Source organism: Aerococcus viridans (genome assembly GCF_001543285.1).
Taxonomy (GTDB): domain Bacteria; phylum Bacillota; class Bacilli; order Lactobacillales; family Aerococcaceae; genus Aerococcus; species Aerococcus viridans.
In genome coordinates, this window is the sequence record NZ_CP014164.1 from 57672 (window position 1) to 288357 (window position 230686).

Annotated in this window: 207 protein-coding genes, 4 tRNA genes, 10 pseudogenes, 2 riboswitches and 2 other annotated features (2 of these 225 only partly in view); of the genes and pseudogenes, 157 read left to right on the plus strand and 64 right to left on the minus strand. The window is 37.9% G+C overall.

Annotation, left to right across the window (positions count from 1 at the left end):
* From dnaN to rpsR, 8 genes are all read left to right on the plus strand, one after another.
* Positions 1 to 536, plus strand: the end of a protein-coding gene (gene dnaN, locus AWM76_RS00255; RefSeq protein WP_003142917.1) for a DNA polymerase III subunit beta. Its footprint begins 616 nt before the window's first position; the window shows 536 of its 1152 coding nt (coding positions 617–1152); its start codon lies beyond the left edge, outside the window; it ends in the stop codon at positions 534 to 536.
* Between the two features lie 385 nt (positions 537 to 921).
* Positions 922 to 1170 (plus strand): S4 domain-containing protein YaaA, encoded by a 249-nt coding sequence (yaaA, locus tag AWM76_RS00260; RefSeq protein WP_026465537.1) that lies wholly within the window; start codon positions 922 to 924, stop codon positions 1168 to 1170.
* Positions 1157 to 2272: a DNA replication/repair protein RecF gene (recF, locus tag AWM76_RS00265; RefSeq protein WP_003142914.1), complete on the plus strand. Its 1116-nt coding sequence runs from the start codon at positions 1157 to 1159 to the stop codon at positions 2270 to 2272. Before yaaA ends, recF begins: the two co-directional genes overlap by 14 nt.
* Before the next feature lie 181 nt (positions 2273 to 2453).
* Positions 2454 to 4376, plus strand: coding sequence for a DNA topoisomerase (ATP-hydrolyzing) subunit B (gene gyrB / locus AWM76_RS00270; protein ID WP_039935877.1), 1923 nt, complete (start codon positions 2454 to 2456; stop codon positions 4374 to 4376).
* 18 nt (positions 4377 to 4394) lie between these two features.
* Entirely contained in the window at positions 4395 to 6974 is a 2580-nt protein-coding gene (gene gyrA / locus AWM76_RS00275) for a DNA gyrase subunit A (protein WP_003142912.1), read from the plus strand.
* A 268-nt stretch (positions 6975 to 7242) separates the two neighbouring features.
* On the plus strand, positions 7243 to 7545 hold the full coding sequence (gene rpsF / locus AWM76_RS00280; protein WP_003142910.1) for a 30S ribosomal protein S6: 303 nt from the start codon (positions 7243 to 7245) through the stop codon (positions 7543 to 7545).
* Positions 7546 to 7581: 36 nt separating this feature from the next.
* Positions 7582 to 8133, plus strand: a complete 552-nt coding sequence (ssb, locus tag AWM76_RS00285; protein ID WP_003142907.1) for a single-stranded DNA-binding protein — start codon at positions 7582 to 7584, stop codon at positions 8131 to 8133.
* Between the two features lie 26 nt (positions 8134 to 8159).
* A complete protein-coding gene (rpsR, locus tag AWM76_RS00290) occupies positions 8160 to 8396 on the plus strand; it encodes a 30S ribosomal protein S18 (RefSeq protein WP_003142905.1) in 237 nt (78 codons plus the stop codon).
* A 61-nt stretch (positions 8397 to 8457) separates the two neighbouring features.
* Here the strand turns inward: rpsR and AWM76_RS00295 are convergent, their stop codons facing one another.
* From AWM76_RS00295 to AWM76_RS00310, 4 genes and pseudogenes are all read right to left on the minus strand, one after another.
* Positions 8458 to 8838, minus strand: a complete 381-nt coding sequence (locus AWM76_RS00295; RefSeq protein ID WP_003142903.1) for a VOC family protein — start codon at positions 8836 to 8838, stop codon at positions 8458 to 8460.
* Between the two features lie 157 nt (positions 8839 to 8995).
* Positions 8996 to 10063, minus strand: a complete 1068-nt coding sequence (locus AWM76_RS00300; protein ID WP_003142900.1) for an iron-containing alcohol dehydrogenase family protein — start codon at positions 10061 to 10063, stop codon at positions 8996 to 8998.
* A gap of 77 nt (positions 10064 to 10140) precedes the next feature.
* A complete protein-coding gene (locus AWM76_RS00305) occupies positions 10141 to 11175 on the minus strand; it encodes a branched-chain amino acid aminotransferase (RefSeq protein ID WP_003142898.1) in 1035 nt (344 codons plus the stop codon).
* A 402-nt stretch (positions 11176 to 11577) separates the two neighbouring features.
* A pseudogene (locus tag AWM76_RS00310) lies at positions 11578 to 12459 on the minus strand (ABC transporter substrate-binding protein); the annotation flags it as partial.
* 2797 nt (positions 12460 to 15256) lie between these two features.
* Here AWM76_RS00310 and AWM76_RS00315 point away from each other — a divergent pair.
* The 7 genes and pseudogenes from AWM76_RS00315 to AWM76_RS00345 all read left to right on the plus strand — a co-directional run bounded on the left by AWM76_RS00315 (position 15257) and on the right by AWM76_RS00345 (position 23519).
* Positions 15257 to 17284, plus strand: a complete 2028-nt coding sequence (locus AWM76_RS00315) for a DHH family phosphoesterase (RefSeq protein ID WP_039935839.1) — start codon at positions 15257 to 15259, stop codon at positions 17282 to 17284.
* Positions 17285 to 17286: 2 nt separating this feature from the next.
* The gene (rplI, locus tag AWM76_RS00320; protein ID WP_003142892.1) at positions 17287 to 17739 is read left to right on the plus strand and encodes a 50S ribosomal protein L9; all 453 of its coding nucleotides are present in this window, start codon (positions 17287 to 17289) and stop codon (positions 17737 to 17739) included.
* Between the two features lie 118 nt (positions 17740 to 17857).
* The gene (gene dnaB, locus AWM76_RS00325; protein WP_003142890.1) at positions 17858 to 19249 is read left to right on the plus strand and encodes a replicative DNA helicase; all 1392 of its coding nucleotides are present in this window, start codon (positions 17858 to 17860) and stop codon (positions 19247 to 19249) included.
* An 18-nt stretch (positions 19250 to 19267) separates the two neighbouring features.
* Positions 19268 to 20560: an adenylosuccinate synthase gene (locus AWM76_RS00330; RefSeq protein WP_003142888.1), complete on the plus strand. Its 1293-nt coding sequence runs from the start codon at positions 19268 to 19270 to the stop codon at positions 20558 to 20560.
* A 265-nt stretch (positions 20561 to 20825) separates the two neighbouring features.
* The gene (locus AWM76_RS00335; protein ID WP_003142887.1) at positions 20826 to 21008 is read left to right on the plus strand and encodes a heavy-metal-associated domain-containing protein; all 183 of its coding nucleotides are present in this window, start codon (positions 20826 to 20828) and stop codon (positions 21006 to 21008) included.
* Positions 21009 to 21029: 21 nt separating this feature from the next.
* Positions 21030 to 23296, plus strand: a pseudogene (locus AWM76_RS00340) (heavy metal translocating P-type ATPase).
* Positions 23297 to 23446: 150 nt separating this feature from the next.
* A tRNA-Lys gene (locus AWM76_RS00345) sits at positions 23447 to 23519 on the plus strand.
* Positions 23520 to 24498: 979 nt separating this feature from the next.
* On the opposite strand, the gene AWM76_RS11105 is transcribed toward AWM76_RS00345, so the two are convergent.
* From AWM76_RS11105 to AWM76_RS00390, 12 genes are all read right to left on the minus strand, one after another.
* Positions 24499 to 24633, minus strand: a complete 135-nt coding sequence (locus tag AWM76_RS11105; RefSeq protein ID WP_003142882.1) for a hypothetical protein — start codon at positions 24631 to 24633, stop codon at positions 24499 to 24501.
* 4 nt (positions 24634 to 24637) lie between these two features.
* Complete coding sequence (locus AWM76_RS00350) at positions 24638 to 25126, minus strand: hypothetical protein (RefSeq protein ID WP_003142881.1); 489 nt, start codon at positions 25124 to 25126, stop codon at positions 24638 to 24640.
* A complete protein-coding gene (locus AWM76_RS00355; protein WP_003142880.1) occupies positions 25099 to 25527 on the minus strand; it encodes an ArpU family phage packaging/lysis transcriptional regulator in 429 nt (142 codons plus the stop codon). Before AWM76_RS00355 ends, AWM76_RS00350 begins: the two co-directional genes overlap by 28 nt.
* A gap of 115 nt (positions 25528 to 25642) precedes the next feature.
* Entirely contained in the window at positions 25643 to 25936 is a 294-nt protein-coding gene (locus tag AWM76_RS00360) for a hypothetical protein (RefSeq protein ID WP_003142879.1), read from the minus strand.
* An 89-nt stretch (positions 25937 to 26025) separates the two neighbouring features.
* Entirely contained in the window at positions 26026 to 26448 is a 423-nt protein-coding gene (locus AWM76_RS00365) for a hypothetical protein (protein WP_003142878.1), read from the minus strand.
* A gap of 11 nt (positions 26449 to 26459) precedes the next feature.
* A complete protein-coding gene (locus tag AWM76_RS10785; protein WP_003142877.1) occupies positions 26460 to 26621 on the minus strand; it encodes a hypothetical protein in 162 nt (53 codons plus the stop codon).
* Positions 26622 to 26971: 350 nt separating this feature from the next.
* Positions 26972 to 28294 carry a virulence-associated E family protein gene (locus tag AWM76_RS00370; RefSeq protein ID WP_003142875.1) on the minus strand — a complete coding sequence of 441 codons (1323 nt, stop codon included), beginning with the start codon at positions 28292 to 28294 and terminating at the stop codon, positions 26972 to 26974.
* A 1-nt stretch (position 28295) separates the two neighbouring features.
* Positions 28296 to 29171 carry a primase C-terminal domain-containing protein gene (locus tag AWM76_RS00375; protein WP_003142873.1) on the minus strand — a complete coding sequence of 292 codons (876 nt, stop codon included), beginning with the start codon at positions 29169 to 29171 and terminating at the stop codon, positions 28296 to 28298.
* 11 nt (positions 29172 to 29182) lie between these two features.
* Positions 29183 to 29359: a hypothetical protein gene (locus tag AWM76_RS10790; protein ID WP_003142871.1), complete on the minus strand. Its 177-nt coding sequence runs from the start codon at positions 29357 to 29359 to the stop codon at positions 29183 to 29185.
* Position 29360: 1 nt separating this feature from the next.
* Complete coding sequence (locus AWM76_RS00380; RefSeq protein ID WP_003142869.1) at positions 29361 to 29618, minus strand: hypothetical protein; 258 nt, start codon at positions 29616 to 29618, stop codon at positions 29361 to 29363.
* A 226-nt stretch (positions 29619 to 29844) separates the two neighbouring features.
* The gene (locus AWM76_RS00385) at positions 29845 to 30123 is read right to left on the minus strand and encodes a helix-turn-helix domain-containing protein (RefSeq protein ID WP_003142867.1); all 279 of its coding nucleotides are present in this window, start codon (positions 30121 to 30123) and stop codon (positions 29845 to 29847) included.
* Between the two features lie 91 nt (positions 30124 to 30214).
* Positions 30215 to 30424 carry a helix-turn-helix domain-containing protein gene (locus AWM76_RS00390; protein ID WP_003142866.1) on the minus strand — a complete coding sequence of 70 codons (210 nt, stop codon included), beginning with the start codon at positions 30422 to 30424 and terminating at the stop codon, positions 30215 to 30217.
* A 140-nt stretch (positions 30425 to 30564) separates the two neighbouring features.
* Here AWM76_RS00390 and AWM76_RS00395 point away from each other — a divergent pair, with 140 nt between their 5' ends.
* From AWM76_RS00395 to thiW, 7 genes are all read left to right on the plus strand, one after another.
* The gene (locus AWM76_RS00395; RefSeq protein ID WP_003142864.1) at positions 30565 to 31356 is read left to right on the plus strand and encodes a helix-turn-helix domain-containing protein; all 792 of its coding nucleotides are present in this window, start codon (positions 30565 to 30567) and stop codon (positions 31354 to 31356) included.
* A 55-nt stretch (positions 31357 to 31411) separates the two neighbouring features.
* Positions 31412 to 32578 (plus strand): tyrosine-type recombinase/integrase, encoded by a 1167-nt coding sequence (locus AWM76_RS00400; protein ID WP_003142863.1) that lies wholly within the window; start codon positions 31412 to 31414, stop codon positions 32576 to 32578.
* A gap of 302 nt (positions 32579 to 32880) precedes the next feature.
* Positions 32881 to 32969, plus strand: a riboswitch (TPP riboswitch).
* A 126-nt stretch (positions 32970 to 33095) separates the two neighbouring features.
* Entirely contained in the window at positions 33096 to 33662 is a 567-nt protein-coding gene (locus AWM76_RS00405) for an ECF transporter S component (RefSeq protein WP_003142862.1), read from the plus strand.
* Positions 33659 to 35014 (plus strand): ABC transporter ATP-binding protein, encoded by a 1356-nt coding sequence (locus AWM76_RS00410; protein ID WP_003142861.1) that lies wholly within the window; start codon positions 33659 to 33661, stop codon positions 35012 to 35014. Before AWM76_RS00405 ends, AWM76_RS00410 begins: the two co-directional genes overlap by 4 nt.
* Before the next feature lie 6 nt (positions 35015 to 35020).
* A complete protein-coding gene (locus AWM76_RS00415; RefSeq protein ID WP_003142860.1) occupies positions 35021 to 35683 on the plus strand; it encodes an energy-coupling factor transporter transmembrane component T family protein in 663 nt (220 codons plus the stop codon).
* Complete coding sequence (gene tenA, locus AWM76_RS00420) at positions 35683 to 36378, plus strand: thiaminase II (RefSeq protein WP_003142859.1); 696 nt, start codon at positions 35683 to 35685, stop codon at positions 36376 to 36378. The genes AWM76_RS00415 and tenA overlap by 1 nt, the downstream gene beginning before the upstream one ends.
* Positions 36368 to 36871, plus strand: a complete 504-nt coding sequence (thiW, locus tag AWM76_RS00425; RefSeq protein WP_039935873.1) for an energy coupling factor transporter S component ThiW — start codon at positions 36368 to 36370, stop codon at positions 36869 to 36871. Before tenA ends, thiW begins: the two co-directional genes overlap by 11 nt.
* A gap of 118 nt (positions 36872 to 36989) precedes the next feature.
* Here thiW and AWM76_RS00430 read toward each other — a convergent pair whose 3' ends face one another.
* Together AWM76_RS00430 and AWM76_RS00435 are read right to left on the minus strand one after the other, a co-directional pair.
* Positions 36990 to 37505, minus strand: coding sequence for a type 1 glutamine amidotransferase domain-containing protein (locus tag AWM76_RS00430; protein WP_003142857.1), 516 nt, complete (start codon positions 37503 to 37505; stop codon positions 36990 to 36992).
* A gap of 281 nt (positions 37506 to 37786) precedes the next feature.
* Positions 37787 to 38431, minus strand: a complete 645-nt coding sequence (locus AWM76_RS00435) for a deoxynucleoside kinase (RefSeq protein ID WP_039935827.1) — start codon at positions 38429 to 38431, stop codon at positions 37787 to 37789.
* A 169-nt stretch (positions 38432 to 38600) separates the two neighbouring features.
* Between AWM76_RS00435 and AWM76_RS00440 the strand changes: the two genes are divergently transcribed.
* From AWM76_RS00440 to AWM76_RS00470, 7 genes are all read left to right on the plus strand, one after another.
* A complete protein-coding gene (locus tag AWM76_RS00440; RefSeq protein ID WP_039935824.1) occupies positions 38601 to 39377 on the plus strand; it encodes a threonine/serine exporter family protein in 777 nt (258 codons plus the stop codon).
* Positions 39377 to 39901: a threonine/serine exporter family protein gene (locus tag AWM76_RS00445; protein ID WP_003142853.1), complete on the plus strand. Its 525-nt coding sequence runs from the start codon at positions 39377 to 39379 to the stop codon at positions 39899 to 39901. Before AWM76_RS00440 ends, AWM76_RS00445 begins: the two co-directional genes overlap by 1 nt.
* A gap of 123 nt (positions 39902 to 40024) precedes the next feature.
* Positions 40025 to 41206: an alpha/beta fold hydrolase gene (locus AWM76_RS00450; protein ID WP_003142851.1), complete on the plus strand. Its 1182-nt coding sequence runs from the start codon at positions 40025 to 40027 to the stop codon at positions 41204 to 41206.
* Positions 41207 to 41296: 90 nt separating this feature from the next.
* A complete protein-coding gene (locus tag AWM76_RS00455; RefSeq protein WP_039935821.1) occupies positions 41297 to 42121 on the plus strand; it encodes an immunity protein Imm33 domain-containing protein in 825 nt (274 codons plus the stop codon).
* Positions 42122 to 42160: 39 nt separating this feature from the next.
* Complete coding sequence (locus AWM76_RS00460; RefSeq protein ID WP_003142848.1) at positions 42161 to 42535, plus strand: CidA/LrgA family protein; 375 nt, start codon at positions 42161 to 42163, stop codon at positions 42533 to 42535.
* Complete coding sequence (locus AWM76_RS00465; protein ID WP_039935817.1) at positions 42528 to 43220, plus strand: LrgB family protein; 693 nt, start codon at positions 42528 to 42530, stop codon at positions 43218 to 43220. Before AWM76_RS00460 ends, AWM76_RS00465 begins: the two co-directional genes overlap by 8 nt.
* A 243-nt stretch (positions 43221 to 43463) precedes the next feature.
* Entirely contained in the window at positions 43464 to 44504 is a 1041-nt protein-coding gene (locus AWM76_RS00470; protein ID WP_003142846.1) for a branched-chain amino acid aminotransferase, read from the plus strand.
* Between the two features lie 160 nt (positions 44505 to 44664).
* Here the strand turns inward: AWM76_RS00470 and AWM76_RS00475 are convergent, their stop codons facing one another.
* The 7 genes from AWM76_RS00475 to AWM76_RS00505 form a co-directional block, all read right to left on the minus strand.
* Positions 44665 to 45168 carry a nucleoside 2-deoxyribosyltransferase gene (locus AWM76_RS00475; RefSeq protein WP_003142845.1) on the minus strand — a complete coding sequence of 168 codons (504 nt, stop codon included), beginning with the start codon at positions 45166 to 45168 and terminating at the stop codon, positions 44665 to 44667.
* 69 nt (positions 45169 to 45237) lie between these two features.
* On the minus strand, positions 45238 to 45903 hold the full coding sequence (locus AWM76_RS00480) for an HD domain-containing protein (RefSeq protein WP_003142844.1): 666 nt from the start codon (positions 45901 to 45903) through the stop codon (positions 45238 to 45240).
* 28 nt (positions 45904 to 45931) lie between these two features.
* Complete coding sequence (locus tag AWM76_RS00485; RefSeq protein WP_003142843.1) at positions 45932 to 46606, minus strand: deoxynucleoside kinase; 675 nt, start codon at positions 46604 to 46606, stop codon at positions 45932 to 45934.
* Between the two features lie 121 nt (positions 46607 to 46727).
* Positions 46728 to 47417 (minus strand): anaerobic ribonucleoside-triphosphate reductase activating protein, encoded by a 690-nt coding sequence (gene nrdG / locus AWM76_RS00490; protein WP_106427309.1) that lies wholly within the window; start codon positions 47415 to 47417, stop codon positions 46728 to 46730.
* Positions 47418 to 47478: 61 nt separating this feature from the next.
* The gene (nrdD, locus tag AWM76_RS00495) at positions 47479 to 49749 is read right to left on the minus strand and encodes an anaerobic ribonucleoside-triphosphate reductase (RefSeq protein WP_003142840.1); all 2271 of its coding nucleotides are present in this window, start codon (positions 49747 to 49749) and stop codon (positions 47479 to 47481) included.
* A 278-nt stretch (positions 49750 to 50027) separates the two neighbouring features.
* The gene (locus AWM76_RS00500; RefSeq protein ID WP_003142838.1) at positions 50028 to 52037 is read right to left on the minus strand and encodes a DUF438 domain-containing protein; all 2010 of its coding nucleotides are present in this window, start codon (positions 52035 to 52037) and stop codon (positions 50028 to 50030) included.
* Positions 52018 to 52287 (minus strand): DUF1858 domain-containing protein, encoded by a 270-nt coding sequence (locus AWM76_RS00505; protein WP_003142836.1) that lies wholly within the window; start codon positions 52285 to 52287, stop codon positions 52018 to 52020. The genes AWM76_RS00500 and AWM76_RS00505 overlap by 20 nt, the downstream gene beginning before the upstream one ends.
* A gap of 221 nt (positions 52288 to 52508) precedes the next feature.
* Here AWM76_RS00505 and AWM76_RS00510 point away from each other — a divergent pair, with 221 nt between their 5' ends.
* Complete coding sequence (locus tag AWM76_RS00510) at positions 52509 to 52868, plus strand: metal-sulfur cluster assembly factor (RefSeq protein ID WP_003142835.1); 360 nt, start codon at positions 52509 to 52511, stop codon at positions 52866 to 52868.
* Positions 52869 to 53138: 270 nt separating this feature from the next.
* Positions 53139 to 53411 carry a hypothetical protein gene (locus AWM76_RS00515; RefSeq protein WP_060779288.1) on the plus strand — a complete coding sequence of 91 codons (273 nt, stop codon included), beginning with the start codon at positions 53139 to 53141 and terminating at the stop codon, positions 53409 to 53411.
* A 29-nt stretch (positions 53412 to 53440) separates the two neighbouring features.
* On the opposite strand, the gene AWM76_RS00520 is transcribed toward AWM76_RS00515, so the two are convergent.
* Positions 53441 to 54124 (minus strand): IS6-like element IS1216 family transposase, encoded by a 684-nt coding sequence (locus tag AWM76_RS00520; protein ID WP_060779289.1) that lies wholly within the window; start codon positions 54122 to 54124, stop codon positions 53441 to 53443.
* Positions 54125 to 54467: 343 nt separating this feature from the next.
* On the opposite strand from AWM76_RS00520, the gene AWM76_RS00525 reads away from it, so the two are divergent.
* Complete coding sequence (locus AWM76_RS00525; protein WP_003143671.1) at positions 54468 to 55463, plus strand: two pore domain potassium channel family protein; 996 nt, start codon at positions 54468 to 54470, stop codon at positions 55461 to 55463.
* 116 nt (positions 55464 to 55579) lie between these two features.
* On the opposite strand, the gene AWM76_RS00530 is transcribed toward AWM76_RS00525, so the two are convergent.
* Together AWM76_RS00530 and AWM76_RS00535 are read right to left on the minus strand one after the other, a co-directional pair.
* A complete protein-coding gene (locus tag AWM76_RS00530) occupies positions 55580 to 56263 on the minus strand; it encodes an IS6-like element IS1216 family transposase (RefSeq protein WP_060779290.1) in 684 nt (227 codons plus the stop codon).
* A 27-nt stretch (positions 56264 to 56290) separates the two neighbouring features.
* Entirely contained in the window at positions 56291 to 56704 is a 414-nt protein-coding gene (locus tag AWM76_RS00535) for a nucleotidyltransferase family protein (RefSeq protein ID WP_060779291.1), read from the minus strand.
* Positions 56705 to 56892: 188 nt separating this feature from the next.
* Between AWM76_RS00535 and AWM76_RS00540 the strand changes: the two genes are divergently transcribed.
* From AWM76_RS00540 to AWM76_RS00560, 5 genes are all read left to right on the plus strand, one after another.
* Positions 56893 to 57135 carry a hypothetical protein gene (locus tag AWM76_RS00540; RefSeq protein WP_003143333.1) on the plus strand — a complete coding sequence of 81 codons (243 nt, stop codon included), beginning with the start codon at positions 56893 to 56895 and terminating at the stop codon, positions 57133 to 57135.
* Between the two features lie 61 nt (positions 57136 to 57196).
* Positions 57197 to 57556 (plus strand): type II toxin-antitoxin system RelE/ParE family toxin, encoded by a 360-nt coding sequence (locus AWM76_RS00545; protein WP_003143332.1) that lies wholly within the window; start codon positions 57197 to 57199, stop codon positions 57554 to 57556.
* Positions 57549 to 57827: a helix-turn-helix domain-containing protein gene (locus tag AWM76_RS00550; RefSeq protein ID WP_003143330.1), complete on the plus strand. Its 279-nt coding sequence runs from the start codon at positions 57549 to 57551 to the stop codon at positions 57825 to 57827. Before AWM76_RS00545 ends, AWM76_RS00550 begins: the two co-directional genes overlap by 8 nt.
* Before the next feature lie 237 nt (positions 57828 to 58064).
* On the plus strand, positions 58065 to 58382 hold the full coding sequence (locus AWM76_RS00555; protein ID WP_050774130.1) for a type II toxin-antitoxin system RelB/DinJ family antitoxin: 318 nt from the start codon (positions 58065 to 58067) through the stop codon (positions 58380 to 58382).
* Complete coding sequence (locus AWM76_RS00560) at positions 58372 to 58647, plus strand: type II toxin-antitoxin system YafQ family toxin (RefSeq protein WP_003143327.1); 276 nt, start codon at positions 58372 to 58374, stop codon at positions 58645 to 58647. Before AWM76_RS00555 ends, AWM76_RS00560 begins: the two co-directional genes overlap by 11 nt.
* A gap of 166 nt (positions 58648 to 58813) precedes the next feature.
* On the opposite strand, the gene AWM76_RS00565 is transcribed toward AWM76_RS00560, so the two are convergent.
* Entirely contained in the window at positions 58814 to 59149 is a 336-nt protein-coding gene (locus AWM76_RS00565) for a hypothetical protein (RefSeq protein ID WP_060779292.1), read from the minus strand.
* Between the two features lie 570 nt (positions 59150 to 59719).
* Positions 59720 to 60034: a helix-turn-helix domain-containing protein gene (locus AWM76_RS00570; protein ID WP_003143325.1), complete on the minus strand. Its 315-nt coding sequence runs from the start codon at positions 60032 to 60034 to the stop codon at positions 59720 to 59722.
* Between the two features lie 2726 nt (positions 60035 to 62760).
* Here AWM76_RS00570 and AWM76_RS00580 point away from each other — a divergent pair.
* The 16 genes and pseudogenes from AWM76_RS00580 to AWM76_RS00655 all read left to right on the plus strand — a co-directional run bounded on the left by AWM76_RS00580 (position 62761) and on the right by AWM76_RS00655 (position 78975).
* Complete coding sequence (locus tag AWM76_RS00580) at positions 62761 to 63933, plus strand: IS256 family transposase (RefSeq protein ID WP_003143749.1); 1173 nt, start codon at positions 62761 to 62763, stop codon at positions 63931 to 63933.
* 426 nt (positions 63934 to 64359) lie between these two features.
* Positions 64360 to 64644: a hypothetical protein gene (locus AWM76_RS00585; protein WP_003143698.1), complete on the plus strand. Its 285-nt coding sequence runs from the start codon at positions 64360 to 64362 to the stop codon at positions 64642 to 64644.
* Between the two features lie 37 nt (positions 64645 to 64681).
* Positions 64682 to 65212: a hypothetical protein gene (locus tag AWM76_RS00590; RefSeq protein WP_039936024.1), complete on the plus strand. Its 531-nt coding sequence runs from the start codon at positions 64682 to 64684 to the stop codon at positions 65210 to 65212.
* A 20-nt stretch (positions 65213 to 65232) separates the two neighbouring features.
* Positions 65233 to 65625, plus strand: coding sequence for a hypothetical protein (locus AWM76_RS00595; RefSeq protein WP_003143700.1), 393 nt, complete (start codon positions 65233 to 65235; stop codon positions 65623 to 65625).
* A gap of 1100 nt (positions 65626 to 66725) precedes the next feature.
* A protein-coding gene (locus AWM76_RS10280; protein ID WP_235585498.1) for an IS3 family transposase occupies positions 66726 to 67939 on the plus strand; the annotation gives its coding sequence in 2 pieces (ribosomal slippage) (positions 66726 to 67011 and positions 67011 to 67939; 1215 coding nt in all).
* A gap of 636 nt (positions 67940 to 68575) precedes the next feature.
* Positions 68576 to 68974 (plus strand): DUF6448 family protein, encoded by a 399-nt coding sequence (locus AWM76_RS00610; protein WP_003142583.1) that lies wholly within the window; start codon positions 68576 to 68578, stop codon positions 68972 to 68974.
* A gap of 4 nt (positions 68975 to 68978) precedes the next feature.
* Positions 68979 to 69512: a signal peptidase I gene (lepB, locus tag AWM76_RS00615; RefSeq protein WP_235585507.1), complete on the plus strand. Its 534-nt coding sequence runs from the start codon at positions 68979 to 68981 to the stop codon at positions 69510 to 69512.
* Between the two features lie 331 nt (positions 69513 to 69843).
* Positions 69844 to 70140: pseudogene (locus AWM76_RS00620) on the plus strand (IS3 family transposase); the annotation flags it as partial.
* Between the two features lie 402 nt (positions 70141 to 70542).
* Positions 70543 to 71163, plus strand: a complete 621-nt coding sequence (locus tag AWM76_RS00625; RefSeq protein ID WP_003142568.1) for a recombinase family protein — start codon at positions 70543 to 70545, stop codon at positions 71161 to 71163.
* Positions 71164 to 71187: 24 nt separating this feature from the next.
* Complete coding sequence (locus tag AWM76_RS00630; protein WP_107127071.1) at positions 71188 to 73473, plus strand: MrcB family domain-containing protein; 2286 nt, start codon at positions 71188 to 71190, stop codon at positions 73471 to 73473.
* Positions 73457 to 74782, plus strand: a complete 1326-nt coding sequence (locus AWM76_RS00635; RefSeq protein ID WP_003142565.1) for a 5-methylcytosine restriction system specificity protein McrC — start codon at positions 73457 to 73459, stop codon at positions 74780 to 74782. The genes AWM76_RS00630 and AWM76_RS00635 overlap by 17 nt, the downstream gene beginning before the upstream one ends.
* A 37-nt stretch (positions 74783 to 74819) precedes the next feature.
* Positions 74820 to 74942: a JAB domain-containing protein gene (locus tag AWM76_RS11185; RefSeq protein WP_003142563.1), complete on the plus strand. Its 123-nt coding sequence runs from the start codon at positions 74820 to 74822 to the stop codon at positions 74940 to 74942.
* Positions 74943 to 75089: 147 nt separating this feature from the next.
* Positions 75090 to 76613: an IS1182 family transposase gene (locus tag AWM76_RS00640; RefSeq protein ID WP_060779293.1), complete on the plus strand. Its 1524-nt coding sequence runs from the start codon at positions 75090 to 75092 to the stop codon at positions 76611 to 76613.
* A 280-nt stretch (positions 76614 to 76893) separates the two neighbouring features.
* Positions 76894 to 77928, plus strand: coding sequence for a Jag N-terminal domain-containing protein (locus tag AWM76_RS00645; RefSeq protein WP_003142217.1), 1035 nt, complete (start codon positions 76894 to 76896; stop codon positions 77926 to 77928).
* 212 nt (positions 77929 to 78140) lie between these two features.
* Entirely contained in the window at positions 78141 to 78716 is a 576-nt protein-coding gene (locus AWM76_RS00650; protein ID WP_003142216.1) for a recombinase family protein, read from the plus strand.
* Complete coding sequence (locus AWM76_RS00655) at positions 78697 to 78975, plus strand: hypothetical protein (RefSeq protein ID WP_003142215.1); 279 nt, start codon at positions 78697 to 78699, stop codon at positions 78973 to 78975. Before AWM76_RS00650 ends, AWM76_RS00655 begins: the two co-directional genes overlap by 20 nt.
* Before the next feature lie 101 nt (positions 78976 to 79076).
* On the opposite strand, the gene AWM76_RS00660 is transcribed toward AWM76_RS00655, so the two are convergent.
* The 4 genes from AWM76_RS00660 to AWM76_RS00675 form a co-directional block, all read right to left on the minus strand.
* Complete coding sequence (locus AWM76_RS00660) at positions 79077 to 79493, minus strand: hypothetical protein (RefSeq protein WP_003142213.1); 417 nt, start codon at positions 79491 to 79493, stop codon at positions 79077 to 79079.
* Positions 79494 to 79510: 17 nt separating this feature from the next.
* Positions 79511 to 79756, minus strand: a complete 246-nt coding sequence (locus tag AWM76_RS00665; RefSeq protein ID WP_003142211.1) for a hypothetical protein — start codon at positions 79754 to 79756, stop codon at positions 79511 to 79513.
* An 11-nt stretch (positions 79757 to 79767) separates the two neighbouring features.
* A complete protein-coding gene (locus AWM76_RS00670) occupies positions 79768 to 80028 on the minus strand; it encodes a hypothetical protein (protein ID WP_003142210.1) in 261 nt (86 codons plus the stop codon).
* A 406-nt stretch (positions 80029 to 80434) separates the two neighbouring features.
* Positions 80435 to 80662 (minus strand): hypothetical protein, encoded by a 228-nt coding sequence (locus AWM76_RS00675; protein WP_060779294.1) that lies wholly within the window; start codon positions 80660 to 80662, stop codon positions 80435 to 80437.
* Between the two features lie 61 nt (positions 80663 to 80723).
* On the opposite strand from AWM76_RS00675, the gene AWM76_RS00680 reads away from it, so the two are divergent.
* Positions 80724 to 81407, plus strand: coding sequence for an IS6-like element IS1216 family transposase (locus tag AWM76_RS00680; RefSeq protein WP_060779295.1), 684 nt, complete (start codon positions 80724 to 80726; stop codon positions 81405 to 81407).
* A 206-nt stretch (positions 81408 to 81613) separates the two neighbouring features.
* On the opposite strand, the gene AWM76_RS00685 is transcribed toward AWM76_RS00680, so the two are convergent.
* Both AWM76_RS00685 and AWM76_RS10295 read right to left on the minus strand, forming a co-directional pair.
* The gene (locus tag AWM76_RS00685; RefSeq protein WP_230523435.1) at positions 81614 to 82996 is read right to left on the minus strand and encodes an alanine/glycine:cation symporter family protein; all 1383 of its coding nucleotides are present in this window, start codon (positions 82994 to 82996) and stop codon (positions 81614 to 81616) included.
* Positions 82997 to 83502: 506 nt separating this feature from the next.
* Complete coding sequence (locus AWM76_RS10295) at positions 83503 to 84390, minus strand: IS3 family transposase (RefSeq protein WP_082702790.1); 888 nt, start codon at positions 84388 to 84390, stop codon at positions 83503 to 83505.
* Between the two features lie 355 nt (positions 84391 to 84745).
* Here AWM76_RS10295 and merR point away from each other — a divergent pair, with 355 nt between their 5' ends.
* The 5 genes and pseudogenes from merR to merA all read left to right on the plus strand — a co-directional run bounded on the left by merR (position 84746) and on the right by merA (position 87685).
* A complete protein-coding gene (merR, locus tag AWM76_RS00695) occupies positions 84746 to 85147 on the plus strand; it encodes an Hg(II)-responsive transcriptional regulator (protein WP_003143773.1) in 402 nt (133 codons plus the stop codon).
* Positions 85148 to 85160: 13 nt separating this feature from the next.
* Entirely contained in the window at positions 85161 to 85382 is a 222-nt protein-coding gene (gene merF, locus AWM76_RS00700; RefSeq protein WP_039936041.1) for a mercury resistance system transport protein MerF, read from the plus strand.
* A 306-nt stretch (positions 85383 to 85688) separates the two neighbouring features.
* A complete protein-coding gene (locus AWM76_RS10855; RefSeq protein ID WP_002360746.1) occupies positions 85689 to 85844 on the plus strand; it encodes a lipoprotein in 156 nt (51 codons plus the stop codon).
* A gap of 15 nt (positions 85845 to 85859) precedes the next feature.
* Positions 85860 to 86012: pseudogene (locus AWM76_RS11135) on the plus strand (heavy-metal-associated domain-containing protein); the annotation flags it as partial.
* Between the two features lie 32 nt (positions 86013 to 86044).
* Entirely contained in the window at positions 86045 to 87685 is a 1641-nt protein-coding gene (merA, locus tag AWM76_RS00705; RefSeq protein ID WP_003143766.1) for a mercury(II) reductase, read from the plus strand.
* Between the two features lie 283 nt (positions 87686 to 87968).
* Here merA and AWM76_RS00710 read toward each other — a convergent pair whose 3' ends face one another.
* A complete protein-coding gene (locus tag AWM76_RS00710) occupies positions 87969 to 88532 on the minus strand; it encodes a recombinase family protein (protein ID WP_039936039.1) in 564 nt (187 codons plus the stop codon).
* Between the two features lie 389 nt (positions 88533 to 88921).
* Between AWM76_RS00710 and AWM76_RS00715 the strand changes: the two genes are divergently transcribed.
* Positions 88922 to 90262, plus strand: a complete 1341-nt coding sequence (locus AWM76_RS00715) for an ISL3 family transposase (protein WP_060779296.1) — start codon at positions 88922 to 88924, stop codon at positions 90260 to 90262.
* 343 nt (positions 90263 to 90605) lie between these two features.
* Here AWM76_RS00715 and AWM76_RS00720 read toward each other — a convergent pair whose 3' ends face one another.
* A complete protein-coding gene (locus AWM76_RS00720) occupies positions 90606 to 92531 on the minus strand; it encodes a heavy metal translocating P-type ATPase (protein WP_060779297.1) in 1926 nt (641 codons plus the stop codon).
* Between the two features lie 367 nt (positions 92532 to 92898).
* Between AWM76_RS00720 and AWM76_RS00725 the strand changes: the two genes are divergently transcribed.
* The 17 genes and pseudogenes from AWM76_RS00725 (at position 92899) to AWM76_RS10845 (ending at position 113285) form a co-directional block, all read left to right on the plus strand.
* The gene (locus AWM76_RS00725) at positions 92899 to 93213 is read left to right on the plus strand and encodes an ArsR/SmtB family transcription factor (protein ID WP_003143894.1); all 315 of its coding nucleotides are present in this window, start codon (positions 92899 to 92901) and stop codon (positions 93211 to 93213) included.
* 23 nt (positions 93214 to 93236) lie between these two features.
* Complete coding sequence (locus AWM76_RS00730; protein WP_060779298.1) at positions 93237 to 94160, plus strand: cation diffusion facilitator family transporter; 924 nt, start codon at positions 93237 to 93239, stop codon at positions 94158 to 94160.
* A gap of 330 nt (positions 94161 to 94490) precedes the next feature.
* On the plus strand, positions 94491 to 95663 hold the full coding sequence (locus tag AWM76_RS00735) for an IS256 family transposase (RefSeq protein ID WP_003143749.1): 1173 nt from the start codon (positions 94491 to 94493) through the stop codon (positions 95661 to 95663).
* A 303-nt stretch (positions 95664 to 95966) separates the two neighbouring features.
* Positions 95967 to 97037: pseudogene (locus AWM76_RS00740) on the plus strand (N-6 DNA methylase); the annotation flags it as partial.
* A gap of 112 nt (positions 97038 to 97149) precedes the next feature.
* A pseudogene (locus tag AWM76_RS00745) lies at positions 97150 to 97482 on the plus strand (IS30 family transposase); the annotation flags it as partial.
* 165 nt (positions 97483 to 97647) lie between these two features.
* Positions 97648 to 98802, plus strand: coding sequence for an SIR2 family protein (locus tag AWM76_RS00750; RefSeq protein WP_003140916.1), 1155 nt, complete (start codon positions 97648 to 97650; stop codon positions 98800 to 98802).
* Between the two features lie 16 nt (positions 98803 to 98818).
* Complete coding sequence (locus tag AWM76_RS00755; protein WP_003140915.1) at positions 98819 to 100603, plus strand: ATP-binding protein; 1785 nt, start codon at positions 98819 to 98821, stop codon at positions 100601 to 100603.
* A gap of 32 nt (positions 100604 to 100635) precedes the next feature.
* A complete protein-coding gene (locus AWM76_RS00760; protein ID WP_003140914.1) occupies positions 100636 to 102069 on the plus strand; it encodes an SEFIR domain-containing protein in 1434 nt (477 codons plus the stop codon).
* A 623-nt stretch (positions 102070 to 102692) separates the two neighbouring features.
* Positions 102693 to 103280 carry a TetR/AcrR family transcriptional regulator gene (locus AWM76_RS00765; protein ID WP_003140913.1) on the plus strand — a complete coding sequence of 196 codons (588 nt, stop codon included), beginning with the start codon at positions 102693 to 102695 and terminating at the stop codon, positions 103278 to 103280.
* 1 nt (position 103281) lies between these two features.
* A complete protein-coding gene (locus AWM76_RS00770; RefSeq protein WP_003140912.1) occupies positions 103282 to 103671 on the plus strand; it encodes a cytidine deaminase family protein in 390 nt (129 codons plus the stop codon).
* 179 nt (positions 103672 to 103850) lie between these two features.
* Positions 103851 to 105170: an IS1380 family transposase gene (locus AWM76_RS00775; RefSeq protein ID WP_005232990.1), complete on the plus strand. Its 1320-nt coding sequence runs from the start codon at positions 103851 to 103853 to the stop codon at positions 105168 to 105170.
* A 211-nt stretch (positions 105171 to 105381) separates the two neighbouring features.
* Entirely contained in the window at positions 105382 to 106035 is a 654-nt protein-coding gene (locus AWM76_RS00780) for an MBL fold metallo-hydrolase (protein ID WP_050774100.1), read from the plus strand.
* A gap of 656 nt (positions 106036 to 106691) precedes the next feature.
* The gene (locus AWM76_RS00785; protein ID WP_147291236.1) at positions 106692 to 106886 is read left to right on the plus strand and encodes a hypothetical protein; all 195 of its coding nucleotides are present in this window, start codon (positions 106692 to 106694) and stop codon (positions 106884 to 106886) included.
* A 359-nt stretch (positions 106887 to 107245) separates the two neighbouring features.
* Positions 107246 to 108637, plus strand: a complete 1392-nt coding sequence (locus AWM76_RS00795; RefSeq protein WP_003141396.1) for a tyrosine-type recombinase/integrase — start codon at positions 107246 to 107248, stop codon at positions 108635 to 108637.
* On the plus strand, positions 108634 to 111201 hold the full coding sequence (locus AWM76_RS00800) for a tyrosine-type recombinase/integrase (RefSeq protein WP_003141395.1): 2568 nt from the start codon (positions 108634 to 108636) through the stop codon (positions 111199 to 111201). The genes AWM76_RS00795 and AWM76_RS00800 overlap by 4 nt, the downstream gene beginning before the upstream one ends.
* Before the next feature lie 9 nt (positions 111202 to 111210).
* Entirely contained in the window at positions 111211 to 113088 is a 1878-nt protein-coding gene (locus AWM76_RS00805) for a site-specific integrase (protein ID WP_039934828.1), read from the plus strand.
* On the plus strand, positions 113067 to 113285 hold the full coding sequence (locus AWM76_RS10845; RefSeq protein ID WP_060779302.1) for a hypothetical protein: 219 nt from the start codon (positions 113067 to 113069) through the stop codon (positions 113283 to 113285). Before AWM76_RS00805 ends, AWM76_RS10845 begins: the two co-directional genes overlap by 22 nt.
* Here AWM76_RS10845 and AWM76_RS00815 read toward each other — a convergent pair.
* The gene (locus tag AWM76_RS00815; protein ID WP_003143749.1) at positions 113269 to 114441 is read right to left on the minus strand and encodes an IS256 family transposase; all 1173 of its coding nucleotides are present in this window, start codon (positions 114439 to 114441) and stop codon (positions 113269 to 113271) included. The two genes, AWM76_RS10845 and AWM76_RS00815, sit on opposite strands and share 17 nt — an antisense overlap.
* Positions 114442 to 114503: 62 nt before the next feature.
* On the opposite strand from AWM76_RS00815, the gene AWM76_RS10770 reads away from it, so the two are divergent.
* From AWM76_RS10770 to AWM76_RS00835, 4 genes and pseudogenes are all read left to right on the plus strand, one after another.
* Positions 114504 to 114842: a hypothetical protein gene (locus AWM76_RS10770; RefSeq protein ID WP_060779303.1), complete on the plus strand. Its 339-nt coding sequence runs from the start codon at positions 114504 to 114506 to the stop codon at positions 114840 to 114842.
* Between the two features lie 187 nt (positions 114843 to 115029).
* Positions 115030 to 115560 (plus strand): annotated as a pseudogene (locus tag AWM76_RS00825) (N-6 DNA methylase); the annotation flags it as partial.
* Positions 115560 to 116768 carry a restriction endonuclease subunit S gene (locus AWM76_RS00830; protein ID WP_004262250.1) on the plus strand — a complete coding sequence of 403 codons (1209 nt, stop codon included), beginning with the start codon at positions 115560 to 115562 and terminating at the stop codon, positions 116766 to 116768. The pseudogene AWM76_RS00825 and the gene AWM76_RS00830, both read left to right, overlap by 1 nt.
* Positions 116769 to 116893: 125 nt before the next feature.
* Positions 116894 to 119917: a type I restriction endonuclease subunit R gene (locus AWM76_RS00835; protein ID WP_039935337.1), complete on the plus strand. Its 3024-nt coding sequence runs from the start codon at positions 116894 to 116896 to the stop codon at positions 119915 to 119917.
* Positions 119918 to 120095: 178 nt separating this feature from the next.
* Here the strand turns inward: AWM76_RS00835 and dhaL are convergent, their stop codons facing one another.
* The 3 genes from dhaL to dhaM all read right to left on the minus strand — a co-directional run bounded on the left by dhaL (position 120096) and on the right by dhaM (position 122150).
* Positions 120096 to 120671: a dihydroxyacetone kinase subunit DhaL gene (dhaL, locus tag AWM76_RS00840; protein WP_003140767.1), complete on the minus strand. Its 576-nt coding sequence runs from the start codon at positions 120669 to 120671 to the stop codon at positions 120096 to 120098.
* Between the two features lie 24 nt (positions 120672 to 120695).
* Entirely contained in the window at positions 120696 to 121688 is a 993-nt protein-coding gene (gene dhaK, locus AWM76_RS00845) for a dihydroxyacetone kinase subunit DhaK (protein ID WP_003140768.1), read from the minus strand.
* A gap of 75 nt (positions 121689 to 121763) precedes the next feature.
* A complete protein-coding gene (gene dhaM, locus AWM76_RS00850; protein WP_003140769.1) occupies positions 121764 to 122150 on the minus strand; it encodes a dihydroxyacetone kinase phosphoryl donor subunit DhaM in 387 nt (128 codons plus the stop codon).
* 313 nt (positions 122151 to 122463) lie between these two features.
* Between dhaM and AWM76_RS00855 the strand changes: the two genes are divergently transcribed.
* Positions 122464 to 123648, plus strand: a complete 1185-nt coding sequence (locus AWM76_RS00855) for a MalY/PatB family protein (RefSeq protein WP_003140770.1) — start codon at positions 122464 to 122466, stop codon at positions 123646 to 123648.
* Between the two features lie 103 nt (positions 123649 to 123751).
* On the opposite strand, the gene AWM76_RS00860 is transcribed toward AWM76_RS00855, so the two are convergent.
* Positions 123752 to 124645, minus strand: coding sequence for a cation diffusion facilitator family transporter (locus tag AWM76_RS00860; RefSeq protein ID WP_003140771.1), 894 nt, complete (start codon positions 124643 to 124645; stop codon positions 123752 to 123754).
* A 247-nt stretch (positions 124646 to 124892) separates the two neighbouring features.
* Here AWM76_RS00860 and AWM76_RS00865 point away from each other — a divergent pair, with 247 nt between their 5' ends.
* The 7 genes from AWM76_RS00865 (at position 124893) to manA (ending at position 131332) form a co-directional block, all read left to right on the plus strand.
* Positions 124893 to 125267, plus strand: a complete 375-nt coding sequence (locus tag AWM76_RS00865) for a MerR family transcriptional regulator (RefSeq protein ID WP_003140773.1) — start codon at positions 124893 to 124895, stop codon at positions 125265 to 125267.
* Between the two features lie 102 nt (positions 125268 to 125369).
* Positions 125370 to 126590, plus strand: coding sequence for an LL-diaminopimelate aminotransferase (locus AWM76_RS00870; protein ID WP_003140774.1), 1221 nt, complete (start codon positions 125370 to 125372; stop codon positions 126588 to 126590).
* 619 nt (positions 126591 to 127209) lie between these two features.
* The gene (locus tag AWM76_RS00875) at positions 127210 to 128202 is read left to right on the plus strand and encodes a mannose/fructose/sorbose PTS transporter subunit IIA (protein ID WP_003140775.1); all 993 of its coding nucleotides are present in this window, start codon (positions 127210 to 127212) and stop codon (positions 128200 to 128202) included.
* A 19-nt stretch (positions 128203 to 128221) separates the two neighbouring features.
* Positions 128222 to 129031, plus strand: a complete 810-nt coding sequence (locus tag AWM76_RS00880) for a mannose/fructose/sorbose family PTS transporter subunit IIC (RefSeq protein ID WP_003140776.1) — start codon at positions 128222 to 128224, stop codon at positions 129029 to 129031.
* A 12-nt stretch (positions 129032 to 129043) separates the two neighbouring features.
* Positions 129044 to 129991 carry a PTS system mannose/fructose/sorbose family transporter subunit IID gene (locus tag AWM76_RS00885; protein ID WP_003140778.1) on the plus strand — a complete coding sequence of 316 codons (948 nt, stop codon included), beginning with the start codon at positions 129044 to 129046 and terminating at the stop codon, positions 129989 to 129991.
* Position 129992: 1 nt separating this feature from the next.
* Positions 129993 to 130376 carry a DUF956 family protein gene (locus AWM76_RS00890; RefSeq protein ID WP_003140779.1) on the plus strand — a complete coding sequence of 128 codons (384 nt, stop codon included), beginning with the start codon at positions 129993 to 129995 and terminating at the stop codon, positions 130374 to 130376.
* A gap of 5 nt (positions 130377 to 130381) precedes the next feature.
* Entirely contained in the window at positions 130382 to 131332 is a 951-nt protein-coding gene (manA, locus tag AWM76_RS00895; protein WP_003140781.1) for a mannose-6-phosphate isomerase, class I, read from the plus strand.
* Between the two features lie 162 nt (positions 131333 to 131494).
* Here the strand turns inward: manA and AWM76_RS00900 are convergent, their stop codons facing one another.
* Positions 131495 to 132286, minus strand: coding sequence for a formate/nitrite transporter family protein (locus AWM76_RS00900; protein ID WP_039934523.1), 792 nt, complete (start codon positions 132284 to 132286; stop codon positions 131495 to 131497).
* 281 nt (positions 132287 to 132567) lie between these two features.
* On the opposite strand from AWM76_RS00900, the gene AWM76_RS00905 reads away from it, so the two are divergent.
* Positions 132568 to 133059: a cupin domain-containing protein gene (locus tag AWM76_RS00905; RefSeq protein WP_039934525.1), complete on the plus strand. Its 492-nt coding sequence runs from the start codon at positions 132568 to 132570 to the stop codon at positions 133057 to 133059.
* A 590-nt stretch (positions 133060 to 133649) separates the two neighbouring features.
* Here AWM76_RS00905 and pgeF read toward each other — a convergent pair.
* Complete coding sequence (gene pgeF / locus AWM76_RS00910) at positions 133650 to 134414, minus strand: peptidoglycan editing factor PgeF (RefSeq protein WP_039934528.1); 765 nt, start codon at positions 134412 to 134414, stop codon at positions 133650 to 133652.
* 116 nt (positions 134415 to 134530) lie between these two features.
* On the opposite strand from pgeF, the gene AWM76_RS00915 reads away from it, so the two are divergent.
* A complete protein-coding gene (locus AWM76_RS00915; RefSeq protein ID WP_003140788.1) occupies positions 134531 to 137455 on the plus strand; it encodes an insulinase family protein in 2925 nt (974 codons plus the stop codon).
* Positions 137456 to 137782: 327 nt separating this feature from the next.
* On the opposite strand, the gene AWM76_RS00920 is transcribed toward AWM76_RS00915, so the two are convergent.
* The gene (locus tag AWM76_RS00920) at positions 137783 to 137971 is read right to left on the minus strand and encodes a hypothetical protein (protein ID WP_003140790.1); all 189 of its coding nucleotides are present in this window, start codon (positions 137969 to 137971) and stop codon (positions 137783 to 137785) included.
* Between the two features lie 14 nt (positions 137972 to 137985).
* Positions 137986 to 138657 carry a hypothetical protein gene (locus AWM76_RS00925; protein WP_003140791.1) on the minus strand — a complete coding sequence of 224 codons (672 nt, stop codon included), beginning with the start codon at positions 138655 to 138657 and terminating at the stop codon, positions 137986 to 137988.
* 426 nt (positions 138658 to 139083) lie between these two features.
* Here AWM76_RS00925 and AWM76_RS00930 point away from each other — a divergent pair, with 426 nt between their 5' ends.
* The 15 genes from AWM76_RS00930 (at position 139084) to AWM76_RS01000 (ending at position 156440) form a co-directional block, all read left to right on the plus strand.
* The gene (locus AWM76_RS00930) at positions 139084 to 140676 is read left to right on the plus strand and encodes an alpha-amylase (RefSeq protein WP_420869284.1); all 1593 of its coding nucleotides are present in this window, start codon (positions 139084 to 139086) and stop codon (positions 140674 to 140676) included.
* 102 nt (positions 140677 to 140778) lie between these two features.
* Positions 140779 to 141318, plus strand: coding sequence for a dCTP deaminase/dUTPase family protein (locus AWM76_RS00935; protein ID WP_039934533.1), 540 nt, complete (start codon positions 140779 to 140781; stop codon positions 141316 to 141318).
* A 47-nt stretch (positions 141319 to 141365) separates the two neighbouring features.
* On the plus strand, positions 141366 to 142748 hold the full coding sequence (gene radA, locus AWM76_RS00940) for a DNA repair protein RadA (RefSeq protein WP_003140797.1): 1383 nt from the start codon (positions 141366 to 141368) through the stop codon (positions 142746 to 142748).
* 215 nt (positions 142749 to 142963) lie between these two features.
* On the plus strand, positions 142964 to 144157 hold the full coding sequence (locus AWM76_RS00945; RefSeq protein WP_003140798.1) for a PIN/TRAM domain-containing protein: 1194 nt from the start codon (positions 142964 to 142966) through the stop codon (positions 144155 to 144157).
* 88 nt (positions 144158 to 144245) lie between these two features.
* On the plus strand, positions 144246 to 145721 hold the full coding sequence (gene gltX / locus AWM76_RS00950) for a glutamate--tRNA ligase (protein WP_039934536.1): 1476 nt from the start codon (positions 144246 to 144248) through the stop codon (positions 145719 to 145721).
* A 142-nt stretch (positions 145722 to 145863) separates the two neighbouring features.
* On the plus strand, positions 145864 to 147102 hold the full coding sequence (gene istA, locus AWM76_RS00955) for an IS21 family transposase (RefSeq protein WP_060779304.1): 1239 nt from the start codon (positions 145864 to 145866) through the stop codon (positions 147100 to 147102).
* Positions 147092 to 147829: an IS21-like element helper ATPase IstB gene (istB, locus tag AWM76_RS00960; RefSeq protein WP_003141336.1), complete on the plus strand. Its 738-nt coding sequence runs from the start codon at positions 147092 to 147094 to the stop codon at positions 147827 to 147829. The genes istA and istB overlap by 11 nt, the downstream gene beginning before the upstream one ends.
* 431 nt (positions 147830 to 148260) lie before the next feature.
* A complete protein-coding gene (locus AWM76_RS00965; RefSeq protein ID WP_039934776.1) occupies positions 148261 to 148500 on the plus strand; it encodes a glutaredoxin domain-containing protein in 240 nt (79 codons plus the stop codon).
* The gene (gene nrdI / locus AWM76_RS00970) at positions 148488 to 148892 is read left to right on the plus strand and encodes a class Ib ribonucleoside-diphosphate reductase assembly flavoprotein NrdI (protein ID WP_003141325.1); all 405 of its coding nucleotides are present in this window, start codon (positions 148488 to 148490) and stop codon (positions 148890 to 148892) included. Before AWM76_RS00965 ends, nrdI begins: the two co-directional genes overlap by 13 nt.
* Complete coding sequence (gene nrdE, locus AWM76_RS00975) at positions 148864 to 151062, plus strand: class 1b ribonucleoside-diphosphate reductase subunit alpha (RefSeq protein WP_003141323.1); 2199 nt, start codon at positions 148864 to 148866, stop codon at positions 151060 to 151062. Before nrdI ends, nrdE begins: the two co-directional genes overlap by 29 nt.
* Positions 151063 to 151087: 25 nt before the next feature.
* Positions 151088 to 152104, plus strand: coding sequence for a class 1b ribonucleoside-diphosphate reductase subunit beta (gene nrdF / locus AWM76_RS00980; protein ID WP_003141322.1), 1017 nt, complete (start codon positions 151088 to 151090; stop codon positions 152102 to 152104).
* Between the two features lie 188 nt (positions 152105 to 152292).
* Positions 152293 to 152889: a xanthine phosphoribosyltransferase gene (locus AWM76_RS00985; protein WP_016896482.1), complete on the plus strand. Its 597-nt coding sequence runs from the start codon at positions 152293 to 152295 to the stop codon at positions 152887 to 152889.
* A 3-nt stretch (positions 152890 to 152892) separates the two neighbouring features.
* Positions 152893 to 154185: a nucleobase:cation symporter-2 family protein gene (locus AWM76_RS00990; RefSeq protein ID WP_003141318.1), complete on the plus strand. Its 1293-nt coding sequence runs from the start codon at positions 152893 to 152895 to the stop codon at positions 154183 to 154185.
* Between the two features lie 132 nt (positions 154186 to 154317).
* On the plus strand, positions 154318 to 155319 hold the full coding sequence (locus AWM76_RS00995; protein WP_060779305.1) for an IS30 family transposase: 1002 nt from the start codon (positions 154318 to 154320) through the stop codon (positions 155317 to 155319).
* A gap of 164 nt (positions 155320 to 155483) precedes the next feature.
* Positions 155484 to 156440 (plus strand): 2-keto-3-deoxygluconate permease, encoded by a 957-nt coding sequence (locus AWM76_RS01000; RefSeq protein WP_003143704.1) that lies wholly within the window; start codon positions 155484 to 155486, stop codon positions 156438 to 156440.
* A gap of 252 nt (positions 156441 to 156692) precedes the next feature.
* On the opposite strand, the gene tnpA (AWM76_RS01005) is transcribed toward AWM76_RS01000, so the two are convergent.
* Positions 156693 to 157115: an IS200/IS605 family transposase gene (tnpA, locus tag AWM76_RS01005; RefSeq protein WP_060779306.1), complete on the minus strand. Its 423-nt coding sequence runs from the start codon at positions 157113 to 157115 to the stop codon at positions 156693 to 156695.
* 100 nt (positions 157116 to 157215) lie between these two features.
* On the opposite strand from tnpA (AWM76_RS01005), the gene AWM76_RS01010 reads away from it, so the two are divergent.
* The 5 genes from AWM76_RS01010 (at position 157216) to cysK (ending at position 162943) form a co-directional block, all read left to right on the plus strand.
* A complete protein-coding gene (locus AWM76_RS01010) occupies positions 157216 to 158358 on the plus strand; it encodes an RNA-guided endonuclease TnpB family protein (RefSeq protein ID WP_060779307.1) in 1143 nt (380 codons plus the stop codon).
* Positions 158359 to 158497: 139 nt separating this feature from the next.
* Positions 158498 to 160036, plus strand: a complete 1539-nt coding sequence (locus AWM76_RS01015; RefSeq protein ID WP_039934929.1) for an ABC transporter permease/substrate-binding protein — start codon at positions 158498 to 158500, stop codon at positions 160034 to 160036.
* On the plus strand, positions 160036 to 160974 hold the full coding sequence (locus AWM76_RS01020) for an ABC transporter ATP-binding protein (protein ID WP_003141522.1): 939 nt from the start codon (positions 160036 to 160038) through the stop codon (positions 160972 to 160974). The genes AWM76_RS01015 and AWM76_RS01020 overlap by 1 nt, the downstream gene beginning before the upstream one ends.
* 39 nt (positions 160975 to 161013) lie before the next feature.
* On the plus strand, positions 161014 to 161562 hold the full coding sequence (locus AWM76_RS01025; RefSeq protein WP_003141520.1) for a GNAT family N-acetyltransferase: 549 nt from the start codon (positions 161014 to 161016) through the stop codon (positions 161560 to 161562).
* 460 nt (positions 161563 to 162022) lie between these two features.
* Positions 162023 to 162943 carry a cysteine synthase A gene (cysK, locus tag AWM76_RS01030; RefSeq protein ID WP_039934926.1) on the plus strand — a complete coding sequence of 307 codons (921 nt, stop codon included), beginning with the start codon at positions 162023 to 162025 and terminating at the stop codon, positions 162941 to 162943.
* Positions 162944 to 163123: 180 nt separating this feature from the next.
* Here the strand turns inward: cysK and AWM76_RS01035 are convergent, their stop codons facing one another.
* The 4 genes from AWM76_RS01035 to AWM76_RS01050 form a co-directional block, all read right to left on the minus strand.
* A complete protein-coding gene (locus AWM76_RS01035; protein ID WP_003141957.1) occupies positions 163124 to 164116 on the minus strand; it encodes an aliphatic sulfonate ABC transporter substrate-binding protein in 993 nt (330 codons plus the stop codon).
* 19 nt (positions 164117 to 164135) lie between these two features.
* Positions 164136 to 164885, minus strand: coding sequence for an ABC transporter permease (locus tag AWM76_RS01040; RefSeq protein ID WP_003141956.1), 750 nt, complete (start codon positions 164883 to 164885; stop codon positions 164136 to 164138).
* Positions 164885 to 165655, minus strand: a complete 771-nt coding sequence (locus AWM76_RS01045; protein WP_003141954.1) for an ABC transporter ATP-binding protein — start codon at positions 165653 to 165655, stop codon at positions 164885 to 164887. The genes AWM76_RS01040 and AWM76_RS01045 overlap by 1 nt, the downstream gene beginning before the upstream one ends.
* Before the next feature lie 166 nt (positions 165656 to 165821).
* Positions 165822 to 166054: a binding site (T-box leader), on the minus strand.
* 442 nt (positions 166055 to 166496) lie between these two features.
* The gene (locus AWM76_RS01050; protein WP_060779308.1) at positions 166497 to 167822 is read right to left on the minus strand and encodes an ISL3 family transposase; all 1326 of its coding nucleotides are present in this window, start codon (positions 167820 to 167822) and stop codon (positions 166497 to 166499) included.
* Positions 167823 to 167992: 170 nt separating this feature from the next.
* Here AWM76_RS01050 and AWM76_RS01055 point away from each other — a divergent pair, with 170 nt between their 5' ends.
* From AWM76_RS01055 to AWM76_RS01090, 8 genes are all read left to right on the plus strand, one after another.
* Positions 167993 to 169165 (plus strand): IS256 family transposase, encoded by a 1173-nt coding sequence (locus tag AWM76_RS01055; protein WP_003143749.1) that lies wholly within the window; start codon positions 167993 to 167995, stop codon positions 169163 to 169165.
* A gap of 57 nt (positions 169166 to 169222) precedes the next feature.
* The gene (locus tag AWM76_RS01060; RefSeq protein WP_003141000.1) at positions 169223 to 170710 is read left to right on the plus strand and encodes a Mur ligase family protein; all 1488 of its coding nucleotides are present in this window, start codon (positions 169223 to 169225) and stop codon (positions 170708 to 170710) included.
* Between the two features lie 377 nt (positions 170711 to 171087).
* Positions 171088 to 171912: a MetQ/NlpA family ABC transporter substrate-binding protein gene (locus tag AWM76_RS01065; RefSeq protein WP_039934622.1), complete on the plus strand. Its 825-nt coding sequence runs from the start codon at positions 171088 to 171090 to the stop codon at positions 171910 to 171912.
* A 718-nt stretch (positions 171913 to 172630) separates the two neighbouring features.
* Entirely contained in the window at positions 172631 to 174052 is a 1422-nt protein-coding gene (gene cysS / locus AWM76_RS01070; protein ID WP_003140998.1) for a cysteine--tRNA ligase, read from the plus strand.
* A gap of 46 nt (positions 174053 to 174098) precedes the next feature.
* Positions 174099 to 174536: a Mini-ribonuclease 3 gene (locus AWM76_RS01075; RefSeq protein ID WP_003140996.1), complete on the plus strand. Its 438-nt coding sequence runs from the start codon at positions 174099 to 174101 to the stop codon at positions 174534 to 174536.
* The gene (gene rlmB, locus AWM76_RS01080; RefSeq protein WP_003140994.1) at positions 174529 to 175344 is read left to right on the plus strand and encodes a 23S rRNA (guanosine(2251)-2'-O)-methyltransferase RlmB; all 816 of its coding nucleotides are present in this window, start codon (positions 174529 to 174531) and stop codon (positions 175342 to 175344) included. The genes AWM76_RS01075 and rlmB overlap by 8 nt, the downstream gene beginning before the upstream one ends.
* A gap of 47 nt (positions 175345 to 175391) precedes the next feature.
* Positions 175392 to 175931 (plus strand): NYN domain-containing protein, encoded by a 540-nt coding sequence (locus AWM76_RS01085; RefSeq protein WP_003140992.1) that lies wholly within the window; start codon positions 175392 to 175394, stop codon positions 175929 to 175931.
* A gap of 65 nt (positions 175932 to 175996) precedes the next feature.
* Entirely contained in the window at positions 175997 to 176623 is a 627-nt protein-coding gene (locus AWM76_RS01090; protein WP_016897297.1) for a sigma-70 family RNA polymerase sigma factor, read from the plus strand.
* 119 nt (positions 176624 to 176742) lie between these two features.
* On the opposite strand, the gene tnpA (AWM76_RS01095) is transcribed toward AWM76_RS01090, so the two are convergent.
* Entirely contained in the window at positions 176743 to 177165 is a 423-nt protein-coding gene (gene tnpA / locus AWM76_RS01095; protein ID WP_060779309.1) for an IS200/IS605 family transposase, read from the minus strand.
* Positions 177166 to 177266: 101 nt separating this feature from the next.
* On the opposite strand from tnpA (AWM76_RS01095), the gene AWM76_RS01100 reads away from it, so the two are divergent.
* From AWM76_RS01100 to nusG, 5 genes are all read left to right on the plus strand, one after another.
* Positions 177267 to 178409 carry an RNA-guided endonuclease TnpB family protein gene (locus tag AWM76_RS01100; RefSeq protein WP_060779310.1) on the plus strand — a complete coding sequence of 381 codons (1143 nt, stop codon included), beginning with the start codon at positions 177267 to 177269 and terminating at the stop codon, positions 178407 to 178409.
* A gap of 234 nt (positions 178410 to 178643) precedes the next feature.
* Positions 178644 to 179975 (plus strand): GntP family permease, encoded by a 1332-nt coding sequence (locus AWM76_RS01105; RefSeq protein ID WP_003142585.1) that lies wholly within the window; start codon positions 178644 to 178646, stop codon positions 179973 to 179975.
* 157 nt (positions 179976 to 180132) lie between these two features.
* Positions 180133 to 180285, plus strand: coding sequence for a 50S ribosomal protein L33 (gene rpmG / locus AWM76_RS10305; protein WP_003142586.1), 153 nt, complete (start codon positions 180133 to 180135; stop codon positions 180283 to 180285).
* Positions 180286 to 180325: 40 nt separating this feature from the next.
* Positions 180326 to 180499, plus strand: a complete 174-nt coding sequence (secE, locus tag AWM76_RS01110) for a preprotein translocase subunit SecE (protein WP_003142588.1) — start codon at positions 180326 to 180328, stop codon at positions 180497 to 180499.
* A 144-nt stretch (positions 180500 to 180643) separates the two neighbouring features.
* Positions 180644 to 181198 (plus strand): transcription termination/antitermination protein NusG, encoded by a 555-nt coding sequence (nusG, locus tag AWM76_RS01115; protein ID WP_003142589.1) that lies wholly within the window; start codon positions 180644 to 180646, stop codon positions 181196 to 181198.
* Positions 181199 to 181551: 353 nt separating this feature from the next.
* Here nusG and phoU read toward each other — a convergent pair whose 3' ends face one another.
* Positions 181552 to 182220: a phosphate signaling complex protein PhoU gene (gene phoU / locus AWM76_RS01120; RefSeq protein ID WP_106427305.1), complete on the minus strand. Its 669-nt coding sequence runs from the start codon at positions 182218 to 182220 to the stop codon at positions 181552 to 181554.
* Between the two features lie 276 nt (positions 182221 to 182496).
* Here phoU and rplK point away from each other — a divergent pair, with 276 nt between their 5' ends.
* From rplK to AWM76_RS01185, 12 genes and pseudogenes are all read left to right on the plus strand, one after another.
* Complete coding sequence (gene rplK / locus AWM76_RS01125) at positions 182497 to 182922, plus strand: 50S ribosomal protein L11 (protein WP_029315747.1); 426 nt, start codon at positions 182497 to 182499, stop codon at positions 182920 to 182922.
* A 99-nt stretch (positions 182923 to 183021) separates the two neighbouring features.
* Entirely contained in the window at positions 183022 to 183711 is a 690-nt protein-coding gene (gene rplA / locus AWM76_RS01130) for a 50S ribosomal protein L1 (protein WP_003142595.1), read from the plus strand.
* Positions 183712 to 183765: 54 nt separating this feature from the next.
* Positions 183766 to 183903, plus strand: a sequence feature (ribosomal protein L10 leader region).
* Positions 183904 to 183935: 32 nt separating this feature from the next.
* Positions 183936 to 184439, plus strand: coding sequence for a 50S ribosomal protein L10 (rplJ, locus tag AWM76_RS01135; protein WP_003142597.1), 504 nt, complete (start codon positions 183936 to 183938; stop codon positions 184437 to 184439).
* Positions 184440 to 184495: 56 nt separating this feature from the next.
* Positions 184496 to 184864, plus strand: a complete 369-nt coding sequence (gene rplL / locus AWM76_RS01140; protein WP_003142599.1) for a 50S ribosomal protein L7/L12 — start codon at positions 184496 to 184498, stop codon at positions 184862 to 184864.
* Positions 184865 to 185171: 307 nt separating this feature from the next.
* Positions 185172 to 186107, plus strand: a complete 936-nt coding sequence (locus AWM76_RS01145; protein ID WP_003142601.1) for a metal ABC transporter substrate-binding protein — start codon at positions 185172 to 185174, stop codon at positions 186105 to 186107.
* A 56-nt stretch (positions 186108 to 186163) separates the two neighbouring features.
* A complete protein-coding gene (locus AWM76_RS01150; RefSeq protein ID WP_039935644.1) occupies positions 186164 to 186901 on the plus strand; it encodes a metal ABC transporter ATP-binding protein in 738 nt (245 codons plus the stop codon).
* Positions 186885 to 187799 carry a metal ABC transporter permease gene (locus AWM76_RS01155; protein WP_003142604.1) on the plus strand — a complete coding sequence of 305 codons (915 nt, stop codon included), beginning with the start codon at positions 186885 to 186887 and terminating at the stop codon, positions 187797 to 187799. Before AWM76_RS01150 ends, AWM76_RS01155 begins: the two co-directional genes overlap by 17 nt.
* On the plus strand, positions 187799 to 188656 hold the full coding sequence (locus AWM76_RS01160; protein WP_003142605.1) for a metal ABC transporter permease: 858 nt from the start codon (positions 187799 to 187801) through the stop codon (positions 188654 to 188656). The genes AWM76_RS01155 and AWM76_RS01160 overlap by 1 nt, the downstream gene beginning before the upstream one ends.
* A gap of 208 nt (positions 188657 to 188864) precedes the next feature.
* Positions 188865 to 189482 carry a class I SAM-dependent methyltransferase gene (locus AWM76_RS01165; protein WP_106427306.1) on the plus strand — a complete coding sequence of 206 codons (618 nt, stop codon included), beginning with the start codon at positions 188865 to 188867 and terminating at the stop codon, positions 189480 to 189482.
* Positions 189483 to 189771: 289 nt separating this feature from the next.
* A complete protein-coding gene (locus AWM76_RS01170; RefSeq protein ID WP_016897314.1) occupies positions 189772 to 191016 on the plus strand; it encodes a quaternary amine ABC transporter ATP-binding protein in 1245 nt (414 codons plus the stop codon).
* Positions 191009 to 192794: pseudogene (locus AWM76_RS11190) on the plus strand (ABC transporter permease/substrate binding protein). The gene AWM76_RS01170 and the pseudogene AWM76_RS11190 overlap by 8 nt, the downstream one beginning before the upstream one ends.
* Positions 192795 to 192969: 175 nt before the next feature.
* Positions 192970 to 193827: pseudogene (locus AWM76_RS01185) on the plus strand (glycine betaine ABC transporter substrate-binding protein).
* Between the two features lie 245 nt (positions 193828 to 194072).
* Here the strand turns inward: AWM76_RS01185 and AWM76_RS01190 are convergent.
* Entirely contained in the window at positions 194073 to 195437 is a 1365-nt protein-coding gene (locus AWM76_RS01190; protein ID WP_003142617.1) for an FAD-dependent oxidoreductase, read from the minus strand.
* A 480-nt stretch (positions 195438 to 195917) separates the two neighbouring features.
* On the opposite strand from AWM76_RS01190, the pseudogene rpoB reads away from it, so the two are divergent.
* Both rpoB and rpoC read left to right on the plus strand, forming a co-directional pair.
* Positions 195918 to 199382: pseudogene (rpoB, locus tag AWM76_RS01195) on the plus strand (DNA-directed RNA polymerase subunit beta); the annotation flags it as partial.
* A gap of 149 nt (positions 199383 to 199531) precedes the next feature.
* Positions 199532 to 203188: a DNA-directed RNA polymerase subunit beta' gene (gene rpoC / locus AWM76_RS01200; protein ID WP_003142619.1), complete on the plus strand. Its 3657-nt coding sequence runs from the start codon at positions 199532 to 199534 to the stop codon at positions 203186 to 203188.
* 63 nt (positions 203189 to 203251) lie between these two features.
* Here rpoC and AWM76_RS01205 read toward each other — a convergent pair whose 3' ends face one another.
* Together AWM76_RS01205 and AWM76_RS01210 are read right to left on the minus strand one after the other, a co-directional pair.
* Positions 203252 to 204091, minus strand: coding sequence for a hypothetical protein (locus AWM76_RS01205; RefSeq protein WP_003142621.1), 840 nt, complete (start codon positions 204089 to 204091; stop codon positions 203252 to 203254).
* 31 nt (positions 204092 to 204122) lie between these two features.
* Positions 204123 to 204839 (minus strand): prepilin peptidase, encoded by a 717-nt coding sequence (locus AWM76_RS01210; RefSeq protein WP_003142623.1) that lies wholly within the window; start codon positions 204837 to 204839, stop codon positions 204123 to 204125.
* 157 nt (positions 204840 to 204996) lie between these two features.
* On the opposite strand from AWM76_RS01210, the gene AWM76_RS01215 reads away from it, so the two are divergent.
* The 4 genes from AWM76_RS01215 to AWM76_RS01230 all read left to right on the plus strand — a co-directional run bounded on the left by AWM76_RS01215 (position 204997) and on the right by AWM76_RS01230 (position 207785).
* Positions 204997 to 205072 (plus strand) — tRNA-Val (locus tag AWM76_RS01215).
* 1 nt (position 205073) lies between these two features.
* Positions 205074 to 205146, plus strand: a tRNA-Lys gene (locus AWM76_RS01220).
* A 25-nt stretch (positions 205147 to 205171) separates the two neighbouring features.
* A tRNA-Thr gene (locus AWM76_RS01225) sits at positions 205172 to 205244 on the plus strand.
* A 195-nt stretch (positions 205245 to 205439) separates the two neighbouring features.
* Entirely contained in the window at positions 205440 to 207785 is a 2346-nt protein-coding gene (locus AWM76_RS01230) for an HAD-IC family P-type ATPase (protein WP_039935652.1), read from the plus strand.
* Between the two features lie 96 nt (positions 207786 to 207881).
* Here AWM76_RS01230 and metK read toward each other — a convergent pair whose 3' ends face one another.
* Complete coding sequence (metK, locus tag AWM76_RS01235; protein ID WP_003142625.1) at positions 207882 to 209057, minus strand: methionine adenosyltransferase; 1176 nt, start codon at positions 209055 to 209057, stop codon at positions 207882 to 207884.
* Positions 209055 to 209143: riboswitch (SMK box riboswitch) on the minus strand. It overlaps the preceding gene by 3 nt.
* Before the next feature lie 368 nt (positions 209144 to 209511).
* On the opposite strand from metK, the gene AWM76_RS01240 reads away from it, so the two are divergent.
* The 8 genes from AWM76_RS01240 (at position 209512) to AWM76_RS01275 (ending at position 217704) form a co-directional block, all read left to right on the plus strand.
* Positions 209512 to 210747 (plus strand): RNA-guided endonuclease TnpB family protein, encoded by a 1236-nt coding sequence (locus AWM76_RS01240; RefSeq protein ID WP_060779311.1) that lies wholly within the window; start codon positions 209512 to 209514, stop codon positions 210745 to 210747.
* 203 nt (positions 210748 to 210950) lie between these two features.
* Positions 210951 to 212798, plus strand: a complete 1848-nt coding sequence (gene dnaX, locus AWM76_RS01245) for a DNA polymerase III subunit gamma/tau (RefSeq protein WP_039934987.1) — start codon at positions 210951 to 210953, stop codon at positions 212796 to 212798.
* A 75-nt stretch (positions 212799 to 212873) separates the two neighbouring features.
* On the plus strand, positions 212874 to 213188 hold the full coding sequence (locus AWM76_RS01250) for a YbaB/EbfC family nucleoid-associated protein (protein WP_003141629.1): 315 nt from the start codon (positions 212874 to 212876) through the stop codon (positions 213186 to 213188).
* 213 nt (positions 213189 to 213401) lie between these two features.
* Entirely contained in the window at positions 213402 to 214001 is a 600-nt protein-coding gene (gene recR / locus AWM76_RS01255; RefSeq protein ID WP_003141630.1) for a recombination mediator RecR, read from the plus strand.
* Positions 214002 to 214031: 30 nt separating this feature from the next.
* Positions 214032 to 214691: a dTMP kinase gene (tmk, locus tag AWM76_RS01260; protein WP_003141632.1), complete on the plus strand. Its 660-nt coding sequence runs from the start codon at positions 214032 to 214034 to the stop codon at positions 214689 to 214691.
* A 57-nt stretch (positions 214692 to 214748) separates the two neighbouring features.
* The gene (gene holB, locus AWM76_RS01265; RefSeq protein ID WP_003141634.1) at positions 214749 to 215762 is read left to right on the plus strand and encodes a DNA polymerase III subunit delta'; all 1014 of its coding nucleotides are present in this window, start codon (positions 214749 to 214751) and stop codon (positions 215760 to 215762) included.
* Between the two features lie 160 nt (positions 215763 to 215922).
* Positions 215923 to 216777: a helix-turn-helix domain-containing protein gene (locus tag AWM76_RS01270; protein ID WP_003141636.1), complete on the plus strand. Its 855-nt coding sequence runs from the start codon at positions 215923 to 215925 to the stop codon at positions 216775 to 216777.
* A 351-nt stretch (positions 216778 to 217128) separates the two neighbouring features.
* Positions 217129 to 217704, plus strand: a complete 576-nt coding sequence (locus AWM76_RS01275; protein WP_003141638.1) for a DUF6568 family protein — start codon at positions 217129 to 217131, stop codon at positions 217702 to 217704.
* 529 nt (positions 217705 to 218233) lie between these two features.
* On the opposite strand, the gene AWM76_RS01280 is transcribed toward AWM76_RS01275, so the two are convergent.
* The 5 genes from AWM76_RS01280 to AWM76_RS01300 all read right to left on the minus strand — a co-directional run bounded on the left by AWM76_RS01280 (position 218234) and on the right by AWM76_RS01300 (position 223326).
* Positions 218234 to 219574 (minus strand): ISL3 family transposase, encoded by a 1341-nt coding sequence (locus tag AWM76_RS01280; protein WP_060779312.1) that lies wholly within the window; start codon positions 219572 to 219574, stop codon positions 218234 to 218236.
* Positions 219575 to 219792: 218 nt separating this feature from the next.
* Positions 219793 to 220230, minus strand: a complete 438-nt coding sequence (locus tag AWM76_RS11110; protein ID WP_003143477.1) for an FAD-binding protein — start codon at positions 220228 to 220230, stop codon at positions 219793 to 219795.
* Positions 220231 to 220281: 51 nt separating this feature from the next.
* On the minus strand, positions 220282 to 220797 hold the full coding sequence (locus AWM76_RS01290) for a biotin transporter BioY (protein WP_039935960.1): 516 nt from the start codon (positions 220795 to 220797) through the stop codon (positions 220282 to 220284).
* 116 nt (positions 220798 to 220913) lie between these two features.
* The gene (locus AWM76_RS01295; RefSeq protein WP_003143474.1) at positions 220914 to 221915 is read right to left on the minus strand and encodes a biotin--[acetyl-CoA-carboxylase] ligase; all 1002 of its coding nucleotides are present in this window, start codon (positions 221913 to 221915) and stop codon (positions 220914 to 220916) included.
* A 487-nt stretch (positions 221916 to 222402) separates the two neighbouring features.
* Positions 222403 to 223326 carry a GNAT family N-acetyltransferase gene (locus AWM76_RS01300; RefSeq protein ID WP_003143473.1) on the minus strand — a complete coding sequence of 308 codons (924 nt, stop codon included), beginning with the start codon at positions 223324 to 223326 and terminating at the stop codon, positions 222403 to 222405.
* Positions 223327 to 223800: 474 nt separating this feature from the next.
* On the opposite strand from AWM76_RS01300, the gene AWM76_RS01305 reads away from it, so the two are divergent.
* From AWM76_RS01305 to AWM76_RS10310, 7 genes are all read left to right on the plus strand, one after another.
* A complete protein-coding gene (locus AWM76_RS01305) occupies positions 223801 to 224196 on the plus strand; it encodes an initiation-control protein YabA (RefSeq protein WP_003143471.1) in 396 nt (131 codons plus the stop codon).
* Positions 224196 to 224954 carry a tRNA1(Val) (adenine(37)-N6)-methyltransferase gene (locus AWM76_RS01310; RefSeq protein WP_060779313.1) on the plus strand — a complete coding sequence of 253 codons (759 nt, stop codon included), beginning with the start codon at positions 224196 to 224198 and terminating at the stop codon, positions 224952 to 224954. Before AWM76_RS01305 ends, AWM76_RS01310 begins: the two co-directional genes overlap by 1 nt.
* Positions 224944 to 225450 (plus strand): GIY-YIG nuclease family protein, encoded by a 507-nt coding sequence (locus AWM76_RS01315; RefSeq protein WP_003143468.1) that lies wholly within the window; start codon positions 224944 to 224946, stop codon positions 225448 to 225450. Before AWM76_RS01310 ends, AWM76_RS01315 begins: the two co-directional genes overlap by 11 nt.
* 4 nt (positions 225451 to 225454) lie before the next feature.
* Positions 225455 to 226351, plus strand: a complete 897-nt coding sequence (rsmI, locus tag AWM76_RS01320) for a 16S rRNA (cytidine(1402)-2'-O)-methyltransferase (RefSeq protein ID WP_039935959.1) — start codon at positions 225455 to 225457, stop codon at positions 226349 to 226351.
* Between the two features lie 8 nt (positions 226352 to 226359).
* The gene (locus tag AWM76_RS01325) at positions 226360 to 227397 is read left to right on the plus strand and encodes a YdcF family protein (RefSeq protein WP_003143466.1); all 1038 of its coding nucleotides are present in this window, start codon (positions 226360 to 226362) and stop codon (positions 227395 to 227397) included.
* A gap of 134 nt (positions 227398 to 227531) precedes the next feature.
* Entirely contained in the window at positions 227532 to 227927 is a 396-nt protein-coding gene (gene mscL / locus AWM76_RS01330; RefSeq protein WP_039935958.1) for a large conductance mechanosensitive channel protein MscL, read from the plus strand.
* Positions 227928 to 228213: 286 nt separating this feature from the next.
* A protein-coding gene (locus AWM76_RS10310; RefSeq protein WP_420869278.1) for an IS3 family transposase occupies positions 228214 to 229658 on the plus strand; the annotation gives its coding sequence in 2 pieces (ribosomal slippage) (positions 228214 to 228756 and positions 228759 to 229658; 1443 coding nt in all).
* A gap of 210 nt (positions 229659 to 229868) precedes the next feature.
* On the opposite strand, the gene AWM76_RS01345 is transcribed toward AWM76_RS10310, so the two are convergent.
* Positions 229869 to 230686 carry the 3' portion of an MmgE/PrpD family protein gene (locus AWM76_RS01345; protein ID WP_003142302.1) on the minus strand. Its footprint extends 562 nt past the window's final position, so only the last 818 of its 1380 coding nucleotides appear in the window; its start codon lies beyond the right edge, outside the window; its stop codon occupies positions 229869 to 229871.

Consider the following 230686-nt stretch of genomic DNA (forward strand, 5'->3'; position numbering starts at 1 on the left):
CAGGTCGTTCATTACAAGAATTAATCCGTATTGTAGATAGTAATGAAGACATTGAGATGATGGTGACAGACAATCAAGTATTGTTTAAAGCTCGTAATATTTACCTATACTCTCGTTTACTAGAAGGTAACTACCCGAATACAGACCGTTTATTACCTAATGACCACTCAACAATTATTGAAGTGGCAGCGAGTGAATTAGTGAATGCTGTTGAACGTGCTTTGATTTTAAGTCACGAAGGTAAAAATAATGTGGTTCGTTTGAATATTTCAGACCAAGATATTATTTTATCTAGTCAATCTGCTGAAGTTGGGAATGTAGAAGAAGAAATCAATGTAGTGAAAGCTGAAGGGGAAGCTTTAGAAATTTCCTTCAACCCTGATTACTTACGTGAAGCGTTGAAATCATTTGGTCAACAAAATGTACAAATTGGCTTCCAGTCATCTTCACACCCCTTCACCCTATTACCAAGTGACCAAACTGATAACTTCAATTTCGTTCAATTGATTACCCCAATTCGTACACCAAGAGGTTAATTGAAGCTAATTGGAGAAATGACAAAAGCCGCTAAAAATTGATGTCGAAGGTCAAATCATTTTCATATGGTTAGCCAAATGGATAAGGATCAAAATCATTTACTGGTTTTGGTCCTTTTTTTCGGTCTACATATAAAAATGTGCCAATTTTTGACTTTTAAGCCCTTTAAGTAAGATTCTAGGTATTTCCCTATCTAAAATGCCAACTTTTAATACAGGGCCTTTATTTGCTAAATACGGTAAATTAGCGTATAATTAAGGGTGTATAAATAAAAGTAAAATCGTTGAATCTGCTAAGGACCACTAGCTGTGTCCGGTGATGGCAAGAAGAGACGATTTATTTTATGTGAAGAGCGAATTTGGAAGATGAATGTGGGGTGAAATGATGGCTGAAATCGTAAAAATTAAAACAGCATATATTACATTGAGTCAGTTATTAAAAATTTCTGGTGCGATAGGTACTGGCGGAGAAGCGAAATGGTATCTACAAGAAAATGATGTCGTTGTAGACGGTGAAATTGATAACCGACGTGGACGTAAATTGTATCCAGGTATGGTTATTGCAATACCGAATGAAGGTGAATTTATCATCGAAAGCCATGAAGCGCATGGTGATGGACATGCAGCTGAATGACATTAAGTTAAAAGACTTCAGAAATTATGAAGATCTAACAGTCACATTTTCTCCTGGGGTGAACGTCTTTATTGGCGAGAATGCCCAGGGGAAAACATCTTTATTAGAGGCTATTTATATGATGTCACTGGCAAGAAGTCACCGTACGGCCAATGAAAAAGATACCATCCATTGGAAACAAGACTTTGCGCGTATTGAAGGTAGTATATCAACGAGAACGAATCCAGATTTACCACTAGCGCTAACCATTACGAAATCTGGTAAACGCGCAAAAGTGAACCATTTAAACCAAAATCGGATGAGTGATTATATTGGCAAATTGAATGTGGTCCTTTTTGCCCCGGAAGATTTAGAACTGATTAAAGGTGCCCCGCAACTTAGACGAAAGTTTATTGATATGGAACTTGGGCAAATGAGCCCGAAGTACCTGTATGAGTCGGTTCAATATAATCGATTATTAAAACAACGAAATGCCTACCTCAAGCAATTATTATATAAAGAAACCCAAGATCAAATTTATTTAGATATTCTCACTGAACAGTTAGCGGCGTCTGCTACCCATGTTATTTACCAACGGCTACGTTTTGTAGACCAACTGGAATCATGGGCTAAACCCATCCATTCAAACATTTCACATGGGCTTGAAGAGTTGACTTTAGCTTATCGTGGTCCAAGTGAGTTGACTTTAGATATGACTGAAGATGCCATTTACCAGCAGTTGATGACGAAATTTAAAGAGAAGAAAGACCATGAATTTGCCAGAGGGGTTACTTTAGTTGGTCCACATCGGGATGATTTGACCTTTAAGGTGAATGGCCGTGATGTGCAGAAATTTGGTTCCCAAGGACAGCAACGGACGACTGTATTGAGTATGAAATTAGCAGAAATCGAATGCATGCATGAAGTTTTAGGGGAATACCCTATTTTACTATTGGATGACGTACTCAGTGAATTAGATGATGAGCGGCAAACCCACTTATTGAAGTCTATACAGTCGAAAGTCCAAACCTTTTTAACAACAACAAGTTTAGATGGTATTCAAAGAGAATTAATTGAAGAACCAAGGGTTTTCAATATTGATGCAGGCGCGATAGTGGAATAAGTAAGCGTGCGGGTTAGGCGTGGCCTAAAATCCCATGGCGCTATTGAGATTGAATAATTTACGTAATAGGAGTGGGAAAATGGCAAACAATGCTAATGAAAACAACAACAATGAAAATGAAATGTTGACCAATGAAGAAGCACTCGTCCAACCAGAGGACCTTGTTTCTGAAGAAGAAAAAATGGCCAAAAAACGCGAATTGGCTAAAGACTATGATGCTAGCCAAATTCAAGTATTGGAAGGTCTAGAAGCTGTACGTAAGCGTCCAGGGATGTATATCGGGTCAACTTCAGCTAGTGGTTTACACCATTTAGTATGGGAGATTGTCGATAACTCAATTGATGAGGCCCTAGCAGGATTTGCGGGTCACATCCAAGTCACCATTGAAAAAGATAATTCTATAACAGTTGTCGATGATGGTCGCGGGATTCCCGTTGATATCCAGTCAAATACCGGTCGTCCAGCGGTAGAAACAGTCTTTACTGTCCTACATGCCGGTGGTAAATTCGGCGGTGGCGGGTATAAAGTATCCGGCGGTCTTCACGGGGTTGGGGCCTCTGTTGTAAACGCCCTTTCTGAATGGTTGCATGTATATGTCCATAAAAATGGCCGCATCTACCACCAAGAATTCCGCCAAGGCGCTATTGTGTCGGATGTTGAACAAACTGGTGATACAGATACCCATGGTACGGTTGTGCATTTTAAACCGGATGCAGAGATTTTTACCGAGACAACCACCTTTGAATTTGAAGTTTTAAACCGACGTGTCCGTGAGTTAGCCTTCTTGAATAAGGGCTTAAGGATTTCTTTAATGGATGCTAGATCAGAAAACCATAAAACAGCTTCTTACCACTATGAAGGTGGGATTAAAGAATATATTGAGTACATGAATAAAGATAAAGATGTTTTATTTGAACAACCGATTTATCTTGAAGATGAGCAAGATGGGATTGAAGTAGAGGTAGCTTTACAATACACGGATGGCTTCCACTCAAATATCTTAAGCTTTGCGAATAATATCCATACTTTTGAAGGTGGTATGCATGAATCAGGAGCAAAGACCGCTCTTACACGTGTGATTAACAACTATGCTCGCTCGCAAAAGTTAATTAAAGAAAATGAAGATAATTTAACTGGGGAAGATGTGCGTGAAGGGATCACCTTAATTGTATCTATTCGCCACCCAGACCCACAGTTTGAAGGTCAAACCAAAATGAAATTGGGAAACTCTGAAGTTCGAACGATTACCGATAATTTATTTGCGACGCATTTTGAAACGTTCCTACTAGAGAATCCGCAAATTGCCCGCCGTATTGTCGATAAAGGTACTGTTGCGTCTAAGGCTCGTCTAGCTGCTAAGCGGGCACGTGAAATGACCCGTAAAAAATCAGGCCTAGAGATTTCTAACCTACCTGGTAAATTAGCCGACTGCTCAAGCCGTAATCCAGAAGAATCTGAATTATTCATCGTTGAGGGGAACTCGGCCGGCGGATCAGCGAAACAAGGCCGTTCACGTCACTTCCAAGCTATCTTGCCGATTCGAGGTAAAATCTTGAACGTTGAAAAAGCATCGATGGACAGAATTTTATCTAATGAAGAAATCCGTTCATTATTTACGGCAATGGGTACAGGTTGGCAAAATGATTTCGACATCACCAAGGCACGTTACCACAAATTGGTTATTATGACTGATGCCGATGTCGATGGTGCCCACATCCGTGCCTTACTATTAACCTTAATTTACCGTTATATGCGCCCTATCTTGGATGCTGGCTATGTCTATATCGCAGTGCCACCTTTATACCAAGTCCGTCAAGGTAAAAAGATTGTCTACCTAGATACTGACAAGCAATTAGAAGAATACCTACAAACTATACCAGCAACACCAAAACCAGCCATCCAACGTTATAAAGGTTTGGGTGAAATGGACGCTGAACAACTTTGGGAAACTACAATGGACCCAGCTAATAGAACATTATTACAAGTAAACGTAGACGATGCAGTAGAAGCAGACAAAATCATCAATATGTTGATGGGTGACCACGTTGAACCAAGACGTGACTTCATCGAAGAGAATGCTACCTACGCCAACATCGATTTATAGTAAGGAGGGAAAAGTTTCATGAGTGAAGAAATTAAAGAACAATTCCCACAACGTGAGATATCGCAAGAAATGCGGACGTCATTTCTTGACTACGCCATGTCAGTTATTGTGGCTCGTGCCCTACCGGATGTCCGTGATGGCTTAAAACCCGTTCACCGTCGTATCCTTTATGGAATGAATGAATTAGGGGTAACCTCAGATAAACCCTATAAAAAATCCGCCCGTATCGTTGGGGACGTAATGGGTAAATACCATCCGCATGGGGATTCAGCTATCTATGAATCAATGGTGCGTATGGCCCAAGACTTCTCTTACCGCTACATGCTAGTGGATGGTCACGGGAACTTCGGTTCAGTCGATGGTGACCAAGCCGCAGCTATGCGTTATACCGAAGCACGTATGAGTAAGATTGCCCACGAAATGGTTCGTGACATGAATAAAGATACCGTTGATTTTATCCCTAACTATGACGGTGAAGAGCGTGAGCCAGAAGTATTACCAGCTCGCTTTCCTAACCTATTAGTAAACGGGACAACCGGTATCGCAGTTGGGATGACCACCAATATCCCAACCCATAACCTAAGCGAAGTCATCGGCGCCATTAAAATTTTAATGCAGAACGCTGACGCAACAACCAACGAATTGATGGAGGCTTTACCAGGACCAGACTTCCCAACCGGTGGTATTGTCATCGGGAAATCAGGTATCCGTAAGGCTTATGAGACTGGAAAAGGGACAATCATTGTCCGTGCTAAATTAGACATTGAAACCTTGTCTTCAGGTAAAGAACGGATTATCGTTCATGAAATTCCTTACATGGTGAACAAGGCTAAATTAGTCGAACGTATCGCTGAACTAGCTCGCGACAAACGGGTAGAAGGGATCACCGCTGTACGTGACGAATCTGGTCGTGAAGGTATGCGTGTCGTTATTGAATGCCGTAAAGATGCCAGCGCATCTGTAATCGTTAATAACCTTTACAAATACACGCAATTACAAACAAACTTCGGTATTAACATGGTAGCCATTGTAAATGGTGTACCACGTACCCTAAGCTTGAAAGAAATTCTACAAAACTACCTACTTCACCAAGAAGAAGTTATCCGTCGTCGTTCGATTTTCGAGAAAAACAAGGCTGAAGCGCGTGCCCACATCCTAGAAGGGTTGCAAATTGCCTTAGACCATATCGACGAAATTGTGAATATCTTACGTACATCACGTTCAGGTGACGAAGCGAAAGCCCGTTTTATCGAGGACTACAAGCTATCAGATAAACAATCGCAAGCTATCTTAGACATGCGTCTAGTTCGTCTAACTGGTTTAGAACGTGAGAAAATTGATAAAGAACACGCCGAATTAATGGCGCAAATCGACTACTTAAACCAAGTATTAGGATCTGAAACAATGCGTTACCAAATCATTTACGATGAATTAATTGAAATCGAAAGTAAATTCGGTGATGACCGTCGTACAGAGTTAATGGTTGGTGAAATCCACAATATCGATGATGAAGACCTGATTGAAGAAAGTAACGTGATTGTTACCTTAACGCAAAACGGGTATATCAAACGTATTGATGATGTAGAATTTAGAGCTCAAAATCGTGGAGGTACGGGTGTTAAGGGGATGAGTATGAACGACGATGACTTCGTTGAAACCATGTTATCTACCTCAACCCACGACTCAGTCCTATTCTTCACCAACACTGGTCGCGTATTCCACTCTAAAGGTTATGAAATTCCAGAGTTTGGTCGTGCAGCAAAAGGGATTCCAGTTGTTAACCTGCTAAATCTACAACAAGACGAAACTGTTCAAGCAATGATCAACGTGACCCCAATTGAAGACGCAGAAGTAAAAGAACACTTATTATTCGTAACGAAAAACGGTACTGTAAAACGTACCAATGCAAGTGACTACTTCAATATCCGTAACAATGGGTTAATCGCCTTGAAACTAGCTGAAGGCGATGAATTAGTGAAAGTTGTCTTAACTAGTGGTGATGACAACATTATTATCGCGTCCCGAGATGGTTATGCCGTAAGTTTCCAAGAAACAAACGTCCGTAGCATGGGTCGTACCGCTACAGGTGTTCGCGGTATTCGTTTAAATGACGGCGATCAAGTGGTTGGTATGTCCGTACTTGGACCAGATGATAATGTATTAGTGGTTACTGAAAAAGGTTACGGTAAACAAACACCAGCCAGCGAATATGGTATTAAAAACCGTGGTGGTAAAGGGGTTAAAACCATTAATGTTACCGAGAAGAATGGTATCTTAGTTGGTTTAACAACCGTTTCAGGAGAAGAAGACATCATGTTAATGACGAATCAAGGTATAGCTATTCGTTTCCATGCGAAAAATATTTCGCAAACAGGCCGGGCAACACAAGGGGTGCGTTTAATCCGTCTAGCTGAAGATTCATATGTATCAGCAATTGCTAAAGTAGAAGCAATTGAAGAAGCATTAGCAGCAACACCACTAGAAAATAAAACTGCTATTGATGCCCAATTAGCAGATGAACCCTCTGATGAAATGATTTCTCGTATGCAAGAATTCGCAGACGATGCCCTATCTGACCAAGAAGAAACAGAAGACTAAAATTGGTAATACAATAAAAAAGTTGCGAAAATCCCATGAAATGGCTATTGATAGGCCACTTCATGGGATTTTTTTGATGTCTTTTAGATTAGATTATTCTGGTATATTAACCTAAATTATTTTCTTACAAATATACGCTTGATTTTTAAGATATCACTTGATTTATATAGATTATTTTGATAAAATACTTTATTGTGAGTATTAATATACTCTCCTTGCTCTCAAGGATGTTGAGAGCCAATAGACCAAAAGGAGGTGCAAAAGTCTGATGAGTGAAAACACTACTAAATACGAAGTTTTATACATTATTCGTCCTGATATGGAAGAAGCGTCTAAAAAAGCTTTGGTTGAACAATTCGATCAAATCTTAACTTCAAACGGTGTAACAATTAATGAATCTAAAGACTGGGCAAAACGTCGTCTTGCATATGAAATCAACGATTACAAAGAGGGTATCTACCACTTAGTTGATATGGAAGCTGACGATGCGGAAGGAATCAACGAATTCGACCGTCTTGCCAAAATCAATGACAATATCTTACGTCATATGATTACTAAAATCGAAGACTAATTAACAATACATATTTCGTGAGAGAGGAGTTATTTCATGATTAATAATGTTGTACTGGTCGGCCGTTTAACTCGTGACGTTGATGTGCGTTATACGCAAAGTGGCGTTGCCGTTGGATCTTTCAGCGTTGCCGTTGAAAGAAACTTTAAAAATGCCCAAGGTGAACGTGAGACAGATTTTATTAACTGTGTTATTTGGCGTAAAGCAGCAGAGAATTTTGCGCGTTTTACCCGTAAAGGTTCATTAGTAGGTGTTGAAGGCAGCATCCAAACTCGAAACTACGAGAATAACCAAGGACAACGTGTATACGTTACTGAGATTTTGGTTGATAACTTTAGTTTATTAGAATCAAAATCAGTTACTGAAAGCCGCCCTGCCTCTGATAATAATAATAACAGTGGTTTTGGTGGGTTTAATAACAATAACGCAAACAACAACAGCTATAACAATCAAAATGCTGATCCATTTGATGGAAACAGCTTTAATCAAAACTCCTCTTCATTTAACAATGGTAACGATAACCCATTCCCATCATCTAATGATGGTTCTGGTTCAATCAATGTTACCGATGATGACTTACCATTCTAATGGTATAAGTAAGGGAGGTAAAAAATATGGCAGCACAACGCCGCGGTGGTCGTAGACGTAAAAAAGTATGTTTCTTCTGCGCTAACCACATTGATCATGTAGATTACAAAGACACAGATTTATTAAAACGTTATATTTCTGAAAAAGGTAAAATCTTACCTCGTCGTGTAACTGGTACATGTGCAAAACACCAACGTACTTTAACAGCTGGTATTAAACGCGCTCGTATTATGGCTTTAATTCCATTTACTACAGCAGACTAATACTAATCAAAAAACCATTTCGCCTTCTGGTGAAATGGTTTTTTTCTACGTTTAAACTAACTTAATTTGTTGTAATTTCGACTAGATTGCCCTCTGGGTCTTGGACTACAGATTCATAGTAACCATCACCGGTTGTTCGTGGACCAGATAAAAGTGGGAACCCATCTGCGACTAATTGGGCTGTTTTTGCGTCTACAGCCTCTTTATCTCCTACTGCTAGTGCAATATGTCCATAACCTAAAGCATCGGCAATATGGGGGCTTAAATGCTTTTTATTCGTTAATTCTAGTCGACTGCCTTCATCAAAGCTTAAAAAGTATGATGAAAAATGCGTTTTAGGATTGTGGTAGCGGTCACCTGCCTTGGCTTCAAAGTATTTTTCATAAAATGCTTTGACAAGTTCTAAGTCAGTCACCCATAAAGCAACGTGTTCAATTTTCATATATAAACTCCTTTGGTGTGTAATTTAGAATACGCTTACACACTATAGGATAAAGCAAAACGAGCTGTGACGCTAGTCACAACTCGTTCTTAGGGAATTCCTATGTTAAGTATGTTGATTACTTGTTTAATCTCATGTTCTAAGGAGGAAAATCTGATTAGTCCAAAGCTTCAACATCTCTAATTGCTTGTTCAAATTTCTCACGGGTAATGGTATATGGAGAGAATGTTAAATCGTCCATAGTCATCGCTTTATCAACTAATTTGTCGATATCTTCTTGCGTTGTTACCCCTTGAGCTGCCAATTTAGTTGGCAATTTAATTGATTCCATGAATGCTTTCATACGGTCACGGTATTCAAATTGTTGGTCCATTGTTAGTAATAACAAGATACCATATGAAACTACCTCACCGTGTAAGTGTTCATGAGCTTGTGGCAGAACAGTATAGCCATAGTAGTAGGCATGTGCCATGTTTGAGTTGATGTCATTTTCCACTAATACAGACGCATAAGCTGATGCACCAATAATTTCAAGAACAACATCTTCTAAAGCCTGGTTTGTTTCTTTGTTACGTACAGCTTCTAGAGCTTCAGCGCCAACAGCCATCAATTTATCATTCGTACCTTTGACGATATTTACCCCTAAACGATTTTCAAAGCTTAGGTCTCTGCCACGTGAAGAAAAACTAGTCTCTACTTCTTTAGACATACAGTCACCAATACCAGCCCATAAGTATTCAACAGGCGCCTCAGCGATGATTTGTGTATCGATGAAGGTATGGTCAGCTGGTGCTTTACGGTAAGCTAAACCTGCCATCTCATGGTTATCATGATACATAACACATACTGACGAAGTTGGCGCTGAAACTGAAGCTAGAGTGGGGATAGTGAATAATGGTTTGTCTAAGTCACGAGCTACTACCTTAATTGTATCAATCGCGCGTCCCCCACCAACTGCAAAGATCATATCCGCATCTTGCACTTCTTTGATCGCTTTCATTTTCTCAACATTGGTATATGAAGCTTCCTTTCCGTAGACTTGTACGGTTGCCACTTTTAATGATGATTTTTCTAGGGCAGCAGTTAAACGTTCCTTACTGGCTGCCAAGGCTTTTTCACCACCTAGAATCGCGACTGTTGTACCAAATTGACTACAATATTCATCAATTGCATCAAAGGCATCAACACCAATTGTTAAATTTGGTAGGTTTACTGATAGAGACATATTTATCTTCCTTCTTTCTTCATAATCATCCTTTTAAACTAATTTATGCTTGGTTTAAAAGGCATTTGGTAAAATGATTAATCTTCATCAACGTCTACAATCCATCCTTCAGGTGCTTCTAATTCACCAAATTGGATACCCGTTAATTCTTTGTATAATTTTTGTGATACTGGACCAACCTCAGTTTCTGAGAAGAATACGTGACGGTTGTCTTTGTATGTTACAGAACCAGCTGGAGAAATAACAGCCGCGTTACCCATAGCCCCTGCTTCAGAATATTTGTCAAAGTCATCTACTTTAATATCGCCCTCTTCAACTTCTAAGCCCAAACGATGTTCTGCTAACCATAACAATGATTTTTTAGTGATTGAAGGTAATACTGTGTCTGATTTAGGTGTTACAAATTTGTTTGTATCTTTCTCGATAGCAAAGAAGTTTGCTGATGAGAATTCATCTACTTTAGTATGTGTTGCTGGGTCTAAGTATAATACGTCATCGTAACCAGATTCTTGGATACGTTTAGCTGTTGCTAATGTTGATGCGTAGTTAGCTGTTGCTTTGATGTTACCAGTACCATCAGCTGCTACACGGTCATGTTCGTGGTCGATGATGTAGTTATGTGGTGCTAACCCACCTTTGTATAAAGGACCAACTGGTGTTACGTAGATTGTAAATAAGTATTCTTCAGCTGCTGATACTTGTACGTGGTCACCGATACCTAATAACATAGGACGGATGAACATTGCAGCACCGTTGTGGCCATATGGTGGCACATAGTCACGGTTAGCTTTAATAACTTCCTTACAAGCACGGACAAATTCTTCAACTGGTACTTCTGGCATCGCCATACGACGAGCACCACGGTTTAAACGTTCACCAAATTCATCTGGACGGAATAAAACGATCTTGCCATCTTTTGTACCATAAGCTTTATTACCTTCGAATACCCCTTGGCCGTAGTTGACGATTGGAGCAGCTTCACGAATTGGTAATTGAGGATCTGTTTCTAATCCTGCTTTATACCATTCGCCATCTTTCCAGTATGCACGCCAGCGGTATGGTACTTCCGTATAAGAAAAATCTAATTCATCCCAGTTTAATTTGTCAGTCATAATGAGCAACTCCTTTAAGTTTAATTTCTAAGTAACAATATCAGCAATTTATTAGCAAAAGAAAAGGCCCCCCACGCGCTGGTGGGAGGCCTAAGTCCCATTCAGCGTTAACAAGCACGAATAGGACTTACGATTTGTTATTAGTGAAAACCACTAATTCGTAAAGTCCTGTTTATTAATAATAATGACCACTTGTGCTGTCTTTTTCATGAGACTACCTCTTTCGTTTTCTAATGTTAATTTAATATAACGCATAATACAAATGATTGCAACAGGAAAAATGAAAAAAATCTAATAAATTTGCAAATAAATTAAAATTATCTAATAAAAAGGCGTATATGGCAACGCCACATACGCCTAATCACTATCTAAAAATGGTTGTAATATCTAGTTCAAATCACTTTATTCAGATACGGGTGCATCAGCTGTTACTTCAACTGTGTGCCATCCAAAGTCATCCGCTGGGTTATGCGCGTAGTCAAAGTGTTTTACGCGGTTGTTAATAGGCATAACTTGTTGACGGAATAATGTTGGAATAACTGGTGCTTCTTCAGAGAAGTATTTTTGCCACTCAATAAAGGTATTACGTTGGAATTCTTCATCAAAGGCTTCTGAACTTGTAAAGTCAGCCATGAATTGGTCATTCTCTTCAGTTGCCCAACGTGTATAGTTAAAGGCAGCATTACGCGCGTATAAACCGTTTGGTGCTGGGTCAGTACCTGTACCCCAAGCAGCTTGATAGATATCGATATTTTCATCATCTGCTTCAATACGGTCATAGAAACTGTTGAATTCTAGTAAACGACCATCTGTTAATTGGACATCTAATCCAACTTCATTCCAAGCTTGGATATAGTATTGTGCAATCGGCTCTGCAGTTTCCCCACCTGCCATAGAGGCAAAGTTAATTTGTAATGGTTCACCATCTGGATCTTCACGAATACCATCGTTATCTGTATCTACGTAGCCAGCATCATCTAATAGTTGGTTAGCTTTATCAGGATCGTAGCTATAGCCAGGTACTTCTTCGGTTGTAGCACCAAAGCTACCAAATACAGGTGGAATAACGGTATTTGCATTGGAACGTAGACCATTATAGAATCGTTGTGCTACAGCATCGTCATCAATAGCATACCCCATTGCTTGACGAAGGGATTTATCAGCCATTTTGGCATCTTCATCATAAATAACCTCACCGGCTTCAGCATCCCAAGATCCCAGCTTAAATCCGATATAAGTATAAGATAATTCTTCGCGACCGAGTAATGTATAACCAGGTAATTCTGCTTATCGTTTTAATAATAGGAAGATAAATGGATTAAGCAGCTTGAAAATTATAATCAAAATAGGAAACATGTGTTTGTGGATAAAGCTGTGATTAATTCGAATAAACGTTCGAATTCTCTTGGTGCTGTTGGCAAGTATCTTGTGGATAAAATTCAACCACGGTGAGGAGATCAATATATAAAAATGACTTATCCACATGTGGAGATAGGTAGATTTTAACCGGTTATTTTTAAGAAAATGGCTGTTTCACATGAAAACTGTTGTTAAAATAGCTGCATATTAGGGTCAATAAATTGATGGTATATAAGTAATTGAAAACGAAATAAGAAGCAAAAAGAGCCTATATCATGTAAGGATATATAACATATACAATTACAAATTGTTGTAGTACAGTGAAGGGATTCTAAATAAAAAGATTGCAAATTTTAAAAAGGGGATGTGTATTGAATCCTGCTTTATATAAAAAAATTAGGTTTAGAGAGATAAAAAGTAGATATAAGCTAAGTAAATAAATGATAGTCATTATTGAATAAAAGTAAAAAAGAATAGTGGCGTATCTCTTTTCAAGTGCATATAGATGTGAAATTTCACAAGCAAATGAGTTCGAAAGAAGAAGAAAGCATTGATATAGTATAACCATCGATGTGACAAGCTAATAGAAGAAGTTAAGTAAAATTTAGAGAGACAAGGTGTTAATTTTACTTAAATTAAGTGAATACGGAGAGAAGTATAGACATAACCAAGAATAATAGAAGAAGATAAATGAAATTACCTGTCGTTTGATTTTCAATGAGATTTCACGTGTTGGTGCCGTATCAATAAGCGCACTCGGCCCTTCTTATCTGCTTATTTTATGCCCACCCTTATATAATTGGTAAATTTAGCAGCGGTAAGAATTGAGGGATCTATTTATTGAATTCTCCTTATATATTATGATTAGCCAAGTTCTTGTTTAATAGAAGGCTATTGTATGAGGGTTTGACTGTATTTTTGGCCATTATCCTATCAATAAAGCCAATTTTAGAGTGTTTTCAGAGTGTCAGTTAAATAAAATCGCGCTTCCATGCCTTTTTTATAAGGAAAAAGCAGTGGTTTACAACAATAACAATTTTCTACTTCAGTTTTTATGATTATAGCCTGATTTGTATTTTTTGATGCATTGCCCTCTTTGGGCTTTTATATAAAACTATAAGGATGTTTCACGTGAAACATCCCTTCTTTTTATTGATTATCCTTTTGTGTGTAGCAAATGCGTTACCTTAGCTTTATAAACCTTATACAAACAGATGAATTATAGTGTTTCTTTCAAAATTTATGATTAAAGAGGGAAAAGGAATAGATACCTTACCGAACTAGGCCAAGGACAACTTTAGATAGATTTGAATTAATTATTAGCTCTTCTCGCAGCAGCAATCGCTGTTTTTTTACTAAATTACAATGATTTATACTTATTCACTATAATTCTTTAACAAAAAAATATTTTCTATAAACTTTGAAAAATATAGCCTGTCTCAGTATGTTTCACGTGAAACAATCCACCATGATAGAATGTTTTAAAATTAATAGGAGGCCTATAGACAAATAAAGAAAATGATAAGTTAATAAAAATGGTCACCAATTAATGCCTTATATTAATTTTTCTGTGAAATAAATACTTATTTACTATGTGTGTATTGTATTTCACGAAAATATTTTATATTAGCTACTTCGATAAAATTAAAGTTAATTTATATACCGATGATGTTTCACGTGAAACATCATTCATCGTCGGTTATTTCAATATCCAGTCCTAATAAAAGAGAAATTTTAAGTAGTATTATACTCTAATATCATTATGGCCGTTAGTCACAATTATCGCTAATTTATTCAATCGGTGGAAAGATCTATGCCTAATGATTATTGAACCATTCCTTTACTATATAAACTATCAGCGAAATCCTAGCGTTATCATAAAAAATTAGAATGTTATATTATACTTATCCTTATGTTTACAATGATACTTAGTATAGCTCTAACCATGCAGTTTAGTGATGATATAAAAAGAAAATCGGATACAAAACATTCTAATTAAGAGCTAGGCATTTGATAATTACTTTCAATCATTAATTTGGTGTAGGGTGAATGAATAATTTCTAGTGAGTGTCGATATGCTGGTATAAAAGTCTATTTCCTTTATTTAACTTGATATGCGGATAAGATAAACCAAAAGTCAATGAATATTAGGATATATATCGCCATTGTAAGCATTTGTTAGTGAACTGTAGGAAGATTTCTGTATTGGAGATATGCCCATTATAAAACTTGCAATCATGTAAAATTAATTATAACTAACATGAATGTTTCACGTGAAACATTCACGCTGGATAGATACTTCGTGAAGAAGTTTTTGACTTTTATATTTTTGATAAGACATGAATGATACCGATTTAAAGAATCCTATATCTATTTTCTACTTACTTGAAACGTTTAAAAAATTTATATTTCCTACCTAGAAATAAGACCATAGCAATTACAGGAGTTTGTCTATTTTAAAATGCTTATACAATATGGTAATAGGGGTTTAAATTATTTTTTCAACTCATAAGATTTTTATAAAATATGTGGATATTAAAATTTTCATTTAGAAATCAATAATCCCATTATGATTAGATACCATTTAATTATTTCACGTGAAACAATCTAATAAGAACATACGTTTGTATAGAGCGTAAAACGTATAAAAATGATTGTTTTTTAAGATTGTGTTAAAATGGTATATGTTAAAGTGTCGAATTTTGACCTAAAGGAGATTATTATGAAGAGAGAGAATTGGCAGTCTAAAATTCCTTCTTTCTTATTGAAGTCGGCAATTATATGGCCACTTATTATTGCACTATTATTATTAATTATCGTTATCGGTATTAGTGCAACAGTTAGTTTACAAATGGGTTTTGTAATTGTTAGTTTGGTTGTTGTTGTAATAGGTTTACTTGGTTTTGCTTTGGTCCTGATGTTAACCGCCTTGAGTGAGTATATCTTAGGATTAGGTAACCAGATTAAATCTGTGCAAAGTGAAATTCTATTGAAGATGCCTATTGGTATTATTGTCTTCGATGAAAATGACCCAACCATTGAATGGGTAAACCCCTTTTTACAGAAGTACTTCTACCAGAAGGAAATAATTGGATTAAATATAAATGATTTAGATGAAGAAATTTTTGAATTGTACAAGGACTTTCAGGAAGATCCGTCATTGAAATCTAAACGATTCCAGTGGAAGAATGCGCATTTCGAGGTCACTTATTTAAGAGATGAGCATGCTATGTACTTTATTGATGCAACCAAGTATGGTGTAATTGCTGAGAATGCTGACCTAGGCCGTATTGTCATTGGTCATATTGTAATCGACAATTATGATGAAACGGTATCTTCAATGAATGATAGAAGGAAATCTACGATTGACAACTTGGTAACGAGTGACTTATCTAAGTGGGCTAAAAACTATGATTCTTACATTAAACGTTTGGATGATGACCATTTCTTACTGGTATCAACTTATGGTCAGTTGTCTCGAATGGAAGAGAACAAGTTTGTGGTCGTTGATAACCTTCGTGAGAAAACATCAAAGGCGAATACGCCATTAACCATTTCTATGGGGATCTCATACCAAGAGAAGGATGATGTTATTGATGTGGATGATATTTCTGACCAAGCACAGTCAAACTTAGACCTTGCGCAAAGTCGTGGGGGTGACCAAGTCGTTGTCCGTACTAAAAATCAAAAAGCGCGTTATTATGGTGGTAAGACGAACCCGATGGAGAAACGTACACGTGTACGATCACGTCAAATCGCCAATACTATTTCGACAATGATTCAAAATACGTCTTCCGTATTCGTTATGGGGCATGATTACCCAGACATGGATGCTGTTGGTGCCTGCTTGGGTATTCGTCGAATTGCGCAAATGAATAATCAAATTTGTTATGTGATTATTGATGAAAGTCGTATTAATGATGGTATTGAACGTTTATTGGTAGAACTTCGTAAGGATGAATCAATTGCGGAGTCAATCATCTCGCCTGAACAGGCAGAAGAGTTGATGGCACAAGATTCATTATTATTCTTGGTGGATGTGCATCGTCCGTCAATTACCATAGCACCAGACTTGATTACACCGAATAGACCTGTTATTATTATTGACCACCACCGTAAGGGTGAAGAAGTGCCGGATAATGTATTGTTAGAATATATTGAGCCTTATGCTTCTTCTGCGAGTGAGTTAATTACAGAGTTCTTCGAGTACCAAAATCAAGAAAGTGAACCAATCAAACGAATTGAAGCAACTGCTATGTTAGCGGGTATGATTGTGGATACACGAAATTTCTCTCTGCGTACAGGGTCAAGAACTTTTGATGCGGCTAGTTACTTAAAATCTGTAGGTGCTGATTCATTTATGATTCAAAACCTATTGAAAGAGGACTTAACGGACTATATTAAACGTAATCAATTAATTGAAAATGTTGAATTGATTTCTGGCAATCTGGGTATTGCTAGTGGTGAAGATCAGGATGTTTACGACTCAGTTACGGCTGCTCAAGCAGCGGATACTTTATTATCTATGCGTAACGTGGATGCGTCTTTTGTGGTTTACTTAAGAGAAGACGGTCGTGTAGGTATTTCTGCACGTAGTCTTGGGACGATTAATGTTCAACGTATAATGGAAGAGTTAGGTGGCGGTGGTCATTTATCAAATGCTGCTACACAAATTTCAGATGTGACTGTTTCTGAAGCAGTAGACATGTTAAAATCTGTTATTATGGATAAAGATGAGGAGGATGAATAATCATGAAGGTTATTTTTCTACAAGATGTTAAAAATCAAGGTAAAAAGGGTCAAGTAAAAGAAGTTCCTAATGGCTATGCACAAAACTTTTTATTGAAAAAAGGTTTAGCTAAAGAAGCCACAGCAAGTGCTGTTTCTGCGCAACGTGGTAAAGAAAAAGCCAACGAGAAGCAAGCGCAAGAAGAATTACAAGAAGCAAAAGATTTAAAAGCGAAAATCGAAGACGAAAAAACAGTTGTAACGATTAAAGCTAAGGGTGGAGAAGATGGCCGTTTATTCGGTTCAGTCCCATCTAAACAAATTGCTACTGCTATGTTGAAACAATACGGTATTAAAGTAGATAAACGTAAAATGGACTTGGACGAACCAATCCGTTCATTTGGTTACACAAATGTACCTGTAAAATTGCATCATGAGGTTGAAGCTACTATTCGCGTACATATCGTCGAAGAATAGGGCTAGTCTACCTATATGTTGGAGGCTAGGATGGATTCCTGGCCTCCTATTTTATTCAATTTTTATATCAATGTGCTTACGTTTTTTAGTATAATAGTTAGGTGATGGAGGTGCTGATTTGGCGGAGAATTTAGATCATACAACACCGCCTCAAAGTATAGAGGCTGAGCAAGCTGTGCTCGGTGCTATCTTACTTGATTCCGATGTGTTCATTTCAGTGCTGGAGTACGTTTCTGCCGATGATTTTTATAGTCGTGCAAACCAACTTATTTTTGAAGCGATGGAAGAACTGAACCGGGATGATGAGGCAATTGATGCATTAACGGTTCAACAAAAATTAAATAACATGCATATGCTTGAAAATGTTGGCGGCTACGAGTACATTTTCCAATTGGCAAATGATACGCCGACTGCAGCGAATGCGGAATACTATGCCCGCATAGTTGAAGAGAAGTCTTTATTGAGAAAGTTGATTCAAGCTTCTAATAAGATTGCCCGCGAGAGTTTTGAGCAAGAAGAATCAGTATCTGTCATTTTAGATGAGGCTGAGAAGTCTATTTTAAATGTTGCAGAAAACCGAAATCGAAATGGGTTTATCCATATTCGAGATGTCGTGTTCGAGTCTATGCAAAATTTAGATGATTTATCTAAAAATGGTCAGGACGTAACAGGGATTCCAACTGGTTATCCTGATCTAGATGCTATGACAGCTGGGCTGCAACCAGAAGAGTTGATTATTCTGGCAGCACGTCCGGCCGTTGGTAAGACAGCCTTTGCTTTAAATATCGCACAGAATGTAGCGACTAAGCAAGATGGTGTTGTCGCAGTCTTTTCTTTGGAGATGGGGGCTGGATCCCTGGTAAATCGTATGATTTGTGCGGAAGGTAGTATAAATGCTGGTCATTTAAGGACTGGGCAGTTAACTGAAGATGAATGGTCAGATTTGATCGTTGCTTCAGGGGCGCTATCGGAAGCGGATATTTATATTGATGATACACCGGGTATTAGGGTAACCGAAATTCGTTCTAAGAGTAGACGTCTACTTAAAGAGCGGGGGCGTCTGGACTTAATTGTGATAGACTACCTTCAATTAATTGAAGGATCTGGTAAACGAAATGAAAACAGACAACAAGAAGTGTCTGATATTTCGCGGCAATTAAAGAAAATCGCCAAAGAATTACACGTACCTGTAATCGCCTTATCTCAGTTATCACGTGGTGTGGAACAGCGGCAGGATAAACGTCCCGTTCTTTCTGACATTCGTGAGTCGGGATCAATCGAGCAGGATGCGGATATCGTTGCCTTTCTGTATCGTGATGATTATTACGAACGTGGTGAGGGCGAAGATGATGATGGTGGTGGCGAACCGAGATTGGAAGATAATATCGTAGAGGTTATTATCGAGAAAAACCGGTCCGGTGCGCGTGGGACAGTGAAACTTATTTTTACAAAAGAATTTAACAAATTTTCATCAGTGAGCTTTAGAACTGATGATGAAATGTTTGCATAACAGAGAGGAAAATCATTTATGTCAGGGATTGTCGTAGTAGGTACGCAGTGGGGAGACGAAGGTAAAGGTAAAATTACCGATTTTCTAGCCAAAGATGCATCTGTGATCGTACGTTACCAAGGTGGGGACAACGCAGGTCACACGATTCAATTTGACGGCACAAAGTACGCATTACACTTAATTCCATCAGGTATCTTTTCATCTGAGAAGTTATCTGTCATCGGAAACGGCGTTGTTGTAAATCCGAAAGCATTGATTAAAGAATTGAACTACCTAAAGGACCATGGCATTGATGTGAGCGGCTTACGTATTTCAGATCGTGCCCATGTGATTTTACCTTATCATATTGAGTTGGACCGTCTTCAAGAAGAAGCTAAGGGCGACGACAAGATTGGTACAACAATTAAAGGTATTGGCCCAGCATATACTGACAAAGCTAGCCGTAGCGGTATTCGAGTGTGTGACTTATTAGAAAAAGATACTTTCGCTGCTAAGCTAAAGGCGAATCTAGCATTTAATAACCAAATCATTACGAAAATATACGGTGGCCAAGCCTTGAACTTTGAAGAAGTTTATGAAGAATACTACGCTTATGGCCAAGAAATCAAAGGCTATGTAGCGGACACATCAGTGATTATTAATGACTTCTTAGACCGTGGTGAAAATGTATTATTTGAAGGTGCTCAAGGTAACCTATTGGATATCGACCAAGGTACATACCCTTACGTGACTTCATCTAATCCAGTTTCTGGTGGTGCGACAGTTGGTACTGGTGTTGGACCAACACGCTTTAATAAAGTTGTGGGTGTAGCGAAAGCTTATACTTCTCGTGTTGGTGAAGGTGCCTTCCCAACTGAATTATTTGATGCAGTTGGCGATCAAATCAGAGAAGTTGGGCGCGAATTTGGTACAACTACTGGCCGTCCACGCCGTGTGGGTTGGTTCGACTCTGTTGTGATGCGTCACTCTAAACGTATCTCTGGATTAACTGATTTATCATTGAATTCAATTGATGTATTGTCAGGACTAGAAACAGTAAAAATTTGCGTAGCCTATGAGACATCAGACGGGACACGTATTGAACATTATCCAGCTAGTCTGCAACAATTAGCTGAATGTACACCAGTTTATGAAGAGCTACCTGGCTGGTCTGAAGATATTACTGCTTGTAAGACTTTAGAAGAATTACCAGCAAATGCACGTCAATATGTTAAACGTGTATCTGAGTTAGTTGGTGTAAATATTGCAACATTCTCTGTGGGTCCAGATCGGACGCAAACAAACATTTTAGAAGATATTTGGAATAGCTAATTAGATACAAGATTTATAAGATGTTCATAAGCGGGGCTTTGATAGTCCTGCTTTTTTTGGTTCAAGAAATGAATATTGGGATTTCTTGTGTGTTAACGGATTAGAATACGCTATTAAAAAAGCCCTCTAAATTAACACGAGACGGTAGTTTAAACCAAATTAATCAGGGCATTACTGAATATAAAGCTATCTGTATTTATGGACTTGGTCATTCAGGTCTAATTGCAAAGGAAATAGAACTATGTTTTAACGGGATAGGTATTCCTTGTCGTGTGCCCACTGCAAGGCGCGTATTGAAAAGGAAGTAACTTGCTTAAAAGGTGTTGAAGTGGCGGATGTACCGGTTGAAAGTAAAGTTCTAACGGTCCGATTTGATGATCAAGTAGTAGATAGTGCGGCCATTGTGGCTGCTGTTGCGGAAGCGGGCTATACAGCCAACCCGCAATAATTTTCGTCTAAAGGAAGATGCATGATGAAAGATACTTATACAATTGAAGGCATGACTTGTGCATCCTGTGCGCAAGCGGTCGAGAAATCGGTCGCCAAGTTAACGGGCATGGATGCTGCGAATGTGAACTTGGCAACTGAAAAGTTAACGGTTACTTATGACAACCAACAAGTTTCAGAGGCTGATATCACTCAGGCAGTTGAGAATGCAGGTTATAAGGCGGTGAAGAATTTATCGGTGACTAGCTTTGAAATTGAAGGGATGACCTGCGCGTCTTGTGCCCAAGCGATTGAGAAATCGGTAAGTAAATTAGCTGCTGTTTCCTCGGTGAATGTGAATTTAGCTACTGAAAAAATGACAGTAACCTTTGATGAGGCGGCCTTAAATGTTTCTGATATTGTCCGTACAGTTGAAGATACGGGCTACCAAGCTAAATTAGAAACCAGTGAACAGGAGGGGCCTAGTCAAGCTGAGCGTCAAAGCGCCCATATCCAAGCTTTATGGCGTCGCTTTTTGCGGTCATTCAGTTGTTGCTGACCTTACCAGTTGTCTATTTGGGACGCGACTTCTACAAAGTGGGTTTTAAAGCCCTCTTTAAAGGACATCCCAATATGGACTCTTTGATTGCTATTGGGACAGGGGCAGCGCTTGTTCAAGGGATTGTGATGACAGGTCTATTGGTGTCTGGCCAGCTGCATGTAGGCCACGGTCATCCTGACTTATACTTTGAGTAAGCGGCGGTTATTTTGACATTAATTACTTTAGGTAAATATTTGGAGGTTGTGTCTAAAGGCAAGACGTCTGAAGCCATTAAAAAATTGATGGGCTTGGCACCGAAAACGGCCCGAGTAATGCGCGACGGTCAAGAGGTTGAAGTGGCGATTGACCAGGTGGTGACGGGCGATATTTTAGTCGTTCGCCCTGGCGAGAAAATTCCAGTTGATGGCGAGGTCGTTGAGGGCAGCTCAGCGGTTGACGAAGCCATGATTACTGGGGAAAGTATCCCAATTGAAAAAAGGGTGGGCGACCAGGTTGTTGGTGCGTCTATCAACAAAAATGGGACATTCCAATTTAAGGCGACTAAGGTTGGTAAAGATACAACGCTGGCACAAATTATCCAACTTGTTGAAGAAGCGCAAGGATCTAAAGCGCCGATTGCTAAATTAGCAGATAAAGTGTCGGGTATTTTTGTGCCGATTGTTATGGCCTTAGCGGCGATTTCTGGACTTGCCTGGTATTTCCTAGGACAAGAATCATGGGTATTTGCCTTGTCAATTACCATTTCCGTTCTAGTGATTGCTTGTCCATGTGCCTTAGAGGAAACCCATAAAGTTCAAACTATTGTTTTTGACAAAATAGCTACCATTACCGAAGGCAAACCTGTGGTGACCGACATTAAAGCTTTCGATGGTGCGGATGCAGATGTTATCTTGCAAGTTGCAGCGTCTGCAGAAGTGGGGTCAGAACACCCACTAGGTGAAGCGATTGTAGCTGAAGCCAAGGACCGCAAGTTGATATTAACGGCCAGCCAAGATTTCCAAGCGATTCCTGGACACGGCTTACAGGTTAGCTTGAATGACCGAATCGTTTTGTTAGGCAATAGTAAATTAATGGCCGATCACAATATAGATTTATCGGATGCAAGAGCTGTGGCTGACCATTTGGCTTCTGAGGGTAAAACGCCCATGTTTGTTGGGGTTGACGGCCAATTATTAGGGATTATCGCAGTAGCGGATACGGTCAAAGAAAACTATGTAGCAGCTATTCAAAAATTACACCGAATGGGCATTGAAGTGGCTATGATCACGGGGGATAATAAGGGGACTGCTGAGGCAATTGCCAAACAAGTGGGCATCGACCGGGTCTTTAGTGAAGTCTTGCCGGAAGACAAGGCCAAGGAAGTGAAGAAATTACAAGATGAAGGCTTACACGTGGCTATGGTTGGTGACGGGATCAATGATGCACCAGCGCTTGCCCAAGCCAATGTCGGAATTGCCATTGGTTCCGGGACTGATGTAGCCATTGAATCAGCAGATATTGTCTTGATGCGTAGCGACTTAATGGACGTACCAACATCAGTTGAGTTGAGTAAAGCAACTATTCTCAACATTAAACAAAATCTCTTTTGGGCCTTCGCCTATAATGTGGTTGGGATTCCAATCGCCATGGGTATCCTCTACCTGTTTGGTGGCCCATTATTAAGTCCTATGTTTGCTGGTGCAGCCATGAGCTTGAGTTCAGTTTCTGTGTTGTTAAATGCCCTTCGCTTAAAGCGCTTTAAAGTATAGTTATAAAAAGTATAATACTTAAAATATTAGCCATCCTTTTTTGAGGGATGGCTATTTAGGGTAAATATATATTTTTTAAGTACAATGCCTTGAAAGATTCCTTGATTGGGTGTAAAATTTTAGTATTGTATTTGGTAAATGAATGAATTTGGACTGGTAGCTCAGTTGGTAGAGCAACGGACTCTTAATCCGTGGGTCCAGGGTTCGAGCCCCTGTCAGTCCATAATATACTTTTAAAAGAAATGAAAAGTAATGTAAACCATTGATATAATAGGCTTTATAGAAAACTTGAGAAACATTGAAGCCATTTAAAATCTAAACACATCTAAATACATCTCTAAACACATTTTTAAATGCTCCCATGCACCAAGGGAAATGAATTTCAATATCAGCTATTAGCATACAGGCTAATGGCTTTTTTATTGCATCCGGATGCCTAACATCCTTTTTTAGGGACTCACATTATTATAATTACCTTGCTATATACCCAACAAAACCTGACATTACCTTTGGAAAACCTTAGGTATTCTTAGGGTATTAATTCACATTACCATTAGTTCATCTTCAACAATATCAGGGTTTTTACAGGTTATAGATCAACCACAATAGCCTAGTTGCATTTGATTAGCTGCTTAATATATAAAAAAGTAGTATTTTGTAGTAATGGCCACCGGATGCACGAACATGTTAATACTTGTTAAAACTTTAGTATTCTTAAGGTATCAGTCAACAGAGGTCAACATTGCCATTAATTCATTTTCAACATTCTTCAACACGCTGACCTTTGTTTCTTTTGTCATACCCCAATCATCACTATTCAACATTAGCATTATATCGCCCTCGTTTAAATCAAGACTAGAAACTTCATTATCTGCCTGTTGTTGGGTTGAGGTGCGTTTGTGCTGATCAATATAATAATTAATCTCCTGTATAGCTTGGTATAGCTTGGTATACCTCGAGCTATACAGGAGATTAATATATCGTGTTTTAACAGTGTTTTAACCGTTGGATAGCCCAAGGTAGGTAAAAGCTCTTTAAATAGCTTATATCGCAATCTAAGCGCCTGTAATTGCCTATCAATGGCTTACTGTTCCATAGTCAGTAGGATAACAAACCGTTCAATATTGATAGCCTGCGTATAATCGTTAATTGTGAAACCGTATTTTGAGGTTCCTGTAGTATATTGATTACCCCCTCTAGAGTTAACCCTTAATGCCTAACACGATTTCAAATAGTTCTGATGCTTCTGCTTGGGTGAGCTTACCCTCTTTCTCAAGGTCTAGTAAAGCCGTTAAACGCTCTTGCTGGGTATTATTGGTAGTTTCTAGGTTATCCATATACTTACCCCTTTCCGCTAACTTTATTAGCTACTTGGATGCTATAGCTTGGAGAGTAGTATGCTAAATTATGTTTATTATCCTCATTAAGATATTTAGCAAATTCATCACTTTTGCGATTAGCTTCAGCTCTTACCTCGTCTAGCTTGTCATTAAAATCAGCATCCAGCTTTAGAATAGCTTTCCAATGTTTATCAGCTTCTGCCTCAGCCTTTGGCAAATAGTCATTAATATAATTTACACTCTCTTGGTTTTGGATTCGCTGAGCGTTATTATAGATAGCGTGGCTATAGTCCTCAACCAGCTCCATACGCTTAGCCATCTCACTATTATAATAAGCCTTATACTGTTCTAACTCTAAGCGTGCTAAGCTAGTAGCTTTAATATCTTCTACACTAGTAACCTCATGGGCGTTAATCTGCTCATTTAGCTCATTGACTTGCTTGCTCCGTTGCCGTTGGCAACCTAATCCAATACAAGTAGCTGACCCCATTTATAGCACTCTGCAAAGTTTAGCAAAGCGCTGTTCAATTGGCGGTAGTATGTAGCTTCGCTAATATTATCCGCCTCATAAATTTCATAATCAAAGAATTGTGTGCCATTCATGAATTTTGATGAAATTCTATGCTTATCTTTGTCAGATAATACATGTATAGCCTGATCAATAGATTTCAACAATTCTGCAGCATCTAGCTTTCTTTGTACGCCTATCTCTATCTTGCTGCTATTTTGATTTTTATCTTTGTTTGTTGGCATTGACGTTATTTGAGCGGTCAAGGGTTGGTAAACCTCTTGCATAGCTACTCGCTTTATTCGGTGGTATTGTTCTAACAGTTTTCGAGCTTTTGCTATTGTTTGTTTCTCGTTAATGCTTATCTCAAATAATCCGCTCATAAAAATACTCCTATCCTGAATAATTTTTCTAGTATATTATTTTAGTTCCCTAATCCTTATTAAATCATCATAAAAGGTTAGCTATTGTTAGCATTATTAATAGGCTGTTATACTATCATTTTCTATCAAGCACAATGCCGTACTTTTCCATTAACTCATCAGCAACATTGTCAAAGTCCATTGATATAATAGCCTCAATTAGATCATCAAAAGTGGCTTTATTTTGAATAATGTTGCTTGCTAATATATAAAGCTCTGCTTGCTCTAATTCAAGCCTTGCTAGTGAGTGTTCAACAAAATCATGGGAGTGGTGATAATGCTTATAAATTTCCTCATGGTTTTTCAATTGGCTCACTCGTTCGGTTACATATTCATCCGTATTTTGGTAAATTTTAATATTTTTCTGCATGTATTTGCTCCTTTTTTAATGCGTCTAATTTGTCATTATTTGTCCGAACCTTAGCAAAGATTAGCATTTTCTCGGGGTTTACCCGTGGTTCATTTTCTTTGTTTCGTCTTTGTTCGGCGTTCAAAATCAAATTTGAATCTTGTTTGAATAGGTCTATTAGCTAGTGTCTTGCTGTATTTCTCTTTGTAAGCATGGGTTACAGTTAAATCACCATTTCTAACCTTATTCGCACGTAACATCATTGTGTTAGCTTGTTCTTCCAATGACCGGATGCCGTTAATTCTTTCTTCTTCCGTTTCAGGTATGTAATACCCGCTGTGCGTGCTATCTCGTGAGGAACAAATAACAATGCCGTATCTCATGATTAAATCGTTAATAATGTGATAAAACTCTCTATTAGTTATACCCCCTAAATTGACTAATTCATCTTTACTAATCATTGTTGCTGATCCAATTGGAATAGCACTTAAAATTAATTGATATTTTTCAGGTAGTTCATCAAACTTTTTCATGTAATGCCTCCTTAGTCCTCTAGTTCAATACCCAATACATAAGCTAACCGCTCAATATCTTGATAAAATAAGTCTTGTAAGTCCTCAACGGTGATTGGTTCACCAGTTTCTTTATCTGTAATTGCTGCTTGGGTCATTTTGTATAAGTCTTGTAAATAGTCGTTTACTGTCATTCTATTTCTCTCCTTTAGTTGTAGTTTGTAGTAATTTCATCCTACCTTTTCCAACAATTGGTATTTAACCTGTGGGTGGTGTGTGACTAGTTGTAATTGTTGTAATTCTTCCATAATTGCATTTTTATCACGTTAAACCCTTGATATATTAATGTTTATGTTAATCTTGTAATTTGTAATTGTAAGAATGATAAACTCTCTCTAATATATTTCCTATATAGCTATTTAAATATAAATAAAAAAGTTTATAAAATAGTAATTACATAATTACAAATTGGGTTTTTCCTTACTCTATCAAGGGATGAAACGTAATTTTATTTAAAATTACAGACAATTACATAATTACATTTTTATTCTCTTTTATACCCTTGTTCCGGTTTTCCATTAATCCTTACAGTCTGATAACTCCAATCAGGTTGATTGTCCATATACCCTTTAATTTTCGAATACTTGCTTTGTGCTTGGTGGTAGCTGGCATCAAGATTGAACACAACGGATAAGATTTCCTTAGTAGTCGTGCGCTCTATATGATGATCACTACCAAAATAGTCCCCGTTCTGATAATTGAGGTAACTCTTGCGTTTATCCTCTGTTTTTAGGTTATTCCAGTTCTCACTTACGGGCATATTTAGGTAGTTTTCTATTTCTTCTATATCCAACCCTTTGAATTGAGCTTTACCCCGATATGTTTCAGCAATCTTATTGATAGCCTCGTTGCGATCAACATGTATTTTAGCTTTTTCTTCAAAATATAGATGCTTAGCCTCTGCCCATATTTGTTGAATAGTGTCGTCCGTCATATCAAACGGGCTCTTTGTGGCGCTGTCATCCTCTAATGGGATAGGGAAGAAACGTCTATTGCCTGTGAAGTCAGTTAGGTACTCGGTGGCGTTGGTTGTGCCTATGAAGGTGTTGGTACGTGGTAGGGTGCTTACGTTCTTTTCATAAGGCAACCTTACCTTGTCCTCTGATGAACTTAGAAAGCCTTTGGTGTTCTCTATTTCTGATTTTCTAAGGCTTGCTAATTCGCTTAACTCTACTATCCATGCGCCTATTAGCAATTGGTTGTCGTCCTTGTGCTGCCCCATGCCTTTTAGGGTGTCTACAAAATACTTACCCGCTAACTTACCTGCAAGGGTGGACTTACCCGCCCCTTGTGAGCCCTCTAGTATGGGCACAATTTCAAACTTGATACCGGGATAGTAAATACGGGCTATACCACCACATAACCACCGCTTAGCCACCTCCCTGTTGTATTCATCATCAGTCGCTCCTAAGTAGTCTATAAACAGGCTTTCTACACGTTTTACGCCGTCCCATGGCTTAGCCTCTATAAATTCTTTTATCGGGTGGTAGGGTTTATCTTGGGCAATGGTCATCACCACATCCTCAATATCGTTCTGAACAAATTTCAAGTTATATTCATCATCAATTTTCACCCTAAGGGATTTTAAGTGCATTTCATCAATAGGTCGCTTGTTAATAGTCGGTATTCTCGCAAATTCATCAAACCCTAGCTGCTGTCCAATAGGTAACATGCTGATGATTACACGTAAGTTGTATAAAGACTTGGTAACGTTGCCGTTACTACTTTTACGGAACAAACCCGTGGTGTTGCTCTCTTTCTGAACATTTTCAATTTGTTGAATAATATCTTTTGGAAATTCTGCCATATTATGCCCCCTTTCTTTGTTTTCGTTCTTCTGCCTTTACAACACTATTAATCACGTTTACTAGCTCATTGTGTGGGAATGGTGGCGTACAGTGATTGTCTGCCCAATCGACACATAGATTATAAATAGCATGGGCATTTACATTCGCTTTAATCAATACGCCCACCGCTTGAGTGAAAAAAACGTTCCTCCCGGGCTCTTGAATACCCTCCATATAAACTTGATCTAATAATTTTGGTATGCGCCCCTTAGATTGCGGGTTAAACGATTGCATTGGCGGGGTAGGTTCTTGTTTTTTATCAGCAATAATCGGATATGGTTTCCCTGTATCGTTTATCACTACCTCGTAAGGTAATCGCCCATTGTCTACTGGTAGCCCCTGTAATTGGGAATAGGTACTTGCTGATTGGTCGCAATATTCACTCGGAAATAGGCTATATACTTGCTGTGTAGTCGCTTGAGTTTCCGCTTGGGTCATTGGTCTAGGTGGTGCAAGAACAACCCGTATACGCCCTGAATTTGGGGTATTTCGTATCGTTCCCCATGCCATATACTGATAATTAGCTAGCTTACTATGTATCATCTTTAGCATGTCCTTATAGGTCATAGGCTTGGCATCCGGTTGGGCTTCAAAATCAAGCGTAATAAGCGTTCGGTTAATAAGGTTATCGTTATTTCTGCCTTTTTCGATATCTTTCAGCTTGCCAGCTAGAAAATAAGGCATACTTTTCTTAGTTTTTTCTAGTGCTTTATCTACCCCATGCACTTTCACAGGGGTAGAGGTGTTAATTAAAGCCTTTAGAGTGTTGAAATCGTTCCCTTGTTGATTGAGGGGGCTCAATACATTTGTATTTAACCCGTTGCTAATGTAAATCATTCTTTTACCTCCTAATCAAACAGACCCCATTGCGCACAACGGAATAGGCTAAACGCACCAATCAGGCCGGATGCCAAAGCCGTTTTCATATCGACAAAAAATATAAGCATTACTGATATTGTGAAAATATAGCACCATTGCCATTGTTTGAAATTTATGAATTGCTGCTTAGTCATATACTTTCGCATCCTAAGCCTCCTCCATTAATACATTAATCAGTTCTTTCATTTTCTTATTTTCTTCAGAAACCGCACTCATCAAATAGATCATCTTTTCAAAGTTTTGAGTTGCATAATTCCCAACCACTAGCATGTTGTCGTTCGTTCTGTCATTTTTAACGTTAAAGATAGGTCTATCTAATTCGGAAATAACCATATTTAGTAAATCTGTATTAATATCTTGATTTTCGATACATTCTTCTAAACTTTCTAATTTGTAAATATCCATGTTTAAAATCTCCTTTATATTTGGTACAATAAAGGCATAAAGAGCTTTATTCGTGGTGGAATTTTAGCTATTGGCTTAGGGAGTTGCTGCTCTACTAAGCCTTTTTTTATGCCTTTAAATAGCTTTGTTAGTGTTTTTTTGTTCCTATTGCCTTACTCTAGCTATCTGCCAAGTTAAAAGTAAGGGTTTCTTTCGTTTCTTCTAGTGTGTGGGAGCACTCTATTTTTTAATTAATTCTATGTTGTGAAATAAACTCATTTAATTCTTTCTTTTTGATATATTGCTTGTTGCCTATCTGATACACCGGCAAACCTTTCTCCACAAAGTTTTTTGTAAATGTATTTGTTGATACACTAGCCAACTCGCAAGCCTCTTTGGTTGTCAGGTACTCTTTTGCGTACCCTATATCACGCTTAGCCTCGCTTATTGCTTGGGCATAAACGTCTTTAAGTTCGCTTTGTAACCCCGTATAAAACGCCGGTGGTAACTCTAGCTGCAATCCCATTATTTCACCTCCCTTCAATGCATCCGGATGTCAATTTTTGTCAAGTTTTGCCCCCCTTTCACTGCATCCGGATGACAAGTTTTGTCAGGTTCTATACCTCTACTACATAAGGTTTCAGCCCTAGTAGTTCGTCAATAGAACAATCTAGGTATTCTGCTAATGTGATTAGGGTTCTTCCTGATGGTATTGTTCTTTGATAGTAGAATTTTGTTAAGCTATCTTTAGATAAGCCTGTTTCTTTATGAACATCAGCCACTTTCTTATGTTTTGTGGCTAGTACAATTGAAAAGTTGTTTTTCATTTCTTTTAACCTCCTGTTCTTTTCTGTTCCTTACACGTATATTGTAAACTGTCTTTTTCTGTTCGTCAAGGAAATATCTGTCTTTTTCTGTATTTTAATTTTCTTTATGGTAAAATGTAGCTAACATAAGGAGGTTAATCATGGAACAAAATAAAAGATTAGGTGAACGAATCAAGAAAATACGAAAAAAACTGGGAATGTCGCAATTAGAATTTTCAAAAGCTATCGGTGCAACTAAATCTGCTGTTAGTAATTGGGAAAATGGATATAACGCACCCAACAATGAAAGGATTAAAGCTATTGCGAACCTTGGAAACACAACGGTTGATGCTTTGCTTTATGGCTCATTAAATGATCGTGTAGGCAATCTGCTTAATGCTGCAATTGATAGCGACAACCCAACATATAACAAGAAACTTGATGATTTAATTACTGATTACCTAGTTAAGCATGAGAATTTAATAGATATTGTTATTGGATATAATCCGGATGCTGATGATGAAAATATCGACATAGAACAAGCAATGAAAGAGAACTTTATAAATCAAAATTTACCGGTATTTATAAATAAATTCGATATTCAAGCTCAAGATGATGACGAGGATATTATCAATAAATTTATAGGCTATGTTAAGTCTATAATTCCTTTTGATGTGAACACCTTTGAGGGCGTTAAAAAATCCATATTCTATACTTTAGAGCAAATAAATCCAAAAATTGTCTACACTCAGGAGACTATTGAAGAGTTTATAGATAACGATAAGAAAGATAAGTATCGTAAATTAAAAGGGGAAACATTGAAAGATAGAATTGACCAATATTATATTTATCAGTTACATAGCAGAGTTAGGGATGTTCTCGGTGAGGTCATTGATGAATACGTGGATACAATATATAACAAAGTTGACGAGGACAAATTGAACGAGGAATAACCTTATATTTCCTTTCTTTTGGTGTGTGGGAGCATATTAGGAAGGACTGTTACCATTGGCTACTTATAAGCAATATGAAACGAATAAGGGCACGTTTTGGCGTGTTAGTGGTTATCTTGGTGTTGACCCATTGACTGGTAAGCAAACTAACTATAACAAGCGAGGTTTTAAAACAAAAAAAGAAGCTAAACATTATTACGATAATGCTAAGCTTCAATTTAATAATGGGGTATATGATACTAGTAAACCAATCAGACAAACTTTTGAGACTGTTTATAATGAATGGTTAGATATCTATGCTGATGATGTTGAAAGTAGTACCTTGAATAAGACTAAGCAATATTTTAGATTACATATATTGCCTCAGTTTGGGCATATTCTCATTGATAAAATTAATAGCAGCTTATTACAACAAACTCTAAAAGAATGGCGCTTGAAGTATAAAAGCTTTAAAAAGTTTTATAACTATACATGTAGGGTACTTGATTACGCTCATTTTAAAGGGTATATCACTGAAAACCCTAAGACAAAGGTTATTGTACCAAAAGCCAAAGTTCAATATAAGCAAACTAAGACAACAGAAGATTTTTATACAAAAGATGAGTTAAATCAATTCTTACAGTATGCTGAACAGTATTCAAAAGATCTAGACAACGGTATGTGGTACACCTTTTTCCGAATGTTGGCATTTGTTGGTATTCGGCGAGGTGAAGCGTTAGCCCTTACTTGGAACGATATCAATTTCAAAGAAAAAACAATCAACATAGATAAGGCTTTGAAAGTAGGGGACAACAATATCCCATATATTGGGGATACTAAAAATAGTAATAGTGATCGTATACTTACCTTAGATGATATTACAGTAAGTATATTGAAACGTTGGAAAGTTCAGCAAGCGAGGATATTGTTAGGGTTTGGCTATAACGTAACTGCTCCTAACCAATTGCTATTTTCTAAGTTAGATAATACGCACTTAGATGTTTCTAGTCCTCGTAATCGTTTAGAACGGATATGCAAGAAGAACAATTTCAAGATGATAAACATTCATGGCTTCCGCCATACGCATTGTTCACTACTGTTTGAAGCTGGTGTACCTATGAAAGATGTTATGGATAGGTTAGGGCATTCTGATATTCAAACGACTATGAATATCTATACCCACGTTACTAAAGAAAGTAAAAATAAATCTGCTCAAATGTTCGCAAAATATGTTAATTTTTAGAAAGTCTAAACACATATCTAAACACATTGGCAAAAATCAGCTTAAAAATGTTTATAAATGCTGTTATATCAATATTCTTATAGGATAATGGTTCGAGCCCCTGTCGGTCCATCTTATAAAAGGCGTCGTATCAGAGTTTATATACTTTGATGCGATGCTATTTTTTGTGATGAAAAAAGGTGATCGGAAAATAATTGATAAACATAAATATTGCTATGTAAAATTGCATAACTCAAATAATAGTCATTTTTAGGTTTCCTTTTTCATATCGATATGGTAATATCGGATACAAATGAATATAGTAGTGACATTTGGGGTGCCGAAAGCTGAGATTATACCCATTGAACCTGACACAGTTAATACTGGCGAAGGGAAATGTAAAAATGTTTATGATACGGAAACTATCGGACCAAGTGTGTCTGGATAGTTTATTAAAGTGTTTAAAACAAGGAGCGAATTCACTTTTGCTCACCCCTTATGCCTCTATTTTTAAAATATAGGAAAAGGGGTTTTTTTGATGGAAAAATTTAAATGGGCCTTGCCCGACGTCATCTTTTTAGCATTTTTAGCTTTCTTATTTGGCGCTGTATTTATGGGAGCAGGTGTCCTGTATGCCGTTTTAGTGTCCCTATTAACACCGTTTGGTTTAACACCATTTGCCAATGAAATCTTATTTGGTATGTGGACGATTGCAGCGCCAGTGGCGGGTATGTTGATCCCGAAAGTGGGTAGTGCCTTGTTAGGTGAGGTTTTTGCCGCCCTTGCCGAGATGCTATATGGGTCATATTTTGGGGCTGGCGTTTTACTTTCTGGCTTAATTCAAGGACTGGGTACTGAAGCGGGCTTCTTTGTTACCAAATACGAACGCTATGATACGACGACTTTAGTTTATGGTGCCATTGGGACAACGGTATTTAGTTTTGCCTTTGAATTCTTCAAATTTGGCTACGCGACTTATGGCCTTGGCTTTGTCGTGGCTTTATTCTTAGTTCGTCTGATTTCAGTGACATTTTTCGGTGTCTTTTTAACTAAACAAATCGTTAGCCTATTCAACAGGGTCCAAGCCAAAGGACTTGCCCAATGAGTGCCTTAGTACAAATTAGTGACTTGACCGTCCGGAAAAATGAGACCGTCATCCTAGACAGGATTTCTTGTGATTGGCAGCTAGGCGATTTTATCTTACTGACAGGTGATAGTGGTAGCGGGAAAAGCACCTTCATCCATACCATAGCTGGCTTCAATGGTGCAAGTTTTCAAGGGAATGTTGTAATGGATGGCCAGCGGATGTCAGACTATACTATTCCAGAAAAAGCTCAGAAAATCGGGTTGATGTTTCAAAATCCGGGTCAACAATTTACCATGCGAACCCTGGAACGAGAATGCTTCTTTGCCTTAGAAAATTGCGGTCTACCTTATGATCAGGCCAAAGTACGCTTAAATCAAGCGGTTGACGATTTGGGTATCAGACATTTATTACAGCAAGACTTGATGACCCTGTCAGGTGGAGAGAAGCAGCGAGCGGCCTTAGCCATCTTGATTGCAGTCAATCCACCAGTTTTCTTATTAGACGAACCCTTTGCATCAATTGACCCATCATCTAGACTCTTCTTGATTAACATGTTGGCGAAATTAAGACAACAAGGCAAGTTGATTGTGGTGGTAGACCATGAGTTGACTGACTATAAGGGACTCATCAATCGATTCTTTATCATGCGAGACGGGCAACTTTCTGAAGCAGATGCAGCCAATTTGCCGGAGAAAGCGCCTATCCCATTGTTGACTAGTGGTCAAGCTAGCAGCGAATCAGCTTTCACCTTGGAAAATATTGCCATCAAACAAGGCGATAAAACCTTGCTTCACCAAGAAAAATTCACTTTTCAAAAGGGCGTATCCACCCTAACTGGCGATAATGGGGCGGGGAAATCGACTTTGTTAAAGGCCATGGCCCAGTTACACCCTTACAAGGGCAAGATGCGGTTTCAGGACCGGAGACTTTCAAGGTTTTGGGGCAAGAAAAGCTTATACGAATCGCTTACCTTGGCTGTTCAAGATGCAGCCCAACAATTTGTGACGTTGGAAGTGGCGAGTGAGTTACGGTTTCCAAATGAAGATGCTGGTGAAATTCGTGACCGACAGATGCAGGCACTTGAAGACTTGAATATCAGCCACGTTTTAGACCGAAGTTTATATCATTTAAGCGAGGGGCAGAAGAAGATGGTGCAATTAATCGCCTTGTTGAGTCTAGACCACCAGTTTTTAATGCTGGATGAGCCTTTTGCGGGTTTGGACCTGAAAGCCAGTGATTACTTTGCGGATTGGATTAAAGACAAGAAAAGAGATACGGATTTCTTGATTGTGTCTCATCGCCTTGGTCCGCTGGAAAGTGTAAGTGATCATCATATTCACTTGTCCAATCAAGTGCTGAAGGAGGTTTGATAATTGATGGAAGAGAAGAAAACAGCAATTCCAGCTATTCTGGCCTTGGTATTCTTGTTCACGATTGAAATATCTTTTACCTATTCGGTTTGGCTGAATATTTATGTCTTATTGATGGTTGTGACCTACTTAGCTGTTAGAAAACGGTTTGGCGTACTGGTATTTTTGTTAGCCCTACCTTTTATTCCTGCCATCACCACTTTTTGGTCGGTCTATATCCAAGGAAGTGGCTTAGATGACGCTTGGGTATTATTCACTAGAACCTATGCCTTTGCGGCTTTAGGAATAGGATTTATGGTTGCCGTTGATTTACAAGACTGCTTACTAATTTTTGAACAGTATAAAGTGCCGGCTATTTTTATCTATGGATTGTTGGTTGTGATACATGCTGTGCCTGAAATTCAAAGGGAAATCAAGAGTATGCATGATGCCAGTTTATTAAGGGGGAAGAAATTATATCCATGGTCACCTCTCTATTATGTGAAAGTGATCTTTCTAGCCCTCAATTGGCGGGATCGGTACGCAGAAGCCATGTATTCTAGAGGTTTCTCTGAAGACCACCCTCGCCACCAGTACCGTCATTGGAAAATGTCTACACCAGCTATTGTTTTATGCATGAGTTTAATTGTCGTCGGCAATATGATTATGAGATTGGAGAATATGATTTAATGGAAAAGACTTTTACAGAAATCGCCCGTAGTCAAACGAGACCCTTTTGGGAGGGGAGTTTCAAACATCCTTTTATTTTGCAGTTACAAGATGGGACGTTACCTATTGAAAACTTCCGTTACTATTTGATCCAAGATGCTTATTATTTGCGTCACTTTTCAGCGCTGTATGAGAAAGTCGCGGAAATTACTGAAGAGCCTGCATTAAAGACGCAGATGCTTGAAAATGCCGGCCATTTAGCGGAAGGTGAATTAGCGATTCGTGCCAACTTTTTTGAAGAATTGGCGGTAACGGATGACGAATTAAAAGGAACCGGCGTTGCGCCAACTGCTTACCACTATGTGTCACATATGTACCGGCAGTTAGTGGAAAATAATGATGCGATTGCGGCGGCTAGTTTATTGCCATGTTCTTGGCTGTATTTTGAAATTGGTCAACGGTTAAGACAATTAAATGTGACGTCACCTGTCCCAATCTACCAAAGATGGATTGAGACATACGGCGGGGAAGAAGCAAGTGAGGCTATCGAAAAGGAATGTGCCCTATTGAACCGTCTGTACGCTGAGTCTAGTCAGGAAGACCAGGATAGTATGGTTTCCGCATTTGTCGTAAGTGCTAGAATGGAATTTAATTTCTGGGAAATGGCTTTTAATTTTGAAACTTGGCCGGAGGGTATCCAACATGTTGACAAATAATAAAGTACAAAAAATGACGATCTTAGCCATGATGATAGCCATGGATGTTGTCCTTTCACCACTATTTCGGGTGGAAGGGATTGCCCCAATGTCTAGTGTCATGAATGTGATTGCTGCTGTGTTGATGGGTCCCATATATGGGACAGTGATGGCACTCGCATGTGGGATTCTCCGGATGATCTTGTTTGGGATTCCGCCGCTAGCACTTACTGGTGCCGTATTTGGGGCCTTTCTGGCTGGTGTGGGTTATAAATGGATGAATACATATCTTGGTGCTATAATAGGCGAATTTATTGGAACAGGCTTGATTGGGTCCTTACTCTCTTACCCAATCATGGTCTGGTTTACAGGGTCTGCCCAAGGTATGTATTGGTTTGTCTATACACCGCGGTTTATCTTAGGGGCACTATCAGGGTCATTAATTGCCTACCTAGTCTTGGTCAGAATAGACAAAGTGCCTTATATTCAACGGGTCAAGAAAACATTTGGCTAATAAGTTGAAGGCACAAAAAAACTACCTTTTGCGAGGTAGTTTTTTTCTATAAACAGTGTTATCAAAAAAAGCGCTACACCTATTCAGGTGCAACGCTTGCTTTCGGCTAATTTATCATTTATTTCAATGCATCGACAATTGCTTGATTAAATGCAGGTAAGTCTTCAGGCGTACGGCTTGAAATTAATTTACCAGCTTCATCGATTACAACTTCTTTGTCATAGAAATTTGCACCAGCATTTTTTACATCAATTGCCACTTGTTTGACTGCGGTAATGTCTTTACCTTTTAAGGTTTCGGCATTGACCAATAATTGAGGACCATGACAGATGGTGAAGATCCATTTGTTATCATTATCGAAATGACGCACAAAGTCTAACATACGCTCATCTGCGCGCAATTCATCAGGAGAGTAACCACCTGGAATGAACAGTGCATCATATTCTTCAGCTTTCACTTCATCAATAGCTTTTTCAATGGTTACTTCTGTTCCATCTGTTTTACCTTGAACAGTTTCGCCAGCCTTAATACCAATAGTTACTACATCATGTCCTGCTGATTCTAAGGCTTTCTTTGGTTGAATATATTCAGAGTCTTCAAATAAGTTTGCTAATACAGTTGCAATTTTTGCCATAATTTATAGCCTCCTTAAAGCTTTGATAAATATATCATAAAGGATATATTTATAGCATGCAAAGGATATGCATTATATGATATTTAACTGATCAATATTAAAGAACACCTTTTATTATATTGATTAACAAGCTAATATTGGCAAGTTAACTATATATGCTAGGGTAAGTTCATATATTATTTCATTAGTTTTTACCGCGCCACAACTTCCGTTACTATTAGAATATATATGGAAGTGATTCAACAAAGTAAAAAAAGCTCAAGTGGTAGTAATTATAGTGATTAATTTTTCTGGAGTGTTGCCCACTTATCTTGAATTTTTTTCGCAACGATTTCTTGGTCCTTATTTGTTAAAATGTCAAATTGGCTAACATCAATGGACATTTTAGCTGAATGGTCATAGTTTGCGTACCATTCATCATATAGGGTGTGTAGTTGCTTATAGTAGGCTAGTAAATCTGGTCGACCTTCTACTTGTTCGTATGGACGCCCACGACGCTTGATTTTCTCAAGGACTAAATCGAAAGGTGCATGTAAGTAGACAAGTAATTCCGGTGATTGGTTGGTTGATTCAGAAATAATACGAACATCGTCCATCATATTGGCCAATAAATCTTGGTACAACTGCCATTCTACATCTGATATATTGCCGTTAATATTATTTACCTGAGTGAATAAAGCATCTTCATAAATTGACCGATCTAATATTGCACGGTCAAATTTCATCCCGCGTTTAATGCTTTTAACGCGTTGGTTTAGAAAGTAAATTTGCAGTGAAAAAGCATATTTCGTTGGTTCGCTGTAGTATGCATCCAAAATTGGATTTTCTGATACCTCTTCAAAAAGTGGTTCTGCTTGAAACATTTTTGCCATATGTTGGGTATAAGTAGTTTTACCAACACCAATCATGCCTGCCATGGTAATCATATTCAATTGCTCCTTCATCTAATTAGTCGGGGCAATTATAGCATAAATTTGACCTGACTTGGGTTAGAAGACAGATTGAAATAGGATACATTTACATGGAAAGTAGCATCTTTATTCTTTGATGCCCTATGGTACAATAGCCGTGGATTATGAGAAAGGGTGGGTGAAAATGGTAGATTTAAATAAGAAAATTTTAGAAACGGCCCTGTTAGCCGGGCAAATAATGACAGAGAGTAATGCAGAGTCATACCGTGTTGAAGATACGATGAACCGTATTTTAACAACATCAAATGCAGCATATGCAGTGGCAATCTCTCTTTCAACAGGTCTTTATATGACCCTTGATGACCCATCTTTTGAAGGTTCTGGGTTTACTGGTATTAAGAGAATTACGCGCCGTTCTAACAATTTAAATAAAATTACCCAAGTGAATCATATTTCACGTGAATTGACTTCAGGTAATATTTCAATTGACGAAGCTCATGAGCGGTTACAGGTTATTCGGTTCCAGAAGCCCCAATATTCAAAATTACAAGTATCAATCGGTGTAGTGGGTTTAGCTGCAGCTTTCTCTTTCCTTTTTGGGGGAGGTATTAACGAGTTGATCTTGTCTTCAATTAATGGTTTAATTTTGGCCTTATTATACCGTCTAGTGGATAAATACTATATTAGTGAAGGTTTTTCAAATATTATTCAAGCGCTTGTTGTAACAGTGGCTGCTTATTTAATGCAAGCCTATATATTATCGAATACAGATATCAATATTGTCATTATCTCTACATTGATGCCAATGGTTCCAGGAACGGCCATAACGAACTCCTTACGTGATATTTTTCATGAAGACTACATTGCAGGCGTTTCTAGAGCAACAGAAGCCTTCTTGAACGCCTTAATGATTGCCTTAGGCGCAGCACTGGGCCTTGCCTTGATTGGAGGTTTATATTAATGACGATAATGGATATTATTTTACAATTAATAGGTGCTTATGGGGTAGGTTTGTTTGCAATTTTAACGATTGAAGGGCCACGAAAAGTGCTATTTTGGACACCACTCATTAATATTGCTGGTTGGGGTAGTTACCTGATAAGTTTACACTTTGGTGGTTTTTCAGAAATAATGGCTACTTATTTTGGTTCCTTGGTTATTGCGTTAATTTCCCAGATGTATGCGCGTATTTTTCGAGAACCGGTAACAGTTTTCTTTATTCCAGCCTTTTTCCTCTTTGTACCAGGAGGTGGCATGTACCGGACGGCATTAGCCTTTATTCAAGGGAATATGGCCCAAGGCTATACTGAACTAGGAAGTACACTGTTTACTGCCTTGGCTATTGCGCTTGCAGTTTATACATCTGATACGTTTGTGCAAATTATTAATAAACAAAAATTCCCAAAATTTATCCGAAAAAACTACCGTGTGATACCTAAAGTAGCGAAGAAAACTGAAAAGAAAATTGAGAAAAATCTTAAGTAGATTAGCCTGACTGCTAATAATAACTAAAAAAACTGATAATTGATTACCATTTCATTTTAAGGGCGTATGTGATTTGTCACTGCGTCTTTTTCTATATAATGATAGAAAAGAGGGGGAGATTGTATGAAAAATTGGCTTGTGTTGTTGGTAACCAGTGTTGTACTTACTGGTTGTGGGTTAAATTACCAGGATGAAGGTACAGATTTGGATGCGCTGAATATGGATGAGGAGGTTGCTAGCTTGGATGAAGAGCCCTCCCTTTTCGCGGAAGATGTTGAGGCTAATGGAGAAGAGGCATTGAGTCAATTTAATGCAAAAATGGCTGATTTGCCTACAGTTGAGCTAAGAGATTCTGGCATTCAAGAGAGTCATTTTCTGCGTTTGAATGGCCTAGACCAGTATGTGTATGAGGTAGGTCAGGGTGAAGGCTTACCGGTGGCGATTTTCCTCCATGGGGGACCTGGCTTTTCTTATACAAACCAAGCAGACACTTTGGTTGGTTTATCTGATCAGGTGAATGTACTTTTTTGGGATCAGATTGGTGCGGGTAAAACTTATGAAGCGAATTCAAATGCAGAACCCAATATGGACGATTTACAGGCTTCTTTAACAGATTTAGTTGCATATACCAAGGCCCGTTATGGGGTTGATCAAGTGGGCATTATTGGTCATTCATGGGGGTCGGCGTTAGGGGTCTCTTATGCGCTTGACCATCCGGATGATGTGGCTTTTTATGTGGGTATTGGGCAAGTTGTCACACCAGTTGAGGATGAGGCAGTGGCTTTAAGTCAGACGCGAGAATTGGCGACAAGTTTAGGGCGTCAAGATTTACTTGATCAATTAAGTGAGATTTCAACTGATTATCCTAACACGGAAAATTTTTTGACTTTAGCTTATGAGGCGGCGATTTTACGGTCAGTTCAGCGTGAATTAGGGTTTGGAACAGCTGATTTTGTCCAATATTTACCTTTATTGTTAACCAATCAGGTGGATAAATTATCGGCAGGTGACCGGGAAATGCTTGACCGTATGTTACTCAACCAGCGCTTGTATCGAGAGTTATTAGCGACAGACATATATGCAAGGGACCTCGAATTCAGTATGCCTGTTTACCTGATTTCTGGGGAAAATGATATCCAAGTACCAAGAAGTCAGTCAGAAAAAATGATTGAAAGGGTTCAAGCACCGACAAAAGAAATGATCATTATACCGGATGCTGGGCATACCCCAATGATTGATCAGGAAACTGATTTTATACAAACGCTAACAACCATTATAAACCGTACATTTTCGGCAAATGGATGATTATTTTTTGCCAATTTGTATGCTAAAATGGATAAGGACAAATCTGTTCAACAACAACATTTGATCTACAACAATATGCGGAGGATAAATATGACCAAGCAATTGATTCCAAACGGCGGTAATTGTTTAGCTTCGGTAGCACTACTTGAAGGTAAGCAGCCATTATTATGGGCCTTCCGTGAAAAGAGCTTGATGCCAAGTGATAGTGGTTGGCGTTTTTTTGCTGTGACGGATACGCAAACTGAAATTATGGACGGAAAGAGCGTACTTCTTGTCGATATTAATAAAATTGCTGAGCTGGAACCAACTGTAGCGGGTATTTATTGGTATCCAGAAGGAGCTGATTTTCAGTTAGCCAGTAAAGATGGCAGCAAATATTTCGTGTACAACGATACTTTCGAAAGAGTAGTACCGGCAACCAACTACAAAGACTTACCACGTTCGTCAAAAGCCTTCGTACAACATTTTAAAGAAGCCAAGGAAACATTAACGACTAATGCCATGGCTGAAAGCTTACAATTAACTGCTGAAAAAGTGGATATGCTAAAACTATTAGATTTAATGCATACAAGCGATGCAGGTAATCTATCAGATATAGAAATCTTTCTTAATACGGGTTTATTATTAGGCTTCGTAGATATGCGAAATAAAGCCCTACATATGACCTTATCAGATGGGCAATTGGATGATATTGTGGGCACTATGATGGATTATTTTAATCTAAATCGAGAGAAAGCTGTTGCCTACGTTTACCATTACGCTAACTTAAAGCATGATGGAACAGCGGTTGCTGAACAACAATTGACGATGTATGGTGGCAAAATGTATGAGTGGTTAAAAGTGGATGACTTTCATGCAATCAAAAATGAATATGCTAACCTAGTGATGCATCATCGCAAAGCCAAAATGGTTTAGCGAATTTTACCTAATCTAAACAGAATGGAGCGTTAAAAAGTGAAGTATTTTAAGCAAGCCTTTATTATTATTGTGATTACTTTAATCTCTGAAGTATTATCACACATATTACCTTTACCCTTGTCAGCCTCAATTTACGGCATGGTTATATTATTTATCTGCTTAATGACTGGTGTGATTAAGCTGGAACAAGTTGAAAATGTAGGTGAATGGTTAATTGCCGTGATGCCTGCTATGTTTGTAGTGCCAGGTGCTGGTTTTATTACCTCTTGGGCAAGTTTACAGCCGCATTTATTATCTTGGTCTGTGATTATTTCGGTGACAACTATCCTTGTGATGGCCGTTGCTGGTCTTATAGCGCAATCGTTGCAAAAACGTCAGATTGCTAAGAATGGAGGAGAAAATAATGAATAGTTTATTTGATTTGTTCCCCTCATTTGGTTTATTTCTAACCTTAGGCGTATACATGATTGCCATGTGGATAAACAAGAAATTAAAAACACCTATTGCCAATCCGTTGTTAATTGCAGTTATTTTAATTATTGCGATCTTAGTTATTGGCAAGGTAAATGTGCCTGTTTACCAAGAAAGCGCGAGTTTTGTGTCGTATTTGTTAACACCAGCAACTATTTCTTTAGCTATTCCTGTATATAAACAACGGCACATTTTAAAAGAAAACTTCTGGACAATTATTATTACAGTTGTGGCAGCTATGATTACAGCCGTTGTGAGTGTCTTGATTGTCGCTGTTATCTTTAATATGGATGAAGAAATTTTACGTTCGGTGCTATCTAAATCAGTAACAACTGCCATCGCGATTGATATTACCGAAATAATTGGTGGTATTACACCAATTATTGTTGGTTCAGTTGTTTTGACAGGTATCTTTGGTGTTGTGGTGAACGAATGGATTTTCAAACTTCTAAAAATTGATTCATATTTTGCGCGTGGTTTAGCTATGGGGACTTCAAGTCACGCCATGGGTACAGCAGAATCAATGAAAATTAATGAACTTCAAGGCGCGATGTCTAGTATCGCCATGGTAATATCTGGTATTGTGATTGCTATTTTAGTACCAATCGTTGCAGGTTTCCTATAAAAATTGGTAAGCGCTAGTTACTAAATATATTTCAAAAAGTGTTGTCTATTTTGGACAACACTTTTTATTTATCAATAAAAAGCAAAAAAAAGAAAAAATGAGATTTATTCTCATTTTTATTAGAAATAAACTACCCTTTTTCTCATAAATAGTGTTAAACTAATAGTATATTAATGGATCGTGAGAGGCGTTTATTTGCTTAGATGAACAATATCCAAACCAACACGAATTTCATATAAACACATGATTGAAAGGATGAGTAGCATGACAGTAGATATCAAATGGGAAGAATTAGGTTTTGAATATATAAACTTACCATACCGTTGGCGTGCCTATTGGAAAGATGGCGAATGGTATAAGAGTGGTTTGGAAACTGAAAATACGATCCAGATTGAAGAAGGGGCACCAATTTTACATTACGGACAGGGTGCTTTTGAAGGATTAAAGGCATTTAAAACAAAAGAAGGCGATATCCAAATCTTTCGTCCTGACCAAAATGCGAAACGTTTAAATGCATCGGCAGCCCGTTTAGTGATGCCTGAAGTACCAGAAGAAGACTTCATTCATGCGGTTAAAGAAGTGGTTAAAGCAAATGCTGAATATGTGCCACCATATGGTACAGGTGCATCATTCTATCTACGACCAACTTTAATTGGCGTAGGGGATAATATTGGTGTGCATGCAGCAAAAGAATATATCTTCACAGTATTTGCCATGCCAGTGGGCCGTTATTTTAAAGGTGGTATGGTTCCAACAGCCTTTACAACATCTGAATTTGACCGTGCGGCACCTCATGGTACAGGAGCAGCAAAGGTTGGTGGAAACTATGCGGGTAGTTTACAGCCAGGAATTGAAGCCAAAGAACAAGGATACTCTGACGTTGTATATTTAGATCCGGCTACACATACAAAAATTGAAGAAGTAGGTTCCGCAAACTTCTTTGGTATTGAAAAAGATACCAATAAATTTGTGACACCTAAGTCACCTTCAATCTTACCGTCAATCACTAAGTACTCATTACTTTGGTTAGCTGAACACCGTTTAGGCTTAGAAGTTGAAGAGGGCGATGTGTATATTGATGACTTAGACCGCTTTAGCGAAGCAGGAGCATGTGGTACAGCGGCTGTTATTTCACCAGTATCATTTATTACCCATAACGACCATAAACATGTATTTTATTCAGAAACTGAAGTAGGCCCAATCACCAAAAAATTGTATGATGAATTAGTGGGTATCCAAAATGGTGACGTTGAAGCACCAGAAGGCTGGATTGTTAAAGTTTAAAATAAAGACAGAACCACCAAAAGTGATTAACCTGATAAAAAACGAATAGATTGTTTAATCTTTAATGAAAATATTAAAAGCATGAAAGGGTGGCAAAATGCCTTTCATGCCTTTTTTGGTATACAAAAAGCACCAGGCTAACCTGATGCTTTTCCATTTTTTAGATAACATCCATGTCTGGAAGTGGGTTTGTTGGGAAGTGGTTGAAGTCATAAGTTGCTAATTCATTGATATCAGTCATGAAGTAAGTACCTCCACGCGCAATCATTAAGTTTAATTCTTTATTTTCTAAACCATTTTCACTTAATAAGACAACGATAGCAGGTTTGTGCATTGCACGCATAAAACCTAACTCAAAGGCTGTACCGTCATCGACGTTTTCAACGTCATATAAGAAAACACCAGCGTCTGCAGTATTCATTGCAGATAGGTCGTTTTGATAGGTCGCTACTTGCCATTCAAATGAACCAAAAATACCTTCTGGATCACGGTCAAAAGATGTGTCTTTGTATTGGTGATCAAATGGGAAATGAACAACACCAACAGTTGGGTTCGCGTTTAAGGCTTTTGTCGCTTCCTCTACACGGCGAACTTGGTCAGGATTGAAAAAAGGTGTTGCTAGATATAATTTAGTGCTTGCTGAAGTATCTTTACGTTTATCCAATGATATAACCTCTTTCTTAAATTCAAAATGACTTGCTAATTACATTCTACAATAAATAATACGAATTGTTTAAATATTTCCTTGCCACTCAGCCATAAATTGGTCAAGAAATTGTCGCATAAAAAGTGTCCGCTCATGCGCAATCTCTTTGCCAGCTTCTGTATTCATAGAATGTTCTAGTTTAAGTAGCTTTTCATAGAAATGGTTAATTGCAGTTGAAGGGTGGTTGCGGTAATCATCTTTATTCTGCACATCAATCACAGGGATTTTTGGATTATAGATTTCGTTATTAGCGTGACCGCCGTAGGCAAAGGTGCGAGCAATACCAATTGCACCAAGGGCATCAATTCGGTCTGCATCCTGAACGTATTGGCCTTCAACAGACAAATCATATTGGGTGGTTAAGTTTTTTGAGTAGGACATATGTTGAATAGTATAAAGAATATTTTCTCGACTAGCTGGCGAAAGACATAACTCATCTAAAAGTTGTTCAACTTCCATTTGACTAAAAATAATATCCGAAACTAGCTTGTCATCAATTGTATCATGTAAATACGCAGCGGCTTCAATGATGATCAAAGCCTCAGTATTACTTTCACCATAATCTGCTATATACAGGGTTTTAGCAAGTTTAGCAACTCGATCTGCATGCCAGTAATCATGACCAGTGGGGTCAAACGCCATGCGTTCTCTTGCAAAATCTTGAATTTTTTTAAGCCGTATTACCATTTCCATTTGCCCATCTCCTTAACCAAACAGTATTTTATTCAAATGTGTCAGCAGTCACAATATCATTTTCAATCATAAAGTCTTTAATATCTTGAATTAAGACATTTTGATGGTGGGGGTACTTGACCAAGTCGTATTTTTCCATATCAATGAACATCACTTTGGATTGATTATAGTGATTTTCCACCCAATCATCATAACCAGACCATAAGCGGTGGTAATAGTTGGTGAGTTCCTCTCCTTGTTCAAAATCACGTCCACGGTTTTCGATGCGAGTCATCACTGTTTCAAAAGAACCATGCAGATACAACATTAAATCAGGATGCTTGCGCGGGATTTCAGCTAATTCTTCCATCATATTACGAGATAGATTTTCGTAAATTGAAAACTCTTCTTCACTAATACGGCCAATGTCTGTATTCACTCTAGCAAAGTACCAATCTTCAAAAATAGATCGATCTAAAACTGTTTTATCTTCTCTAGAAGCTTGCTTAATTGTTTTAAATCGTGAATTCAAAAAATCCAATTGTGTTAAAAATGGATACCGCTTCAACAATTGCTCTTCTGGACTAGCTTTATAAAAATAAGGCAACATAATGTTATCCTCTACCGATTCGTAGAAGGGTTTAAAGTCTAATTCATCTCTGATTAAGTTTGTAACGGTGGTTTTACCTAGGCCGATCATCCCACCAACGGTTATCATTGTCATTGTGTAACTCCTAACTTTTTTAAAAATCGTAAACCTTTAAATGAAATGGTTTAGCTAAAAAATCATTCTATACCTATCTCAGAATAAAAGGTCATTTGATATTTGTAAACCGATAAAATAATTACTTATATGGCAAGCCGTCAGCATTTGTCCAAAGTACAAGCTCATTCTTTTGAAGACTCGCTGGGACATCAATAATTCGCTGGTTGCGACTTCCTCTAAACTGTAAAGTTAGATCCATTTGATCTTGTAGGAAACGACCATCAACCAACACATCGATTAAGTCTAAGAGGGCAAGTTTATCTTCTGAATCGACTAGTAACTCTTCAAAGGTATAACCTGACCAGCACCAAATATCTTTACTGTGCCCATAGCGGTCACGTAAAGCCTGGCATAGCGGTAGTAAGATATTAGTGTTTAGCATAGGTTCCCCACCTAATAAGGTCAAACCTTGGCAGTAACTAGCCCCAATATCTTCCAAAATTTGATTTTGTAGTGCTTCAGTGTAATCAATTCCGTAGTTGAAATTCTGGACAACTCGGTTGTAGCAGCCTGGACAAGCAAAGAGACAACCACTGACGTAAATGGAACAACGAACACCTTCGCCATCCACAAAGTTATAAGCTTTGTAGTCAGCGATTTTTCCTCTAGACCAATCTTTTGCTAACCATTCTTTTGGTTCTGGGTTGTTGGGGGATTTGGGTGCGCGCTGGGCTCTTCTAGCTAACCTCTTCTGAATTAATTCGGCCCTTTTAATATCTTCTTCACTAAGAAAGTCTTCAGGTCGCGCCTCTTGCTTGTCTTCCACCATAGACCGTTCGGTATATTTTTTAGGAATTAAGGATTTTTCCGTCTGTTTGGCATTTTCATCCTTATGGTTGGTCGTCAATCTGATCACCCCATACTGGTTCATTGTAGACAATGGCATCTTCTCCGTCCGCTTCAAATGAGGTATTTACGCGACTTTGAGAGAGATGTTTTGTCCGAGATGAAATTTCTTTATGTCGTCCGTTTACCATTGGTCGTTGCTGTGGATTACCGAGGTAACCACAAGTCCGTTTAACGACATCGCAGGTTTTAGGGTTACTATTACCACATTGTGGGCATTTAAAGCCGCGGTCAGTTGGTTCAAAATCACCATCAAAACCACATTCATAGCAGTGGTCAATTGGGGTGTTAGTCCCTAGATAGCCTACCCGGTCATAGGCGAAATCCCACACAGCTTCAAGCGCTTTAGGATTTTGTCTCATATTTGGGTACTCACAGTAGTGAATGAAACCACCACTTGCATATTGCGGATAGTCTTTTTCAAATTCAAGTTTTTCAAACGGCGTAGGAGATTTGCGGACGTCATAGTGAAATGAGTTTGTATAGTATTCTTTATCCGTAATATCCGAGATTGGCCCAAATTTTTCAAGGTCCAATTCGCAAAAACGATCAGTCAGACTTTCAGCTGGTGTTGAATAGATACTAAAGTGGTAGCCGTAGGTATCTCCTAGATGATCAGCTTTTTGTTTCATCGTTTTCAAAACAGACAGGGTAAAGTCCTTTGCGTCAGGATTTGACTCCCAATTAGGGCCATAAAAAGCTGTACCGATCTCATATAAACCGATATATCCCATTGATATGGTAGACCGTTTCTGATTAAATAATAGGTCGACTGGCTCATCCTCATTTAATCTTTTACCAAAGGCACCGTGCATATATAAAATCGGTGCGTTTTCTGGCTTAGCTTCCTTTACCCGGTTGATACGGAATAAAAGCGCATCCGCCATAATATCTAGCCGTTCATCTAATATGCTAAAGAATCGTTCTTGGTTGCCTTTAGCTTCAAGTGCAATCCGTGGTAAGTTTAAACTGACCACGCCAAGATTCATCCGGCCACTATTCACTTCTTGTCCATGCTTATCTTGCCAAGCCTGTAAGAAAGACCGACAACCCATGGGTGCTTTGAAAGAGCCTGTTAATTCAACAATTTTGTCATACATTAAGACATCCGGGTACATTCTTTGCGTCGCACAAGTCAGTGCTAATTGCTTGATATCGTAATTAGGATCTTTAGGTTCAAGGTTTACCCCTCGTTTAAGGGTGAAGACCAACTTAGGAAAAATGGCAGTCCTTTTTTCCTTGCCTAATCCTTCGATACGAATATCAAAAATAGCTTTTTGAATTTCTCGCTCATACCAAGAAGTCCCTAAACCAAAGCCAAAGGTTGTAAAGGGTGTCTGACCTTGAGAAGTATATAAAGTATTGATTTCGTACTCTAGACTTTGGATTGCATCGTGGATATCTTTTTTCGTACGAGACTTTGCGAAGGCCTCTTGTTTTTTGGCACCATCGATCCATTCTCTAGCAATAGCGAGATTCTTTTTGTAATTCATTTCTGCATAAGGCGCTAAGACTTCGTCTATGCGGTCAACAGTCGTACCACCATATTGACTAGATGCAACATTAGCAATAATTTGAGCCGTTTGAGCTGCTGCTGTTTGAATGGATTTTGGTGATGCCACTTCGGCGTTACCAATCTTGAAGCCATTACTAAACATATTTTCTAGGTCAATCAATGAACAGTTTGTCATTGGTGCGTACGGATTATAGTCCAAGTCATGGATATGAATATCCCCTTTTAAGTGCGCATTAGCGACATGCTTTGGTAGCATTTTAAGGCCGATAGCTTTCGACACGATACCTGCTGTTAAGTCGCGTTGGGTATTAAAGACCTTACTATCCTTATTGGCATTTTCGTTCACCACATCCTGTGCTTTATTGATAAGCCCTTGCATACGAGTCTGGATGTTAGTTGCATTAGCAAACCTTTCTTCAGCCACTTGTCTGTTTGCTAGATAGGTCTCTGCTATATGGTTGAAATTTTGGTCTTGTAAAACTTGCACTAACTGGTGATGAATAGTGGTCACCTCTATGGCGTCATTAGGGTTTGCTTTTTGAATATCGGCTAAATTTGCCAATACTTGGTGCAATATTAGGTTGATATCAGCTGTTTCAGCTTGTTTACTTTGACTTGCTTTTATAATGGATTGTTGTAATTTGTCGACATCAAAAGCGACCGTTCGACCATCACGTTTGTGTACTTTTACTTGGTCAAAGCTATCTAGGTGTAATATTTCTTGAACTGCTTGTGCCATGAATAGTGCCTCCTTACTATAACATGAAAAATAAGTTTAGACACAACATATAGTGTCGTCATCAAAATATTTTATCATATATAGTGTTCCGTACAAGGGTAAATGAAAATGGTGCATGGGTCAAAAAGTAAAAATGAAGAAAAATAAACAATTAATGTATGATTTTAAAAAGCGAAAAATAAAAACGGTCAAAAAACCACCATGACTGATTAAAGAATGGTGGTATTGACCGAATAGTTTATTTAAATAACCTGAGTTCAAACTAGTCATCTTTTGAATTAAAAAAAGTGCTTTTCTGTATTTGCTAAATTTCGGTAGTCTTGAATATCTAAGACAGCCTCTACTACCCCGCGGAATTGATCTTGATCATCAAAAGTGGCTAGGTATTCGATATATGCAAAAAAATTAGGGCTAGAAAAGCGCATTGGCTGAATAATCAGACGAGCATTTTTTAAATCATCTAAAAGTTGCGCAATCTTTGGCCATAAGCGTGGTGGATGACAAAACTCAATGTCACGACCGATTTCCAAAGGTGAGCGTTTGAAAATCATCTGATCATAAGGCACCACGTGGTTGAAATATCTAAAACAGAAGTTTTCGTCTATATAGGTAATTTCAAAAGGCAGGGCGTTCATTAAACTGGTGAACTCAGCAAGGGATAGATAGCCATTTTCCAAGTCTAATGGTTGATCAATGGCTACTTGGTCTGGTCTAGTGAGCAGTTGATTGTGGTGACTATACCAATCAACCTGTACATATCCATCGGAAAATTGTATCGTTTCACTTTGTTTGCTAGTGCGATTTTCTTTGAGTCGTACTAAAGTTGTCAATTTTTTGTTTTTTAAATCTGCTTCATCCGGTCCTTTAACAGAACGGTCTGTGCCTGGGGCGATGTCAATAAACCGTTGAATATTCTGGACGCATTCGACGATGCCTAAGAATTGATGTTCATCATCGAATAGTGGTTGATATGTCACATAAATCATTGCAGTACCCCCAGCGCTTGTTTCTTGGAACCAGTAGGATACAGCCTTTTCTTGACCAGATTTTAGTTTTTCAAAAACTGGGTGAATTGTTTTCCAAATACTGGCTGGAAAAAGCGTCTGTGCAGCCATCCCTATCTGACAATTTTCACGATATTGAAAGGGGAACCCCGTCTTATCTTGACAGGGCAGGGTGTAATTTGTGTATTGAATATGTCCTGCTGAATTGATAAAGGTAAGGGTGACTGGTATCCGGTCTAAGATAATCCGCATTTGGTTGGTAGATAAGAATCCATCGCCAACAGGGAGTGGCATGTCAGGGTCAATGATCGCTTGCTGGTAGCTTTCTGTAGCTTGAAATTCGGGTTTTCTTTCCCAGCTGATGAGCATAGCGCCATCAGGAAAACTGATTTTTTGGCTTTCAATGATGGCTTTACGTGGCTGGTCTACATTTTTGGTAAGTGGTGTAGTGTCTTCATGTTGGTCATCATCTTTTTCATCTGAACTTGTCCATGTACCTGTAGGTCGGATAATCGCAAAGCCGTAAATATCACTTTGTTCACTAACCTTGGCCCAATCTTGACTAGACAAACTTTCGGCTAGAATATTTATAAGAATGGCTTCCTCTTTAAAAATCATCTCCTTAAATTCATATTCAAAATCTGCAAAAGCTAACTTTACTATCGTTAATCTTTCTGTAAAATCTGTATTTCTTAATAAATCGACTTGCTTTAAAGCTGCTTGAAATAGGTCACGAATCTCATCATCTTTGGCCCACATAACTTTGGGTGGCGCATGATAACCGTATTTTTCAAGCAGTGGAAAGAAAACCCGTTCTTTACGAGTATAGTGGTGTTCAAATTGCCCTAAGAGTTGGTATTGCCGCTTCAGGCCGTCTGTAAAGTCTAAGCGACTAGGATCATCTTCGTTTAAGGCTTCTAAGGCTTTAAAAATATTGTTGATTCGGTTAATGCAGGCTCTAAAGGCCATGTTTTCAGCTTTAAATACCTGAACGGGATGATTTTCTTGTTCGATTTCTACAGCTGAATGACCTGTTACTTGGTCTTCAAACATGCGGGCATGTACGTTACACAATTTCAAGACATCTTCAAAGGTGATGTCATTATCGTCTTTGTAGATAATTTTTTGCTCCATCATGGCGATTTCAATGGCCGAAACACCGGAAAAGTGCTGGTTAAATGCTTCTTGTAAACTGTTAGGGTCTACGCCATGGTGAAGTTGCGTCAACATGTCAGTAAGCACCTGTAATCGTTGTTTTTCTTGGTTAGTATGCTTCTTTTTCATTATTTTTCTTTACTCCAATTGGTTGATAGCCATTGTAAATCAGTTGTTGACAGATAAATGCTACGGAGACACCTGCAATTTTAGCACCGCGATTAAGGGTCACAAATTGGCCGATTGATTGGCGTAAGATTGGGTCTTCCAAAGGGGTAAAACCAATTTCAACTAATAAAGCTAATAGGTCGGGATGGTCGTCGATGAGCGTTTTGACAGGTTGGTTAAAGTCAACAGTGAAATCATCGGTAGGGTTCATATGCAATCACTTATCCTTTTATACTTTTGAGTAGTTGGTTAAATAGCACTACTACTTGAGAAGAATAGTAAAGTTTCTGAGCTTTGAAAGCAATAAACCTAAGGATGTAGATTTATCTTAATACAATATTGTTTACGAATTAAAATGAGATCATCCTTTCTTTGACCCTTGAAGAGCTAGCTAGCTAAAGTGATAGTTAACGCAAAGGAAGGAGTGAAGAGATGTCCGTATCAGCAAGTACATATGGGATTGTTTTTAAAGGAGAGGCTGTGAACCACCAAAAGGACATAATGGCGCAATTACTCGAGGTTATTGACCCAGAGTTAGGGATTGATTTTCCAAATTTAGGTTTAATTTATGAAGTAGATCTGAATCTCACAGGTGAGTGTACTGTAGTGATGACCCTTACGACACCAGCTTGTCCATTAGTATTTGTGATTGAAAAGGACTTTCAGGAAAAGCTGAGTCAATTAACTATCATAAAGGCAGTGACTGTGACGATTACATTCGATCCTGTCTGGTCAATCCAACGACTAAGTCCTTTTGCCTGTGTCTGCCTTGGTATGCCGATTCAAGGATAAAAAGCACTAGGACTGCATGAAATGCCTCTTTTTATGATAGGATAGATAAACTTATCTGAATATGCTCTATTACAGTAATTAAATTCGAAAAACATACTTAAATTGTTTTTAAAGAGCTCAACCTGGAAAAAAGTATTCTTGATTAACGCATGATTATTTGCATTTTCAAAATAAGACAATTATACTTAAATCAAATATAGTTTACAAACGTAAACAAATATAATTATCATGCAGTAGGAGGTAGAAAATAAGACAAAACATCATTAGGATATGCACCATGATCACGACCATGAACATATGAATCACGGAGAGCATAACCATGACCACCATGATCATAGTGGCCACGATGGTCATGGACATGGCGGACACGGCGCGCATATGATGGCTGATTTTAAGCAACGTTTCTGGGTAGTTTTGGTATTATCTATCCCTTTAGCGATTATTGCACCTATGCTGATGCACTTGTTTGGTTACCATATTGATTTTCCGGGCCAAGGGCTTCTAGAGTTTGGCCTTGCGGTTCTGTTGCAAAGTTTTAAATAAAGAATAAAATCCCTTACGGTATCTATGATTTAAGCTGGGATTCCCAATAATACCTTGATTTCAGTACAGACCGAAAACCCGAAGAGAGTGCCTTCTTTTCGGGTTTTCTTATATAATCCTCGAATGGCTTCCATGCCTTTAATCGTGGTAGAGGCAGTGCGTAAACTTCGATAGAATTTATTGCGTCTCTTTACTGGACGATGGTCTTGTTCAATCAAATTATTCAGGTATTTAATAGTACGATGTTCTGTCCCTTGATAAAAGCCGCCGTATTCTTTTAGTTTCTTAAAGGCACTTGTAATAGAGGGGGCTTTATCTGTGACTACAACCTTCGGTTCATCAAACTGCTTCACTAACCGCTTAAGAAAAGCATAGGCTGCTTGTGTGTCCCGTTTTTTACGTAACCAAATATCCAAGGTTAAACCATCTGCATCGATGGCTCGATACAAATAATGCCATTTTCCTTTAATTTTGATGTACGTTTCATCCATTTTCCATGAATAAAAGGATTTTTTATTTTTCTTTTTCCAAATTTTATAGAGTAGTTTGCCATATTCTTGCACCCAACGATAAATCGTCGTATGAGAAACGTTAATGCCACGATCATATAAGATTTCTTGAACTTCACGATAGCTAAGGTTATAACGAAGATAGTAGCCCACGGCTACAATAATCACATCCTGCTGAAATTGCTTTCCTTTAAAATGATTCATCGTCATTCCTCCTGCTATCTTTTTCTATTATTCTACCTTATTTGATAGTAGATTTAAAACTTTGCAACAGAACCGGTTTTTGTCTGTGTGGAGGAACTGATTCCAAATTCGCAAAACAATGGTTATAGTGAAGTAGCCACCATGGCTTTTATGCTTGGTTTTGCGATTGTGATGACCTTAGATGTGGCGATTGGTTAAGAAATAACAATTAAAGGGGTCTTTTTTCTCTGCAAATGAAATAGGTGAGAAAAGACCCTCTTTTTATTTTCTAAAGGCTATCATTATAAATTGTGAACGACTTGCTTTAAAATAAGACTACAGTGAATAGAAAGTAGGAATTTTCATGTCATATCTTTTGTATGTTCTTGGTGCAGCGATTATTATTGTGACGCTGATTGATATTATTTGGACCACTTTATGGGTAGATGGGGGAGAGGGGTGGATAACGGACCGATTAACTACAGTCATCTGGCGTAGAATTTTAAAATCAGGTAAGGAGAACCTGATGAATATTTCTGGTCCTTTAATTCTCACGGCTACATTATTTACGTGGTTCTTTCTCCTCTGGTTTGGCGCAACGGTCTTTTTCGCTGGCGATTTAGGTGCCATTGTTGATTCTTCTTCTAGTCAATCCATTACTTGGTATCAATTACCGTATTACAGCGGCTTTGTGGTGTTTACATTAGGGATCGGCGACTTTACACCTCAAACCACTTTTTTTCAAATAACTACCGCTTTATTTTCCGGAATAGGCATGTTGATGCTCACTCTTGGGGCCTCTTATATCCTTTCTATTGTCAGTGCAGTGGTTGAAAAAATGACACTTGCACGTAATATTATGGGAATTGGAGAAAGCAGTGTAGATTTTTTGCAAACGATATGGAACGGGAAAAATTTTAATCAGCTGGATGACGTTTTAGCTGACTTAAATTCACAAATTAATCAATATACAATACAAATTCAAGCTTTTCCTTTGCTTAAATACTACCACAGTGAGGATATTGAAAAAGCAACCACGGTAGCGATAGCAGTGCTCTATGACTCTGTACTGGTTCTCAGATATGGGATAAAAACTGAAAGATTAGTGAATACGACACTAGTTGATGCAACAGTAAAAAGTATTAATAATTTTATAGATACTTCTAGCGATGGTTATGGCAATCTTTTTGAAGATTATGATAAAAATCCGCCAAAACTTGAACTATCCAGTTTAGAACAGACAAGGATCCCTTTAAATCGTCAAGAAGACTATGAAAAAAATATGGAAGAATACGAAGACAAACGATATCAGCTACAAAAAATCATTATGATTGATTACCATGACTGGCCAAATCAGTAAAAAATAAAAGAGTGCTCATTTGTCTGCTTTACAGCAAAGCAGACAAATGAGCACTCTTTTTTGGTTCTGTTGCAAAGTTTTAAATAAAGAATAAAATCCCTTACGGTATCTATGATTTAAGCTGGGATTCCCAATAATACCTTGATTTCAGTACAGACCGAAAACCCGAAGAGAGTGCCTTCTTTTCGGGTTTTCTTATATAATCCTCGAATGGCTTCCATGCCTTTAATCGTGGTAGAGGCAGTGCGTAAACTTCGATAGAATTTATTGCGTCTCTTTACTGGACGATGGTCTTGTTCAATCAAATTATTCAGGTATTTAATGGTACGATGTTCTGTCCCTTGATAAAAGCCGCCGTATTCTTTTAGTTTATTAAAGGCACTTGTAATGGAGGGGGCTTTATCTGTGACTACAACCTTCGGTTCATCAAACTGCTTCACTAACCGCTTAAGAAAAGCATAGGCTGCTTGTGTGTCCCGTTTTTTACGTAACCAAATATCCAAGGTTAAACCATCTGCATCGATGGCTCGATACAAATAATGCCATTTTCCTTTAATTTTGATGTACGTTTCATCCATTTTCCATGAATAAAAGGATTTTTTATTTTTCTTTTTCCAAATTTGATAGAGTAGTTTGCCATATTCTTGCACCCAACGATAAATCGTCGTATGAGAAACGTTAATGCCACGATCATATAAGATTTCTTGAACTTCACGATAGCTAAGGTTATAACGAAGATAGTAGCCCACGGCTATAATAATCACATCCTGCTGAAATTGCTTTCCTTTAAAATGATTCATCGTCATTCCTCCTGCTATCTTTTTCTATTATTCTACCTTATTTGATAGTAGATTTAAAACTTTGCAACAGAACCGAATGTCTTTCATATCTGTATCAATACCAGATTTAACTTGCTCTTTCTGTGGCGATACATGATGTTTGAAATACTCATCAATTCGTTTATTAATATGCTTGCCAATGTCTTTTGTAATAATACGATTTGTTAATTCTTTTATCTTATTCGGCAACTGTCGAACAGCGTTGCTGACTTTTTGAAACACGCTAAGGGCTTGCTCTTCAGCATACTCTTCGTTACTAGCCATTTGGTCTAAAACATATATTTCAGTATCTCTAGCGAGATTTATTGTTGTATATTCACCGTTACCAAGATAATCTTTAGTTAAATCATGATATTCTACATAACTTAAATATTCATTACTAGTTGAATCATAAATATTCAATGATTCTTCAACACTATCTAACAAATCAAGCTGACGGTTTAATCACTCTGTTCTTAATTTATGACGTTCATCTCTCAATGCTATTTCAGCTTGCTTTTTAGCATTTTTTCATCTTCTAACGCTTTTTTACTTTCCGAAAATGTAAGTTAGCAGCTTCAATTTTAGCGTTTATTGTTGGCCATTTTTCGTTGGACTGTTTCTCTACACGTTCAAATTTCTCTTCTTTTTCAGTCACAACAGTTGTAGATGCAGATGAAATTTCAGCTGATAATATTGATTTTGCCTACTGGAATGAACTAGAACAAACTTATGATTCAGAATTCAAAGTAGGCAACAAACGAATATTGCTTCGTGAAATTAAAGATGATCCAAAAATTATCAAACAAGCAGTAGCAGAAGCTTTAGACAGTGATTTGGAAGGGGTTGATTAATGTGCTATCTCTTAATAATGAATGGAGTGACAATTGATAGCATTTGTGCTATCATATAAATATGGTTAACAAAAAAATTGAATTTGAATTTTTTGATGAAGAAGAGTTTAAAAAATTCTTAGATAAATTGCCCTCAAAAGATGCAATTAAAGTGATGTCTATGATTGATAATATTGAAATTAGAGGCATTCAATCATCCATCAAAAACCAATGGGTTAAGAAATTGGATGATAACTTATTCGAAATTAGGTCGAAATCTAGTAATAATATACAACGTGGGATTTACTTCCATGTAAAGGATTCACGATATATTATTACCCACTTCTTCACTAAGAAAGATCAGAAAACGCCAAAACGTGAAATTGAACGTGGGAAAAATCGGCGTAAATTATACTTTGTTAGGAGGAAATCAGATGAATAGAGTATTAGAAGAATATGCTGCAGAAAGAGAATTAAAAGAGCCAGGATTCGCTGAAGAATGGGAAAATGAAAAAGTACAGAATCGTATTGCAGATCAAATCTACAATATTCGCAAAAATCTAGGTTTAAGCCAACGTGAATTTGCTAAATTGGTTGGTAAACCGCAGTCCACTATAGGTAGAATTGAATCTCGTGAAGTGAATGCTTCTTTGGATACTATTGTATCTATTGCAAATGCAACGAATAAAAAACTAATAGTTGAGTTAGTGTAGTTACATCATTCATTCTAAATTTTTTTAGATTTTGAAAAAAGCACAAGAGTCCTTTGATATCCTGTGTTTTTTTTGCGTTTCCATACTTTCGTAGAGTTAATCTCATTTTAAAAAAAGTCAATTCAAATCCAGGCAACCTTTAGTTTGAATACTTGGGCGTTTCGATTGTAGGTTATTGTATTAACAAAGTAACACTAATGTGTTACAATGTTTTACATAAGAAAGGTGGTATATGATATGGAAAAAGCTCGTAAAACACGTACTTCACCTAAAAGAGTGACTAAAGGAAAAAGCAACAAATCTGAATCTTCTACAATTACCATAAGAGTGGATAAAGACCTTAAAGAAGAAGCTGCCGAATTATTTGAAGATTTAGGTATGAACACGTCTACAGCTATTAATACATTTTTAAGACAAAGTGTCCGTGAAAATAAAGTCCCATTTGAAATTAAAAGAAATATTGAAACTGAAAATGCCCTACGAGAAGTTAAAGAAGGTCATTTAGAAACCTTTGAAAATTTTGATGAATTTTGGGAAGATTTAAATGAAGATTAGTAGGACTTCAAATTTCAAACGGGATTACAAAAAGTTTAAGAAAAAACACTATGATATGGATAAGCTTGCTCAAGTTATCAAACTCATTATCAATGGTGAAAAAGAAACTTTGCGTACACAATACCATGACCATATGTTAAAAGGTCAATATGCTGGTTTTCGTGAATTACATATTGAGAAAGACTGGTTGCTGGTCTATAAAGTAGATAACGATCAATTGATCCTGACTTTAATTAGAACTGGCACGCATGATGATTTATTCTAAAAACGGCCCTACCAATATGGTGGGGTTCTTTTTTTTACGCTGATTATTGCTTGTGCAAGCACAGCTATTATAAATGTTGCTTTGATTGTAAATGATTATTTTTTATTTTATTCGGAGGCATATGCATCTGTTCAAAATCGCTCCATTGTGTTTTTTATATACATTATCAATGTGGTACGCCTTTTTGGTTTGCATGTATGTAATACTCATCAATTTCCAAACCAACAATACTTAACCCATTGATATCTTCAACAGATTTCTTCAAAGTCTTTACGTGTGCATGTCTCAAGTCGTTTTCAGTTACACCACTATCCCCTAGTGCTTGAGCGAAATTTTCGTAATCGTCATAATTTGATGCAGTAATTACTAACGGAAAATTATTTGATTGAAAGTGCTTGATTCTGGTGTTCTTGTTCTTTTTGGTAAAAAAATTATCAATATTGCCGTCTACTTTCTTATGTTCGCCACGTTCTATATATTTTTGATTTCTCTTCTCGATCATCTGATTCTGCTTAGCTTGTAATTCTGTGTACGCAGTTTTGTTCAAAATTACATGTTCATGAATTTGAAAGCTATATTTGTTTTTGGTCTCTGATTGCTGAATCTTGAGAGTCTAATTCGTAATGGCTTTTAGACAAACCTCCGTAGCTCATACCTTCCCCAATATGTGCATTTGCTGTGGTCATTTTATCAGCCCCTAGGTGTATTTAAATTCAATATAGCACACCAATTTTTCTAACTTGTCCTAATAGGACAAGAGGCTTGTAGGTTTGGCAAATTCTATGTTTACTAGCCACTTCGTGCCGCAAACGACCTTGTTGGGGAACACTCTGCCCCACTAATACCCTTGATAAACCCGTTCAAAACGCAGCCGTTTTGAGCAAAAAAAGAGACCTGAAATGTGGCCGTTTCGGTCTCATTTTTAGGCAAGATCAATCAGTTTTTTCGTCGTTTGTGTCGAACAAAGTAGAGCTCGCTAAACAAAAAAGATAGAAAAGCACATTTTTTAAAGTGCTTTTCTATCTTTCATAATAAGCTATTCTAATCTGTATATATATCGCTGCCAAGATAATTATCCTTTTGCGGAAGCATATTCGATTTCTTCAACCATTTCAGGATTTTGTTCGATTAATTGTAGTAATCTTCTAGCACTACCGTTTGGATGTGATTTTCCAGTTTCCCAAGCTTCAACCGTTCTAACCGATACTACTAAAAGATCGGAAAAAACTTTTTGTGTCATTTGTGTTTTGTTACGGACTGTTTTGACAGCCGATGGATTGTATTCCGGTAGATTATTTAATGTGTACTTTCTAACCATAACTTTATTTGGTTTGTTATGAGTGAACTTTATTAATTCACTCATACTGTCTTTTAGTGTATCACGCATATTAATTAGCCCCTATTTTTAACTTTTTTTTAAAATCAGTGATAAATTGTTTGATTTCTTTTTTGTCTTTATCTGTCAAAGACTCTTTTTCACTTTTAGGGTATACATCTAAAAAGGCATAAATAGCTTCCATCGCAATGAAATAAATGATTCGATAAGAACCGCTTTTGCCTTTTTTTTGAAGACTCTGGATTAAATCTTAACTTTATTGCGCCACCCGTTTTTTGAATCATATCTCCTAAATATACTGCAAGGCAAGACATTTGGTAATTGAAGAATAACAAGCAAAAAAATAGCAATTAGGTCTTTTGACAAAGTATAGTTGCTATTCTTTTTTTAGGCCCTACTTTAATGAAATTTTTGTTTGGAGGGAATGACTTCATTCCTTTAATTATTTCAGTTGAATTTAATAGAGAAGCCTAGCGTCTATTAAGAAATGATTTTCTTGATGAGCGTCAATTTTTTTTGAGGTAGGGACCCTTATACTAAAATGGGTATTCGGACGGAGGGAAGATTTCTCTATTTTTTGGTATACACCAAAGGACGAAAAAAATTAATGCAATTCGTTTAATACACAGTTTTTTCTCGTCTTATCCACGTATAAACACAGTATTTTCTCGTCATTTAATCGCTGTATCCCTTGATATCATTGGGTTTATTTTTATCCAAAAGGTATAAAAGATAAAGTATTTACGATATATATAAAAGGTTCATTATTTCACTAAAAAATTTAATATATGATACGTAAATTTCTCGTGATTTCTCAATATACAAAGTGTCTTCCTTGACGACAAATCTGAAATTTGTCGTTGTAGTTTATCATTATTGACGACAAAAGTGGGCATCATTGACGACAAAACTGAAATTTGTCGTTGTAGTTTATCATCATTGACGACAAAAGTGGGCATCATTGACGACAAAACTGAAATTTGTCGTTGTAGTTTATCATCATTGACGACAAAAGTGGGCATCATTAACGACAAAAGTTGGTGTTGATAACGACAAAAGTTTAAAGTTGTCGTTATTTAAAAGGAGATTTCTTATTTATTGCTGCATATCAAAAGTGGGCATCATCAGCAACAGAAATGGGTGTCGTTAGCAACAATTTATGGATTTGTTGCTATAAAAAGAGATTATCAGCAACAAAAGTGGGTACTAACAACGACAAAAGTTGGTGTTGATAACGACAAAAGTTTAAAGTTGTCGTTATTTAAAAGGATATTTCTTACTTATTGCTGCATATAACGACAAAAGTGGGCGTTAATGACGATTTTTTTATTTTCTTTCGTCATTTACATTCTAATGATGAAAGAAATTGGCACTCAAAACGAATATATTTATATTTTTCGTCTTAACAAAGGGAATGACGAAAAATAATGGTGGTATTAACGAATTTTTACATATATTTTCGTCCTTATTGGGTTAGATGACGAAAATATTCGGTGACATAAAGCAAGATTTATAGCCACTACTTGTTGAAAGTATTTGTTTCACTCTGATCAGGTCAATGAACGATATATATATGTTAATTTAATAATATATATATTTATATTTAAAGACTTTACGCAATTCAAAAGACTTATGTATCAAGGGTTTTGCACGTTAAAAAACCACATTTTACGGAGCTAAAAACCACATTTTACGTAATCAATCACCACAATAACTTAAATAAGTGGTTTTTGTGTTTATTACAACATTTTACGTAGTGAAAACCACATTTTACCACTTTTGTTAAAGCTGTTTTGAAATTATTTATTTATAACCACTTTTTTTACCTATTGTGGTTTATTTAAAGTCGCCCCTTGAGAAAACCGTGTAATTCATTACATGGATGAATCAAGTTCTAGGGCGACTTTAAATAAAGGTGATCAATAAACTATTAAAGGTTTGAATTACCAATTTACGTTTGATTTGTTTAACGGTGAATTAGTAACTTAACCTTCTTTCTATTCGTTAAATAATGTTTAATTTAAAGATTTAAGTACTTTGCGTAAAAATAAAGCTTGATATAACAGGGGGTTTGCCATTTGCATGACCAATAGAATGGCAGTTTGAAACCAGTAAATTTTAGATTTTGGTTTCAGACAGGATTTGAAACCAGTAAAATGGCAATTTGAAACCAGTAAATTTTAGATTTTGGTTTCAGACAGGATTTGAAACCAGTAAAATGGCAATTTGAAACCACTAATTTATAAAAATTGGTTTTAAACAGATTTGAAACCAATAAAATGGCAATTTGAAACCAGTAAATTTTAGATTTTGGTTTCAAATAGGATTTGAAACCAGTAAAATGGCAATTTGAAACCACTAATTTATAAAAATTGGTTTTAAACAGATTTGAAACCAATAAAATGGCAGTTTGAAACCAGTAAATTTTAGATTTTGGTTTCTAACAATATTTGAAACAAATAAAATGGCAATTTGAAACAAGTATTTTTAAATTATTTGCTTCAAAATGAATTTGAAACAAATAAAATGGCAATTTAAAACAAGTATTTTTAAATTATTTGCTTCAAAATGAATTTGAAACAAATAAAATGGCAATTTGAAACAAGTATTTTTAAATTATTTGCTTCATAGTAAATTTGAAACAAATAAAATGGCAATTTAAAACATGTTTTTTTAGATAAAGTCCGTATAATTGTGTAAAAGTAAAAAGGCCATATAACAGTCCTTTTACGGTACAATGTTTTTAACGACAAAAACATACCCAGGAGGACTTTTACATGACCCAAGTACATTTTACACTGAAAAGCGAAGAGATTCAAAGCATTATTGAATATTCTGTAAAGGATGACGTTTCTAAAAATATTTTAACAACGGTATTTAATCAACTAATGGAAAATCAACGAACAGAATATATTCAAGCAAAAGAATATGAACGAACAGAAAACCGACAAAGTCAACGAAATGGCTATTATGAGCGCAGCTTTACGACACGTGTAGGCACGCTAGAATTAAAAGTACCCAGAACACGTGATGGTCATTTTTTACCCACAGTGTTTGAACGTTATCAACGAAACGAAAAAGCCCTCATGGCTTCAATGTTGGAAATGTATGTATCAGGCGTTTCAACTCGTAAAGTATCAAAAATTGTGGAAGAACTTTGTGGTAAATCCGTCTCTAAGTCCTTCGTTTCTAGCTTAACAGAACAGCTAGAACCTATGGTTAACGAGTGGCAGAATCGTTTATTATCAGAAAAAAATTATCCTTACTTAATGACCGATGTACTCTATATAAAAGTACGAGAAGAAAATCGAGTACTCTCAAAAAGCTGTCATATAGCGATTGGAATAACCAAAGATGGCGACCGTGAAATTATCGGCTTCATGATTCAAAGTGGCGAAAGCGAAGAGACCTGGACAACATTTTTTGAATACCTAAAAGAACGCGGTTTACAAGGTACGGAACTCGTTATTTCTGATGCGCACAAAGGATTAGTCTCTGCCATTAGAAAATCCTTCACCAACGTAAGTTGGCAAAGATGCCAAGTTCACTTCCTAAGAAATATCTTTACCACCATTCCTAAAAAAAATTCAAAATCTTTCAGAGAAGCTGTTAAAGGAATTTTTAAGTTCACAGATATTAACTTAGCGCGTGAGGCTAAAAATCGATTGATTCATGATTATATCGATCAACCAAAATATTCAAAAGCTTGCGCATCATTGGATGATGGATTCGAAGACGCCTTTCAATATACCGTACAAGGAAATTCCCACAATCGACTAAAGAGTACCAATCTAATTGAACGACTGAATCAAGAAGTACGCAGAAGAGAAAAGATTATTCGCATCTTCCCCAATCAAACATCAGCCAATCGCTTAATTGGAGCCGTTCTTATGGACCTGCATGATGAATGGATTTATTCTTCAAGAAAATACATCAATTTTGATAAGTAAAAATGGTAAAAACATTGTATAGCATTTTACACAGGAGTCTGGACTTGACTTTTTTTTAAAATAGTTGCTTTAAAAATTTCCAATCATTATATCGTTATAAGTACCAACTTTTGTCGTTATAACTATGCTAAAATATCAAACCTCCGCCCCTTATAACGACAACACCCACAATCAGTCGTTATAAGTGCCAACTTTTGTCGTTGCTAGCTGCCATTTTAGGTGTTCCTAAAACCCCTTTGACATTGATATACTAACCTCAATTTTTACGCAAATTACTTAACCTTTAAATCTATATAATATTAATTTATATAGACAACTTATTTAAATTATGTCTGTATGTCTTAATGAATTATAGAAATCAACAATTAAAGTGATGATCTTAAGACGGAGTATAACGGAGAACCGTTGAACTTCTATGTGACTTCTATGAACTCATTGAAGTTAGCTTCAGGTGAAACAATTGAAGTAACAAGTGAAGAGATTATCGCAGCACAAGCAGAGAATGGTACGTTAAAATTAAGCGGCGAACAAGTAAGTGAGCGTGCAGAAGATGCATACTCAAACACCGCAAACGAAGATACTAACGGAGAACCTTCGACAGGAACCAACCTAGCACCTACTGGTTCAATTGTAGTTAATGGGGTTGAAGTACCCATTAGCTTAGATATGCTAGTGACTAGATTAAATCCTTCAGCGGACAACGTATCGTGATGTAACAATTGATTCAACCTTAGCTGAAATTTATGATGTGACGTTTGGTGCGATTGACCGTTCAGCAATCATGACGAACAAAGAGAATGCGGTAGCACAGTTGGAAGCTGCTAAAGAATCTATGGAAGAATATCATGAACGATTGAATGATGACCCTAACATAAGTGATGACGATGCGAAGAAAATTATTGAAGCAGACAACATCGCTTTAAACTCAATCGGTGACGGTGAAACAAATAAACAAATTGAAAAGCTATTAAGCGAAACAAGCATTTCAAGTTCAGACTCAAGCGGTACAGTTGAAGAAACAAAACCAATTGAAGAGATGACTGCTGAAGAACGTGAAGCCGCATTGCTTGCTGAAGTCAACGAAGAGTCACTAGGTATTACGCAAGATACTTCAACAGTCGTTGCTTTAGAAAGTTTACGTGCATCAATCATCGACTTGAATTATCAAATTGCATTGTATGATGTAGAGTTAGATTATATTGACGAAGTTTCAATCAAACAAGATAGCATTGGTCGTGAAGCTGTTAGATATAATTTGTTAAGTCCATTCGATATTTAATTTAAAAGGAGCGTATAATCATGGCAAGAAAAATAGAACCATTACAAAAACGTTGGGCAAGTTTAGCAACTACTTTAAAGGATAGTAAGAACGATTTAGATTTCGGTAAGATCGATGTTCAGCTCACTGCTTCAGAACAAGAACCATTAAACGAGTTAGCAACGTCAATTAAAGAGATGGCAAAAGAGATGCGAGAGATTGCTAATCAACTTGATAAAGAGTTTGACCACTACGTTAATTCTAAACGTAACGATGCGATTGATTCTGCGATGTCAGATAGCGAAGTACGTGAGTTAGTTTTAGCAATGGCTTTAGAAAAAGGTCTAGTGAAAACGTTAGATCTTTCTTCAGAAGTTGAAGTGGAGAACGAAGAACCAGTCGCAAATAATTCAGAACAACGTCAGGCAATTTAATCAGTAAAGAGAAATTCATATAATGTTTTTGATACCAGATGGTCGATGACTGTCTGGTATTTTTTTGTTTGTTATCGTGAAGGGCAGGGTGGGATGATAGCAAGTTCAAGCGGATGTTATCGTGACACCATGCCAATTTTTCTTGTACCTCATCTAGTTCATTACCTTCGGTTACGCCAAAATTATTTCTAGCGACTCGTCAAAAAAATGCCTTCTGGATTTTAAAATGATAGGCTAAGCTTCATCATTTTTTTCGTCCTCAATCTTAAAAGGGTTAGGCTAGGTTTCGTCGAAAAATTTTCTTTTTATATCAGAAGCTTTGCCAAAGATTTGTAAAAAAAATTTTGTATTCATACCAAAAGCTTAGCCAAGGTTTTGAAAAAAATCTTGCATTCACTCCAAAAAGGTAGCTAAGGCTTCATCAAAAAAACTTTTGATTAATCCAAAAAAGGTCAGCAAGCCTTCACCATTATTTTTGTTCTCAATCCAAAAGAAGGGGGCAAGATTTCTTGTTCTCAATCCGAAAAGTCGATCAAGGCTTCGTCATTTTTATTTGTTCTCAATCGAAAAAAGGTGGTAGAGGATTCTTCTATTCAATCCAAAGGGTAGGCTAGCCTTTAACCAAATTTCTTCAAAAAATTTTCAAAGGCATGGCTAGGCTTTTTCAAAAATCTACCTAACCAAAGTATAAGCCCTAAAGGAAAAAGGCACTTTTTCACAAACTTTTTGTTGTTACAAGTCGCTCCAAAAGCCTATGAAATCAAGGTTTAACCTGTAACAAGAACTTGCAAAAAGTGGTTCATTGGTGTAACAACTTGTAACAAGCTTGTTACAAGTTTATAAGTCCCAAAAAGCAAGTGAAAATAAGGGTTTTACACACTTCCGTTTTAACTGTTGTTACAAGCTTGATACAACTTGTAACAAGAAAATGATAAAAATGCACCATTTTCCCTTATGCTCTTCCACCACTTTTCACCATTCACAAAGTATGCCTAGCTTACCTAGTAAAGCCTAGCAAGGTCAAACTGGATAGGTTACACTGAGTTGGACAGAAAAGATAAGGTGTGTATACTAAAAGAAACACACTGGAGGAATCTATCATGTCAACGCGCAGAAAGAGACGCAGTTACTCAGATGAATTTAAACATCAAATCGTAGACCTACACAAAGCAGGAAAACCAAGAAATGAAATCATTTCAGAATATGAACTAACCCCTTCCACTTTCGACCGCTGGGTCCGCGAGAATACTGACTCGGGTTCTTTCAAAGCTCAGGACAATCTGACCCCTGAACAAAAAGAACTGAGAGCTTTAAAGAAGCGAAATGCTCAATTGGAAATGGAAAATGATATTTTAAAGCAAGCGGCGCTGATATTCGGGCGAAGGTCGAAGTAATCAAAGCAAACAAACATAAGTATTCTATATCAGCGATGTGCCGTGCCCTCAAAATTAACAGAGGATCTTATTATTATGAAGCCAAAAAGAAAGAAAGTGAATCAGAACTCGAACAAGCAATCATTGAAGAATTCGCAAGAAGTAATAATGCGTTCGGCACGCGGAAATTGAAACCTGTACTTGAAAAGAGAGGTTTTACTGTCTCTCGCCGTCGTATCGGTCGTATAATGAAAAAATTCCATCTCGTCTCAAAATATAACCGGCCGTCTTACAAACCCCAGAGAACCGGTGTTAATCAAGCTAGAATCGAAAACATCCTGAACCGTGAGTTCTCACAAGAAGAGCCGATGAAAGTGATCGTCACGGATTTGACTTACGTCAAAGTAGCTACTAAGTGGTTTTATGTATGTTTTATCCTTGATTTATTTAATCGTGAAATCATTGGTTATTCCGCTGGACCGCATAAGACCGCTGACTTAGTCATGCAGGCCCTGGCGACAGTTAAGGGCGATCTACATATGGTGAACACTTTTCATACCGATCGAGGAAAAGAATTTGATAACCATACGATCGATGAATTATTGGATACCTTTGACATTGAACGCTCGTTAAGTAGAAAAGGAAATCCGTATGACAATGCCGTAGCGGAATCGACATATAAATCGTTTAAGTTTGAATTTGTCTACGACAATCGATTCGATACACTCTATGAACTGCAGGTCCAACTTATGGACTACGTCCATTGGTGGAATAATTTCCGTCCGCATGGCGCACTAAACTACGAATCTCCCATAGACTATCGTAAAACTTGGGAAGAAGAACAGTCTGAAAATGGAAGAGATAAGTCATTCGTCTATCGGTCGGCCACTGAGTCAAAACAGTATGAGGCCAGGACGGAAAGGGTGGTCTTGCCCTTGTAGTCGTGGACACAGACTGTTACATTAATTAGCCGATCGATTGAACGAAAGGCTTCCGCCATTCGGTTGAGAGAGGCAAAAAGAACGTGAACTTAATTATCTTTTACACTTTATATTTTCTGTTCAATAATGTGTTGACATTCCAAACGGGTAAAAAGGCATCTTGATATAGGGGATCCTTCAAAGGTCATGGGCGGAAATTAAAGGGACAAATCGAAAAGGGAGGCAAGAGATTGAGCAGAAAAAGGAAGGTTAGGTAGCCAGCCCTTAAGACTTTGAATGGGTTAGATTTTAAAAAGGGTAGTAGGTTGCTGGATAATTTTTGAATAGGTTGGTCTTGAGTAAGGGGAGATAGAAAGTAAAACAAGGGGAAGGGTTAGGGGGTAGCGAGTGAATGTTTTTTTGCTGACATTGCATGGAACAGACGAGGCCTAGCCCAAGCATTGAGATCTCGACCAATAGGGAGCTCAATGCTTTCCTTTGCCACCTACGTCGTTGCGGCTATCCCGGTGGAAGTGGCCTGGCGGGGGTTCGCGCTCCCGCACCTGTAGAAGCGCTATAGCGCCTTTGCCGCGAGCATGATCATCGGTGTCCTCTGGGCAGTCTGGCATTCTCCGCTCCTGTTTAAAAGGAACCCCCATGGAGGAGGCAATTGTTGCCGCTGATAGGAGCATCGCCACGGGCACCCTCTCTCCTCTTGAAGAGCTTGTCGAACCCGAACTGATGCCGCAATTGGAGGAAGCCTTTGAGGACGTTCTCGCTACTAAGGATTTTGATACAAGCAATGTCGACGCAGGCCGAGAGTATGTCATGAATTATGTGACGTTCACCCATCTGGCGGAAGGGGAGGAGCATGAGGAAGCGGACCTGCACCCTACTGCCCAAACGGACGATTTGCATGAAGTGGAAAATGCGAAAGCCGCAGGGGAACATATTGAGCCAGAAACAGAGGAAACCAAAGCAAGTTGGCTGCCTTGGGGATTAGCCGGAACCTTCTTCGTCACTACCATTGCTGGGTTCCTCAAGAGAAGAGTGTAAGAATTTGAAAGGTAGGCCATCTATTAGAAGAGGAAGCCAGCAGGCAGGATTTTTCCTGCTTTTGTCCGGCCTCCTTTACTTCCTGATTACCCGCTTCCTGTTTTTCTTTATCTCCGTTCCCACACCTTCCATGTATCCTGCCATTCAGCCGGGAGACCGTATTCTCACCACCCGCCTCTATGATACGGGGGAAATTACCCGGGGTGATATCTTAGTTTTTCAATCTGAAGAACTAGATGAGGTGCTCGTGAAAAGGGTCATCGGTCTGCCTGGAGATGGGATTGTCATCAAGGAAACAGGGGAAGTCTTTGTCAACGGGGAAAGGTTGGCAGAGGAATATGTGGAGTACCCGGACTCCTTAGCAGGGCAATATCTAGTACCCGAAGACAGTTACTATTTTCTTGGAGACTTCCGTGTTCATTCCTTTGACAGCAGGAAATGGAATCAACCCTATATTCCAGAAGGGGCTATCTTAGGGGAGGGCCAATGGGTGGTGACTCCACTCCCCCGTTTCGGACAGGTAGACGAGGGCATTTAAAGCTAGTAAAAAAAAGGACTTTTTCAAGCGTCGGTGAAAATCGTACTTGGGGATAGTCCTTTTTCTGTTGTCCAGCGTAGGAGAGGAAACTGGTGGAAAGGCCACTCCATTGTGCCAGTTTTTCGTTTTTTTTCTCGCAAAACGGGTTGAATGCAAAATAGGTTTCAACTCCTTTCGCTCTCCCTATCCTGCCAAACTGGACTAATAGCCCGGCTATTGTGCCGCTTTTTCGGTTGTGAGACAGATAAGAAAAAGTCTTTTTCTTGATGACGGTCATTTTTCCAGATAAATCGGCAGTCTATACTGGAGTCACCACTATGCCTTGGAAAGGTATATCCACTCAGATCAAGGGGTTCATTATACCTACCCTGTTTTCCAGGAAAAAGTTGAGAATATGGGGCTAATTCAGTCTATGTCGAGGCGCAGTAACTGTTGGGACAATGCACCTATGGAATCATTCTTTGGTCATATGAAGGACGTTGTATTATCTGAAAGAACAGAAACACTACAAGATCTTTGGTATGCAGTTGAAGATTATATTGAATTTTACAACAATCGTCGCTATCAGAAAAAATTAAAAAAGATGACCCCGACAGCTTATCGGGATCATCTTTTGTGGGTAGCGTAACTCTCTTTTTTTATTTGTTCAGTTTAACGGTAGGGTTTCAGTACTTGTTTACAACAGTTTCTCTTTTTTATTTGTCTAGCTTAATTTTACAATTGGCGATTGTATTCGTAGGGTACCACGCTTATAAGGATTACCATAAATATAATGAGTTAACAAGAACTATTGAAGATATATTTATGCTACCAGTGTCTGAAAGAATGTTAACAGAGAAAGATAGAGTACAAGGAAAAATGTATTCAACAAAATAATAAAGCTTTTTAAACTCATATTTAATATAAATGTGAGCTTTTTGTCTATTTAGGGTGTACCCAAAATAGACATGCATAAGCTATTGTCTTTTCGCTCTTTTCAGTGTAGATTATAAGTGTCTATTAAATATATTGAGAAAAAGGAGTAGAAAAGATGAAAGTAGGCTATGCACGTGTATCTACTACCAACCAAAATTTAGATCGTCAGATCGAAGCTTTAGAACAAGCCGGTGCTGAAAAGATTTTTCAAGAAAAAATGTCCGGTAAAAGCATGACCGAACGATTGGAGCTACAAAAAGCACTTCAATTTCTTCGGGAGAAAGACACTCTGATTGTGGAGTCACTGGATCGGTTGGGACGAAACTATGATGATATTGTTCAGACCGTTCAGAAGCTCGATCAAAAGGAAGTCGGGCTTATTGTTTTAAACCTACCTATTCTAAACCAAGAGATGGGAGATCCAAACCTCCAAAAGTTAATTCGAAACATGATTGTGCAACTGCTGTCCTGGACAGCTCAGAATGAGCGTGAAGAAATCAAGCGTAAGCAGCGACAAGGAATCGAAATAGCTCAGCGAAAAGGCCACTATAAAGGCCGCCCGGTAAAGTATTCGGCGGAGGCAAAAAATCCAAGAGATCGAATGATCTATCATGTAATCGTGAATAAGCTCAAACAAGAAGAGCCTATCAAAAAGATTGCAGAGGAAACAGGGGTTACGAGAGATACTGTATATAGAATTAAAAACGAAATCTCTCTCACGGATCAATCTATGTAAAAGCGAAACGCTTAAGGAGGCAACATGAATATATCAACTATGATAGCTGATGCAGCTATACAATATCCTGAATCTAAAAATGGCCCTTTTGCAGGGGCACCAATAGGACAAGTTATCAAAGAAGAGATCCCTGAAGCATTGCGTAATAAATTATCATTAACAGATTATGTGATCAAAGGAAATATTGGAAATGAGAATTTTGCTTCTATTCCATGGATTGCAATCATGGACAAGGAGATTACCACCAGTACCAGAAAAGGGTTCTATATTGTATTTCTGTTTAGCTCTGATGGACAAAGGATTTACTTAACACTAAATCAAGGAATAACATACTTTGATGAAAAAAAGTATAAACGGCCTAAAGTCAAAGAGATATCCAACAAAATATATGAGACATTTCCTAGTTCAACACCCTTAAAGATGGACATTGAGCTAAATTCGAACACTCCATTAGGAAAGGGATATGAATCTACTACGATCAGCGCATTCGAGTATGATACCTCTAATATGCCTTCCGAGGAGAAATTATTATCTGATTTGTCCTCACTGTTAGATGATTACTCCGAGCTTAAACAGTTTTTTGTGGACAATGATAACGATCTCGAAAAGTTTTACTCCGCAATTATAGGGAATGGTACTTCAGATAAGTATAAAGAATTTAAGTACCTTTTGAGTCGCTTTGTCGAACAAGCAAATAGTAACCTGCAAAATAAGAATAATAGAAAAACATCATTAGGTATTGAAGGGTTTGAAGACAACAATTTTCGATATTCAACTGGGTATGATCAGCTTACTATTGATGGCGTCGAATACCATATTCATTTATTTAGTACGGGATCTTATGGACCTAACAATGGCGAGGGAAGCACAATGGTGCCTTACATTTGTCATAGATTAGCAAATGGGAATTGGTCTAATATCCGAGTTACTTTTCAAAACTCTCATATGACTTCGCTAAGACTAGTAGAATGGAACCAAAATTCAAAAACCAATAAAGAAAGAAACATTTCTTTCTTTGTCGATGATTTAGATTTGTTTTCTAATGCAGAACCAAACGATAACTTAAAAAAACTATACAAAGAATTTGTATTTCCTAAAGTCGAGGAGAAAAACATGAGGGGCAACGATAAAATAAATGAATTAGCAGATAAGTTAGAAAAATCGAAAAACATTATACTCCGTGGCGCTCCAGGAACAGGGAAGACCTATTTAGCTAGACAAATAGCTGCGCTATTAATTGGAGAAGACGAAGACAAACTAAATGAAAGCGAACAATTTGGATTTGTTCAATTTCACCCGAGCTATGACTATACAGATTTTGTTGAAGGACTGAGACCTGTAGCTGATGACGATCAGGAACAAGTGTCTTTTAAATTAAGGGATGGGATCTTCAAGAGATTTTGTAAAGAAGCTAAAAAATCAGGGATTTCCGGTGAAGTGGATAACTTTGATGATGCCTGGGAACAGTTAATTAATGCTATCAACGAGAGCGAAGAGGATTATATGATGACTGGGAGTACAGTCCCAGCAACTTTAAACTCAAAAAAATCGATCAAATTCAAGACACCCGTGGCTACTAAAGAAACGGTATATAAACTTTATCGTGGCGAAGACACAAACCTTAAATATGAGACATACCAAAAAATTGTATTAAATCATTTGACTGATTCGTTTGGGTTAAAACCATTCAAAGAGGGCGAAACAACTAGGAATGAAAAAAAGAAATATGTTTTTGTCATTGATGAAATAAACCGTGGCGAAATTTCCAAGATATTTGGAGAACTTTTCTTTTCAATCGATCCTGGTTATCGGGGAAAAGAAGAATACGGTGTCTATACACAATACTCAAATCTTCATATAGATAGTAATGAGAAATTCTATATTCCCGATAGTGTCTACATTATTGGAACAATGAATGATATTGACCGTTCTGTGGATAGCTTTGACTTTGCAATGAGACGACGGTTTAGGTTTATTGAACTTCAGGCGGAAGACACTACATATATGTGGCAGGGGCAGCTAGATGAGACAAAAATAGAAGAAGCTACTGATCGTCTGGTTTCATTAAATAAACAAATATCGAATACGGATGATTTGGATTCTAATTATCATATTGGACCAAGCTACTTCTTGAAATTACCTGAATTAGATTATGACTATAATGTGTTATGGGCAGACTATCTTCAGCCTTTACTGGAAGAATACCTTCGCGGAAGCTATGAGGAACAAGAAAAGTTAGAAGCCATGAAAAATGCTTATGATTTAATACACCAAACAGATGAGGAATTTGCTGATGAGGATAGAAGATAACCAAACTTATTCAAGATCTGAATTTGTTGCCGCTTATCCTAAGCTTTCCACTAAACTGGTAGATAAGACACTAGCTACACTTTCAGAAAATGAAAACCTACTTATTTTTCCAAGTGTTTTTTTAGACGTGGATGATTTAGACCACGATTCAAAAATAATTGAAACCGTAAATGATTCCCTCAAGTTTCAAAATGTCATTGGTTTTATTGGTTACGGGGATGAACAACTAGAAATCCATTCACGATTCTCTCCCGGTGAAAACAATTATTTTTTACACTATATGCTGCAAAGAGTATTGAATATCAATATCGTCGATTTGGATTCTACCCTCTCCCTGAGGGAGCAACTCTATCAACTGTCGATCTATTTGTTTCCAAGATATCTTGATGCTGCTATGAGAAAAGGGATCTTCAGACAATACCGTAGATTTGAATATAATAACGCTAATATCAAAGGAAATATTGATATTGCTAGACACATCAAACTAAACACGCCGTTTACAGGTAAAGTAGCCTATTCAACGCGAGAGTTCACCCAGGATAACGAATTGATGCAATTAGTGAGGCATACAATAGAATTTATTCGACTTTCAACCAAGAATGGGCGGAGAATTCTTAATTCTTCGGAACTTACAAAACAGAATGTTTCGGCTGTCACTATTGCTACGCCTTCATATAACAGAGGTAATAGGAGGAAAGTAATTATAGCTAATAAGAATACTCCTGTAAGGCATGCCTACTATACTGAATATTTGGCACTTCAAAAACTATGCTTGATGATTTTAACTCATAGACGTCATAGTTTCGGTGAGAATCGCAAAAATATTTATGGCATCCTATTTGATGTGGCTTGGCTTTGGGAAGAATACTTGAATACCCTGCTTAAGGATAACTTTATTCACCCTAGAAACAAGCAAAGTAAAGAGGGTATTTCGTTGTTTGCGGATAGAATCAGAACGGTCTATCCAGATTTTTATAATCAGGATAGCGGCGCGGTGATTGATGCAAAGTATAAAAAACTTGAGTATACTGCCAAAGGGATTAATCGAGAAGATTTGTATCAGATAATTTCTTATTCGTATATTTTGAAATCAAAAAAAGCTGGAGTCGTATACCCGAGCACTAGTGAAACGGAGTATAAGAAGGTTGGTACATTATCAGGATATGGTGCTGATATATTTAAGCAATCCATTCACATTCCACAACAAGTCGACAGTTATAAAGAATTTGATCTTCTTATTAAGAAGTCTGAATACAAATTCAAAAAAGAGATTGAGTCATTTTCACATGGTGAAATAGAAAAACACTAAATACTAACAGGGTCTATATTATTAAGGTTTATAGAAAGTGTTCTATGCTTTTACCCACCGCATGATGGAAGCGGGAGACGTGTTAGGAATAGAATTACTCGACCACTTTATCGTATCTGAAAAAAATTGGTTATCCTTCAAAGAAATAGGGTTACTATAAACAATAAAAGAGGCTGGGACAAAACTAGCCAAAAAAGAGGAGATTGACCACGAAAAATGGTCAATCTCCTCTTTAAATTATACAAAAATAAAATACCTTCATTTATAATAGTAATAACGACAGAACTAAAAAGAAAGAAGGTATTTTATGTATACTCAATATAACATGAATCAAGCTTTTCTACCATTAGAGTTATCCGATTATCTTGCACCAAATCATATTGTTTTCCAAGTAAATAATTTTGTCGAACAACTAGATGAACATATCCTCGATCAATTTTATAAACACGAAGGCCGACCGGCCTATCATCCATTAATCCTCTTAAAGGCATTACTATTCGCATATATAGAAAAGACGTTTTCAGGAAGAACTATTGAAAAAATGATGCAAGAGAACATTCCAATGAAATGGTTAGTTGCCGATACCGAAATTTCTTATCGTACGATTAATAGATTTCGTTCTAGTGAATTATGTGCATCAATTCTTGAGAACCTATTCGTTGAATTTAAACTCTTTTTAGTTCAACAAGAACTAATCTCAGATAATGTAGTATTTATAGATGGTACAAAAATTGAAGCAGATGCAAATAAATATTCTTTTGTTTGGAAAAGAGCAACAGATAAATTTTACGCATCATTAAAAGCTAAAGAAATGGCATATTATAGAAACGAAATATTACCTACTGTAGAAAAAGAGATTATCAAAGATGAAATTGATTCAATGTCTTTAAATGATGTTGAAATACTAAAAGACTTCCTTGAGGAAGCTGTAGCTGAGGTAAATGAAGAAATTGAAAGTACGCCAAAAAAAGGTGCAGATCCAAGAAAGCAGAAACGAAGAAAATTGAAAAAACACTTACGAAAAGTGAAAGGTGATTTTTTACAACGTGAGATAAAGTATGAAAATTATTATAGAACATTTGAAGGTAGAAATAGTTTTTCAAAAACAGATACAGATGCAACGTTCATGCGAATGAAAGAAGATCCGATGTTAAATGGTCAACTTAAACCAGGTTATAATCTTCAAATAGCAACTGAAAATCAATTTGTTATAGCCTATAATATTTTTCCAAATCCTACGGATACACGTACACTATTACCATTTATTGAAAGTATGCCTACTTTACCTAAAATCGTCGTAGCTGATGCTGGATATGGAAGCCAAGAAAACTTAGAAACGTTGGACAATCTAGGGATTGATCATCTCATCAAATACAATATGTTTGATAAGGAACAGACGAAGAAATTTCAGAAATCAAGTAAGAATTTAAATAATTGGGATTATGATGCGGAAAATCAAATCTTTATTCACCCTGATGGTACACAGTATCATTTTCATCATGTTTATCATCCAAAAACAACAACTGGATATCGCTTAGAAAAAGAAATGTACTATCCAGTCAATAGAGAAACCGCACCACAAAAGTCATTTTCTTTTAATAGAAAATATCAGTATTTAAAAGAAAATGAATCAGCTAAGCTATTATCTGAAGATGGCTCAGCTCTTTTCGCATGTAGAAAAATTGATGTTGAGCCGGTTTTCGGACAGATTAAACAAAACTTAGGATTCCGAAGGACTCATTTAAGAGGAAAAGATAAAGTAAAAACAGATATTGGTCTAGTATTAATGGCTAATAACATCATAAAAGTCCAAAAGAGACTGATAAATTAAAAGAGAGGAAAAAGATTTCGAAGTGAAATCTTTTTCCTCTCTTTATTTAGTTAACTAAGCCTTTTTTGTCCCAGCCTCATTTCTAAGTGCATGGAAGAAACAAGATCTGAACAAGCTTGTTTCTTTGATTGTTGCTTCTTAAAAAAAGCAATGAGTCAGTTTTCAAGGTTGCTGCTATTTATCAAAAAGTTGAATAGTCTTTTCAAATAGTGAGTGGGATAATATAAATATTAATACAACAAAAAGAAGAATATATAGAAAATTCAAGGAGGGGAAACACATGGCAATTTATAGTGGAGAAACGGTTAATGATGCAATTGAAAAAGGTTTAAAAGATTTAGGAATCGACAAGAAACACGCAAAAATATCAGTTATTCAGGAACCAAAACCTGGTATTTTAGGTAAATTTCGGAAAGAAGCCAAGGTTGAAATTATTGTATTAACAGATGCAGACGTAGAAAAAAAGAAGAAGTTAATAAAATTTGGAATAATAGGTGGTGTAATCGTTTTTTTTGTTGTTTTCCTTAATATAATTTTTAGTGAGAGTTCCACATCAACCGAGAGCTTAGATAATAATGACCTATCGGTTCCTATTTCGTCAAGTGAGGTAGCAAAACAGCATTATGAATCAGTAGTGGAGCAGTTCAAAGATGCTGGATTTACAAACATAAAAACAACAAAAATGGAGGATTTAATAACTGGTTGGTTAACGGAAGACGGGTCGGTTGAAAAAATGACAATTGATGGAAAAGAAGATTTCGAGAGCGGAGAAGTTTACTCAAAAGATATACCAATCGATATTACCTATCATACATTTTCACCTGAAACTGAACAGACAGACGAAGTGGTTGAAAAAGAAAGTTCTACTGAAAACCCGACGAGTGAGTCAAGTATAGAAAGTTCCATAAACGATACTCCAGAACAAGCTGAATCGTCTAGTAACATGGAGGAGACAGTTAGTGAGCCAACAAGTGAGGTAACTGAAAAGTTAGCATACACTGTAACAAAAAAAGAAAATCAAAATATCATTACAGGTGATGTATCTTTGATAGGAGGAGATGGAACTAAAGTAAACGTTGAGATCGATGCAGATAATATTAGACCAGGAACCTATGTAGCAACATGGACACCTGGTGTTTTTGGAGGATCAGATCCCGATCGTGGATACGGACTTATTTGGATTAATGGTGACCCTAATACAATTCAAATAATGCCTGAAGAATCTGTGGTTGTGACATTTAATGAGGGTGACATGATTACTTTTCAATTTGCTGGAGTAGGTAAGAATGATAGAATTCGACTTAAACAAGAGTAATTGAAACCATTAAAATAGAGCCTTTGTTAATAAGAACAATAAACGCTTATATATACTATAAAGTATGGATAAGCGTTTTATTATCTCTAATGATGTTCATAACTCAAAACATTTGAAACCTTTTTGAAGTTGTTGAAAATACTGACTTTTGACGGTATCATAAGTAGGTGTCATAAGTGGGGTTGGTTTTAAGAAGAAAAAGAGGGTGAAAAATGAAATATGGCTATGCTCGAGTGAGTACCGCTAAACAAGATTTACAAACACAAATTAATGCCTTAAAAGCAGAAAATTGTCAGGTCATTTATCAGGATAAATTATCAGGACGTGATACCAAACGTCCACAATTTTTAAAATTGTTAAGCAAGTTGAAAGCAGGGGATATGCTTGTCGTCACCAAACTAGATAGGCTAGCTAGAAGTACGCAGGAAGCCCTAAAGATTATTAAAGACTTATTTGATAGGGAAGTCACTGTACATATTTTAAATCTTGGACGTATTGAAAATACACCAACAGGCAAATTGATTTATACCGTATTTAGTGCCTTTGCGGATTTTGAGCGTGATCTGATTGTGGAACGTACACAAGAAGGCAAAGCCTTAGCACGTCAAAATGGAACGTTAAAAGACGGTAGACCACCTAAATATAAAAAGGCACAATTAGACCACGCATTAGCCTTGAAAAAAGAACATACTTATACTGAAATTACAGCAATGACAGGGATTAGTAAAAGTACGCTGATTCGCTATCAAAAGAAAGTAGAAGGTGTTGATGAAAATACTCGCCATTAAAAAAGTACCGCTAAATTTTGATATTCAGCAATACCTTTTAAGTAAGGGGTATAAAAAAAATATCGATTTTGCTTTATTTGGTAAATTAAATGTGAAAGGTAATTCTGTAATTTCTTATACCCTACATACATTGAATAGAGAAGATAAATTTGAAAATTATTGTTTAGTAAAAATTTATGACGAATTTATAACAATTAGGATTGAATATAAAGAGGCACTTAATTTGCCAAAATTACAAGAGTTCCTAGAGATGATGTAGTAAAGTAGCAAGGTGGAAATTACCACTATACCACTTTACTAAACCAAAAATTCTAGCTACAATCTTTGATTGCTGCTAGAATTTTTTTACCTTTATTATTTTCAGTAATAAGTATATTCTCCATAGACTTGTGTTTGATATTCAATCTTTTTCTCATTGATTGTGAAGGCTTTTCCTATATAATTAAACAAAAATTTATAAGTCATAATTGATTTTTCAAAATGTACTTCATTTTTTGGATTTACAAATACAAGATTTTGACCGTCTGCAATTCTATCTTTGATTTCATCTTGATATGTTTGTAGTTTGTAAATACTTGCACCGCTGTAAATATGCTCCCTGCGATTTAAAATGTTGTTCGTATAAAGAAATTCTTTCCTGCTGTACGTATCAATATATTCAATCTTATATGTATTTTTCTTACGAAATAATTTATCTACATCATCACCATTAATAACAAAATATCTGCTATCCGCATTTAGCAATTTTATTAGTTCTTCATAGTCATATACTTTCATTTTACGATTCCTTTCTTTTAAACTTCTTCTTCTCCTATCTGTATAGGAATTAGGATTGGTAGTAATTCATCTTGTAACCATTTTTTATCAGGTACATAATCAAGGAAATTACCGATTGTTGTTAAAATTAAATTATCTGCTACATCAGTGATTGTTAAGCGTGCTGAAAAGTCTTGTTTTGCAACTTCCTTAGCGATACTTTTTGTATCGCCTGGAATTGTCTTAATAAATTTTTGGTGGTTATAAATCATAACATCAGTCATTATTTTTCCTCCTAAAGTATTTCTCTTAATAGATGTATGGATTTTATTTTGTTATTTTCATATGTGAGTGTGATAATACCTAACTGACAAATCTCATCGAGTTCATTGTTGTAAACAGCAAAGATTTTTTTATTTTCCTCAATATCTATTTCTTCGACTTCAAATTCGCTTGTCCAGTATGCTTCACCAAAATATTCACTTAATACTTGATAATAATTTTCTGTTTGTAATGTGATTTCAAGTGGTGTAATATCTTCAATTTTTGTAATCATGTTTAATGTTCCTTTCTTTTTTAAACAATTTTTTTTAGGTTTTTGGTTGGGTGCTTAGCACTTAATGTTTTTAAAATATTTATTTTTACTGATTAGATTTTTAGCTGTTCACTTCCTTTCGTTTAATCATTTTTTTCAGTGCGTTTGGTGGTTTGCTTAGTTATCTTTCTGCAAATAATGGTTCTAGACCTGCAAGGGCGATCTCCGATCGTGCATTTTACCCTTGCAGGAATAGGTTCTTATTTGCGATAACGCTAAAAGCAAACGACATATACGCACTTAAAAATGATTGAAAGGTAGTATTTGCTGAATCTGTAAAAATCGCTCAAATATTTTTTAACTAAAAAGCCCTACTAACATATCTTGTTAGTAGGGCTTTTCAATTGTATTAGTTAAAATTTACTATTTATTTTAATAGTTCATATTTAAATAATGTAGGAACAATTTCTTTTAAATAATATTTCTTAATATTAGATTTTAATGATTTGATTTCCCCATTTACTTCAGGATAATCAAATACAGTATTATTAAAGCTATCTTTATATGATGTGTTTAGTTCACTATCTATTTGATATATTCCATATGTAAATTCAGGATTATAATTATTTGTTTTCTTTGCAAGGTTCTGTTGCAAAGTTTTAAATCTACTATCAAATAAGATAGAATAATAGAAAAAGATAGCAGGAGGAATGACGATGAATCATTTTAAAGGAAAGCAATTTCAGCAGGATGTGATTATTGTAGCCGTGGGCTACTATCTTCGTTATAACCTTAGCTATCGTGAAGTTCAAGAAATCTTATATGATCGTGGCATTAACGTTTCTCATACGACGATTTATCGTTGGGTGCAAGAATATGGCAAACTACTCTATCCAATTTGGAAAAAGAAAAATAAAAAATCCTTTTATTCATGGAAAATGGATGAAACGTACATCAAAATTAAAGGAAAATGGCATTATTTGTATCGAGCCATCGATGCAGATGGTTTAACCTTGGATATTTGGTTACGTAAAAAACGGGACACACAAGCAGCCTATGCTTTTCTTAAGCGGTTAGTGAAGCAGTTTGATGAACCGAAGGTTGTAGTCACAGATAAAGCCCCCTCTATTACAAGTGCCTTTAAGAAACTAAAAGAATACGGCGGCTTTTATCAAGGGACAGAACATCGTACCATTAAATACCTGAATAATTTGATTGAACAAGACCATCGTCCAGTAAAGAGACGCAATAAATTCTATCGAAGTTTACGCACTGCCTCTACCACGATTAAAGGCATGGAAGCCATTCGAGGATTATATAAGAAAGCCCGAAAAGAAGGCACTCTCTTCGGGTTTTCAGTCTGTACTGAGATCAAGGTATTATTGGGAATCCCAGCTTAAATCATAGATACGGTAAGGGATTTTATTCTTTATTTAAAACTTTGCAACAGAACCATCTAAATATACACAATCACTCGAGGTTTGTATATGTTTTTTTGAAGGAGCTGCGGGATGAGTCATTATTGCTTCGATTGATTTTTATACGCACGATTCGACTAAAAAAGAAGCTGGAACTACTGTCCCAGCCTCTTCATCATTCTACTCAGTTAATCATTTCCTTGTTTTTCATTTCTATAAATGCCGTCTTTCCCGAAATAATTCTTGGTCAGTCTGACGACGACTGGACTCAGCAGGAGAAGGCCTATCAGGTTAGGGATGGCCATCAGTCCGTTTAGCGTGTCCGCAAGTGCCCATACGGCTCTCAAGCCTCCAATAGCTCCGACAACAATCAGTGGAATGAAGATCAGTCGGTAAATCACTATCGATTTAGACCCGAACAGGTACTCCATGCACCGCTCGCCGTAATAAGACCAGCCTAATAATGTAGAGAAGGCGAAGAATACCAGGCCGAAGGTAACGATATACCCACCAAACGGCATTCCTTCTTCAAACGCTACTGTTGTGAGTGCTGCGCCATCTTCACCGCTTCCCCAGGCGCCTGTCATGACAATAACCAGAGCGGTGATTGTACACAGGACCAGTGTATCAGCGAAAACTTCAAAGATTCCCCATAGTCCCTGTCTAACCGGGTGATCAGTCGTTGCTGCTGCATGGGCAATCGGTGCACTTCCCAGACCAGCTTCGTTAGTGAAAACTCCTCGAGCAATACCGAAACGGATAGCCATAGTCAGCGTTGACCCTACAAATCCACCCAGTGCTGCTGAGCCAGTAAATGCGTCCCGGAAAATAACCCCGAAGGCAGCTGGAACCAGTTCAATATTTAAAAAGATAATAAGCAGTCCACCCAGAATATAAACGGCGGCCATAAATGGTACTAAAACAGATGTGACGCGACCAATCTGCTTGATTCCACCGATCGTTACCAGTGCTACAGCGACAGCAAGGACCAGCCCGGTAATCAGCGGATCGATGTTAAAAGTCGTGTTCAGCGAATCAGCGACAGAGTTGGACTGCACCATATTTCCAATTCCAAACGTTGCAGTTGTTCCGAAAATCGCAAACAGAACGGCCAGCCATTTCTTCTTGGCTCCAGTCTCGAGATAGTACATCGGTCCTCCGACGTAGCGGCCATCTTCAGTTTTTTCTCTGTATTCTATGGATAAAACCACTTCGGCGTATTTAGTTGCCATCCCGACGACAGCTGCCAGCCACATCCAGAACACGGCTCCCGGTCCCCCTATAGCAATGGCAGTACCGACACCTGCAATATTCCCTGTTCCGACAGAGGCGGCCAGTGCTGTGGAAACAGCCTGGAACGCGGTTACTTCTCCTTCACCGACTTGTTCCTTTGCAAACATCTTGAAAAACGTCTGCTTCATGGCGTAGCCAAACTTGGTGATTGGTACAAAACCTGTTCTCACCATGACAAATGCACCTGTTCCCAGAATCAGAAACAAGAGTGGCCATCCCCATACCAAATCGTTGACCACATCGTTGATTCCCATGAACTGCTCAATAAAACTCTCCATACTTTCTCCCCTTAACGTGTATTTTTTCTCATCTTTCTCTAATATATAGTATACAGAAATATCAGACAGATGCAAAACGACCTTGAGAATATTGGTTTTTTCGAAATATTTTAGTAGCTTTATATTAAATTTTTGTTAGTGAAAATGAAAAACGGACTTAGTCATGAGAGTATCTGTCTTCTCATGACCAAGTCCATTCGTTGTTATTTATCCTATAACAGCTCATCCGCCAATAATTTGTATACGTTAAGTCTCTGCTTTTGAGTATGCTGAATGGGGTATCCCTAACAAAGATTTAAAAGGAATGTATAATCAAAAAGATAATACAGAAAATATTATCTTTACTGAAAAAACTAAAATGGCGATTGATAATTCTAAGTTATCAAGTCATGAGTTCCATAGAAATAAAAACGCGATTGTCATTGGTGTGAACTGCTCCCTGTCAAGTAGACAGGTAAATAAATAAAATATTTAAGCCATGCATCAATTTTAATATACATGGTTTTTTATGCTGGAATACGTAATCCCATGCTAAGTGGAACTCGCTCCATATTATAAAATTCAATATAAGATTGAAGTGCATCATTTAACTCTTCAAACGTATCGTATGCTTCTAATTGTGGCATTTCTGATTTCAGAATACCCCAGAAGCTTTCCATCGGACCGTTATCTATACATTTACCCACTCTGGACATGCTATGTATTACATCGTTTCTAGAAATATATTCTCTAAAAAAATGAGAAGTATATTGAAATCCACGATCCCTGTGGATCAATGTTTTATTCGGGATAAGTTGATTTTCAATTTGTGAAAACGTATCTCGAGCTAAGGCATTGTTATTGTGGTGTGAGAGTTTGAACGCTATTATTTTTTGGACACCGTAATCTAAAATACCGCTTAGATATGCTTTTGAATTATTACCGTAAGGTAATTCTGTTACATCTGTAAGTAGCACTTCCATTGGCTTGTATTCTTCTTGGAATGCTCTATTTAAGATGTTTTCTGCCACATGATTAGGTGTATGCGGTTTGTAATTATATCTTTTTTGACGAATAACAGCTTTTAATTTCAATAATTTCATTTCGTTTAAATCACGAATCTTTTTTTCCATTTCTTTAATTTTCCCTGATGCAAATCCGAGCATTTCTTGTGAATGAAATTCCTTGTCCCCTTTAGATGCTGCTAAGAGATCTTTAATTTCTTCCAACATAAACCCTAGATCCTGAGCCCGTTTGATTAATTCAATGTCCTGAATCACTTCTTGAGGATACATTCTGTATCCAACATTATTTCGAGGAGGATCTGAAATCAAACCACGCCTTTCATAGTATCGAATGGTTTCGATATTCATATTCGTTGCTTTTGCTACTTGACCTCTAGTCAAACCTTTCATTTCATTCCCTCCTCATTTATATTATGCACCCTGTATCATGGTACAGGGCAATAGTTATTATAAAAAATTTCCCTCTTCATTGAAAGGAACCGGCCTCGTTAGCTGTAATCCTGTCAGGAAAATGCAGATTTACAAAGCTTATTTTCCCGACGGGTTCATTTATGTCACTATTTAAAGGAATAACAAATACAATCAAATGGTCATTTGACTATAATGTTTGAGTAGATCACAATAATAACCAAGTGGAGTTGATAGGCTCCCTTAAAGTACAAGCAAGACACTTGAAGAAGAAAAATGTATTATACTTGACCGCGTACTATGGTACGCGGTTTATTATTATTTAGGGGTGAACTATGTGAGTTATCGTATTACTGCATTTGCAGAAAAATGTGGGGTAAATAAAGAGACGATTAGATATTACGAACAAAAAAATTTATTACAAGAACCTTCCCGAACGAAAGCTGGTTATCGGATATATTCATATGATGACGTTAAGCGTGTTGGGTTTATTAAACGAATACAGAGACTTGGATTTTCTTTAAACGAGATTTATAAATTATTTGGTGTTGTAGATAAAGATGAAGTTCGTTGTCAAGATATGTTCGAATTTGTTTCTAAAAAACAAAAGGAAGTTCAAAAACAAATAGAGGATTTAAAACGAATTGAAACTATGTTAGACGACTTAAAACAACGATGTCCAGATGAAAAAAGTTTACATGCTTGTCCGATAATTGAAACCCTAATTGAGGAAGAATGAAAGGAATTTTGAAATGAAACATAAAAAGACCTTTATTGCAGGGCTTATAGGTACATTTTTGGTTTTGTTATGTTGGGCTACGCCTATTTTAGTTATTTTATTAGGTACGCTTGGATTAGGTGCAATAACAGGCTATTTAGATTTTGTTCTGATTCCTATTTTAGCTGTTTTTCTTGGTTTAACTTTTTATGCTTATTCTAAATATGAAAAATCATATAAAAATAAGAAGATGTAAAAAATGAAAGAAAGAGTTGTTGCAATTGCTTCGATGTTTTCAGCTTTTTTAGCAAGTCTTTGTTGAATTGGCTTAGCGATCTTAATACCACTTGGTCTAAGTGGTTTAGCTGGAACACTTGCCGTTACGTTTGCGCCATATCGAATTTGGTTTATTGTTATCACTGTTATTATGCTTTCTTTTGCTCATTTACTTGTATGGAAACAAAAAAATAGTTCAAAGAAAACGAAGAAGTTGTTATGGGTTAGTACAATCGTTTCTGGGGTAATGCTTATCTATACATTGTTCAGTCAGGGGATATAAGGCATGATGAAATATTTAATATATCTATTCATTATATTTGGATTGGTTGTTGTCCTTTCTGGGTGTGGTCAAAAAGCAGTTGAAGAAGGTTCAAAAACAAGTGAGGTTCCATCAGAAAACTTAGAATCTGTTTCGTTTAAAATAGATGGTTTTACTTGAGTATCTTGCGCTTTTACGGTGAGTTCCGCCGTTTCTAATTTAGAGGGTATTCAAGATATAGAAGTTGAAGGATCAGGAGAAACCCAACTTACATTTGATAAATCGAAAACTAGTTTAGAAGAAATTGAAGAAATAATTACTGATTTAGGGTATGAAATAAGGAAATAGGAAAATTTAAGATAAAACAGGAGGTTGAGGTAATGAATAAATTTAAGATAAATATTCAAGGAATGACTTGTACAGGTTGTGAAGAACATGTAGCCGTAGCACTTGAAAATGTGGGAGCTAAGAACATTGAAGCTAGTTTTTGTCGTGGTGAAGCAGTATTTGAATTACCCGATGATATTGGGGTGGAAAGTGCAAAAAAGGCAATTGATGAAGCAAAATACCAGCCTGGAGAAATAGAAGAAGTACAATCTGAAGAAAAAATAGTTTTAGGTGATGAGGGAGACTATGACTTACTTATCATTGGTTCTGGCGGGGCTGCTTTTTCGGCTGCGATTAAATCGGTTGAATATGGGGCAAAAGTAGCTATGATTGAGCGTGGAACCGTTGGGGGAACATGTGTAAATATTGGTTGTGTGCCATCAAAAACACTTCTTAGAGCTGGGGAAATCAATCATTTGGCAAAAGTCAACCCATTTATAGGTTTACAAACATCTGCTGGAAAAGTGGAATTAGCTCCTTTAGTAAAGCATAAAGAAGAGTTAGTAAGCGAACTTCGGAATCAAAAATATGTCAATTTAATTGATGAATATGGCTTTGAGTTAATTGAAGGTGAAGCAATATTTGTTGATGAAAATACAGTTGAAGTTAACGGGAAGAAACTTTCTGCAAAGCGTTTCTTAATTGCAACGGGCGTTTCTCCTTCCTTACCGCCGATTTCAGGACTTGAAAAAGTGGATTATCTAACAAGTACAACATTACTTGAATTAAAAACGGTACCAAAACGATTAACGGTTATTGGTTCAGGATATATCGGAATGGAACTTGGGCAATTGTTTCATAATTTAGGTTCAGAAGTCACGCTTATGCAAAGAAGTGAGCGACTTTTAAAAGAATATGATCAAGAAATTTCAGAAGCCGTAGAAAAAGCGTTAATTGAACAAGGTATTAACCTTGTAAAAGGGGCAACTTTTGAGCGTGTAGAACAAGAGGGGCAAATCAAAAAGGTTCATGTAACAGTAGATGGTAAGAAAAAAGTGGTGGAATCAGAGCAGTTACTTGTTGCAACAGGAAGAAAACCAAATACAGATGCTTTGAAATTAAGTGCCGCAGGGGTTGAAGTTGGAAAACGAAAAGAAATCCTGATAAATGACTACGCTAGGACAAGTAATGAAAAGATTTATGCTGCAGGCGATGTAACATTAGGACCTCAATTCGTTTATGTAGCAGCATATGAAGGTGGAATTGTTGCCGATAATGCGATTGGCGGATTAAATAAAAAATTAGATTTATCCGTTGTTCCTGGCGTAATTTTTACAAATCCTTCGATTGCAACGGTTGGTTTAACAGAAGAACAAGCAAAAGAAAAAGGCTATGAAGTAAAAAAATCTGTATTGCCTTTAGATGCAGTTCCAAGAGCAATAGTAAATCGTGAAACAACAGGCGTTTTTAAGCTTGTTGCCGATGCAAAAACTTCAAAATTACTAGGGGTTCATATCGTATCTGAAAATGCAGGAGATGTGATATATGCGGCGACATTAGCCGTTAAGTTTGGATTAACAGTCGAGGATTTAAAAGACAGCCTTGCACCATATTTAACAATGGCAGAAGGATTAAAATTAGCTGCTCTTACCTTTGATAAGGATGTTTCGAAATTATCTTGTTGTGCAGGGTAAGCTCTTATTTATAGTAGCTTAACTATGTGAAGAAAATATACTCAAACTATCCGGTGGCTATAATTGAGAAAGCCAATCTAAAAAAGTCGGTTCCTTAGCGTACAGGAATTCGACTTTTTTAGGTTGAAATTCCCTTAACGTACAAAATTTCCGAAATGTTGGCGGTACCCCTAACTATAGGTTGCAATATAAATCTTAACGAAAGATATGGGTAAAAATACTTTTTAGCTCAGTAACGTGAATAAGTGACTCACTTTTAAATATGAAATTGGCTCAAAATGCGTTATTTTTTCTTACTCTTTATATATCGATAGAGAGTAGCTTTACTGATACCAGTCATTTCTGTAATCTCTTTGCCACTATACGCTTTGCTCTCATACAGTTTCACGGCTCGTTCAATATCACGTTTGTTCACACGTGGTCTTCCGCCTATCCGACCTCGGGCACGGGCACTCTGGAGCCCCTCTTTCGTCCGCTCCACAATCAAATCACGCTCGAATTGGCTGAAGGCCTGGAAAACGGTCATCATGAGCCTCCCCTGCGGGGTGGTTGTATCGAAGTTCTCCTTCAGGCTGACCAGCTTCACGTCCTGCTCCTCGAAGTAGGTGACCAGGTCAATCAGATCCTTGGTGCTTCGTCCCAAGCGGAAGAAGCTCTCCACCACCACCGTGTCCCCAGGTCGCAATTTATCCTTTAGACGGTTCAACTCAGGACGATTGCTCTTCGTCCCTGTCATTTTCTCCGTCAAGATTTCGTTGCAATTTTGTTTCGCTAGCAAGTCTAGCTGCCGATTCAGATCCTGGTGTTGCGTGCTGACGCGCGCGTATCCGTAGATATATCCGCTCACAGTTCTAACCCCCTTTGTTACCCTCATTGTATCACAAAGGGTTGTTAAAGATACATAGATATTGATACAACTTTTGAGACTAAAAAAGAGCGCTTTTAGAGAAGAAAGAGTCGCTTCTCAAAACAGTCTCATAATCGATTGTTTTTGAGACAAAGTAATTTATAAAAAATATGCCTCTAACGTTTTTAGAACGTTAAAGGCATATTAACTTCAGACAGTTATTACTATACCCTAGATTTATGGGTTTTGATAGAATTAATGGTTCTATAATAAATAGTGTTGGTGAGAATTCATATTGAATCTCATTGACACTATTTTTGTGTACGCAAAAAGGACATGATATCCTTAATGCGTGTAAACCACTACGAATACAGAAAGAAGGAAAAATCATGTCCCATACATCTATTATAAAACAACTTTGCGGTATTTACGACAATAATATTGATATTACAATACCAAAATCTATGCATCTGTTGCCACTTGAAAAGTATCATGAAATAAATCATTTCGTTTTACATGGGGTTCTTACGTACAAGCCTAAGGCTTGTATGCACTGTGGTGTAAAGAATACTGGTAATCGAGATATCATCAAACATGGCTTTAAACCAGCTATCATTCGATTACCGAACACAGCTACTAATCCTGTTTTACTTAAATTACAGAAGCAACGCTTTTATTGTAAACATTGTGCACAAACTTTTATCGCTGAAACACCATTAGTTGAAAAATTTTGCTGTATTTCTAAAACCATTAAAAGTCAAATTAGCTCCGAATTGGTTGAAACGCAATCTATGCGGTTAATCGCTAAACGTTATCATGTCTCTTCTCCAACAGTGGCCAGAACTTTAATGAAAGCAAGTATGGGACTATCACCTAAGGGAAATTATCTCCCGAATCACCTCGGTGTAGATGAGTTTAAATCGACTAATCGTGTAGCCAATGCGATGAGTGCTGTCCTTGTGGACACGCATAATAGAAGGCTAATTGATATTGTCGTTGATAGAAAACAAGCGTCGCTCATCGATTACTTTTCTTCTTTTACCTGGACTGCTCGAAGCAGCGTGAAGACAGTTTCGATTGATTTATATACACCTTATCTAGAGGTCATCCGCACATGTTTCCCTAATGCGAAGATTGTCATTGATCGATTCCATATAGTAAAGCTGTTGAATGAAACAATCAATTCTATTCGTATTAAAGTGATGAATGCTATCAAAACAAGCCGTCCATCGGACTACAATAAACTCAAAAAACAATGGAAATTGTTGTTAAAGAACGCTGAAGATTTAAATTTCACGGATACACATTATGTTCGTCAATTTGGTGAAGCGATATCAGAACAACGTATTGTTGATTATCTTTTGAGTATCTCACACGAACTTTTAGTTACTTATACCCTGATGAATGAACTAAAATATGCCATTTCAACTCATGATATCAATATTTTCAATGAAATCCTACGTGGGACTAAGAACCAAACTTTGCCAAGTCGTACGAGAAGAACTATCAGAACATTAGCCAAATTCTTGCCTTATATACATAACGCTTTAAAATATACTGTATCAAATGGTCCTACCGAAGGTATTAATAATAAAATTAAATTAATTAAACGAACAGGTTTTGGATATTCGAACTTCCATCATTTACGTGCAAGAATTTTAGTCCAATTCAAATTAAATTACAAACCATCCAATCCTAAACCTTATACATTTGATGGGATGGCAAGCTAACCCAGGGATAGTGGTATATTTTTGAATAAAGAGGACTGAAAGTGTACGTCCTTAGCCGTGAACAAGCATGAAATCGAGACTAAGGCTCGATTTCAAAGCAGAGAGACCTTGGCTCTCGCTGGTGCCACGGCTTTTAAGGAACGTACACTGAAGGACAAAACACCATTTGTTAGAAATGTTATCCCATTGGTCACTTCCCTTGCCTAAAGGCAAGAAAAAAGCCAAACACATCACAGCGTGCATGGCATTTAACTTTATTGATTTCTTAATTATTATTAAAAACTAAAAAACGTATTCGTGTGCTTTAAAATTATTTACCAACACTATTTGTAAAAGAACCGAATTAATTAGATTTTAATAAACGAAGTCCATTCAGAATAACGACCAACGTACTTCCTTCATGAATAGTGACACTGATTGCTATATCTGTTAGACCTAATAAACTCACTACAACTAAAAAGGCTACGACTGCCATTGAAAAAAGGATGTTTTGCCATATGACACGATTCATTTTAGAAGAAATTCCATGAGCTTTAACCAATTTAGATAAGTCATTCTGCATTAAAACTAAATCAGACACCTCTACTGCTACATCGGTTCCGTCTCCCATGGCAATCCCTACATTTGCATTCACAAGGGCTGGGGCATCATTTACACCATCACCCACCATTGCTGTTACGCCGTATTTCTCTTTTTGCTCGTCTATAATTCGAGATTTATCTTCTGGCATGACATTCGCGATTACTTCATCTATTCCTAATTGTTCAGCAACTGCTTTTCCTGTCATTTCTGAGTCGCCAGTGATTAGAGTGGTGTGTATGCCTTGTTCTTTAAAGTATTTAATAGTTTCTTTTGCATGTTCACTTGGAACGTCCATGAGAGCTATAAGTCCAATGACATTCTCATCTTCTGCTACATATACGACTGTCTTACCTTCTGATGCCCACTCATTATTTAAACGAATATATTCATTTGCAACCTCGTCAAATGAAGTTGGTTTTCCGATCCGATAATTTTTGCCGTTGTAATCTCCTGTCAACCCTTTACCAATCTGATTTTCTACTTCAATAGTCAGTTGATTTTTTTGTTCAAACTTTCTTAGAATGGCATCTGCTAAGGGGTGATTGGATTCTTTTTCAAGAGCTACCACGATATCAATCATATTTTCTTCGTTCACGGAATCAGCAAAATAATAATTGGTTACTTCAGGTTTTCCTTTGGTCAAAGTTCCGGTCTTATCAAATGCAATGGCTTGAGTATCGGCTAATTGAGACAGGTAAGAACTACCTTTTGAAAGGACGCCTTTTTTGGCCAAGTTAGAAGTCGTCGATAAAGTTACCGATACAGTAGCTGCTGCTAAAGCACAGGGTGAAGCTGCCACTAAAAGGACCAATCCTCTATAGATACTTTGTGACCATGTCCAGTCTAGGAGAAAAGGAGCCAATAACATGAATAACGGAATGGCAATTAAAACAACTGTAACGTATTTCGGTTCAAATTTTTGGATTATACTCGCAGCTTTTGTTTGGTTGTCTTGGTTCTGGTTTACTAACTGTAAAATTTTTGAAAATACTGTATCTTTATTTTCTTTAGTGACTTCCATTGTGAAAGTACCTGTTCCATTGATTGTACTTCCGAAAACGTAGTCTCCTTTGGACTTCTCTTTTGGGATACTTTCTCCATTAATAGACGACTCATCAATGGACGTAGAGCCTGACAAAATGACGCCATCAATGGGGACTTGATCGCCATTCAATACTTGAAGTTGATCTCCCACTTTTAATTCACTGACATCAACAATCTTTGTATTCCCATCAGGCAAAATTAACCGAGCAGTCGTTGGATTCATTTCGAGTAATTTCGTGATTTCTCGTTTACTTCTTCCTTCAGCGTAATCTTCCAGGAAATGTGCGCCTGAAAAAATGAGAATCAACAACGTTCCTTCCCAAAAATTCCCTATCGCTGAAGCTCCTATAGCCGCTAATCCCATTAAAATATGAGAATTAGGCGTAAACTTATTATTTGCTTTTGTATTCTCAATTGTCTCTCCAAGACCTTCCAGAACAATGACATGATAGCCCGCACTAATTGTGGCGAGTGAGAACATGATGTTTTTAATTAATTGATATTCTCCACTTAAGAACAATGCAACAATTGCCAATGCCAAACCAATAAAGTATAGAATAATAGGCATCTTCCCGTGATTGTGATCATGGTCGTGGTTATGTTTCTCTTTTTCCTGTGAATGTTGCTCTTTGGTAGTTTCCATTTCTATCACCTTTCTTATTAAATTTCTTTGATTTTTGTTGACTTTTTTTGTGCCTTGCAAATTCTGAGCTCGTTTGTTTGCTTAAGTAAGGCAAGGATTCATATGGTTTGGGCTTATCCAGTCTCCATCTCCTTTTATTTGTAAATCGGAATGATTATTATTTGCATATGAAGTTTCATTCATATGTTTATGAAATCATAATAACTCACTGTATGAGCTTTGTCAAGACAAGATGCTTCTTGTTCAAATGGACTACTATTATGAATACAAAAGTCTTAATTTAGTCTATAAACTAAAAACTTGCATCGTTTTACCCATGTGGTATTATATATATGAACGGAAAATCATATGAGAGGAATAAGAGCATATGGATACATCAACATCTTCGCCAATCAATAAAGAGAAGATTCAATCAATGAGCAAATTATTCAAAGTGATTAGTGACCCTACACGCTTGTCGATTCTCTTTCTCTTACAGAAAAAAGAACTCAGTGTTGGAAACATTGTGCTTGCATTGGATATGGAACAGTCCGCGATTTCACACCAACTAAAAATATTGAAAGATTCACGTTTAGTGAAAGCAAGAAGAGAAGGGAAAAGCATGGTTTACAGTCTTGATGATCTTCATGTTTTCAGTATTCTCGAACAAGTCTTAACTCATATCAATGAACAAGAACAATAAAAGCTAATAAGGTATAAAACTAAATGGAGGTTTTTAAAATTTCAAAGTCAGAGAAACAAGAAAATCACTCGCACCAAAATCAACCGAATAAGAATATTAAAATTGCTTTTTTCACCAACTTTATTTTTTCCATGATTGAATTTTTCTTTGGGGCTCTTTTCAATAGTGTGTCAATTATGTCCGACGCCGTTCATGATTTAGGAGATTCCATTTCTATTGGATTCGCTTGGTTTTTCCAGGGGTACTCAGAAAAGCAGCAAGATGAACAGTTCACTTTTGGTTATAACCGCTTTTCATTATTAGGGGCGTTGATAACTGGAGTAGTACTGATCGGCGGCTCATTTTTTATGATTTACCGAAGTATCCCACGTTTGATTGATCCGCAACCGGTTAATTACAGTGGCATGTTCTGGCTTTCTCTCGTAGCTATTGCATTGAATGGATATGCGGCTTGGATTTTAAGCAAAGGCACATCCAAAAATGAGGGTATGTTGAACCTCCATATGCTAGAAGATGTATTAGGGTGGATTGGGGTCTTGGTTGTGAGTATCGTAATGAACTTTACCGAGGCTTATCGATTGGATCCAATCTTATCGATTTTGATAGCACTCTATATCCTCTATAAAACTGTACCTGAATTTTTCAGTACAATGAAAATTTTATTGAACGGTTCGCCGGAAAATGTAAACGTAGAGAACCTGGCGAACTCCATTAACAATATTCCTGCTGTAAAGGACCTCTCTCATTTTCACATTTGGTCACTGGACGGAGAAGAAAATGCCCTTATCGTTACGGTTCTTATAGACTCTTCCGATATAAACAAGACTAGGGAAATCAAAGAAGAAATTGCAGAGCTTGCCCACACATCGGGTGTAAAGGATCATATCACAATAGAAATAACTACAAGTAAAGACGAACTGGAAAAAGGGTATGCTTATGGCAGTTAAAGTATTTATATATTGAAAAAAGGACTATTTTAAATCGAGTAGGAGACTAGCCAATTAATGGCTAGTCTCCTACTCGATTTATTAGTGCAAAGCACCCCTTAAATTTAATGCAAAATAAAATTACAATTTACACTTAATTGGCTTTTTTTACTTAATTTATCGGTTTCATAACTTATTATTTTTGATACTGAAATCACAGAGAAAAAATAGAGTTTTTTTCTGATTTAACGATAAAGTCCGTATAATTGTGTAAAAGTAAAAAGGCCATATAACAGTCCTTTTACGGTACAATGTTTTTAACGACAAAAACATACCCAGGAGGACTTTTACATGACCCAAGTACATTTTACACTGAAAAGCGAAGAGATTCAAAGCATTATTGAATATTCTGTAAAGGATGACGTTTCTAAAAATATTTTAACAACGGTATTTAATCAACTAATGGAAAATCAACGAACAGAATATATTCAAGCAAAAGAATATGAACGAACAGAAAACCGACAAAGTCAACGAAATGGCTATTATGAGCGCAGCTTTACGACACGTGTAGGCACGCTAGAATTAAAAGTACCCAGAACACGTGATGGTCATTTTTTACCCACAGTGTTTGAACGTTATCAACGAAACGAAAAAGCCCTCATGGCTTCAATGTTGGAAATGTATGTATCAGGCGTTTCAACTCGTAAAGTATCAAAAATTGTGGAAGAACTTTGTGGTAAATCCGTCTCTAAGTCCTTCGTTTCTAGCTTAACAGAACAGCTAGAACCTATGGTTAACGAGTGGCAGAATCGTTTATTATCAGAAAAAAATTATCCTTACTTAATGACCGATGTACTCTATATAAAAGTACGAGAAGAAAATCGAGTACTCTCAAAAAGCTGTCATATAGCGATTGGAATAACCAAAGATGGCGACCGTGAAATTATCGGCTTCATGATTCAAAGTGGCGAAAGCGAAGAGACCTGGACAACATTTTTTGAATACCTAAAAGAACGCGGTTTACAAGGTACGGAACTCGTTATTTCTGATGCGCACAAAGGATTAGTCTCTGCCATTAGAAAATCCTTCACCAACGTAAGTTGGCAAAGATGCCAAGTTCACTTCCTAAGAAATATCTTTACCACCATTCCTAAAAAAAATTCAAAATCTTTCAGAGAAGCTGTTAAAGGAATTTTTAAGTTCACAGATATTAACTTAGCGCGTGAGGCTAAAAATCGATTGATTCATGATTATATCGATCAACCAAAATATTCAAAAGCTTGCGCATCATTGGATGATGGATTCGAAGACGCCTTTCAATATACCGTACAAGGAAATTCCCACAATCGACTAAAGAGTACCAATCTAATTGAACGACTGAATCAAGAAGTACGCAGAAGAGAAAAGATTATTCGCATCTTCCCCAATCAAACATCAGCCAATCGCTTAATTGGAGCCGTTCTTATGGACCTGCATGATGAATGGATTTATTCTTCAAGAAAATACATCAATTTTGATAAGTAAAAATGGTAAAAACATTGTATAGCATTTTACACAGGAGTCTGGACTTGACTGATTTAACAATCTAATATAGATTCTAGTTAGTTAATAGAGTAACAATTCAGAGATTGTGTAGTTTCTTGGTCGAATTAATTATCACAAATAAGTTGAAATAAGAGAAGCCAATAAAAATGCCAAGAGGCTGGGAAACATTTACAAATCGGCGCTATAAACATTCACTCATTTGTTATGATAGATACATAGTATTTAATTATGTATTTTAAACAATAAAAGTGATGACATTAAATTATATTTGGAGGATTACACATGACTAAGGGAACAGCAACAGAACTATATCAAGCATTATGGACTTCGGCAGATGTATTACGTTCAAAAATGGACGCTAGTGAGTATAAGAACTATTTACTTGGATTGATTTTCTACAAATATTTATCAGATACGATGCTAGTGCATTCATCTGAAATGTTAGATGAAAAGACAGAAAATTTAGATGAAGCTTTAGATATGTACCGTGAAGCTTACGCGGATGATGAATTTAGTGAAGAGTTCCAATCTGCATTGGTTTATGAAATGTCTTATCGAATTAAACCAGAATTAACATTCTCTGCTTTGATGGAAGAAATCAATAACCATACATTCCAACGTGAACATTTACAACAAGGTTTACGTGATATTGAACAATCGTCAAACGTGTTTGAAGATTTATTCGAAGATATTGATTTAAATTCTAAAAAATTAGGTGCTACACCACAAAAACAAAACGATACTATTTCTCAAGTTATGAAAGCTTTAGACAATTTAAACTTGGCTAATTATGACGGGGACGCACTAGGAGATGCCTATGAATACCTTATCGGACAGTTTGCGGAAGACTCAGGTAAGAAAGCCGGGGAGTTCTACACGCCATCTCAGGTGTCCACACTTATGACCCGAATCGCTTTGGCAAATAAAGAAGATAAGAAAGGTTTAACCGTCTATGACCCCACAATGGGTTCAGGTTCATTACTGTTAAATGCGTCTAAATATTCAAATGAAGCGTCAACAATTCGTTATTTTGGTCAAGAATTAAATACGTCAACATATAACCTAGCTCGTATGAATATGTTCCTACATAATGTAGACCCTGAGAACCAAATTTTGCGTAATGGGGACACGTTAGATGCGGACTGGCCACAAGATGAGCCTACAAACTTTGATGCCGTTCTGATGAACCCACCTTATTCAGCAAAATGGTCAGCAGCTAAAGGTTTCTTAGATGACCCACGTTTCGCTTCTTATGGTGTATTACCGCCAAAATCAAAAGCTGACTTTGCTTTCTTATTACATGGTTACTTCCACTTGAAGAATGATGGCAAAATGGCCATTGTTTTATATCATAAAAATAGATAATGTTCATAAATTAGAAAGAAAAACTGAACAATAAATTTAATAAAATTGTACCCATTAAGATTCGCTCACTTGTTTATTGAGTGTTTTTTTTTATATCTAAATGATTAAATTACTACAAGGTATTGATTCTAAGTTTTGTAAAACCATTACACCTGACCGTGGTAAAGAATTTAGTCAACACGCCCGATTGACTGAGGAATTAAATAATACGCAAATTTATTTTCCAGATCCTCATGCCCCTCGGCAAAGAGGATCTAATGAGAATACGAATGGACTCCTTAGAGAGTACTCACCGAAAGGTGTTGATTTGACAGATGCAACTGATGAAGAGATACAAGGTTGGGCAACGAAATTAAATACACGTCCGAAAAAATGTTTGAATTGGAAAACACCTTATGAAATCTTTTATAAAACTGTGTTGCACTTAATTTGACAATTTAAGATGTAAAACCTACTTCTCGACGTAAGCTTGCGCAATTTAATTGAGCATTTAGAAAAATAAAAATTACATGTATAATGAAATAAATAATTTGTTGTTGTTTATTAAATTTAAAAAAGATATAGAAATCAATTTCCGATTGTGTAAGGAGGTAAAAGAGTGAGAGAGTTAGAACAAATACAGGATAATCAAATTTTTAACGAACATATAGAAAATGTTATGAACCACATCGATTCTGACAAACAAAGTTGGTTATTTGGGGCAGGAATTAGTTATGATGCAGGGATACCTTTAATGTCTCCATTAACTGATTTAGTAGAAATGAGAATGGACCAAGACAACAAAAGACTACTTGAAAAAATAAAAGAATCATTAGAAAAAGATTGCCATGTTGAACACATTTTAAGTCATATTGGTGATTTATTGTCATTGATTGATAGAACTAGGAAAAAAGAAATAAAGATTTCTGAGACAACCTATACCAAAGAAAACCTCGAAGATTTATATAGAGAAATTTTAGTGAAGCTAACAGATACCATTAGATATGGATATAACAAGAAGGATGATGAAATAATCTATGGAACAGCAACGGAACCTCTTGTTTCTATTGAATACCATTTGGAGTTCATAGAAGGATTGTTGAAAAATCATCTTGGTGTTGAAAAACGGAGAAACATAAAGTTTTATACAACTAATTACGATACATTACTTGAGGACGCATTGATTTTGAAACGAAAGAAAGTTGTAGATGGATTTTCAGGTGGTGCCATGGGATTTTGGAACCCGAAAGAGTATTCTGAAAGAAAAGAGTTAGCCTACCCGGTTTATAAATTACATGGATCAATAGACTGGTTTCAAGATGAAGAGTACGGACTTATTAGAACAAGATATGGTACTAAATATACATCTGATAAGTCGAGAGTCCTAATATATCCTCAAGCTACTAAGTACGTAGAGACACAAAAAGATCCGTTCGCAACAATTTTTCAAGCTTTTAGAAGCGACATTAATAGTAATCAGAGCAAGTTATTTGTTTGTGGATATAGTTTTGGTGACAACCATATAAATAATGAAATTTTTAATGGTTTATTAAAAATACATAATAATAGTACTCTTATTATCTTTATTGATAATATGTCCGATACTCTCATTGATTGGCAAAATAATGATTTAATAAATGAGAGAATCTACTGCTTAACATCCACAGGAATATGTTACAAAAATAAAATTTACTCCGAAGAAAATGAACAATACAATTATCCATGGTGGACATTTTCTGGACTTACAAACTTTCTAAATGGAACTATAAAGTAAAGGAGGGAATCAATAAATGGTATTTGATCCTGTAAAAGAGCTACAGATCGGGAAAGTTAACGAAGTTAATGGAACCGCTATAAAAGTAGAGCTAGATCCAGAAATTATAACACTTACAAAATCGTACAGAGGTAAAGTGATAGCTATAGGCCAAATGGCGAGTATAGTTAAAATTCACTTCGGAAGGACAATTTTATTTGCTAGTGTTTCAATGTTAAGAATGAAAAATGAACTGATTTCAGACGGAACTACATTGACAATGGATAAAGATGCTAGAATTCTAGAAGCTGAATTAATAGGACAAGGGACATACGATTTTTCCAATAAGACTTTGGAATTTGACAGGGGGGTATCTAAGTACCCTCTACCTACTCAAGATGTCTATTTAATGACAGATGAAGAAATGAAGTTACTTTATCAAGGAGCAGAAAGTAAAGCAGAAAAGTCGGAGCATTTGTTAGTCATAGGAAAATATTCAGGGACTAGACAAGATTGTAGGGCTGATATAAACAAGTTATTTGGCAATCATTGTGCAATTCTGGGCTCTACGGGTACTGGGAAATCAGGTACAGTTAGTGCTATTATACATGGGATTATGGAAAAAGATGAGGGGGGAATTCATCCAAGAATTATTATGATTGATCCACATGGTGAGTATAAGAATACATTTAAGAAATACGGTGTTACATTCAAAGCTTATGGAGGAGATGATGAGAATGGTTCAGAGAATTTGATTCTACCTTATTGGCTAATGACTAGTGATGAATTTAGATCTCTTGTGATAGGGAAGACTGAGTATGAAGCAACAAGTCAAAATAATATTGTATATGAAGCTTTGAGATATGCAAGGTTAGTATCTAAAGGTATGATTGATAGATTTGACGAAGATGTCGCTGGGAGTACTCCATTTATTATAAAAGAGGAGTATACTGAGGCTGATATTTTGGATTTTGATAGAGATAAGCCGGTTCCTTTCAAAATTTCAGATTTTGTACTGCACGTAGATAAAGTACAAGGACGCAAATCTGGAAGAAAAGAAAAACTAGCGGCTTCATCTGGTAGAGATAAAGTGGAAGAAGTGTTGAAAAAGCTTCGTATCTTACAATCAAATCCTCAATTGAGGTTTATTATGGAAGAATATAATGAAGAGACTAGTTTTACATTGTTCCAAGTGATAAACCAATTAATTGGAGATAGTTTAGGACAAAATAAAGGTCTTAAGGTGATAGATATTTCAGGACTTCCGAACGAAACTGCCGGAATTTTAACTGCACTTATTTCTAGGTTGGTATTTCAATACAAGCTTTGGCAAAGTACTGAAGATAGAAAAAAAAACCCAATACTTCTAGTATATGAAGAAGCTCATAGATACGTACCTAATAGTGGTGAAGCTCAATACAAAGAAGCACAAGTAGCTGTTCGAAGAATAGCAAAGGAAGGAAGGAAATATGGTGTTGGCTTAATGTTAGTATCCCAACGACCAGCAGATTTGGAAAAAACAGTATTATCGCAGTGTTCATCATGGGTTATTATGAGGTTAACAAATTCCACAGATCAGTCCTATATATCAAATTTTTTACCTGATAATTTAGTAGGTTTGACAAAAATTTTACCTTCTTTAACAAGAAGGGAAGCTATATTTGTTGGAGAAGCTAGTTTAATTCCAAGCAGAATTAAAATAAGAGAATTGAATAAAGAAGAATTACCCGATTCTTCAGATATTGATTTTGTCTCTGGTTGGAGGAATAGTCTACCGAGCGAAAGTGATATTAGCAATTCTATTGAAAGCTGGGTATTATAAATAGAATAATAATGATTTAGGAGATAAATAAATTGGTTCAAGAAGTTGATTACGTCCCTAAAGTGTTTATTTCATATGCCTGGACAAGTGAAGAATACACGGAAAATGTTGTCTCACTTGCTGAAAGATTAGTGCATGATGGGATAGACGTTGTCTTAGATAAATGGGACTTAAAAGAAGGACAAGATAAGTATAAATTTATGGAACAATCAGTGCAAAATTCTGAAATAAAAAAGGTATTAATTTTATGTAATTCAGTTTATCGTGAACGGGCGGATAATAGAACTGGAGGTGTAGGTGATGAAACCCTAATTATTACACCTGAAATTTATAGTAGTTCCAACCAAACTAAATTTATCCCTGTTATTTTTGATAACACTGATAATAAATCAGTTATACCTACTTATCTTAATTCAAGAATATATATTGACTTAAGTAATATGAATAATCAAAGAGACTATGAAAAAAATTATGAGAAGCTAGTCCGTAATATTTGGAATAAACCAGAGTTTGAAAAGCCTAAACTGGGAGCTATGCCAAAATGGTTAGATTCAAATGAAAAAAATCAATCATTATTACAAACTTATGTTAGAAATTATCAAAATGAATCATCATTATCAAAAAAAAAGATTTTTGAAAATGATATTTTTGAAGAATTTATTGAACGAATTCGAGAACATGATCTAGAGTTACCTATTAAAGGAGACACTATTTTAGAAAAAATTAGTTTATTCTTACCCTACCGTAATCTAATGTTAGATTTTTTAGAAATAAAGATAATAGAAGATGAGTCAAATTTAGGAGATTGGTTAGTTCATTTTGCTGAAAAATTATATAATAGACTAAAAGGGGAAAGTACTAGTTGGAGAATATATAGTATTGATGAGCCAAAACATTTTTTAATTTGGGAATTATTTATATGTATTATTGCGTTATTAAATGAACATCATAAATATGAGGCTCTTTTTACAATGACGACAGCTTCTTATTATTTAAAAGTAGGCAATACAATTGATGCAAAAACATTTACTTACTTACGCCCGTACTTTGAAGAATTAGATAGATTATCTGCTGATAAATCTTCGGAGTACTATAGAAAAATTAGCGTTCCTGGAGCAATTCTTAATTCAAGGGAAAAGATACCATCTTTGACTTCTTTTCAAATTGCGGAAGCAGATGAAATGTTAACTCAGTTATCCGTTTTGTTTAATCAATCCGGAGATCATAGCCATTGGTTTTCATACTGCTATGTTTACTCTAAAGGGACGCCTATTTGGAAAAGATTAGTTTCGAGATCTTTTTGTGACTTATTGATGTTCTACATGGAATGTTCAACGTATGAAGAATTAAAGGAATCAATTTCAACTAGAGAGATGGACAAGGACTTTAACTTACGTGAGAGCTTTAAGTCAGTAAGAAATCCTATACAGTATACTCCTATTGATATGATTGCCACGAGAAGATAGTGTGGTTTGTAGTTTTAGTTGTTAATATGCTAGACATTTGAAATAAGTAGTATGAAGAAGTTTTAAAAAAAAGAGACTAAGCAATGAGAAGTTTTTCTCACCGATATAGTTAAAGCTCGGAAACGTTTTACCACCTAAATGTGATGATGTATGAAGTGAACAAAAGGAATATAATGCAATATTCTTTGAGATCAAACTTTCAACACTGTTTAATGTTAATTGAACTCCATAAATCGAGCATCTTATTCGTAAATTTTTAAAAAAACAGCACGCCCATACATTGCTTATCTTGGTAATCTACTTGACCTTCTAAGGACTTAAAGTCAATGAAACTTATTCTAATTATAACTAGACACATTCTTGATTTATCAAGAACAAGTAATGGTTTGTAATCTAATAATTTAAGAGAACCAAAAACCAGGTCTTAAAAAGATCGTAAAGCTTCACAATTCAGTAAACGTTAATCGTTGTTATATCAACGTTTCAAACACTTAATGGTTCACACCATGGGGTGTTTTTTTGCATGTTTTTGAGAAAGTTCACACCATTCATTTTAGTAGTTCATTGACAAATAATATTTAATGTGAAAAAATGACTTTAAAGTCATTTTAGGGGGCGATTCATTGAATAGCGAAAAGTTTCAAGATAGAAATAATAATATATTGTTAACAGCTGAAAAGATTATTAACGAAAAAGGTTATTTTAAATTTCGAATGGAGGATGTTTCAGATACTTTACAAATAGCAAAGGGAACTTTATATAATCATTATAAATCCAAAGAATTGCTATTATTTGATTTAGTATATCCGAAATTAAATAACTTATTAGACGAATTAATTAATATAAATAGTTTACCAATTTGTTTTGAACAAAAGTTTCAAACTACAATTGAAACAATGATTTACAGTCAGTATCATCAATTCTTATTGTTTTCGTACTCTGATGTAGCAACGCTATTTCAAGATGAAAATCAAATATTAATGGTGAATATTCAAAATCAATTAATTAATGAATTTAATAAGCTAATTCAAAGTGGATTCGAAGAAGGTAAAATATCAGATGAATTTTCAGAAGATTTTCTGAGTCATCAATTACTAAGTGTGTTAAATCCTTTGTTACATAGTTTACTAGTTAGTGATTCGAATAAGATGCAGCTTGATGAATTTATTCATCAAACAAGCTTAATATTATTGAAAGGTATGGGGGTATAAGATGGAAAATGATGAATTGTACCAAATAGCACTTGAAACAATAGCCTCACAAATATTAAAAAAATATGGTAAAGCAGGTCATGTAGCATGTGCTTTAGAAACATCAGATGGAAACATTTATACAGGAATTTGTATCGATGTGCCTTGTTCTATCGGTTTATGTGCAGAACAGTCTGCAATAGCTGAAATGCTTAAACATAGAGAAACTAAGATTAAAAAAATTGTTGCTGTTTTTGAGGATGGAGCAGTTATTGCACCTTGTGGAAGATGTAGGGAATTCATCGCGCAAATTGATAAAGAGAATATGAATACAGAAGTAGTATTAGATGGGAATAGCAATAAAAAATTAAGCAAACTATTGCCAGATCGGTGGGATAAAAAATGGGACTAATAAAGTTTAATGAGGATATATATTCCTGAATAATTCATACTTTTCGTTGAAACATGTGCCAACTGCCTAACGGCAGCTTAAATTTACTTTTTCATTTTCACCTGTTAAGTGATGAAAAAAGAACCCCATTCTGATATGGTAAAGGTGTCTAAACTAACCATAAGAAAGGAGTTCTCTTCATGATTAGCTTACACAAAAACCAGGTAAAATTCAATTCAAACATCATCATTTCGCATACAGGTGGTCGCTTATCGAGTGATTCGGGTTTAGTCTTAGTTAAAGAAGTAATGGATACCTTCAAGTTTTCTGATTTGGCAAAATCACTTCTGGACATTAAAGATAACCGTGCTTACTACACGCATGATAATTTAGCGATATTAGAACAGCTCATTATGCAATTGATTGCTGGTTATTCGGCAGACTCGTCGGCTAATCTGTTACGACAGGATCCAGTCTTTCAAATGGTGTTAGGCAGAAAACAATTAGCCTCACAATCGTCAATTTCACGGTTTCTGGATCGTTTCACCACGGAAAATGTGGGTCAATTACAATCATTAAATCAGTCACTCATTGATAAAGCGCGTTTGATTCGCAATGACACCGAGTTAATCATTGATCTCGATTCCACTCATTCAGATACCTTTGGCCATCAAGAACTAACAGATTATAATGCACATTATCAAACCTACGGTTACCACCCATTAGTTGCCTTTGACGGACTGACTGGAGATTTCTTAAAAGCTGAACTGCGTTCAGGTAATCAGTACACATCTAAAGGGGTGAAAGCCTTTATCGACCCATTGTTACACCACTACAATGAATCGATACCGAATACTGACATATTGGTTCGTGGGGACAGCGGCTTCGCAACACCAGAGGTGTATGAGTCTTGTGAAGAAAATGAAAGTCAGTATGTGATCCGATTAAAGAACAATCGGAGGTTAAGTCAATTAGCTGAGCAATCCGTTCTTTACGGGGATAACCAAAAATGGGAAGATCGGGAAGTTCAGTATTTTTCAATGCCTTATCAAGCACAATCATGGTCGAAACCCCGTCGTGTCTGTATTCGATCAATCCGTGAAGCAGGAGAACTCCTCTTTCAACACGCATTCATTGTGACTAATCTATCCGATAATGTCTCACCTGAAGTCATATTCTCTCTTTACGGCAAGCGAGGGACAATGGAGAATTTCATCAAAGAAGCGAAAGGTGGCTTTTATTTCGATAAAACAGATAGTCCACGCTTCTTAGAAAATTATGTCAGAATGATGATTAGTCTGCTTGCATACAACCTCATCAACTGTCTAAAGACTATCGGCTTTGATAAAAAGAACCAAGGGATGACTATTCATTCCATCCGACTAACATTCCTTAAAGTCGCTGGCAAACTTGTGCAAACAGGCAGACGAGCCTATCTAAAATTGTCGAGTTATCATGTGTATCAAACTGAATTCTATAGGGTCTTCGAGCGCCTACGGCGATCCAGTCAATGGATTTAAATCAGTCATCACGTTAATTTTTTGAATCAATCGTCTACAAGGGAGAAGTATGCCTTCAAACAAACAAGAGAATCGTAAGAAGGTTCATTTAGTTAAAATCTACTTCGAGAACGCACTATTTTGTAGAAAAATTCCCAATTTTTCCAAGAACGATTAATTTATTCAAGAAACCAGCTTAAATTATAGAGCTATGAATTATTCAGGATATTATTTGCCACACGAAAGTATTAATGATCGTCCAATGTTAGCTTATATTTTTGGAGAAAAATTTTCAGTTATGGTTGATGCTGGAAATTCAAAAAGACATATTGAAACAATGTATAAAGAATTAGCATCTATGAATTTACCTTTGCCACAATATACAATTATTACACATTGGCACTGGGATCATACTTTAGGGTTGAATGATATTTATGGCCAGTCGATTGTACACAAGTTGACTAATAAAATATTGAGGGAAGAAATAGAAAAATATAATAATGAAGATTATATTAATCAAATTAAGTTAATTAATCCATGTTTTAATTATGAATACGAAGGAATAAAAACAGTATTTTTGAAGATAGGGGATATTGAATTTGAAGGTGAATTGACGATTAATATAGGTAACGATATTCTCCATATTAAACATATAGAATCACCACATACAATTGATAGTGTTATTATTAATTTAGAAAAAAATAAGATATTATTTTTAGGTGATGCCACAAGTGAAGATTATGAAAATAATGGTTATCTAGATAAAGGGAAACTTGGTAAACTGATTAATGAAATAGAGATTAGTAATTGTAAGTATTGTATGCTTGGACATGCGGAACCATTGTTAAAGAAAGACTTGTTGCAATATTTATACAGTTTATTATAAATAATGGTGTGAACTTTAGTATTTTCTAGCTCTCATTTTTTAAATTTATGTAAAAGTTCACACCATTTTATTGAAACATAATGAAATTCAATGAAACAAAATATTTTCAAACCAGGTCTTAAAAAAGCGCGTAAAGCACCTCAATTCTCAAAACTTTGAAAAAACGAGCTGAATGTAGTATTTAAAAAGCAACTCAAGGATGACGATATTATTGCTATGATTAAAGATATTTCTAGAAAGTAATTTGTAACTAATAAGTCCCTGAATAGTTTGCTAATGACTATGGGAATACATGCTTTATTTAAGAGAATAACATATGGGAAGCAAAGAAGGCTGAGACAAAAATGTTTCAGCCTTCTTTGCTTTCTTTTAAAAACCCCTATCTATTAGCTTTTTAGGTAGGGTTTACTTTTCCTACGAGAACAGAATAAAATAAAGAAAATGCTATTAAGATTATAAAAGGGGAAATGTAATGATAAGTGTATATGAATGCTCGATAATAGAAGCTTTGTTTGTAATGATAAGAACAATTTGGTGGGTTTTGAAATTTGGAGATGACTAGGATAAGAAATCAACTTTTGTTTATTTTATCCGAGGTATAAACAGAAAATTATTTTTAGTAGGTATTTATGATAATGAATTTGAAGATAGTTTATATGATTGATATTCAAATTCAAAAATTGGAGAAGAACAATTTGAAAACGCCTGTATTTCATAAAGCCAGATTTATTGATATATCAATGTGGGAGCAAGCTTGTATTTTCTCACTTAAAGAAATGGATAATAAGAATGCGTTATCCATTCAAACTGGTATAAATAAGAGACTGATTCCATTGGTTAGTAGAAAGTAATTGAGGAATATAGACTCAAATTGGTTAATTTTTTTAGACAAGGAGAACCTTATACTTGGAGGGAGTAGAGCACTCTTGTGCCGTTTTATAGGACAGTTAGTAGGAAATGAGGTTGTTAATGATGAGAAGCTGGAAAGAATAGTTGAATATAGTTCTGTATTTTACATTTATTCTAAACAAGGTGAGTTATCAACTTTATCATCCACGTCGAGTTATACAGAGTTTAAAAGTAAAAATGAATTCTTAAATAAATTTACGATAAGGAAATTACTATATCCGGAAGTCTGAGTGGGAATAAAATTTGGACAATAAGTTCCTGGATTACTTTTATGAATACTATTTAATTATTAAGAGTTTAATTGGAACTAGTAGCTTTAGATATTTTAGGGAAGGACCCATATATGATCATTATCACTGAGACAATTATTAATAGACAAATAGGCTATCAGATGTTGAATGACGAAACGAATGAAAATACCTTGATTAGTTATACTTCACATAATGTTAATCTAGATGGTCAAACATACCTCATTATGTACAACAAAGATATGGAGATAATCCCTGACGCATTTAATTTTCTAAATTTCCACTTATCGGACAAATCTTATAATACTCGACACAAATCAGCTTTAGCTCTGAAACTACTTCATAGTTACGAAGAAATTTTTGGAAAAATGCTGCAAGAATTAGATAAAAATGAACTTAGAAATTTGAAATTATTTATAAAAGGTATGAGTATATCTGGCAGAGAGCTCAGATTAGAAAGTGATACCATTAGGAGCAATGCAACAACAAATTCATATCTAGGTATTTATCGGCAGTATTTAAGTTACTTAGGAGAAGAGAATGCCTGGCTATCAGAAAAAACAAGTAATTCATTCTACTATAATACTCCCGGTGAACCTAGCTATTCTATGGAGAGCTATAAAGCTAATGAAAAAACAGGAAAAAGTGGTGAGTTAAAAAGATACATCTCAGTAGAAGAGTTCAAGCGAATCATTAAGACAATTAGATCAAATTATACTCTTAGAGAAGAATTGATTGTTCGGTTGATGTATGAGTCAGGATTGAGGATTGGAGAAGTTCTTGGCCTAGCATTTGAAGATTTGACCGTAATAGAAGAGAAGGAAAATATTATTCCTGTGGGGTTTATACGTAATCGTTATACAGATAAACCATTTCAACTAGCAAAAACCTGTCTGAGTATAAACAATAAAGAGCAGTATAAGCAACGTGAATACATTACTAAAGGATTAGGTTTTCAAACATTTGTAGTTCCTTCAGATTTGTTTGACTCAATTGATATATATATAAACAACTCACATAATATTGCCAAAGAAAAGTATGAAGCTAATTATAATTTCGATAATCGAGCAGATTCAGTGACCGAAGAATTTGATGATGAAGCCAATTACTATATATTCATAAATTCATATGGGAGACCGCTTAGTCAGGCATCATGGAACAAAATTTTGCGAGATATTCTTCAAAAATCTAATATTTCTATCGATAAAGGATCTAGGAAGAATAATTTAAATCATAAATTTCGACACGGATTTGCTATGTTTAATGTTCAATATTTGAAATGCAGTGAGCTAGAATTAATGAACAGAATGAGACACTCAAGCATCGATTCCATAACAAGCTATTTTAATCCAACTCTTCAAGACCAACTACAAATTAAAACAGAATATGTTGATAGCTTATATAAAGAATTTGAAGAATTACATTTGGGAGGTAACTGGTATTGATAGAACAAGAAAAATTGGTTGAAGATCCATTACTTTGGGAATATATTCAGGGCTTTTATACGATAGAAAGTGAAACAAATGGTGTTTATCAGATGACTTATAAGCTTAAAAATTATATTATTCCGTTATTTAAAGAAGTTAAATGTACACAAATCACGCTAAAATGGTTAATTGATGTTGAAAATAAAGGATTAATTAGTTCAAGAGGCAGGTCTACAATTGCAAGATTTATAGGTTATCTAACTATGAATGACCTTATCCGAAAGTCTGAATTAAAAAGAATTTATGAGTGTCGCTCAGCTTTTTACGAACGGGTAATGGAAGGTGATTTTGGGCGATTACTTACCATTGCACCTTCGGTTTACAAAGAATTCAAAGCGAATAATGATTTATCAAATAGAAATTTAGTTAGGTTGCTATTGGTGCACGTTCCTGAAACGACTTCAGAATCGCTGAATAAGTATATTAATAGATATATTGAACATATAAAATTATTATCGGATACTTCTTCAAATGGAAGTTTTAGATTAAGGGAAATTGCTAAAATAGGAAAAATCGTGGAAGGTCTATTATTACAAAATGATATAAGTAAAATAACTTCTAGCGAGATTGTAAAATTCCTTAAATCACCAGAATATCAAAATATTACAAATAATACTTTTGTTGATTTTTTTATTGGATTGGTTGATGAAGGATTAATAAAAGACTTATCTCTTTGTCATTTCTTTAAGGAATTAAAGAAAGACTCAGAAGTTTATCGCTTAACATGTTTCAAAACTGAGAAATTTATCGACTGCTTATCAACCGTGGAGCCATACTCAATATTCTTTATTACTAAAACATACCAAAATAAAAAATTGTATGTTGTAACTAATAAAAATAAAGAATTAAGACCAGTAATAATAGAATATATAGATGATTTAAATTACAACAATAATGAAATAAATATGTTTTTGAAATATTTTGATGATTCATTGGGTACTGAAGAAGTAAATCGATTAAGCGACTTAACTTATAAAATATTCAATATACAAATTGAATATTTTATGAATACTTTTAATGACGCGATTTATCTGACTTATTTAATTGATTTCTATCAATTTTTAATGAACAGAAAAGTTAATGTATTGCAGGATATTTCTATGAAAAGATTCCTAAAAAGAACAGGTTTAGCTCAAGATTTATTTGCAGGGTTTGAAGTTATACCATACCAATCGTTTGAAAATGTTCCTGACAATGATAAATGGCTACTAATATATACAGAGTCCCAGTGTACTAATGATGGAATAAGTACTACTATGTCATCAAAATTAGATTTTTCTACCGTTGCAGATGAAAAGTTAAAATATGCAATGAAGCATTATATATGGTACCAAGGAGCTGCTATTAACACAAAGATTAAAAATATGAGGCGTATTACTGCATTTATTGGTTTTCTGCATAGTTACTCTAGGGAGAATATCTCTCATATAAGCTCAGCTAAAACGGCAACCAGTGTAGTTAATTTAAATAAAATAATTGCGTATAAAGGAATTGTTATCGGTAAATATAATGAAAGTAAATCAATTTTTAATCAATTATATGCAGTGAGAAATTTTTTAAATCATGCTTGTGACTATAAGTTGCTAGAAATAGAAAACGGATATGAGTACTTTCTACAATCAAGACTTGACAGTAATCATAACGATTCGAATCCTATAACAGATGAACATTTTACTGTAATATTTGAACATATGAAATTAAAGGCACAAGAAAAAGATATTAATGAACTATACTTAATAGTCTATTATTTATTAAGTGTCACTGAGATTCGTCCAAGTAACATTGTTTCTCTCAGGGTTGATTGTGTAAAGGAAATTGGTCATGAGCAATTCGCAATATTTACAGAAACAAAAACGTCTAATAAACAGCAGGTACTGATCCCCATAGTGAGTGAGACAAAAAAACTTTTAGATGAAGTAATACGGATAACAGAGCCTGTTCGTCAGCAAAGCAGTAATAAAGACAACGACAAATATCTATTTTTAATAGCATCACCATTTCGCCGTAGCAGTGGTGTAATGAGACTTGAGCAATTCAATGAATATTTAGTTTCTATTTGTGAGGAATTAAATATTCAGAGGTACACAGCTAGCAATTTAAGAGATCGCTATATGACTAAAACAGATGATTTTATAATTAAAAATAGTTATTCTGAGTTACAACAAAAAGTTCTTACAGGGCATAGTTCTTCAAATACTACAAATACTTACTATGTCGGTAGAGATGTTAAAGATAGTTTATCTGCTGTAAATGGGATAATCATTGGCGAGGATAAATCTTTATCTATGGAAAAAAGCACATCTGATGTAGGTGTGAAGGTACCGATTAATAAATTATTATTTGATGACGAATTTATCACAACACCTGATTTCATTCCTTATTATAAATATCATCTTGATGAGATAATTAATGAAATTGAATTGTCTAATAATATTGATAAAATTGCTGAATTAATGACTTATAAAGCTCTATTAGAGGGCTATTTAGAGAAGTTATACGAAAAAGACACAAGAATTGAATAGGAGATAAGTGTGATAGAAAGTTCGTTAATAAATTCATTTTTAATGGATAAATCAAATGAAATTTACGATTATGAAAAGGTGAAATACTTACCTCTTAATAATTTAAATGAGTTATTAAATAATTTAAAAGATGTCAATTTACTTCCATTTAACCAAGGAAAAATATTTTTTAAGAGTAATTTATGGGATTTTTCACAAGTGAAAATGCAAGGGCTAACGCAAAAAGGGAAAAAAATCAATTTTGAAAAGTGTCCCGAACGTTTCAAAGATATTTTAAAAGTGTACGTTCTAATAAGAATCCTTGAAGATAAAGTTAAAATTCAGACAATCCTTGGAAACACACAACGACTAATTAAATTCTTGAAATATGCAGATAATCAGGGTTGTATAACTCTAAATGATATTACAAGCGAAATGATGATTGAATTCATAAACTCTTTAAATTCAAATGTAAGAAATAAAAATATTTATCGTACAACAATTAGACAATTTTATGAAATTTTTTCAATGTATTTTGATAACATTAATACACCTGAAATAAAAAATGCGTTGGCTAATAAGAATCAACGCTTGATCAAGGGATTAATTGAGGAGAATAAGACCGAGAATATACCAGATGAATACTATAGAAAATTCATTCACGTTTGCAAGGATATAGTGATAAACGAGAGTGAAGAAGATTGGATACGAGGAGTGGCCAGTGTTTATCTGATTTTATCTCAGACTGGTCTCAGAATTAATGAGTGCTTAGCACTAACAATTGACTGTTTAAAAACAACGACTCACTATGATGGACATGAGCTTAGTTATATATTATATAGCACTTCTAAGCGAGTTAGAGGCCTAAACGGGATTGATACGGTTTATACCTACGCCAATGATATTTCAATATTAGCGATAAATACTTTAATCAAACTAGATTTATATTGTTCTAGGAGAGAATCCTTAGGAGTTAAATATCTGTTTATGGGCGGACAAAATGAGAAAGAAAATAGTTACTTCCCATTAGATAGTGCAAAATATAGTAAATTAGTTGAATCTTTTTTTGTTCATATTAATGAAAAATTCAAAACTGTGAACTTACCTGAAGGTTATTACCCAGGTATAAAAAATAAAAGAATATGGAATGTAAGAGATGTAAAGACAATAGCATTGCCTAAAACAGCTCAATTCAGAGTTCATGTAGTCACAGAACTCTTAGAAAAAGGTGTTCATATTAAGTATGTCCAGAAATTTATGTCACACTTAACCAAAGAAATGACTTCACATTATGTGAGACCCAAAGCGGATTATTCGTCTAAGCAACAAGAGATCGAAGATTCAAAAAAAACGTTAGAATCAATCTTGACTAATAAAGAAAAACTTATAGGTAAAGGTTCTGCAGAGTGGGTTGAGATAGTTGAAAAATTCATTAAGAACAATAAGTTCAATGTAGCAAAAAACTTAGATGAAATTATTGAAGGATTACTTGGAAAATATCCAATCAAGCAGAAAGTTGGGGGGTATTTAATTGCTCCTATCAATCTTCGAGGAAAAACAAAAAAAGATAGTTATACCGATATGTATTTAGAGAAGTATGGATTTGAAACAACAGGATTAACTTTTTACTTTATGATTCCAAAAACCTATAAACATGTTAAAAACCAAATACAGATAGTTCAGTACAACTTAGATAATGGCTTTACGAAGGAGGCAAAAGTAGAGTTAGATAAACTCAAGAACACAATAACGGATTTATTTGAACCAGAGTTGAAAGAATTAGAAAATCAATTAGATGCTAACGGTCTTAATATTCTTCTTCAATCGCACCCGGAATTACTTGAAATAATTGATAAGATTTCAGAAATTAAAAAGGAGATTAACGAATGGAAAACATTCAAGATTTAGACTCATCTTTACAAAGCATTGGACATGATTATTCAAAACTTAGTGATAATGTCAAAGTATATTTAAATCAAATATATGACTATAAAATTGATATAACTAATCAATTAGATGAATCTCTATCAGAACTACAAGTCAAGTCCAGACTCCTGTGTAAAATGCTATACAATGTTTTTACCATTTTTACTTATCAAAATTGATGTATTTTCTTGAAGAATAAATCCATTCATCATGCAGGTCCATAAGAACGGCTCCAATTAAGCGATTGGCTGATGTTTGATTGGGGAAGATGCGAATAATCTTTTCTCTTCTGCGTACTTCTTGATTCAGTCGTTCAATTAGATTGGTACTCTTTAGTCGATTGTGGGAATTTCCTTGTACGGTATATTGAAAGGCGTCTTCGAATCCATCATCCAATGATGCGCAAGCTTTTGAATATTTTGGTTGATCGATATAATCATGAATCAATCGATTTTTAGCCTCACGCGCTAAGTTAATATCTGTGAACTTAAAAATTCCTTTAACAGCTTCTCTGAAAGATTTTGAATTTTTTTTAGGAATGGTGGTAAAGATATTTCTTAGGAAGTGAACTTGGCATCTTTGCCAACTTACGTTGGTGAAGGATTTTCTAATGGCAGAGACTAATCCTTTGTGCGCATCAGAAATAACGAGTTCCGTACCTTGTAAACCGCGTTCTTTTAGGTATTCAAAAAATGTTGTCCAGGTCTCTTCGCTTTCGCCACTTTGAATCATGAAGCCGATAATTTCACGGTCGCCATCTTTGGTTATTCCAATCGCTATATGACAGCTTTTTGAGAGTACTCGATTTTCTTCTCGTACTTTTATATAGAGTACATCGGTCATTAAGTAAGGATAATTTTTTTCTGATAATAAACGATTCTGCCACTCGTTAACCATAGGTTCTAGCTGTTCTGTTAAGCTAGAAACGAAGGACTTAGAGACGGATTTACCACAAAGTTCTTCCACAATTTTTGATACTTTACGAGTTGAAACGCCTGATACATACATTTCCAACATTGAAGCCATGAGGGCTTTTTCGTTTCGTTGATAACGTTCAAACACTGTGGGTAAAAAATGACCATCACGTGTTCTGGGTACTTTTAATTCTAGCGTGCCTACACGTGTCGTAAAGCTGCGCTCATAATAGCCATTTCGTTGACTTTGTCGGTTTTCTGTTCGTTCATATTCTTTTGCTTGAATATATTCTGTTCGTTGATTTTCCATTAGTTGATTAAATACCGTTGTTAAAATATTTTTAGAAACGTCATCCTTTACAGAATATTCAATAATGCTTTGAATCTCTTCGCTTTTCAGTGTAAAATGTACTTGGGTCATGTAAAAGTCCTCCTGGGTATGTTTTTGTCGTTAAAAACATTGTACCGTAAAAGGACTGTTATATGGCCTTTTTACTTTTACACAATTATACGGACTTTATCGAACTACAAGGTAGTTATTTTTCTATAGCAAGAATTTCAGAAGTTCTAAATTGTTCAAGAACTACCATTTATAATAACTTAGTTATTAAAGAGTATATTGATAAGATAAATGAAGATTTTAATAAAAACAATCCTTATAAAAAAATTGAAGCTTTAGAAAGGGAAGTGAAAGATTTAAATGACAAATTAGATAAAATGTATCAACGGGATGTAGAGTTATTATTAATTCAAAAAGAAAATACTGAAATAAAAAAAAGGTTAAAGAAAGAAAATAACATCAAAAAAATAGTTGAAAATTAATAAAGAAGCAGTTGATAAAGCTGCTTCTTTTATTTTGTTGTAAACAAGAATATATGAACAATTTAGAAATTATAATACGATTCTAAACAAATTTTTGTGTTCAGTTCTAAAACAAAGTATAGGTAGGTCAAAAACCTTTCATATCAACTGTTCAACTTAACTGAACAGTTAGGACATTTATAATCCTGTCCTACCACACGGTGTACTATTCCGTGGCGCTGCTGAAGGGAAGATTCGTAAAGCATTACTTGAACAAGGGGCAATTGATACGGTTATTGGCTTACCAGCGAATATCTTCTTCAATACAAGTATTCCTACAACGGTTGTTATTTTGAAGAAAAACCGTGATAGTCGTGACGTGCTATTCATTGACGCTTCAAATGAATTTACTAAAGCAAAAAATCAAAATAAATTAGAAGAAAAGCATTTAGATAAAATCTACGAAACTTATTTAAAACGTGAAGATGTAGAGAAATATGCACATGTTGCGACATATGAAGAAATTGAAGAAAATGATTTCAACCTAAATATCCCACGCTATGTCGATACATTTGAAGAAGCTGAACCGATTGATGTTGTGGCTTTAAAAGATGAAATGAAACAAACGGATCAAGAGATTGAAGACGTTTCTAAAGAGCTTTTAGCTATGGTTGATGATTTAGAGGTAACAGCCGATACCAAAGACATTATTGATGCGCTGAAGGAGGTCTTAGGATAATGGGTATAAACAAAGACTCACAAAAAGCCCCAAATCTTCGGTTTAAAGGTTTTACTGATGATTGGGAACAACGTAGGTTGGAGAATGTTGTGGAAATTAATCCTAGTTCTAACTTACCTAATAGTTTTCACTATGTCGATTTGGAAAGTGTCAAAGGGACAGAATTAATATATAGTCGAATTGAATACCGTGATACTGCTCCTTCTAGAGCAAAAAGATTAGCAAGAAATGGGGACGTTTTTTTTCAATTAGTAAGACCTTATCAAAAAAATAATTATTTATTTAATTTAGAAGGAAAAAATTATGTTTTTTCTACGGGGTACGCTCAAATGCGACCTTCGATTAGTAGTGAATATCTGATAAATTATCTAACAACAGATAAATTTATTTTTCAAGTTCTAAATCGAAGCACAGGCTCAAGTTACCCCGCTATAAATTCTACTGATTTGATAAAAATCAAAATTGCAATACCTCAGAATGAGTTAGAGTCATTTAAAATTGGAAGGATACTAGAATTAATAAATCAGACTATCACTCTTCATCAACGTAAGTTAGACCAATTAAACCAACTAAAAGAATCGTTGTTACAGCAAATGTTCCCTGGTAAAGGCGAAACGGTGCCGAAATTACGGTTTGCTGGGTTTGAAGGCGAGTGGGAAGAGCGGAAGTTGGGCGACATTTTATCTGAACGCAATGATCAGATACCAGAAACTAATGAGTATCCTCTTATGTCATTCGTGCAAGGTAAAGGCGTCACTCCAAAAGGAGAGCGATATAATCGTAGCTTTTTAGTTAAAGATTCGGAAAAAAAGTATAAAAAAACTGAATTAGGTGATTTTATCTATAGCTCCAATAATCTAGAAACAGGTTCAATTGGATTTAATAAGACTGGAAAAGCTGTTATATCACCTGTTTATTGTATATTTAATTCGAAAAAAGCAAAAGACAGCCAATTTATAGGTATTTTGTCCGCTCGTAAAGAATTTATTTCTGAAATGGTAAGATTTCGTCAAGGTGTGGTTTATGGTCAATGGAGAATACATGAGTCTGATTTTTTAAATATTAATATCCGAATACCTAATGATAAAGAAAAGCAATTAATTATTTACTTATTTGAAAACATAGACAATACTCTCGTTCTTTATCAACGTAAATTAGACCAATTAAAAAACATGAAACAAATTTTACTACAGAATATGTTTATATAAACTTATAAGCCACCTTCGCTATATTCAGTTAACTTTGATAAAGAGTATTGATATAGCGGAGGTATTTGTATAAAAATAATGATAAAGGAGTGTGTGAAGTGAAAAGCTTTGAATTAGAGAGCGACATGGAAGATAAGTTGATTGACCAGTTAATCAATGGTGAATCGCAATGGACTTATCGACAAGATTTAAAAAACGAAGAAGATTTATGGGATAATTTCCGTAAAATTCTGACTCGTAATAATAAGGATAAATTGAATGACGTTCCGTTAACGGATACGAAGTTTGACCAAGTAAAAACGCAATTAAACTTTGGGTCATTTTATCGTGCTGCTGAATGGTTAAAAGGGGAAAATGGGATTGCACAAGTCCTTGTACAGCGTGAAGATGCGAAACTTGGCAAGGTTTCCTTAACGGTATTCAAATCACAAGATATTTCTGGTGGTATTTCTGTTTATGAAGTGATTAATCAATACGCGTCAAGTAAACGTGATGAACAAGACCGAAACCGCCGTTTTGATGTGACTTTATTGATTAATGGATTACCTTTAATTCAGATTGAATTAAAGAATCGTTCAGAAGGGTATATGGCAGCCTTTGAACAAATCAAGAAATACTCAAACGAAGGTAAATATACAGGTATCTTTTCCATGCTTCAAATGTTTGTGGTCACAAATGGGGTAGATACGAAGTATATCGCAGCTGCTGATGGCCAACATATTAATAAAGAGTTCTTAACTTCATGGGTAGATAAAAATAACAATAGAGTCAATAACTATTTAGGTTTTGCCAAAGAAGTGCTGTCTATTCCACAAGGTCATAAAATGATTACTGAGTTCTCTGTGTTAGATGCTGACCATAAAGCCATTATTTTACTTAGACCTTATCAAATTCATGCGATCTTAGCTGTAGAGCAAGCCGTAAGGCAACGTCAGTCTGGTTACGTGTGGCATACAACAGGTTCTGGTAAAACACTTACGTCTTATAAAGTGGCCAGAAACCTATTGAGAAGTCCTGCGTTAGATAAAACAATATTTATCGTAGACCGAATTGACCTTGACCAACAAACGGGTACTGCCTTTAAATCTTATGCAATGAATGACGTTGTAGAAGTGAATGATACGGATAACGTATCCGATTTGGTGCGAAAATTAACCGCTAATGATCGTGACTTAGTGATTACAACGATACAAAAATTAAATTATGTCATGAAACGTTATGGTGACAAAGAAGATAACCGTATCGCAAAGAAATTACGCAATTTAAACATAGGGTTCGTTGTAGATGAGTGTCACCGTGCTGTGACCCCTAAAAAACAACAAGAAATTACGAAGTTCTTCCCTAAATCCCTTTGGTATGGCTTTACTGGAACCCCAATATTTGCGGAAAATGCGAGAGATGAATTTGGGGATATGCCACGTACAACAGAAGAACAGTACGGCCCACGTCTACATGAATATACGGTAAAAGAAGCTATTCATGATAAAGCGGTACTCGGTTTCCAAGTTGAATATATTAATACACTTGAAAAGAATTCTATTGTAGATTATTTTGACCAATCAGGTATCGATATAGATGGGTTGAGTGAACACGAAATAGAAGCTAAATTACCTAGAGAAGCTTACGAAAATGATGAACACAAACTAAAAGTCATTGACCAAATCGTTAATTACTCAAGACATAAATTCAAACTCACTCGTGGGCCAGGGAACACCTATAGTGCGATTTTAACCACACGTTCTATTCCTGATGCACAACGATACTATGAGCTGTTTAATGAAGTAAAAGAAGGTAAATCAAGCGTTAAGATAAGTGAAAAAACAAAGAGTCTAGTATCAGACTTCCCGAAAGTAGCGGTGACTTATTCTTTAAACGAAACAGAAGAAACTTCTTTTGAACGTCAATCACAATATAAACAAATCATTCAAGATTATAATGAAACGTTCAACACACATTATGACCTAGAACAGGTTAGAGCTTTTAACCAAGACATTAATAATCGTTTAGCACGGAAAAAAGATATATACCGTACACGTAGTGAACAATTAGATATCGTGATTGTGGTTGATCGTCTATTAACTGGTTTCGATTCACCTTCAACAGCGATTTTATTCATGGATAGACCACCCGCAAAGCCGCACCATTTAATTCAAGCTTTCTCACGGACAAACCGTATCTACGACAAGGATAAACAATACGGCCAAATTATGACGTTCCAATATCCAATTCAGTATCAAGAAGCGGTCGAAAATGCCTTTATTTTATATTCTAACGGTGGAGAGAGCGCAATACAGGCGCCAGGGTGGAATGAGTCATACGGACGCTTCCAGGACGCTTATGAGCGTTTAATTTCTGTTGCGCCTAGCCCAGAGAGTATTGATATCAATGACGATGTTGATACCCTTAAACTCTTCGTGAAAGCTTATCAAGAATTTGATAAAAGCTTAGGGGCTATTCAAGTGTATTCAGAGTTTGATGAAGATGTGTTTGAACAACAATATGGCTTACGTCCTGAAGTAATAGAGTCCTACCATGGTAAGTATGAGAATGCCTTAGAAAAAATTAGAGAACAAATCGATGAAGATGAAGAAGATGACTTAACGATTGACTTCGATTATCAGTTGTCTGAAGTAGGGAAACAACAAATTGATTACGAGTACTTAATGCTGTTAATGCAAACGATCGTAAATGAACCGAATAGTCAAAATCGTATCAAACGTATTGTTGACGCTGAAGCCTACTTAACGAAATTTAAAGATAATAACCCTAAATTAGGTGAAATTATTGAAGATATCTTCTCTACTATTAAGGATGGCAATGAATTAACACAAGCAGAAAATACGCTTAATGTATCGAGTGAAATCGAAAAACGTATTGATGAGCGTGTCAGTGAATTGGTTCATGATTTATCGGAAAGTCTCTATGTCCAAGAAGATGATTTGCATTACTTAATCGAGAATTATAAACCAGAAAAAGCGGGTAAACAAACTGGAGAGAGTAACCTCCTTGAGAATATGGATAAAGACCGTTATCTAGAAGAAAATCGGAAGAAAGTGCAGAAGAAATTCAGAGTGAAAAAATTCGCTAAACAAGCGTATACCGATGTAATCGAAAGCGAAATACTCCCGTTAACGAACAAAAACTTCTAAAAATGAATAACAAAGAAGGGGCTGGGACAAAAGGTCTCTCAAAAAAATACACTCCCAAAACTATGAACTATTTTGTTCAGTAGTGGGAGTGTATTTTTCTATATCTTTATAAAAATAAACGAAAGTGGGACTACTTTTTTCGCAAAAAGTAGTTTTGTCCCAGCCTCTTCATTTAATTTTATGCTTGTGTCTTGATTAAGGCTTCAAATAAGTATTTACTTGATTCAGCTCCTGGATCAGGTTCACCAATAGACCGTTCCCCATAGTAGGAAGCACGACCTTTCGTCGCTTTAAGTTCAGTCGTTTTAGTGCTAGCTTCATCTAGTATTTCTTGATTTAGATTATTGGCTTTAAGGGCTTCAACAGCTGGATGCCACATATCAACCATCGTTTTTTCACCAGGTTCTGCTTTACCTCTTTGTTGAATTTTATCTAAACCAGCTGCAAAAATATCCGCGAGATTTTCTGAGTTTTTAGCCGTTGTTGCCATGGCTAGGAAGGCAGAACCATATAAAGGACCGGATGCACCACCAATCTTACTCATGAGGGTTTGCGCAACAGTCATAAACAGCGCTGATACATCTGCTGGTTGTTTGCTTTCCAAGGCTTCCTTAGTAGCAACTGCACCGCGCGCCATGTTATTACCGTGATCTCCATCACCAATTTTTTGGTCTAAATCAGATAGATAAGCTTTTTCTTCTATTAAGCGGTCAAACCATTGGTCTAACCAAGTTATTGTTTCATTTACATCCATACATGACATCCTCTCTTAACTAAATTATCCCCAAGCTGCAGTGTTTACCGGTGCTTGTAGGGCACTTACCCAGTCTGGGTCCTCAAGTTTCAGTAAGGTTAATGACGCCCCCTGCATTTCCAGTGAAGTCATCAGGTCTCCTACCTTAACAAAATCAACTTCTAGCCCTTCATCTGCCAACTGTCCTTGAATATCATTCCAGAATAGGTAAAGCTCCATTAACGGTGTACCGCCCATCCCATTGACCAATACGGCAAAATGATCTCCATTTGTCCAGTTGAATTCTTCTTTTAGCCTACCAATTAATTCCGCAGCCATTTCTTTTGCAGGCTTGATTTTCTCACGACGGTAACCAGGTTCCCCGTGGATCCCAATACCATATCCAAATTCATCATCTGCAATGTCAAAACCAGGTTTACCTACTTCAGGGACGGTTGCGGCTGTTAAAGCAAGGCCAATAGATTTAAGATTGTCGTTAACCTTTTCCGCAATAGCTTTTAAATCATTTAAAGATTTCCCTTGGTCTGCGTAGTAGCCGATGATTTTATGCATAAAGACTGTACCGGCAATGCCACGTCGGCCTGCGGTATAGGTAGAATCTTCCATAGCAATATCATCATCAACAATGATTGCAGCGGTTTCAATTCCTTCAGCTTCCGCAAATTCTTGAGCGATTTCAAAGTTCATCACATCTCCGGTATAGTTTTTGATGACTAAGAAGACACCAGCCCCATTATCAGCAGCTTTAATCCCTTCTAAAATTTGGTCTGGCGTTGGAGAAGTAAAGACTTCCCCAGAAATGGCTGCTGACAGCATCCCTTTACCGACAAATCCTGCATGACTTGGTTCATGGCCAGAGCCCCCACCAGAAACAATTCCAACGATATTTGGGGTTTCTGCTGTACGGTAGAGGACTTGAGTGTCTGGCACTTGAGCAAGAATATCTGCGTGCGCACTGGCTAAACCTTTGACCATTTGGCTGACAATATCACCGGGTTGGTTGATAATTTTTTTCATGAAAAAACCTCCTTAGGCATGGATAACATGGTTACAATCAATGACTTTAAATAAGATAAGCATGCGTTAAAACATTTAGCTTTGTTCTTTAATGGCTTCTAAAATTTGGTCTGGTGTACGGTTAATGGTTGATTGAACAGCACCCACATAAGCACCTTCTACAAGGGGGCCTTCAACTAAATGGACATGAGCTTTTAGGTCATCTTCCACGAAATCAAGCGCCGTTTCCGCCGATAAGACGGCTGATCCCATATCCGTGAAGATAAAAATTTCCTTATCCGTATTAGCAAAAATGGCCTCTGTGATCTTGCTGACGGACGTACCGATTTCACCGTCATCGGTCCCACCCGCAGCAATGACTGAAAAGGCATTGTTGTCATCGGGTACCATGGTTTCTAACAATTCTTTTAGACCCTCTGTGATGGTTTGGCTATGAGACACTAATATTAGTAAATTTGTCATATATGAAAAGCCTCCGTATGTAAGTTATCTAAAGTTATGTGTACACGCTTACATTATATCAAGAAAATGTTAAGACAACAAGCAAGAGCCATTGGGACTTAAATGAGATGTCATGATTAGTGAGTAAGACTTCGGACTATACTTTCCTAGCATTGCGCTGAAGAGTTGGACTAGCGGTGGACTAGAATTATTCAAGGTTTTGATAGATTAAAACGATTACCTTTAAGCGATTGTCCCTTGAATCAAAGTTCTATTAGATATGATAGAATGAGAATATCAAGACAAGGGTAGACAAATTATAGGAGGCACAAGTATGGTTGATATTTTAAAAGATTACAGTCCAGACCGTTCAAATACAAAAGCAATGAAATGGCATGATTTAGAGACAGTTTTTGGGGACAAAGACTTATTGCCGATTTGGATTGCGGATATGGATTTTGCGCCAGCAAAAGAAGTGACGGCAGCCATTCAATCTTTTGTGGATGACCAATACTTTGGCTATTATTCAGTGCCAGATTCTTATTACCAATCAATGATTGATTGGTCAAATGATCATTTCCAATATAAAACAAAGGCTGAATGGTACCGGTTTGCACCAGGTGTATGTACGGGTATTGCCTTTGCCTTACATGCGTATACCAATGAAGGGGACAATATTTTAATTCAAAACCCCGTTTACAATCCCTTCCGTACGGTTATTGAAGAAGCTAATCGGACTTTAGTGATGCAAGATTTATTGGGCAATGAACAAGAAGGGTACACAATTGATTTTGACGCTTTGGAGAGTGCCTTCAAAGATGACGATATCAAGGTTTTCTTATTCTGTTCACCGCAAAACCCAACTGGTCGCGTTTGGCATCGTGATGAATTGGCTAAAGTAGTGGCTTTATGTAAGCAATACGATGTCTTATTATTCTCTGATGAAATCCACCGTGATTTGATTATGCCAGGACATGAGCATATTGCTATTGGAAATATTGACCCAGATTTTGACAATTATGTCCTTTTCGCCTCGCCATCAAAAACCTTTAACTTAGCTGGTTTTAACCATTCATTTATGGTAGTGCCACGGGCTGATTTAAGAGAAAAATTGGATACGTTCTTACATGCGATTCATGTGACTGGCGGGCAACCTGCTGGTTATATCGCGTCAGAAGCGGCTTATACCTACGGGTCGGAATGGGTTGAGAGTGTCAACCAAGTGATTTGGGACAATTACCAATTACTTAAAACAACAGTCCAAACAGCCTTGCCAAAAGTTCAATTCTCAGACTTACAAGGGACTTACCTTGCTTGGCTTGATCTAGGGGCTTATGTGAAAAATGCAGACCTGAAAGAAGTGGTTCAAGACCGTGCCCGTTTAGGTGTCAATTATGGGACTACTTACTGGCCAACTAGACCAGAAGATACCCATATCCGGATTAATCTAGCGACTAAAACAGAGATCATTGAAACAGCTGCAAATAATTTAGTTAAAGCTATTCAAGAGTGGCAATAGTCTGCCGTGACACTAGTCAGTCGTAGAAATAGTCAATATACTTAAAAAGACCTGCTTCTCATGTTGAGCGTGGCAGGTCTTTGTTGTAAGTATATTTAATGGATTAGTTTTCTTGGTAGGGTTCGACATGGACGTCGATGGCGGTGACATCTTCTGTTTGTTGTAAGGCAGATTCTACTTTTTCAGTGATAGCATGACCCGCTTGAACAGATATTTCTGGGTCTACTAAGATGGTGATGTCGATATAGACATTGGCCCCGTAATTACGGCAGCGGATATCAGAAATTGCGCGCACGCCAGGCACCATGCGAACTATTTTCCGGTAGTTATCTAAGTCTTCTTGGGGGAAACCGTCTGATAGGGAAAAGGCGGATTCTTTGAAGATGTCATATCCTGATTTGATAATGATTAAGCCAACGACAATAGCCATAGCGCCATCTAGCCAAAGGATACCGGTACGACTTAGGACGACCGATAAGGCAGTTGCGAAAGAGGTCAGGGCATCGGATAAATTGTCCTTTGCAGAAGCTTTAAGACTTGGACTATTGAGTTTCTTGCCAAGACGGTTGTTGTACCAATAAACGCCGGACATAATGACCCCAGAAGACAAGCCGACAACCGCATTAATGGGTGTTGGAGCTGCGTATGCTTGGTTGATTAAGGCCGTAGTTGAATCAATGGTCACCGTAATCCCAATATAGAAAATCACGAAGGACATAATCAGAGTAGTAATGGTTTCAATTTTATAATGACCATAACGGTGGTTTTGATCAGCTGGGCGTTGGGATAGGATCATGCCCACTAGTAGGGCGATTGACGCAAATGAATCGGTAAAGTTATTCAAACCATCCGCAAAGACCGCATCTGAGTCAAAGCTATAGCCGACAAGGAGTTTGGCGGTCGAGATGATGACGTAAGTGACGATACTGAGATAAATGCCGCGCCTGGCTATTTGTGGGTTGGTGTTGCTTGGTGTCATGTTAGGTTCATTTTCCATGTGAAAACCGCTCCTTTAAATTGAATTGATAAGGGGTAAAACTTGCCAATCTGGAAAAAAGCAATTCTTTCCATTATAGCGACTGGCCATACACTTTGCAAGGTAGTTCATCTAGAAATGACACCTCTTTTTTACAAAAAATTGTCTGAATTCTCACAGAATTTCAATAAAATATGATTGACTTAAAATGTCAAGTAATATAACATGAGATTAAAATACAATTAAAAAAGAATGAAGGTGAGTTGACATGAAGGAAAAAGAGCTACGACGTACGCTAGCTGTTTTCCCAATTGGGACAGTTGTACAGCTAACAGATTTGACACCGAGACAGGTGCGTTATTACGAAGAACAGAAGTTAATTAAACCAAAACGTTCAGAAACAAATCGCCGCATGTACTCTTTAAATGATGTCGATCGATTATTAGAAATCAAAGACTATTTAAATGAGGGTATGAGCATCCAAGCGATTTATAATACATATAACCGTCAACACACGCAGCCTAAAGTGGCAGATACCAAGCAGCTGACCGACGAAGATGTTCGCCGCATTCTATATAATGAAATCTTGAACCAAGGTGGTTTCAGAAACGCTGGCGCTGACCAAGACTATCCATTGCGCTAGATGCGACAACATTCGTTACGGCTCTCATACCTTAAAAAATGAAAGTGACTAAAAAGCAGTATAGTAACTAAAAAGTAGCATATCTAGTAGAGGAGATTTTCTATGAACCAAATTAATAAAGATTATCAACGATTACCAGGCTCTTATTTATTCGCAGAAGTAAAACGTCGCCAAGAGGCTTATGAAAAAGCACATCCAGACCAAAATGTGATCCGTTTAGGTGTTGGGGACGTCACTTTACCTCTAGCACCAGCAGTCATCGAGGCCTTACATAAGGCCGTAGACGAACAAGCGGATGCTTCTACCTTTAAAGGTTATGCGCCAGACCACGGTTACGACTTCTTACGTGAAGCCATCCAAAAAAATGACTTTGCAGCACGTGGTGCAGATGTGAAAGTGGATGAAATCGTTATTTCTGACGGTGCCAAATCAGATTCTTCAAACATTCAAGAAATCTTTGGCCCAGACATCAAAATCGCTGTTGGTGACCCTGTTTACCCAGTTTACATCGATTCAAACATCATGGCTGGTCGCGGTGGTGACTACAACGAAGAAACGGGTAAATGGTCGGACTTGGTTTACTTATCAGCTACTGCGGAAAATGACTTTAAACCTGCGCTACCTGAGGAGCCAGTTGACTTAGTATACCTTTGCTACCCTAACAATCCTACAGGGACAACTTTAAACACAGCTGACCTACAAAAATGGGTAGACTGGGCTAACGAAAATGATGCGATCTTAATCTTCGACTCAGCTTACGAGTCATTCATTACTGAAGAAGACGTGCCACATTCAATTTTTGAATTACCAGGTTCACGTACTTGCGCTATTGAAATCCGTTCATTCTCAAAACGTGCCGGCTTTACTGGTTTGCGTTTAGGGGCTACGATCATCCCTCAAGAGTTAGAAATCGATGGCGTATCCCTATTAGACTTATGGAAACGTCGTATTTCAACGAAATTCAACGGTGCACCTTACATTGTACAACGTGCTGGTGAAGCAAGTTACTCTGAAGAAGGTAAAGCGCAAATCGAAGAAATATTAGCTTACTACCGCCGCAATGCCATCCTGATTAAAGAAGGTTTGGAAGAGGCTGGCTATGAAGTTTTCGGTGGTGTCAATGCGCCTTACGTTTGGTTGAAAACACCAGCAGGCATGGACTCATGGGACTTCTTCGATTTCCTATTAGAAAATGCACAAATCGTTGGGACACCAGGTGTTGGTTTCGGTCCTTCAGGTGCCGGGTACTTCCGATTAACAGCCTTCAATACCTATGAAAAAACAGCAGAAGCTGTTGAACGTATCAAGGCTTTAAACAAATAGTTAAACAATCGAAAAGGGTAGGACCTCGGTTCTGCTCTTTTTGTTTGCACAAATTTAATCGAAATCATGCTGTTTTTTCCTCAAAACCAATGCGTGATCTGTTATCGCTCAAGAGTTTGATGGCACCAAATTAGAAGTCCAAGTGCCGATTGAAGACGTTTGGTCAGCGGAATAAGTCGTCGATGTGTCAAGAAAGGTGTCATCTTTTCTGTCATCACTGAAGGGTAAAACGACTTTTTTGGTTAAATGTAATATTATTTTATACAAATAATTGATTATATGCAAAGTACAGAATCTATACAAAATCTGATTTTACGCGTTTTTTATGTATATGAGAAAACTTTAATTTTTCGATTAAAGATAATTTTGCAATCTTAATAACTTATATAATATGTTAGGCGAAGCATTGATTTAACAGTATTTAAAACCATTTTGTTAGCGAAAGGGTATATTTAATAATTTTAAAGTATAGTCATATGCAAACTTTTGCAAAGAATTGACGGATTTTGATAAAATCCGCTAGTTTTCAAAGTATTTTGTGATTGTATTTGGTAGATTTTACTTATATACTTGAAAACGGATACAAGTGTCCAAATTTTATTTAGGGAGGTTTAATAGGATGATAGGAATTATTTTAGCGAGTCACGGTAAGTTCGCTGAAGGTATTAAACAATCTGCTGAGATGATTTTCGGAGAACAAGAAAATCTGCAGGCAGTAACCTTTATGCCTGAAGAAGGACCAGATGATTTACGTGCCCATCTTTTAGAAGCAGTCGAATCTTTCGATGATACGTTACAAATTCTATTTTTAGTTGATTTGTGGGGAGGTTCACCATTCAACCAGGCCAATGCAATTCACGAAGAAATGCCAGAACGCACAGCAATTGTAAGTGGGTTAAATCTACCAATGCTCTTAGAAGCTTTGGGTCAACGATTTGGTTCTGACCAAGTGGCAGATGTTGCTAAACACATTTTGACAAGAGACGTGTCAGGTATTCGTGTAAAACCTGAAGCACTTGGGGAAGGCATTGACGCCCCAGCAGCTGCAGCTAGCGAAGGTAGTCAAGAAGAGGAACAAGTTGGTACCTTAAAACCTGGTACTGTATTAGGTGATGGGAAGATTAAGTATGTCCTAGCACGCGTGGATACCCGTTTATTACACGGTCAAGTAGCCACTGGTTGGGTGAAATCAGTTAACCCTAACCGTATTATCGTTGTATCGGACAAGGTAGCCCAAGATGACATGCGTAAATCATTGATTCAACAAGCAGCGCCAACAGGTGTTCGTGCCAACACAATTCCAGTATCTAAATTAGCGGAAATTGATAAAGACCCACGTTTTGGTAATACAAAGGCATTATTATTATTTGAAACTCCACAAGACGTATTAGCAGCAATCGAAGCTGGTGTAGATATCAAGGAAGTAAACTTAGGTTCAATGGCGCATTCTAAAGGGAAAACAATGATTTCAAGATCATTGTCAGTAGACGAGGAAGATGTAGCGACTTTACAAAAATTAAAAGACCTTGGGGTTAAATTTGATGTACGTAAAGTCCCTGCAGACTCAGACGAAAACTTAGATAAACTGTTGAAAAATCATAACTTGATTTAAAAGGGAGGTCGACAGAAAAATGGATATTTCAATTTTTGCAGCTATAGCTATTAGTGTTATTGCATTATTCGCTGGTTTTGAAAGTGTGTTGGACTCATTCCAATTACACCAACCAATTCTTGTTTGTACATTAATTGGTCTGGCAACAGGAAACTTAACTGAAGGACTACTATTAGGTGGTCAATTACAATTAATCGCTTTAGGTTGGATGAACATCGGGGCAGCGCAAGCGCCAGATGCGGCCTTAGCAGGTGTAATCGCGGGTATCTTAGTATTAACTAAAGGTGCTTCTGTAAGCGAAGGTATTGCCATTGCAGTGCCTTTAGCAATCGCTGGTCAAGTATTAACAATCTTCGTTCGTACAATGACAGTAGGTTTGGCACATTACGCGGATGCTCAAGCGGAAAAAGGCTCTATTCGTGGAGTTGAATCTGCCAATATGCTGGCTTTAGGTCTTCAAGGTTTACGTGTAATGATTCCAGCAATCGCTACATTAGCTTTACCAGCTTCAGCTGTACAAGGCGCTTTAGCAGCCATTCCAGACTGGATCACAGGTGGTTTAGCTGTTGGTGGTGGTATGATCGTTGCTGTAGGTTACGCAATGGTTATCAATATGATGGCAACCAAAACAACATGGCCATTCTTCTTTATCGGTTTTGCTTTAGCAGCCGTTACAGAATTGAACTTAGTGGCAATGGGTATTATCGGTTTGGCCTTAGCACTTATCTACATTGAATTGTCTCCACAATTTAATGGCGGTGGCGGTTCAGGATCTGGTGGTTCAGGTTCAGTTGATGCCCAGTTAGACGCCATTTTAGAAGACTATTAAGGAGGGGTAGACATGACTGAAGAAGTAACAAACCGCGTAACATTATCAAAACGAGACCGGATGGTCGCAAACTGGCGATTAACTTTCGTTCAAGCTTCATGGAACTACGAGCGTATGCATAACGTTGGTTGGGCTTATGTATTAGCCCCAGCAATCAAAAAATTATATACAAGTAAAGAAGACCGTACGGCAGCTTTACAACGTCACTTGGAATTCATCAACTCTCACCCATACGTTGAGGCACCAATTTTAGGTGTAACCTTAGCCATGGAAGAAGAGAAAGCAAATGGTACAGTCATTGAAGACCAAGCTATCCAAGGGGTTAAAGTTGGTATGATGGGTCCTCTTGCTGGTGTGGGTGACCCAATCTTCTGGGGTACGTTACGTCCAGTAATCGGTGCCTTCGCTGCATCGCTTGCCCTAAGCCAATCCATCTTAGGACCAATCTTATTCTTCGTACTTTGGAACGTCATTCGTGTAGCCTTCACTTGGTATACACAAGAATTAGGTTACCGCGCAGGTTCTGAAATCACAAAAGACTTGTCTGGTGGTATCATTCAAAAAATCACTGTTGGGGCATCTATCTTAGGGATGTTCGTTATGGGAGTATTGGTACCTCGTTGGACAACCATGAACTTCCCAGCAGTTATCTCTGAAGTAACAAACCAAGAAGACGCTATTGTAAACTTTGACGGTTTAGTTGAAGCAGCTAACAACAGCAATGTAACAGCTGACAGCTTCCGTGATGTGATTAACCAAATTTCATCAGGTCAATTAGTAAATACAACAACTGCCACATCATTAGGTGATGTATTCAACCAATTATTACCTGGTATGATGCCATTACTATTAACATTAGCATGTATGTACCTATTAAAACGTAAAGTGAGCGCAACTACCTTGATCTTCTCTATCTTTGTGATCGGTATCGTGCTTTATGTACTAGGTATCATGGGTTAAGATGGTAGCACAATTAAATACAGAAGTAACGTTCGTCTCCAAAGCGAATGCGATGATCAACCCTATCGACCCTAAGTCAGGATTACTGATGGTGGGCGATAAAGGTGTCGAATTTCGCGAGGAGAACGGACCAGGCTTCATTCAAATTCCATGGGTTAACATTACACGCATCCGCGTGCAAATGTTCTTCAAAGGACGTTACGTCCGCGGCTTCTACTTTGAAACCGATGAAGGCCAACTCCTGGAATTTGTTGTCGATGAAGCTAAAGATAGTCTTCGGGCAATGCGCAAGTACCTGCCCCGAGAAAAATTCGTCGCACAACAAAGTAACCTAGCTAACTTATTCAAAAACCCCTTTAAACGAGGGAAAAAAGACAAGGAGTAGTGACGATGCAAGAACCCATATTCTTAAAAGCCTACCTGGAAGAAAAAATCTGGGGTGGACAAAAATTACGCAGTCAATTTAATCTAGACATCCCTTCAGACCAGACGGGAGAAGCGTGGGTCATTTCAGGACATGAACATGGGCAATCTATCGTGACGTCACCTGAATCCCTTGCCGGCTTAAGTCTATCTGACTTGTACCAAAAGCACCCAGAAATCTTCTTGGGAGAAGCGGCTGACCGTTTTCCATTATTAATCAAAATAATTGATGCCAAGGAAGACTTGTCCGTCCAAGTGCACCCGGATGACGCCTATGGACTAGCCCATGAAAATGACCTTGGGAAGACGGAGTGTTGGTATATTATGGACGCGGATCCAGGTGCCTACCTGATTTACGGCCACAATGCCCAAAATAAAGAACAGTTCCTAGAAATGATCGAAGAGAACGAGTGGGACCAACTGTTACGTAAAGTGCCCGTTCATGCCGGTGATTTCTTCGCCGTGCCAGCAGGGACTATCCATGCTATCGGTGGCGGCGTATTAATCCTCGAAACCCAACAAAGTTCTAACACCACCTACCGGGTTTATGACTACGGACGCAAGGACGCCAATGGCCAGGAACGTGACCTACACATCCAACAATCAGCGGATGTCACCATGTTCCCCCACAAGGATACTCTAGCAACCGGGCATACAACTGAACTACCGGGTGGCTCAATCCAAGAATTTTGGACCAATGAATACTTCTCCGTGGCAAAATGGACAATCGAGGATATCTTGCATATCAACTTATCCGACAAGTACCAATTGTGTACAGTCCTTGATGGCCAAGGACAAATCACTGTTGGCGACAAGACTTGGGACGTGAAAGCAGCAGACGCCTTTATCCTACCAAGTGACCTTAGAGAAGTCACACTCACTGGGCAATTCAGTTTGATGGTAGCAGAAGAAGCGTAAATGGCTAGCGGTTGTTCAATCTGTTGACCGAATAAGAACCATAAAAATAGACCAAGGGGACATCAAAGCAGATGCAACCCCTTGGTCTATTATTTTTTTAGGATATTCTATGTAAATCGCGCGGCATTCTTTATACTTTTCTGGATACCTCATCACCTGGACCTAGTCGAGATATCCTGTCTCTACACTATTTAGGAAGCTATACCCTAGCCCCATGATAACACCGCCACCTACTAGATTGCCCATAAAGGCGAAGATCCAATTAATCAACACGGCCATTATATCCATGTTATTACCTGAGAAGAAAGCGATACTCATTAGCGAGAAATTCGCAATAATATGTTCTAACCCACCATAAACAAATAGGAAAATAACGGCGATGATAAATAGTAGGCGGCCAATATCATCTTTCATTTTCATCTGCCCCATAATGGTGATATTGACGAAGATATTTGCGAGAATCCCGTCTATGAATAAGGTCCAAATGTCTTTATCCAATTTCGCATTAATCATGGTCATGATTGCAGAATCAGCATTAAAATAATGTGCGATACTAGAATGCCCAATGAGTATACCAACAATAGCAGCCCCTAGTAGGTTCATGCATGTGCAAATAAAGATAATAGTTAATGCTTTTGACCAAGAAATTTTCCGGCGATGAGCACCCGTGAACAAATACATCATATTTGAAGTAGCCAATTCACCGTTTAAATAAACAATCATGGCTAAACCGATTGGAAATATGAGGGCGTAGCTGATTTTACCTAGAGCGGGATAGTCTACAGAAAGGACATCCCAAACCAAAATACCAATGGCGGTTGGTAGGGTTAAGAATATACCCGCATAAATCGCTCGTAACAAGTATCTAATCTTTGATTGGGCAAAAAGGGCATCCTTTTTGGCAACGGCACCATCGATTGTATCCATGAAAGTTGAAACATTTTTCTCGCTCATACCTTGTCTCCTTGCAATTATTTTTAACATAGTCCATCATTTTTCTGACTTGGTCAGCATACTATAAAATAGCGATTAATATGATTAGAATTGGTATATCTACCTTTTTAACCTGATAAAAAATAGACTGTTTGATAATTTTTTCACAATATCGCGGAATTTTATGCTTGATTGTTCTATTTAGAACTGAAGCATTTTTCACACTCATATCAAAAAAACCGTGCAAAAAACTGACAAAGACTATACTATTAAGACAAACACATACTCTGGAGGTGAAGACGATGAAAGATAAATCAATTTGGATTGATCAATTTAAAATGGAAGGACACGAAGAGGGTGGCTTTTTCTACCAAGTGATGAAATCTGACCAACGTATCCAATTAGAAGAACAGCCAGAAAGAGCCTTATATACCAGCATCTATTTCCTATTAACCTCAACAAATGTGTCACGATTCCACCGTTTAACAGCGGATGAAGTTTGGTATTATCACTATGGTAGTCCACTGACTGTGCATATGATTACCCCTGAAGGAGAATACCAGCAAATTACCCTGGGTACAGACGTTGAAAACGGCCAAGTATTACAAGCCGTTGTGCCTAAAAATACGATTTTCGGGTCAAGTGTTGAAGAATTGGATAGCTATTCACTAGCATCATGCATGGTTAGTCCAGGATTTGAATACGATGACTTTGAACTATTCAAACGATCAGATTTACTGAATCAATATCCAGATTATGCGGATATTATTCACCGACTAACCCTAGAAGACTAGGATTTCTGGTCTGCTTAAGAGATTCGTAACTTATTCATCACAAAATCAACACAATTTTGATTGAGATTTTCACTAAATCTTCAAAGGTATCGCTTATTATATAAGCATACCCAATAAAGAAACCAAACTTTTCTTCATAAATCTTTCTCCTCCCAAAACGAAAGATGACAAAAAACCAGCTGACTCCCAACGGCTGGTTTTTTAATGCCCATATTTGAAAATAGACATAGAAATATTTTTGGCAATACAAACTATTTTATAGACCATAGGTGAATAAGCTTAAGCAAAGACTACATTTTATATTCAATAATCTTGAAGATCCTTATTTATGGATTATTATTTATTGAGAAATTCCAAGTCATGAGATCTGTAATATCAAAGCTAAGGCTGACGCTTTCCTAGCATGCCTTAGCAGTAAAAAGGAGGGATGGCCCACAACAATCTGTTTGGCGTGTACGCCTTACAGATTGTGTCGCCAGACAAGTCTTCAGATCGAGACTGAAGAAGGTCCTACTGCTTTTAAGGCAATGATAGGAAAAAGCAGAAGCCGAATGCTTACTAAATTACTACATAATGTATAAATACTACTTCTATCCCTTTCTCGTGATAAAGTTGAAATGTCTACCAAGTGTTTTGTCTAAGCGGTATGAAAAACCATCAACCATTTCGAAAGTATCTTGGTCAGATACTGTAATATTGTTTTCCAAGACACCAACTCGTTTTAACTGCTCTGCAACCGTCGCCTGGTTGTCTACTAAGTATTTCTGGCCTTTGTCATCCCATTGAATAAAATCATCCGCATAACCAAGCGCCTTGAATTGGTCAGCAACATCTTTGTCCACTTCAAAAGATTTCTGTGCAATCGAAGGACCGAGAATAGCTTTGATGTTACCCATGTAAATATCTGGGTTTTCATTTTTGATTTGTGCAAAAGTGGCTGACACGATATCTTGAACAGTCCCTTTCCAGCCTGAATGGATGGCACCAATTAAACCAGTATCTTCGTCATAAAAAATCACAGGCACACAATCTGCCGTAAAGACGCCAACAACCACATCGCTTTCGTAAGTGTACAAGGCGTCCACATCATCCACTGCATCTTCAGTTGACAGACTACCGCGCCCCCGGTCCCCAACTGTGACACGATAAGCTTTTTTGGAATGGGTTTGATTAGCGAAAACGAACTGGTCGACGTCAACCTGTAATGCATCCGCTAAAGTTCGTCGATTTTCTACAACTTGCGTTGCGTCTTCCCCCGTATGTAGAGCTAAATTGCCGTTAAGGGTTTGCTGGTTGTCTTTTAAAGTCGTACCAGCAATTAAGTTTTCTGGTGTGTCATAGAATTGGATCGTCATAAGGTTCATCCTTTCTGCTTTCAGTTACGTTTATTATAGCAAACAAGCACTCTGACTAATAAAGTCCTACAAAAACTGTTAAAATATAAGAAAATGACCGATAAGGAGATAATTGTATGACAACCAACTTGAAAAAAGGGGACCAATTGCATGGTTTCACCCTTGTAGACAGTCAATTTATTCAAGATGCTAACGCCCAAGTCCACACCTTTGCCCACGAACAATCTGGCGGCCAAGTGATTTGGGTTGAAAATGACGACCAAAACCGTTCGTTTGGGATTGGTTTTAAAACACCGCCAAAAGATTCGACTGGTGTAGCCCATATCGTGGAACACTCAGTCCTTTCTGGATCACGTAAGTACCCAGCTAAAGATCCATTTATGACCATGTTGAAAACGTCAATGAACACCTTCCTAAATGCCATGACCTTTTCAGATATGACCATTTACCCAGTGTCATCTATGAATGAAGAAGACTTCCATAACCTAACGGATGTCTATTTAGACGCCGTTTTCTTCCCTAAAATGACCAGTGAAGAAAATATTTTCCGCCAAGAAGGTTGGCATAAAGAATTATTCGATAAGGACGAGCCAATTATCTATAACGGGGTCGTTTACAATGAAATGCGTGGGGCATATTCAGACGCAGAACGCATTATTATGCAAGATGTTACGGCAAATATGCACCCCGGTTCCACTTATGCCCACGAATCAGGTGGCTATCCTTACGACATTCCTGACTTGACCTTTGAAAACTTTAAACAATTCCACGCCGACCATTACCGTCCAGACAATGCTTTAGCCTATGTCTACGGTGACATCGATATCGACCGGACATTAGGTCAAATCAATGGCGATTTCTTCAGTGAATTCTTGACTAATGACCAGCAAGTTCAGTTTGACTTGCCAGAAACAAAGAATGGCCACATCGAATACCAGGCCTTTTATGACGCTGATGAACGCAAGACTGTCGAACACGATTCTTACCTTACCTACATGACGCATGTAGGTGCATCTACAGACTTGACTAATAATTACGTGGCTAATATTTTAAGCGACGCTTTAATTGAATCTGAAGCTGCGCCAATTCGCCAAGCTCTTATCGAAGCCGGGCTAGCGGAAGAAGTTGAAGCCATTGGGTCAGACGGTTACTACCTAGATTTCGGTCTGGTCCTGAAACAATTCAATCCAGCCAATAAAGACAAAGCCCTTGCTGTAATTAAAGAAACCCTAACTGACCTTGTAGCCAACGGAATTAACCGTGACCTACTTGAAGGGGTCATCAACACCCGCGAATTCGCAGCCCGTCAAGCCGGTGGTGCCACGAAGGGAATTACCTATGAAATCCAAATGACCATGGCATGGCGTTATGGCATGTCTCCGACCGAAGTCCTTCACTTTTCGAAATATTTCGACGATTTAAGAGCGAAGTTAGACACTGACTTCTATGAAGAATGGCTTCAAGACAACTTGCTGGCGGCAGATGCCAGCTTAGTCGGTATTTACCAACCGAAAGTTGGCTTATTCAAACAACAGGACGACCAACTAGCAGCCAAGTTAGCTGCTGAAAAAGCCGCAATGACTGACCAAGACATTCAAGCATTAATTGAGGAAAACCAAGCACTGCGGGTCTACCAAGACACACCGGATACCGAAGAAGCCCGTCAAGCCCTACCGCAATTAGATATTTCTGACGTACCGCGGACAACCCAAGCGATTGCTGAAGAAACATTAACCGGCCAACAAGGGGTGCCTGTCCTTTTCCATGAACAAGACGCATCAGGCATTCGGTATGTACAATTGGCTTACAATTTAGACCATATTGCTGCGGAAGATTTACCTTACGTGAATTATCTAACGATTTTATTAGGGTTATTGGACACGGAAAATTATGATTATCGTCAAATGGACATTGAAATGATGAAGGCGACTGCTGGAATTTCTATGCGACCTAAAGTCTTTATTCGTGAAGGTTCGCAAGATGATTATGTGCCAGTTTTAGTGTCATCATTTGCGGCGATTGGCGACCATTCTGCTCGTGGTTTTGAACTATTGCAAGATACGATGAAATTCACGGACTTTTCTGATAAGGCACGGATTTTAAATGTCTTACAACGGGTGAAATTCAATATGAGTCAGTCATACGAAGGGGCTGGCCACCGCGTAGCCATTTCTAGACTACGGTCATTCTACTCACAAGCAGCCAAGTATGAAGACGTCATTTCTGGTTTATCATTCTATGACCATATGACTGATTTAATTGAAAATTTCTCAACTAAGGCAGATGCTTTTATCGAGAAATTGATTGAAGTGAATGGCAAAATGTGGGATCCTCGCATGCTGACAGTCAGTTTAACAGCAGATACAGCGGATAAAGCCACATTACTTGAACAAGTTGATCAGTTTATCGATCAAGCTGACCCAACGGATAGTATTGAACCAGTATCTGTTGAGTTTGATTTAGTGGGCAACAACTACCACGAAGCCATTCAAACCAATGGGAACGTCCAATACGTATCCGTAGGTGGGCGCGTGCCAATTGAAGACTACAATGGTCGTTATGTTGTCTTCGCCAATATCTTATCTAAAGACTACTTACACGAAAATATTCGTGCTAAAGGTGGTGCGTATGGTGCAGGTATCAGTCTAACATCATCAGGCGATGTCACAACCTATTCGTACCGGGACCCGAATGTAGATAAGACAGTAGATGTATATCATAAGTTACCGGAATTCTTGGCCAATCCAGGTCTAAGCCAAGACGACCTTGACCAACTGATTATTGGTTCAATGACAGCCTTCCATTATCCATTAACACCAGCCAGTGTAAATAACTTGATGGTGACACGTCACTTTAGAGGCATGACCAAAGATATGGTAGATACCCGATTAAGCCAGGCATTAGATACCAAAGTTGCAGATCTAGTTGCCTTTAAAGATCAAATCCAAATCGCACTAGACGCAGACAACCTAGTCGTCTTTGGTAACAAGCAAAAAATCGACGACTCGAAACAAGTATTTAATCATAAACGTACGATTTAAGCGAAAAAAATTAAAAGAGAGAAAAAAGATTTCACTTCGAAATCTTTTTCTCTCTTTATTTAGTTAACTGAGATTTGTATTGTCCCAGTCTCATCTCAATTTTCAAAGATAATATGCCACGGCATACAATGTGAATAACAAATAAAAATCTAGAAAAATATTCAAATTGTAAATTGAGACCAACTATTAACGTATATGCAACATAAATCATTAACAATAAAAGTAACAGGATATTCATTCACCGTTTTTTTCTTTTAATACGCATTTTCTATCTCTTTTCGTGTGCAAATAGACCATACTCTTTGAAAAATGTTATTCTTTTGCTTATTAGAGCCCTAATGCTTCACCAAATGTGAGTGCAATAAAGGCCAAGAGCAGCAAGACCCCGCCAACAACCTTCAAACGGGCTTGTTGGGTAGCAGTCATGCCTTCAGGAGTTTGTCCTTTCCAGACGATATAAACATTAACTAAAATACATAAAATGGCAAAGATGGTTCCGACTAAAGAACGGCTCATATAGGCTCCTTTAACTATAATTGTGACAATTTCACTTCGATTGTTGTTGTAACGGCTTGGTTGTCGATACGACTAGTACCAGAAACAGTCCATTCAACTGCTTTAATTTCATTGGTGTAACGATCAGTAATAAGTTGGATTTGGTGGTTGGCATCATTATTGTAAGACTGATTTACAAAAGTGTTTAATAAATTGGTTAACTGCGCATTTTGCCCAGAGAAAGAAACCGTTTGGTCACTTAAAGAGCCGGTCCATTGACCAATAGTATCTAGCGTAGTTAATAAACTGCGCACTTGGCTTAGAGATAAGACATTTAAACGGTTGAAATGTGAATCATTCGTTAAGCTTTGTTGCCATTCGCCCCCATTTTCCTTGTAAGTGGATTGGGCATTACTTGTTTCAACTTGTAAGATTGCATCATTACTACCAGAAGCAGTATTCTTTTGAATGAAAGTTCCAGAAAAGTTATCGGCATTGTCATAAGATAAGGTCGACATGACCGTTTCAGTATTTTCGGGTTCAGTAGTTACCTGTTTGATTGTTGTGGACTGCTTGTAAGCAGTTGTTTCAGATAAAGTTTCGTTAATAGCATTACCTAGTTTAGTAGAGGATTCGCGCGCTTCAACGTGGTTACCAACTAGTAACATGATGTATGCTAATAAAACCCATTTTAATAGTTTTCGCATTTCAGGCACCCTTTATATTTATATTTTTAATATTTCGAAGATTGGGAATGTTGATGACGGTATACGCCAAAGGTGGTTTCACCTAATGTCTCCATTCTATAGAACTTTTGTGAAGATTTAAAGACTAATTGCTTAAAATATGACATTAATTTTCCTTGATTTCAACCACTTGGAAGGGGTCACAGATTTCGAAAAAAATTTTGCAGTATTTTGCTGATTTATGATGTATAAACTAGCAAGAACTTTAAAAAAATGCTAATACGATAGCTTGGCAAAGCTAAAATTATCCCATTGAGCAATCTTTCTGTATAATAACTGTAATGTGATATTGAATCTAATCAATCCACAAAGCAAGAAACTGAAATATAGGCGTGAAAAAATAGGGATAGACATTAAGATTAGGCGAAAGCGGGGGCTAATGATATGGTGATGAATGGCGTATTAATGCAGTATTTTGAATGGGATTTACCGGACGACGGGACTTTATGGAAAAAGTTAGCGGAAGATGCTGAACACTTGGCATCAATTGGGATTTCTCATGTGTGGATGCCACCAGCAACTAAAGGTCAATCGAGTGACGACGTTGGTTACGGGACTTACGACTTATTTGATATTGGGGAATTTGATCAAAAAGGGACGATTCGTACCAAATACGGGACCCGTGCAGAATACCAAGAGGCAATAGATGCCTTACATGAACAGGATATTTGGGTGCTAGCGGATGCCGTTTTAAACCATAAGGGTGGAGCTGATGAAACGGAAGTATTTCAAGCCTATCCAATGAACCCAACAAATCGACAAGAAAAGCTTGGTGAAGCTCGGGATATTGAAGGTTGGACCAAATTTACTTTTCCAGGTCGAAATGGTGAATATTCTGATTTTATTTGGGATTTTAACTGCTTCTCTGGGATTGACTTTGATCAAAAAACCGGTGAAAGTGGCATCTTTATGATTAAAGGTGAGAATAAAGGTTGGGCAGATGATGAAGCAGTGGACGGAGAGAATGGTAACTTCGACTACTTAATGTTTGCAGATATCGATTATGGTAATCCTTATGTTCAAGAAGAAGTTTTAAAATGGGCGCGTTGGTACTTAGATTCTTTTAATTTAAATGGCTTTAGAATGGATGCCTTAAAACATATCGATTTTGCTTTTGTCGACCAGCTAATATCTGCTTTACGAGAAAGTAATCCAGATATTTATGTTGTAGGGGAATACTGGCAAAGTAATACCGGTGTACTTTTCGATTATTTAGCGGAAACGGATTATCAAATTGACCTATTTGATGTGGCCTTACATCAACGTTTTAAACAAGCGGCGACTTCTTGGGATCAATTTGATATGGGCTCCCTGCTTGAAGGATCACTCTTAAAAGATCGACCGGATCTAGCTGTACCATTCGTTGATAATCATGATTCTCAGCCTGGACAAGCCCTCGAATCTTGGGTGGACGAATGGTTTAAACCCATTGCTTACGGGGTGATTTTGCTGCACCAATCCGGCCTACCAGCTATTTTCTACGGGGATTATTATGGTATTGAAAGTATTGACTACAAAGGTTTCCAAGAGACCTTAGATAAGCTTTTAGCCTTAAGACGGGAAAATGCCTACGGTGATCAACATGATTATTTTGACCATAAAAATTGTATCGGTTATACCCGAACTGGCGATGATGAACATCCAGATGGCCTCGCTTTTATCGCAACCAATGGAGAACAGGCGAAGAAGCGTATGTATGTAGGAGAACTCCATGCAGGAGAAGAGTGGGTAGATGTGATGGGTGAAATTGAAGGATCGGTAACCATTGAAGTTGATGGTACTGGTGTATTTAAAGTACATGCTGGGTCAATGTCCGTTTGGGTCAACAAGTCTGACGCAGAGCATATTGATGGTGAAGCAGAGGAAGATTTTGAAGATACTAGCTATCTTGAAGAAACCCCTAGTGAAGAAATGGTTGAACCGGATGTAGAAGCAGCACAAGTGGCAGATGCGGAAGTAGCTGCTGACCAGGGCGAGTAAGTAGCACTTAATCCACATTGTCTAACGTTTAGAAATCTGCTAATCAATGGTACAATAGGTCAGTAAAATTCAAGTATGGGTAGTAAAGGATGGAATTTGTTTATGACAGTAGAAAATACACGAGGATTTGAGAAAATCTCGGCCTATGCCAATGATGAGGCTATTACATTACCAAAACGTTCAACAACTTTATCGGCTGGCTATGATATCGCAGCGGCTGAAGATATTATTGTACCGGCAATGTGGAAGACTGGTGTGAAGCATGTGCTAAAAGACCTTGCGCATTTAAATGTAGCAGGTGAAGTAGATGAAAGTGCTATGAAACCAGTGCTAGTGCCAACAGGTTTGAAAGCTTATATGGGCGAGAATGAATACTTACAATTAGCTTGCCGGTCTTCAAACCCGCTTAAACGTGGGCTTTCATTACCAAATGGGGTAGGTATTGTTGATGCAGATTACTACAATAATGAAAATAATGAAGGTCATTTATTTGTTCAATTAGTAAACTTTGGTTTACGTGACGTTCAAATTAAAAAAGGTGAGCGTATTGCGCAAGGGATTTTCCTTTCTTTCTTAACGACTGCTGATGACCAGCCAAGTGATCAAGTGCGTGCAGGTGGTTTTGGCTCTTCTGGTCAATAATCGTCAGTTGCTATTGTTCAACTAAATAGAAAGGAGTGAAGTCCATTATGGCGAAAAAAACGACAACGAGATATGTGTGTCAGGCTTGTGGTTATGAGAGTGTTCAGTTCTATGGCAAGTGCCCGAATTGTGGGGCATGGAACCAAATGGAAGAGGAACGCTTATATGGAAAGACTATTGCGCATCCTGAAACGCACGCTGGACAAGCCAATTCAAGTCGAATGAAGCCACAAAAATTGGCGGCGGTTCAAGGGGAAGAAACCCCGCGTATCCAAACTCAATTAGGCGAACTAAATCGCGTCTTAGGTGGCGGTGTCGTGCAAGGTTCGTTGGTTTTAATTGGCGGTGACCCAGGGATTGGGAAGTCAACCTTGATGCTACAGGTATCAGCTGAATTGCACCAGAGTGCTGGGCCAGTTTTATATGTGTCCGGAGAGGAATCGATGCATCAAATCAAGCTGCGGGCGGACCGTCTAGGCTTTGAAGGGGCGGATTTCTATGTTTATGCAGAAACGGATATGGCGGCTATCCAAGATGCCATTTATGACTTACAACCACGCTTTGTAGTGATCGACTCTATTCAAACTATGACCCACGAGGATGCGACATCAACGGCTGGATCAGTTGGCCAAGTCCGCCAAACGACAGCAGAGTTAATGAAATTAGCCAAGTCACAAAACATCGGTATCTTTATCGTTGGGCATGTGACGAAAGAAGGGAACATTGCTGGACCGCGTATTCTAGAGCATATGGTGGATACTGTGCTGTATTTTGAAGGTGAGAAGCATGATACTTTCAGGATTTTACGGGCAGTGAAGAACCGATTTGGATCGACCAATGAAATTGGGGTATTTGACATGCAACAAGATGGCTTACATGAAGTGGCTAACCCGTCTGAGCTTTTCTTAGAAGAAAGGCTAGCTGGCACTAATGGATCAGCGGTTGTTGCTTCTATGGAAGGAACACGACCGATTCTAACGGAAATTCAAGCGCTACTTACACCTACCTCATTTGGGAATGCCCGTAGAACAGCTTCTGGCCTAGATTATTCACGGGTATCACTCATTATGGCTGTACTTGAGAAGAGAGCTGGTTTAATGCTTCAAAATCAAGATGCCTACCTCAAATCAACCGGTGGTGTTCGTTTAGATGAACCAGCGATTGACCTAGCTATCGCAGTAGCTGTGGCTTCTTCATACCGAGAAAAAGAAACAAAACCAACTGATTGTTTCGTCGGAGAAATTGGTTTGACTGGTGAAATTAGACGGGTCACAAGAATTGCGGAACGTGTACAAGAAGCTGAAAAATTAGGTTTTGAGCGGATTTTTATCCCTAAAAATGCCTTATCAGGTTTAACTGGCAAACAAAAAATACAAGTAGTTGGTGTAACTACTGTAAGAGAAGTCTTGAATACGATTTTTCCTAAATAGATAAATACTGGAGAGCTTGGACCGAACGGTAGCCAAGCTCTCTTTTTATCTCGAATATGCGTCATATGTTAATTTCAGGTTAAGATGATAAATACTAGACTGCATTTTAAGTAAGTTTATTGTGTAAATGTAAACAAAAAGTTATACTATAAAAAGCGGTAGTATAATAAAGAAACCGCTTCATAATTTATTTTTTAGAAAAGGAGGTGAATAAAATGAACGAAAGATTTTGGAAAATATTGTCTCGCGTACTCACTGTGATACTAGGATCTTCAATAGGTTATTATGTATTACCGTTACTTTGGGACATGATCAATATCAATTTTAGCTTTTTCTATTATCCATTGTTTAACATCGTACTTGGTGCAATTATTCTTTTTCTTATTTACGGGTTAACACAGCCTTTATTGATGCGTTTTATTCATAATATCGAGCGTGACATGCGTCAGTTATCGATCGAAAAGGTTTTAGTTTCTGCAATAGGTGTTATTATTGGACTAGTTTTAGCTTGGTTAATCAACATTCCCTTAGTGGCGATTGGTTGGCCATTCATTTCAAATATCTTGCCAATTGTCTTAACCATTGTTTTAGGTGTATTAGGTTTCTATATCTTCTCTAATAAAAGCGTTGAGATTATGGAAATGCTTACCCGTTTTCCGCAGGGGAGACGTAGTGAATCAATGGATACGGCTATTACTGAAGATGTACAATCAGATGAGGAAACACATGAAAGTGACTTATCAACACACTCAGAAGGCCTTGATATGTATACGGATGCCTTACTGTCGCTTAGACAAGCTGCTGATGAGGCTTACCAACCCTATAAGATTTTAGATACATCAGTGATTATCGATGGACGGATTTTAGATGTCTTAAAAGCTGGATTTATCGAAGGCGTGATAGTGGTACCCAACTTTGTCTTGAAAGAATTACAATACATTGCAGATTCAGCAGATTCATTGAAGCGAGTTCGTGGCCGTCGGGGTTTGGATATTTTAAATCAAATTCAAGCGCTAGATGATGTAGTTGTAGATTTCTACGCCGGCGATTTCGATGATGAACCGGAAGTAGACTTAAAATTATTGCGTCTAGCCAAATTAGTTGATGGTGTTGTGGTAACCAATGATTATAACTTGAATAAAGTGAGTCAATTCCACAAGATTAAAGTATTAAACATTAATGAGTTAGCTAATTCAGTGAAATCTGTTGTGATTCCTGGCGAAACGATTTCTGTACATATTGTAAAAGCTGGTACAGAGCGCCAACAAGGGGTTGCCTACATGGACGACGGCACGATGATTGTTGTTGAAGAAGGGAAACATCATATTGATGAAACCCTTTCAGTAGAGATTACATCAGCCATTCAAACCAATGCAGGACGCATGGTCTTTGCCAAAATAGCTGACTAGAAGTATAATAATAGTGATGGAAAATTAGGTTGGTATTTTTTACCAGCCTATTTTGATTGAAAAGCTAAATATAAAAGGAGAAATCAACATGTCAGATAAAGTACGCGTACGCTATGCGCCAAGTCCAACTGGCCATTTACATATTGGGAATGCTCGTACCGCCTTGTTCAACTATTTATTCGCTCGTCACAACGGCGGGGAATTTATTATTCGTATTGAAGATACCGACACAAAACGAAACCTTGAGGACGGAGAAAGATCTCAACTAGAAAACTTACAATGGTTGGGTATTGAGTGGGATGAAGGTCCAGATAAGCCAGGTGAATACGGCCCTTACCGTCAATCTGAACGTAAAGATATCTACGACCGCTACCTAACAGAATTACTAGACAAAGGCTTAGCTTACTATGCATTTGATACGTCTGAGGAAATCGAAGCAGAACATGAAGCGCAAGTCGCAAACGGTGAAACACCACGTTATATTGGTAAATGGCGCGATAAATCACAAGAAGAAATCGACGCAGCACGTGCAGAAGGTCGCCCAGAAACAATCCGTTTCCGCGTACCTGAAAACACCACTTATACCTTTGATGACATGGTAAAAGGGGAAATCTCTTTCGAATCAGCAGCCATTTCAGGTGACTTCGTTATCCGTAAACAAGACGGCATGCCAACTTACAACTTCGCCGTTGTTGTTGACGACCACTTGATGGAGATCACTCACGTATTACGTGGTGACGACCATATTGCGAACACACCTAAACAATTAATGATTTATGACGCTTTAGGATTTGAACGTCCAACATTTGGTCATATGACATTAATCGTTAACGCTGAAACAGGTAAAAAATTATCTAAACGTGACGGGTCAATCTTACAATTTATCGAACAATACCGTGACTTAGGTTACCTACCGGATGCAATGTTCAACTTCATTACATTATTAGGTTGGTCTCCAAAAGGCGAAGAAGAAATCTTCTCACACGATGAATTGATCGAGATCTTTGATACAGACCGTTTGAGTAAATCACCAGCAGCCTTTGACAACAAAAAACTAGAATGGATTAATAACCGTTACATGAAAGCAGCGGATGCTGAAGATGTAGCGAAATTAGCGATTGAGCATCTACAAAGAGCTGGGCGTGTATCTGAAACATCTACAGCAGAAGAACGCGCTTGGACTGAAAAATTAGTTTCATTATACAAAGATGAAATGTCATATGCAGCTGAAATCGTTGATTTATCAGATATGTTCTTCCAAGATGAACTACACATCGCAGATGATGCTAAAGAAGTATTAGCTGGCGAAGGTGTAGCGGATGTTTTAAAAGCCTTCCAAGCGAAATTAGCGGAAATTCCAGCTGATGACTTCAAAGAGGAAAACATTATGGCAGCCATCAAAGCTGTTCAAAAAGAAACTGGCGTAAAAGGTAAAAACTTATATATGCCAATCCGTGTAGCCACTTCAGGTGAACAACATGGTCCTTCAATTGGTTTAACAATTGAAGTATTGGGTAAAGAAAAAGTAGCCCACCACTTAGACCAAGCACTAGCAAGTTTATAATCAAACATTTAATACCCCCTATCTAAGCGTAAAATGTAAAGAACAGTTATAAAATGTAGGAAAATGACAATGTAAAATTGTTGGTTTTCCTACATTTTTTATATACTCTTCTTATCCCCTATAGAATTGGAGTGGAATAGGAATGAGAAGAGATATCAGAGAAGGAGTGAAAAAACATATGATTGATGGTATAAAGCCCAATTATACTGCGTTAGCGGAACAATACGGATGTGACTATCGTACGGTTAAAGCAGCGTATGAAGAAGCGTTACAAGGTAATAAACCTAAAACAAGGAGGACATATCCGAGTAAATTAGATTCATTCAAACAAATCATAGATATTAAGTTAGAAGATCAATGTACCGCTAAAAGTATCTTCAAATTCATACAAAAGAAAGGGTTCGATGGGAGTTACAGTCTTGTTAGAGACTATTGCCGTGGAGTGAAAAAAGAACGGATACAGAAAGCAACGGTACGCGTCGAATATACGCCTGGTCTTTCAGCACAAATCGATTGGAAAGAAGAAATGCGACTGATAAGCAGTCAGGGAGAAGTCTTCCGCTTTAATATTTTCCTTTATATATTGCCCTACTCAAAGAAGAAATTTATTACGCTTACCTTTGATCGTAAACAAGATACATTGTTTGAGTGCATGAATGATGCCTTTTATAACACCGGTGGTGTTCCAGAAGAAATATGGTTCGATAATATGAAAACTGTCGTCGACCGGTCACGAACTCAATTCTCTCAGGTTCATTTAAACGATCGCTTCTATTCTTTTAGTAAAGATGCAGGGTTCAGAACAATGGTCTGTCGTCCTTTTCGCCCCCAAACAAAAGGCAGCGTAGAAGCTCTCGCCAGAACAATGGACCGGTTACGGGTTTACAATCATGAATTTTATGATTCGACAGACCTCATTCGAATCGTTGACGAACTTTGTGATGAATTAAATTCGGAAGTGTCTCAAGCAACGGACGAGATTCCTGATATACTTTGGAAAATTAATGAAAAAGAGCACCTCCATAAGCTAAAAGATGACTTGTTAAATCCTTATTTTGAAGACTCTATTCGCCGTAAAGTCACAAAGGAAGCAATGGTCATTTTCCGCAAATGTAGGTACTCTGTAGACCCTCGTTATATCGGAAAAGAAGTTGACTTGGATCTTTCCGAAAACGAAGAGTACGTGCACATTTATTATAACGGAGAACAGATTCGTTCGCACCCACTTACCACAAAAAGATTGAACTATAACCAAGAAGATTTGGTTCAGATACTTAAATCAGATGTCATGAGCCACAAAGAAGAAGATGACATCCAAGAACATATTAAACGAAGTTTAAAGCAATATGATTTACTGGAGGTGCCTTCGAATGAGCAGTAACTATCAAAAGCTATTAAATAATCTAGAGGCCTTGAATTTAAAACATATGAGAGAATATGTGCCAAACTATATTGAAATTGCCAATCGAGATGAGCTTTCTGTAACAGAAGCTCTTCTAGAATTAACTAATCAAGAATTAGACTTTCAAACGAATCAGACTGTGGAACGTGTCATCCAGCGCGCACACTTTCCCAAACGGACATCACTTGAAGAATTTGATTTCAACTTTCAACCAAGCGTTAACAAAAAAGAGATTCTAGACTTGAAACATATGGCTTTTATGGAGAAAAAAGAAAACTTAGTTTTCATTGGAAACCCTGGTGTAGGGAAAACACACCTTGTCATTGCATTAGGCATTGAAGCATGTCATCAAGGCTACCGTACGCTGTTTATCAGTTGTCATGAATTACTTTTACGTCTTCGTTCTGCCTTTGAAAAAGGGACCGTCGATCGTGTTCTGAAACGATATGCCAAATATGATCTTTTGATCATTGATGAAATAGGTTATTTACCAATTCAAAAAGTTGAAGCTAACCTCTTCTTTCAACTATTAACGATGCGTTACGAAAAAAAATCAACAATGATTACGACAAATATTATCTTATCTCGATGGGGGGAGCTATTTCAGAATTCTGAAATAGCCGCCGCCATTCTTGATCGTCTGGTTCACCATGTTAAAGTCTTCAAGATTACTGGAAAATCATATCGTATGAAAGGGAAAATATAAATGGACTTCTAAATTAGACTGTCAAAAACCTACATTTTTATTCTGTCATAAACCTACAATTTTATACTGTCCTTGACACGTAAAAACTTGAATAGGGTTTTTTTATATTTAAACGCTACAAAAAGACGTGTATAACTTAATAGTTTACAAAAAGCGATAAGTAAATACAAAAATCGCTTCCGTCCTATCTAAATTTGTCCTCGTATTTATGTATAAAAAATATAAAACGTTTAAAAACCCCTAATTTATCATATTCTATAAAAATTAGAAGATACAATTTATTATTTCTTTTAGGAAACTTGTGAATAAGGATTGATAATAGTTCATCTCCACCCCTATACTATGACTAGATTAAACACTATATATAGGGTTAAAAAATAAACAAACCACAATTTATTGTGTTTTTTAATAAAAAGCGAGGAGTAATGACCATGACAATCACAGTTTATGCAAAGAGTGGCTGCCCACAATGCGTATTTGCTAAGAAATACCTTGAAGCTAAAGAGATTCCTTTTGAAGAGAAACGGGTAGATCTAGAGGACATGTATCTAGATGAAGTAAAAGAATTAGGGTATTTATCTTTACCAGTAATTGCAGACTCAACAGGAAACCATTTCAATGGTTATAGACCTGAAAAGATGGAAGCTTTGGTGGAAGCATGGCAAGCATAGTTTATTATTCATTAACGGGTCAAACCAGACGTTTTATCAATAAAGTTCAAGGCTTCGATACTTATGAGATTTCATCAGCAGTAGCACCAGTGACAATGACTGACCCTTTTATTATGGTGATTCCATCATATGAAAGTCATGTGTATGGTGACGTGATTGAAACGGCTGAAGAGTTTTTAGAATGGGCGGATAATGCATCTTTATGCAAGGGCTTTTTTGGTGGGGGTAACCGCAACTTTGCCCAGTTATTCTGTGTAACAGTAAAGGAACTATCTGCTGAGTTTGATATTCCTGTCTTACATGGATTTGAGTTCCAAGGATCTGCCTATGACGTGGCTAAGTTAACAGAGGAGTTAGAGAAAATTGACAGACACCAAGAAATTAAAAATTGAAAATACGAAAGACATTACTTACTTTAAGCTTAACAATATGGTAAATATCCCAACTGCTGACAAGAAAATCCAATTAAATAAAGACCGTGAAGCGGTTAGGGCTTATTTCTTAGAATATGTGAACCCAAATACGGTTTTCTTCCATACATTAGAAGAAAAATTACAGTATTTAGTAGACAATGATTATATTGAAGAAGGCTTCTTAAATAAGTATTCTTTCAATTTCATCCAATCCTTATTTGATCATTTGTATAGCCATAAATTCCGTTTCAAGAGCTTTATGGGTGCTTATAAGTTTTACACGCAATATGCCTTAAAAACCAATGACAACAAGCGATTTTTAGAAAGATATGAAGACCGAATTGCTTTTACTGCTTTGTATTTAGCAGATGGCGATGAAGATTTAGCTTGGCATATTGCTGAAGAGCACATTGAACACCGTCTACAAATGGCTACACCTACCTTCTTAAACGCTGGTAAGAAGCGTCGCGGTGAGATGGTTTCTTGTTTCTTAATTGATGTCCAAGATAATATGGAATCAATTGGACGGGCGGTGAATTCCTCCCTACAACTCTCTAAACGCGGTGGTGGTGTAGGTGTAAACTTGAGTAACCTTCGTGAAGCCGGTGCCGCAATAAAGGGTATCGAAAATGCTGGTTCAGGTGTTGTGCCAGTAATGAAACTGTTAGAAGATGCCTTTTCTTATGCTAACCAATTAGGACAACGAAATGGTGCTGGGGTTGTATATTTAAATGCTTTCCACCCAGATGTGTATGAGTTCTTATCTACTAAGAAAGAAAATGCCGATGAGAAAATTCGTGTGAAGACTCTATCTTTAGGACTGGTTGTGCCAGATAAGTATTACGAACTATTGAAAACAAATGAACCCATGTACTTGTTTAGTCCATATGACGTGGAAAGAATCTACGGTGAGCCATTTGGTTACGTGGATATCACTGAACACTACGAGGATATGGTCGCAAACAAAGAAATCAAGAAATATAAAATCAATGCTCGTGAGTTAGAGCAAGAGATTTCGCGTCTGCAACAAGAGTCTGGTTATCCTTACATAATGAATGTGGATACAGCAAACAAGGAAAACCCAATTAACGGGACAATTACCATGTCTAACTTATGTTCTGAAATCATGCAGGTTCAAAAACCATCTACTCTAAATGAAGATTTAACTTATAAAGAAGTTGGTTTAGATATTTCTTGTAATTTAGCCTCAACAAATATCACTGAAATGTTGAAGACGAATGACTTTGAAAAAGCTGTGGATACCGCTGTACGGGCTTTAACTGCTGTTTCTGATATGACATCAATCCAAGCTGTGCCAAGTGTTGAACGTGGTAACTCAGCCTATAACTCAATCGGATTGGGAGCAATGGGACTACATACAGCCCTTGCTACCAACCAAATTCATTATGGATCAGCTGAAGCGCTAGAGTTAACGGATGCTTACTTTATGGCATTACGTTACTACGCTTTGAAAACCTCAAACCAAATTGCTAAGGAACGTGGAGAAAGCTTCTTTGAATTTGACCAATCAGCTTATGCTGATGGTTCTTACATTCGTGAGCGTTACATTGACAACCAAGTACCGTTCGTTTTCCATTCTGAGAAGGTAGCTAAGCTATTCGACCATATCCATATCCCAACACCAGATGATTGGGCGGCATTAAACCAAGCCATTATGGCGGATGGACTATATAATGCTTACCTATTAACAGTTGCACCAACCGGATCGATTTCATATATCAATGAAGCTTCATCCTCTATTCACCCAATTGTGCATTTAATTGAAAACCGTCAAGAAACGAATATTGGTTCAATGTTTTATCCAGCACCATACTTGGATAATGATACTATCCAGTATTACAAATCTGCTTACGAAACGGATATGCGTCAAGTAATCGATACTTATGCAACAGCACAAAAACATATTGACCAAGGCATGTCCTTGACCCTGTTTATGCAATCAACTATTCCACGAGGTTTATATGAATGGAAAAATGGTAATACGGACAAAATGACTACCCGTGACCTTAACCGCTTGCGTAATTATGCTTGGGCCAAAGGGATCAAATCGATTTACTATGTGCGGACTTATACAGATGACTCCGATAAAGAAATCGGTGTTGACCAATGTGAATCATGTGTGATTTAAATCGTAAACGAGAGGAAAATTAATAATGACACAAGAAAATAAAAAATACTTTAACCAGATTTTGAACGGTGAACCAACCAACCACAACGTTTTATACTACAAATCCATCGACTGGGACCGCGTAGAAGATGCGATTGATAAATCAACTTGGGAAAAATTGACCTCACAATTTTGGTTGGATACACGTATTCCAGTTTCAAACGACCGTGATGATTGGCGAATCCTAACAAAAGAAGAACGCGATGTAGTCAACAAAGCCTTTGCTGGCTTAACAGCTTTAGATACTCTACAGTCTGAAGAAGGCGCAAACGTTATGCGTGATGCTGTTCGGACACAACACGAAGAAGCTGTATTGAACAATATCCTATTTATGGAGTCAGTACATGCTAAATCTTATTCAACAATTTTTATTTCATTGAATACGACTCGTGAAATTGATGAGATTTTTGACTGGGCTAACAACAACGAATACCTCCAATATAAAGCACGTCGCATCAACGAAATTTATCAAAATGGAACCGGATTACAGCAAAAGGTTGCTAGCGTATTTCTAGAAACTTATCTATTCTATTCAGGTTTCTATGCACCATTATGGTATTTAGGCAACAATAAATTAGAGAATGTCGCTGAAATTATCAAGTTGATTATTCGCGATGAGTCTGTACATGGTACTTACCTGGGCTACAAATTCCAATTAGGTTACAACCAACTATCAATTGATGAACAAAATGAATTAAAAGACTGGATGTACGCGCTGCTATTTGACTTAATGGAAAATGAAGAGAAATATACCGAAGAAATCTATACACAAGTAGGTTGGACGAAAGAAGTTAATACCTTTGTACATTATAATGCCAACAAAGCCTTACAAAACTTAGGATTTGAACCCTTCTATCCAGATGGTACAGCAGAAAATGTCAACCCAATTGTGATGAATGGTATCTCAACAGATTCAAGTAACCATGACTTCTTCTCACAAGTAGGAAATTCATACTTAATGGGTGAATCAGAAGCGATGGGCGACGATGATTACGACTTTTAAATTTCCAATCAATACAAGTAAAAAAAACTGGCTCTCAAGCTAGTTTTTTTTTTTGTGGTTGGATAAGCTTTTTATTCAGATTTACCGATACCCATTAGAAATTGTTCGTCGTTTCGCCGAACAATGCCTTGCAATTGGGACATATTGTTCGTACAATGGAGGTAACAAAAATAAAGGGGCTATTTATCATGAACTACTTACAAAAACGTATTTTAAAAGACGGTCAAGTCATCGATGAAAAGATTTTGAAAATTGACTCATTCCTAAACCACCAAATCGACCCAAAAGTGATGCATGACATCCAAAGTAACTTCTTTGATTACTTTAAATCACGTGAAATTACCAAAGTATTAACCATCGAAGCAAGTGGTATTGCACCTGCTATCATGGTGGCTGCCCACTTCCAAGTGCCAATGCTTTTTGCCAAAAAATCTGAACCATCAACACTTGCTGGACAAGATAAATTCTCAACATTAGTACATTCATTTACTAAGAATAAAACAAGCGAAATTATCATCTCTAAAGAATATTTAAATGAGAATGATAAAGTACTGATCATTGACGATTTCTTAGCGAACGGTGAAGCGAGTCTAGGGTTAATTGACTTAGTGAAACAAGCTGGTGCAGAAGTTGTTGGTGTGGGTATTTGTGTAGAAAAATCATTCCAACCAGGACGTCAACGCCTTATTGATGCGGGTGTAGATGTTTACTCAGTTTGCCGTATTGCTTCATTAGCAGGCAATAAAGTGACTTTTGTCGATGAAGAAGATGAAAAGTTAGCATAGCGGGTGGCCAATTTGAAGAATATAAATTTTAAAGATGTTTTTTCAGCTAAAACTACATTTCTTTCACTACAACATTTACTAGCTATGTATGCCGGTGCCATTGTTGTACCGCTAATCATTTCAAGTTCCCTTAATTTCACGACCCAACAGACCCTTTACCTGGTATCGGCTGACATCGTAATTTCTGGGATTGCCACTTTCTTGCAGTTATACCGCGGGAAATTTATCGGTATGGGCTTACCCGTTGTAATGGCTTGTTCCTTTACAGCGATTGGCCCTATGATTCAGGTGGGGGCTCAGTACGGCTTAGGGACCATGTTCGGCTCAGTCCTTGCAGCGGGTGTCATTATCCTACTTTTGGCGCCCATTTTTGCCAAATTGTCCCATCTATTCCCGCCACTAGTGACTGGGACCATCGTGACCCTAATTGGTGCGACCCTGATTCCTGTTGCGATTAATAATCTAGCAGGTGGCGAGGGTAGTGCAGACTACGGGAATATCGATAACTTGATTCTTGGGCTGATTACTTTCGTGATTATTCTGCTCTTATACCGCTTCACTAAAGGCTTTCTTCAATCTATCTCTATTTTGATTGGACTAGTTGCTGGTATGGTTATTGCTATCTTTATGGGTAAAATGGACATGCAACCTATTCTAGAGGCGTCTTGGGTGCAACTACCGGTGCCTTTTGCAATTGAGTCGCCATCATTTCATCCAGCAGCGATTTTATCGCTAACAGTGGTTGGTATTATTTCTATGATTGAAGTAACAGGTATCAACTATGCCTTGGCTGGTATGTATGATAAAGACATCGATGAAGCAGATCTTCGTCGTTCATATTTCTCAGTAGGGATTGGGTATTTACTTGCTGGTATCTTCAATACATCACCACAAACTGCTTTCTCCCAAAATGTGGGCGTAGTACAAATGTCAGGTGAAAAGCGGAAAACCATTTTCATCAACTTGATTATCTTAATGCTACTATCTGGTTTGATTCCAAAAATTGGTGCTATTGCCACTTCTGTACCGTCTGCCGTATTAGGTGGTGCAATGATTTTCTTATTTGGTAATGTCTTATCATACGGAATCAGCGTATTGGGTGCGCAAGATTTAGCAGATAATCGTAACCAATTGATTATTGGTGCTGCAATTACAATCGGTTTAGGTGTGGCTATTGCACCTGCAGCCTTTGCACAACTGCCAGAATGGATTTCTTGGCTAACGTCTTCAGGAATCGTAGCTGGTGGTGTAACAGTTGTCTTACTAAACGCCTTCTTCCATGGCGTAAAGAAATAAATCACTTTAAAAATATCTCTTTTAAACAGGACGAATTTACAATTTAAGTGCAACAACAATAATAAAATAAAAAAAGATCCATAGTTTTCCTATAAAATAGATGTACTAACCAACTATTAGAAGGAGAAAGCTATGAATCCATACACACATCTTACCATGAACGAGCGAGAAACAATATTCCTAATGTATGAACAAGGCGAAACTATCGGGCATATATCCGAGACCCTAGACCGTTCTAAATCGACTATCTCAAGAGAATTACATCGTAATTCAAACAAGGATGGCAGTTATTCACCGTCAACTGCTCATGGAGAGTATAAACGTAGAAAACAACTATGTGGCAGACATCGCACGCTAGATAAAGACTCTATTTTCCAGTTGGTCAAACGACTATTTCTCAACGAACAATGGTCTCCAGAACAAATTTCTGGTCGTTTGAACCTTGAAAATGCCAAAAATAAAATCAGTTATAATACTATCTATCGTGCAATTTATCGTGGCGACTTCGATGAGCCTGGTTTATCAACCGGTAATCGAGGCGCTATCCGTAAATTAAGACACAGAGGTAAAACACGCCATTCTAAAAATCACGTAGAGAGAAGAGGAAAGATCCCTATCTCCAATACGATTCATGAACGACCTGATAGCGCTAATGAACGAACTGAGATTGGTCATTGGGAAGCAGATACAGTTGCAGGTCAAACTGGTAAAGCGTGCTTAGTAACGCTAGTTGATAGAAAATCTAGGTTATTACTAATCGGTAAATCTGAGAAGAAAGCTTCTAAGCCGGTAGTTGACCAAATGATTAAATTATTACAAGGTATTGATTCTGATTTTTGTAAAACCATTACACCTGACCGTGGTAAAGAATTCAGTCAACACGCCCGATTGACTGAGGAATTAAATAATACGCAAATTTATTTTCCAGATCCTCATGCCCCTTGGCAAAGAGGATCTAATGAGAATACAAATGGACTCCTTAGAGAGTACTCACCGAAAGGTGTTGATTTGACAGATGCAACTGATGAAGAGATACAAGGTTGGGCAACGAAATTAAATACACGTCCCAAAAAATGTTTGAATTGGAAAACACCTTATGATATCTTTTATAAAACTGTGTTGCACTTAATTTGACAATTTAAGGGGTATTTTTATAGCTATGATGTTTGCAATTTTAGTCATAAATACTAAATTACTGTATGAAAAACTGACAATTGTTATTGACTCAGGATTGAAAGCAATATATGATAGCGTAATTGTGGTGTTTCCATTAAAAATGCTTATAGAGAGGTTTATATATGTTTAAGAAAATAAATAAAGTACCTGCAGGGATGTTTTTGATTCCCTTGGTAGTATCACTAGTATTAGTGTCTATCTTCCCTAATATGTATGATGTAATCGGTGGAACAACACAACAAACGTTTCAAATGGGGACCAACGTTGTTATTGGACTATTGTTATTTTCAGCTGGGACAAGTTTAGATTTAAAACAAATTGTGCCTTTAATAAAACGTCATTTGCCGATAATTCTATTTAAATTAGTGATTTCAACAATCTATATTTTAGTTTTTTATTGGTTGTTTGGTTTAGATGGCATTTTTGGTATCAACTTATTGGCTTTCGCTTGTGTAATTTACTCTTTAAACCCATCGGTAGCACTAGCTATTCATTCAAGTTATGGGGATAAACAGTTTGGCGCCGTATACGGTATTATGCTCCTGATTAGTATGCCTTTTGCACCTTTAATTTTATTAAGTATTCTAACGGCCGACGGTGGGGCAGCAGGAATTGACTGGCAACCGATCATCTCAATCTTTGTGCCTTTCGTAGCCGGTACTATTCTAGGTAACCTAGACAAAGATTTCACCGACTTTTTTGTGCCGATGATTGGTCGCTTACTACCTTTCTTAGGGTGGAACCTAGGTGCAGCGATGAATATTCAATCAGCTATCGCTTCAGGATTGCCAGGCATTTTAATGGCTGGGATATTCATGGTATTGTTACTACCCCTAATTCCATTTGACCGCTACATTATGAAACAAAACGCAGGGGTAGATGGTGCAGCTATTTGGAATGTAGCAGGCATGTCAGTAGCCAATCCTGCTAGTATTGCATCTGCTTTGCCGTTGGTATTTGCTGATCAATCAGCAAGTGCTACTGCTATCGTGATGATGGTATGTATCATCACTTCAATTATTTCACCTATTGTTGCACAGAAACTATATGTAAAAGAATATGTTATTCAATCATTATAATTATCTCAATGCTTACAGAAGAGTCATGCTTACATGGCTCTTTTTTGATGTATTAAATTCATATATTTTAAAAAGGCCAACTTGGACAAATAAGGCAGTCAAAACCTAGGCTTATTGCAATGTGATTACGGCTTTGTATGCGATAATATAACATACGAGTGATAATTTTGCTGAAATCATTTATCCGGTGGTGGCACAATTTTATTTAAAGTCACCCCTTGAGAAAACCGTGTAATTCATTACATGGATGAATCAAGTTCTAGGGCGACCGTCATTGTATTCCGTTAATTGATTTTCTATATACTTTTTAACAGTTTCTTTAGACATACTGCCTACTGTTGACATGAAATAACTAGGTGTCCATAAATGGCCACCCCATAACATTGCTTTTGTTTCTGGATATGCTTTGAACCATAGACGCGCAGATTTCCCTTTAAGTGTTTTGACGATACTACTTGCGGCATGTTTAGGGTTGAACGAAATCAACATATGGATATGGTCAGGCATAACTTGGAGCGATTGGATGATAATATCGTGTTCATCACAAATATGCGTCAATATATCTTGCATGGCGTTTTGTTTTTCAATGGTCGTAAATATTTCTTTACGATACTTTGTTACCCAAACCAAATGGAAATTAAAATCATAAACATTTGTCCTTGTTTTCACTATCATATGTAAACACCTCTTTAACTACATTATAGCAATTGTTATCGCTATAAACAAGTGTCATACGTATGGTATAATATATCTATAAACGCAAGGGGGTGAAAACATGTATCAAGGAATTGAGTGTAAAATCTATCCTAACGAAAAACAGCGTCAGTTAATTCATATGACCTTTGGTCATACCCGATTCATCTGGAACGAAATGTTGGCCATGTTGAATGCGCGGTACGAAAACAATCCTGACCTTCAAATGCTATCTTATAATGCGTTATCCTCTCTTATTCCACAAATGAAGAAGGAATATCCCTGGTTGCGTGAAGTTGATAGCGTAGCTGTTCAATGTAGTGTTAAACGCTTATCCGAAACTTTTGTCCGTTTTTTTAAAGGCTATTCAAAATACCCAAAATTCAAATCAAAGAGGAACACCAGACAGTCGTATTTAAGTACCATACGTGGCAACAACATTCGTTTTAATGACAATCAACGGTATATCAAATTACCTAAATTAGGTTGGATAAAATGTAAGTCAAGTGTGCTTCATATTGAGAATGAACGCATAAAATCTGTCACCGTTAAATATACACCTAGTGGCGACTACTATATCTCCATTTTGGTCACAAGCGATAATCAAGCAATGCCCAAAACAGGGAATGTAGTCGGTGTCGATTTAGGTTTAAGTGATTTAGCTATTACGTCTGATGGTCAAAAATATCAAAGTCAGCGACTACATTTGTCTTATAAGAAGCAATTACATTATTGGGAAAAGCGAATGGCCCGTAGACGTTTACAAGCCAAAAAGAACGGTGTGGATTTAGTGGATGCGAAAAACTACCAGCAAGCCAAACGCCAAGTGGCCCGTATTCATCAACGTATCAAAAACATCCGCAAGGATTACATTCATAAAATCACAACCGATATGGTTAAAAGTTATGACGTTATCGTTCTAGAGGATTTAAAGACGACTAATATGATGAAAAATCATCAATTAGCCCGTTCAATCGCTGGCCAATCCTGGCGGATGTTTAGAACAATCCTAGAGGCAAAGTGCGAAATGTACGATAAGACATTTGTAGCTATTAATCCGTACAAGACATCCCAAAAATGTTCTAATTGCGGGTATGATAGCGGTAAAAAAGCGTTAAATATACGTCATTGGACTTGTATGAAGTGTAATATGCATCACGATAGAGATATCAACGCAGCTAAAAATATATTAAATATTGGCCTGGAACGGGCCTTAGTTAAATAGCTTAGACCGCTGTTTTGCTTTGAAATAAGTGGAACAAGTCATGAGTGTTCCTAGAAACACGCCATTTTAATGGCGTTGTAGTTCATCTTGCGCAATTTTAAATTATCTACATACACCTTGTAACTTGAAAGGAGTTATTATGAACGATTTTTTCTTAACGTTAATAGAACGTAAAGACCAATTATTCACTGCTACTTACGAACATATGGCTATATCCTTACTTGCCTTGTTCATCGCCTGTGTTATTGCAATTCCACTAGCCATTTGGTTGAGTGACCACCGCAAATATGCGGAGCCCGTATTACAATTTGCTAGTATCTTACAAACGATTCCCTCATTGGCCTTGTTAGGATTGTTAATTCCCTTAGTAGGGATAGGTTCAGTACCTGCACTGATCGCCTTAGTTGTCTATGCGATTTTGCCTATCTTACAAAATACCTATATAGGTTTTGTAGAAATTGACCCGACAATTGAAGAAGCTGCAATCGCTTTTGGGATGCCTAGACGAAGACGTCTGTTTAAGGTGGAACTCCCTATAGCAATGCCGGTGGTCATTTCTGGTATTCGGACCTCGTTAGTATTAACGATCGGAACAGCAACCTTAGCGACTTTAATCGGTGCTGGTGGACTTGGGTCTTTGATTATGTTGGGGATCGACCGAAATGATAGCAATTTAACCCTTATCGGTGCTATCGCATCATCTTTATTAGCGATTATTTTTGGTGCCCTCATTAAATGGTTAGAAAATAAAAAAATGAAAACCATCCTGATTAGCTTGCTTGTTTTATTTGTAGGGATCGGTGGGCCCATCTTGGCGCAACGTTTGACTGGTCAAGTAACGAATGTCACCATCGCCGGTAAATTAGGGTCAGAACCAGAGATTCTAATTAATATGTATAAAGAAATCATTGAAGCAGATAATGACGATGTCAATGTTGATGTAAAAGGTAATTTTGGTAAAACAAGCTTCCTTTTTTCTGCTTTAGACAATAATGAAATCGATATTTATCCAGAATTTTCAGGTACAGTCCTTGAAAGTTTAGTTGACGTAGATGAAGCTACGGATACAAGCGACTTCGACCAAGCAGATACCTATCAATTAGCACGTGACTTACTAAAAGAACAGTATGATATGACTTTTCTAGAACCATTTTCTTTTGAAAATACCTATGCCTTAGCCGTGAAGCGTGACTTTGCAGAGGATAATGATCTAGAAACGATTTCAGATCTAGCGAAAGTTGAAGATGAGATTACAGCTGGATTTACGTTAGAATTTATTGACCGTCAAGATGGCTATGTTGGTATTCAAGAATTATACGGGTTGACCTTCCCGTCAGTGAAAAGTCTTGAACCCGCGCTTAGATACAATGCGATCAATAACAATGAAGTCAATGTGATTGATGCTTATTCAACTGATAGTCAAATTTTAGAGTATGATTTGATTACGCTTGAAGATGATTTAGGACTATTCCCTAATTATCAAGGAGGTCCATTGATGAATGTAGACTTCGCTGAAGACCATCCAGAAATTGTGGCATCCCTAAACAAATTAAGTGGATTAGTAACCGAAGATGAGATGATCCAAATGAACTATGCTGTAAACGTTGAAGGGCAAGAGCCTAGCCAAGTAGCCCATGATTTCCTAGTCGACAAGGGCTTAATAGGGGAGGATGCATAATGGCCACTATAATTGAATTTAAAGATGTAGAGAAAGTATATGAAGACAAACGTGTAATTGCTGACTTGAACCTAACCATCCATGAAGGTGAATTTTTTGTCTTAGTGGGTCCTTCAGGTAGTGGGAAAACGACATCCCTTAAAATGGTGAACGGCTTGACTGAGCCAACAGGTGGAGATGTTTACTTTAAAGGGCAAAAGATTAAAGATCATGATATTGAGAAGATGCGCTGGAATATGGGGTATGTCTTACAGAAGATTGCCCTTTTCCCAACAATGAATGTTAGTGAAAATATTGATGTTATTCCAGAAATGATTGGTTGGCCAAAAGAGAAACGTGTAGCTAGAATTGACGAACTACTCAATTTAGTAGGTTTAGATCCCGAAATTTACCGGAACCGACCAGTTGATGAATTATCTGGTGGGGAGCAACAGCGAATTGGGATTTTACGTGCGATTGCAGCTGAACCGGATATTATTTTAATGGACGAACCTTTTTCAGCCCTAGACCCAATTTCGCGTAACCAGTTACAAGATCTCGTAGTCGATATTCATCAGCGGTTGAAGACAACCATCTTATTTGTCACACATGATATGGATGAAGCCATTAAATTAGCTGACCGAATTGGGATTATGAACCAGGGCCGTTTAATTCAGGTGGATACTGCTCAGGAAATTCTGACAAATCCAGAAAACCAGGTAGTGGCTTCCTTATTTAACCAAGAAAAAGAAGATATCTTTGGCTTAAATATCTTCCGACCAGATATTCAACCACTTTCAGGAGGCCATCCCGATTATCCACAAATTGATATCGCTAGTCATCAAAAGGATTTATACGCCTTACTAGCAACTGATGAGGTGGTTGAGATCACGGAAAATGATACGAGTTTAGGAACGCTAGATAGACAGGCTGTATTTGCTCGGCTAAAAAGTATATAAGGTGTTATGATATAAAGAAAATCAGAAAGGTGTGGTGGCATGTTTAAAACCCCAATTGATGACAAATTATCAATCAAAATATTAGAAGAGCGTGATGTAGAAGCTTTGTACAAGTTGATTGATCATTCGCGTGATTACCTGGGTGAATACTTACCTTGGGTGAAATTCATGAAAGCTACGGAAGATGAATTACCTTTTATTAAAGAGGGGCTACAACAATTTGCCAATAACGATGGTTTTCAATGTGGGATTTGGTTTGAAGGTCAATTAGCTGGTGTGCTCGGTTTGCATTATATTAAACACCTAAACAAGTCAACTTCACTAGGTTACTATTTAGGAGAAGCATTCCAAGGTTCAGGGATTATGACCAAGTCTGTAGCTTTCCTACTTGATTATCTTTTTAATGACTTAGCCTTAAATCGTGTAGAAATTCGAGCAGCGGTAACCAACCATAAAAGCCAAGCGATTCCAAAACGCCTAGGCTTTACTGAAGAAGGGATTCTTAGACAAGATGAACAACTAGATAGTGGGCCATCAGATTCAGTAGTATTTTCTTTACTAAGAGATGAATACTTAGCCCCAAAATAATCATAAACTTAATAATTATAGAAGGACCTGAATAATTCATAGTTTTTCTAAAAATGTCAATTAATGTTGTGATTATAGTACTTGTAGTAAATTGCTTCATCACCCGTTAGGTGATGCAAAAAGAACCCCTTTCTGATATGGTTAATTCACAACAAACAACCAATAGAAAGGGGTCCTCTCATTTTATTTCGGTAATAGTACGGATCTTTCATCGGGATAATTGGCTCCACGCGGCCAAAGGGTTTTAATAACTGTATCACCTATTTTTGTTTTTGTTTTTGTTTTTGTTCTAACTGTTTTTCATAAGGTAAGTGCTGGACTTGACACCCACCACAAATATCAACGACTGTTTTTAATTGGTTTTTAAAACGCGCAACGTTTGCGAATTAACAGGCTAGTAGGTATAATATATATCATAGTAAATAGATATGAATTTATTAAATGAAAGGGATTGATATAGGTGCGTGTTGTAAATAATATAACTGAGTTAATCGGGAATACCCCTATGGTAAAATTAAATCGAATCGTTCCTGAAGATGCAGCGGATGTTTATGTGAAACTTGAGATGTTTAACCCTTCTAAAAGTGTGAAAGATCGTGCGGCATATAATATGATTAAAGTTGCGGAGGAGAAAGGACTTATTCAGCCTGGTGCAGCGATTATTGAACCTACAAGTGGAAATACTGGGATAGGTTTAGCAATGACTGCAGCAGCTAAAGGTTATAAAGCCATTTTAGTTATGCCTAATAATATGACGAAGGAACGTATTAATATCTTAAAAGCCTATGGTGCAGAAGTTGTGTTAACGCCAAGCAAGGAGAAAATGCCGGGTGCAATAAAGAAAGCTAAAGAATTGCATGAAACGATCGAAAATAGCTTTATGCCTCAACAATTTGAAAATATGGCCAACCCTGATGTGCACCGGGTTACAACGGCAAAAGAAATATATCAGCAAATGGATGGAAAGCTAGACGCTTTTGTGGCAACGGCAGGCACAGGAGGAACAATTACAGGTACAGGAGAGACGTTAAAAGAGTTACTACCAGATTTGTTTATCACGGTAGTAGAGCCTAAAGGATCACCGGTTTTATCAGGAGGTAAACCAGGTGAACATAAATTAGTCGGTACGAGCCCTGGTTTTATTCCAGACATACTTAATACGGACATTTATGATGAAATTATGCCAATAGCCGATGAAGAGGCTGTAGCTATATTTAAAAAGATGAGCACTGAAGAAGGTATTTTTATTGGTCCATCAGGTGGAGCGGCTGTTTTTGCAGCGATTGACGTAGCCAAGCGTCTTGGGAAAGGTAAGAAGGTTGTTTGTATTGCACCGGATACTGGTGAACGCTATTTAAGTATGAATTTATTTGACGAATAATATTTTTCCATAAAGGGTATTGAGGAAATTTTTCATCGTCTTAGGCTAAAAGCCCCTTTCACCAACACCAAATATTATACAATCTAAAAAAACCGTCAAATCAATATTAGATTTGACGGTTTTTTATATGGTTATCTTTAAATGATGTGCCGGCTTAGATTTAACACTCTTTTCAAATCTTTAGTCGATAAATTGAGTGTCAATCAGATCTGAGAAGTCTGGTTGTTCTTGTAGGAAATCTAGGTCATATGAAGAATCACCAAATGCTTGTACTTCATCAGCATTAACTTCATAAGTGAAGCCGATATTTTCCCAAGCACCATCAATCACTTCTTTACTTAGTGCTTGACCAGTTTCTTCTTCAATATCTGTAAGTGTGATTTCTTTTGCTTGTTCTGGGTTTTCATTGATAAATGTGATCGCATCTTTATGTGCATCAACAATGTTTTGAATCAATGCTGAATCATTTTCAATCATCTCTCCAGTAGCTACAAGGACAGATGCTGGTAGTGTTTGACCAAATGAAATTTCATCTGCACCAATAATAACCTTTGCGCCTGCTTCTTGTTGTAAAACGGATGCCCATGGCTCAGGTGCAACAGCAACATCAATTTTACCTGATTCAAATAATGCTTGATACTGTGCGGGTTGACCAGTCGTATGTGACATGGATCCACCAATTCTATTTGAAGTAATGCCTAATTCTTTCATGTATGTTTCAAATTGAACGTTATGTGTACAACCAACGGCTGGTGTAATAAAGATTTTTCCTTCAATATCTTGGGCAGTTTCAATCCCACTACCGTTTCTTGCTAAAACGACCGTACCGCCAGTTGACACGCCTGCAATAATTTTCACATCTGTTCCTTTCGTATAGTGGTTCATTGCTGGTCCTGGTCCAACAAATCCTGCTTCAATTTCACCTGTTTTTAAAGCTGTCATAAATGACGAGCCGTCAGGGAATGTCTTATATTCGATAGAAATATTATCTCCTAGATGATCTTGATAGTACCCTTCTGCTTTTGCTACCATTGCTGGAACGTGGTCAATATTCGGGAAGTAACCGATTGTAATGGTTCTTTCGTCTTTCTCGCCTGCAGACGAAGTACCACATGCGGCTAAAAAGCCCGATAAGCCAACAAGTAACATACTAATAAAGATTTTTTTTTTCATTTCATTTTCCTCCTATATTTTAAAGTCCCCAACGTTTTGCCACATTCTTTTCAATACGCTGGAATATGAATTGATCTACAATGGCACCTATAACACCAATAATAATCATGACACAAATAACTAAACTCATGTCTCCAAAATCTGATGCGTAGCGTAATGTGTAACCAAGTCCAGGCCCAGTACTTAGTAATTCTCCAGCCATTAAGGAGCGCCATGCAAACGCCCAAGCCAGTCTCGAGCCAGTGACTACGTGAGGAATAGATGCAGGGAAAATTACCCGGCGAAACAGATCAATCCCACCTGATCCCATTGTTCGTGCCGCTTTAATATAAAGAGGTGGAACATTTTTAATCCCGGTGCGGATGTTTAATGCCATAACAAAGGTTCCGCCTAAAATTACAATAAAGATAACGGCTTTTTCGTTTAGGCCAAACCACATAATGGCTAGTGGTAACCAAACAATACTGGGTACACTTTGTAAAGCTAATAACATTGAACCAATTGTGTCATCGGCTGTTTTTGATTTAGCAATGAGTATGCCGATGCTTGTACCTAATAGAAGTGAAGCACTTAAACCGATCGCTAACCGGCGAAAACTTGCCACTAAGCCATAAATAAGTGTCTTATCTGCTATTCCAGAAATAAATGATTGCCAAACACTTGGTGGTGAAGGAAAAATAATTTCTGACCACCATTCAAGTGCAGAGCCAATACTCCAGAATCCAATTAATATCACAAAAAACAATATTCTTTTAAAAATAGGCTTCATTATAATTCCCCGCTTACAACTTTATCTATTTCTTTTTTGAGGTAATGCATAACATGTTCCTCAATCTCGATCATTTCTTGTTTATGTTCTTCTCGTGGTCGAGGAATATCCACTTTAATGTCTGTTAAAATGACACCGGGTTGTGTTCCCAACACGATAATTCGATCTGACAGTTTAATTGATTCAGTTATGCTATGTGTAACAAATAAGATGGTCTTTTTCGTGTCACGCCAGATGGATTCTAACTGTGTGTGCAAACGAGAGCGAGTCTGTTCGTCCAAGGCACCAAAGGGCTCGTCCATTAGTAACAGTGTCGGATCCATTGCTAGCGCTCTAGCGATGGATACACGTTGCTGCATGCCACCTGAAAGCTCATGTGGATAATGATCAAGATAATTGGTTAACTGAACCATTTTCAAATATTTTTTGGCTTGTGCAACAGCGTCACTTTTTGACATCTCTTTTTTTAATGGGAAAATAACATTCTCTTTAACGGTTAACCAAGGGAATAAAGCCGGTTCCTGAAAAACCATACCTCGATCTTTACCGGGTTGTGTTATTGAATGTCCATCAATAGTTATCGTGCCACTTGTTGCCGTTGTTAATCCAGCTACGATTGAAAGTAGAGTGGATTTACCACAGCCAGATGGACCGAGGATAGAAATGAATTCCCCTTTTTCTACATCTAACTGTATATCGCTCAAAACAGTCGTGGTACTATTATTTTGATCTGTAAATTGTTTATTTAAATCTTTTACTTCTAAAAACATTTTATTCACCTCTTTCTATTACAGAATATTATTCACCAAACTCACACTTGTCATTTCTCCTAATCATCCAACACTCCCCATTTAATTGTCTAATCTCAAACGACTACTATTAGAATTGCTCGCTCTTATAAACAAAAAACGCCTCTCCTATCAGATTATCTCTAACAGAAGGGACGAAAAATCGCGTTACCACCCTAATTTCTATTATCCTTACAAATAATAGCTCATCAGTATCTACTAATACTGTACACGATATCGGGTGTAACCGTCTAAACAGCGTTAACCATTTAAACTGCTCCAAACTCATCTTCACCTAATCTTAAACTACCCCTTCTCACCAAACAGGGCTCTCTTATAATCGTTAAGCATTTAAGTTACTCTTCTCTTCATTGCAGTCATTTATTGATTAATTTGTATACTAATGGTTTTGATTAAAATTGTCAATGTTTTAAATTAAAATATTTTAATCGATTTTCTAGATAAAGTCCGTATAATTGTGTAAAAGTAAAAAGGCCATATAACAGTCCTTTTACGGTACAATGTTTGGCTCTTCGACATTTAATGTGGATAGCTTAATTTAAGCAAGAAACTTAAATTCATTTTATATGGATTTGAGTTTCTTTTTTATTTTATTTTAAATGAGATTTGATAAAAGAAGAACTATCTTTTTTGTCCTTTGAACTGCTGTGTACGTTCCTTAAGAGCCGTGACACCGGCGAGAGCCAAGGTCTCTCTGCCTTGATATCGAGCCAAGGTCTCGATATCATGCTTTTTCACGGCTAAGGACGTACACTTGCAGTTTTTTTCTTTGAACATAGCGAGCGGGATGTATCATGTTTATTTAATTAAGGGAAGCGGGCTTGCCCGGTTTTAAAATGAAACTAATCATCACCCTATTTCTGAAATTGAAAAAATTTCGATATCCATAGGATACACGTTTTATGACTTTGATACGATTATTTTTTCCTTCTAGACTAGCGTTTGATCTAGTCTTGTAATGGAAGGTGTTTGCGATAAACGCTATATTCTTCAATAATGTGTTCAGTGAGGTTTGCATATATTTACTGATATTTTGGTGACGTTCTGCAGTAATAGTCTCATGAAACATTTCGATATTATTTTCTTTAGAAGCCTCTAGTAAAGCTTGATATACCCAGTAATTTTCCGTTAAATCCTCATCTAAAGAAAGTAGATGATCAAGAATATCCATATCACAAACCATTTTCCCTTTAAATAAACGTTGTTTTCTATAATTTATAAAATCAACTTCGTTGAAATCCTTTAGGATAAGCTTCCAAAAACTTTTCAGCTTGCGATACTCTTTTTTATCTTCACCATTATTTCTATTTATATTGAAAGTATTCATTACTTGAACTCTCGTTTTGTTTAAAGAACGTGAAATCAATTGAATGATATGAAAACGATCAATAATTACTTTGGCGTTTGGAAACATTTCTCTAACCAAAGTCATATAAGGCGCATTCATATCAACAACAATGGTTTCAACAGCAGAGCGCTCTTTTAAACTAAATTGGCGGAAGTATTCTCTTAATTTGTATAGTTGTCGAGTGGGCAGTATACCAAGAACTTCATGAGTCTCCTCATTACTAAAAATAAAACTCATTTGATTGTCAGCTTGTTTTGTAGATTTGATCTCATCGAAGCACATGTGTTTCGCTAGTTTTGTGCGATTGCGACGAAAATAGTCATCCATAAAGCGATTAATAATTCGTCTACTAGTATTATCTGAGATACAGTGCCTACGAGCGAGATCCTTGTTTGAAATCGTATCTGCAGCCTCAACTAAAACAGATTGCTTCACTTGTTTAGCGATATGACAATTACGTGCAACCTCACTGGTATGAGCAATGAAGCGCTCATCGCATTCATGACACCAGAAGCGTTGCTTCTTAAGCTCTAGATAGGTTGGTGTATTGGATTGGCGTAACCACGTGATCCTGGACGTCATAAACCCATCTTTAACGATAGAATGGTCATTTACACAACCACATTTAGGGCAAGCCTTGGGCTTGTAGGTTAACGTGCCAGTAAAAACTTTTACATTTATTCCTTTAATATTACGCTCTTGAATCCAATTTTCTTCGTTAAATGTGATGTTAGTATCCTTAATGTTTAGTAAAAGTCTGATATTATCGTTCTGAGACATATGAATTTCCTTTCTAATTTTGGTTTAGACGCTTAAATTTTAGCATAGGAAATATTCATATGTCTTTTTGTGTTTTTATACAAAATAGGTTTGAATGATTTCTCATCCACACCAAAAGTCGGAGACCCCAATGTTTTTAACGACAAAAACATACCCAGGAGGACTTTTACATGACCCAAGTACATTTTACACTGAAAAGCGAAGAGATTCAAAGCATTATTGAATATTCTGTAAAGGATGACGTTTCTAAAAATATTTTAACAACGGTATTTAATCAACTAATGGAAAATCAACGAACAGAATATATTCAAGCAAAAGAATATGAACGAACAGAAAACCGACAAAGTCAACGAAATGGCTATTATGAGCGCAGCTTTACGACACGTGTAGGCACGCTAGAATTAAAAGTACCCAGAACACGTGATGGTCATTTTTTACCCACAGTGTTTGAACGTTATCAACGAAACGAAAAAGCCCTCATGGCTTCAATGTTGGAAATGTATGTATCAGGCGTTTCAACTCGTAAAGTATCAAAAATTGTGGAAGAACTTTGTGGTAAATCCGTCTCTAAGTCCTTCGTTTCTAGCTTAACAGAACAGCTAGAACCTATGGTTAACGAGTGGCAGAATCGTTTATTATCAGAAAAAAATTATCCTTACTTAATGACCGATGTACTCTATATAAAAGTACGAGAAGAAAATCGAGTACTCTCAAAAAGCTGTCATATAGCGATTGGAATAACCAAAGATGGCGACCGTGAAATTATCGGCTTCATGATTCAAAGTGGCGAAAGCGAAGAGACCTGGACAACATTTTTTGAATACCTAAAAGAACGCGGTTTACAAGGTACGGAACTCGTTATTTCTGATGCGCACAAAGGATTAGTCTCTGCCATTAGAAAATCCTTCACCAACGTAAGTTGGCAAAGATGCCAAGTTCACTTCCTAAGAAATATCTTTACCACCATTCCTAAAAAAAATTCAAAATCTTTCAGAGAAGCTGTTAAAGGAATTTTTAAGTTCACAGATATTAACTTAGCGCGTGAGGCTAAAAATCGATTGATTCATGATTATATCGATCAACCAAAATATTCAAAAGCTTGCGCATCATTGGATGATGGATTCGAAGACGCCTTTCAATATACCGTACAAGGAAATTCCCACAATCGACTAAAGAGTACCAATCTAATTGAACGACTGAATCAAGAAGTACGCAGAAGAGAAAAGATTATTCGCATCTTCCCCAATCAAACATCAGCCAATCGCTTAATTGGAGCCGTTCTTATGGACCTGCATGATGAATGGATTTATTCTTCAAGAAAATACATCAATTTTGATAAGTAGAAATGGTAAAAACATTGTATAGCATTTTACACAGGAGTCTGGACTTGACTGGTGAAAATGAATATGAAGGTCTATGAATTACTTGAACAAAGTGGTGTAACAGCTAGAAATCCTTTACCAGCAGATGTAGAGCAACTTGAAATTACCGGCATTAGTGAATCCTCCTTACAAGTAACCAATGGCCATCTATTTGTCGCCATTTCCGGTTATGCCACTGACGGTGAAGCCTATATCGGTAATGCCATTGAACGCGGCGCTAGCTTGATTGTGACGGAATCTGACTTAACCGCTAGGGAGAATGTGCCGTTTATCCAGGTTGACAATGCTAGAGAGCGTTTATCCCTGCTTGTATCAGCTTTTTATCACAATCCTAGTCAAGACAAGTTGGTAATAGGGATTACAGGAACTAACGGCAAAACGACCACCGCTTTATTCTTACAGCATTTACTAAAGAAAGCGGGGTTTGAAGTAGCTTACTTTGGGACCGTCTATAATGAAATCACCTGTCAACGGTATGAAAGCAAATTAACCACGCCAAGTGCGACAGAAATTCAAGCATCCCTGGCCTGGTCAAATGACGATGTAGTGGTTATTGAAACTTCTAGTCAAGGACTCCACCAATATAGAATGGCAGGGATGCAATTTGACTATGCCTTATTTACCAACCTACAACACGACCATTTAGACTACTACAAGACCATGGAAGCTTATTACCAAGCCAAGAAATCCCTATTCAGCTTAATGAAAGCGGACGGGAAGGCCGTCATCAATAGCTATACCATGTGGGGCAACCGCCTAGCCAAAGAACTGGCAGCAAATGGTAAACAAGTCTTAACCGTAGATACTAAGAAAGGTGCGACAAGTTATGTCTTAGATAAAACAACCGACACAGCAGTTGTTGCCTTCAATGGACAAGGCGGACAAATTGAAGAAATCGAAGCGCCCTTATCAGGTGTTTATAACCAAGAAAACCTGATTTTAGCCACAACCGTCATGGTTGACCTAGGATTAGACGCTGGCAATACCAACGAGGCAATCGCAGACTTTGCGGGAATTGCAGGCCGTTTGGAATACTATCCACTAGCAGACGGCAATGAAATGGTCGTCGATTATGCCCACACGCCGGATGCCATTGAAGCCCTATTAACAACCCTAAACGCCCAGTACCCAAACCACGAGATTATTCATATCTTTGGATTTAGAGGGCAGCGGGACACTAAAAAATTCCCGCAAATGGTGTCCGCCTCGCAAACTGGGGCCGACCTAACCATACTAACCACTGACGACTTAAATGGTGTCCCCAAACAAGTCATGGCCGAAAAGTATCTTGAATACGTGACCCAATATGGGTTAGACTCTATGGCTATGGCACTAGACCGGGTTGAAGCAGTTGAGTTAGCCTTAGAAATGTCCCCAAATCCGGTATTTTTAGTCCTTACCGGTAAAGGCCACGAAGCCTACTCCGAGGTAAACAAATATGGCGTGCAATCTGACCAGCAAGTCGCCCACATGTTTCGCTACCGTCAAGTCAGCTATTCAATGTGAAATATAGGATATCAATAAGACCAACAAAAAAGCAACTTGTATTTATATATATACATGTTGCTATTTTTTTTGATCTAAATAGGACTTTAATATGCTAAGTCGCATGACTTATAGAACTCAATATAGCGAATTTTCTATAAGAATATCGCCTTATATCATAACAAATACCCCGTTTAACAGCGATAAATAGAGGTATATGATTAATGCACATGTGATGATATGTAAATAAGCGCACACTGTTATATCGGAAAATAACCAGATATTGATAGCAATAGGCTATCAAGGATAATGGTAATCTAGTATCTCGATTGAATTGCAATGATGATTGGTTTTTCCTATAATAAGTGAATGATAAAAAATCATTTGGAGGCAATATTATGAAGAAAATTTTCCGTGCATTGGGATTGGCACTAGTGGTATTAGTTTTAGCTGCTTGTGGCCAAAGTGAAGAAACGACTAAAGTAAAACTAGGTGTCGTTGGCGATAAAAACGACCAATGGGAATACCTACAAGAAGAATTGTTAGAAAAAGAAAATATTGAAATTGAATTGGTGAAATTTACCGACTACCGTCAACCAATCGTATCATTAGATGATGGGTCGATTGATATGCATTCAGCCCTAACAGAAATCTATATGGATTCAATCAATGAAGAAGGTGGCTATTCTAATACCACATTAGGTTATACCACTTTAAATCCAATGGGTGTCTTCTCTGAAAAAATTGATTCATTAGACGAATTAGCAGACGGCGCTTTAGTCGCTATTCCAGACGACGTATCAAACGGATCACGTGCCTTACTGTTACTGCAAACAGCAGGCTTGATTGAATTAGACGAATCAAAAGGGTTATTAGCAACAACAAGTGACATTACTTCAAATCCAAAAGACTTGCAATTTGAAGAAATGGCAGCCAACCAAACAGCTCGTGCCTTAGCTGACGTTGATATCTCATTAATCAACAACGACATGGCAACCGACGCAGGTTACGTGCCAACACAAGACTCCATTTACCTTGAGCCAGTCGCAGAATCATCAAAACCATACTACAACGTCATTGCAGTACGTGAAGACGAAACAGACAATGAAGTATATAAGACAATCCTTGAATACTATCAAACAGACGAAGTCGCAGCAATCATCGACGAAATGTCAGCAGGATCATCAATCCCAGTATGGGACGGTGCACCAACTGCAGAATAGTCTAGGGGTTTTCAACTACGAGGATTAAAGTAAAACAATATATTTCCATTTTTAAACGTCTCCTAAAATTATTAGGGGACGTTTTTTGCTCTTTCTTTGAGTTTCCAAATAGGGAAGAAAAAAAGGCAAAATACATTGGCAGTATTAAAATGTAAGTGAGATACAAACATTGTTTATTGAAGGTTTAAACCTTTTAAAAATGGACGCAAACTACATAGGGATTATGCATTATAAATGATTTTTGGACATTTTTAGGACGTCAGAAATACTAGTTTTTTGTTTTTTTATTCCATCTTATAAAGACGAAAATTTTGGAAGGCCGGTATATTAGCGTTCTTAAATTAATTTATTAAAAATTAATTAGAAAAAAGTGGCCAAATTTTAAATAAATAAACTTATATTATATAAAAAGAACGATTATCAGAATATATGAACTATTTTTCAATACAAATATACACTAAAGGTAATATTACCATCTCATTCATTTCTACAATACTGTCAAATATGTTAGAATGATAAGGATTGAAGGGTGCCACTCACTCTCATTAAATTGCCATAATTCAGAAAATGGCGATTTGTATTTTTTGGCAAAATGTTTCTATAATAGGCTTATACGAAACAACTCGTTACTTGCATGCAAACGACTTATTCGTATCGCCTCGAATAGACCGTTTGCTTCATCGCTGAACAAATTATCGGACATAGGAAGGGCAAAATTATGTTAAAAATTTATAATACATTAACCAATCAGAAGGAAGAGTTTAAACCACTAGTGCCAGGAAGTATTTCAATGTATGTATGTGGTCCTACTGTTTATAACTACATTCATATTGGGAATGCCCGGTCTACTGTTGCTTTTGATACAGTACGTCGTTACTTTGAATACCGCGGTTTTGATGTGAAATATGTCTCTAACTTTACGGATGTGGATGATAAGATTATTAACCGCGCTAATGAAGAAGGGTTAACGCCTGAACAAATTGCGGATAAGTATATTGAAGCATTCTATGAAGATACCGATGCTTTAAATGTGAAACGTGCTACTAAAAATCCACGTGTTGTGGAGAATATGGATGATATCATTCAGTTTGTGGCTGATTTAGTTGATAAAGACTTTGCATATGTAGTGGACGGTGATGTGTACTATAGAACGCGTAAATTTGAGAAATACGGTCAGTTATCTGATCAAAATATTGATGATTTACGGGCGGGGGCATCTGAACGTTTAGAGGCAGACAGCCAATCGAAGAAAGAAGATGTTGTAGACTTTGCCTTATGGAAGTCAGCTAAACCTGGTGAAATTTCTTGGACTTCTCCTTGGGGTGAAGGTCGCCCTGGTTGGCATATTGAATGTTCTGTGATGGCAACGAAACTGTTAGGCGATACTTTAGATATCCATGCAGGTGGTCATGACTTAACGTTCCCTCACCATGAGAATGAGATTGCGCAATCCGAAGCACATACAGGTCATACCTTTGCCAATTACTGGATGCATAATGGCTTTGTAACAATGGGTGATGACGATGAAAAGATGTCTAAATCTTTAGGTAATTTTGTCTTAGCGCACGATTTGATGAAACAAGTTGACCCGCAAGTTGTCCGCTTCTTCTTAGCATCAGCACATTACCGGTCGCCTTTAAGATTCAATGAAGAAAATATTCAAGATGCAACCAACAACTTAAACAACTTGAAAACTGCTTATGCGAACTTAAATTACCGTTTTGAAGATGCTAAAGCGCAATTAGATAACGATGCGGAAGTATTGGCACAAATCAAAGCTTTAGAGAATGAATTTATTGAAGCAATGGATGATGATGTTAATACACCTAATGGTTTAACTGTTGTGTACCGTTTGATGCGTGATATGAATGTATATACAAACCAAAAAGAAGTGTCAATTCCAGTTCTTGAAGCTTTCAAAGAGTCGTTTACAGCCTTATTAACGATTTTTGGGGTCACTTTATCAGATGAACAAGAGTTGTTGGCGGATGATATTCAAGCCTTAATCGATGAACGTAATCAAGCTCGTGCTGACAAAAACTTTGCCCGTGCGGATGAAATTCGTGATCAATTAAAAGCTGAAGGCATTATCCTTGATGATACTGCCCAAGGTACGCGTTGGAAACGTGCGCAATCCTAGTTGCAGTCTATATTAATGAAAATCAATACAGAAATGAGTCGACTAAATGTCAGAGAATAAGTCTTTAACGAAAAATGAAATAAAACAACTAAGTGGCCTAACCTTGGCTTATTTAGGCGATGCTTCTTGGGAGGTAGTAGTCCGCGACCATTTGGTTCAAAGTGGTTTAACGAAACCCAAAGATCTACATAAAGCAGCGACTGAATTTGTGTCTGCAAAAGGGCAAGCGCTATTAGTTGAAGCGATGCAAGCTGAGGAAGGGTTCCTTACTGAAGATGAAATGACAATCTTTAAACGAGGGCGTAACGCTAAAAGTCACTCAAGCGCTAAAAACGCAGATATTCATACGTATAGAATTGCAACCGGATTTGAAGCTTTGATGGGTTTTGCCTATTTAAATGATCAAAACCGTTTTAAGGAAATTGCAGCTTTCTGTATTCAATACATTCTACATGCACAAAAAGAGGAGCAAGAAAATGGCTAGAGACAATCAAAGACAACAAAACAGAGATAGAAGACCCCGCAGTACAAATAACGAAGAAGAACTGGATCAATCTCCTGATTTCGTCTATGGTTTCCATGCCGCTATGGAAGTATTAGAAGGCGACCATGATGTGAATAAAGTCTTCCTACAAACTGGCTTAAACGAGAAGAACGCCCAAGCTATTTTAAAAGCAGCCAACAAGCGAAATATCTTGGTATCTAATGTACCAAAGGAAAAATTAGATACCCTTTCTGATGGCGGCAATCACCAGGGTGTTGTCATGGCTATTGCAGCATACAAATACGCTGAACTAGAGGATATCTTCAAAAAAGCTGAAGAAGCCAATGAAGACCCAATTATCATGGTCCTAGATGGTATTGAAGATCCACATAACTTAGGTTCTATTTTAAGAACAGCTGATGCTTCAGGGGTTCATGGTGTCATTATTCAAAACCGTCGTGCTGTTGGGTTAACGCAAGTTGTTGCTAAAACTTCTACAGGTGCTATTGAACATGTGCCAGTTGTTCGTGTAACCAATATTTCTAAAACCATTGATCTATTAAAAGAACGTGGTGTATGGGTATTTGGTACCGATATGAAGGGTCAATCAATGTGGCAAATGGATGCGGCGCTCCCAATTGCTGTTGTGATTGGTAATGAAGGTAAAGGCGTATCACCAGGTGTGAAGAAACATCTTGATGGTATGATTACCATTCCGATGCGTGGTCACGTTCAAAGTTTAAATGCTAGTGTAGCAGCAGGATTATTAATGTATCAAATTTATCAAAGTCGTATGGGTAATAGCTAATCAGTGAATTGATTTTATAGTAAGTTGATGAAGAAAGGAGGGAAGACATGGTACTAAGAAAAGAACGGTTAATCGTTGATGGCTACAATATGATTGGCTCCTGGCCTTTACTTGTAAAGTTGAAAAATCGAGATGAAATTGAGGCTGCAAGAGACTTGTTATTAGCAACCCTTTCTAACTATGTAGGTTATCATGATATTGAAACGTGGGTGATTTTTGATGCCATGTTTGTCCCAGGCATTTCTAAATCCTATGATCAATTTAACTTACATGTCGTCTTTACCAGTGAAGGACAAACCGCTGATTCATATATCGAAGAGATGATAGTTGATTTGGTAAGCCCTTTACATAATGTAACGGTTGCGACAAGTGATTTAGCTGAACAGCGAATTGTTTTCCAAAAAGGTGCTTTAAGGCAATCAGCACAAGAGTTATATAGAGATGTGCAAAAAACCAACGCGGAAATTGCACATGGTGGTAATGATTATGAATACAACAAATATCAAAGATCCATACCATGGTCAGTCCATCAGCTAGATAAATTAAATGACTTTTATAGAGATTTAATTGACAAGAAAAGTGAATAGTAGGATTTTGATGTGTTTGGTCTGTTGGATTGAGCCTGGGTGGTCTATTTGGAGAGGACAAATCTATGGCAAAGCAGAAACAAAGTAAAGACCAGTCACAGGTATTGGATTTAGTGTTGCAGGGGAAAAATGAACTTACTGAGGAAATATTTGATGCATTATACCAAGAAGTTTTACCTACCTTATATGCTAACCGTTGGCGCATCCCTAAGTATATTTTGGAAAATGATGATTACTATCAAGAAGCTAGAATTAGTCTAGTACAAGCTGTTCAAACATATCGCATCAATAGTAAGGCAGCCTTTACAACTTACTTTGCGAATGTATTCAAAAATAGGTTGCTCGATATTCGCCGGATGCACATGACGGATAAACGGATTGCTAATTTCAAAGTGGAACGTTCGCTAGATTTATTTGCAAGTGAAGGTGAAGAAAACAATATAGAAAACCGCTTGAGAACCAAAGAGTTTCCACCTGAATATGTATATCTCTTCAATGAGACAATTAATAGATATGAAAAAAGTTTGTCTGATATGGAAAGAACGGCATATGGTTATTTCAAGAAAGGTTTTTCTTACGAAGAGATGGAAAAACTCACGGGCTTTACCAGAAAACAGGTTCATTCATTAATTGCTAAGTGTAAACGAAAGTATCGCAAAATATTATCAGAATATTTTGATGATAGGGACTAAAATGAAATTATGCCATGCACGGGTTGAAACTGTGCATGGTTTTTCTTTGTTCATTTATGGATTAATTTTTATTTAAAGTCGCCCCTTGAGAAAACCGTGTAATTCATTACATGGATGAATCAAGTTCTAGGGCGACCGTCATTGTATTCCGTTAATTGATTTTCTATATATTCTTTAACAGTTTCTTTAGACATATTACCTACTGTTGCCATGAAATAACTAGGTGTCCATAAATGGCCACCCCATAACATTGCTTTTGTTTCTGGATATGCTTTGAACCATAGACGTGCAGATTTCCCTTTAAGTGTTTTGACGATACTACTTGCGGCATGTTTAGGGTTGAACGAAATCAACATATGGATATGGTCAGGCATTACTTGGAGCGATTGGATGACAATATTGTGTTCATCACAAATATGCGTCAATATATCTTGCATGGCGTTTTGTTTTTCAATGGTTGTAAATATTTCTTTACGATACTTTGTTACCCAAACCAAATGGAAATTAAAATCATAGACATTTGTCCTTGTTTTCACTATCATATGTAAACACCTCTTTAAATACATTATAGCAATTTTTATCGGTATAAACAAGTGTCATAGGTATGGTATAATATATCTATAAATGCAAGGGGGGTGAAAACATGTATCAAGGAATTGAGTGTAAAATCTATCCTAACGAAAAACAGCGTCAGTTAATTCATATGACCTTTGGTCATACCCGATTCATTTGGAACGAAATGTTGGCCATGTTGAATGCGCGGTATGAAAACAATCCTGACCTTCAAATGCTATCTTATAATGCGTTATCCTCTCTTATTCCACAAATGAAGAAGGAATATCCCTGGTTGCGTGAAGTTGATAGCGTAGCTGTTCAATGTAGTGTTAAACGCTTATCCGAAACTTTTGTTCGTTTTTTTAAAGGTTATTCAAAATACCCAAAATTCAAATCAAGGAAGAACACCAGACAGTCGTATTTAAGTACCATACGTGGCAACAACATTCGTTTAAATGACAATCAGCGGTATATCAAATTACCCAAATTAGGTTGGATAAAATGTAAGTCAAGTGTGCTTCATATTGAGAATGAACGCATAAAATCTGTCACCGTAAAATATACACCTAGTGGCGACTACTATATCTCCCTTTTGGTCACAAGCGATAATCAAGCAATGCCCAAAACAGGAAATGTAGTCGGTGTCGATTTAGGTGTAAGTGATTTAGCTATTACGTCTGATGGTCAAAAATATCAAAGTCAGCGACTACATTTGTCTTATAAGAAGCAATTACATTATTGGGAAAAGCGAATGGCCCGTAGACGTTTACAAGCCAAAAAGAACGGTGTAGCTTTAGCGGATGCGAAAAACTACCAGCAAGCCAAACGCCAAGTGGCCCGTATTCATCAACGTATCAAAAACATCCGCAAGGATTACATTCATAAAATCACAACCGATATGGTTAAAAGTTATGACGTTATCGTTCTAGAGGATTTAAAGACGACTAATATGATGAAAAATCATCAATTAGCCCGTTCAATCGCTAGCCAATCCTGGCGGATGTTTAGAACAATCCTAGAGGCAAAGTGCGAAATGTACGATAAGACATTTGTGGCTATTAATCCGTACAAGACGTCCCAAAAATGTTCTAATTGCGGGTATGATAGCGGTAAAAAAGCGTTAAATATACGTCATTGGACTTGTATGAAGTGTAATATGCATCACGATAGAGATATCAACGCAGCTAAAAATATATTAAATATTGGCCTGGAACAGGCCTTAGTTAAATAGCTTAGACCGCTGTTTTGCTTTGAAATAAGTGGAACAAGTCATGAGTGTTCCTAGAAACACGCCATTTTAATGGCGTTGTAGTTCATGGGGTAGCTTACATTTAAATATTGGAAAAGTGAGCAAAGTAGTTTATGATATTTTTGGAAGTTGGTGAATTTTTGAGAGTTTTGCCAGTTCTCCGTTTATATTGGCGGTTTGCACGGACGCTTGTAAATACATTTTAGGAGATTGCGTATGGAAATATTAGGTATTATTGGTGTGTTTATCGGTATTTTACTGATTATTTGGTTTTCTGTTAAAGGGTTGCATATTATTATTGCGGCACCTTTATCTGCTTTGGTTGTCATTCTCGCTAACCAGATGGATATTTTTGGGTCTTTGGTTGGTCAAGAGAATTCGTTTATGACAGCTTTGGCTGGGTTCTTGATTAATAACTTTGCGATTTTCTTATTGGGTGCTATTTTGGCACAATATATGGAAAAGAGTAATGCGACAGTGTCTATTGCCAACTTCATCTTGGGTAAGGTGGGGATGGGGTCTAAATATATGATTATGGTAGCGATTATGGCTATTGCAGCATTGTTAACTTATGGTGGGATTTCTTTATTTGTGGTTATGTTTGCGCTAGTACCGTTAGCCAAGCGAATCTTTAAACAAATGGATATCAACTGGGAATTATTCCCTATACCTTTTTTTTTAGGTGCTGGGACCTTTACTATGTCTAGTTTGCCAGGAAATCCTTCGGTTCAAAATGCGATTCCAACTACAGCTTTGGGGACATCGTTAACGGCGGCACCTATTCTAGGGTTAATCGGGTCTGCAGTTCTTTTAGCTTTTGGCTTGCTGTATATGAAATGGTGCTTGGACCGGTCTGTGAAGAACGGCGAACATTTTGATACCTATTTAGAAGGTAAGGTGGATCTTAAAGGGGTAGCTGGTGATGTGGATGAATCGAAATTGCCATCTATTTGGCTTTCATTAGCGCCGATTGTTACCTTGATTGCCATTATCTTGATTTTTTCTAGTGTGGCAAACATTATTTTAGTGGCTTTAGCTGCAGCGATTATCTTATCAGCTATTCTATACCACAGCTACATTCCATCACAGAATATGACCTTGAATGCGGGGGCGACAGGGGCAATTATGCCAGCCTTCTCAACTTCATCTTCTGTAGCCTTTGGTTCAGTATTAACCTTGGCACCTGGTTTTGCGGTCATCCAACAAGCGATTACCTCTATTCCTGGTAGTCCAGTGATTGGATTGGCTGCATCGTCTGCCTTACTAAGTGGGATTACAGGTTCTGCTTCTGGGGCGATTGGGATTATGATGAATACCCTAGCGCCAGATTATATTGCTATGGGGATTGATCCAGAGTTGGTCCACCGAATTACAGTGATTGCGGCGGCAACATTAACGGCGATGCCACACTCAGGGGTCGTGATTACCTTTAATAATCTGACTGGATTATCCATTAAACATGGCTATATACACCAGTTCATTATTACAAACGTGGCGCACTTGTTGGCTTTGATTGCTGTACTTATCGCTTCAGCATTTTTATATTAAATACATTCTATAGATTTTAAAAGAGGAGTTAGCTGATGATAGTGCAACTCCTCTTGCTATTTGTGGTATAATTAGGGGCGCAGGAAATATTTATTGACATTGACCATCGGGGTAAGTACCATGTACAATGAATCAGAAATCAAGGAGATTGTGAATTATGGCAACGAAAAAAGTATCACTTGCTTGTTCAGTATGTGGCTCAAGAAATTACACGACAAATAGTAATGCCAATAACCGTACTGAGCGTTTAGAAGTGAAGAAATTCTGTAGACACTGTAATCAACATACAATACATAAGGAAACCAAATAGTCGGTATTGACTAATAGATGGTAGAGGGCGAGGGAAGTAGATGCAATTTTTAAAAGATGTATGGCATGAAATGCGATTGACTACATGGCCAAGTGGTGGCGAGTTGGTGCGCTACACTGGTATCGTATTATCGACTATTATCATGGTTGCCATTTTCCTAGGGATTATTGATACCTTAGCACAATGGGCTTTTGCATGGTTTATTAACTTATAATTGTAACTTGTTATGGCGCGCGCATGGGCGGTGTGTTATAATGGGCACGAATAAAGCGAAGAGAAAACCTTTCATGTGGGGAAGGTTTTTTAATTTGCCTTGAAGTTGATCGATGTTGAATGTATTGAAAGAAGGAGCATATCGATGGTAGAAGAAATCGAAATTGGTAAAGAGTGGTATGTAATCCATACATACGCTGGCTATGAAAATAAAGTGAAACAAAACTTGGAAATGCGTATTACTTCAATGGATATGGAAGATTATATTTACCGTGTAATCGTGCCTGAAGAAGAGCATGTAGAGAAAACGAAATCAGGTAAAGAGAATATTGTTAAGATTAAAAACTTTCCAGGTTATGTATTAGTTGAGATGATCATGTCAGATGAAGCGTGGTTCGTTGTACGTAATACACCAGGTGTTACAGGGTTCTTAGGTTCTCACGGGCAAGGTTCAAAACCGACACCATTATTACCTGATGAAGTACGTAATATCTTATCAAGCCTTGGTGAAGGTGGCCGTAACCGTGATATCTCATTCGATATCGATGAAGTGGTTAAGGTTATCGACGGTGCCTTTGATGGTATGGAAGGTCGCGTACAAGAGATTGATGCAGAACATGGAAAATTGAAACTGACTGTTGAAATGTTTGGACGTGAAACATTAGCAGAAGTAGACTACGACCAAGTAGATAAATTCTAATTTGCGATATTTTTCAAATCATAGTTGAGGTAAAATAAACCATAGTTAAATGAATAAATAGCGGGTAAAGATTCTTAAACAAAATCCTTACCCGCTATTTTTCTCTATTAATCAATATTCATTTTCTAATTGTTTATTTTTTATCCTTCCAGCGGTAAAGATACATGTATTTTAAAATATCGTACAATATATAACCGGAAATTACCGCATGCATAAAGGGGAATGTGTATAGTGAACAAAAACTACCATTAAAACGTAAAACGTTAGAGAAGAGGCGAATGAGAAACCGAAGATGCACAAAAAATCAGTTGCTTTTATGGGCAACTGATTTTTTCTATTTATATATGTAGATTTTAATCGTTTAAGTTCACGATGTCTGCATCTTCTGTATAAATAACGCGTTCGCATAGGTTTGTTGCATAATCACCGATACGTTCGATGTCGTGTAAAATGGCATTAATCGCTGAACCTGTTTGAACAGTTTCAGGTTGATTCTTCATAATCACTAAGATTTGATCGACAAGTTCTCTAAAAGCACTGTCTACTTCGTTATCCATAGCAGCGATTTCTTTAGCGCGTTCAACGTTATGTTGGCTAAAGGCATCAATTGCTTGTCCAAGCATGTTTTTCGCTAACTCACCTACGGCAAAGACATCATCCATAACTGGATCAAATGGTGCTAAGTTTTCAACACGTAAAATACCTTTCGCTACGGATACTGCGTGGTCGGCTACGCGCTCTAGGTCAGAACTTGAAGCAAATACTGACAGAATCATACGTAGGTCTGTACCGATTGGTTGTTGACGAGCGATTATACGCATTACATAAAATTCGATTTCTTTCTCTAGCTTGTTAATCTCAGCATCGCTCTCAATGACAGTTTGTGCGCCATCGTGGTCATTGGTTTTTAATGCTTGGAAAGATCGTTCTAACATAGCCGCCGTACCGAATCCGAGTTTTGCGTGCATACCCTCCAAAGTCTTTAGTTGGTCATCGTAAAATTTTCTTACTGGACGTTCCATCATTATCACTCCTTTGCAATGTACTTTTTCCTTATCAAGGATACAGTTTACCATATTTTGTCGGTCTTGTCATCTAGTAATCTTGTAAAATAGGCAATGTAACCCTTTACAAACCGTTTGTATCATTTACTTATAAAGTATACCACATTTTGTAAAAAACTCTTGCAATAACTAAAGATATATGGTTAAATAGGTTATTGTGTGTAGACACATGTAGTGGGAGGAGGAATCTCAACTCCATTAAACCACAACGCGAAAAACAAGGAGGAATGTTTCGTGGCTAAAAAAGTACAACAAATCGTAAAATTACAAATTGAAGCTGGTAAAGCAAGTCCAGCTCCTCCAGTAGGTCCTGCATTAGGTCAAGCTGGTGTGAACATCATGGGATTCACTAAAGAATTCAACGCGCGTACACAAGATCAAATGGGTATGATTATCCCTGTAGTAATCACTGTATTCGAAGATCGTTCATTTACATTCATTACTAAAACACCACCAGCTGCAGTATTATTGAAAAAAGCTGCTGGCGTTGCTAAAGGTTCTGGCGAACCTAACAAAAATAAAGTCGCTACCGTAACTCGCGACCAAGTTCGTGAAATTGCAGAAACAAAAATGGAAGACTTGAACGCTGCAGATGTAGAAGCTGCTATGCGTATGGTTGAAGGTACTGCACGTTCAATGGGCTTTGTAGTAGAAGGCTAATTGTCACACTGTAATACATGAAACCCGTACGCCACAAATCAATTGCGATTTGTGAGTGGGAGGATTATCCGCTAAAACCACATAGGAGGAATATATATAATGGCTAAACAAACTAAAAACCAAAAAGCTGTTTTCGAAAAAATCGAAAAAAATAAAAAATACGCTTTATCTGAAGCGATTGAATTGTTAAAAGAAGTAGACTACGCTAAATTTGATGGATCAGTTGAAGTTGCATACCGTTTAGGTATCGACACTAAGAAAAATGACCAACAAATCCGTGGTGCTATGGTATTACCTAACGGTACTGGTAAAGACCAAACTGTATTGGTTTTTGCTAAAGGTGAAAAAGCGCAAGAAGCTAAAGACGCTGGTGCTGACTACGTTGGTGATGACGAGTTCATCCAAAAAATCCAAGGTGGCTGGTTCGACTTCGACGTGATCGTTGCGACACCAGACATGATGGGTCAAATTGGTCGTTTAGGTCGTGTATTAGGTCCTAAAGGCTTAATGCCAAACCCTAAAACTGGTACTGTAACACAAGATGTTACTAAAGCAGTTCAAGACATCAAAGCTGGTCAAGTTGCTTACCGTGCTGATAGCGCTGGTAACTTACACTTACCTGTTGGTAAAGTATCATTTACTACAGATGCATTAGCTGAAAACGTAAAAGCTGTTCAAGAAATGGTATTACGTGTGAAACCTGCATCTTCTAAAGGTACATACATCAAGAACTTAGCAATTACATCTACTATGGGTCCTGGTATCCAAGTTGATGTTTCATCAATCTAAGATTAATTAAAAATAATACTTGACCCACTTATACTATTCTGTTAGTATGAGTGAGGTTATTTATATAGCTTACCGAAGACAGTTGGCGGCTTTGCCTTAATTTTGCCAACCGAGGGAGATACGTTGTTCACTACTAGATGGTGAACTTTATCCTCTATGTCTTCAGTGACATAGAGTTTTTTTATTTAAAAAACTCTAATAAAATCAGTGGAGGTGAAATATAAGTGAGTGAACAAGCAATTGCTAAAAAACAACAAGAAGTAAATGAAGTAGTTGAGAAAATGAACGCTGCAAATTCTTTAGTTGTGGTTGACTACTTAGGATTATCAGTAGCAGAAGTGACTGAATTACGTAAACAATTACGTGAAGCAGGTGTTGAGTTTAAAGTTATCAAAAACACAATCATGCGTCGTGCTTTAGATTCTCAAGAGTTAGAATACCATGAAGAAGTTTTCCAAGGCCCTACAGCTGTAGCGTTTGGTATGGAAGACGCAGTTGCCCCAGCTAAGATTCTTTCTGATTTTGCTAAAAAAGCAGAAGCGTTAGAACTTAAAGGTGGTATCTTAGAAGGTAAAGTACTTTCTAAAGAAGAAATTCAACAAATTGCGAAATTGCCAAACCGCGAAGGTCTACTTTCAATGCTATTATCAGTATTGCAAGCTCCTGTCCGCAACGTGGCATACGCTGTCAAAGCTGTTGCAGATGCAAAAGGCGAAGACGCAGCGTAATTTATTACCAATTTAATCATACAAAACAAACTATTTAAAAACGGAGGAATTTTATAATGGCTTTAAACATTGAACAAATCATTGCTGATTTAAAAGAATCAACAATTTTAGAATTAGCTGACTTAGTATCAGCAATCGAAGAAGAATTCGGCGTATCTGCTGCTGCTCCTGTAGCTGCTGCTGGTGCAAGTGCTGGTGAAGCTGCTGAAGAAAAAACTGAATTCGACGTAGAATTAACTTCTGCTGGTTCAGCTAAAATTAAAGTAATCAAAGCTGTACGTGAAGCTACTGGTTTAGGCTTGAAAGAAGCTAAAGCATTAGTAGATGGCGCTCCAGCGATCGTTAAAGAAGCATTACCTGCTGAAGAAGCAGAAGCTTTAAAAGCTGCTATCGAAGAAGCTGGCGGTACTGCAGAAGTAAAATAATCTTTAATAGATTATCTTATGATGTATATGAGGGAAGTTCGGAATTATCCGAGCTTCTCTTTTTTTCACCATTATTATTAGACTGCATCCGATTTTTGGGTGTGGTCTTTTTTTCTTGCTAGAATCAGTGTGCCTGGTTTTCTAGATCAACTAGCTTGGCAAGGGAGCGTCATTTTTCAAGAAATCTCGGTGAATTAGACTAGACGTTTATGTATTTTTAGGTTAAACTAAAAATATAATTAACAAAAGCTAAGGGTGAGCCTAGTGGTTACCCCTTGAATATTGAAGATAGGAGTGAAGAATTCAAATGAAGAAGATTTGGACATTACTGAGTGTAATGGTTGTGGCCCTAATCTTGGGTGCATGCGCGAGTGGCAGAGACTCAGCTAGTGACGGTGGCGATGTTGCAGATGAAAAACCTGTTGTCACAGTATCCACCTCTTTTCTACGGGATATGGTAGAACAATTGGCGGGAGACCGGGTAACCGTTGAAACGATTATTCCAGCGGGTGAAGACCCTCATGGCTACTTAGCACGTCCTCAAGACTTAATGAAAATCCAAGGGGCAGACTTGATTTTATACCACGGTTTACACTTAGAGGCGCAAATGGTTAAAGCCTTGGAAGCGACAGGTTTGGCGGTGACGAAAGATTTCACTGACGAAGATTTAGCGATGGTCGACCAAGACGGGGAAAGCGAAGTAGACCCGCATTTCTGGTTTGATATCACCCTTTACCAAAAAGCGGTGGCTACAGTAGCTGCTGAATTGGTGACTTTAACTGGTGACGAGTCGATCAATGACGCGGCAACGGCTTATATGGAAGAGTTGACTGAACTGGATAATTGGGCGCAAGCAGAAATCGACTCAATTCCAGAAGGTCAACGTTACTTGATTACACCACATGATGCCTTCAACTACTTCTCACAACGTTACGGAATAGAAGTAGTGGCACCACAAGGGATTTCAACACAATCTGAAGCATCTAACGCAGATATTTCAGCTATTGCAAGCTTTATTGTAGAAAACGAAGTGCCAGCGATCTTTGCGGAATCAACAACTGACCCAGCGCGAATGAAGCGTATCCAAGAAGCAGTGAGTGCTGCTGGTGGCGAAGTGACAGTTGTTTCTGGCGAAGGGCAAGAATTGTTCTCGGATTCACTTGCGAGTGAAGGACAAGAGGGCGATACCTATATCGATATGTTTAAACACAATGTGAACCTAATTGTGTCAAATCTCAAATAGGTAAGATTGAATAAGATAAATTTTTATGATGATGTAATGAGAGGATGATAGACAAGATGCCAGCAATAATTAAAGTGGACGACTTGGCCATGTCTTATGACGACCAACTCGTATTAGAGGATATAAACATTGGCATTAAGGCAAATTCGAAGACGGCGATTATCGGGCCAAACGGTGCCGGTAAGTCGACTTTGTTGAATTGTATGCTTGATTTTTTGAAGCCCTTGAAAGGTGAAGTGACCTTCTATGGCAAGGCATACAAGGACTATTACAAGAAAATCGCTTATGTACCCCAATCATCTTCGGTGAATTGGGACTTCCCAACAACGGTTTTAGATGTTGTTTTAATGGGACGGTATGTACATCAAGGATTTTTCAAAAAGGTCAGCCAAGCGGACAAGAGCCGGGCGCTTGCCGCCTTAGCAAGTGTCAATATGACTGACTTCGCTGAGCGGCAAATCGCTCAGCTTTCTGGTGGGCAACGGCAACGGGTTTTCTTAGCCCGAGCCATCTGCCAGGATGCGGACATTTACTTTTTGGATGAACCGATGAAGGGAATTGATATTAAGACGGAGAAACTTTTCGCAGAGATTATTAACCAATTTCAACGCGACGGAAAGACCGTTATTATCGTTCACCACGATTTGGCCACAGTCCGTGAGTACTTTGACCATGTCATCTTATTGAATAAGACAGTCATTGGCCAAGGTCCAGTTGCGGAAACTTTCAATGAAGCCAATATCGCGACGGCATATGATCAAAGGATTGGTGAAATCTATGGCCATATTAACTGATTTCTCTTTTCAAATCGTCTTGCTTGGGACAGTTGTCCTAGCTATGGCATCAGGTGTCGTCGGGACAGTCACTGTGCTTAGAGGACAAAGTCTGATAGGGGACGCGATTGGTCACGCCACTTTTGCGGGAATCGTTATCGCCTTTATGCTTTTTCAATCAAAGAATACCCTGATTTTAACCCTGGGTGCTTTGGTTGCGGGTATGGTGGCCTTCTACTTTATCGAGTTGATCCATAAGCATTCCTTGGTCAGCCTTAATTCGGCCTTGGCTTTAGTCTTGTCTTCTTTCTTTGGATTGGGGATGGCCTTGAAGTCATATATCCAAGGCAATCCACAGTTTGGTGACGCATCACAAGCAGGCCTCCAACACTATATTTTCGGGCAGGCAGCCTTTTTGCTGAAATCAGATGTCTGGTTAATCATCATCGCTTCAGTGATCGCCTTAACGATTTTCATTGCTTGCTACCAACAAATCAAGATTTTTGTCTTCGACCCGAATTACGCGAAAGCAGTCGGAATCCAGACCAACGTATTGAACTGGGTGGTTCTCCTAATGGCTATCGTCATGATTGTTGTCGGGCTAAAGGCAGTCGGTGCCATCCTCATCTCTAACATGTTGATTACGCCAGCGATTACCGGCCTGCAATGGTCAAAACGATTCCCAGTCGTCTTGCTGGTAGCTGCTGTATCGGGCGGGATTTCAGCTGGTATCGGCACCTACTTGTCATCAACCATCTCAAATTTGCCGACTGGACCAACCATTATCGTGGTCATGTCGATCGTCTCGCTATTGTCCATTATTTTTGGGCCAAGAGGTTATGTGGTCGCTTATTTACGGAAGAAACGGTACTTAGCGACCCATCAAGATGACACGTTTGAGACAGAGGAGGTGGCATAATGGGGGCTTTATCAGTTGTAATGATTACAGCCGTTTCCTGCGCCTTGCTTGGGGTATTTTTAGTTTTGAAGAACATGGCCATGGTGGCTGATGCCTTGTCGCATACAGTTTTACTAGGGATTGTCCTTGGTTACTTTATTGCCGGCGACCTAGATTCACCGATCCTATTTGTGGGGGCAGCCCTATTTGGTGTGATGACTGTCTATGCCATTGAATACGTGGTCAACAAGTTTGCCATTCAAAGTGATGCGGCCACTGGCTTGGTCTTTACCTTGCTTTTTGCTCTTGCCATCATCCTGATTTCAAAATACGCACGAAATGTTCACTTAGATGTGGATGTGGTCTTGAGCGGTGAAGTGGTCTTTGCGACCTTAAATACCATGGAAATCTTTGGTATCCAGGTACCGATTGCCTTCGCCCGGATGTTTGCCATGTTGGTGATTAATCTGGCCTTTGTCGCAGTGGCCTACCAACAACTCAAAGTCAGTATTTTTGACCCCGTTTACGCGAAATCAATCGGTGTAGCGGTTGGGTTCTTGAATCTGGTCTTGATGACACTGGTTTCCATCACCACCGTTGTCGCCTTCGATACCGTCGGTGCAATCCTGGTCATCTCCCTAATGGTAGCGCCAGCCTTGAGTGCCCATTTGCTATCAAAACGGCTAAGCATTATGTTGCTGGTGGCCTTATTGTACGGGGCAATCAACAGTATCCTTGGTTACTATGTAGCCCTCCACTTCAACGTGTCCATTTCAGGAACCATCGCCTTCGCGGGCTTTGTGACCTTCTTATTGACACTCTTGTTTGCACCAAATGGTTTAATTGGCAAGCGGTTCAAGCGGGCTAAGGAAGCCTAGATTTTGATTTAAGGAAAGTGAACGTATGTAAGTTAGTGTCTTGTTCAGGCTACATGGTCTGAGTGAGGCGCTTTTTCTTTTTGACAAAAGTATCAAGCAGATTTTACCTACTTGCGCCTAGTCCACACAAACTATAAAATGGGAGAGATAATAATGTGCATTTACAAAAACAATGAAAATAGTAATGATTATAGAACGGAGGGTGTTCATGAAAGAGAGTCATCAGTACTTCGAAAACAATGAAGATCTTGGACACGACTTTAAACAATACGAGACCGTGATTTTCGACCGGTCATTTACCTTCAAGACCGACTCAGGCGTCTTTTCTAGGGATAATTTAGATTTTGGGACCCGGGTCATGCTTGAAGCCTTGGACCTTGACCAACTTGTACCAGGCGACCTGCTTGATTTAGGCGCTGGTTACGGGCCAGTGGGGGTCATTATGGGTACTATGCTGCCTGACAGAGCCATTTACGGAGTAGACATCTCTGAGCGGGCAATTGGTCTGGCTAAGGACAACGCGGCAGCTAACCATGTTGACAACGTCACTTTTCAAGTGTCAAATGCCTATGAAGCCATTGCCAAAAGAGATTTCGGTGTCATTCTGACGAATCCACCAGTCCGTGCGGGTAAGGAAATGGTGCATCATTTTATGAGTGAAGCTATTCACTATCTAAAACCAGGTGGTGAAATTTATGTAGTTTTACAAAAGAAACAAGGGGCACCTTCAGCGATGAAGAAATTAGAAGAAGTCTTTGGTAACGTTGAAGAAATCGAACGCCGTAAAGGCTATTGGATTTTAAAAAGTGTAAAAGAAAGTGAATAGACCATCATGGCGGGCATTGCATCCTTTGGGTGTAGTGCTTTTTTATTTATTCATGAAAGTTTCCAAATAGAACAATTATTGTTCTTTTTAAAGTTTGTGAAATTAAGCCCTTTCATTTTTAGTCTAAAGGGGGTGTGGAAACCAATATAAAATTGTGTATATTCTAAAAAACCTGTCAAATCAACCTTTTTGAGTAGCCTTCTTTGAAAATTTTGCATTTAGATGGTAGGGTAAAATGGTGAGTTACGTTGCGTTTTGTAACAAAGTGTCAAAATAAAGGAGGATTATGATGACTACAGCAGTAAAAATTGAGAATTTAACCAAAATTTATGGATCACGCGCTCAAACTGAGAAAGCGAAAAAACTATTAAATGAAGGAAAGTCTAAAGAAGAAATCGTTCAACAAACAGGTGCCACAGTCGGGGTCGACAACGCCAGTTTAGATATCAAGCAAGGTGAAACATTCGTAATTATGGGATTATCTGGTTCGGGTAAATCAACTATGTTACGTATGATCAACCGTTTAATCGAACCAACAGCGGGTAACATCACAATTTTAGGTGATGACGTGACAGGTGCTAATAAAGATGAATTACGTGAAATCAGACGTAAAAAAGTGAGTATGGTATTCCAAAGCTTCGCTTTATTCCCACATAAAACAATTCTTGAAAATACAGAATTCGGTTTGGAGATTCAAGGTGTCAGCAAAGAAGAACGTCAAAAAGCTGCTGAAAAAGCACTAGAAAACTCTGGTCTATTAACTTTTAAAGACCAATATCCAAACCAATTATCTGGTGGTATGCAACAACGTGTTGGTTTAGCACGGGCCTTAGCAAATGACCCAGAAATCCTATTAATGGATGAAGCCTTCTCAGCGCTTGACCCATTAATCCGTCGTGACATGCAAGATGAGTTAGTTGATTTACAAGAACGTGTAAACAAAACAATCGTCTTCATTACCCATGACTTGGATGAAGCTTTAAGAATCGGTGACCGTATCGCCTTAATGAAAGACGGAGAAGTCGTTCAAGTAGGTACTGGTGAAGAAATCTTAACGAATCCAGCTAACGATTACGTTGAACGGTTTGTTGAAAGTGTTGACCGTTCTAAAGTCCTTACTGCAGAACATGCTATGGAACGTCCAAACTTCTTATTAAATGTTGAGAAGCATGGTGCCAGAATGGCCCTACACCGTATGGAAGAAGAAAACTACAGCTTCCTAATGGTGACAAATAACAAACGTGAATTATTAGGTTACGTTCGTGACACTGATGTTGTCAAAATAATTAAAGGCAATCAAAATAAACAATACTTATCTGTTGAATCTATTATTCGTACAGATCACCCAACAGTTCATCCAGAAACATCTATTAATGATATTTATGATGTGATGGGTAATGCATTTATGCCAATTTCAGTAGTAGATGAGGAAAACCACTTATTAGGAATGGTAAGCTCTAAGATGGTTATCAATAGTCTAGCAAATGACAATGGTGATAATGAAGTTGAAGAGGAGGAAGAATTGAATGTTTAATTTAGCTATGTATCCAATCCCAAAATTGCCAGTGGCAGATTGGGTTGAAGCAGCAACAAACTGGTTAACCGTAACTCTATCAGGACTTTTTGGTGCCATTCAAAATGGCGGTTCAGCCTTTATGAACGGTATTACGAGCTTACTATTATTAATCCCCCCATTTGCCTTTATCTTAATCGTGGCAGTGATTGCTTATTTTGTGAATAAGAAACGATTGTCATTATCTGCCTTTGCTTTGGTCGGTTTAGGCTATATCTTAAACCAAGGTTTATGGTCAGAATTAATGAACACAGTAACATTGGTACTGGTTTCTAGTGTAATCTCAATTATTATCGGTGTACCTTTAGGGATTTGGTCAGCGAAATCCAAAACTGTCCACAATATTTTAAAACCGATCTTAGACTTCATGCAGACAATGCCAGCCTTTGTTTACCTAATTCCAGCCGTTGCCTTCTTCGGTATCGGTATTGTACCTGGTACATTCGCGTCAGTAATTTTCGCCTTACCACCAACAGTACGATTTACTGAGTTAGGTATCAAACAAATTTCTACTGAATTAGTAGAAGCAGCAGACGCCTTTGGTTCAACTGGTAAACAAAAACTATTCAAAGTAGAATTACCTTTAGCTAAATCGACAATTATGGCTGGTGTAAACCAAACAGTTATGCTTGCCTTGTCTATGGTTGTTACAGCTTCAATGATTGGTGCACCAGGTCTAGGTCGCCAAGTACTAACAGCTCTACAACGTGCCTCAGTAGGTTCAGGGTTTGTGTCAGGTCTAGCGATTGTTATCTTAGCAATCTTGATTGACCGCTTAACAAATCGTTTCACAGCTGATAAAAATAGCTAAGTCAACGAAGGGAGAATTTATTTTGAAGAAAAAACTTAAAGGAATCTGGATTGCAGTCATTACAGTCTTGGGACTAATTCTTACTTTCGGAAGTGCGGGTGCCTACAGTTCAAATACTTTTAACCTTCTTTCTGTTGGAAGCAGTGGAAGTAAAGGGAACATCAATCTATCTTACGTAACATGGGATACTGAAATTGCTTCTACAAATGTTATCGCAGAAGTTTTACGTCAAGCTGGCTATACAGTAGAAACTACGCCACTAGATAATGCTATTATGTGGTCATCAGTTGCGTCAGCTGAAGCGGATGCGATGGTGGGTGCTTGGTTACCTAACACACATGCACCGCAATACGAACAATATGGTGATCAGATGGAAGACTTGGGTCCTAACTTAGAGGGCGCGATTACAGGTTTAACCGTACCAACTTATATGGAAGATGTGAACTCAATTGAGGACTTAAGTGACCAAGCGAACCAAACAATTACAGGTATTGAACCTGGTGCTGGTGTTGTAGCGGCTGCAGAAAATGCAGTAGATACATACAGCAACCTAAGTGATTGGACAGTTCAAACATCATCTTCAGGTGCCATGACGACTGAACTAGGGACATCTATTGCGAATGAAGAAGAAATCGTTATTACTGGTTGGTCACCACACTGGATGTTCCAAAAGTATGACTTGAAATATCTAGAAGATACTGAAGGTATCTTCGGAAACGGTGAAACAATCAATACAATGGTTCGCCTAGGATTACAAGATGACATGCCAGAAGCTTATCAAATCTTAGACAACTTCTTCTGGGAAGTTGAGGATATGGAATCTGTAATGGCTGAAATCAATGACGGTGCTGATCCTCAAACTGCAGCACAAGCATGGATTGAAGAAAATCAAGAAACAGTCAATCAATGGTTAGCTATTGAAGAATAATTGAATAAAAGCTTGACAATGCTGTTCGTGATAATTAATGAACAGTAACGTCTCGACGAGCTTATAACAGGAGTGAGGCAATACTAGCCCCTCCTGTTTTTTTTATAAAAAGTAAGTAGTCGAACATTTGTAACTAAGGAAGATTATTTTCGGGAGTGTAAAAATGTTTAAGAAAATGAGTTTATTAGTAGCAACAGTTATAGGGTTATTATTTACCTTTGGCAGTGAAGATTCGTATAAAACGACTGTAGGTTCTGATTCTGGTGGCCAAACAGTGACTCTAGCAACTGTGAATTGGGAGTCTGAAATAGCTTCAACAAATGTCCTGGCACAGGTGCTAAAAGAAGCAGGATTCAACGTACAAATTACAACAGTAGACCCGGCCATCATGTTTAGTCGGGTTGCAGAAGGGCAGTCGGATGCAATGATCGGCGGTTGGGTGCCTACAACGCACCAGGCCTATGCAGAGAAATATGGTGACTCGATGGTTGATTTAGGGGCTAACCTAGAAGGTGCTATTTCAGCATTAACTGTTCCAACATATATGGAAGATATCAATTAGATTACCGACCTCACGGATGAAAATGATTCCACTATTACAGCAATTGAACCAGGGGCAGGTGTTACCAACAGTGCCCAAAATGCTGTTAAGGAGTATGACAATCTGTCCGATTGGGAGGTTTCTGTGAGTTCAACAGGTGCAATGATTGCTGAATTAGAGCAAGCTATCAATAATGAAGAGGATATAGTTGTGGTTGGTTGGAAGCCACATTGGATGTTCATGGATTATGATCTTAAGATGCTTGACGATCCAAAAAATGTCTTTGGTGGCTACGAGGAAATTCATTCATACGCAAGAGAAGGGCTAAAGGAAGATAATCCAGAAGCCTATAAGATTATTGATAACTTCTACTGGGAAGTTGAAGATATGTCTTCTGTTATGGAAGAATTAGCGACAGATGTAGAACCAGAAGAAGCAGCAGATAATTGGATTGAAGCCAATCGTGAAACAGTTGATGGTTGGTTAGAGTAAAAATTAGAGGTGTGACAAAAGTCGCTAATACTCGGCGCGCTGGAGCAAAAGCGGAACAAGCACTGCTAAGTAATTGGCGTATTTTGGGAAGTGTTGGAAGAGTTTGACCTTTGGAACCGGATATCGTGAGCTACATAATAGAAGAAAAAGACAGGCGAGTAGATTAAATGAGAGTCTACCGCCTGTCTTTTATTTGTTATAAAGAATGTTATATATCTGTAATGAAAAAGTGGTTTTCGTTTGGATTAGAAAAGCATTGTGTCTGCGCCGTATGGTTGACCTTGAGCTTCTTGCGCTAAGACATTTAAGAAGTTCCAAGGACGGCTGAATTCTGGTTGGAAGAAGAAATCAGCTTGCGCTAATTGGTCTACAGTCCATTCAGCTTCAATCGCAACAGATACAGCATTAATAGCTTGAAGAATGTCATAAGTTGACATTAATTGAGCACCTAATATACGACCGTTATCTGCATCGTAATGAAGCTTCATTAAAACTTTTTCTTCGTCATGCATAAATGAAGGACGGATTAAGTCTTCTTTGTAAACAGATTTCACATTTCCTTGGTAAGAGTTTGCGTTAGCGTCTTTGATACCAGTAGTAGCGAATTTGTAGTCAAATACGGCAAGACCTGATGTACCGTTTACGCGACCAATTTTAGCGTCTGCATCACCACTTGCGTGACGAGCCATGATGACACCTTGGCGACGAGCGTTAGTTGCTAAAGCAATGTAAGCTTTCTCGTTTGTTGGTGCAAAAGGAATAGCAGTTGCATCACCGGCAGCGTAAACATCTTTAACTGAAGTTTCCATGTGTTCATTGACTTCAACAAAGCCACGACCATCAAGGGCTAACGTGTCTTTCAACCATTGTGTATTTGGACGAACACCAACACTGATAACAACTGTATCGGCTTCGTAAGTTCCTTTATCTGTTACAACAGCAGTTACTTCGTTGTTTTCGTTAACTTTAAATTCTTTCACGCCTTCGCCAGTTTTAATCTTCATACCTTTGTCTTCCATATGTTTTGTTAGAAGATCAGTGAATTCACTGTCAAGATAAGTTGGTAAGATTGAGTCTACGAAGTCAACAACTGTAACATCAATACCAGCTTGTGCATAAGCAACTGCTACTTCGATACCGATGTATCCTGCACCAACAACAACGGCTTTTTTAGCTGATGCCATACGGTTTTTCACTTTATCTGCCCAGTTTCTACCACGTAAGTAGAAGATGTTTTCGTGTTGGTCATCTACATTAGGGATAGTTCCTGGCACGCCACCTGGAGAAAGCAATAGTTTGTCGTAACTTTCTGTAGCTTCCACACCGTCAGTAGTGCGTGTTGTAATTTCTTTTGTGTCTGGGTTGATGGCAATAACGCTTGTGTTCATGCGGATGTCAACACCTTGTTCTTTATAAGATGCTTCATTTGCGTAGTGTAATTCATCCAAAGATTTTGCAATGTCTTCTAGATAGGACTGAATACCACATGATAGGAAAGAAGCGGTTGATCCAGCTTCAAATACAACAATTTCTGCATCTGAGTCTTTTTTCAATAGTGTTTGCACAGCTTCGAAACCTGCATGTGAAGTTCCTACTACAACGTATTTCATTCGTATTACCTCCAAAGGTCAATGTTTATCGTAAATAGAATTTATTTACCCAATTAATTATACACCTCTTTGTGAAAAAAAGGGAGAATTGTCATATATAACAATTTTTCGTTTTTCTAGTCGTAAATGTCTATTAGGACGCGAAAAAATATACTTTATCCACTAAGTAAAATTTTAAGAATTAGTTTGCGTTTGAATCTCTGGGTAATTTGATCTGTTTAATTTTTCAAACAGCATTAATCGTTGACACGGAAGTGGAAATGGTGTATTATAAGTTCTGTATATTATTAATTGGATTGGGACGTGCCGAAATATTGTCCGGACGCGTTTCTAGGCAAAAACAAAAGGTAATGACAGGAAAGTCAAATCATCTTTTGTTATTTTTTTGCCCATTTTTAGGGTAAAAAGGCCTTAATGAGCATTTTCTTATCAAATTCTCATTAAATTCTAACAGTTTAAATTTCGGAGAGGTGGCTTTTAATGACTGGGCATAATGTCAATTTCGGTAAACATCGCGTTCGCCGCAGTTACTCACGTATTAATGAAGTGCTAGAATTGCCAAACTTGATTGAAATCCAAACGGACTCATACAAATGGTTCTTGGATCAAGGGATGAAAGAAATGTTTGAAGACATTTCTCCTATTGAAGATCATGCTGGTAAATTAGCCTTAGAATTTGTTGATTATTCATTTAAAGAAGCTAAATACAACTTAGCAGAAGCACGTGCACATGACACAAACTACTCAGCGCCAATTTATGTTAAATTGCGCTTAATGAATAAAGAAACTGGTGAAATTAAGGATCAAGAAGTATTCTTCGGCGATTTCCCACTAATGACTGATGGTGGTACGTTTATCATCAATGGTGCGGAACGTGTAATCGTTTCTCAATTAGTGCGTTCTCCAGGTGTCTACTTCCACGACAAATTAGATAAAAATGGTCGCCAATCATTTGGTACCACTGTAATCCCTAACCGTGGTGCATGGTTAGAAATGGAAACAGATGCGAAAAACATCTCTTACGTACGTATTGACCGTACACGTAAAGTGCCAATGTCAGTATTGATGCGTGCATTAGGTTTCTCTTCTGATGACCAAATTCGTGAAATCTTCGGAGAAAGCGAAACATTAGAATTAACTTTAGAAAAAGATGTCCACAAAGACTTATCTGATTCTCGTACAGAAGAAGCCTTAAAAGAAATTTACGAACGTCTACGTCCAGGTGAACCAAAAACTGCAGATTCATCTCGTAACTTATTAACTGCTCGTTTCTTTGACCCACGTCGCTATGATTTAGCTGCCGTTGGTCGTTACAAAGTAAACAAAAAGTTAGATATTAAAAACCGCTTATTCAACCAAATCTTGGCTGAAACTTTGGTTGATCCAGAAACTGGTGAAATCTTAGCGGATAAAGGTACTGAACTAAACCGCGAAATCATGGATAAATTAGAGCCATATTTTGACAATGGTTTAAACGTGACAACATTATATCCAAATGATGATGCTGTCCTAACAGAACCTGTTGATGTACAGATCATTAAAATCCAAGCACCTAAAGACGCTGACCGAGTAATCAACGTTATTGGTAACGCGAGCCCAGGTAGAGAAGCTCGTGCCCTAACAATTGCTGACGTGTTAGCTTCATTAAACTACTTCTTAGGATTATATGAAGGTATTGGTAAAACAGACGACATCGACCATTTAGGTAACCGTCGTATTCGTTCAGTTGGTGAATTATTACAAAACCAATTCCGTATCGGGTTATCTCGTATGGAACGTGTTGTACGTGAACGTATGTCTATCCAAGACATTGAAAAAGTAACGCCACAACAATTAATCAACATCCGTCCAGTAGTTGCGTCAATCAAAGAGTTCTTCGGTTCTTCTCAATTGTCTCAATTCATGGACCAAACCAACCCATTAGGTGAGTTGACGCACAAACGTCGTCTATCTGCCTTAGGACCTGGTGGTTTGACTCGTGACCGTGCTGGATATGAAGTTCGTGACGTTCACTACTCTCACTACGGTCGTATGTGTCCAATCGAAACACCTGAGGGACCAAACATTGGTTTGATCAACAACTTGGCGTCATATGCGAAAATCAATGAATTTGGTTTCATTGAAACACCATACCGCCGTGTTGACTGGAACACACATAAAGTAACAGACCGTATCGACTACCTAACAGCTGACGAAGAAGATAATTTCGTTATCGCCCAAGGTAACTCTATCTTGAACGAAGACGGTTCATTCGCAGAAGAAATTGTTATGGCTCGTTACGTTGAAGAAAATATCGAAGTGAAACCTGAACGTGTTGACTACATGGACGTTTCACCTAAACAGGTAGTATCTGTTGCAACAGCGTCAATTCCTTTCTTGGAAAACGATGACTCTAACCGTGCCTTGATGGGTGCTAACATGCAACGTCAAGCTGTGCCATTGTTACAACCACATGCACCACTAGTTGGTACTGGTATGGAACATAAAGCTGCAGCTGACTCCGGTGCAGCAGTCGTTGCCCAATTTGATGGTGTTGTTGAATACGTTGATGCACGTGAAATCCGTGTACGCCGTGAAGATGGTGCTTTAGACAAGTACCCATTAATCAAATACCACCGCTCAAATGCCTCAGCGTCTTACAACCAAACACCTAACGTGACTATTGGTGAATCTGTTACAGCTGGCGAAATCCTAGCGAACGGACCTTCAATGGAAAATGGGGAAATGGCTTTAGGTCAAAACCCATTAATCGCCTTCATGACTTGGGACGGTTATAACTACGAGGATGCGGTTATCATGTCTGAACGTTTAGTGAAAGACGATGTCTATACTTCTATTCATATTGATGAATTAGAATCTGAAGCGCGTGACACTAAATTAGGACCTGAAGAAATCACACGTGAAATTCCTAACGTTGGTGAAGATTCATTACGCAATCTTGATGAACGCGGAATCATCCGTATTGGTGCTGAAGTGAAAGATGGTGACATCTTAGTTGGTAAAGTAACGCCTAAAGGGGTAACTGAATTATCAGCAGAAGAGCACTTATTACACGCTATCTTCGGTGAAAAAGCACGTGAAGTTCGTGATACATCATTACGCGTACCACATGGTGGTGGCGGTATCGTTAACGATGTGAAAGTATTCTACCGTGAAAACGGCGACGAATTATCACCAGGTGTTTCTATGTTAGTCCGTGTTTACATCATCCAAAAACGTAAGATCCAAGTTGGAGATAAGATGGCCGGACGTCATGGTAACAAAGGGGTTGTGTCTCGTATCTTACCTCAAGAAGACATGCCTTACATGCCAGACGGAACACCAGTTGATATCATGTTGAACCCTCTAGGGGTACCTTCTCGTATGAACATCGGGCAAGTATTAGAGTTGCATTTAGGTATGGCTGCACGCGAAATGGGCATCCACATTGCAACACCAGTATTTGACGGTGCCAACGAAGAAGACGTATGGGAAACAATCAAAGAAGCAGGTATGGCAAGCGACGCTAAAACTGTACTTTACGATGGTCGTACAGGTGAACCATTCGACAACCGTGTTTCTGTAGGGGTAATGTACTACTTGAAACTGTCTCACATGGTCGACGACAAATTACATGCGCGTTCAACAGGTCCTTACTCACTTGTTACACAACAACCATTGGGTGGTAAAGCACAATTTGGTGGACAACGTTTCGGTGAGATGGAGGTTTGGGCACTAGAAGCATACGGTGCGGCATATACATTACAAGAAATCTTGACTTACAAGTCAGATGACGTTGTAGGACGTGTACAAACATACGAAGCTATCGTTAAAGGTGAACCAATTCCAAAACCAGGTGTACCTGAGTCATTCCGTGTATTAGTTAAAGAGTTGCAATCATTAGGTCTAGACATTGAAGTATTAGACTCTGATAAGAAAGCAGTAGATTTACGTGACATGGATGAAGTAACACCGGGCTTCCCTAAAAAAGATCAAGAAAACAAAGAAAATGCGGTTGATGCAGATGCAACTGTTGAATCACAAGCAAATGAAATCACTGCACAAAAACAAGTAAACGAATAATTTGGGCAAATTAGATAAGGGAGGTTGGCCCCTTGGTAGATGTAAATAGATTTGAAAGCATGCGTATCGGGTTAGCTTCACCAGACAAGATCAGATCATGGTCTTACGGTGAGGTTAAGAAACCCGAAACCATCAACTACCGTACACTTAAATCAGAAAAAGAAGGTCTCTTTGATGAAAGAATCTTTGGACCTTCTAAGGACTGGGAATGTTCTTGTGGTAAATACAAGGGCATTCGCTATGCTGGTGTTGTCTGTGACCGCTGTGGCGTTGAAGTTACACGTTCTAAAGTACGTCGTGAACGTATGGGTCACATTGAATTAGCGACACCTGTAACACATATTTGGTACTTCAAAGGTATCCCATCTCGTATGGGCTTGATGTTAGACATGAGCCCACGTTCGCTTGAAGAAGTTATCTACTTCGCATCTTACGTTGTAACAGATGCAGGTGATACGCCATTAGATTACAAACAATTGTTATCTGAAAAAGAGTACCGCGATAACAAACGCGAGTACGGTGAAGGCTTTAAAGCAGCAATGGGTGCTGACGCCATCAAGACCTTGTTATCACAAGTGCAAATTGATAGCGAAGTTGCCGACTTAAAAGAAGAATTAAAAACAGCTAAAGGTCAAAAACGTACACGTGCAATCCGTCGTTTAGACGTTTTAGATGCTTTCCGTAAATCAGGTAACGATCCTGCGTGGATGGTAATGGATGTTATTCCAGTTATCCCACCAGAATTACGCCCAATGGTTCAATTAGATGGTGGCCGTTTCGCTACGTCTGACTTGAACGACTTATATCGTCGTGTAATCAACCGTAACAACCGTTTGAAACGTCTATTAGACTTAAATGCACCAAATATTATCGTGCAAAATGAAAAACGTATGTTACAAGAAGCGGTTGATGCGCTATTCGATAACGGTCGTCGTGGTCGTCCAGTTACTGGTCCAGGTAACCGTCCATTGAAATCATTGTCACACATGCTTAAAGGTAAGCAAGGACGTTTCCGTCAAAACTTACTTGGTAAACGTGTTGACTACTCTGGTCGTTCTGTAATCGTTGTTGGTCCTTCATTGAAGATGTATCAAGCTGGTTTACCAAAAGAAATGGCGCTTGAATTATTCAAACCATTCTTAATGCGTGAATTAGTTGCTCGCGATATGGCAATCAACGTGAAACACGCCAAACGTAAAATTGAACATCAAGATGAAGATGTTTGGGACGTTTTAGGCGAAATCATTCGTGAACATCCAGTTCTATTGAACCGCGCACCTACCTTACACCGTTTAGGTATTCAAGCCTTTGAACCGGTCTTAGTTGAAGGTAAAGCAATTCGTCTTCACCCACTTGTGTGTGAAGCCTACAATGCCGACTTCGATGGTGACCAAATGGCGGTCCATTTACCATTAGGGGAAGAAGCACAAGCAGAAGCCCGTTTATTAATGCTAGCTGCAACGCATATCTTGAACCCTAAAGATGGTCAACCAGTTGTTACACCGTCTCAAGATATGGTCTTAGGTAACTACTACCTGACAATGGAAGAACCTGAAGTAATGGGTGAAGGTATGTTAATGTCTTCTATTAATGAAGCGCATATCGCCTATACGAATGGTTACGTGCAATTACATACACGTGTTGCCTTCCCAACAGATGCATTACCTAAAAAACCTTGGACTGAAAACCAAAAAGGTAAATTGATGGTGACAACTATCGGTAAATTATTCTTTAACGAGGTAATGCCTGAAGAGTTCCCGTACATCAACGAACCAACAACTGAAAACTTAGAATCATCTCTATCTGATAAGTTCATTATGGAACCAGGTACAGACGTGAAAGAGTTCATTAGTCGTCAAGATATGGTTTCACCATTTAAGAAAAAATACTTAGCGCGTATCATCGCACAAGTATTTAAAGTATCTAGAATCACTGAAACTTCAATTATCTTGGATAAAATGAAAGATTTAGGTTTCAAATATTCTACACGTTCTGGTATTACCGTAGGTGTGGCAGATATTACAAACCTAGAATCAAAAGCGGCGTCTATCCAAAAAGGACATGACCGTGTTGACAAGATTACAAAACAATACCGTCGTGGTTTGATTACAGACGACGAACGTTATGACCAAGTTATCGATACTTGGAACAAAGTAAAAGATGAAATCCAAATTGCCCTAATGAACTCACTTGATCAAGATAACCCATTCTTCATCATGTCCGATTCAGGTGCCCGTGGTAACATCTCTAACTTTACCCAACTTGCTGGTATGCGTGGTTTGATGGCCGGACCTAACGGTAAAATCATCGAGTTACCAATCTTGTCTAACTTCCGTGAAGGTTTGACCGTACAAGAGATGTTTATCTCGACTCACGGTGCCCGTAAAGGTATGACCGATACGGCCCTTAAGACAGCCGATTCAGGTTACTTGACTCGTCGTCTTGTTGACGTTGCCCAAGATGTAATCATTCGTGAAGCAGACTGTGGCACTGACCGTGGTTTAGCGATTGAAGCAATCAAGAATGGGAACGAAGTGATTGAAACACTTGAAGAACGTGTGACTGGCCGTTACTTACAAAAAGAAGTACGTCATCCAGAAACTGGCGAAATCATTGCGAACCACAACGAATTAGTCAACGAACAAACTGCTCGCCGCATCGTTGAAGCTGGTGTTGAGCAAGTAACAATTCGTTCAGCCTTCACATGTAACACTCGTCACGGTGTATGTAAACATTGTTACGGACGCGACCTATCTACTAACCAAGAGGTAGAAGTAGGGGAGGCAGTTGGTACAATTGCTGCACAATCTATCGGTGAGCCAGGTACACAGTTAACAATGCGTACATTCCATACTGGTGGGGTTGCCGGTGATGACATCACTCAAGGTCTTCCTCGTATCCAAGAGATTGTTGAAGCACGTCATCCAAAAGGTCGTGCCGTAATTACGGAGGTTGCTGGAGAAATCGAAGCAATCGAAGAAGACGAAGCAAGCCGTACGAAGACAGTATTTGTTAAAGGTATGACAGACTCTCGTGAGTACAAAGTACCTTACACAGCGCGTATGAATGTTGCTGAAGGCGATACTGTTCACCGTGGACAACAATTAACAGAAGGTTCAATCGATCCTAAAGACTTGCTACGTGTAACAAACACACTAACTGTTGAAACATACATGTTAGATGAAGTTCAACGTGTATACCGCTCGCAAGGGGTAGACATTAATGATAAACACGTGGAGGTTATGGTTCGTCAAATGCTACGCAAAGTACGTGTCCTTGACCCAGGTTCAACAGACTTGTTACCAGGTAAATTAATGGATACTGCAGACTTTACAGATGCCAATACTGAAGCGATCCGTTCAGGTGAACTACCTGCAACAGCGCGTCCAGTATTATTAGGTATCACTAAAGCAGCCTTAGAAACTAACAGTTTCCTATCTGCAGCCTCATTCCAAGAAACAACTAAAGTCTTAACTGACGCGGCTATCCGTGGTAAAGAAGACCACTTACTTGGATTGAAAGAAAACGTTATTATCGGTAAAATCATCCCTGCAGGTACAGGTATGGCTCGTTACCGTGAAATGGAACCGAAAAAAATCGGTGACACACAACAACTAATCTACGGCGAAGAAGTAGATGAAGATGCTGAAATTAGCCAAATTGACTACTCAAGTATTCAAGAAAACTAATACACCATTGTAGAAACGACAAATGAATATTCAGACGAGAAAAAATCCCTAGGCCAAATTGGTCTAGGGATTTTGTGTTTTATAGAGAGAAGATTTTGAAATTGACGACCGGGCCATTACTTTGAAGGCAATATAAGACCGGTCATCGAAGCTGACTTGGTCAGGGGTGACGCCTTTTGTGGAAATAAATTGGTCAATTAAATCCGGATCGTTGTGGATAATTTCTTGTAGATATGCCTCGGTTTCTTCAAAAGTTGGCCTGATTTCTGGATAACCATCTGATGTTAGGACAATTTCATCTCCAGCTTGAACAGGTATAGATATGATTAAGCAGCTTGGGATCTTCTGTCCGTTTAAAACCGAATAACCAAACCGTGTATCAGCCTTGTTGGTGAATGTGTTTGTGGAAACTAAATAGGGCATAATGGCGTCCCTAGCTTCTTGGTGTTGGTTAGGGTTGATATGCAAGATGAGAGACCTGAATGCACTTAAAATAGCATCAGATGCCTTTGATTGGGTATATAATTGCCCGTTTACACTAGCCTGACAATCCCCAATTAAGTAGATACACTTGTGAAAGTCAGAATACAATGCCATGGCAGCTTGTGGACCATGTTCGATTCGGTTTAGTGGGAAATCCACATGTGCATAAAATTTGTCCTCGAAAGCTTGGTTAACGTCCGAAATAACTGTCTCGATAGAGGCCTGCGGATCTAGTGTGGCTAAGAAGTCTTTGATGATATTGGATGCTATTTTGCCAGTTTTCATGCCCTCATGGGTGAAATTCGATTTTGAAGTCACCCCATCTACAACTGCGATGAAATACTCATTTGTAAAAAGAGCGTCCTCGCATAAAACTGGCTGGTCATATTTACCCTGGATAAAAGTGTGTTGAATCTGCATATTCTCTCCCTCACGTTCTATACCTTGCTAATTACAGTATATAGAAGATGATGGGATAGGCAAAGAATAAGTAAGGGATAAATGGCAGACCAGTTGGAAAGGTCGTATGTCTGATTTTCAAATAAAAGATGTGACATAGGGCTAGACCGCTAGCGATTAAAAGAAGGTATGAGAAGTTTAAGGGACCGAGCATTAGAGCTAAGACTACCAGTGCTTTAATGTCGCCACCACCAATACCTTGATGAAGCAGGTGATTGCAGGTGATTAAAGTAGTGAAGACTAATAGGGAAAAGGTAATGTGGGTTAAGTGTGCTATGTCCGGATTTCGATATAGATAATTAATCACAACTAATAATAATATGACTTGAAACCGGTCTGGTATGATGTGTAAAGCCAGATCGGCACTGGTCATGATGAGAAGGATAGTAAAAATCAGGAAGAGAAGAATTGCTGTTTCAGTCGTATGGTTCAGAAAAAACAAGAAAGAGAATATAGCGAAAAATCCTTCAGAAAGTGGATAAATCAGTGGAATTGGCTGGCGGCAAGTCTGACATTTACCTGTTGATAGGCCGTAACCGATGATTGGTATCAAAGCTAAGGGTGAAATCGGGACATGGCAATTGTCGCACTTGGAACGACCGTGGATAAAGGATTGTCCAAGGACTGTTCTTGAGCCAACCACCATAAAAAATGAAGCAAGACTAGCAAAAAGGACCAATAGAATGGTATAATAAACAAACGATATCATTTTCAACCTCCATATGGTTTATATACGAATTTTTTCTGCCGATGCGCTAAAAAATGACGAAAAATAAATTTTTTTATGGAAATTGTGTTGACAGTGTCTAAATCAGATGGTATTATTTAGTAGTTGTCTTTGACAGATAACTAATTGAAATATTTACGGAGAATTAGCTCAGCTGGGAGAGCGTCTGCCTTACAAGCAGGATGTCGGGGGTTCGAGCCCCTCATTCTCCACCATGACTCGTTAGCTCAGTTGGTAGAGCAACTGACTTTTAATCAGTGGGTCGTAGGTTCGAATCCTACACGGGTCATATTCATTTTGAATAAAACATATTTGCCGGCTTAGCTCAGTTGGTAGAGCATCTGATTTGTAATCAGAGGGTCGAGGGTTCAAGTCCTTTAGCCGGCATATATAGAAAAACTCCTTCATCGAAAGATGGAGGAGTTTTTTGTTCTTTACTACGTTTTTTCGACAATTTTGTTTTCTTAAGGGAAAGCTAAATAAATCTTTAAGTTTATATATCTTTATCTGGCGTATAATGGACTTTTATGGGGAAATAAAATAGCAATAAAATGAGGAATGGAAAATGGAGGATGTAAATTAATGTGGAACGATCAATACCAAGGTCTAACGGATGAAGAAGTCCAGGCCAAAGTGGCTGAAGGCCAGGTTAACCAAACTAGTCATTCTACCCAAAAAACGACGGCTGAAATTATTATAGAGAACTTTTTTACCCTATTTAATGCTTTAAACTTCCTATTGGCCTTCTTATTGTTACTGGTTGGCGCTTATTCTAATATGGCCTTTATTGCCATCATTATATTGAATATTATTATTGGGATTGTCCAAGAGCTTAGAGCCCGCGATTTGGTCAGCAAGTTGACCATTTTATCCAATAAACCAGTTAAGGTGATCCGAAATCGTCAGGAAGCCATTGTGCCATCTACTGAATTGGTGGTTGGCGACTTGATTATCCTTGAAAGTGGTGACCAGGTTCCGTCAGACGCCAACGTGGTGGACGGGTCCAGCGAAGTGAATGAGTCCCTTTTAACGGGTGAGTCGGATGCCATTTTAAAACAAGCAGGCGATGAGTTATTATCCGGTTCTTATTTGACCAGTGGGCAATTGCTGGCTGAGTTGATCCATGTTGGGGACGACAATTACGCAGAGCAGTTGGTGGCTGAAACTAAGTCTCAACCATACGCCCGTTCTGAATTAACCGATGCCATTAAGAAGATTGCCAAGTTTACCTCTTACATCATTGTGCCACTAGGGATACTCTTGTTCTTGCAAGCCTTTTTCCTACGAAGTGACACAGTAGATGTGGCGGTTATAAACTCGGTGGCTGCCCTGATTGGCATGCTGCCTAAAGGTCTGGTATTGTTGATTTCACTAGCCCTTTCAACTGCTGTTTTAAAACTAGGCAAAAAGAATGTCCTCGTGCAAAACATGTACGCTGTTGAAGCCTTGGCTCACATGGATATGCTGTGTTTAGACAAGACTGGGACAATCACGCAAGGAAAGATGTCAGTGGAGGGGATTTTTCCACTAAACAGTATCTCCGACAAGGATTTACTAGCCAAATTGGCCAATTATACAACCGCATCAACCGATAGTAATTTAACCATGACGGCTTTGAAAGACCACTTCGACGGCCAAGTCTCTACTTTAGAAGCCTTACAAGTCACGCCCTTTTCATCTGAGCGGAAGTGGGGTGCTATCAGCTTTGAAGGAGCCGGTACAATTTTCGTTGGTGCAGCTGAATACCTTATCGACGAACCGATTGAGCAAGTAATCACCGCGCAAAATGACGGCCTGCGGGTCTTGTTGGTGGGACAATCGACTGACCTACTAGACGACAAGACTGAAATCGCCAACTTAGCAATCAAACCAATTGGCTACATCACCTTGAGTGATCCAATTCGCCCCAATTCTAAATCTACTCTGGAATTTTTCCAAAATGAGGGTGTGGACATCAAAATTATTTCAGGTGACAACCCGCAAACCGTTGCCAGAGTTGCTAAGAACGCAGGACTCGCAGGCGACGCCCAAGCGATTGATATGAGTCAAATTCAAGCTGAAGCGGATGTAAGAGCAGCAGCACACCAATACAATGTTTTCGGCCGGGTCTCACCTCAACAAAAGAAACTTTTGGTAGCTGAATTTCAAGACGAAGACCATATTGTTGGGATGACAGGTGACGGGGTCAATGATATTTTAGCCTTGTCACAAGCTGACTTATCCATCACTATGGCTGAAGGGGACGGGGCAACCCGTCAAATGGCCGATTTGATTCTGGTCAATTCAGACTTTGGTGACTTACCAGCGGTCATTTCTGAAGGCCGCCGTGTGGTCAACAACATCACTCGGTCATCAAGCGTATTCTTTATCAAAACCCTATATTCTTTAATCGTGACCCTAATTTGTATTGCCTTGAATTTCCCGTTTCCATTTATTCCCTTACAAATTACCATGATTGATGCCTTTATCGAGGGCTATCCTGCCTTCTTCACGTCATTTGAACCTAATAACCAGCAAGTTAAAGAGCGGTTCCTACCCAAATCCCTTGCCGCTGCGCTACCTTCAGCCTTAACGGTGTCTGTAGCCATTTTCGCCTCCTTAGTCATGGTGAAACTGGGCATAATCGACTTTGAAACCGCTCGGACCTTTGACTATGTCATGTTGACCGGCGTCTCTTTATTTGCGGTATGGCAGTCCTGCCTCCCGTTTAACAAGTTGCGTCTCTTTCTCGCATCAACCGCAACCTTTGCCATGCTTGCCGTCGCACTGGTCTTGCCGCATTTTTCAGATATTCTGACCATCCAACCCATGACTGCTAACGAAACCCTAATCAGTCTCGCCTTGTTGGCTCTCGCTTTTGCCTTTTGGAAAATGGTCAACCGCTATCAAGATCGTTTCAAAGCATTTTTCACACGGATGAATTTTTAAATCAACCGCATCTTTGCATGTAAAGCTCACAACAAATAGACACAGAAAACCCCAGTAAGTAGCCTCGATGAGCCGCCTTACTGGGGTTTGTTTGTGTTATTTCTTCAAGATGTCGACCTTATCTGTTTTTTCCCAAGTAAAGTCTTGGTCATCACGACCAAAGTGGCCGTAAGTAGCAGTCTTGCTGAAGATTGGTTGACGAAGAGATAACATGTCGATAATACCATTTGGTGTTAAGTCAAAGTTATCGCGAACTAAAGCAACTAAATCAATTTCAGATACATCACTTGTACCGAATGTGTCAATCCCAATAGATACAGGTTCTGCAACCCCAATAGCATAGGCTAATTGGATCTCAACTTTACGCGCTAAGCCAGCTGCAACCAAGTTTTTAGCAATATAGCGAGCCGCGTATGAAGCAGACCGGTCAACTTTAGTGGCGTCTTTACCTGAGAAGGCCCCACCACCGTGGTGAGCAGACCCACCGTAAGTGTCGACGATAATTTTACGACCAGTTAAACCTGAATCGGCTTCTGGACCACCAGATACAAACTTACCAGTTGGGTTGATGAAGTAACGTGTGTTTTCATCTAACCAGTTTTCTGGCATAGTTGGCTCAACAACGTGTTTAATCACGTCTTGGCGGATTTGGTCTAATTCAATACCTTCAGTATGTTGTGTTGAAATGACGATGGTATCAATACGTTGTGGTTGGTTGTTGTCATCGTATTCCATCGTTACTTGTGTCTTACCGTCTGGACCTAAGTAGTTTAATTCACCACTTTTACGGACTTCAGCTAGTCGGCGAGATAGGCGGTGACTTAATGCAATGGGCATTGGCATTAACTCTGGTGTTTCGTCTGTTGCGTAACCGAACATAATCCCTTGGTCTCCAGCACCGATCAACTTGTTGTCCACTTCGCCCTTTTCCCGAGTTTCAATGGCATCGTCAACACCTTGTGCGATGTCGGGTGATTGTTCGTCTAGTGAGACCAATACGGCGATGGAGTCAGCGTCGAAGCCGAATTTGCCGTCACGGTAACCAATTTCACGGACGGTGTCGCGAACGATTTTTTGGATATCCACATATGCGCTAGTTGTGACCTCACCGAATACTAGGACAAGTCCTGTATTGACGGCAGTTTCGCAAGCGACACGAGCTTGTGGGTCTTGTGCAAGAATCGCGTCAAGAATGGCATCAGAAATTTGGTCAGCAACCTTATCTGGATGTCCTTCTGTGACTGATTCAGAAGTAAATAGTCGTTTATTCATGTTGTTTCCCCCAAAATATAAATTTTATGGTTACAAGGAATTTTTGCCTAAGCAAACCCTATCGGGAAGAATTTATTGTAACGTCCCCCATTATACATGATATGAAGGGAATAGTAACGGGAAAATGGCGGTATTTTCAATTTTCTGATAAGTTTTTATAGACTATTTTTAAGATTAAGATAACCCTGCATTAATTGCCTTACTATAGTTTCATTTACAAGAGGCTGGGACAAAACTACTTTTGCGAAAAAAGTAGTCCCACTTTCGTTTATTTTTATAAAGATATAGAAAAATACACTCCCACTACTGAACAAAAAAGTTCATAGTTTTGGGAGTGTATTTTTTTGAGAGACCTTTTGTCCCAGCCCCTCTTTTTGTTGATTTTACTAGGTTATCGTTTATGTTTTCTCTAAATAGATAGTATAATGTATTTTAAGAGAAAAGAGGTGATAAGATGCAGTTAACGAAAACGATTAAAGTGCAATTATACCCAAGTGCTAGTGATATTGAAAAGTTCGAAGAAACCCAACAACAGTTTTTAAACGCTTGTAATTTTGTTTCGACATATATCTTTGACCATGACTTTGAATTAGGTCAAACGACTTTGCACAACGCCTTGTATCATCAGATACGTCAGGATTTTGGGCTGCAATCGCAAATGGCCCAGTCCGTGATGCGTACGGTAATCGCGAGATATAAGACCGTGAAAACACAGTTTAAACAAAAACCTAAGCGTTATAAAGATATCCATACAGGTAAATATCATACGCTATATAAAGACCTTTACCATTTAACGAAACCCCTAGGGTTTAAGCAACCAGTCGCTGTGTTCGTACGTAATCGTAACTACGCTTATCACCAAAACAATACCTATTCACTGACGACCAATCAAGGACGAATTAAAGTGTCTTGTGATAAGCAACATATCGCTTATCTTCAACAATTTAGCCAGAATGCTTACAAGTTCGGTCAAGCTGAATTACGCTGTCGTAAGGGTAAGTGGTTCTTACACGTGTCCGCAAGTAAAGAGATAGACAGCCCAGATGAAACTAATATTCAACGGATTGTAGGCATTGACCGTGGTTTAAGACAGATACTAACTATTGCGGATGATACAACTCATACTCCCTTCTATTCGGGTAAAAGCTTGATGAAGAAAAGACGGCGTTTTAAGGAATTGCGCCAGTCCTTACAAGCGAAGAACACCAAATCAAGTCGTAGACGCCTTAAAACAATTGAAAGACGAGAGAACCGCTGGATGAATGATGTGAACCATCAATTATCAAAGACACTCGTTGATCGATACGGGGCCAATACCTTGTTTGTGTTGGAAGATCTTACGAACGTTACTTTTAACACGACTCACCATCGTAAGCAAGATGCACGGTATGAACACCATTCATGGCGATTCTTCGATTTTGAAGAAAAGTTAATGTATAAAGCTTTAGAAAGTGGTTCGCAAGTTTTAAAAGTATCCGCACAATTTACGTCCCAACGTTGTCCGAAATGCGAATCAATTGATAAAGCTAATAGACAACAAGGTAAGCACTTGTTTACTTGTCAGAATTGTGGGTATCAATCAAATGATGACCGTGTGGCAGCTATCAATATTCAAGAATTGGGTCACCGATATCTGTCGAGTGAGAAAAACCCGCGGTTTGAAAAAGTTGTGCCAATACAAAATTATTAAACGTAAAACAATATTCGGTAAGTGTCTACAGACCGCTTACTGATGGGGTGCCAGTCAACCATCCCTTAGTGTCTTTAAACGGTTGGAGATATTATATCGTTTGTACAACCACCATGTTTAGGACAAACTCTCTGTTTTAACAGAGAGTAGTTGATGTTATAATGTTCGAGATGATTAAATGTAGCAAGTTTAAGGAGGCAGCGATGAGTTACCAAGCATTATACCGCGTTTGGCGGCCGCAGACATTTGGAGATATTGTTGGCCAAGAGGCTGTTGCGCGTACGCTGCAAAATGCCATTCGAACTGGCAAAACGAGTCACGCTTACTTGTTTACGGGTCCAAGAGGTACTGGTAAGACGAGTGCGGCTAAAATTCTATCGAAAGCGATCAACTGTCCAAACCAGGTGGATGGGGAACCATGTAATGAATGTGAGATTTGCCGGGCCATTACGGACGGCACTTTGCCGGATGTGATTGAAATCGATGCAGCTTCTAACAACGGGGTTGAGGAGATTCGTGATATCCGTGATAAGGTTCGCTATGCGCCAACGGAAGCGCAATATAAGGTCTATATCATTGATGAGGTCCACATGCTTTCAACGGGTGCTTTCAATGCTTTATTAAAAACCTTAGAAGAACCGCCAGCTAATGTCATTTTTATATTAGCAACGACTGAGCCGCATAAGATACCTGCAACGATTATTTCAAGAACCCAACGTTTTGACTTTAAACGCATTTCACGTCAATCGATTGAAGACCGGATGGCTTTTATTTTAGACCAAGACGGGATTGAATTTGAGAACGGCGCTTTAGCTGTGATTGCCCGTGCGGCGAACGGTGGGATGCGGGATGCCTTATCCTTGTTAGACCAGGTGATTTCCTTTTCCGATGGGACTTTATCACTTGAAACGAGTCGTTTGGTAACGGGGGCCTTGTCTGAAGAGCAGTTGGTTGAATATACGGAGGCCTTAGCTAATGGACAAGTGACGGCAGCTTTAGACCACTTACATGCTTTAATGGCTGGTGGTCAAGATGCGGCGCGTTTTGTGGAAGAGCAGTTGGTTTTTGTGCGTGATTTAATGATTGCCAAGGAAACCAAGGCGGATACGGCTGAGATTGAAGATTTGACCCAACGTTATGACGAAGCCTTTTATAGTCTAGCGAAAACGATTGATGTGAATGTCTTGTATAAGATGATGAAAGTCTTCCGAGAAACACAGGCAGAAATTCGTTTTTCATTGCAACCAACGATCTATCTAGAGGTCGCGACGGTCCAGGTAGCCAGTCAAATCGGTGGTCAGGCGGCTGTTGGTCAAAGTGGTAACCAACAAGTGGTGGCTAACCAAGAAGGTGACCATGTCTTGCCAACGCAAGTGAGTCAAGCGTTAGCTGAATTGCAAGAACAAGTGGCAAATTTAACGGCACAGGTTCAAAATGGGAGCAAAGAGCCAGCTAAACCTGCACCAAGTAAGCCGGCTAAGCGGTCAGGGAATGCGACGGCCTTTACGCCAAATCTGACGAAGGTCTTCCAAGTCTTAAATCAAGCGACTAAGAAAGACTTGAATGATATTGCTAATTTATGGGAAGGTCTAATTGAGAGTCTACCAAGTATGCAGGCGGCCTTATTAAAGGCAACTTTCCCAGCGGCAGCATCACCAAATGCCTTCGTAGTTCGGTTTGATTATGAAATCTTGTGCAAGAAGGTGGATGACGATACGGAGACCCGTCAAGAAATTGAGCGGTTGCTATCTAATCAATTAGGTCATCCAACGAAGATGTACTATTTAACGAGCGACCAATGGCAGTCTGCCCGTCAAAGTTATGTCCAAGCCATGAAGAATGGCGAATTGGGCGACTTGGTGGGGAATGATGCGGTGGCTACTAAGGGGTCGGCAACGGATGCTGAGGCCTTTACCCAGGAAGATGAAGCGGTGGATGATGGGCTGGATGAGAACGGATTGAATGATGAAGAATCTCGTTTGCGTCAAGAGCAGATCGATCAAGCAACTTCACTATTTGGTAAGGATAATGTTACAATAATAGATGATTAGGTCATGGGGCTTGATGCCAAAATGACAATGAATATGTAAGTTAAAAAATATGAAAAGCTAAAAGGAGACGATAAAATGGCAGGCGGAATGGCAAATATGCAACAAATGATGCGTAAAATGCAAAAGATGCAACAAGAGATGGAGTCAGAACAAAAGAATATTGAAACAAAAGAGTTTCAAGGGACTGAACCATCAGGCATGGTGAATGTGACGGTAACAGGTGACCGCCGTGTGAAAGCAATCAACATCAAACCGGATGCAGTCGATCCAGAAGACGTTGATATGTTACAGGACTTATTGATTGAAGCAGTCAACAACGGACTTGAAAAAGTAGACACTGAAACTGCAAACGTTATGGGTAAATATACAAAAGGTATCCCAGGACTATAGTCAAAACAAAGTTTATGGTTGACCATGAACAACCATTTTTTACCATGGGTAGGAGACTATCCATGGTATTTTTGATAAGATAGGGTATTACAGACAGGGACAGTTAGATTATGAGCATAGCTACCTAGTGTTGGTGTCTCATTTTGTCAGCGTGTTATCCTTTTATCAAAAAGGTTTAAAATGTAAGGAAAGTTAGATGCAGGGGTGTAGAGAATGCAATATCCAGAACCAATTGCCAAGTTAATCGATTCTTTTAGTAAGTTACCAGGGATTGGCGCAAAGACAGCGTCAAGGTTGGCCTTCTTCGTCTTGGACATGCCTGAGGCGGATGTACTTCAATTTGCGTCTTCCTTGGTAGATGCCAAGCGTGAGCTACGTTATTGCTCAGTTTGTGGGAATATTACCCAGTCTGATCCTTGCGAAATCTGTGCGGATGAAAACCGCGACCGGTCACGGATTTTAGTGGTGGAGCAGGTGCGTGATGTGGTGTCTATGGAACGAATGCGTGAGTATCACGGCCTCTACCATGTCTTGCACGGGGTCTTGTCACCAATGGAAGGGACTGGACCGGAAGATTTGAATATCCAACCTCTATTGACCCGTCTGCAAGATGACCAGATCAAGGAAGTGATTGTGGCGACCAATGCGACAGCTGAAGGGGAAGCGACCGCAACCTACCTGTCTCGTTTGATTAAACCTGCAGGCATTCAAGTATCGCGGATTGCTTATGGTTTATCTGTCGGCAGTGACATTGAGTATGCGGACGAGATGACCCTATTGCGTGCCCTTGAAGGCCGCCGTGACATCGATTAACTAGTCTATAACAGATTTTAAGGAGACCTCATGGATAAACAAAAATTTGCTGGGAAATTTATTACTGTTGAAGGACCCGATGGCGCAGGTAAAACGACCCTTATTCAGGGACTAACAGCGAAACTTGAAGAAAAGCTAGCTGTGCCTTTAAAGCTGACGCGCGAGCCAGGTGGCGACCCGATTGCTGAACAAATCAGAGAAGTGATTTTAAGCCCGGAGAACGTGGCCCTAGATCCTAGAGCTGAAGCCCTTTTATACGCAGCGAGCCGTCGTCAACATTTAGTCCATACCGTACTGCCTGCACTTGAAGCTGGGCACATGGTCTTATGTGACCGGTTCGTCGACTCGTCAATTGCCTACCAAGGCTACGGTCGTGAAATTGGGGAAGAGGGGATTATTGCCATCAACCAATTCGCAACAGATGGCCGCCAACCCGACTTGACCTTGTATTTAGATATTACGGCTGAAGAGGGGATTCGCCGGATTCAAGCCAACCGCAGTCAGGCTGAACAAAACCGCCTGGACGTTGAAGCCATTGATTTCCATCAACGGGTTCATAAAGGGTATGGCGTCTTGAAAGACCGTTTTCCAGAACGGATTCAAGTTATTGATGCCACCCAAGACCCTGAAAGTATGCAGCGGGATGCCTTGGCTATTTTAGAAAGCCATTTCCCAACTTTATTTCGTTAATTCAGCTAAACATTCAAATCTTTAAAGCGCCTTAAAGCAATGGAAAGGAGTCCATCAATGGCACACGAACATTTTGATATCGCCAAGAAGCAAGCGGATTTAACCGCTATGATGGACCGGGTCCTCGTCAATAACCGCCTTGGCCACGCCTATATTTTTGAAGGCATGGTAGGTTCTGGTCAAGAAGATATGGCCCTATATTTAGCGGCCTATTTGAATTGCCTCAATCCAGCTGACAAGGGGATACCTTGCGGGACATGTAACCATTGTCGTCGGATATTGTCCGCTGACTATCCGGATGTTTATCATATAGAACCGGACGGGAATACCATTAAAATTGACCAAACGAGAGACCTAAAAGAACGGTTGTCCATGTCCTCACTTGAAGGAGACAACCAAATTTTTATTATCCATGAAGCAGAGAAAATGACTGTCAACGCAGCCAATTCTTTGTTGAAGTTTATCGAGGAACCACATGAAAATGTCTATATTTTCCTCCTCACCAATAATAGGGACGCGATCCTGTCCACGATTGTGTCTCGTTGCCAGATGATTCATTTCCCCCAATTAAACAAGGTGGACTTACAAGTCCTATTTGAGGAAGCGGGGATTAAGCCAAGTATGGCGGCGACTCTGACTGCTTTAACAAATGATGTGGGTGAAGCGACGGCGTTGGCAGAGAATGAAGATTTCCAGCAACGACTCAACTGGTCCTTGCAGTGGGTAGATTTAATCGTGAAAAAGGACCCTCGTGGTCTAACGATGGTGGCGTCAGACTGGATGAAGGGTCCTAAGGGTAGGGCGGATATGATTCAGGCCCTAAGTTTAGTGGCCTTTCATTTCCATGATTTATTATATTTACGCCTGCATCCAGACCAGGGACAAGACAATCAAGCGCAATTGGTCTTTCCGAATGACTTTGGTAAATACCAAGGCATGGTCAATAAAATAACAGTAGCAGACGCGACAAAAGCCCTACATTTAGTAGGACAAGCACAGCGGATGATCCAATCGAATGTGAGTGTACAGTCCGCTATGGAATATATGGTATTAGCCTACTGGAAAAAATAGGCAGAAATGCTTAAAGAACGCCAATGATGTCGAAAATTGCAATCGTAGTTAGTAGAGATAAGATTTTTTGTTTCATGCTTTCGTCTCCTTTTTGTTAAAATATAACAGAATTATAGGGGAAAATTCATTTTTTGTCATATATAACAAAAGGAGCAACAGAATGAATATTGGAATAAGTTACAGAGATCTAAGAAGAGAGCGTGGTTTGACCCTTATGGATGTCACAACCACTGGGGAAGTGTCCTACTCCCAACTCTCAAAGTTCGAACGTGGTGAAACAAGTATTACCATTCATCACTTGGTCAATCTAGTCCATAATCTGGGCATCTCCTTTGCTGAATTTATGACGGCCATTGAGGAATTCAATAATCCTTATACATTCTACATCGAAGAAATTGATAGAGCTTATAAAAAAGGTGATATTGACGCCTTGAGCGCAATCGCACAAACCCAAGAAAACTTATATGGTGAAACCAACCAAATTTTATTTAAATACAATGCTATTATGACAAAGCTCTTATTGAATGATTTAACTGAGGTGGAAATTCCTGAAGCTGACAAGCATTTAATCAGTGAATACATTTTGAAATGTTCCGTTTGGACGAGCTACGAGGTGATTTTGCTAGGGAATTCCCTTCGAGGATTGACGAAGTCATTGCAAGACGTATTGGTAGCGGACATGATTGCGAAATTGCCTACAATACAAGAAGGTAATCCCTTGAAGGTGCACATACTGAGCATCCTAATCAATGTCTGTTTCGATCGTTTACGGTCGGAGGAGACTGACGAAGTGAATGATATTATGGCAGCAATTCAACCACAGTTGAGCACAAATGCCTATTACTTTAAAAACCGCCTCTTATTCTTAAAAGGGATTGTGGCGATTGTTGAAGGTCAATTTGATGACGGGGTAAGTAAATGTCAAAAGGCGATTCAAGTTTTTGAACTATTCGATGAACCATTCGCAAAAATGCATCAAGATGAACTAGATACTTATGTTAAAAACTACGCATAATTGTTATATATAACAATTTTCAGAATACCACCAAAAATCCGGTATAATGTAGGTTAACAATAAGAGTTTACATAATTACCATTTGATGGACTGATGGGCAATAAAAGTAGTTCTATGCGAAATAAGCGTATGGACGATCTGTAACGACTATTGTTGCAGGTCTTTTTTCTATTAGTAGTGAATGGGCTGGCGTCCTTCTTTTCGCTGTGGGAGGCACAGCCACGGACTATATAATCTTTCAGAAAATAGAATGAGTAGGGTTCATGTGTAGTGATATAAAAATAACTTTAAATATATAATTTGTGCATAAAATATTCGTACTGTTATGCGTTAGATTTGGGAGGCATTATTATGAAGAAGATTTTATTACTATCTAGTTTAAGTGTGCTTTTGTTTGCTTGTTCTAATCAAACGGATGAGGAAAAAGTAATCAGTGATTCGCCAACCTCCTCAAGTGTGGAACAAGAAGCCAGTTCAGAGGAAGCACAAGCATTATATCAGAGTACGATACAAAACTTTACTAGGATTACTGCAGGAGAGATTACAAGCAAAATCAATAATGGCGATGGTTTTTACCTATTTATAGGTGCAGAGGATTCGGCAGATGCAACGACTTTTGCCACTAAACTTGACGAAGCCTCCTCCATCTTTGAGACCCCATCTTCAGCTGATATTGAAGGCGTCATTTATTACTTAGATTTAACCAGTGCTAGCGATCAAGCAACTGCAACATTTACTGAGGATTATGGTATTGATACTGTACCTGCCTTTCATTTCTTTGAAGGGCAGATTTACCATAGTAAAATCGAAGATATCGATAGCGAGAATATTAGCGTTAAAGAGATCCAAGACTTTATCAATACGCCTTATCAGGATGAACATGTCGCAACAGCACCAGACGAGAACATGGATAATGGAGACAGTTAATTTTCCATTACTAAGACCATTTAAGGCGTGTTTTTTGGATAAGAACTGAATCATGGCAAGTGTTCTATGTGTTATTTTACTGATTGTGTAAGCCGTTATTATTAAGGGCGCCTATCCGTTTAACATAAAAATCGATGTATCAGTTATTTTCCAAATGTATATTGAGGCTTATAATAAAAAGATTTTTGAGGTTCTTTTACAAATAGTGTTGGTAAATAATTTCAAAGCACACGAATACGTTTTTTAGTTTTTAATAATAATTAAGAAATCAATAAAGTTAAATGCCATGCACGCTGTGATGTGTTTGGCTTTTTTCTTGCCTTTAGACAAGGGAAGTGACCAATGAGATAACATTTCTAACAAATGGTGTTTTGTCCTTCAGTGTACGTTCCTTAAAAGCCGTGGCACCAGCGAGAGCCAAGGTCTCTCAGCTTTGAAATCGAGCCTTAGTCTCGATTTCATGCTTGTTCACGGCTAAGGACGTACACTTTCAGTCCTCTTTATTCAAAAATATACCACTATCCCTGGGTTAGCTTGCCATCCCCTCAAATGTAAAAGGTTTAGGATTGGATGGTTTGTAATTTAATTTGAATTGGACTAAAATTCTTGCACGTAAATGATGGAAGTTCGAATATCCAAAACCTGTTCGTTTAATTAATTTAATTTTATTATTAATACCTTCGGTAGGACCATTTGATACAGTATATTTTAAGGCGTTATGTATATAAGGCAAGAATTTGGCCAATGTTCTGATAGTTCTTCTCGTACGACTTGGAAAAGTTTGGTTCTTAGTCCCATGTAGGATTTCATTGAAAATATTGATATCATGAGTTGAAATGGCATATTTTAGTTCATTCATCAGGGTATAAGTAACTAAAAGTTCGTGTGAGATACTCAAAAGATAATCAACAATACGTTGTTCTGATATTGCTTCACCAAATTGACGAACATAATGTGTATCCGTGAAATTTAAATCTTCAGCGTTCTTTAACAACAATTTCCATTGTTTTTTGAGTTTATTGTAGTCCGATGGACGGCTTGTTTTGATAGCATTCATCACTTTAATACGAATAGAATTGATTGTTTCATTCAACAGCTTTACTATATGGAATCGATCAATGACAATCTTCGCATTAGGGAAACATGTGCGAATGACCTCTAGATAAGGTGTATATAAATCAATCGAAACTGTCTTCACGCTGCTTCGAGCGGTCCAGGTAAAAGAAGAAAAGTAATCGATGAGCGACGCTTGTTTTCTATCAACGACAATATCAATTAGCCTTCTATTATGCGTGTCCACAAGGACAGCACTCATCGCATTGGCTACACGACTAGTCGATTTAAACTCATCTACACCGAGGTGATTCGGGAGATAATTTCCCTTAGGTGATAGTCCCATACTTGCTTTCATTAAAGTTCTGGCCACTGTTGGAGAAGAGACATGATAACGTTTAGCGATTAACCGCATAGATTGCGTTTCAACCAATTCGGAGCTAATTTGACTTTTAATGGTTTTAGAAATACAGCAAAATTTTTCAACTAATGGTGTTTCAGCGATAAAAGTTTGTGCACAATGTTTACAATAAAAGCGTTGCTTCTGTAATTTAAGTAAAACAGGATTAGTAGCTGTGTTCGGTAATCGAATGATAGCTGGTTTAAAGCCATGTTTGATGATATCTTGATTACCAGTATTCTTTACACCACAGTGCATACAAGCCTTAGGCTTGTACGTAAGAACCCCATGTAAAACGAAATGATTTATTTCATAATACTTTTCAAGTGGCAACAGATGCATAGATTTTGGTATTGTAATATCAATATTATAGTCGTAAATACCGCAAAGTTGTTTTATAATAGATGTATGGGACATGATTTTTCCTTCTTTCTGTATTCGTAGTGGTTTACACGCATTAAGGATATCATGTCCTTTTTGCGTACACAAAAATAGTGTCAATGAGATTCAATATGAATTCTCACCAACACTATTTATTATAGAACCATTTTTGATAGGTAAACCCTAAGTAAAAAGCACGCTACTCTTTGAAGTAACGTGCTTTTTCTCTTTTGATTGATTTTCACAACTTGTCATTAGCCAATTTCGGCTAAGGCAGTAATGGGGGCAATCCGTCCGAATGTAAAGATGTCAGCTAACGCATTGCCCCCTAGACGGTTGCCAGCGTGGATTCCACCAGCAACTTCACCAGCAGCAAATAGTCCTAGAATCAGTTGACAGTCAGTGTTGATAACGCGTGTTTCTGTGTCGATTTTCAACCCTCCCATTGTGTGTTGAACGGCCGGTTTCCGCGGTGTTGCTAGAATCACGCCGTCAGCAGCGGTCATTTTTTCATTAAAGGTTTGAATAATAGGTAAGTCATCCTGATCTTCAGTTTCCACAAAGATGGGTACTTCACGAAGGTCTAGAATTTCAATCTCAACTTTATGAGCAAAATACTTTTGCATAAATTCAAGCAAAGTACGGTTGTATGATTTGTCAGCAGCACTACCGGCAACGGTAATAAATTTCATCTTATTTGTGAAATAGATAACGAAATATATTGGCTATTAAAGAACACATTTCTATAGGGTTAAGCGTTTCTTCAATACTAAAGCCAAAGAAATAGCTACCACATTTTTGATGATGTCTGTTGGTAAGAAAATAATCATACCTGACATCAACGTATCCATCCAAGAAATTGGTGAATCCAACAAGTAGTTTAAAGCCAAATACATATAAGTTAAACCACATAGGAAGATAATCAAGTTCATACCAATCGCACGAACAGTTAAGATTTTCCAGCCGTTTTCAGCCCCTGGGTTTTGACTAGCAAAGACCATCGCCACGATGAAACCAATAATGAAACCGAATGAAGGGGAGTAAATAAAAGCACCTTTAAAAATAAATAAGAGAATAGCATTTAAAAACATGGCAACAGCCGCATATTTTCTTGGAATCAACAAACCAGTTAAGACAACTGCCATGGTTTGTAAAGTGAATGGAATCGCCCCGAATGGCACGACAACATAAGAAGCAATTAAGGTAATCACGCTCATTAGTGCAGCGAGTACCCAGTAGTAAGTAGTTGATTTTGTCATCATTTTTCTCCTTTTTTAGTCAACCTAATTTTATTAGAGGTTGACCGTCCCTTTTAAATTTGGACATACGACATGATGTCGCACATCCACTTGTTACTATAGATAAAATTTTGCTCTTATAAGTCAGCAAATTGCTGGCTAGAGAAAGACACTTCACCAGATACAAGGGTTCGTCTCTTGCCCTCTGACGTTTCGATTGAAAGGTGACCAAGATCTGTCACACCAAGGATTTTTCCGCGATAAGTTTCGTGGTTTTCCGTATAGGTTACCCATTGGTCTTTTCCCAATAGGTGGTCACGGTAATAATCCAAAAAAACCAAGCTCGCCAAGTCATCATAGTAGCCCTTGAACTTAGTAATGAAGTTGGTAATCAAGTCATTTGGGTTAAAGAGACTAGGCAATTGGGGGCCAAATATTGTACCTGCAACAGATTGATTTTCCGCATTCTCCTTAGCGAAATCACCTGCCAAATTGGAGCCAATCCCAAGCACCAGATGAGAAATCGTTTGAGCTTCCATATCAAAAGTCGCCTCAGTTAGAATACCAGCAACCTTTTTCCCATGGTAGAATAAGTCGTTTACCCACTTAATCATGACATCATCGGGTAAATAGCTAGACAAGGTTTCCGCATAGGCTGATGCAGAAGCGATAGTCAAGGACGCCACAAGGTCATTATTCACACCCGGTGGTGGGGTCATAACGATTGAAAAATAAAGCCCTTGGCTAAGTGAAGAATAAAAGGTACGGCCACGTCGACCACGACCAGCAGTCTGCTCACTGGAAATAAAAATAGCAGGTTGGTCTGGATAGTCCGCTGCATGCTTACGACCAAGATCATTGGTTGACGTAGTAGAATCTTGGTAGTAGACCTTTAACTCTGGCCATATATGTTGTAGGCCATGAGTAATTTGTCCCGGATCAATTGCCTGGTTTAGGTTTTCTAAGGCATAACCATTTTTAGGGTGACGGATAATTTCATATCCATCCGTTTCTAATTGCTTCACAGCCTTCCAAATGGCATTACGACTAACTTGGAAGTGGTCTGCCAATTCAGGGCCAGTGTGAAAATGACCTGGATGATCTAAAAAATAAGCAAGTAGTTTCGCTTTAACTGTCATGAAATCCGTCCTTTCTTTCTAAAATACAAATATTACATTATCAAGATAAAAATACCTTGTCAACTGAATTTTATATATAGGTGACGAAATACACTTAGAAATAGAAGCCTACGATTGCCGTTTTTGCCTATCATTGCCTTTGATGCAGTAGGACCGCGATCAGCCCGAAGTTCGTAATGGATTGAAATGCATTAGGGCATCCAGGTTTACTGTGAAGGGATGCTAGGGAAGCGAATTCCTTGGCTTTTTCAATTAAACAATCCGAGATAAAAAAGGATGGTCACTATTTCAAGATAATCAACAAGGACATCTACAAGATAAAAAGACAAATTTTAGACATGTAAGTTGAGCAATCTTAACTCGCGTAAAGTAAGGTAATTTTCAAAAATGGTTTAGTGGGGAGTAAGAGAAGCTAATGCTTTTAAAGGTTTACTGTCATCAAAAAAGGAGACGTTATCCGCCTCGGTTACTTTCGTAATTATTTTAATTAATCATCTAGCTCTTCAAATTCGTCAAAATCATCAAAATCATCATAGTCATCGAGTTCGTCAAAGTCGTCTAGGCCTGCGTTTTCTAACATATAAGCGACTGGGTCTGCTTGGTAAGTTTGGATGTCTTCGATGATAGGTTCTTCAATTTTACGGCTTAGGCCGATTTGCATGCCTAAGTCTTGGTAGCCTTGTTTTAAATACATGTCATATGGTGTATCGTCAGCATCTGCGGCTAAGGCAACCATTTTGCCATCAGATAGGGCTTTATTGCACACCCAAGCTTGAATGAGTGATCCAATACCATGCCGTTGGTATTCTTCTAAGACTTGGAAGTTATCAATTTCATAGGCATGGGCTAGGCGGATAACGTCCGCAATGGCAACCAATTTGTCATCGATATAGACAGCTACGGCAGTGGTGTTATCTTCCGCTAAAAACCAAGGATAGTAATTTAATTTCTGTTGGGCAAACTCGCTTGAATCGTCGATAGCCTTGTCGAAAACTTGGTTAAAGTCGAAGTAGTCTTGTTCAATGGATGCATCGACTTCTTTCAATACTAGACGGTCACCGTAAGTGTCTTGGGCTTTGGTTGAACCTTTGAAATCAGCGGGGTCTAACACCATTAATTTGGTTAGGGAAATTTCATAGCCGACTTCACCGATTGAAGCGAACAAATCTGGTGCTAGGGGTTGGTTCATTGGTAAAACAAAGCTGTAGTAGGACAAGTTTAGGTCATAAGCGTAATCTAGAAAATTATCTTCTAGAATATCTAGTTCTTCAGCGGTTGGGACGAAATCTAATACAATTTTATTATTGCTGTACATACTTGGGACCTTGCGGTTACCGATAAAATAATACAATTCCGTTTCATCGTAGGTATCCGCCAGGGTAAACATATGATCAAAAGTAAATTCTTGCATGGTTAAGGCTCCGTTCGTTAGGGAAATTTTTGTCTATTAATTGCTCTTATTTTAGCATAGCTGAATGGATTCTTTTAGGAAAAGGATGATATCGACGATTTTCAAGGTGCCATATTCAAATAATTATGGTAGTTGCTAAGGGGCGGTAATTTTACTAGCACCCACCCATACCTAGAATTTTTTGATGGGTAAAGTGGCGGTCGTATCCTTGAATTAATAGATAAAGTAAAAAGACAGCATAAAATTATGCTGCTAAATAATGTGGATCATGACATTCTTTCATTCAAAAACCGAACAGGTGTGCTATAATTGACGCTAGTTGAAATTGAAGTTTCCATTTAGGTTAGCCACATCATGTGGTATCATGGAGAGTGAAAAGGCGCAGATATTGCGTTTTAACCGGAATGGTCCAGTAGACAAGTTTTTGTAAGCTGGGTAAGTATTGGATGACTAGTAGAAAGTAGGTGTGGGAACGTGGATGAACATCATGTAGCAGAAGAAATCACTGCATTGAAGAAAGATTTGCAAGGAATGATTGAAAAAATTGATGCCATCAACGAGGAGTGGGATAAGTTATTAATTTCTTCCCATAACTTGAAGATGGAGAATTTTTACTTGCGTGAACGGGTGCAAGAATTAACTGAATTAAACGATAGTTTGTCGCAAAATACAGCGGAAACGGATGAACCTGTTGATGAGGATACGCCGCAGGTGATGTCAAAAGCCCGTCAAAATCTAATGAATATCTACGAAGATGGCTTCCATATTTGTAATATTTCCTACGGCCAACGCCGTGGAAATGACGAGCAGTGCATGTTCTGTTTAGATATTTTGTATGGTGAGCGTGCTGGTGAGGGGAATCAAGGCTAATGGATACACCCTTATTACAAGCAGGCGAACGGTTGGATGCCTTAATTCCACAAAATCTTGAAATTATTCAAAGTGACCTGACCTTCTCCTTCTCGGTAGACGCAGTTTTATTGGCGCATTTTGCCCAGGTGTCTTCGAGTCGGGTGAAACAGGTCATTGATTTTTGTTCGGGTAATGGGGTGATTCCTTTATTACTGTCGGCTAAAACGAGTGATAAAACCCAGATTCATGGGATTGAAATTCAACCTCAAGTAGCAGACATGGCCAAGCGGTCGATGGCACATAATGACTTGGCGGATAAAATTACGGTTCACCAGATGGATTTAAAATCGGTTCGTGACCATTTTAAAAAGGATTCTGTAGATGTGGTGACTTGTAATCCGCCTTATTTCAAGAAATACGATGAATCTAAGGTCAATTTATTGGATGCTAAAACCTTGGCCCGCCATGAAGTGGCGATGACAGCGAAAGATATTTTCCAGCAGGCTCAGTTTGTCCTACGTAACCGTGGTAAATTATATATTGTCCATAGACCTGAGCGGTTGAGTGAGTTGATTGTTTTAGGTAACCAATACCATTTGACTTTGAAACGGCTGCAATTTATCTATCCGAAACCAGGTAAAGAAGCGAAAACCATTTTGCTAGAATTCATGAAAGATGGCCATGATAAGGGCTTGCGGGTCTTGCCTCCTTTCTACACGCAAACTTTGACGGATGAGTATACACCAGAAATGAGACAGTTGATTTATGGCGAATAAGTCAGAAGAATCGCATAAAAAAGATGCAATCGGTAAAATAAATAAAACACCTCAAAATGCCCACAAGAACGATTCAGAAGATGGTCTGGGAAAGGGCGTAGACAAGGCGCCTGCTGAGGTTGAGAAGGCAATGAAATTACATTACTTTTATGTGCTAGCCTGTTCAGATAATACCTTGTATACGGGTTATACGACTGATCCTGATCGTCGGGAAATGGTGCATAACCAAGGTAAGGGGGCTAAGTATACTCAGGCAGCTGGGCGTCGGCCAGTTCATATGGTTTACAGCAAGCCTTTTACCTCCAAGTCGCGGGCCATGTCAGCGGAGTATCGGTTTAAACAGTTGACCCGGCGTCAAAAGGAGGCCTTCCTTAGTGATAAGGGGGTCAAGCGGGTTTGGCCACCGAGTGCGTGGGTGGACCGGGTGGCTGACAGCGTGGAGAGTGGTTTACCCTTTTTGCCGGACAAAGAAAAAACAGTTAAAGATGAGGAGTGAGGGCATGGTTCAGGTACAACATTCATTTACAAAGCAGGAGAATGAAGGGTTTGGGACCTTGTATTTGGTGCCAACGCCGATTGGGAATTTGGAGGATATGACCTTTCGTGCGGTCAATACGTTGAAGTCTGTGGAGATAATTCTAGCGGAGGATACGCGAAATACGCAGAAATTGTTGAATCATTTCGAAGTGACGACAGGCCAGATGTCTTACCACCAACACAATAGTCAGGCGCGGATTCCACAAATTTTAGCTATGCTGAAGGACGGGCAGAATTTGGCGCAGGTGTCGGATGCTGGTATGCCAGCAATTTCTGATCCGGGATTTGAGTTGGCGCAAGCAGCCATTGCAGAAGGTATTCGGGTTGTGCCGCTTCCGGGTGCTAATGCGGCCTTAACGGGGCTTGTGGCGTCAGGTTTGGATACGAATCAGTTTGCCTTTATTGGATTTTTGCCGCGTAAGAAGTCTGAGAAAAAGGCTTTCTTGGATGACCTGGTGAATTTTCCCTACACGATGATGTTTTATGAATCGCCTTACCGCTTGGTGCAAACTCTTGAGGATTGCCGAGATGCCTTCGGTCCTGACCGGTCTGCGGTAGTGGTACGGGAGTTAACTAAGAAGTTTGAAGAGTTTAACCGAGGCAGCCTGGATGATTTGGCTGTGCATTTTGACCAAAATGGACCGATTAAAGGTGAGATTTGCTTCTATATTGCGGGTAACGATGCGCCAGTGACTGAAGCAACGATGTTGCAGGATGCTTTAGAGGAGATGTCCTTGAAAGACCAGGTGGACTGGTGGATGGGGCAAAAAGACTTGTCGACAAAGGATGCCATTAAACAAGTGGCCAAGCAAACGGGCGTGAATAAGCGGGACGTGTACGCTGCTTACCACGAAATCTAGGAGGCTTTATGATTCCATATCTCATAGCGCTGACATGTTTTCTTGTTGGCATCGTCATTTTAGTGATTGCACCAAGGAATTTGGTGGATAATTTCCTGTTTTTAGCGGGTTTTATTATTTTGTTTTTCGCGATTTTAAATGATCCGACTTTTAACAACCATCCCTTCTTCCAACATGTCTTTTATTGGTTGGACAGGTATGTCCGGTTATTAGCGCCTTTATTTACCATGATTTTTGGGATCGGGATGATTTCCTATGCTTTGAAAGTCTATCGGATTGAAAAGTCAAAATTGCAGTTGACGGTAGGTTTACTACTGGCTGCTGTATTGATTGGCGGGACTGTCTTCCAATATGTTGCCAGCTTCTTCTACTCGACCCTTTTTCACCAGGAAGTGGTAAGGGTCTTCCAGTTTGCGATGGCCTATTTCGTGCTCGCTTTCGTCAATTATTTGGTGGTAACCTTGCGATTGACCTTGTTGGAGGATGAGAGCCAACAGGATTTTGTGGTGATTTTGGGGGAGCGGTTGTCTAAGAACGGGGAACCTTCGGGTGTTCTGGAGAGTCGGTTGGATATGGCGGTGGATTACATTGAACGGCAACAGTTCCAATTTCAATCGGTGCCACGGATAATCGTGAGCGGCACGTCGACTGGGGCGGAGTCGCAGGTGAGCGAGGCGCGGATTATGGCCGATTATTTGGTGGACCACGGGGTGCCGCCTGAGATGATTTTGCTTGAGGACCAGGCGCATAATACCCATGAGAATTTTATTTATGCAAAAGGGATTATGCAAGCGAATGTGAAGCAGTTGAAAACGACGAAAGCGGTCTTTGTGACGTCGTCTTACCATTTATACCGCAGTCAGTTGTACGCGAATATGGAGGGCTTGTACCAGATGTCTGGTGTGGGTGCTCAGGCGACGATGATGGAGCGGATTTTAAATTGGGTGCGGGAGTTTGTGGCCATTATTTTCATGCACCGAAAGCTACATCTGGCGGTTTCTTGCTTGATGATTGGTTTGGGGGTCATTAATTTCGTACATTTTTAATACAATATTGAAACATTTAGCTTGGAATTGTACTTTTTTGTATGGTTTTAGGCTATTTTTTTACAAAAAATAAGAGATATGGTTTAATAAGTTATGTATTATTAATCATATTTTATTTAGGGGAGGAAACAAAAATGTTAAAAGAATTCCGCGATTTTATCGCTAAAGGTAACGTTTTAGATATGGCAATCGGGGTTGTAATGGCGACTGCTTTTACTACTATCGTGAACTCATTAGTAAATGATATTATTATGCCATTTGTTGGATTATTTTTGGGGTCAACAGATTTTACATCTATCACAGTTCAGTTAGGTTCAGCTGTATTAACTATAGGTAACTTCATCCAAGCAGTGATCACATTCTTAATTATCGCATTGGTATTATTCTTCGTCATGAAAGCTGTAGCATCATTGAAGAGCCAATTCGAAAAAGATGGTGTTGAAGAAGACGACGAGGTAGCACTTGTTGATAGCCAAGAATTACTATTAACAGAAATCCGTGACTTATTAAAAGAACAAAATAATAATTAAGGTGTGAGCTTTGGCGTTTAGGCAGGTAGCACTGGAAGGAATATGCCGTAGCAAGTTTACTTGCTGCAAATATTCCTGAAGTGAACACCTGACTGCCAAAGCGAGTCCGATTTTAGGATGCGAGATCCTCGAGCTCGACTATAAGGTGTGAGCCCGATTTTAGGCGCCGTCCTTTAATCTACCTTCATCTATTTTGAATAAAGTAAAAGGCCTAGCTGAGTATGTAAGTATATGTAGAGGCCCCCAAAAGTTAGACCAAAAATCTAACTTTTGGGGGTTTATTTTTATGGCAAAATATTCACTAGAATTTAAATTGGAAATTGTAAAACATTATCTGGGGAACTATGGTGGCTACCTAGCGGTAGCAAAGAAATATAATATACAAGATTCTATTGTAAGAAGATGGGTTAATAGCTATCAACAATTTGGAATCGAAGGACTGAAACGTAGTAAGAATCAAACTCATTACTCTGTTGATTTTAAGCTTAGTGCTGTAAAATTATATGAAACAACAGAGATGAGTTATCGAGAAGTAGCCAATTCATTAGGGATGAATAACCCTAGTCTAATTTGTAATTGGCGCACTACTATCCTCAAGAAAGGTGTCGATGGCTTATCAGAACAGAGAGGTAGGCCACCGAAAATGGGTAAACGGAAGAAAGCTGATAAGAAAGTATTTCAGGATCCAAAGAATATAACTAGAGAAGATGTAGACGTTGAGCGTCTGAGACAACTTGAAAATGAAAATCGTGATTTGAGAATCGAGAATGAATTTTTAAAGGAATTAGGGAGATTGCAGGAAGCAGAGAAACAGCAACAAAGAAACAAATAGCTCAAGCAATCTACAATCTCCATACTATTAATAAATTCAAATTAGTTGATATTTTGAGAGTAACTGGCTTTCCAAAGGCAACTTATCACTATATTAGGAAGCAATCTAAACGACCAGACAAGGATAAAGTTTACAAAGATGCTTTACTAGAACTAAGAGAGAAAAATAAGGATTATGGGTATAAAAGACTGACTCCCGAGTTAAAAAAATTAGGTTATCATATAAATCGGAAGAAAGTATTACGCTTAATGCGTGAATTAGGCATTCTTGTAACTGCCTTCTCACACAAAAGCAGAAAGTATAAGTCTTATAAGGGAACTGTAGGGAAAGTAGCATCAAATCGTTTAAAACGACGTTTTAACACATCAGTTCCACATCAAAAAATTACGACTGATACAACTGAATTCAAATACTATTATACGGACCAGTTAGGCAATACTCAGACAGGCAGACTTTATTTAGATCCTTATATGGATTTATTCAATAGCGAAATCATCAGTTTTCAAATAACAAAACGGCCTAACGGTGAAAGTATGATGGAAGCTTTGAAGGTAGCTATAGAACGTACAAATGATTGCATATTCAGAAGAACTTTTCATTCAGACCAAGGCTGGGCTTATCAAATGAAACGGTATTCAAAAACTTTAAAAGATAATGATATCTTCCAAAGTATGTCTAGAAAAGGGAATTGTTATGACAATTCACCAATGGAAAATTTCTTTAGTATACTCAAACAAGAAATGTATTATGGTCAAACTTATCATAGTTTTGAAGAATTGGCTGAATCAATTACCAACTATATTAACTATTATAATAAAGAACGAATTAAAGAGAAACTAGGATGGCTAAGCCCCGTCCAGTATCGCAGCCAATATACTAATTCCATTGTCTTTTCATAGTTTCACATAAAGTTTCAATCTATCAAGAGTCGCTCCGCTACTACTCTTGACAGATTGAAATTTATGAGAAGTATTGTCGACAACAGGAATTAAGCCAAATTGCATGTATTAAAAAGAGCTGACCAATCGGTCAACTCTCATAAAATTTAGTCTAACTTTTTGGGTCCACTATAATACTCAGCTAGGCTTTTTTTAGTTGGCATAATGTACTTATTTGACTTTCACTTGTCCTAGTAAGTCAGTTAAGACGCAGATATCAACGTTTTCGATATCTTTGATGGTAGCAGCAATCTTATCTGCTAGGTCAGCATCGATTTTACTTGTAAGACCCTTGTATTTTTCCATTAAGACGTCCCAATCGGCAGGGTGGGTGTTGAAGCCGTGGTAGTCATTTTTCTCAATTTCAAATACTTGGCCGTCTTTGGTTTCTAGTTCAATACGGCAAGCCATTTCTGCTGGGAAACGGTCGCTGTATGCTTGAACTGGTTCAACATGGACTTTTTGTAAGAGGTCTTGAACGTCTGAACTAGTAATGCGGGCTGGTTCGTATTGGTCAGGCATAACTTGTCCGTCTAAGTAGGCGACAGCGAGCATGTAAGGTAGTGAATGGTCTGCTTCCTCTTTGAATTGGATGTTCTTTTTGCCACCTTCCTCGCCACCACCGATAATATTGAAGGCCACATCAAAGGTGTACAAGCGAATTTCCTTAATGTCATCAGCGGCAATATTTTCTGCGTCTTTCAATTCCAACAAACCTTCAATAGAAGATTGGGAATGAATTTCAGCATTGTAGCGTTTGGTGATGGTTTTGGTTACCCGGTTTAAATCTTCTTTCGACCAGTCGATATCAAATTTACCAGCAATCGAATCCATGAATCCTTTGTTTCCTTCAAATACTTCTTTAGGTCCAGTAATGCCGTAGCTAGCGAGTAAAGTCGCATGCATAGCACCCATGGCCGTGTTTGGATAAGCCAACCCTTTCCAGTGAGATAGGGCACCGGTTCTAGTCACCCGCAATGAATTGTAGC

Bases quoted from the DNA above. Each gene is read 5' to 3' on its own strand.
- yaaA (WP_026465537.1), top strand. From the start codon at position 922: ATGGCTGAAATCGTAAAAATTAAAACAGCATATATTACATTGAGTCAG.
- recF (WP_003142914.1), top strand. From the start codon at position 1,157: ATGCAGCTGAATGACATTAAGTTAAAAGACTTCAGAAATTATGAAGAT.
- gyrB (WP_039935877.1), top strand. From the start codon at position 2,454: ATGGCCAAAAAACGCGAATTGGCTAAAGACTATGATGCTAGCCAAATT.
- gyrA (WP_003142912.1), top strand. From the start codon at position 4,395: ATGAGTGAAGAAATTAAAGAACAATTCCCACAACGTGAGATATCGCAA.
- rpsF (WP_003142910.1), top strand. From the start codon at position 7,243: ATGAGTGAAAACACTACTAAATACGAAGTTTTATACATTATTCGTCCT.
- ssb (WP_003142907.1), top strand. From the start codon at position 7,582: ATGATTAATAATGTTGTACTGGTCGGCCGTTTAACTCGTGACGTTGAT.
- rpsR (WP_003142905.1), top strand. From the start codon at position 8,160: ATGGCAGCACAACGCCGCGGTGGTCGTAGACGTAAAAAAGTATGTTTC.
- AWM76_RS00295 (WP_003142903.1), bottom strand. From the start codon at position 8,838: ATGAAAATTGAACACGTTGCTTTATGGGTGACTGACTTAGAACTTGTC.
- AWM76_RS00300 (WP_003142900.1), bottom strand. From the start codon at position 10,063: ATGTCTCTATCAGTAAACCTACCAAATTTAACAATTGGTGTTGATGCC.
- AWM76_RS00305 (WP_003142898.1), bottom strand. From the start codon at position 11,175: ATGACTGACAAATTAAACTGGGATGAATTAGATTTTTCTTATACGGAA.
- AWM76_RS00315 (WP_039935839.1), top strand. From the start codon at position 15,257: ATGAAGAGAGAGAATTGGCAGTCTAAAATTCCTTCTTTCTTATTGAAG.
- rplI (WP_003142892.1), top strand. From the start codon at position 17,287: ATGAAGGTTATTTTTCTACAAGATGTTAAAAATCAAGGTAAAAAGGGT.
- AWM76_RS00330 (WP_003142888.1), top strand. From the start codon at position 19,268: ATGTCAGGGATTGTCGTAGTAGGTACGCAGTGGGGAGACGAAGGTAAA.
- AWM76_RS11105 (WP_003142882.1), bottom strand. From the start codon at position 24,633: ATGGATAACCTAGAAACTACCAATAATACCCAGCAAGAGCGTTTAACG.
- AWM76_RS00350 (WP_003142881.1), bottom strand. From the start codon at position 25,126: ATGGGGTCAGCTACTTGTATTGGATTAGGTTGCCAACGGCAACGGAGC.
- AWM76_RS00355 (WP_003142880.1), bottom strand. From the start codon at position 25,527: ATGAGCGGATTATTTGAGATAAGCATTAACGAGAAACAAACAATAGCA.
- AWM76_RS00360 (WP_003142879.1), bottom strand. From the start codon at position 25,936: ATGCAGAAAAATATTAAAATTTACCAAAATACGGATGAATATGTAACC.
- AWM76_RS00365 (WP_003142878.1), bottom strand. From the start codon at position 26,448: ATGAAAAAGTTTGATGAACTACCTGAAAAATATCAATTAATTTTAAGT.
- AWM76_RS10785 (WP_003142877.1), bottom strand. From the start codon at position 26,621: ATGACAGTAAACGACTATTTACAAGACTTATACAAAATGACCCAAGCA.
- AWM76_RS00370 (WP_003142875.1), bottom strand. From the start codon at position 28,294: ATGGCAGAATTTCCAAAAGATATTATTCAACAAATTGAAAATGTTCAG.
- AWM76_RS00375 (WP_003142873.1), bottom strand. From the start codon at position 29,171: ATGATTTACATTAGCAACGGGTTAAATACAAATGTATTGAGCCCCCTC.
- AWM76_RS10790 (WP_003142871.1), bottom strand. From the start codon at position 29,359: ATGCGAAAGTATATGACTAAGCAGCAATTCATAAATTTCAAACAATGG.
- AWM76_RS00380 (WP_003142869.1), bottom strand. From the start codon at position 29,618: ATGGATATTTACAAATTAGAAAGTTTAGAAGAATGTATCGAAAATCAA.
- AWM76_RS00385 (WP_003142867.1), bottom strand. From the start codon at position 30,123: ATGGGATTGCAGCTAGAGTTACCACCGGCGTTTTATACGGGGTTACAA.
- AWM76_RS00390 (WP_003142866.1), bottom strand. From the start codon at position 30,424: ATGAAAAACAACTTTTCAATTGTACTAGCCACAAAACATAAGAAAGTG.
- AWM76_RS00395 (WP_003142864.1), top strand. From the start codon at position 30,565: ATGGAACAAAATAAAAGATTAGGTGAACGAATCAAGAAAATACGAAAA.
- AWM76_RS00405 (WP_003142862.1), top strand. From the start codon at position 33,096: ATGGAAAAATTTAAATGGGCCTTGCCCGACGTCATCTTTTTAGCATTT.
- AWM76_RS00410 (WP_003142861.1), top strand. From the start codon at position 33,659: ATGAGTGCCTTAGTACAAATTAGTGACTTGACCGTCCGGAAAAATGAG.
- AWM76_RS00415 (WP_003142860.1), top strand. From the start codon at position 35,021: ATGGAAGAGAAGAAAACAGCAATTCCAGCTATTCTGGCCTTGGTATTC.
- tenA (WP_003142859.1), top strand. From the start codon at position 35,683: ATGGAAAAGACTTTTACAGAAATCGCCCGTAGTCAAACGAGACCCTTT.
- AWM76_RS00430 (WP_003142857.1), bottom strand. From the start codon at position 37,505: ATGGCAAAAATTGCAACTGTATTAGCAAACTTATTTGAAGACTCTGAA.
- AWM76_RS00435 (WP_039935827.1), bottom strand. From the start codon at position 38,431: ATGATTACCATGGCAGGCATGATTGGTGTTGGTAAAACTACTTATACC.
- AWM76_RS00440 (WP_039935824.1), top strand. From the start codon at position 38,601: ATGGTAGATTTAAATAAGAAAATTTTAGAAACGGCCCTGTTAGCCGGG.
- AWM76_RS00445 (WP_003142853.1), top strand. From the start codon at position 39,377: ATGACGATAATGGATATTATTTTACAATTAATAGGTGCTTATGGGGTA.
- AWM76_RS00450 (WP_003142851.1), top strand. From the start codon at position 40,025: ATGAAAAATTGGCTTGTGTTGTTGGTAACCAGTGTTGTACTTACTGGT.
- AWM76_RS00455 (WP_039935821.1), top strand. From the start codon at position 41,297: ATGACCAAGCAATTGATTCCAAACGGCGGTAATTGTTTAGCTTCGGTA.
- AWM76_RS00465 (WP_039935817.1), top strand. From the start codon at position 42,528: ATGAATAGTTTATTTGATTTGTTCCCCTCATTTGGTTTATTTCTAACC.
- AWM76_RS00470 (WP_003142846.1), top strand. From the start codon at position 43,464: ATGATTGAAAGGATGAGTAGCATGACAGTAGATATCAAATGGGAAGAA.
- AWM76_RS00480 (WP_003142844.1), bottom strand. From the start codon at position 45,903: ATGGAAATGGTAATACGGCTTAAAAAAATTCAAGATTTTGCAAGAGAA.
- AWM76_RS00485 (WP_003142843.1), bottom strand. From the start codon at position 46,606: ATGACAATGATAACCGTTGGTGGGATGATCGGCCTAGGTAAAACCACC.
- nrdG (WP_106427309.1), bottom strand. From the start codon at position 47,417: ATGGTGGAAGACAAGCAAGAGGCGCGACCTGAAGACTTTCTTAGTGAA.
- nrdD (WP_003142840.1), bottom strand. From the start codon at position 49,749: ATGGCACAAGCAGTTCAAGAAATATTACACCTAGATAGCTTTGACCAA.
- AWM76_RS00500 (WP_003142838.1), bottom strand. From the start codon at position 52,037: ATGAAAAAGAAGCATACTAACCAAGAAAAACAACGATTACAGGTGCTT.
- AWM76_RS00505 (WP_003142836.1), bottom strand. From the start codon at position 52,287: ATGAACCCTACCGATGATTTCACTGTTGACTTTAACCAACCTGTCAAA.
- AWM76_RS00510 (WP_003142835.1), top strand. From the start codon at position 52,509: ATGTCCGTATCAGCAAGTACATATGGGATTGTTTTTAAAGGAGAGGCT.
- AWM76_RS00515 (WP_060779288.1), top strand. From the start codon at position 53,139: ATGCACCATGATCACGACCATGAACATATGAATCACGGAGAGCATAAC.
- AWM76_RS00520 (WP_060779289.1), bottom strand. From the start codon at position 54,124: ATGAATCATTTTAAAGGAAAGCAATTTCAGCAGGATGTGATTATTGTA.
- AWM76_RS00525 (WP_003143671.1), top strand. From the start codon at position 54,468: ATGTCATATCTTTTGTATGTTCTTGGTGCAGCGATTATTATTGTGACG.
- AWM76_RS00530 (WP_060779290.1), bottom strand. From the start codon at position 56,263: ATGAATCATTTTAAAGGAAAGCAATTTCAGCAGGATGTGATTATTATA.
- AWM76_RS00545 (WP_003143332.1), top strand. From the start codon at position 57,197: ATGGTTAACAAAAAAATTGAATTTGAATTTTTTGATGAAGAAGAGTTT.
- AWM76_RS00550 (WP_003143330.1), top strand. From the start codon at position 57,549: ATGAATAGAGTATTAGAAGAATATGCTGCAGAAAGAGAATTAAAAGAG.
- AWM76_RS00555 (WP_050774130.1), top strand. From the start codon at position 58,065: ATGGAAAAAGCTCGTAAAACACGTACTTCACCTAAAAGAGTGACTAAA.
- AWM76_RS00560 (WP_003143327.1), top strand. From the start codon at position 58,372: ATGAAGATTAGTAGGACTTCAAATTTCAAACGGGATTACAAAAAGTTT.
- AWM76_RS00565 (WP_060779292.1), bottom strand. From the start codon at position 59,149: ATGATCGAGAAGAGAAATCAAAAATATATAGAACGTGGCGAACATAAG.
- AWM76_RS00570 (WP_003143325.1), bottom strand. From the start codon at position 60,034: ATGCGTGATACACTAAAAGACAGTATGAGTGAATTAATAAAGTTCACT.
- AWM76_RS00580 (WP_003143749.1), top strand. From the start codon at position 62,761: ATGACCCAAGTACATTTTACACTGAAAAGCGAAGAGATTCAAAGCATT.
- AWM76_RS00585 (WP_003143698.1), top strand. From the start codon at position 64,360: ATGAACTCATTGAAGTTAGCTTCAGGTGAAACAATTGAAGTAACAAGT.
- AWM76_RS00595 (WP_003143700.1), top strand. From the start codon at position 65,233: ATGGCAAGAAAAATAGAACCATTACAAAAACGTTGGGCAAGTTTAGCA.
- AWM76_RS00610 (WP_003142583.1), top strand. From the start codon at position 68,576: ATGGAGGAGGCAATTGTTGCCGCTGATAGGAGCATCGCCACGGGCACC.
- AWM76_RS00625 (WP_003142568.1), top strand. From the start codon at position 70,543: ATGAAAGTAGGCTATGCACGTGTATCTACTACCAACCAAAATTTAGAT.
- AWM76_RS00630 (WP_107127071.1), top strand. From the start codon at position 71,188: ATGAATATATCAACTATGATAGCTGATGCAGCTATACAATATCCTGAA.
- AWM76_RS00635 (WP_003142565.1), top strand. From the start codon at position 73,457: ATGAGGATAGAAGATAACCAAACTTATTCAAGATCTGAATTTGTTGCC.
- AWM76_RS00640 (WP_060779293.1), top strand. From the start codon at position 75,090: ATGTATACTCAATATAACATGAATCAAGCTTTTCTACCATTAGAGTTA.
- AWM76_RS00645 (WP_003142217.1), top strand. From the start codon at position 76,894: ATGGCAATTTATAGTGGAGAAACGGTTAATGATGCAATTGAAAAAGGT.
- AWM76_RS00650 (WP_003142216.1), top strand. From the start codon at position 78,141: ATGAAATATGGCTATGCTCGAGTGAGTACCGCTAAACAAGATTTACAA.
- AWM76_RS00655 (WP_003142215.1), top strand. From the start codon at position 78,697: ATGAAAATACTCGCCATTAAAAAAGTACCGCTAAATTTTGATATTCAG.
- AWM76_RS00660 (WP_003142213.1), bottom strand. From the start codon at position 79,493: ATGAAAGTATATGACTATGAAGAACTAATAAAATTGCTAAATGCGGAT.
- AWM76_RS00665 (WP_003142211.1), bottom strand. From the start codon at position 79,756: ATGACTGATGTTATGATTTATAACCACCAAAAATTTATTAAGACAATT.
- AWM76_RS00670 (WP_003142210.1), bottom strand. From the start codon at position 80,028: ATGATTACAAAAATTGAAGATATTACACCACTTGAAATCACATTACAA.
- AWM76_RS00680 (WP_060779295.1), top strand. From the start codon at position 80,724: ATGAATCATTTTAAAGGAAAGCAATTTCAGCAGGATGTGATTATTGTA.
- AWM76_RS00685 (WP_230523435.1), bottom strand. From the start codon at position 82,996: ATGGAGAGTTTTATTGAGCAGTTCATGGGAATCAACGATGTGGTCAAC.
- AWM76_RS10295 (WP_082702790.1), bottom strand. From the start codon at position 84,390: ATGAAAGGTTTGACTAGAGGTCAAGTAGCAAAAGCAACGAATATGAAT.
- merF (WP_039936041.1), top strand. From the start codon at position 85,161: ATGAAACATAAAAAGACCTTTATTGCAGGGCTTATAGGTACATTTTTG.
- AWM76_RS10855 (WP_002360746.1), top strand. From the start codon at position 85,689: ATGATGAAATATTTAATATATCTATTCATTATATTTGGATTGGTTGTT.
- merA (WP_003143766.1), top strand. From the start codon at position 86,045: ATGAATAAATTTAAGATAAATATTCAAGGAATGACTTGTACAGGTTGT.
- AWM76_RS00715 (WP_060779296.1), top strand. From the start codon at position 88,922: ATGTCCCATACATCTATTATAAAACAACTTTGCGGTATTTACGACAAT.
- AWM76_RS00720 (WP_060779297.1), bottom strand. From the start codon at position 92,531: ATGGAAACTACCAAAGAGCAACATTCACAGGAAAAAGAGAAACATAAC.
- AWM76_RS00725 (WP_003143894.1), top strand. From the start codon at position 92,899: ATGGATACATCAACATCTTCGCCAATCAATAAAGAGAAGATTCAATCA.
- AWM76_RS00730 (WP_060779298.1), top strand. From the start codon at position 93,237: ATGGAGGTTTTTAAAATTTCAAAGTCAGAGAAACAAGAAAATCACTCG.
- AWM76_RS00735 (WP_003143749.1), top strand. From the start codon at position 94,491: ATGACCCAAGTACATTTTACACTGAAAAGCGAAGAGATTCAAAGCATT.
- AWM76_RS00755 (WP_003140915.1), top strand. From the start codon at position 98,819: ATGGTATTTGATCCTGTAAAAGAGCTACAGATCGGGAAAGTTAACGAA.
- AWM76_RS00770 (WP_003140912.1), top strand. From the start codon at position 103,282: ATGGAAAATGATGAATTGTACCAAATAGCACTTGAAACAATAGCCTCA.
- AWM76_RS00775 (WP_005232990.1), top strand. From the start codon at position 103,851: ATGATTAGCTTACACAAAAACCAGGTAAAATTCAATTCAAACATCATC.
- AWM76_RS00785 (WP_147291236.1), top strand. From the start codon at position 106,692: ATGATTGATATTCAAATTCAAAAATTGGAGAAGAACAATTTGAAAACG.
- AWM76_RS10845 (WP_060779302.1), top strand. From the start codon at position 113,067: ATGGAAAACATTCAAGATTTAGACTCATCTTTACAAAGCATTGGACAT.
- AWM76_RS00815 (WP_003143749.1), bottom strand. From the start codon at position 114,441: ATGACCCAAGTACATTTTACACTGAAAAGCGAAGAGATTCAAAGCATT.
- AWM76_RS10770 (WP_060779303.1), top strand. From the start codon at position 114,504: ATGGCCTTTTTACTTTTACACAATTATACGGACTTTATCGAACTACAA.
- AWM76_RS00830 (WP_004262250.1), top strand. From the start codon at position 115,560: ATGGGTATAAACAAAGACTCACAAAAAGCCCCAAATCTTCGGTTTAAA.
- AWM76_RS00835 (WP_039935337.1), top strand. From the start codon at position 116,894: ATGGAAGATAAGTTGATTGACCAGTTAATCAATGGTGAATCGCAATGG.
- dhaL (WP_003140767.1), bottom strand. From the start codon at position 120,671: ATGGATGTAAATGAAACAATAACTTGGTTAGACCAATGGTTTGACCGC.
- dhaK (WP_003140768.1), bottom strand. From the start codon at position 121,688: ATGAAAAAAATTATCAACCAACCCGGTGATATTGTCAGCCAAATGGTC.
- dhaM (WP_003140769.1), bottom strand. From the start codon at position 122,150: ATGACAAATTTACTAATATTAGTGTCTCATAGCCAAACCATCACAGAG.
- AWM76_RS00855 (WP_003140770.1), top strand. From the start codon at position 122,464: ATGGTTGATATTTTAAAAGATTACAGTCCAGACCGTTCAAATACAAAA.
- AWM76_RS00860 (WP_003140771.1), bottom strand. From the start codon at position 124,645: ATGGAAAATGAACCTAACATGACACCAAGCAACACCAACCCACAAATA.
- AWM76_RS00865 (WP_003140773.1), top strand. From the start codon at position 124,893: ATGAAGGAAAAAGAGCTACGACGTACGCTAGCTGTTTTCCCAATTGGG.
- AWM76_RS00870 (WP_003140774.1), top strand. From the start codon at position 125,370: ATGAACCAAATTAATAAAGATTATCAACGATTACCAGGCTCTTATTTA.
- AWM76_RS00875 (WP_003140775.1), top strand. From the start codon at position 127,210: ATGATAGGAATTATTTTAGCGAGTCACGGTAAGTTCGCTGAAGGTATT.
- AWM76_RS00880 (WP_003140776.1), top strand. From the start codon at position 128,222: ATGGATATTTCAATTTTTGCAGCTATAGCTATTAGTGTTATTGCATTA.
- AWM76_RS00885 (WP_003140778.1), top strand. From the start codon at position 129,044: ATGACTGAAGAAGTAACAAACCGCGTAACATTATCAAAACGAGACCGG.
- AWM76_RS00890 (WP_003140779.1), top strand. From the start codon at position 129,993: ATGGTAGCACAATTAAATACAGAAGTAACGTTCGTCTCCAAAGCGAAT.
- manA (WP_003140781.1), top strand. From the start codon at position 130,382: ATGCAAGAACCCATATTCTTAAAAGCCTACCTGGAAGAAAAAATCTGG.
- AWM76_RS00900 (WP_039934523.1), bottom strand. From the start codon at position 132,286: ATGAGCGAGAAAAATGTTTCAACTTTCATGGATACAATCGATGGTGCC.
- AWM76_RS00905 (WP_039934525.1), top strand. From the start codon at position 132,568: ATGAAAGATAAATCAATTTGGATTGATCAATTTAAAATGGAAGGACAC.
- pgeF (WP_039934528.1), bottom strand. From the start codon at position 134,414: ATGACGATCCAATTCTATGACACACCAGAAAACTTAATTGCTGGTACG.
- AWM76_RS00915 (WP_003140788.1), top strand. From the start codon at position 134,531: ATGACAACCAACTTGAAAAAAGGGGACCAATTGCATGGTTTCACCCTT.
- AWM76_RS00920 (WP_003140790.1), bottom strand. From the start codon at position 137,971: ATGAGCCGTTCTTTAGTCGGAACCATCTTTGCCATTTTATGTATTTTA.
- AWM76_RS00925 (WP_003140791.1), bottom strand. From the start codon at position 138,657: ATGCGAAAACTATTAAAATGGGTTTTATTAGCATACATCATGTTACTA.
- AWM76_RS00935 (WP_039934533.1), top strand. From the start codon at position 140,779: ATGACAGTAGAAAATACACGAGGATTTGAGAAAATCTCGGCCTATGCC.
- radA (WP_003140797.1), top strand. From the start codon at position 141,366: ATGGCGAAAAAAACGACAACGAGATATGTGTGTCAGGCTTGTGGTTAT.
- AWM76_RS00945 (WP_003140798.1), top strand. From the start codon at position 142,964: ATGAACGAAAGATTTTGGAAAATATTGTCTCGCGTACTCACTGTGATA.
- gltX (WP_039934536.1), top strand. From the start codon at position 144,246: ATGTCAGATAAAGTACGCGTACGCTATGCGCCAAGTCCAACTGGCCAT.
- istA (WP_060779304.1), top strand. From the start codon at position 145,864: ATGAGAAGAGATATCAGAGAAGGAGTGAAAAAACATATGATTGATGGT.
- istB (WP_003141336.1), top strand. From the start codon at position 147,092: ATGAGCAGTAACTATCAAAAGCTATTAAATAATCTAGAGGCCTTGAAT.
- AWM76_RS00965 (WP_039934776.1), top strand. From the start codon at position 148,261: ATGACAATCACAGTTTATGCAAAGAGTGGCTGCCCACAATGCGTATTT.
- nrdI (WP_003141325.1), top strand. From the start codon at position 148,488: ATGGCAAGCATAGTTTATTATTCATTAACGGGTCAAACCAGACGTTTT.
- nrdF (WP_003141322.1), top strand. From the start codon at position 151,088: ATGACACAAGAAAATAAAAAATACTTTAACCAGATTTTGAACGGTGAA.
- AWM76_RS00985 (WP_016896482.1), top strand. From the start codon at position 152,293: ATGAACTACTTACAAAAACGTATTTTAAAAGACGGTCAAGTCATCGAT.
- AWM76_RS00995 (WP_060779305.1), top strand. From the start codon at position 154,318: ATGAATCCATACACACATCTTACCATGAACGAGCGAGAAACAATATTC.
- AWM76_RS01000 (WP_003143704.1), top strand. From the start codon at position 155,484: ATGTTTAAGAAAATAAATAAAGTACCTGCAGGGATGTTTTTGATTCCC.
- tnpA (WP_060779306.1), bottom strand. From the start codon at position 157,115: ATGATAGTGAAAACAAGGACAAATGTTTATGATTTTAATTTCCATTTG.
- AWM76_RS01010 (WP_060779307.1), top strand. From the start codon at position 157,216: ATGTATCAAGGAATTGAGTGTAAAATCTATCCTAACGAAAAACAGCGT.
- AWM76_RS01015 (WP_039934929.1), top strand. From the start codon at position 158,498: ATGAACGATTTTTTCTTAACGTTAATAGAACGTAAAGACCAATTATTC.
- AWM76_RS01020 (WP_003141522.1), top strand. From the start codon at position 160,036: ATGGCCACTATAATTGAATTTAAAGATGTAGAGAAAGTATATGAAGAC.
- AWM76_RS01025 (WP_003141520.1), top strand. From the start codon at position 161,014: ATGTTTAAAACCCCAATTGATGACAAATTATCAATCAAAATATTAGAA.
- AWM76_RS01035 (WP_003141957.1), bottom strand. From the start codon at position 164,116: ATGAAAAAAAAAATCTTTATTAGTATGTTACTTGTTGGCTTATCGGGC.
- AWM76_RS01040 (WP_003141956.1), bottom strand. From the start codon at position 164,885: ATGAAGCCTATTTTTAAAAGAATATTGTTTTTTGTGATATTAATTGGA.
- AWM76_RS01045 (WP_003141954.1), bottom strand. From the start codon at position 165,655: ATGTTTTTAGAAGTAAAAGATTTAAATAAACAATTTACAGATCAAAAT.
- AWM76_RS01050 (WP_060779308.1), bottom strand. From the start codon at position 167,822: ATGTCTCAGAACGATAATATCAGACTTTTACTAAACATTAAGGATACT.
- AWM76_RS01055 (WP_003143749.1), top strand. From the start codon at position 167,993: ATGACCCAAGTACATTTTACACTGAAAAGCGAAGAGATTCAAAGCATT.
- AWM76_RS01060 (WP_003141000.1), top strand. From the start codon at position 169,223: ATGAATATGAAGGTCTATGAATTACTTGAACAAAGTGGTGTAACAGCT.
- AWM76_RS01065 (WP_039934622.1), top strand. From the start codon at position 171,088: ATGAAGAAAATTTTCCGTGCATTGGGATTGGCACTAGTGGTATTAGTT.
- cysS (WP_003140998.1), top strand. From the start codon at position 172,631: ATGTTAAAAATTTATAATACATTAACCAATCAGAAGGAAGAGTTTAAA.
- AWM76_RS01075 (WP_003140996.1), top strand. From the start codon at position 174,099: ATGTCAGAGAATAAGTCTTTAACGAAAAATGAAATAAAACAACTAAGT.
- rlmB (WP_003140994.1), top strand. From the start codon at position 174,529: ATGGCTAGAGACAATCAAAGACAACAAAACAGAGATAGAAGACCCCGC.
- AWM76_RS01085 (WP_003140992.1), top strand. From the start codon at position 175,392: ATGGTACTAAGAAAAGAACGGTTAATCGTTGATGGCTACAATATGATT.
- AWM76_RS01090 (WP_016897297.1), top strand. From the start codon at position 175,997: ATGGCAAAGCAGAAACAAAGTAAAGACCAGTCACAGGTATTGGATTTA.
- tnpA (WP_060779309.1), bottom strand. From the start codon at position 177,165: ATGATAGTGAAAACAAGGACAAATGTCTATGATTTTAATTTCCATTTG.
- AWM76_RS01100 (WP_060779310.1), top strand. From the start codon at position 177,267: ATGTATCAAGGAATTGAGTGTAAAATCTATCCTAACGAAAAACAGCGT.
- AWM76_RS01105 (WP_003142585.1), top strand. From the start codon at position 178,644: ATGGAAATATTAGGTATTATTGGTGTGTTTATCGGTATTTTACTGATT.
- rpmG (WP_003142586.1), top strand. From the start codon at position 180,133: ATGGCAACGAAAAAAGTATCACTTGCTTGTTCAGTATGTGGCTCAAGA.
- secE (WP_003142588.1), top strand. From the start codon at position 180,326: ATGCAATTTTTAAAAGATGTATGGCATGAAATGCGATTGACTACATGG.
- nusG (WP_003142589.1), top strand. From the start codon at position 180,644: ATGGTAGAAGAAATCGAAATTGGTAAAGAGTGGTATGTAATCCATACA.
- phoU (WP_106427305.1), bottom strand. From the start codon at position 182,220: ATGGAACGTCCAGTAAGAAAATTTTACGATGACCAACTAAAGACTTTG.
- rplA (WP_003142595.1), top strand. From the start codon at position 183,022: ATGGCTAAACAAACTAAAAACCAAAAAGCTGTTTTCGAAAAAATCGAA.
- rplL (WP_003142599.1), top strand. From the start codon at position 184,496: ATGGCTTTAAACATTGAACAAATCATTGCTGATTTAAAAGAATCAACA.
- AWM76_RS01145 (WP_003142601.1), top strand. From the start codon at position 185,172: ATGAAGAAGATTTGGACATTACTGAGTGTAATGGTTGTGGCCCTAATC.
- AWM76_RS01150 (WP_039935644.1), top strand. From the start codon at position 186,164: ATGCCAGCAATAATTAAAGTGGACGACTTGGCCATGTCTTATGACGAC.
- AWM76_RS01155 (WP_003142604.1), top strand. From the start codon at position 186,885: ATGGCCATATTAACTGATTTCTCTTTTCAAATCGTCTTGCTTGGGACA.
- AWM76_RS01160 (WP_003142605.1), top strand. From the start codon at position 187,799: ATGGGGGCTTTATCAGTTGTAATGATTACAGCCGTTTCCTGCGCCTTG.
- AWM76_RS01165 (WP_106427306.1), top strand. From the start codon at position 188,865: ATGAAAGAGAGTCATCAGTACTTCGAAAACAATGAAGATCTTGGACAC.
- AWM76_RS01170 (WP_016897314.1), top strand. From the start codon at position 189,772: ATGACTACAGCAGTAAAAATTGAGAATTTAACCAAAATTTATGGATCA.
- AWM76_RS01190 (WP_003142617.1), bottom strand. From the start codon at position 195,437: ATGAAATACGTTGTAGTAGGAACTTCACATGCAGGTTTCGAAGCTGTG.
- AWM76_RS01205 (WP_003142621.1), bottom strand. From the start codon at position 204,091: ATGCAGATTCAACACACTTTTATCCAGGGTAAATATGACCAGCCAGTT.
- AWM76_RS01210 (WP_003142623.1), bottom strand. From the start codon at position 204,839: ATGATATCGTTTGTTTATTATACCATTCTATTGGTCCTTTTTGCTAGT.
- AWM76_RS01230 (WP_039935652.1), top strand. From the start codon at position 205,440: ATGTGGAACGATCAATACCAAGGTCTAACGGATGAAGAAGTCCAGGCC.
- metK (WP_003142625.1), bottom strand. From the start codon at position 209,057: ATGAATAAACGACTATTTACTTCTGAATCAGTCACAGAAGGACATCCA.
- AWM76_RS01240 (WP_060779311.1), top strand. From the start codon at position 209,512: ATGCAGTTAACGAAAACGATTAAAGTGCAATTATACCCAAGTGCTAGT.
- dnaX (WP_039934987.1), top strand. From the start codon at position 210,951: ATGAGTTACCAAGCATTATACCGCGTTTGGCGGCCGCAGACATTTGGA.
- AWM76_RS01250 (WP_003141629.1), top strand. From the start codon at position 212,874: ATGGCAGGCGGAATGGCAAATATGCAACAAATGATGCGTAAAATGCAA.
- recR (WP_003141630.1), top strand. From the start codon at position 213,402: ATGCAATATCCAGAACCAATTGCCAAGTTAATCGATTCTTTTAGTAAG.
- tmk (WP_003141632.1), top strand. From the start codon at position 214,032: ATGGATAAACAAAAATTTGCTGGGAAATTTATTACTGTTGAAGGACCC.
- holB (WP_003141634.1), top strand. From the start codon at position 214,749: ATGGCACACGAACATTTTGATATCGCCAAGAAGCAAGCGGATTTAACC.
- AWM76_RS01270 (WP_003141636.1), top strand. From the start codon at position 215,923: ATGAATATTGGAATAAGTTACAGAGATCTAAGAAGAGAGCGTGGTTTG.
- AWM76_RS01275 (WP_003141638.1), top strand. From the start codon at position 217,129: ATGAAGAAGATTTTATTACTATCTAGTTTAAGTGTGCTTTTGTTTGCT.
- AWM76_RS01280 (WP_060779312.1), bottom strand. From the start codon at position 219,574: ATGTCCCATACATCTATTATAAAACAACTTTGCGGTATTTACGACTAT.
- AWM76_RS11110 (WP_003143477.1), bottom strand. From the start codon at position 220,230: ATGAAATTTATTACCGTTGCCGGTAGTGCTGCTGACAAATCATACAAC.
- AWM76_RS01290 (WP_039935960.1), bottom strand. From the start codon at position 220,797: ATGACAAAATCAACTACTTACTACTGGGTACTCGCTGCACTAATGAGC.
- AWM76_RS01295 (WP_003143474.1), bottom strand. From the start codon at position 221,915: ATGACAGTTAAAGCGAAACTACTTGCTTATTTTTTAGATCATCCAGGT.
- AWM76_RS01300 (WP_003143473.1), bottom strand. From the start codon at position 223,326: ATGCAAGAATTTACTTTTGATCATATGTTTACCCTGGCGGATACCTAC.
- AWM76_RS01310 (WP_060779313.1), top strand. From the start codon at position 224,196: ATGGATACACCCTTATTACAAGCAGGCGAACGGTTGGATGCCTTAATT.
- AWM76_RS01315 (WP_003143468.1), top strand. From the start codon at position 224,944: ATGGCGAATAAGTCAGAAGAATCGCATAAAAAAGATGCAATCGGTAAA.
- rsmI (WP_039935959.1), top strand. From the start codon at position 225,455: ATGGTTCAGGTACAACATTCATTTACAAAGCAGGAGAATGAAGGGTTT.
- AWM76_RS01325 (WP_003143466.1), top strand. From the start codon at position 226,360: ATGATTCCATATCTCATAGCGCTGACATGTTTTCTTGTTGGCATCGTC.
- mscL (WP_039935958.1), top strand. From the start codon at position 227,532: ATGTTAAAAGAATTCCGCGATTTTATCGCTAAAGGTAACGTTTTAGAT.